Origin of the sequence: Avibacterium sp. 20-132 (assembly GCF_023611925.1) — a bacterium.
Taxonomy (GTDB): Bacteria; Pseudomonadota; Gammaproteobacteria; order Enterobacterales; family Pasteurellaceae; genus Avibacterium.
The window spans coordinates 633635-864320 of the sequence record NZ_CP091456.1 but is presented as its reverse complement, the minus strand read 5'-3'; the positions used below and the strand labels follow the sequence as shown (position 1 = coordinate 864320).

Genomic DNA, 230686 nt, shown 5'->3' with positions numbered 1-230686 from the left:
GGTGTTCTTATAAATGTTTCATAGTACAAAGCATAGGTTAAATTAGATACTAAAACTATTATTATATTTTTATTTTCTCATACATTCGTTGTATTTAATTTCTTGCAAAACAGGATCTGGGAATTTAATTTTTCCACTCTGATGATTTGTTTCTATAGCTTGTGAGTGAATTAAACATTTATCTGTATCGAAATCATATTTATCATTTTTCTTGAGTTGAATAGATGTACAAGAAATTAATAAAATGAAACTTAATAAAGTTAGTGTTATTCTAAGAATGCTCATTATAATAATCCTATAGATATATTAATGTGTACTACTTTTTTATTTTTAGTGTTTTATAAAAATAAAGTAAAGATAATATGCTGATATAAAAGTAAATAGTTGGTATTCTAAATATATCTGATAGTATGCTGGAGAAAAAATATACCCCGGAGCAAAAAAATAAAAGTTTTATATGTTTAGATATGTTCATAATGATTTTGTAAATAGTAATTATTAATTAATAATAATTATTGGCTTTGTAGTGTCAATAGATTTTATTACATACTTTTCATTTTTGTGATTAAATTCACAAAAGAGAGATGTGCCAAAGAAGAATAAAATAATAACAATAAAAGTGCGGTTATTTTTCGTTAGATAATTTAAGCGGTTGGCTGTTTTTGGCATTGAGCGATTTATGCTCTTGGATAATATGCAGGAATGCCTGTCCGAAGCGCTCTAATTTGGTTGCGCCCACGCCGTTGATTTGTAGCATTTCGCGTTTGCTGGTGGGTTGATATTGTGCCATTTCTTGCAAAGTGGCATCGTTGAACACAATATAAGGGGGGATATTTTCCTTGTCGGCAATTTGCTTGCGTAAGAAACGCAGGCGCGCAAACAGATCTTTGTCGTAATTTTGTACCGCACTTTTTTGTGCGCTTTGTGCGGTCATAATGGAAGAAACCCTTGGCATTGCCAGCTCTAAAGGCTGTTCGCCACGCAAAATTGGGCGCGCATTTTCCGTCAGTTGTAACACCGAATGAAATTGATTCATCACTTGTTGCACCAACCCAAGATGAATCAGCTGGCGGATCACCGATTGCCAATATTCTTTGCTTTTGTCTTTGCCAATGCCGTACACGCTGAGCTGATCGTGCTGATTATCTTTAATTTTTTGATTTTGCATTCCGCGCAGCACGCCGATCACATAATGCACACCGAACATTTGCCCCACACGATAAATGGTGGACATCACTTTTTGCGCGTCAATTAAGCCGTCATATTTTTTCGGCGGATCAAGGCAAATATCGCAGTTTTTGCACGGCGCTTGGCGATGTTCGCCAAAATAATTCAGCAAAACTAAACGGCGGCAAGTTTGGCTTTCGGCAAATTCACCGATGGCTTCTAATTTATGCTGTTCAATTTGGCGCTGCGGGCTTTCTGGTTTTTCCAGCAGCATTTTTTGTAGCCACGCATAATCGGCAGGTTCGTAAAACAGCACGGCTTCAGCAGGCAAGTCATCACGCCCTGCGCGCCCTGTTTCTTGGTAATACGCCTCGATACTGCGTGGCAAATCAAAATGTGCTACAAATCGCACGTTGGATTTATTGATGCCCATTCCAAAAGCAACGGTTGCCACCACTACTTGCACATTATCACGCTGAAAGGCACGCTGCACTTGTTCGCGCTGGCTGGCTTCCATTCCTGCGTGATAGGCTTGTGCTGCCACACCTTTTTTACGCAAACTTTCCGCCAAGCGTTCCACTTTGTTACGACTGTTGCAATAAACGATGCCACTTTTGCCCTTCTGCCCTAGCACAAATTGGCATAGCTGCTCCATTGGCTTAAATTTTTCCACCAAGGTATAGCGAATATTTGGGCGATCAAAACTGCCGATATAAATATGCGGATTATCCAGTTGCAAATGGTGCAAAATATCTTGCCTTGTGGCACTGTCTGCGGTGGCAGTGAGCGCCATTATCGGTGCGTTGGGAAAGCAACGCTTTAAGCCGCCAAGTTGGGTGTATTCAGGGCGGAAATCGTGTCCCCATTGGGAAATACAATGAGCTTCATCAATGGCAATAAAGCTCACTTGGCAATGAGAAATAAATTGGAAAAAACTGGTTGTCATCGCCTTTTCGGGCGAAATATAAAGCAATTTGAGCTGCCCTGAAATCGCCTTATTTTGCACAATTTGCTGTTGCTCAAAGGTTTGTGTGGAATTGAGATAATCCACTTCAATACCATTAGCAAGTAGTTGATCTACCTGATCTTTCATTAACGAAATCAGCGGCGAAATGACTAAGGTTAGCCCCGAAAAGCAAAGCGCAGGAATTTGATAGCAAAGGGATTTTCCGTTTCCCGTTGCCATAATCACAAGGCTATCTTGGTGTGAAAGGGCGGCGTTGATCACTTCTTCTTGTCCGTTGCGGAAAGATTGGTAACCAAAAACCTCGTTCAGAACCTTAAGTGCGGTGTTTTTTTCCATTATTTTTTGCGAAAAACTGGTTAAAAACGCACCGCACTTTGTTTATTGATGAAATGAGCCATTAGGCGAAATGCACTTGCTCGCCGTGTACGCGACAGGCTTCTTCTAAGCATTGCCAGAATAATTTGCCATCATTGGCGATCCATTGCCCGTCTTTGAACGCAAAATGGAAACCGCCTGCTTTGCTGGCAAGCCAGAGTTCAAGCAATGGCTCTTGCTTGTTTACCACCACTTGGCTGCGATCAGGGAAGGTGATAGTAAACACCGAACCTTGCGTGTCGCAATCCACATCGCAATCTTGCTCTTCTAATTGTTCTTCAATTTTGAGCCAAACTTGCTCAATATTTTGATGAAATTCTGTAACGTTCATAATTTTTCCATAAGCGAAATAGGTAAGGCGGAATTATAGAGAGTTTTTGCCATTTATACAAAGTGCAAAATGATGTAAAAAAGAATAGATCTTTCTATAAATATCGTTATTATGCGTAAGATTTCTAAGATAACCCAAGAGAATACAAGATGAAAAAACTAATTTTAATCCTCACTTTAGGGGCAGTTACGCTTTCTGCCACCGCTTGTGGTGTGAAAGGCCCACTTTATTTCCCTGAACAACAACATTCACAAACACAACAATAAGCATTCAAGGACAAGCTAATGGATTTTTTTCAATATCAAGATGATCAACTGATGGCGGAGCAAGTGCCGGTAAGTAAAATAGCACAACAATTTGGTACACCGGCTTATGTTTATTCACGGGCTACGCTTGAGCGGCATTGGCACGCCTTTGATAATGCCTTAGGCAATCACCCACATTTAATTTGCTTTGCGGTGAAATCTAACCCAAATTTAGCCATTTTAAATGTGATGGCAAAACTTGGCTCTGGCTTTGATATTGTATCGCAAGGGGAATTAGAACGTGTGCTTGCTGCTGGTGGTGAAGCAAACAAAATCGTTTTTTCTGGCGTAGCAAAATCTGAACAGGAAATTGAACGTGCGTTAAATGTAGGTATTCGTTGCTTTAATGTTGAAAGCCTTGCCGAGCTTTACCGTATTAATGACGTGGCGGGGCGGTTAAATAAAATCGCACCTATTTCTTTGCGTGTAAACCCAGATGTGGACGCCCACACGCACCCTTATATTTCTACTGGCTTAAAAGAAAATAAATTCGGTGTGAGCGTTGATGAAGCGCGTGAAGTGTATCGTATTGCGAGTCAGTTACCCCATATTAAAATCACCGGAATGGATTGCCATATTGGTTCGCAACTCACCGAAATTCAACCTTTCCTTGATGCGACTGATCGTTTGATTGTACTAATGAAACAATTAGAACAAGACGGGATTAAGCTTGAACATTTAGATTTAGGTGGCGGATTGGGCGTAACCTATAAAGACGAAAATGCGCCGCACCCAAGTGAATATGCAAAAGCCTTATTAGCCAAGTTAAAGGATTATCCAAACTTAGAAATTATCCTTGAGCCGGGCCGTGCGATTACCGCCAATGCGGGGATTTTGGTGACTAAAGTGGAATATTTAAAAAGCAATGAAAGCCGCAACTTTGCCATTGTAGATACGGGAATGAATGATATGATCCGCCCTGCGCTGTATCAGGCCTATATGAATATCATTGAAGTGGATCGCAGCCTGCCACGTGAAACGAAAGTTTATGATGTGGTTGGGCCAATTTGTGAAACCTCTGATTTCTTAGGCAAACAGCGTGAACTTGCCATTGCTCAAGGGGATCTTATTGCCCAACGTTCTGCCGGAGCTTATGGCGCAAGTATGGCATCAACCTATAACTCTCGCCCAAGAGCCATTGAAGTGATGGTAGACGGCGATCAAGCTCATTTGATCAAACGTCGTGAAACTTTCCCTGAATTATGGCAGTTGGAAAGTTTATTGCCTTAATAAATCTAAAATATAAATAACCCACGTTTTTGTGGGTTATTTTTTAGGTTTTATAAACTTTATATCGCTCAAAATAGAATGTAAAAATTTATATTGCTAAAATAAAGTGCGGTGCGATTTTGCGGTATTTTTCCTTCAAATAATTATTAAGGTAACCCAATGAAAAAACACTTAAAATGTTTAAATATGATGATAATTGGATTTGGTGGTATGATGGTTAGGCGTGTCGAAAAATCAGGCTGGGTGTCTGGCTATGAGCTTGAGTTTGTACTTTTATCGCTCATTATTTTACTTTCTATTGTTTACTTTTCTACCTTATATATTAATAAAAATACCATTAAACCGAATAATCCATTTAATGGCTTAAATGCAAAAGGCCGTAATGTACTTTTGTTTTATTTTTCTTGTTGTTTAATTATTTTTTATCTCTTCTATTTTTGGAGTAAAAAATATAGTTTGGATACGTCTTTAGCCCTAATCTATTTTATTATTTTAGGTGTAATATTGAGTTTCTTTTATACTAAAATTCTTCGCTTTGTGAAGAAAAATTATTCTTTAGATAAAAAAGAAGGGGCTGTATTAGATTAACAGTTATATTAGTTATATAAAAATAAAGAAATTTATACAGAGAAAACTGCTAGAGTTTTTTGTGCTTGAAATGACAGCCCGTTCAGCAGCAAATTTACTAGAAATTACTCCTAATTCTGCCGCCTTATTTTATCGTAAGATCAGAGAGGTGATTAGCGACCATTTAGTTCAAGATGCCAATTTAGTAGATGTAAAAATCATATTAATAATAGGATTGAAAATTTTTGGAGTCAGTCTAAACGAGCACTAAGAAAATATAACGGAATTAACAAGAAATCTTTTCCGTTATCCTTGAAAGAATGTGAATTTCGGTTTAACTTTGGCACACCAAAAGAATTGCTAAAAACACTGCGATTTTGGTGTGGGATTTAGGGTTAATATAGTACAATCCCAAAGATTTTTATAACGTTCCAATAAAAAGTAATGCCATCAATGTATAAGCAATAATATAAGGTAATTAAAGATAGTAAGAATTGGTAGTAGACTTAATAATGCTTATTTGATAGTAGCGCAGGTGAGAAGGAGTGAATACGACAAATTCTAATGTAATATTTAGATTTGTTTTATAAACTCCTTGAGAAGAAGAGCATAATTGATATAAAGAAAACAGATGCAGTGATGCTTTCCACATTATGGCAACTTAGGTTTTACAGGTGAAGTAGGCAATCTACGTTTATGGCGTGAGCGTTGATGCCAAAAATCAATTTGTTTTCTGCCTTGTGCGGAGATAGGTTCACCGCGTAAAAAGGCATCAATTTCTTGATAAGTTACGCCCATTTCTTGTTCGTCTGTTTGCCCTTCCCATAAGCCCGCACTGGGGGCTTTAGTGAGGATTTGTTGAGGCACATTCAATAGCCTTGCTAGCTCATAAACTTGTTCTTTGCGTAAGGCTAATAAAGGGGCAATATCCACACCGCCATCACCAAATTTGGTGAAATAGCCCGTAAACCATTCTGCAGCGTTATCTGTTCCCACTACAATGGCTTGGTGGCTTTGCGCGTAAGCATAAAGTGCAAGCATTCTCAAACGGGCTTGTACATTGCCTTTGATCACGGCTTGGTGTTGTGCATTTTGATTGAATAGTGGAGACATCGAATCCATAAAACATTCATACAGTGGTGTGATAGGAAGCGTTAATAAAGGGCATTTGGCACTTTCAGCAACTAATTTGGCATCTTCTACATCTTGCGTGCTGGTTGTGGCAGAAGGTAGTAATAGGCCTTGCACGGGCGCGCCTGTACGCATTAATAAATGGCTGACCACCGCAGAGTCAATTCCGCCGCTAATGCCGATCACATAGCCAAGGGCATTATAATCTTGTCGTTGCTGCTCAACCCATTGAATTAAATAGGCTAAATAATCTTTCATTGGACTTCTCCTTACTATAAATATTCATAACTGTTCCCAATGTTTGGGAGAGAAAAACGTGCTAAAAATGTACCGTACTTAAGCGTGGATTAACACGGTAGCGTCTTCCCGCTTTTGCTTGTGCTTTGCCGTTTAAACACACACAATCCCCAGTAAAATCAATGGAGATTTTGAGCAAAGAGGCACCGATGCCATAGTAATCCACAGGGGCATTTTGTTGTTCAAAATGTTGTACTTTCTGTTGATTAAAACCACCACTCACCACAATTTTCACCCATGGAAAGCCTGCTTGATCTAGTTGATGACGCAGTTGTTTGATTAATGGTACATTAACGCCACGCAAATCCTCTTGTCCAAAGGTTTCTTGGTGGGTAAGGAAGTAGCGATCTACCATATTGGCGGAGGTATCAACGCGCACCGCATAGAGTTTTTCACCGAAGTGTTTTGCTACTTTTAAACTATCGGTAATCACATCATTGTTGTAATCAACCAAAGCGGTAAGGGAAGAATTAGGATAGACTTGCATATAGGCCTCGCAAGCCTGAATAAGGTTGCCATTAAACAGTTGAATAAGGGAATGTGGCATTGTGCCTACGCCTGTTCCGCCTTGGTATTGGTGCATCGCATCAGTGGCTTGCATTGTTGCTCCGCCAATATAGGCGGCGTAGCCATCAGTGGGCTGCAAGGTAAAATAATCATTGCGGTCGCCCATAAAAATAATGGGTTTTCCGTTGGCAGCCTTGAGCGTTGCCCGCACATTGGTGGCGATAGAGGTGCAACGGCTTAGAATGCCATCAATGATCCCCTCGAGATAAGCAAAATCTTCATAAAATCCTTCAACAATTAATACACTTTCAAAGGGCGCAATGGCGTCGCCATCATTTAATGCCCAAATTTTTAATCCTTCTGGGTTTCGCGCAAAACGTTGTAGTAAAGCGATGGATTCATCAACGCCACATAAAATGGCCTGTTGCTTTTGGAAGAACTGCATTGTTACCCATTGCTTTGGTCTTTTTTGTTCCGCAATGTGCTTCGCTTTTAGAAAATAGCTCGCAGAAAAGTATCCCTCTCCGATCCGTTCATCAAAAGTAAAGGTTTGATATGATTTTCTTGTAATATTTGCTTTCTCTTTTTTGAGTGTTTTTTCTTTGCTCATAGTAAAAATGGATAGTAAATTATTTATTATGTATATTGTGTGCTACATTTTTGCGATTTACAACAAAAATATGTCATCGAAAAGAACATTTTGATAAGCAGAGATAACACTTGGGGGCTGATTGTGAGCTTGAGTAATAAAAATAGTTGGATAGTAACTTTTGTTATATTGTTTATTTCATTTTAGGGCGCAAGGGATGACTAGAGTGAGAAAAAAGATTGATAATCGTTTAAGAGAATATATGCATAGTAAGAGATAAGGACCACAAATCATGAGTATTATGCAAATCCATGATAAAAAGCTATCTTATTCCTAAGATAGCTTTAGATTAGTCTATTTTTCTAGCAGCGATTTACTGCTTCTCTTACATGGTTCACTGTAACTTTCATAGATTTTGTTTTTTGAGTGGTTGTATTTTTTTTCATCTTTTGCTCCTATTTTGATTAAATTGTGATAAAAATCTGCTTGCAAAACAAGCTTTTTTCTTATGTCTTAAATAAAAACGATTGTCAAGAGATTTTTTTATGAAAAAAATGCAGCTTAAAAAGGACGTAATTTTGAAGTACTCTAATAGTACATGTTTTTTGTTATATGGAAATAGATTATACAGTATAGACGATCTAGAAAAATATTATTTTAATATTTTAGCTAATAGAGTTTTTGATATATCTATACTTGATGATGAAATATATGATTTTTTGGTAGGACAGGATTTAGTTGTTCCTTTTTACTATAATCATTTAAAAAATGATAGATTTTGTAAGAATATATATTTTTTTGAAAGTTTATTATCTTTTACTGAAAGAAAAGAGTTTACTCCAATAGATTTTTATAAAGATATCTGTTGTAAGAGGGTTTTAATTTTAGGCTGTGGAGGGATTGGTCAAGTAATAATAAAAAATTTACTTAATTTTGGTGTGAAGAGCTTTGTTCTTATTGATGGTGACATTATTGATATATCTAATTTAAATAGACAAGGTTTTTTTAATAGAAAAGATATAGGAAAATCTAAAGTAGAGACTGTAAGAAGCTATATATGTAATCATTTTGATGGCATTGATGTTCAAGTTATAAAAAGTTATATAGAAGATGTAGAAATAATAAAAAATATATGCCATAAGTATTCTCCTGACTTTATTGTAAATGCAGCAGATCATCCATCTAATATAAGGCAGATGATTTTTAGTGTTGCTCAAGAGTTAGATATACCTAGTATATTTGGTGGAGTAGGAATCTATAGTGGTTTTTGGGGACCAATTTGTATTAAAAATATGATATATAAAGATGATATATTTTCTTTTAATAATAGTCGTTTTAGCGAGGATATAATAGAAGGATCTATTTCTACAACTAATAATATAATTGGATCTTTTATGTCTCATGATATCTTAAAATTTTGGGCTAATCCTAAGGATGAAAGGCTATATCTATCAAAGGTTATAAGTTTTGATGAATATAAAGTAAGCTTGTTTTAATTTGAATATATCAGAGGGGGTCTACGATGAATAATGAATTAAGAGTGATTTTGGATGCTCCTTTTGGAAGATTACTTCCGTTCGAGTATCAAGATTTTTCTGCTAAATGTATTTTATCTAGTTTATATGAGCCACTTTTTTTTAAATATAAAAATGAAAAGGAGTATAATAGTTATTATATTCAAAGACATTATGTTATAGATAATATGGTCGTACTTGAGTTTAAGAAAGATATATACTGGTCTAATGGAAATCGTATAACCTCTTCCGACATATATCAGTCTTTACTTTATCAAATAAAACATAAAACAAAATATTCTTATTATTTGGACTTTATTGAGGGAGTCTCTGATTATCTGTATAATGGTAGAGAGTTTAAAATAGGGATTACTAATTTCGACCATGATAATAAGATTATAATCTATTTAAGCTATCATGTAAATTATTATGATGTTTTTTCTTGTATTGAGTTTGCTCCAGTTTATTTTGAAAATGGAATCCCTGTAAATACAGTATCAAATGGATGTTTTATATTATCTAAGATTGGAACTTTTAATGTTATAGTTGAAAGAAATCCTTATTTTAGAATAAAAAATGATTTTTTTATAAATAAAATAAATTTTATCCTTTGTAAGGATTTGATTAGACCTATTAGTTTATTTTATGAAAATAAAATTGATATAACTAGTGCTACATATTTTCCTGATCATTATATTTCTTTATTAGGTAAAGATGTTAATATAGATACGTCTAGTATACTATTTTTTCTGACTGTTTCTGAAGATCTTTTATATATAAAAAATTTTCTATTAGAAAAAATGACTAATTTTTTGGAGTCTCAATTTAATAAAATAATTAGCATGCTTAAAGATTATTCTTTAATTGATAAAAATACTTATAAATCTGTTATTGATAATGAATTAATAGTTCCTTTGAGAAAAAGGGATGTTAGTATAGCATATCCAGATTATTATCCAAATGATATAATAATATCCCATTTGAAGGATGTTTTAGAGGGAGTGGGATTTTCCGTTTCTATATGTAAATTTGATATATTAAATTATATATCTTTGGATAAGGATAAATATGATATATATTTAAGTTTGTCATCTTTGGTTTACTACAGTGAACTTAATGAGATGATATTTTATGCAAAATATATTAGAGATGATCGTAGAGAAGAGTATATGAGTTTAGTAAATTCATATATTGATGGTGATGTTTATAAAGAGATAGTAGATCGTTTTTTAACTTTGAATTCTAAAATTTTTCCAATATGTAGTCTCAATTTTACTTATTTAAAATCTCTTAAAGCGGATGCATTTTACATAGATGAAAATGGATTGTATAGATTTAATCTAATTAAGGAGTGATGAAGAATGACTAAGGTTTCTTTGAGTTTTAATAATAGTAAAAAAACATCTTTGACTTGTAAATTGTTTGGGATAGTTAATTTAGAGAGATGTTTATTTGATTTTTCTTCAATTGAGTCTATAGAGAAATTATATGGTATTACTCTAATTAGTGGAATTTCTGGAGTAGGTAAAACTATTATTGGTAAATATTTAAAAAATAAGTTTGAATATGTTGATATAGATAATGAAAAATTTGATAAAAATATACCAATTATAGATGTAATAGATAGAGATTTTGAAAAATCTATTTACTATTTAAATTTATGTGGATTATCTGAGCCATACTTATATTTGACTACATTCAATAATCTATCTACAGGTCAGAAGTTTAGGTTTAAATTTGCTTTAATTATTTCTAGAGGGGTGAAAAATATATATTGTGATGAGTTTTGTAGTACATTAGATAGAGATACCTCGTATTTTCTTAGTTTTAATATAAGTAGAGTTTCAGCTAAGGAGGGGGTTAATTTTATATTAATATCTAATGATATTTGTATAAAAGATTATTTGTTTCCTAATCAGCATATTTTGTTAGATTTACACTCTAATGTTATAGTTTCAAACTATAATTATAATTCTAGTAGAGTTCAGAATCCTTTTCTTAAAAATTTAAAAATATTGAAAGCCTCTTATGAGGACTATTTATTATTAGAAAAATATCATTATTTTCCCTCTTGCTCAAAGGAGGTTGCTGATTTATATCAACAGGTTTATTATAAATTAATATATAATGATTTAATTGTTGGTGTTATTGCTTATAGGAATCCATATAGTAAAGAGGAAGAAGAAGATAGTCTTGTCTATATTAATAAAAACTTAAGTGTCATTTATAGGATTATTCTTCATCCTTTGGTTAGAGGATGTGGAATAAGTAAGATTTTTATAAATCGAACATTAAGATTGATTAATAAAAAATACTTTTATGTAGAGTCTGCATTAGCTAATTATATTCCTTTTTTTGAAAGGTTAAATTGGAATACTATTCAAGATTTCAAGTATGATACAACTAGGGGTTACTTAAAGATGATTGATGATGATTTTAGGAATATTGATGATGTATTAGATTTATTGTCTAAAGTGATTTATTTTAAATATAAGGTTTATTGTTATATATTATCTATTAAAAAGACATTGAAGAGGAGAGATATACTTTTTTCTTTGAAAAATTTATATACTATTAAAGATTTAAATATATTGCGTGAATTTGTGATTTATTTCAAGATGAAGAGATACTTTTATGAAAAAAAATAATATTAAAATCTTATTGCTGTTTGGTTTTTTCTCAAATTTGTTTTTTGAGCGAAGTATTTGGATTTTATATTTACAGCAGAAAGGCTTTTCCATTTATGAAATCTCTTTAATCCAAATTGCATTAAATGCCACAATGTTTTTATTTGAAATTCCTTCAGGGAAAATTGCTGATCGCTTAGGACGCAAGAATATTATTCTACTAGGTGGGCTTTTTGCGGTCATTTATTTGTTTTTAATGTTGCATATATCAAATCTAATAATGGCATTTAGTGCTTTTATTATTTTTGGTTTTGCGCTTGCATTAATTTCTGGCGCCGATCGTGCTTTGTTATATGATGATTTACACTATCAAAATAAGCAACAACATTATCATAAAATCTTCGGATTATATAATGCACTTTCTATTGGTGCTTTGGCTTTCAGTTCTTTCATTGGGGGCTGGATTGCGGATCAACAATATTGGGACTGGGTTTTTTATTTAGGTATTGCCGCACAATTTATTGCATTTGGGCTAATGATGACGGTGGGGGATGTTTATCTGGCGCAAAAAACGCAAGGTGAGACCGTGGCTGCTGATGGGGCTGTTGATCTTCAAGAAATAGAAGTGCGGTCGAAAAAAGCGTTATTTTTTATGCTCATTGCACACCCCGTTGCTTTACTGATTCTAGTTATCGGGATTTTACAAGGCGTGTTCAGCTCCATTGCGTTGTACTATCAAGAAATATTAGCAGAGTTTTCCATAAATATGGCATTAATTGGATTAGTGTACTCTGGGTCATTTATTTTTAGTGCTTTTTCATCGGTCATTTCAGGGCATATTGCAGAAAAGATTACGGAGCAGAAATCCATTATCATTTTCTTAGTGATGTTATGTTTAATGTTAATGGTGAGTTATGTTTTCCCTTCAGCCTCAATGATGATAATTCAATTTGTATTCTTATTAATTTGTTATGAAATTATTGATACCTCTTTAAATGTCATTTTAAATCATCGTATTGCCTCTGATCAGCGCAGCTTTTTACAGTCTGTAGCAAATTCTTTAGGTTCTTTAATTATGGTGGGTACTTTTGGACTTATCGGCTATTTTTCTGAGCAATATGTGTTAAGCAAATTAATTACGCTGTATGCTATTTTGGCGGCAGTGATTGCTTTGGGATTGTTTATATATTATTTGCGTAGGGAAAGAAAATCCATAACCATTCATGAAGAATGAAGAATGAAGAATGAAGAATGAAGAATGAAGAATGAAGAATGAAGAATGAAGAATGAAGAATGAAGAATGAAGAATGAAGAATGAAGAATGAAGAATGAAGAATGAAGAATGAAGAATGAAGAATGAAGAATGAAGAATGAAGAATGAAGAATGAAGAATGAAGAATGAAGAATGAAGAATGAAGAATGAAGAATGAAGAATGAAGAATGAAGAATGAAGAATGAAGAATGAAGAATGAAGAATGAAGAATGAAGAATGAAGAATGAAGAATGAAGAATGAAGAATGAAGAATGAAGAATGAAGAATGAAGAATGAAGAATGAAGTGTGAAGTGTGAAGTGTGAAGTGTGAAGTAAAAAAGCCACCCTAAGGTGGCTTTTTTATGTGCTTTTACATAATAGCTGAAATATATTTCAACATTACCCCAGCTGCGATGGCAGATCCAATAACGCCAGCGACATTTGGTCCCATTGCGTGCATTAACAGGAAGTTTTGGTGATCGGCTTCTAAACCAATTTTGTTCGCAACACGAGCCGCCATTGGTACGGCAGATACACCTGCGGCACCAATAAGCGGGTTAATTGGATTTTTGCTAAAGCGGTTCATTAATTTTGCCATTAACACACCAGATGCCGTGCCGATAGCAAAAGCGATCATTCCTAATAATAAAATGCCAAGGGTTTGTGGTTGTAGGAATTTATCTGCGACCAATTTTGCCCCGACAGAAAGCCCTAAGAAGATTGTTACGATATTAATGAGGGCATTTTGTGCCGTATCATTTAAACGTTCAACCACACCGCTCACACGCATTAAATTACCAAAGCAGAACATACCTAATAATGGTGCTGCATCAGGTAACAGTAATGCGACAAGCACTAATAACACGATTGGAAACAAGATTTTTTCGCGATTACTCACCGTACGCATTTGCACCATTCTAATTTTACGCTCTTGTTGTGAGGTAAGGGCTTTCATTATTGGCGGTTGAATAAGTGGAACTAATGCCATATAAGAATAAGCGGCAACTGCAATTGCGCCTAATAATTCAGGAGCGAGTTTGCTGGCGAGGTAAATGGCGGTTGGGCCGTCTGCTCCGCCAATAATGCCGATTGCGGCGGCTTGTGGTAGGGTAAAGTCAATAATACCAAGCCAGTTTAACCCTAATGCCCCTAATACTGTGGCAAAAATCCCAAATTGAGCTGCTGCCCCTAAGAGTAATGTTCGTGGATTAGCAAGGAGGGGGCCGAAATCCGTCATTGCTCCTACGCCCATAAAAATGATGAGGGGGGCAACGCCATAACCAATCGCTACTTTATAGAATAATGCTAACACCCCAGCACTATAACCCATATCGCCTGCTATGACTTCTAATTCATTTTGTACAGAAGGTAAGGCATTGTTAAGTGCGGCTTTAATGGCAATAGGATCTGCTATAGTACCTAATTTACTGGCAATAATCGCGAGCTGTTGGCTTGTTCCATTATGTAGCAAGTTATCCAGCGCGGTCATGGCTAATCCAGCTTCTGGAATATTAGAGAGCAGTCCACCAAAACCAATAGGCAATAATAACAAGGGCTCAAATTTACGGGCAATGGCAAGCCATAAGAGCAGAAGGCTGACGCCAATCATCACCGCCTGCCCCCATTCTAGGTGCATAATGCCCATTCCTCGTAGTAAAGATAAAATACTTTCCATTTTTCCCCCGCACTTATGCTAAGGTTAATAAGGTATCGCCTACAGCAACAGAATCACCGGCTTTCACGCTGATGTTTTGCACTGTTCCTGCTTGCGAAGCACGAATTTCCGTTTCCATTTTCATCGCTTCAAGAATAAGCAATACATCACCCTCTGCCACTTTTTGCCCCTCGGTTGCCACCACTTTCCAAATTGTGCCAGCCATTGGTGCGGTCACGGCAGTGCCTGAGGCTGTTTGCGGAGCGGGTTGAGACGCTGGAGATGGCTGTGGCGCAGTTTGAACAGGTTGTGGGGCAACAGGCGTGATTTGATTAATATCACCACCCTCGCTTACTTTCACCACAAAGGCTTTGCCTTCTAACTCTACAGTATAAACTGCGGAACCTGAAGTGCGTTGTTTTTCAAGTGCGGTTGTTTTTTGTGATGTTTTTTCACCGGCTTGAACTTCACTTGGTGCCGGTTCAAAGGCATCAGGATTGCCTCGATTTTCGAGGAATTTCAAGCCAACTTGTGGGAATAATGCCACGATCAGCACATCATCAATTTCATTATCAGAGAGCTTAATACCTTTTTCTTTCGCCTGTTGTTTTATTTCTGAGATCAATTTTTCCATTTCTGGCTCAAGATGATCCGCGGGGCGATCGGTAATTGGTGCGCCACCCTCTAATACACGGGCTTGTAATTCTGCATTTACCGGCGCTGGTGTACGACCATATTCGCCTTTTAAAATCCCTGCGGTTTCTTTCGCAATGGTTTTATAGCGTTCACCCATTAATACATTAATCACCGACTGTGTGCCGACAATTTGAGAGGTTGGAGTAACCAATGGAATATAGCCTAAATCTTCCCGCACTTTTGGAATTTCTTGCAATACTAAATCCAATTTATCGGAGGCATTTTGTTGTTTTAATTGGCTTTCAAGGTTCGTGAGCATTCCACCCGGTACTTGTGCCACTAAAATACGGCTATCAACGCCTTTTAATTGCCCCTCAAATTTATGATATTTTTTACGAACATCGCGGAAATAAGCAGCAATTTTCTCTAATTTTTGAATATCTAATCCCGTATCATAAGGTGTGCCTTTTAAGGTGGCGACCAAGGCTTCTGTGGCTGGATGTCCATAAGTTCCACTCATTGAAGAAATGGCCGTATCCACGCCATCTACGCCTGCTTCAATGGCTTTTAACAATGCCATTTCTGCCATTCCCGTTGTGGCGTGGCAGTGAAGGTGAAGTTGAACATCAAAGCGGGATTTTATCTCACTGACTAAGTGATATGCTTCCATTGGAGAAAGAATGCCGGACATATCTTTAATTACCAGAGAATCAATGCCGATTGCTAATAATTGTTCTGTGGTGTCAAGCCAAGTTTGTAAAGTATGCACAGGGCTAGTGGTATAACTGAGCGTACCTTGCGCGTGTCCGCCATTTTTACGCACAGCTTGTAAGGCTTGTTTCATATTACGTGGATCATTCATTGCATCAAAGACACGGAAGACGCTCATTCCATTTGCGACAGCACGTTCCACAAAACGATCGACCACATCATCAGCATAATGGCGATAGCCAAGTAAATTTTGCCCACGTAACAACATTTGTAGTGGTGTTTTCGGCATTGCTTTTTTTAATTCACGCAAACGTACCCAAGGATCTTCACCTAGAAAACGAATACACGCATCAAAGGTCGCGCCTCCCCACGCTTCAAGCGACCAGTAACCAATTTCATCAAGCTCGGCGGCGATAGGTAACATATCCTCAAGACGTAAACGCGTCGCAAAAAGAGATTGGTGAGCGTCACGTAAAACAACATCAGTTACAGCAATTTTTTTCTTTTCAACAGTCATTGTCTTTTCTCCAACGTAATCAATTTAATGCCCTTGGTTACGGCGATGGTGTGCAATCGCCGCCACAATAATTGGGCGTAATCTTTCTAAATCATCTGTTTGAGTGGGTTGTGCTTTTATCGGTGCAGGTGGGCTGAGAACTGGCTCAGGAAAAAAGCGATTTACCAGTTTCGACATTAATCCAATCGCAAAAATTAGGATTAATAAGAAAACCAGTACAAACCCCATCCCCGAAAGCATCAAGTTTATGCCTTCTTGCATAAGTTCAGCGTTTGTCATTTTTATACCTCAAAGATGTAAAACAGCATTTTGTATCATAGCCTGTTTTTTATTGAAAAAAATTGAACTAGATCACATTGTTGAAAAGGGTTTTTAAAAAATTTCCAATAAAAAATTGGAATAATTGGCAATTTTTATAAAAACGTGGAAAATAACCGTTTTGTTGATCAGAGATAAACCGAAATTTAATGATTTTATTTACCAACCTTTCGTTAAAACGTGGGCAAACTACGTTGCTAGAAAATGCCAATGCAACCATTAATCCCAAGCAAAAAGTCGGCTTGGTAGGCAAAAATGGCTGTGGCAAATCCTCGCTACTCGCGTTACTCAAAAAAGAAATTAGTGCAGAGGGCGGAGAGGTGAGCTATCCCTCAAATTGGGCAATCTCTTGGGTGAATCAAGAAACCCCAGCGCTTGCTATTTCTGCTCTGGATTATGTGATTTTAGGTGATCGCCAATATGTCACGTTACAGCAACAGCTAGAACAAGCTAATCTAAACAATGACGGCAATGCGATTGCGCGCATTCACGAACAGTTAGATACCATTGATGCGTGGACAATCCAAGCGCGAGCGGCGGCATTGTTAAATGGATTGGGCTTTAGTCAAGATGCCCTTAGCCAGCCTGTGAGTGCTTTTTCGGGTGGTTGGCGTATGCGTCTGAATTTAGCACAAGCCTTGCTATGTCCTTCCGATCTGTTGTTACTTGATGAACCCACCAACCACTTAGATTTAGATGCAGTGATCTGGCTTGAGCGCTGGTTACAACAGTATCAAGGTACGCTAGTTTTGATCTCTCACGATCGCGATTTTCTTGATCCTGTGGTAGATAAAATTCTGCATATTGAAAATCAAAGAATTAATGAATATACCGGGGATTATTCCTCTTTTGAAAAACAACGTGCGGAAAAATTAGCACAACAAAGCGCACTTTATCGCCAACAGCAACAAAAAATTTCACATTTACAAAAATATATCGATCGTTTTAAGGCGAAAGCCACCAAAGCCAAACAAGCACAAAGCCGAATGAAAGCCTTGGCGCGTATGGAGCTTATCGCACCCGCTTATGTGGATAATCCCTTTGCCTTTGAATTTCGTGAACCGTTCGCATTACCTAACCCATTGCTTTCAATGGAGAAAGTGAGTGCAGGTTATGAAAATAACGGACAAACCACAGAAATTCTTAAACAAATAAAATTAAATCTGGTACCGGGTTCACGTATTGGTTTGCTAGGTAAAAATGGCGCGGGGAAATCCACTTTAATCAAATTATTAGCGGCAGAAATCACCGCACTTTCAGGCAATATTCAGCTTGCAAAAGGCGTGCAGCTAGGTTATTTCGCCCAGCATCAATTAGATACACTTCGAGCAGAAGAAACCGCCTTATGGCATTTACAAAAACTTGTCCCACAGCAAACAGAGCAACAATTGCGCGATTATCTCGGCAGTTTTGCTTTCCATGGTGATAAAGTTAATGAGCCAGTGGTTAATTTTTCAGGTGGGGAAAAAGCGCGCTTAGTATTAGCATTGATTGTTTGGCAACGCCCAAATTTACTTTTATTAGATGAGCCGACGAACCATTTAGATTTAGATATGCGTCAAGCCTTAACGGAAGCATTGGTAGATTATCAAGGTTCGCTCGTCATCGTTTCTCACGATCGCCATTTATTACGCAATACGGTAGATGAATTTTATCTCGTTCACGATGGGCAAGTAGAAGAATTTAAAGGTGATTTGGCGGATTACCAAAAATGGCTTAACGAACAAAACAGCCAAAGCCAGCCTTCTGCCAAAATAGAAAGCAATAAAGAAAGCAGTCAAAATCGCAAAGAACAAAAACGCAAAGAAGCAGAACGCCGTCAGCAACTTGCCCCATTGAAGAAATCGCTTACGCAATGGGAAAACAAAATGGATAGCATTGCTCAACAACTTGCAGAGATAGAACAACAACTTGCCAATAGCGATCTGTATCAACCAGAAATGAAAGAAAATCTTACCGCACTTTTAAAAGATCAGGCGGAATATAAAAAACAGTTAGAAACGGCTGAAATTGAATGGTTCACCGTGCAGGAAGAAATTGAAACGCTATTAGGCGGTTAAAACGAAAGTGCGGTGCTTTTTTTAGTATTTTTTGGGTGAATGAATTATTCGCTCTTGTATTTTTTATATTTTGTATAAACAACTAAAATAAGTCTGTGTAGAAGAAGCTAAAAATTCTGTAAAATTTGCACCGCACTTCACATTTCTTTATGCAAAAAATGGCGTGTATTTAGTAACTGACAGGCGTTGTTTTTCGCTGTATTACTCGTAATCCATCAATGATGATCAAGCCCATTCCAATCATTAACGATAAAAAGAGCGGATAATTTTCCGCGTCAATATTTTCCCCAATAAACAACGAAACGGCGAGCATCATTATCGGTTCGGCGTAACCTAATAGTCCTAGCACATTAATTGGCAATAGACTGCTTGCCATAATGTAAGCATTAAAGGCAATGCCACTGAGTAAGCCGAGTAGAAATAATAAAGACAAAATATGGGGATTCACCAACTGCACTTCTGCAATGTTTACTTGAGCGGCAAAATAGATACACACGGGTAAGGTCAGAACCATTTCAATGGCGAAGCTGGTAATATCATTGAGCTTAAACCATTTTCGCATCATAAAATAAATAGCATAGCCACACACCGCAAGGCTTTCCCAAGAAAGCCCTCCTTTGCTATAAATGTTAAAACCAATACCAATTGCGGCGATGATAATGGCAAGAAATTTAAGTGGGGAGATGCGTTCTTTAAAGAAAATCCGCCCTGCTGCCACTAAAACAAGAGGTAATAGCAAATAACCAAGGGAAACGCTCAATGCACCTCCATTGTTTGGCGCCCACAAAAAAAGCCACATTTGAAACCCCATCATACTGCCATTAAATAAGAAAACAAGCAGTAACCAAGGCTCGCGTTTAATTCGTTTTAAGTGAGCGATCAGCATATATTTTTGGCGGAAAATAAACACCGCTGCAATCACAAAAGGCGCAGTAAAAACAACACGATAGCCAAAAATATCTTCGCCACTTAATGGAAGTAATAACGTGGAAAAGTAATAAATGTAGCCAAATAGCATTGAAGCCAAAAGTGAAAAGCCAATCCCTTTTAACATAACCCACCTAAATTTAAATGAAATGATAACCGCACTTTACTCTAACATTTGCCAAAATGCACGAACTAAGGGCAAATTTAAACGGTTCTTTTGCATACAAAGCCCTAAATCAAAAGGCTGTACTGGCGTATCAATGGTTAATGTTGAAACCTGTGAATTAAGTGGGCTATTTTCGATCACGACATCAGGCAATAAGGCGACACCACAACCGAGCGCTACCATTGAGACAATTCCTTCGTGTCCTGATACTGTCGCATAGATTGTGGGATGTTTAATTTTTTTCTGCTGAAACCATTGATCAATTCGCTGTCTAGCAGGCCCTTCTACGGGCAAAATAAAGGGAACTTTTTGCCAATCAATAGGCATTTGCTGCAATAATTGCGTGGTTGCGCAAGCAACGCGTGGCGCAATGAGGGAAAGGGTGATAGCATCAATATAATGAAACATTACATTTTGTGGTAAATGCGCAGGTCGTCCTGCTAAAGCTAAATCCACTTGCTGGCGCTGGATCATTTCTAACGCTTGGGCAGGATCACCCGTAGTGAGCTGAATTTCTACTTTGGGGTAACGCAAACGAAATTTTTCTAACATTTGGGGCAAATGGCTATACGCGGCGGTAACCGAACAAAATAGCCTTAATTCACCTTGTAATTCTTGCTGATTGGTATGAAATTGCTGTTTTAAAGATAACCATTGTTGCCATTGTTGATAAGCAAATTGTAAAAACAACTCCCCAGCGGGTGTGAGAGAAACCTTACGATTATCGCGTAATAACAAAGTTTCCCCTAACGCCTCTTCAATCCGTTTAATTTGCCGTGAAAGGGTAGAAGGCGACATATAATGCTGTTCTGCTGTTTTGGCAAAATGTTTATTTTCAGCTAAATCAATAAATAGTTTAAGATCTTGAAATTCCATTAAGTTTTTCTCGATAAAAAGAGGTTTTATTGCAGAGGACTCATCTGTGTGTTTCCTAATGATAGGAATGATAAGCTTAAGTGGGTAAACATATAGATCTGTACTTACCAAAATTTGTAAAAAAATCACCGCACTTAACTTTCTACGGTTATTACTATACATCCTTATTAAGATTAACGCAGAAAAATTTAGGTTGAATTAGAGTAATTTTGGAATTGTACTAGATAATGAGACTGGCTTGATTAAAAAAATCTCAACTCCGTTAATGTTGATTTTGTTTTTCTGTAAAATGTGTGCTGTATTGATGTGTAAATGATTAAATTTACTCACATTCAATACATCATAACCTTTGTAGAAATCTGTGAAAACGATACTGTCTGGATTATGTTAAGGGAAATTTTTTGATGCGTTTGGTTGCTGATATTTTAAGTAATGCTATCCTTAAAATGAACAGAGATTAAGGTAAAACGTATAAAAATTCCCACCTATCAAAATAGGTGGGAGCAAAAACTTTATATATATCCTCTATTTTGTAATATGGTTAATATATTTGTTTTTAATACAGTATTTAAGTCATTATAACCTACGTAAGTAGGTAAAATTACCTAAAGATCACTCTACTATACCTGCTAATATCCATTAACTTACTCCCAAAATCATTTGTTCAATTTCCACTTTAGTTTGAACTAGTTGCTCATTAGCTTGCTGGCGTAAATTGGAAGCTTGTTGGCGAATTTGGCGGATATGAGTGATGATTTTTTGTTGGATTTTCGGAGATGGAACAGGGATTTGCAATAAAGCTAAATCCTTAGCATAAACATGAGTTTGAACTCCACCTTTTGCTAAACTGTAAATTTCTTGCTGTTTTAGCTTTAATACTTCCGCTAAAAATTCTGTTGAAATTTCATCTTCATTTTTAGAAAAAATCATCGTGCAATCCGAGGCAAAAATAGGATAATCGTGATACCACACATAACCTGCTGAACCGCTAGCACTCACAGTAATCACATTGCCATTATGGTTGGCGATATGGTGGGTGTAAGGACTACTTTGTCCACCTGCAATCACAGGATAATCGCCAGCAATCACATCATCGGAAGTAATGCTTTGTCCTTTTTGCAAAAAAGCTAATTTATCTAACCTCTTGTTAGCGTATTTTCCGCCTTGAATGCGGTAATGCTTGTTAAATTGGCTTTCTGCATCAAAAGCCCTGCCTGATATTTCACTCATCTGTACGGTAAATATACGGTTTTCTAGGCGGTTATCAGTTTCAGGTAATGTGATTTGCAACTCGTTTAAAAGATAGGCGTTAATGCTGTTCAATAGGGTTTGGGCTTGTTTTTCTTTTTTCTGTTTTTCCTTAATAGTTTGTTGATATTTTGCAATGATTTTATCTTGTATCATCAAGGGGGGAATAACGATCGGCGTAGGGGCTAACTGCTGATAATTGATGTTTTTTTGAGCCGCTTGCGGAGCCAAATTTTCCAAATATGATTTAATGTATTTGAAATAAATATTGATATATTCCAACCGTAAATTATCTGATTTTGGCGTTAAAGCAATCAAGCTATCAGGATAACAAGCTGGATAATCTAAAATTGCCGTATCGCCGATATTTGCAGCAATTGTAACGATGACGGCTTTTTTCGTTTGTAGTTTGCTGGTTTTTAAACCCAATTCATTTAAAGTTTGGCTGTACGGAATATTGCCAGCATTCATACTGGCTTTAACAATATCACCTGTTTGAATAAATGGGTATTTACCACCGTATAATGCGGGGTCATTTCTTGGGCGGTGTCCAAATCGCCCCCTTTGCATATCAATGCAATCAGACATTTTGCTAACGGGATAATGCTTTTGTTTAGCAAAAATAAAATTTTCAAGTGTCTGATAATATAAAGGATCTAATCGCCCGTCCAACTCCCCCGACTGCACCAAAAACATTTGTCCGTGCGTTAATGCTGTCTGAAAATTAAAATTCGCCATTATTCACTCCTTCAATAAAGCGTGCCAATTCTGTGCTGATGGTGTCCAGCTCGTTGATAGAGGTGTCTTTGCCAGTGGCGTCATAACCAATATGTTCGGCGATTGCCATAAATATCGGATAATCAGGCAGTTGGGTGCGTTTTTGAGCAAGGTAATCGTCTAGCAGAGTTTCTTTGAGTTCGGCAATTTTGTTGCTGTATTCTCTGTTAATTCCCTCTTTCCATTCTTTGTAAGCAGAGGTTTCTTTAAAGGCTTTTAAATCGCCTTCAAAATCCACACTTGTGGCATTTTTTAAGACGGTTTTTTTCTCGCGCTCCCACATTTTTAAGGTGATTTCATATTGACGATGGTTTTTCACAGTGGTTTGAATATCTTGCTTGATACCGCTGATGCGTGTGGTTTCGGCAGCATCGTATTTACGCAAAAACAATACGCTGCTTTTTACGCCTGCACCAGTGGCTTTAAACGCAGTTTGTGGTAGGCTAACTACGGCGATAATACGGAATTTTTCTTCAATGCTATCACGCACATATTGCAGACTGCTGTTGGTTAAAATACCGTCTGGAATAACGATTGCCAAATAGCCGTTTGGTTTCAAAAAGTTATAGCATTGCTCAATAAATAATATTTCAGTGGCTTGACTATCTCGGTTCTGTACACCACTGTTTTTAGTATCTAGCCAAGAAACATCTTTTAAACCAAAGCCGTAATTAGACAAATAAGCCTTTTCGGTTTGCTTGACTATATTACCAAATGGCGGATTAGTGATGATAAAGTCGAAGTGATTATATTTAAAGCCAATATTATTGCTTTGATTTTGTAGCTCGATGTCGCTTAACAAGCCATCAGCAGAAATCACATTAGTATGCCCGTCATCGTGAATAATCATATTCATTTTGGCGGCGCGGCTGATTTGTTCGTTAATCTCAATGCCGTAGAGTTTTTTCTCGGCAAAATCGTGCCAATGGCGGAAATGCTCGGTACTGCCTTGCGGATAATATTCATCGGCTTCACAGCGGACTTTATCCAAGGCGTGCAGCAGGAAGCCACCGCTGCCGCAACTGGTATCCAGTACGAAGCTATCGTGGGTTATCGGCAAGACATCGACGATAAATTTCACAATGCGGCGTGGGGTGAAATATTGCCCAAAACTGCCACGGAAAAACGAATCCATAAAGGTTTCAAAGGCACGCCCTTTGCTGTCAAGGTCGGTTTTGCTTAAATTGACATCTTGCAAATAGCCGACAATGGTACGCACTCGTTCGGGCGACAAGCGGATGTTGTCTTTAAAAACTTCGGGATCTTTGGCTCGACCTTCTGCATACAGCGCGGTAATACGATCAAATAAGGCTTGATTGTTTTTCTTTACGCCATCCTCGTTTTTCTCGTCAAAATCCAGCATAATTTGAAAGTCGTAAGGCGTACCGTCTTTTCGTAGTTTACGCTCGTCCCAAATTTTGCAGAAAATCAGCTTGTCTAATTCGTCAAAAGCTTCGGATGGATTAAGCTGTCCTCCCGCCCATAATGCGTTATGAGCTTGTTTAAAACGGCGGGTTAAATCGGCTTCATCAACAATTTGTAAATCAAAGAACTGCTGTTTGCCTTTTTCAGTGGACAGTTTTCCCCCTTTGACAAATTTATAGCTGGCGAGATTATCCACACCAAATGGAGGAATATCGGGCAGAGTAGTACGGCTATTTTTACTTTTATCGACAGAAAAATATTCGTTTTTGATGGATGATGTTACCCATACGAATTTGACATTATTCGGCAGGGCGTAAGCGTAAGAATAGGCTTGGTTGACTGCTTGAATAAATTCTGCTTCGGAGACCTCGGCTTTTTTACATTCCACCAATATGTGCGGCTGTTGGCATTCGGCATCACGGTAAACCACAATATCAGCTTCTTTGGTGCTAGAACCCATCGTTACTGAAACAAAATTGCGGATTTGTTCTTTAGGGTAGCCGTATTGCAAAATCAGACGGCAATAAATTTCCGCCTGTACTTGTTCTTCGGGATTGGCAAAATTGCGGGAACGCTGTTCGAATAGATATTCAATGCGGTTTTCAGATGAAATAGAAATCAGCTTGTGCTTTATGCCAAGGGCGATAAAATCACTGACTGACTGACTGACTGACTGACTGACTGACTGACTGACTGACTGACTGACTGACTGACTGACTGACTGACTGACTGACTGACTGACTGACTGACTGACTGACTCATTTTTTTGATCCTTAAATTCGTTTGTCAAGTATAATTTATTGCCTATCTGAAATTTCTTTAAAAGAAATTGCAAAGGTTTCTTTAAAATTTTCAGGCATTGAACGGTAATCAGCTATTAACTTTTCTTCTTGATTAGACATATTACTTTTTTTGGTTGCTGATTAGAACATTGCCCCATTACCTGTTGATAGCCAAGTAATACTAATTCCTAATGTTTCGTGAATTTTTACTAATCCGTCCAAATTTGGATCACGCCCTTCATTCAAGTAATTCATTGCTGAACGATAAGATATTCCAGTTAGTTCTGAGAACTCTTTAAGGCGCATGCCTTTTACTTCTAAAATTTGTTTCAATCTATCTGGTATGCAGATGGTTTCATATTTTAATTTGATCAAGATATAACCGCAATATGGCATCTCATTTTCTTCTCACAAGCAAAGCCTGAACGCTTGCACCTATCAAGATAGCTCATCTATCTGATGCGGGAAGCGTTTTCGATGCTTTACACCTTGCGTTGGGGAAGTGAAAAGAATGTCGTGTGTCCGAAATGCGGTGTACAGTATCAAGCCTATTTCATCTCTACTCATAAGCAATGGTAGTGCAAACATTGTAAGCATACCTTTAGCATTACGTCAGGCACGATTTTTGTTTAATCACAAATTGCCGATTCAAACCGATGAATACGATACGAAGTTTTGCACCTACCAAAGTCATAAACGCTATTTCAAAGGCAAATGAAAGCGAAATTAATTTTTCACTAAGGACTAACAAATGAACATAAAATGATATTTATAAAGGATGTTATTTGTCATTGAAGTTAAAAATAAAGCCATAGCAGAAAAAATGTTTATTAGGGTTACGCTATTGGGAAATCAGACTCAATTTTGTCCATACCTCCAAAATTTTTGAAAATATACTCAAAATTAAGTAGAAAATACCATTTAAATAAAAGATGGAAAAGGAAACTATTCTATCGTGTTTTAGATGCTAAAAGGGGATGATGTTGTAGATTTACGATCAGTGTCGCAAAAATGATAATTAGTTGAAAATATTCATCAAAAAGAGACATTTTATGTGATATAACTTTAGCCACTTTAATAATTAACCGAAATGCGAGGAGATGTATGATGAGTATTACTAGCACTCTAACATTTGAAATTAGAAAAGAACTCAGTGAACTTATTGGGGAAGTGTCTGCGAAAGGCGTGTTTAATAGCTATGGAATTTTTCAGGCAAAATCAATGTTTGGTTTATTCCAAGATAATTGCTTTTATCTAAGAGCTGTTGGGAAATTAGCGCAATATTTGGAGAGCCAAGGCGCAATACCTTATATGGAACATTCTGAAAAGCCGGTTTCTTGCGGTATAAATTTTTATCTTCTTCCTGATAAAGTTAGAGAAAATAAAGATTTATATAAATCTCTGATTCTATGGTCAATTGAGCAAATAGAAGAAGGTAGAAATCAGAAAGAAATGGCAAAGGTCGATTTAATTCGAGGTCGAGTGAACTTATCTGTTAGACACGAGCGCCTTTTAAATAAAATTGGGATTCGTTCTTTTGATGATTTTTTAAAGGCGGGCGCTGAATACTGCTATATAACGCTTAAAAAAGCAGGGTTCAGTGTTAATTTGCACTTCTTCTGGAATCTAAAAGCGGCTTCTTTAAGAAAGCACGCAATGATGCTTACACAAGAGGAAAAAGAAAAAGCATTAGAGGCGTTAAATGCAGCCCTTGCTAAAGAAGGAATGAGAGCGATTGATCCTATTAAGGATTAATATTTGCTGTATTGCGGTGGAATATAAACAAAAATGTAAGTTTTTTCACCGCACTTTGTTTTCTAAATAATCACTTACAATATTTTTAAAATTTTTTGTAAAAATTTGTAAAAAAACACTTGCAAAGATTTTCGAGATGTCTATAATACGCCGCACACAACGACGCGACGTTGTAGAAATTAAGATGATACAAATCGCGTCGTTCTTTTTTGCTCTTTAACAATCAATCAGACAATCTGTGTGGGCATTCGTTGATTTTCAAAAAGATTTAAAATTTAGAAATCAATGATGCTTAACTTGAGATTCGAAAAGAATATAACGTTATGTATTCATTGAGCGAGATTAAACTGAAGAGTTTGATCATGGCTCAGATTGAACGCTGGCGGCAGGCTTAACACATGCAAGTCGAACGGTAACGGGTTGAAAGCTTGCTTTCGATGCTGACGAGTGGCGGACGGGTGAGTAATGTTTGGGAATCTGTTTTATGGAGGGGGATAACCATTGGAAACGATGGCTAAGACCGCGTAATATCTGAGGATTAAAGTAGTGGGACCGCAAGGCCACTAGCCATAAGGTGAGCCCAAGTGGGATTAGGTAGTTGGTGGGGTAAAGGCCTACCAAGCCTGCGATCTCTAGCTGGTCTGAGAGGATGACCAGCCACACTGGGACTGAGACACGGCCCAGACTCCTACGGGAGGCAGCAGTGGGGAATATTGCGCAATGGGGGGAACCCTGACGCAGCCATGCCGCGTGAATGAAGAAGGCCTTCGGGTTGTAAAGTTCTTTCGGTGATGAGGAAGGTGGACGTGTTAATAGCACGTTGATTTGACGTTAGTCACAGAAGAAGCACCGGCTAACTCCGTGCCAGCAGCCGCGGTAATACGGAGGGTGCGAGCGTTAATCGGAATAACTGGGCGTAAAGGGCACGCAGGCGGTAAATTAAGTGAGATGTGAAATCCCCGAGCTTAACTTGGGAATTGCATTTCAGACTGGTTTACTAGAGTACTCTAGGGAGGGGTAGAATTCCACGTGTAGCGGTGAAATGCGTAGAGATGTGGAGGAATACCGAAGGCGAAGGCAGCCCCTTGGGGAGATACTGACGCTCATGTGCGAAAGCGTGGGGAGCAAACAGGATTAGATACCCTGGTAGTCCACGCTGTAAACGCTGTCGATTTGGGGGTTGGGCTTTGAGCTTGGCGCCCGTAGCTAACGTGATAAATCGACCGCCTGGGGAGTACGGCCGCAAGGTTAAAACTCAAATGAATTGACGGGGGCCCGCACAAGCGGTGGAGCATGTGGTTTAATTCGATGCAACGCGAAGAACCTTACCTACTCTTGACATCCAAAGAAGAACTCAGAGATGAGTTTGTGCCTTCGGGAACTTTGAGACAGGTGCTGCATGGCTGTCGTCAGCTCGTGTTGTGAAATGTTGGGTTAAGTCCCGCAACGAGCGCAACCCTTATCCTTTGTTGCCAGCACTATGGGTGGGAACTCAAAGGAGACTGCCAGTGATAAACTGGAGGAAGGTGGGGATGACGTCAAGTCATCATGGCCCTTACGAGTAGGGCTACACACGTGCTACAATGGTGCATACAGAGGGAAGCGAGCCTGCGAGGGTGAGCGAATCTCAGAAAGTGCATCTAAGTCCGGATTGGAGTCTGCAACTCGACTCCATGAAGTCGGAATCGCTAGTAATCGCGAATCAGAATGTCGCGGTGAATACGTTCCCGGGCCTTGTACACACCGCCCGTCACACCATGGGAGTGGGTTGTACCAGAAGTAGATAGCTTAACCGAGAGGGGGGCGTTTACCACGGTATGATTCATGACTGGGGTGAAGTCGTAACAAGGTAACCGTAGGGGAACCTGCGGTTGGATCACCTCCTTACCGAAGAGAAGACGAATGTTCACACAGATTGGTTGATTGATGTTAGACAATGAGAAGCAAAGGAATACCCGAATCCTTGAGGGTCTGTAGCTCAGGTGGTTAGAGCGCACCCCTGATAAGGGTGAGGTCGGTGGTTCAAGTCCACTCAGACCCACCACTCAAGTGATGAAGAAGAAATGATTGGGGATATAGCTCAGCTGGGAGAGCGCCTGCCTTGCACGCAGGAGGTCAGCGGTTCGATCCCGCTTATCTCCACCAAATCATTTAATGAGATGTAAATCATTAGTAAGTTCTTTTAGATTGTCTTAAGTAAGTGTACTTAAGATAGATTTTAGTCAGAGAATTTAGTAATGATAGTACACAAAATCAGTATTATCCTATTTGCTCTTTAACAATGTAAAAACAAGCTGAAAACTGAAGAGACTTTCAAGCCGGTGATAAAGGATAAAGTTTATCACTGAATTGAAGAAGTCTGAGTAGAAGAAGACTTACTTGAACAAAAGCAAGTAAGCGATTCTCAACGAATGACGATGATAGCTTTAAGGAAAAAATCCTTGAGGTTGTATAGTTAAGTGAGAAAGCGTACAGGGCGGATGCCTTGGCAATCAGAGGCGAAGAAGGACGTGCTAATCTGCGAAAAGCGTGGGTGAGTTGATAAGAAGCGTTTAACCCACGATGTCCGAATGGGGAAACCCGATAGGTGAAGAACCTATCATTGTTTACTGAATAAACTAGGTAAACAAGGCGAACCGGGAGAACTGAAACATCTAAGTACCCCGAGGAAAAGAAATCAACCGAGATTCTGTGAGTAGCGGCGAGCGAAAGCGGAGTAGCCAGTAAGTGATAGCAAGTGATTTAGGAGAATTGACTGGGAAGTCAAGCGAAACAGGGTGATAGCCCCGTATCTAAAAAATCGCGTGTGGTACTAAGCTTACGAGAAGTAGGGCGGGACACGAGGAATCCTGTTTGAAGATGGGGGGACCATCCTCCAAGGCTAAATACTCCTGATTGACCGATAGTGAACCAGTACTGTGAAGGAAAGGCGAAAAGAACCCCGGTGAGGGGAGTGAAATAGAACCTGAAACCCTGTACGTACAAGCAGTGGGAGCCCTTTGGGGTGACTGCGTACCTTTTGTATAATGGGTCAGCGACTTATATTTTGTAGCGAGGTTAACTGAATAAGGGAGCCGAAGGGAAACCGAGTCTTAACTGGGCGATGAGTTGCAAGGTATAGACCCGAAACCCGGTGATCTAGCCATGGGCAGGTTGAAGGTTGGGTAACACTAACTGGAGGACCGAACCGACTAATGTTGAAAAATTAGCGGATGACCTGTGGCTGGGGGTGAAAGGCCAATCAAACCGGGAGATAGCTGGTTCTCCCCGAAATCTATTTAGGTAGAGCCTTGTGTGAATACCTTTGGGGGTAGAGCACTGTTTCGGCTAGGGGCCCATCCCGGGTTACCAAACCGATGCAAACTCCGAATACCAAAGAGTACTGCACAGGAGACACACGGCGGGTGCTAACGTCCGTCGTGGAGAGGGAAACAACCCAGACCGCCAGCTAAGGTCCCAAAATCTATATTAAGTGGGAAACGAAGTGGGAAGGCTTAGACAGCTAGGATGTTGGCTTAGAAGCAGCCACCATTTAAAGAAAGCGTAATAGCTCACTAGTCGAGTCGGCCTGCGCGGAAGATGTAACGGGGCTAAAATATAGTACCGAAGCTGCGGCATCAATCGAAAGATTGTTGGGTAGGGGAGCGTTGTGTAAGCGGAAGAAGGTGAATTGAGAGGTTTGCTGGACGTATCACAAGTGCGAATGCTGACATAAGTAACGATAAAACGGGTGAAAAACCCGTTCGCCGGAAGACCAAGGGTTCCTGTCCAACGTTAATCGGGGCAGGGTGAGTCGGCCCCTAAGGCGAGGCTGAAAAGCGTAGTCGATGGGAAACGGGTTAATATTCCCGTACTTGGTAAAGCTGCGATGTGGGGACGGAGAAGGTTAGGTTAGCGTACTGTTGGAAATGTACGTTTAAGTTGGTAGGTGGGTAGACTAGGCAAATCCGGTCTACTGTCAACACAGAGAGATGATGACGAGGCTCTACGGAGCTGAAGTAACTGATACCACACTTCCAGGAAAAGCCACTAAGCTTCAGGCTTTACTAAACCGTACTGAAAACCGACACAGGTGGTCAGGTAGAGAATACTCAGGCGCTTGAGAGAACTCGGGTGAAGGAACTAGGCAAAATAGCACCGTAACTTCGGGAGAAGGTGCGCTGGCGTAGTGTGAAGTTCTTTGCGAATGGAGCATGAACCAGTCGAAGATACCAGCTGGCTGCAACTGTTTATTAAAAACACAGCACTCTGCAAACACGAAAGTGGACGTATAGGGTGTGATGCCTGCCCGGTGCTGGAAGGTTAATTGATGGTGTAATCGAAAGAGAAGCTCCTGATCGAAGCCCCAGTAAACGGCGGCCGTAACTATAACGGTCCTAAGGTAGCGAAATTCCTTGTCGGGTAAGTTCCGACCTGCACGAATGGCATAATGATGGCCAGGCTGTCTCCACCCGAGACTCAGTGAAATTGAAATCGCCGTGAAGATGCGGTGTACCCGCGGCTAGACGGAAAGACCCCGTGAACCTTTACTATAGCTTGACACTGAACCTTGAATTTTGATGTGTAGGATAGGTGGGAGACTATGAAGCGGTAACGCCAGTTATCGTGGAGTCGTTGTTGAAATACCACCCTTTAACGTTTGATGTTCTAACGAAGCGCCTGAAACGGGTGTTCGGACAGTGTCTGGTGGGTAGTTTGACTGGGGCGGTCTCCTCCCAAAGGGTAACGGAGGAGCACGAAGGTTTGCTAATGACGGTCGGACATCGTCAGGTTAGTGCAATGGTATAAGCAAGCTTAACTGCGAGACAGACAAGTCGAGCAGGTGCGAAAGCAGGTCATAGTGATCCGGTGGTTCTGAATGGAAGGGCCATCGCTCAACGGATAAAAGGTACTCCGGGGATAACAGGCTGATACCGCCCAAGAGTTCATATCGACGGCGGTGTTTGGCACCTCGATGTCGGCTCATCACATCCTGGGGCTGAAGTAGGTCCCAAGGGTATGGCTGTTCGCCATTTAAAGTGGTACGCGAGCTGGGTTTAGAACGTCGTGAGACAGTTCGGTCCCTATCTGCCGTGGGCGTTGGAGAATTGAGAGGGGCTGCTCCTAGTACGAGAGGACCGGAGTGGACGCATCACTGGTGTACCAGTTGTCTCGCCAGAGGCACTGCTGGGTAGCTAAATGCGGAAGAGATAAGTGCTGAAAGCATCTAAGCACGAAACTTGCCTTAAGATGAGTTCTCCCCGACTTTAAGTTGGTAAGGGTTGTTTGAGACTAAGACGTAGATAGGCTGGGTGTGTAAGCGATGTGAGTCGTTGAGCTAACCAGTACTAATTGCCCGAGAGGCTTAACTATACAACACTCAAGGGTTTTGGCTTGTTTTTGATTGAGAGAGTAGGGATTTTAGAGCGGAATGCTTTGAAGTCTGTAGATAAGAGAGATAAGCTTTAGATAAGCGAAAGAATTATCTTGGCGGCGTTAGTGCAGTGGACCCACCTAAATCCATGCCGAACTTAGAAGTGAAACGCTGTAACGCCGATGGTAGTGTGGGAGTTTCCCATGTGAGAGTAGGGCACCGCCAGGTTTTGAATGAAAGAAGAACGCCATTGAGGGAACTCAGTGGCGTTTTTTGTTTTTTAGGGAATAAAAGCAGATAAGCATCACTGAGAATGAATAGGCTATAGTCATTTCAAATAAAAATAATATGGTTATTACTAGTCCCTTATGTTGTATGTATTAGCTGTATGCAGCGGTCGCTGTCGCCTTGCCTTATTTTCATTTTAAACGATTATAGAAAAAGGAAAATCACCTTATCTTCTATACCTCAAATAAATTATTGATTAAGGCATAGGATCACACTAATGCTAAATTAATCTTCATTTCTAGAATGGCTTTTTGTGCATTGTCTAATAAATCCTGATCGGAAATAATTCGATCAAATTCATTTAATGTACAAATATGAAAAGTTGCACTTTTTCCGTATTTAGACGAATCTGATACTAAAACTTTCCGTTGGCTAGATTGCAAAATCGCGCGCTTCACTGGCAGTTTGTTTTCATCTGGTGTAGTAAGCCCTTTTAAATTCCAAGAGGAGGTGGAAATAAAGGCAATATCAATAGCCAGTTGCCTTAAGAGTTGGGCTGCTAATTCACCCACTGAAGAATAATTAGATTTATTTACCGTTCCGCCGCAGTGTATCAACTCACATTGCCCATTTTTCATTAGAAAATCTGCGATAATAAAATCATTGGTAACCACCAAGAGATCTTCCCTATCAATAATTCGATGGGCGATTTCCAGTGTTGTCGTGCCTGCATCTAAATAGATTGTTGTATTTTGTGGAATGGATTGGGCGGCACAAATACCGATATTTTCTTTCTGTGATGTAGAGAGTAAAGATTTTGCGTTATGAGTAAGTTCATCTGATAAATGTTCTAATAATTTTACACCACCAGAAACGGAAACCACACGCCCTTCTTGCTCTAGTTTTTGAATATCTCGGCGGATTGTCATATGGGATACGCCAAGTGCTTCGACTAATTGTGCGATACTAATAATATTATGCTGTCGAATAAGATTAAGCAGTTGTTTTTGTCGCTCTGCAGGAATCATCACATACTCCGAAAGGATTAATTTCCCCTATTATAAAGTCTTTCTCAGAAAAATCCTATTTAATGAATTAACAATATTTAACATTTAATGTTAAATATTGTGATCTTTGTCGCAGTTTTTTATTTCAGAATAGGTAAAATGACTTGCATCTTAATCATTATTGCAGAGGAGAATGGGAATGAAAAATTATTCAGTTGCAGTTATTGGCTTAGGGGCGATGGGAATGGGCGCAGCGAAATCTTGCGTGAATGCAGGGTTAAATACCTATGGTGTAGATCTCAACCCTGCCGCCTTAGAAACCTTAAAACAATATGGTGCGAAAGCGGTGAGTCAAAGTGCGGTGGATTTTTCACAGCAATTAGATGCTGTCATTTTATTGGTGGTCAATGCTACACAAGTGAATGCGGTATTATTTGGGGAAAACGGCTTAGCTCAGCATTTAAAACCAGGAACAGCAGTGATGGTTTCTTCTACAATTTCTGCACAAGATGCGAAAGAAATTTCACAAAAATTAACAGAGCTAGGTTTGCTTATGCTAGATGCGCCTGTTTCTGGTGGTGCTGCAAAAGCAGCGGCAGGAGAAATGACAGTAATGGCATCAGGTTCAAAACAAGCTTTTGAGAAATTACAGCCTGTATTAACTGCCGTTGCAGGTAAGGTTTATAACATCGGTGAAGAAATTGGTTTAGGCGCAACAGTGAAAATCATTCACCAACTCTTGGCTGGTGTACATATTGCCGCAGGTGCTGAAGCAATGGCGTTAGCGGCTAAAGCAGGTATTCCGCTTGATTTGATGTATGACGTTGTGACCAATGCGGCAGGGAATTCTTGGATGTTTGAAAACCGAATGAAACACGTTGTCGAAGGGGACTACTCGCCACTTTCAATGGTTGATATTTTTGTTAAAGATTTAGGCTTAGTGAATGACACGGCAAAATCGCTCCATTTCCCACTGCACTTGGCAAGCACGGCTTATTCAATGTTTACAGAAGCAAGCAACGCTGGCTATGGAAAAGAAGATGACAGCGCAGTGATTAAAATTTTTAGTGGTATCGAGTTACCAAAAAAGGAGGGAAATTAAGATGCTAGGTGTAATTGCAGATGATTTTACTGGTGCAAGTGATATTGCCAGTTTCCTTGTAGAAAATGGACTTCGCACTGTTCAAATGAATGGTGTACCAACACAGCCTTTACAAGATAGCGTTGATGCCATTGTCATTAGTTTGAAATCCCGTTCAAATCCAGCGAATGAAGCGGTTCAACAATCTTTACAAGCGTTAGATTGGTTAAAGCAAAATGGCTGTTCACAGTTTTATTTTAAATATTGTTCCACCTTCGATAGCACAGAAAAAGGCAATATTGGGCCTGTTACGGATGCGTTATTAAAGGCGTTAAATGATGATTTCACGGTGATCACGCCGGCATTACCGATTAATGGTAGAACGATTTTTAATGGCTATTTGTTTGTGGGCGATGTGCTACTTAATGAATCTGGAATGCGCAACCACCCAATTACGCCAATGAAAGATGCCAATTTGCTCCGTTTAATGGATTCTCAAGCAGAAGGAAAAACTGGCTTAGTCGCTTATGCTGATGTCATTCAGGGCAGTGAACAAGTTAAGGCGCGTTTCGCCGAATTAAAGCAACAAGGCTACCGTTATGCTGTGGTGGATGCCGTTGATAACCAACAGCTTGCAGTTTTAGCTGATGCCGTGGCTGACTTCAAATTGGTAACAGGCGGTTCTGGACTTGCGGCGTATATGGCTGCGCGTTTAAGTGGCGGTAAAAAAGGAGACAATGCGTTTACCCCAACAAAAGGAAAAACTGTCGTGTTGTCAGGCTCTTGTTCGGTAATGACCAATCAACAAGTGGAAAATTATCAGAAAAAAGCACCGCACTTATTCCTTGATGTGGAACAAGCCATTAATCACCCTGATTATGCGGACAGGCTATATCAATGGACGATGGAAAATTTAGATTCACCATTAGCACCAATGATTTATGCCACCGTTCCCCCTGAAAAACTTAAAGCTATTCAAAATGAATTTGGTGCAGAACGCGCCAGTCAGGCTATTGAACAAACCTTTGCGCGTTTAGCGGAAAAATTGAAAAACGCAGGCGTAACCAATTTCATTACGGCTGGCGGTGAAACATCTAGCATTGTGGTACAGCAACTTGGTTTTAGCGGTTTCCATATTGGTAAACAAATTGCGCCGGGTGTGCCTTGGCTAAAAGCGCTGGAAGAACCCATTTATCTTGCGTTGAAATCGGGTAATTTCGGCAAAGTGGATTTCTTTGAGTTTGCACAAGGAATGGCAGTATGACAGAACGAGAACAAAAAATTGAAATGGTAAATCTTGCCCGTTCGTTTTATAAACGAGGTTATAGTGTGGGTGGGGCTGGAAACTTATCTGTTCGTTTAGATGAAAATCGGATTTTAGTGACGCCAACAGGCTCTTCTTTAGGTCGATTAGATATTGAAAAACTCTCTATTGTGGATATGCAAGGTAATTGGCTGGCTGGTGATAAACCTTCTAAAGAATATGTGTTTCATTTGGCGCTGTATCAGAACAATCCGCAATGTAATGCGGTTGTTCATCTTCATTCCACTTATTTAACCGCACTTTCTTGTTTGGAGGGATTAAATCCAACCAACGCAATGCGTGCCTTTACTCCCTATTATGTTATGCGAGTCGGTAAGCTACCTGTAATTCCTTATTATCGCCCCGGTGATGTAAATATTGCGCGTGAATTAGGGGAGCGAGCTTTATCAGGCAACGCTTTTTTGCTTGCTAATCACGGTGTTGTTGTGACGGGAACGAGCTTGGTTGATGCGGTGGATAACACGGAAGAATTGGAAGAGACCGCCAAACTGTTCTTTATCTTACAAGGACATGATATCCGTTATCTCACTGATATGGAAGTAAAAGATTTAGAAAACAGAGGAAAATAATTATGCCGAAATTTGCAGCAAATCTCACAATGATGTTTAACGAAGTGCCATTTTTAGATCGTTTTGAAGCAGCAGCTAAAGCCGGTTTCAAATATGTAGAATATTTGTGGCCTTATGAATATCCAGCCATAGAATTAAAACAACGTTTAGATCAATTTGGCTTAAAACAAGTGTTATTTAACACGCAAGCAGGTGATGTTAGCCAAGGGGAATGGGGCATTGCAGCAATTCCAGGGCGAGAAAATGATGCACGCCGTGATATTGATTTAGCGTTGGAATATGCCCTTACCTTACATTGTCCGAATGTTCACGTTATGGCGGCAGTTGTTCCTGAGAGGAAAGATCGTGAAGCGTATAAAGCGATATTTATTGAAAATGTACGCTATGCGGCGGATAAATTTAAGCCTTATGGCATTAAGGTGCTACTTGAGGCACTTAGCCCGGAAGTCAAACCCAATTACTTACTGAAAAGCCAATACGATACGTTAGAAGTGGTTGAATTGGTTAATCGCGATAATGTGTTTGTTCAGTTAGATTATTTTCACGCACAAAATGTAGATGGCAATTTATCCCGCTTAACGGACAAACTGGCGGGGAAATTTGCACATATCCAAATTGCTTCTGTTCCCGCTCGTGTTGAGCCTGATGAAGGAGAAATTAACTATCAATATATTTTCGATAAATTAGATGAGATGGGTTATGAGGGTTATGTTGGTTGTGAATACAAACCAAGAGCGAAAACCGAAGAAGGATTAGATTGGTTCGAGCCTTACAAAAAGGCATAGCACATTGCTTGCTAGGGTAAATTTCTAGCAAGCCCTTATCCACGTTGATGAACAAGGAGAATCATTATGTTTATGTTTCTATCTCACCCTTTAGATCCGAAAGACGTTGCTTGGCCTGGTGAACCTGTTGTTAAAGTAACCAGATGCACAGATGTTACTGAAGATTGCCCATTTAGTAGCTTTATTAGTGAAATACCCAATCATTGTGGCACCCATATGGATGCCCCACGTCATTTTGTAAAGGATGGGTTGAGTATTAATGAATTACCGATAGATTATTTTTGCCACAAAAAAGTTGCATTAATTGAAATACCCAAAGGAGAGGCAGAAGGGATCACTAAAGAAGATCTAGAACCTTATGCTGAGATGCTATCTCAAGTCTCTTTTGCTTTTTTACGTACAGGATTTGAAAAATATCGTACAGAAAATCCCACACTTTATCAAAATGAAGGCCCTTATATTGCCACCAGCGCAGGAAAATATTTATCTGATACTTTTCCAAATTTGAAAGGGGTTGGTATTGATTTCCTCGCCTTAGGCTCACCATCATCACGCATACCAGACAGTGAAAATCCGAAACATTGCCATCAAGCCATTTTAGGTTATCACACCGGACGTTTTACTACGGTGATTGAAGATATGCACCTAGCTGAGCTACCACATAATGCGAAGATTGTGCAGTTTATTAATGCACCCTTGCGTATTACTGGGCTTGATTCTAGCCAAGTAACTTGCATTGTTGAGTTGGAATAATCGGTGAATAGATGTGCTGTAAGGTGCATCTATTTTTCTTGCAGAAGGAGGTCATTATGGAAAATTTGAACCTTTACCTTGGTGAATTGGTAGGAACGGCCTTTTTTATGGTATTAGGGTTAGGTGTTTGCGCCAATATTTCCTTAAAAAAATCAGGAATGTACGGTAGTGGTGGTATTGTCGCCGCTTGTGGTTGGGGACTAGCGATGGTTTCTATTGCTGTTATCTTTGGGCCGCTAACTGGGGCGCACGTTAATCCTGCCGTTACCATTGGCTTTTGGGCAGTAGGGCGTTTCCCTGCATCTTTAGTCGCAGGATATATTCTCGCTCAGTGCATTGGTGCTTTTATCGGTGCGGTAATAATTTGGCTGTTATTTAAAGATCATTTAGATGAAGAAGATAATGAAAATAGCAAATTAGGTGTGTTTGCAACTATTGCATCTAACCAAAATAATTGGCGTAACTGTCTGTCTGAAGCCGTTGCCACCTTCTCATTATTATTCATCTTATTTGCCTTAGGACATCAAATTCCAGCTAATGGTATGGCAATGTTTTTTGTCTTTGCTGCGGTAGCAGGGGGCGTAATGTCTTTTGGCGGTCTGACAGGGTATGCAATTAATCCAGCAAGAGATTTTATGCCGCGATTAGTGCATTACTGCTTACCTATTAAAAATAAAGGGCGTTCGCATTTTGACTATGCTTGGGTGCCTATTGTTGGCCCCATAATCGGCGCTTGTTTAGCCGCTTTATTATATCGAGCATTATTTGCCTCTTAATTTATTCGTCGCAATTGAATATGTATCCACTTCTCATAAAAGGAGCACACAATGAAAATCGTCATTACTGGCGGGCAAGGATTCCTTGGACAACGCTTAGCAAAAGCCTTACTCACACAAACCAGACTTCCTATTGAAGAACTGGTATTAATTGATCTCGTCAAACCTATTGCGCCAAATAATGATTCAAGAGTACGTTGTATCGAAATGGATCTACGTCAACCGCAGGGGCTAGAGGAAATCATTACCACAAAAACCACCGCACTTTTTCATTTGGCTGCTATTGTGAGTAGCCACGCAGAACAAGATCCTGATTTAGGTTATGAAATTAACTTTCTTGCTACTCGTCATTTATTAGAAGTATGTCGGAGAACTAACCCTAATATTCGTTTTATTTTCTCCAGTTCTTTAGCGGTGTTTGGTGGTGAATTACCTACGGTGATTACTGATAGTACAGCCGTAACACCACAATCTACTTATGGTTCACAAAAGGCGATGTGTGAGCTATTGATTAATGATTATAGCCGTAAAGGCTTTGTCGATGGTTTAGTAGTACGTTTACCCACCATTTGTATTCGTCCGGGTAAACCGAATAAAGCGGCATCTTCATTTGTAAGTAGCATAATGCGTGAACCGTTACATAGCGAAGAGAGTATTTGTCCCGTTTCAGACGATCTCGGTTTATGGCTCTCTAGCCCTAATACTGTCGTGGATAACTTCATTCATTGTTTGCAATTAGCCAAATTACCAGAACGGAATTGGCATATTGTGAATTTACCCGGCTTTAGCATTTCCGTGAAAGAAATGTTAGCTAACCTTGCGGAAATAAAAGGTCAAGACATTTTACAGTATGTTAAATACCAATTTGATCCACAAATCAATGACATTGTAGCAAGTTGGCCTGCGCAAATTGATAACCATAAAGCGTTGGCATTAGGTTTTAAAGCAGATAAGGATTTTAAATCCGTCATTCATCAATTCATTCAATACGATATGTAAGGAGACAATATGTTTGGTTTACCTACGCCAATCATTGGCTTAATTATCGCTGTTTTTGTACTGGTTTATTTAGTTCTGAAAACCCGTGTTCACGCCTTTATTGCGATGTTAATTGCGTCCTCCATTGCTGGGTTAATTGGTGGAATGACGGCTCAAGAAACCTTAGGGGCGATTTCCAAAGGATTTGGTGGCACCTTAGGGGGAATCGGAATTGTGATCGGTTTAGGCGTAATGATGGGAAGCATCTTAGAAGTATCGGGTGCGGCCGAAAAAATGGCATATAGTTTTATCAAAATACTTGGTAAGAAAAAGGAAGAATGGGCATTAGCGATCACCGGTTATATTGTGAGTATCCCCATTTTTGTAGATTCTGCTTTTGTGATTTTATACCCCGTAGCAAAAGCTTTAGCTAAAAATGGTAAACGTTCTCTACTTACACTCGGCGTTGCACTTGCAGGGGGACTAGTGGTTACGCACCATACTGTGCCGCCAACACCGGGTCCTTTAGGCGTTGCTGGGCTATTTAATGTGGATATTGGGGCAATGCTATTGGTTGGTATGTCAATGGCCGCATTTCCGGTTATTGGTATCGTTCTCTATGCAAAATGGCTTGATAAAAAATATCCTGACTTTAATCAACAGGTTTTCACTCAAGAAGAACTTAAACAAAAATATGATGACTACATTGAAAGTCGTGAAAAGAAAAATTTACCAAGTTTAGGGCTTTCTTTACTGCCAATTTTATTACCTATCGTGTTAATTTTTATTAAAGCGATTTTAGATTTAATTGCTAAAAGCGCTCCAGAATTATCACATAATGTAATTTATCAAACCTTTGTCTTCCTTGGGCATCCTATCATCGCTCTGGCGATTAGTGTATTAATTTCTGTTTATGCACTCTTACCAAATGTAGATAAAAATACCACCGCACTTCATTTAGAAGAAGGGGTAAAAACGGCAGGGATTATCTTATTAGTAACAGGTGCTGGTGGTGCATTAGGTGCGGTATTACGTGAAAGTGGCGCAGGGGCTGAGTTAGCCAAACAAGTAGCAGCCTTACCGATTTCTCCTATCTTAATTCCTTTTATTGTTTCAACACTTGTTCGCTTTATTCAAGGTTCTGGCACCGTGGCGATGATTACCGCTGCCTCTATCTCAGCACCAATTTTAGCGCAAATTCCGGGGGTGAATATGTTACTTGCTGCACAAGCTGCCACAATGGGATCACTCTTTTTTGGTTATTTCAATGACAGTTTATTCTGGGTAGTAAATCGAATGATGGGCATTAGTGATGTGAAAAAACAAATGATTGTGTGGTCTGTTCCTACTACTATCGCTTGGGCTATAGGGGGTTCTATGGTGATTTTCGCAAATCTAATTTGGGGAAATGATGGCTCTATTTTCGATTTAATTCTTCCTCTTGGGGTATTGGGGGGCATTTTGTTGTATGTCAATAGACAAAATAAACAACTTTAACGTTACATAAATTCCGTGTGTTGTTTTCAATACACGGAATTTTTCTTATGGAGGAAATATGAAAAAGTGTGGTCTTTTATTTTGTAGTTTTTTATGTGGGCTAAATATGGCTAATGCCAATGATCAGCCCAAACCATTGGATAAACCTATAAAAATGAGCTTAATTGGTGAGATTACTGAACAAGGGCAAAAAATTAGTGGTATCGCCTTAGAGTATGAAGACAATATTTTATCGGGATCAAACTTACGCCAGCTTTATCGGGTTCAAACCACATTGGATCAACAAGCACCAATTTCTCGGACTGTGTTGAAAGCCTATGTTAATAATCAAGCGCAAAAAGCTTATCAAGCAAAGGCTGGGAAATTTGTTATTATTGAGCTAGATACCCAAGATAAAAATGCCATTCCTTATAGGTTACGCGAAGAAAATGCACAACCAATGAGATTTCAAGCAAAGGATAAAAATGACAAGATTATTTCCGTGGAAAAAGTCCAACGCTCAAAAGTTCCTGAATATTACAATGATCGATTAATTTATACCGTTGAACAAACCGGTCTGCTTAAATTAACGAATGGCAAAACCTTAGATAAAACAAGTATTAAGAAATCAGCCAGTCAAGCAATGATCCATACACCTTATCTTGATGAATTTATTGCCAAAACAGTGGAAGGAAATGCTGATAAAAATCAATTAGCTTATCGCTTTTATCGTCCACAATTTAATACTAATCAAACTTATCCGCTCACCCTATTTCTACACGGTTCAGGGCAAGTGGGAACAGATAATCTTGCTCATTTACTGTCTAGTAAAGGTGCTATTGCAACCTTAATTTATGAAGCAGGGTTTGTACTTGCTCCACAATATCAGACGGTATTTGATCCCTTTGAACCACAAGGTGGTATCCATTGGCAAACTGATAATCGCCTTGATTTATTGCTCAAAATGATCGATCGCACTTTAGAGAATGAACCGCAAATCGATCCTACACGGATTTATTTAATTGGATTGTCACGTGGGGCAGAAGGGGCATTAAAACTTTTGCAAAAACGACCGCACTTTTTTGCGGGAGCCTTATTAATGAGTGGGCGAGAAGCGAATACATTAGAGTGGATTGAGGGGAATGCGAATGTGGCTAATTTAGCAATGCTCAAAAATGAAAATATTTGGTTTTTTCATAGTAAAGAAGACAAGGTTTCCCCAGTGAATGGCTCTAGGATTAATTACCACATTTTGCACGACAAGCTCAATGCACCAAATGTGAAATATACCGAATTTACTATGCAACAGGCAGGTGATAACGGCATTGTAAATGCGAATCCACATAACACTTGGGATGCAGTGTTTAATAGCCCCGAAATAATTCATTGGTTGTTAGCGCAACGCAGAGCCATTAAACCATAGAGGAAACAAATAATGAACACCAAAACGAACTATATCATTGCCTTAATCTTTCTTATCATTGCAGGATTGTCTTCTTACTTAGGTTTTCAAATTGAGCGCGATTTTGGGCGTATTGATGTACGAACAATCACGATTCCCACAGAAGAAAAACAACCAATGGTGGCAAAACTTTATCGTCCACTTTCTGCCACAGCTCAAGCACCAAAACCCGCCTTGTTAGCGCTACACGGTTATCAAAGTGATAAAGAAGCAACAAATACTTTTGGTGCATTAGAGCTGGCGAAAAGAGGGTTTGTTGTCCTTGCAATCGATCATTTTGGACACGGTTATTCCACCAAATTACCTGCGTCCAATAAAACCATTAGTGGTGCCAATAATGGCTATCAATATTTAAAAACGTTACCTTTTGTTAATAAAGATCAGCTTGGGATTTTCGGTCATTCCACAGGGGCATTAAATGCTATTCGTGTGGCAAAATTAAATCCTGACCATAAAGCGGTAAATGGCTTAAGTAGTCATGGTGGTGATCCTGAATTGCATAATTATCTACTCACACAGGGATTATATGAAGAAATAGGAGGTTACCGTGAAAAAACTTTTCCTGTCAAAGAGTTAGTAAAAAATTCAGCTCGCTTAAATGCTTTTTCTTTGCCTCACAATGCCCAATTAAAATGGGATCATACCTACGGTTCTTTTGAGAATGGAAGTGCAAGGCGTGCCGCTTTAGTGAATGGCACACATCTTGGCGTGATGATTGCAGAACAAAGTAATAAAGAAGCGATTTTATGGTTTAACCAAGCACTACAAAATGGCGTGAAAGATAAGGATTGGATTGATCCTGACCAGCAAACTTATTGGTACAAAGAATTTTCTGGCTTAATTGCATTATTTAGTACAGTTCTCTCAGCATTATTTTTAATTAATGGATTATTAAAACGACCGTATTTTTCTGCAATTACTCGGCAAATTTCTGAGAAAACCGCACTCTCTTGTAAGAAATGGTGGTATTTTGCTGGAATTAATATTGTACTTACAATGTTGCTCTACCCTATTTTTACCCAATGGGGCGGTGCCAATGAACCGATTGCAGCAAAATTCAGCTTTATGCCACTTGAAATGGGAAATGGTATTATTAGCTGGCTTTTTGTAAGTGCGGTCATAAATTTACTCTTTTTTGTATTATGGAAAAAAGCCAATCAAACGATTTCATTACAGGAATTGGGACTTCTTAATCAAGCGAGTATTAGTTTGATTTCATTAGTGTTACGCACGTTATTATTAAGTATGATTGCAGTAGGTTATCTTTATGTTTTAACTTGTTTTTTACACACTTGGTTGGGTGTAGAATTGCGTTTCCTATGGCCACTGTTAAAGCCACTCACCATTGAACGAGCAGAATTGTTTTTGATTTATTGGTTACCTATTTTATTCTTTTTCTTCGTTTTCAATGGGTTGATCATCGGCGTGCAAATGAAACAACCATTACAGAAAACATTTTCTGCGACATTAATGATGTGGTCGATAAAAACGCTTATCTTTGCTGTCAGTGGCTTAGTTATTTTATGGCTATTCCACTTCATTCCTGATTTTATGCAAATCGGACCGGGATTTGATCTCATTGGGTTACCACAATTTGGTGGGCGCTGGATGATGATGCTTGCTGTGATTATCCCACAATTTATTGTATTCATTGTGATCAATCATTGGTGTTATCTCAAAACAGGATATATTTATCTAGGCGTGTTTTTTACTTCAATGCTAATGACCTGGATTTTAGTTGGCGGACAAGTTATTGGACGGTTTTTGGCTTAGTAAAATTTAATCAGTAGGCAAGGGGCTGTTGCCCCTTTTTAGATCTTATTCTCATTATAACTTTGTAAAACAATATGCCAGTTTTTCTCATTAAAGAAAATGTTTCGTTTATTTACCTCTTTATTAAAAGAGCGGTGTAATCTGGCGAGATTTTTCGCTTTCCAACTATTCCCCGATTTTTCTGTGCATTTGTCGAAATCTAATAGCCAATATTTTTGTTCTGGCGTAGCGAAATGTTGTACTAGAATATTATGGGCGTTGAGGTCGGTGTGGCAAATTTGTCGGTCGTGTAATTGGCGGATTAATTGCCCGATTTGTTGCCAACTTTCAGCTGGCAAACTATGGCGTTGTAACAGCACAGTGAGATCTTGTGCATTTTCGATTTTTTCACTGAGCAAATCCGCTTGATAGCAAATGCCTGTTTTGCCTTTGATAATTCTTGCGCCAATCGGTTTTGGCACGGGTAACCCCTCTTGATGTAATTTATTTAACAGATGAAATTCAGCGAAACTACGCGTGTGCTTAAGATTGCTGAACCAATAGCGATCTTTATTTAGTCTGCCTAATAAACCACCGCGATAATAATGACGCAAAGCCCCATTCACACCAAACAGATCGGCGCTTTTTACGAACCAAGTGATCCCCCGTCCTTTAGCTGATCCAAGAATACGCTGTTGTTGCTGCCAAAATTGCGGTTCAAAATAGAGGCTTGGCTCCGCAGGTTGCGTTTCCAGATTAAAAATAAAATATTGGTTTTGCTGTTGCAGTTCAAGCATATTGGGTCTATTTCTTATAGAATAGATGAATGAAAACATTCTACTGAAAATAAAAAAGAATGCTATATTAAATAGAAAAACGAAGGTAAATCTATGGCACTTTTTTCCACGCCTCCAAAATCCATTTGTATTTTACGCCTTTCCGCCATTGGTGATGTATGCAATGCCTTGTCAGCAGTGCAACAAATTCAACGTTATTGGGAAAATACCCAAATTACTTGGATTGTTGGCAAAACAGAAAGTCAGTTATTGCAAAATGTGAAAGGTATCCGCTTTATTCCTTATGACAAAAAAACTGGCTGGAAAGGCATTTGGGCGTTATGGAAAACATTGCGTAATGAACATTTTGATGTGCTATTGAATATGCAAACCGCATTGCGTGCTTCAATGATCTCCTTAGGTATTAAAGCCACTTATAAAGTTGGATTTAGTCAAAATCGTGCGCGAGAAGGGCAATGGCTATTTACCAATCGTAAAATCAATGAGCCGAATAATCCGCACGTTCTAGCAGGATTTTGGGCCTTTGTGGATTATTTGGGCTTGCCTGTGGATAATCCGAAATGGGATTTAGGGATTGGGGAAAAAGAACGCTCTGCGGTTCGACAATTTATTGATCCAACAAGAAAAAATCTGCTCATTTCGCCTTGTTCAAGTAAATTGGAAAAAGATTGGTTGGCCGAACGCTATGCTGAAATTGCCAATATTGCGCACAGTCAAAATATCAATGTGATTTTATGTGGATCAACAGCATTTAGAGAGCAAGCAATGATTGAAAAAATCATCGCATTGTGTAATTTTCAACCAGTAAATGCGAGCGGAAAAACCTCATTAGTGGAATTGGCCGCACTGATTGGAATGGTTGATTTGCTGATCGCACCTGATAGTGGCCCCGCTCATATTGCGACTGCACAGGGTACGCCAGTTATTGGCTTGTATGCTTATCATAATCCCTTGCGAACAGGGCCTTATCATAATTTATCAGAAGTGGTTTCCGTGTATGAACAAAATGCTCAGCAAGAATTCGGCAAACCTTCCCATCAGTTACCTTGGGCAACCAAACTGAAAGGTAAGCAGTTAATGACACAAATTTCTGTGGCAGAGGTGTTAGAGAAAATGCGACAGATTGGTTTTGTGAAATAAAACTGTTAAAAAATAGCCAAGCATTCGCTATAATACGCCAATTTTTGCGTTCGCGAATGGCAAAAATAAAGTGCGGTGGAAAATCTCTGAATTTTTCACCGCACTTATCCTTTTGTTTTATCTTGCGAACCTGTCTTTTTATTTTTAGGAAAAACGATGTTTAATAAAATTTTTGAATGGTTTGAAAGCCGTCTAAATGCCTATCCAGAGCAATCGCCAAAAACGCCTGAAAAAGGCTTAATTCGCTTTATTTGGTCGAATATGGAAGGAATGCGTGGCTGGATTTTGTTGCTTGCGTTGCTTACTGTTGGAACGGGTGTGATGGAAGCAGTGTTGTTCCAGTTTATGGGGATTGTAGTGGATTGGCTTGGGAAATACACGCCAGCAGCCTTGTGGCAAGAAAAAGGCCATTGGCTTTTAGCAATGGCTGGCTTGTTGATCTTTAGTGTGTTCTGGTCGTTCAGCGCATCAGCGGTTCGCTTACAAACCTTGCAAGGGGTATTTCCAATGCGTTTACGTTGGAATTTCCACCGTTTAATGCTTGGACAAAGCCTGAGTTTCTATCAAGATGAATTTGCAGGGCGTGTTTCAGCTAAAGTGATGCAAACAGCCCTAGCGGTACGCGATACCGTACTGACCATTGCCGATATTATGGTTTATGTTGTTGTGTATTTCATCACCTCAGGTATTGTGCTGGCTGCATTAGATGCGTGGTTCTTATTGCCTTTTGCCTTATGGGTTGTTGCGTTTATTACTATTTTACGCATTATTATTCCCAAATTAGCTAAAACCGCTGAGCGCCAAGCGGATGCCCGCTCATTAATGACAGGACGGATTACCGATTCTTATGCCAATATCGCCACAGTAAAACTGTTCTCACATGGGGCTAGAGAAGCCAGTTATGCCAAACGTTCTATGGAAGAATTTATGGTAACGGTACACGCACAAATGCGTTTAGCTACCTCCTTAGATACCATCACTTACGCCACCAATATTACCTTAACCCTCAGCACGGCGATCCTTGGCATTGTGCTGTGGAAGCAAGGCAGTGTTGGAGTTGGTGCGATTGCCACCGCCATTGCAATGGCATTGCGTGTGAATTTTATTTCTCGTTGGATTATGTGGGAATCCGCACGTTTATTTGAAAATATTGGTACTGTCAATGATGGTATGAATACGCTCACTAAACCGCATACTATTGTCGATAAACCGCAAGCATTACCATTAAAAGTGAGCAAAGGCGAAATTCATTTCAATGATGTGAGTTTTTCCTACGATCCGCAAAAACCATTACTCAGCCATTTTAATCTCACCATTAAACCCGGGGAAAAAGTGGGATTGATTGGGCGTTCTGGGGCAGGAAAATCCACCATTGTGAACTTACTGTTACGTTTTTATGAAGCAAATCACGGTGAAATCACGATTGACGGGCAAAATGTATGCGAGGTAACCCAAGAAAGTTTACGCAGCCAAATTGGTTTAGTGACCCAAGACACTTCTTTATTACACCGTTCTGTGCGAGAAAATATTCTTTATGGTCGCCCAACAGCGAGTGATGAAGAAATGTTTTCAGCGGCACAACGTGCTGAAGCCTCTGAATTTATCCCATTTTTGAGTGATGCAGAAGGTCGAACAGGCTATGATGCACACGTCGGTGAGCGTGGCGTGAAGCTCTCTGGGGGACAACGCCAGCGGATTGCCATTGCTCGTGTGATGTTAAAAGATGCACCTATTCTGTTGTTAGATGAAGCCACCAGCGCGCTGGATTCGGAAGTGGAAGTGGCGATTCAAGAAAGCCTAGACAAAATGATGGAAGGCAAAACCGTGATTGCAATCGCCCACCGCCTTTCTACCATTGCCGCAATGGATCGTCTTATCGTATTAGATAAAGGACAAATTGTGGAACAAGGCACGCACAATGAATTACTCGCCCAAAATGGGCTTTATGCCAAATTGTGGCATCATCAAAGCGGTGGCTTTTTGAGTGAAGAATAATGCTAGCCTATGATGATAAAAAGCAAGATTGTTGAGTAATCTTGCTTTTTTTATGCTTAAAGCAATTTAACCCTGTTCAAAGAAAATTAATACCCATTTTCCTGTGTATTTATTCCTTTCACAATTGCCACCCCCGCGCTTACTCCTAAACGGGTTGCTCCCGCATTAAGCATTGCAATAGCCGTGGCGGTATCACGAATGCCACCAGAGGCTTTTACACCGATTTCATCACCGACAATGCGCTTCATCAAAGTAACGTCCTCAACAGTTGCCCCGCCTGTGCTAAAACCAGTAGAGGTTTTTACAAAAGCCACCTTGAGTGTTTTGCAGATTTCACAAACTTTGATGATTTCTTCTTTGGTTAAGAGACAGGTTTCTAAAATCACTTTTAAGGTTTTTCCTTGGCAAGCAGAAAGTACCGTTGCGATATCTTGTTCCACGTCTTGCCACTGTTGAGATTTTACCCACCCTACATTAATGACCATATCAATTTCATCTGCGCCCTGAGCAATTGCTTGTTCCGCTTCAAACGCTTTCACTTGGCTTAAACTTGCCCCTAAAGGAAAGCCAACAACGGTACAAATTCTCACCGCACTTTGTGCAAGCGCCTGTTTTGCGAGAGGAATATACGCCGAGTTAATACACACGGAGCAAAATTGATGTGCTATTGCTTGTTGGCATAAATTAAGAATGTCTTGTGGCGTTTTATCCGCAGCAAGGGCTGTGTGGTCAATGTATTTTGCAATATCTTGTGGTTGCATCATATATCCTTAATCTTGGCTGAATTTGTGCTATATCATAACCTAAAAGAGGGGGTGAGCGCGAAATTTCTTTAGCCCTTATTAGCAAAATCCTTTAGAATAAACGCCAATAGTAAAATCAAATGAGGATTGAAAAATGATTATTGTAACTGGCGGCGCAGGCTTTATTGGCAGTAATATCGTAAAAGCGTTAAATGAGATCGGGCGCACGGATATTTTGGTGGTGGACGATTTAAAAGATGGCACAAAATTTGTCAATTTAGTGGATTTAGATATTGCCGATTATTGTGATAAAGATGATTTCATCGCATCCATTATGGCGGGTGATGATTTAGGTGATATTGATGTCATTTTCCACCAAGGTGCTTGTTCAGCCACAACCGAATGGGACGGCAAATTCGTAATGGAAAATAATTATGAATATTCCAAAGAATTATTGCATTATTGTTTAGAACGTCAAATTCCGTTTTACTACGCGTCAAGTGCGGCAACTTATGGGGACAGCAAAACCTTTGTCGAAGCGCGTGAATTTGAAAAACCGCTAAATGTATATGGTTATTCTAAATTCTTATTTGATGAATATGTGCGTAAAATCTTGCCAGAGGCAACTTCACCTGTGTGCGGTTTTAAATATTTCAATGTCTATGGACCAAGAGAACAGCACAAAGGGAGTATGGCAAGCGTGGCATTCCACCTTAATAACCAAATTTTGAAAGGGGAAAATCCAAAATTATTTGCAGGCAGCGAACATTTCTTGCGTGATTTTGTTTATGTTGGCGATGTAGCTGCGGTGAATATTTGGTGCTGGCAACACGGCATTTCGGGGATTTACAACTGCGGAACAGGCAATGCGGAAAGTTTTGAGGCAGTGGCACAAGCTGTATTAAAATTCCACGGCAAAGGGCAAATTGAGACCATTCCATTCCCAGAACATTTGAAGAGCCGCTACCAAGAATACACCCAAGCCGATCTCAGTAAACTGCGTGCCACAGGATATGACAAACCGTTCAAACCTGTTGCGGAAGGTGTCAGCGAATATATGGCGTGGTTGAATAAATAACATCACTACGCAATTAAATGAGATGAGGGGCGAACCTGTGTGTTCGCCCGAAATAAATAGGATTTGTCGTAAAAAATTATCAAAATTGCCACCGCACTTTTATTTTTAGCACAAATAGAAGTGCGGTGGAAAAACGTGATTTTGAGTGGGCGGACACATAGGTCCGCCCCTACGATATGAAATTATTGTGCGATTACACCAATAATTTTGACTATTTTTGTAGATAAACATAGCAAATTGTAGGGGCGAACCTATGTTTTCGCCCGAAATAAATAGGATAGTCGTAAAAAATTATCAAAATTTCCACCGCACTTTTATTTTTAGCCAAATAGAAGTGTGGTGAGAAAGTGCGATTTTTTTGAGTGGGCAGGTTTATAGTTCCCCTTGGCAATTGATATAATTCACAAATTGATGAGAACCACGAAATGAACATCTTAATAATTGGCCCCTCCTGGGTTGGCGATATGATGATGTCGCACAGTTTATATCAATGTTTAAAACAGCAATATGCTCACTGTCAAATTGATGTACTTGCGCCCAATTGGTGTCGACCTCTGTTAGAAAGAATGCCAGAGGTGCGTCAGGCTCTTCCAATGCCCATTGGACACGGCACTTTTGGCTTGAAAGCACGCTATGAAATTGGAAAAGGTTTAAGAAATCAATATGATATGGCAATTGTGTTGCCAAATTCGCTCAAATCTGCGTTTATTCCAGTGTTTGCTAAAATTGCGTGTCGCCGTGGTTGGAAAGGGGAAAGCCGTTATTTCTTTTTGAATGATTTACGTGCAAATAAAAAAGATTACCCTATGATGGTGCAACGCTATGTGGCATTGGCCTATGAAAAAAATGCTGTGCCGACCGCTTCGCAAATGCGCTTTCCTTATCCTTATTTACAGGTCAGCAGCCAGCAAATTGAGCAAACCAAAGGTCATTTTCACGCGCAACTTGCACAGGCGCAACATCGCCCTGCTATTGGTTTTTGTCCGGGGGCAGAGTTTGGTCCAGCCAAGCGTTGGCCGCATTATCATTATGCTGAGCTTGCACAAATGCTCATTGAAAAAGGTTACAGCATTCGCCTCTTTGGGTCAGCGAAAGATGAGCAAGTGGGGGAGGAAATTCGTACCAGTTTGCCTGAAAATTTACAGCCTTATTGCTTAAATTTGGCAGGGCAAACAAGCCTTAATCAAGTGGTAGATTTGATTGCAGATTGTCAAGGCGTGGTAACCAATGATAGTGGTTTAATGCACGTTGCGGCGGCGGTGCAACGTCCACTTGTGGCACTTTATGGCCCAACAAGCCCACAATATACGCCACCATTATCTCACCAAGCGGTGATCATTCGTTTACAAAAAGGCGGATTAGAAAAAATTCGTAAAGCTAAAGATAGTGCCGAAGGCTATCACCAAAGCCTTATCGACATTACCCCAGCAATGGTAATGGAAAAATTAACCGAAATTTTACCGCACTTTGAACAGGCATAAATAAGGCATAACAATGCGAATTTGCTTAGTGAAAACCTCCTCAATGGGGGATGTAATCCACACATTGCCCGCATTGACGGATGCACAAAAAGCTTTGCCTAATTTGCAAGTGGATTGGGTGGTGGAAGAAAATTTCGCGGAAATTCCCACTTGGCATTCTGCGGTGAAGCGCGTGATCCCGATAGCGATTCGCCGTTGGCGTAAACAGCTTTTACAACGCAACACGTGGCAAGAATGGCAAGCCTATCGTCAATTACTCCAACAAAATCAATATGATGCAGTGATTGATGCACAAGGTTTAGTAAAAAGTGCGTGGTTTGCTGTGCGCCTAGCGCAAGGGATAAAGCACGGTTACGATAAACAGTCCGCACGCGAACCTTTGGCGGCATTGTTTTATGATAAACACTATGCCATTGATTATCAGCAACACGCGGTAGAACGCATTCGTCAGTTATTTGCACAGGTCTTGGGTTATACATTGCCAAGCCAGCAAGGGGATTATGGCATTGCACAGCATTTTGCCGTGCAACAAGGCGTACCACCTTATGTGTTATTGATTCACGCCACCACGCGCGCGGATAAACATTGGTGTAATCAAGAATGGAAAAAATTAGCACAAAATCTCACCGCACTTGGTTTTGCAGTGCATTTGCCTTGGGGCAATGAAAAAGAAAAACACACCGCCGAATGGATCGCGCAAGGCATTGAAAATGCCGTTGTTCTGCCTAAAATGTCCCTCACCACACTCGCCCAACAGATTGCCAATGCCAAAGCGGTGGTTTCTGTGGATACGGGATTAGCTCATCTCTGCGCCGCCTTAGATAAACCTAACCTCACCCTTTATGGCGCGACCAATCCAGAGTTAATCGGCACTTATGGCAAAAATCAATATCACTTACAAGCGCCAACAATGGCACAGATTTCTGCTGAAAAGGTAATGGAATACTTACGTCCCGTACTTTAGTGGGATGTTAATGCCGCTTGCAATCTTCCTTGATTTTTGCTTAATAATTGTACTGCAGAGGGATAATCCACATCTGCCAGTAACATCAATATTGCTACTTTGGCGTTATTATGGGCTACGTTGAGGGTTCGTTCTGCCTGTTCAGCTGTGCAATCCGTTGCTTGCATTACGATACGCACAGCTCGTGCCACTAATTTTTGATTGCTCGCTTGCACGTCCACCATTAAATTTTGATAGCATTTCCCCATTAGCACCATACTGGCGGTGGTGAGCATATTCAACACCAATTTTTGTGCTGTGCCAGATTTCAAGCGGCTTGAGCCAGTGAGTACTTCCGGGCCGACGACTGTAATGATGGCAATCTCTGCGATTTGTGCCATTGGCGAATTCGCATTGCTGGCAATGGCAACGGTTGTTGCCCCTAAGGCGTTGGCATAATCCAAGCCACCTAGCACATAAGGTGTGCGTCCACTGGCGGCAATTCCGACAAGAATATCCTTTTTGTTAAAATCAATTTCTCGCAAATTTTCCACCGCACTTTGTGGATTATCTTCCGCGCCTTCAATAGGATAGCGTAAAGCCCGTTCGCCCCCAGCAATAATGCCTTTTACCATTTCGTGAGAAACACCAAAGGTAGGTGGACATTCTGAGGCATCAAGCACGCCTAAGCGCCCACTTGTGCCTGCGCCAAGATACACTAACCGCCCCTCTTGCTGAAAGGCTTGCACAATTTTTTCCACCGCCCTAGCAATTTGTGGCAAGCATTTTTCGATAGCCAGCGGCACGTTTTTGTCTTCTGCATTCATTAACTGCACAATTTCTAACGCAGAGAGCTCGTCTAAATTCATTGAATTTGGATTGCGTTGTTCCGTTGTAAGCTGGGAAAGCTGATTGAGTAACCTGTTGTCTTTCATTTTTTTATCTCTTGGGTTTCGGGCGAACATATCGGTTCGCCACTTGGGTAAAGTGCGGTGAGAAAATCGCTATTTTCCGCCGCGATAATTGTCTCTGTTTATCGACAAAAAGCCTAAAATAACCTATTTAAATCATATCTCGTAGGGGCGGACCTGTGTGTCCGCCCGTTTAAACATCTTTTTTTCATCGCACTTTATTTTGTCAAAAACAAAAGTGCGGTAGAAATTTTGACGGTTTTCCTGCGATTAATTTTTGGGTTTCGGGCGAACACATCGGTTCACCACTACTGGGGAAAGTGCGGTGAGAAAATCGCTATTTTTCGCCGCGATAATTGTCTCTGTTTATCGACAAAAAGCCTAAAATAACTTATTTAGATCATATCTCGTAGGGGCGGACCTGTGTGTCCGCCCGTTTAAACATCTTTTTTTCATCGTGCTTTATTTTGTCAAAAACAAAAGTGCGGTAGAAATTTTGACGGTTTTTCCGCGATTAATTTCTTAGTTTCGGGCGAATACATCGGTTCGCCACTTGGGTAAAGTGCGGTGAGAAAATCACTATTTTTCGCCGCGATAATTGTCTCTGTTTATCGACAAAAAGCCTAAAATAACCTATTTAAATCATATCTCGTAGGGGCGGACCTGTGTGTCCGCCCGTTTAAACATCTTTTTTTCATCGCACTTTATTTTGTCAAAAATAAAAGTACGGTAGAAATTTTGACGGTTTTCCCGCGATCAATTCCTTGGCTTCGGGCGAACACATCGGTTCGCCCCTACGGGGTTCTTAGGTTTTCCTGATTTAATCATCTTTGGGATAAATCACGCCTAAACTCACTGCCTTTGTTGCCCCTGTTACACTCGGTTGGTTAGAGGGTAAATTATGTATTCGGCGATAGGCTAACCACGCAAAGGCTGCGGCTTCTAAATAATCTGCGTCTAAGCCGTAGTCTGTTGTGGTGGCAATTTGCCATTCAGGAAGTAAACGACTGAGATGCGCCATAATAACAGGATTTTTCGCGCCACCGCCACAAACGAGTAATAAGCAGGGAAGATCATTGTGTTGGCTTAAATGCCGTAGCTCTTGTGCAGTGCATTGTGCGGTAAATTCTGCCAGCGTCGCTTGCACATCTCGAGGAGAAAGAGCGGTGTGTTTTTGCAGAATTTTTTCTAGCCAAGTGAGATTAAATTGCTCTCTCCCCGTGCTTTTGGGGGCGGGTAAGGAGAAGTACGGATCAGCCAATAACGCTTGTAATAGAGCAGGGTAACTTTGTCCTGAAGCTGCCCATTCGCCATTTTTATCATAGCTTTTTCCTTGATGTTTCGCGATCCAACTATCTAGCAACGCATTGCCCACGCCCGTGTCGTAACCTAGCACGGGCTGGTTTGGAATAAGCACAGAAATATTGCTAATTCCACCAATATTCAACACCACGGTATTTCGCGTAGGATCAGCAAACACATTATGGTGAAAAGCAGGCACAAGCGGTGCGCCCTGTCCGCCATAAGCCATATCTTTACGGCGAAAATCCGCCACAGTGGTAATGCCTGTGCGAGCAACAATAATATTGGCATCACCCAATTGCCAAGTAAAGGGCGATTGCCCTTGCGGTGCGTGCCAAATGGTTTGCCCGTGGCAACCCACCGCCTGAATTTGTTCTGCACGGAGAGAATATTTTGCCAAAAACTGGTTGATGCTTTCTGCATAAAGTACGCCAAGTTGATGATCGAGTTCACCAATATGGTGTAGGGTGCTTTGTCCAGAATGTAAAAGTGCGGTGAGATTTTCTCGTAAATTTGGTGGCATTGGCACAAAATCGGTGGCAATCACCTGAGCTGATTGAGCAGAAAAATCCATCAGTGCGAGATCAACGCCGTCAAGACTGGTGCCAGACATTACGCCAAGGTAATAATGAGGGAGCATAAACTTTTCCATTGAAAATTTGAATTGGCGATATTCTATTATAAAATAGCGCAGATTTTTATCTTAAACCGACAGAACAAGGATTTTTATGAACAAGTTAAGTGTAGTGATTTTGGCAGCGGGCAAAGGCACAAGAATGTATTCCGACTTGCCAAAAGTGTTGCATAAAGTCGCGGGTAAGCCAATGGTGAAACACGTTATTGATACCGCGAAACAGCTCAATGCCGATAATATTCATTTAATTTATGGCCACGGCGCAGAATTATTACAACAACACCTTGCCGATGAAAATGTAAACTGGGTGCTACAACCTGTGCAACTTGGCACAGGACACGCAATGCAACAAGCCGCGCCTTTTTTCGCCGATGATGAAAATATCGTAATGCTTTATGGCGATGCGCCACTTATTACGGCGGAAACATTGCAAAAATTGATTGCAGCGAAACCAGCAAATGGCATTGCCTTATTAACCGCGCATTTAGAAGATCCAACTGGCTATGGGCGAATTATTCGTCAAGCTGGGAATGTGGTCGCCATTGTAGAACAAAAAGATGCCAGCCCAGAACAGTTGGCGATTCAAGAAGTGAATACGGGGGTAATGGTCTCCAGTGGTGCAAGTTTCAGAAAATGGCTAGCAAAATTGGATAATAACAATGCTCAAGGCGAATATTATATGACCGATGTGATTAAATTTGCTAACCAAGACGGCTGTAAAGTGGCGGCAGTGCAAGCGGAAGATTTAATGGAAGTAGAAGGTGCGAATAACCGCTTACAACTGGCTGAGCTTGAGCGGTATTATCAACGTAAACAAGCAGAAAAATTATTGCTTGCTGGGGTAAGTTTGCGTGATCTAAACCGTTTTGATTTGCGTGGTGAAATCACCCACGGTAAAGATGTGGAAATTGACGTGAATGTGATTATCGAAGGTGTCGTAACATTGGGTAATCGTGTAAAAATCGGCGCGGGTTGTGTAATTAAAAACTGCGTGATTGGCGATGATGTGGAAATCAAGCCTTACTCGGTATTTGAAGATGCAGTCATTGGGGAAAGCGCGCAAATTGGACCTTTCTCAAGAATTCGTCCCGGTACAAAACTTGCCGCACAAACCCATATCGGCAACTTTGTTGAAGTGAAAAAATCACACATTGGCAAAGGCTCTAAAGTGAACCACTTGAGCTATATTGGCGATAGCGAAATTGGCGCAAATTGTAATATCGGAGCAGGGACGATCACTTGTAATTATGATGGTGTGAATAAATTCAAAACCGTGATTGGTGATGAGGTGTTTGTCGGTTCAGACAGCCAACTTGTTGCTCCCGTTACTATCGCGAAAGGGGCAACCATTGGCGCTGGCACAACGGTAACCAAAGATATTGCGGAAAATGAACTGGTGATCTCACGCGTTCCACAGCGTAATATTCAAGGGTGGAAGCGCCCAGAAAAACTTGCCAAAAAATAACTGGTTTACTTCGTTGCTTATTACGATGATTTTTTAGTCAAAAGCGATTTTCTCACTGCACTTTATCCTGTAGGAGCGAACCGATGTGTTCGCCCGAAGCCAAGGAACTAATCGTGGGAAAACCGTCAAAATTTCTACCGCACTTTTGTTTTTGACAGAATAAAGTGCGATGAAAAAAGAGATGTTTAAACGGGCGGATACACAGGTCCGCCCCTACGAGATATGATTTAAATAAGTTATTTTAGGCTTTTTGTCGATAAACAGAGACAATTATCGCGGTGAAAAATAGCGATTTTCTCACCGCACTTTATCCTGTAGGGGCGAACCGATGTGTTCGCCCGAAGCCAAGGAACTAATCGTGGGAAAACCGTCAAAATTTCTACCGCACTTTTGTTTTTGACAAAATAAAGTGAGATGAAAAAAGAGATTTTTAAACGGGCGGACACATAGGTCCGCCCCTACGAGATATGATTTAAATACGTCATTTTAGGCTTTTTGTCGATAAACAGAAAAATTATCGCGGCGAAAAATAGCGATTTTCTCACCGCACTTTACCCAGTAGGAGCGAACCGATGTGTTCGCCCGAAGCCAAGGAATTAATCGCGGAAAAATCGTCAAAATTTCCACCGCACTTTTGTTTTTGACAAAATAAAGCGCGATGAAAAAAGAGATGTTTAAACGGGCGGACACACAGGTCCGCCCCTACGAGATATGATTTAAATAGGTTATTTTAGGGTTTTGTCGATAAACAGAGACAATTATCGCGGTGAAAAAAAAGCGAAAGTGAACGGAACATCTCGTCAATCTTTTTGACTAAATAGCGATGCCGTTATGCAACGTTCATCAACAATAAGTAATGATGCCCTGCGATAAAGTGCGGTGCATTTTATCGCTGTTTTTATTTTTAATGATCGAAAGGAAAGTTTATGACAACTGAAAATGCTCAAGCCGCAGAAAATACGGTGGATATTCAAGCGCAAACCTCAGCGTTAATTGATAAAGTTCATTCAATGGATATGAACACGCTCTTGAATGATTATGTGATCCCTTATGGTACAAAAATTTTGCTTGCCATTGCGATCTATGTGATTGGTAAAAGTATCGCTCGCTTGCTCAGCCGCTTGCTTGGTAAAGCCGTATTGCATTCTACTAAAGACGAAATGTTACACAGCTTTGTCTCATCAATCAGCTATTTTTTATTCCTCTTAATGGTGATTATCGCCGCACTTTCACAGCTTGGTATCAACACCACATCCCTTGTTGCATTAATTGGCGCAGCAGGTTTGGCGATTGGTTTAGCCTTACAAAATTCCCTCCAAAACTTTGCCGCTGGGGTAATGATTTTAATCTTCAAACCTTTCCGCAAAGGGGATTTAATTGAAACGGGTGGCGTTTTAGGTTCAGTGGAGCAGATTGGTTTATTAGTGCTTGAACTGCGTACCGCAGACAACAAAACGGTGTTAATTCCAAATGGTAAAGTGTTTGGGGATAGCATTACCAACTATTCTAGCAACAGCACACGCCGCATTGATTTTATTTTCGATATTGCCTACAAATCCAATATTGAGCAAGCAAAAGCCATTGTGGCAAACATCTTGGCGCAAGACCCACGCGTGTTGAAAGATCCTGAGCCAACCATTGCCGTGGGCGCGTTAGCCGCAAACAGTGTACAACTGGTCGTTCGCCCTTGGGTAAACACGGCGGATTACTGGGCAGTGCATTTTGATGTCACGGAAAAAGTCAAACTTGCGTTTGATGAGGCGGGTATCGAAATTCCATTCCCGCAAATGAATATTCACTTACCTGAAAAATGCTGAATTGAAGGTTGAACAGAAGTAATCTTCTTATAAAAGAAAAAACGTATTTGGCTTTTGCTCAAATACGTTTTTTTATATCCATTTTTAACATTCCACATTTTTTAATGATGTAAACCTCGGTACTTTTGGCATTCTTAATTGAATACGTTCGCGGTTGATTTTTAGCGCCTGTTCTGTGGGCTGATAATCTTGCCATAGGCTAGGATCTTGGGGTAAATCCGCCGACCAAAAATATTGTACGTTAAAACCACGCGCTTGGCATTCTTGGTGTAATAAGTCATAACGTTTTTTTAGAAAGGCGAGCTTATTGAAGAAAAATCGAACGTGTCCTTCACCTAATTTGTAGTCTGCTGGTTGCCCTGTGAGGTTGTATTTCCCTTTTGCAACCGCGTTGGGAATACGTGTGAGTTCACGATGCTCAGCAAGCAAGTGCTGATCACAAAGTTCTTGTGGTGGGACAACATTGATCCTTGTCATTGTTTCTCCTTACTTATGAAAAAGTTAAGCTCAAATCAATCTCTTTTAATAATTTGTTTTCAGCGATGAGATCATTTCGTACTAATGGATTTTGTGCTAAATAATTTGTGTCAAATTGGATTGTCCATTGGGCTAAAGTGCGGTTAATTTTGAGCGAATTTTTTTCACTTAATACCGTAGCTTGGCGGGATTTATTGAGCAAAATCGCTAAACGCAATAAGCGCACAAGGGCGAGGATATCTTGCTCGGCATAACGAGAAAATTTAGTGAAATCCGTTCGTTTGATGTTGTTGATTTGATAGCGTACTAAGGTGGTGAGCAAGCGTTGTTGCTCTTTATCAAAGCCGGGTAGTTCCATATTTTGTAGAATGTAGGCAGAGTGCTTTTGCAAGCCTTTATGATTAATGACAATGCCCACTTCGTGTAGTCGCGCCGCCCAAAGTAGAATATCCACCATTTCTTCTTGTAATGTACTGTTTTGCCAAGCGCGGTATTGCTCCGCAAGCTGTTTGGCACATTGATAGACCCGTTCAGATTGTGCCACATCAAGGTTAAATTGTTCTGCAAGGGCAAGGGCGGTGCGCTGGCGGATATTACTTACTTGGAAATTTTTTTCTAGGCTATACATCACGCCTTCACGTAATGCTCCGTCGGAATAACGCATTTGCTCAATACCGAATACTTCAAATACCGCCGTGATAATGGCAAGTCCCGGTACGAAAACGTCTGCACGATCTTCATTTAAACCGTCTAAATGTAGATCGTCAAAATGGGCGACTTGCAAGACTTTCTCGCTGAGCTGGGCTAAACGCTGGGCGGTGATAATCCCGTTGGGGTCAAGATTTGCACTAATGACTTGATAGACGGTTTTAATCGTTCCTGATGATCCTAGAACCGATTGCCAACCTAATTTGCGATATTCAAAAGCCAAATCTTCAATTTTATTCACCGCACTTTGTTTTGCGCGCTGAAAGTTTTCGGCAGAGATTTGTCCTTGAGGGAAGAATTTTTTGGCAAAGCTCACACAACCCATATGACGACTTTCTGCAATCAGTGGATGAAAATCATCGCCGATAATCATTTCTGTTGAGCCACCACCAATATCTACGACAAATTTTCGCCCTGTTTCTGGTTGTGTGTGAGAAACGCCAGCATAAATGGTTTTCGCTTCCATTTGTCCTGTGATAATGTTAATTGGGTAAGGAAAAACCTGCTCGGCTTGGCGTAAAAATTCTGCATTATTGACGGCGGTACGTAGGGTGAATGTTCCCACCACATTGACATTTTCAGCCTTAAAACCTTGTAGCCGTTCAGCAAAGAGAGCAAGACAATTGACCCCACGTTGAATCGCCTCTTGGCTTAAGTGATTATTTTCATCTAGCCCTTCAGCAAGTTGAACTTTTTGTTTGAGGCGTGAAAGCACTTGGATTGAGCCATTAATAATGCGGGCGATAATCATATGAAAGCTGTTTGAACCCAAATCAATGGCTGCGATTTCCCGTGCTTCGCCACGCTGATGTAAATAATCAGAGGCTTTGGTTAGAAGGTTTTCGTTATTCATAAAATTGCCCTAAAATTCAAAATGATAAAGTAGATCAAAGGCTTGATTTACCCCTGAAACAGATTGTAAATAAAGCTGTGGTAACAATTTGTAGCGTACCGTAAATTCGGCTAGGCCGTCAAATAAGCCCACACCGTATTTAAGCTGTAGGCGTGGGGTAATGTTGCCGCTGACAGTCACTTTTGAACTATCGCCCACCCCTTGCGTGCCTAGACTGAGGTTTTGAACGCCAAAGGCCTCACCAATTCCGCCAACCAATTTTCCACTTTTCGCTAAGCCCATACCAAGTAATGCCGCCCCGATCGAACCACCCGAACCGGCCTCTCCACTATTTTCTAGTGAACGCCCTGTTAGTAAGTAAGAAAGGGCTTCATCTTGTGAACTTGCAGGATCAGAAAACACGGTAACTTGTGGCGCTGTCGCTAAGCCGATCACTTTTACCCCAGCGGTAATGTTGCTATTTTCCATCGCCGTTGGATTGCGAATCGCCTCAATATTTAACATCGGCTGGGAGGGCAAGCCAGAAAAACTAATTTGTCCTTTACGGATTAATAAATCTTGCCCATAGGCGGCATAGCGTCCATTTTTAAGATAAATTTGCCCGAATAACCCCAATTTTCCTTTATCTTGTTTAACTGAAAGCAAGCCGTTTAAGCTCGTGTTTAAGCCGTAAGCGTTGAGGGTAACATCATTACCAATACTAATTTTCAGATCAGAACGAATCTCCATACCGCTTTTCGTACGTGCTTTAATTTCACCGTTTTTTAGCCCCACTTTGGTTTTATCAGGGCCGTCTAAAATCACTTCATCGCTACTCACCGTAACGGCGCTGTCTGGTAATTGTTCAATGGCAATTCTTGCCCAAGGAATATCGACTGTACCAGAAATATCCAGCAATTTTGGATTGGCGTTGAGTTCTACATTTGGGCTAATTTTTAATTTTGCCATTGATGGAATATTCACATTAAAGCGATCCGCTTTCGCCTGCACGTGGGTGTTCCAATGATCTATATCCTTCCAATCGGCGTTGCCCGTAATGTCTAAACGGCTTTCGGGACTTTCCACATAGCCTTGTAACGTCGAACGATTGCCGGCAAAACGCATAGATAAATTGCCATCTTTAATAGTAAATGGCAGAGATTTCATCGTTGCAGTGAGATGGTTTACATCAAAATTACCGTGAATCAGTGGGCTATTAAGATTGCCACCGAAGGTTAAGTTGGCTTCAATTTCACCCTTTACCTTTTCACCACTGGAAAGCAGTTGATTGGCTAAATTGAGGTTTAAACGATGAATACTCAAGCTTCCTCCTAAGGTACGAGATTTGGCTAAATCTTGTAATTTTAGGTTGCTGGTCACTCGCCCCTGCTCCGCTAAATCAATGGCGGAATCTAAATTCAGGTTGTTGTTTTCCATTTGTGCGTTAATATCCACTTTCGGAATGGCAAGGTTAAAGGTGCGATAATCAATTTTCTGCGCCACAGATAAATGATTGCCTGTTACTTGCACATTCAGCTTGAGTGGTTTATCACTAAACCACGCCACCGATCCCTGACTTTGTAATTGTCCTTTGATTTGCGTTTGGTTTTGTTCTTTATCTAATAATTTGTTGATTAGTGCTAAATCTAATTTACGCACTTGGAATGGCACCTCACCGTTTTTTCCAGCGGTGAAAGTTTGTGGAAAACACAGTTCAACATCACTGTTTAACCAACAATGTGAGGAAACAGTAGCTGTAATGTTATTTTGATTATAATTTACAGTAATCCCTTGATTTGTCTGCCATTTTCCAACAGGTGATTGAATATCTACACCGCTAATTTGTCCTTTCCAGTTTTGTGAAGTGCGGTCGAAATTTCCCACAATTTTTAGATTGGCTGCCACGGGTTTGCCTTGTGATTGCAGTTGTAGTTGGTGATTTTTTTCATCGCCCGATAACGCAAGGGTTGCTTGGTTAATGGCTACATCAGCATATTTCAAGCCTGCGACATTGGCATTTAACTCACCGCTAATGATTTGATGTGAGCGAATATCCCCTTTAATCGCGAATTTATTCAGCTGTAATTGTTGGAAGCGAATATTGTTACCTGTTAAATCCACGCTTAAATTTGGCTCGCGAATATCCCCTTTTAATTTGGCATAACCAAATAAGGTGGCAGAAAGTTCAGGCAATAAACCACGTAAATTTGGTGCGTGAATATCAAGGGATAAATCGGATTGTTGGCTAATTTCCCCTTGCATTGCAATGCGGTTTTCACCGTAATTAAGTAACAGATTTGGCACACTTAACCATTTGGTGCTATCCGCACTCAGTTTCCCTTTTAGGCTTAATGGCTGGCGTGAAAGCGTACCGTTAATCGTTAAATCTGGTACTTGAATAGCCCAATTTTGCCCGTCAATTTGTCCTTGTGAGCTGAAATTGCCTGACAACAACGCTGGCATTGATGGTAAATATGGGGTGAGATTTAATTGTGAAAAATCCACCGCACTTTGCCATTGCACGCCTTTTTGCCAGTTTACTTCACAGCTTAGATGAGCATTACCTTGTAAGGCATTAAGTTCAAATTGCTCAATGCTTACCTGCCAAAGTTTACCGTGAAGTTGGCTTGTCAGCTGTGTTTTTGGCACGCCCATTCCTGAAACTTCAGCGTTAAGTTGAGCGTGGTAAGCAAGCAAATCTCCGTTGAGATTAAGCATAACATTTTGTACTTTGAGTGGATCTTTTTCTTTTTTATCAAAAGGATACTGTAAGTTTTTACTCGTTAATTTGAGATCAAAAGGTGTTTTTTCTTGGTTAAGGGCCACATTCCCCACCAGCTCTGCATTAATATCCCCTTTGCTTTGCAAATGAAGTTGCGTTTGCCCACGCAATTTTCCAGAAAGTTGCACGTTGAGATCCGCTTGTGGGATTGTTAATGGTGCATAGCCTTTCAGTTGGCTGTTAAGTTGAAAATTAAGAGGAAAATCCTCGTCCAGTTGCATTGTACCTTGCCCCTCTAGCGTTCCTACTGAGCTTGTGATATTCAGGCTCTGCAGTTGAATTTGATCGCCTGTGGCATCGGCTTTTATTTGTAACGAAGGGACATCAATCTGTTGTGTATCAGTGGATGTGGCTTCATTTTTCGCCGTGTTATTTTGGCGGTTAAAATGGGGTTGATATTGCCAGTTTTTACCTTGAATATCCGTAATATGCAAATCGAAAGGCAGTTCAATTTTGCTTAAATTGGCAAGCAATGCGGGGGTGAGTGTCTGTTCTAGCTGTTGCCAATCAATGGCTTGCGTCGTTGGCTTGGTTGATTTTATCGCGGTTTTTTCTGCGTTTTTTTCTTTTTCTGATAAGGCGTAAGTTTGCACTAACAAATCATTAATGTGTGTTGGTGCAAGGGTAAAACCGCTTTCATTATTTAGGCTAAGTGCGGTGGAAAAATGAGCTAAATTGATTTGTGTTTGATCGATATTTAACGCTAAATCCTGCACTTGCACATTATCTACTTGTATTGCCACAGGGAGGTGGATTTTTTTCATTGGGCTAGGATTGTTATCCTTTTCTTCTGAAGGCGGAAGCCGTGAGGTATCAATCTGAATTTTCGGTTGTTGAATGGTGAGATCATTCAGGCAAATTTTGGCTTTTAACAAGCAAGCTAAATCCAGTTGCAGATGGGCTTGTTGAACTTGAGTATCGACGCCCTCTGACTGAAATTTCACATTATGCAGGGTGAGTCCATTTTGCAATCCGCCTTCTATTTGCGCAATAGAAAGGCTATCCATAAGTTTATCAACAAGCTGAATAAGACCGCGCTGACCTTGGCTAGTCGCAAGAGTGGCAAGCAAGACAAAAATGGGCAAAAAAATCACCGCACTTAGGCATAGCAACATTCGCCATAGGGAACGTTTTTTCTTTGGTGAAGGGGATTGTTCCGTCTGATTTTCTCCGCTTTGCTGTTCAGCAGTTTGATGTTGTGTTTCTTGGCTGGACGGTATGGTTTGTTGCGTTTCTTTTGTCATTTTTTCTGCCTATAATTCTGAACCTAACCCAATGTAAAATTGCACATTTTTACTTTTGTCTTTATCCCGAATGGGCGTGGCAATATCCAATTTTACTGCGCCAATCGGTGATGCCCAACGTACCCCGATGCCTGCGCCATAACGTAATTCATTAACGGAGTACGTATTTGCTGCAAGCCCTGTATCCGCAAAGGTGGCGAGCCACCAGTTTTCATAAACTTGGTATTGATATTCCAAACTTCCAGCCATAAGGTGAGTTCCCCCTATAAGCTGTCCATCAGAATTTTTAGGTGAGATTTTTTTATAGCCGTAACCACGCACACTGCGATCGCCCCCGGCAAAAAAACGAAGTGCGGGGGGAATTTTCTCAATATTTTTGGTGTGCAACCAACCAATTTCACCTCGTAAAACAAATCGATGATTATCGGCAAAGGTACGAATCCAAGCGCTAGACGCCTGAATTTTTAAGAAATTTGCATCAGAAAGCCATAATTTACGTCCTAAATCCACCGTCAAACGCTGTGCATCGCCCCAAGTGGGGAATAATCCTCCTTTTAAGCGTGTTCGGCTGATTGAGCCTGTTGGGTAAACCAGCCACGTTCTATCAGAATGATCGGCTTGGGTAAAAGAATCATAACGTACACGCAATCCTAGTGCGTGTTGCCAGCCAGAAACGCGATTCCAATAACGTAATGCGGCAAAGGTGCCTGACGATGTTTCGGTATCATTTGTTTTTTCACGTTCATAACCGGTGGAAAATTCATAATAATAACGTAGGGGATTTTTTAACAATGGCATTTTATATACCGCTTCCACCGTTTGTTTCGGCGCAGAAGCATACAGATTAAAACGGAAGCTATGCCCACGACTGTTGATCCAAGGTTTGGTCCAGCCCCATTGGAAACGAGGTCCTACATCAGTGGAATAACCGATACCGAGATCCATCGCATTTTTTTTGCGTGGCGTGAGTAACACATCCACATCAACGATTTTGTTTTTTTCATCAAGGTGAGGTTGCACTAACACGGAGCTAAACCAGTTAGTCGAGGTATAATCATTGGTAAAGTTTGAGAGATCATTAATTAAATAAGGTTGCCCCTCTTTAATTTCCATCATATTACGCAAATAATCTTCGCGAATTTGTGAGCGTTCAAAGGTAAACTTGCCGAAGCGGTAGCGTTCGCCACTATCAAAAATAATCTTCCACCAGCCTTGATAGGTGGAAGGGCGAACTAAAAGCTGGGAAACGTCAAAATCTGCATCAAAATAGCCTCGGGCTAAGGCTAATTGTTGTAATTCACTTTTGTAATCTTCGTATTTGGAGTGATAAAGCAATTCACCAAGTTTGGGTAATTTTTTATTCAATGCTTGAAAAGTGTCATCTTCCTTTGCTTGTCCCAAGATTTGAATATCCATTCCTGTCAGCAAAACAGGTTTACCTGCATTGACATCGGCGATGAGTACAGGGCGTTTTCCCCCTTTCGCAGGTTGCAAGGTGAAATCAATATTAATGTTGTAATAGCCGTAAACGCGCAAGGCTTTTTTGATCGCTTCGCTTACGATATATTGATAGCGTTCTGAACCATCGGCTTCTTCAGGATCGATCATCTTGGTGTAAATATCCACATTCTCAATGGCTTTTACCCCTTTTACACCAATGACTTTGAGATCGACAGTATGCTCAGCGTAAACATTTAGACTGGTTAAAACACAAGTCGCCAGCAAACTCAGCACACTGAGTGAATGGCGTTTTTTCTGCTGTAATAATTTCATAATGTTCCCCAATAATCTTGTGCTAGTTTACGTTTTCGCAATGTGCTTCGCAAATATTCAACGCTAAAGTGCGGTATTTTTTAGTGAAATTTTTTGTTATTTTGATAATACTGTCTATGAATGTACTAAATGGCGTTTGCGGATGCCTAAAAGTAGCAAAGCACCGCCATAAATCAGTGCGGCGAGTGCGATGAGCCACACTAGCCAGTGAATACGCTGAAGCAATGCCATTTGTTGCCACTGAATTAAACTTGGGCAATAGTGCCAAATGACAGCCCCCATTATTAGCCCAGCGGTAAAAACTTTGACAAAAAACACCGCACTTTGTTTACTAAAGTGATACACATTGGCTTGCGCCAGACCACGGTAGAGTAAATAGGCATTTAAGGTAGCAGACATTGCCGATGCAATGGCAAGGCCAACATAACTAAATGGAATCGCAAGCAGGTTGAATGCCATATTGCTCACCATCGCAATAATACCGATTTTCACCGGCGTTTTGGTATCTTGACGGGCATAATAGCCATTGGCCAGAATTTTGATTAGCATAAAACTGAGTAACCCCATATTAAATGCCCATAAAGAATAAGACGCGGCTTGCACATCAGAAAATAAAAATTCACCGCGCATAAAGAGAACGAGTAACATTGGTTGGGCAAGTACTCCGATACCAATCATTGCTGGCACGCCAAGCAATAAAATCATTCGCACTCCCCAATCCATCGTGTTACGGAAATCCAGCGCACTTTTTTCTGCATTATCTGTACGATTAACGTGGTGGCGCGCGAGTGTTGGCAAAATCACAGTAGAAATCGCAATACCAAATAATCCAAGAGGAAATTCGAGCAAGCGATCGGAATAATAAAGCCAGCTGATGGATCCTGTCATCAAGAAACTGGCGATAAAGGTATCAAGCAATAAATTGATTTGACTGACGGAAACCCCGAATAAGGCTGGGAGCATCAGTGTGCGGATTTTTTTTACCCCTTCATCATTCCACGCCCATTTCGGTTTTACTAATAATCCCGCTTGTTTTAAAAAAGGCAACTGAAATAAAAACTGCAACAAACCACCCATAAAGATCCCAATGGCAAGCGCAAGATCTGGGCTGGCAGTGTGCGGTGCGAGGAAAAGGGCGGCGCAAATCATTGCAATATTAAGTAACACGGGCGAAAATGCCATTACACCAAATTTACCTAGCGTGTTTAAAATTGCCCCCGACAAGGCAACAAAGGTAATAAACCATAAATAAGGAAAGGTAATTTTGAGTAACAGCGAGGCTTGCTCAAATTTCACCCCATTTACCCCATCATTCAACCAATCAATAAACCAGCCCGTGCCGAAAATGGCGGCAACTACAGGAGAGAAAACCATCGCAAAGGCGGTAACAAGGGTGACTAAGCCCCCTAATGTTCCCGATACTTTACTGATAAATTGTTGCGTTTTATTGAGATCACCTGTTTTTTGGTATTCTGCTAAGACAGGGACAAATGCTTGGGAAAATGCCCCTTCAGCAAATAAACGGCGTAAAAAATTAGGGATACGGTTGGCGAAAAGAAACACATCAGCACTTAAACCCGCCCCAATAATGTGGGCGATAATCACATCTCGTACCAGTCCAAGCACGCGAGATAATAAAGTCATTGTACTGACGATAATGCCAGATTTTAATAATCGTTTACTCAAAATTGCTTTCTCATCAAGAAAAATTTGGCTTAATTGTATAGAAATTTCGTTTTTAAGCTATATTCTAGGCAAAAAAACTGATAAAATTCGCCCACATCGTTTCGGTGGGCTAATTTCAAGCCAAATTTTTAGCGAACGATGCAAATTTTTCGGTTGTGTCTCACCGAGCCTCAGACAGTATTTAATAAATTGTTTTATTGACAATTGTATAGAGAAAAGGCATAGTTCACGCCTTTATTTGTAAATTCAACAGAAATTTTAGGAGTTTGACCTTGGCTAATATCAAGTCAGCTAAAAAACGCGCGATTCAATCAGAAAAACGTCGCCAACACAATGCAAGCCAACGCTCTATGATGCGTACTTACATTAAGAAAGTATATGCTGCAGTTGCTGCAGGTGAAAAAGCGGCTGCACAAGCGGCTTTCTTAGAAATGCAAAAAGTTGTGGACCGTATGGCATCTAAAGGCTTAATCCACAAAAATAAAGCAGCAAATCACAAATCTAAATTATCTGCTCAAATTAAAAAATTAGCATAATTTAAGATTAAAAAATTTAGCAAAATCAAACCGCACTTTTAAAAGTGCGGTTTTTTTATGCTTTATTTTTAAATCGTCTGCGTTTGCGATGATAGGTTAAACGGTTTGTTGGAGAGGATGGCTTTTTAACTGGTTGTGAAAGCTCAAGTTGTTTGCGTTTCACTCGGCGATAACGGCTTAAAAAATAATGAATGGAACTGGCAAATAGCACGCCAGTGAGAAACACAATAATGATCTCACCGTAAAGACGGTTAAAAATCAGGTTGATTTTGCTTTGTGTCGTTTGTCCATATTTATTATTGAAGGTAACACGCAAAAAACCTTCTACCCCCTCAGAAGAATAAATCGGTTCAACAATTTGCTGATTGATGATTTCTTTTGCTACGGGCTGATCAAGCCCTAATTGCAGACGTAACAATGAAGCATTGGAACTCTGCGCTAACAGCTCGCCCCGCTGAGAATAAACCGAGGCGTCAAGGATAAAATCTTCTTTCACAAAATTATCCAAGTTTTCGGTTAGTTGTTCTGATTTTGCATTATTGAGCAAGAGCATTGAAAATAAATTCGCTTGCTGACGCACTAATAAATGGGAAAGATTGGTGACTTGGTTAATACTGGCTAATTGTGATCCTAGCTTAAATTGCTGCACGCCGAATAAAATCACGCCCATTATGCCAAGGCAAAATAAGATGATGATAAAAATCATCGCAATTTTTAGTGCTTTTTCTTTAATAAGTTGCACGTTATTTTCCCCAAGATTTCACAAAATAAGCTAGAATAAGGCGTTATTTTAGTCTATTTATGATTGCACGACACAATAAATCGTAAAAATGCCGATAATTTACAGGATTTTCTATGCAAACACAAAATCTCAGTCAATTACAACAACACTATCCTCACTTACCTTGCCCGTGGCAAAGGGAACAACCTGCTTCCACAGGACAAGATTATTTTATGCTTTATGGTGAAACGTTAAGTCTTGCCAAGTTACAGCAATTCCAACAAAAGTGCGGTGAAAATTTTACCATTTTTGACTATTGGCTCGAAGGGCATTATCTTGCAGTGCTATTACAAGGTTATTGGCAATCACAATGGCAAGCCTACGCACAGCAATTAGAGGTGGATATTGCATTACTCAATTTTTCTGCCCGCTTGCAGAAAAAAGGCTTATTAGTGATGGATATGGATTCCACCGCCATTCAAATTGAGTGTATTGATGAAATTGCGAAATTGGCTGGCACAGGTGAGCTGGTGTCTGAAATCACCGAGCAAGCAATGCGTGGTGAATTAGATTTCGAGCAAAGCTTGCGTCGCCGTGTCGCTACATTAAAAGGGGCGAAGGAAACAATTTTGCAACAAGTGCGAGAGAAATTACCACTCACCTCAGGTTTACGCGAAACCATTCAAGGTTTGCAAAAATATGGTTGGCGAACGGCAATTGCCTCAGGCGGCTTCACTTATTTTGCCGATTATTTAAAAGCCGAATTAGGGCTTGATGCAGCAGTGTCCAATCAATTTGAGATTGTGGACGGAATTTTAACCGGTGAAGTACAAGGTCGCGTAGTGGATGCGCAATATAAAGCGGAAACCTTACGTCAATTAGCCGAACAATATGGCGTGCCAATGGAAAACACGGTTGCTATTGGTGATGGCGCAAATGATTTACCAATGATGAATGTCGCAAATTTAGGGGTGGCATTCCACGCTAAACCGAAAGTGCAACAACAAGCACAAATTGTGGTAAACTTTGCCGACTTAACCGCACTGTTATGTATTTTAGGTGCGAATGACCGAATAACGAAAAACGAGGAGTAATGATGCCTTCATTTGATATTGTCTCTGAATTAGACGCACACGAAGTGCGTAATGCGGTAGAAAATGCCAACCGTGATTTAGCAAACCGTTGGGATTTCCGCAATGTGCCTTCTTCTATCGAATTAAACGAAAAAAATGAAACCATTAAAGTCGCAAGTGAATCGGATTTCCAAGTGGAGCAATTGGTGGATATTTTGCGTAATGCCTGTATTAAGCGTGGCATTGATTCTGCATCATTGGCTATTCCTACTGAATATGAGCATAGCGGAAAAACCTTCAGTAAAGAAATTAAGCTGAAACAAGGGATCGAAACGGAGATGGCGAAAAAGCTCACTAAGTTGATCAAAGAATCTAAGCTCAAAGTACAAACTCAAATTCAAGGAGAGCAAGTGCGTGTCACAGGAAAATCTCGTGATGACTTGCAAGCAGTGATTCAATTAGTGAAAAATGCCGAACTAGGGCAACCTTTCCAATTTAATAACTTCCGTGATTAAAAGGAAGATCATATTCGCGCAATGCCGCATATTTATGCGGCGCTTTTATTGGGTGAAAAACGCAATGTGCGGTTGTTTTTATTGGCGTTTTAGCGGAAAGCCGTTAAACTATGCCGACAGTTTTAGCAAAGGAATAATGAATTTATGGCATTACTTGATGTATTGATTTACCCCGATGAGCGCCTTAAAACCGTCGCGCAACCGGTGGAAACATTTGACCAAGAATTACACCAATTGATTGAGAATATGTTTGAAACAATGTATCACGAACAAGGGATCGGCTTAGCGGCAACCCAAGTTGATGTACACCGTCGTTTGATTGTGATCGACATTGAAGGCACGAAAGAAAATCAAATTGTGTTAATTAACCCTGAAATTATCGAAAGTTCTGGCGAAACAGGCATTGAAGAAGGTTGTTTGTCTTTACCGGGAATGAATGGTTTTGTGCCACGTAAAGAAAAACTTACAGTACGCGCATTAGACAAAAATGGTAAAGATTTTTTACTTAATGCCGATGGCTTATTGGCGATCTGTATCCAGCACGAAATTGATCATTTAAATGGTATTGTTTTTGCTGATTATCTTTCTCCGCTTAAGCGTCAGCGTATGAAAGACAAACTGACCAAGCTGAAAAAACAGTTGCAAAAAGCCTAACTGTTAATAAAAGAAAACCTGCGATTAAGCAGGTTTTTTGTTGGAAAAATTGACTCAAAAAGCACCGCACTTTATTTGATGGGCTTTTCCTTTTGGGCTGCGTAGGCGGCACCTTTAGCCAGCATTCGCAGTTGTAAGATCACCCGTTCTTTGAGCAACTCACGCTCTTCCTTATTCATATCCAACGCATTTGCGCCCGCAGTAAATACCAGCGTAACAATGCCTTCTGCTTGGATATACGCAATGTGGCGTGAATAGCCATTACGTTCGGCGATATATTCTGCCAGTTCATCAATAAAATGTTTAATCTCGCGTGCTGCCGCTGTGCGGAAAGCGTGCGAAGTACCAGAGCTTTCACGCAATAAAAGACGGAAAACGTTAGAGCTGTGCGTGATAAATTCAAAGAAAGTATTGACCGAAATCACAATAACGCTACCACCATTTTCTAGCCGTTTGCGTGCTTGGCGCATTAATTGGCGGAGCATTAGACCGGCTTCATCAACCATTTCTAATCCAAGTTCGTCCATATCGCGAAAATGGCGATAAAAAGAGGTGGGGGCAATGCCCGCTTCTCTCGCCACTTCACGCAAGCTCAGATTGGAAAAACTTTTTTCTGCGCTGAGCTGATTAAATGCAGCACTGATTAATGCACGTCTGGTTTTTTCTTTTTGAATTGCACGAACACCTGCCATTTTGCCCTCTTATTTTTGCTGAAGGATTGGGGAAATAATCTGGCTAATGGTGTTTGCCACACGTTCATAACGCATTCTTAGCGGTGAGCCGGGACGATAAATTAATGCCACATTGCGTGAAGGCTCAGGCACACAAGGAAGGTATTTTACCCCAGTGCGGTTCCCTTCGTTTAATACCGCAAGCTCTGGCATTAACGTCATTCCTGCATTGGCAGAAACCATATTGCGTAAGGTTTCGAGGCTGGTGGCTTGGAAATGTGGATTTTCTTTTGCCCCTGCGGTGAAGCAATAGCCCAGCGCTTGATCACGTAAGCAATGACCGTCATCTAACATCAGCATTTCACAACCTTTCAATTTGTCCATTGGGATACTTTTTTCTTTTGCCCAAGCGTGTTCTTGAGAAATGGCAAGCAACATTTTTTCTTTAAATAATGGCACTTCAATAAAGGCTTCCGTTTCTGGCACTGTGGCAAGAATGGCACAGTCTAAACGTCCACTTTCCAGTTGTTCTAACAGCTGGTGAGTTTGTGCTTCATATAAAAATAGCTCTAAATCAGGAAAGGCTTGTTTCAGCGCTGGCATAATGTAAGGTAAAAGATAAGGTCCAAGAGTTGGAATCATTCCAATATGCAATGGCCCAGTCATTTCTTTGCCTTGATTGCTTGCCATTTCTTTTAGCACTTTGACTTCGCGTAATACGGTGCGTGCTTGTTCTACAAGAAGTAAACCCGATTGAGTAAATAATACTTTACGGCTAGTACGTTCTAATAAAATAATGCCCAGTTCATCTTCCAACTTGCGGATTTGTCCGCTTAAGGTTGGTTGGCTAACGTGGCAAGCATCGGCAGCACGACGAAAATGTTTATGTTCGGCGAGTGCGACTAAATATTCTAAATCACGGATATTCATATTTTCCTCAGCTTTCCTCACCATAGAAAGGAACAATTAAAAGGATAGGTATTAATCGTTTGTAACTATATCACGATTTTCACTATAATTCACCCCGTCAATAAGAAATCATTACTTTAATCGCAATAGGAGAAAGATGATGACAGCAACAATGGAAGGAAAAAAAGTTCCTCAAGTAACATTCCATACCCGTCAAGGTGATCAATGGGTTGATATCACCACCTCAGAATTATTTGATAACAAAACGGTCGTGTTATTTTCATTACCGGGCGCATTTACCCCAACTTGTTCATCAACACACTTACCACGTTATAACGAATTAGCTTGTGAATTCAAAGCCTTAGGTGTGGACGATATTATCTGTTTATCCGTAAACGATACCTTCGTAATGAACGCGTGGAAAGCGGATCAAGAAGCAGAAAACATCACCGTAATTCCAGATGGTAACGGTGAATTTACTGAAGGTATGGGGATGCTTGTTGATAAAGATGACCTTGGTTTTGGTAAACGTTCTTGGCGTTATTCAATGCTTGTGCGTAATGGCGTGGTGGAAAAAATGTTTATTGAGCCAAATGAACCGGGTGATCCGTTCAAAGTCTCTGATGCCGATACAATGATCAAATATTTAAAACCTGATTGGCAAGCAAAACCTTCGGTATCAATCTTCACTAAACCGGGTTGCCCATTCTGTGCGAAAGCAAAAGGGTTATTAAAAGTGAAAGGTTACACCTTTGAAGAAATCGTGTTAGGCCGTGATGCAAGTACCATTTCTGTGCGTGCTATTACAGGTAAAACAAGCGTACCACAAGTCTTCATCGGTGGAGAATATATTGGCGGTAGCGACGATCTAGAAAACTATTTCGCAAAATAAATATTAATCCCATAGCATAAATTAGAAACTTCCTATAAAAACCTTTGGCTAATCCTTGTGATTAGCCTTTTTTCTATGTTTAATAATGAGGTGGCGGCGTTTCTTCTGCTTGACTCGCAATATTGGAAGGTTGCAAATCTTTTAACTTCGCCGCCAAATGACGTAGCTGTAACTGCATTTTCTCAAGTATAAATTGTTGTTCCACTAAGGCTTGGTTTAATTCCTCAATAGCCTGTTCCTGAAATGCCACTTTTGTTTCTAATTCGGCAATTTGTTTTGCGTGTTCAAGTTGAATTTGCATAAATAATCCTTAAATAATGGTTGTTAAATTGTGCAATACAATTTAACCTATCAAAAATTCCGATTCATTATAAAGGATGATAAACAATGTTAAAAATTCAAAAATTCTCTCTTATCACCCTCGCATTAAGTGCGGTGGTTTCTAGCTCCGTTTTTGCTGATCAAGCAACGGATAAAAATTTCAATGATGAAGCTTCCTATGTGGTGGGTTATGCCACAGGAAAACAATTCCTTGAGACCTTAATTAATGATCAAAAAGATGTGATCAATTATGACAAAACCCGTGTATTACAAGGGGTAAAAGATGCTTTAGACGGAAAAGGCGATTTCACCGAACAACAGGTTCAAGAAAAATTAAAAGCGATTGGCGACAAAGTCTATGAAGCACGTCAAGCAAAAGTGAACGCTGAAAATGAGAAATTTACCGCTGAATTTATGAAAAAAGAGGGCGCGAAAAAAACTGCTTCTGGCTTAATGTATCGCATTGAAAAAGCAGGCGAAGGGGCGGCGATCAAACCTGAAGATAAAGTGAAAGTACATTACACAGGAAAATTAGCAGATGGCACGGTATTTGACAGTTCGGTTGAACGTGGTCAGCCAGCAGAATTCAAATTAAATCAAGTCATTAAGGGCTGGACGGAAGGGCTTCAACTCGTGAAAAAAGGCGGTAAAATTGATTTATTAATTCCTGCTGACTTAGCTTATGGTAAACAAGGCGCAGGTTCAATTCCACCAAATGCAACGTTATATTTTAAGGTTGAAGTATTAGACGTAATCCCTGAGAAAAAATAATCAAAAACGACCGCACTTTATTTCTTAAAAGCAAAGTGCGGTCGATTTTTCCATCATTTTGAGAAAAAACCAATGCTAACAGATAGACGCCCTTTTACGGATGAAGATCGTGCTATTTTAACCTCTTATGTCGCAGTAGTAGATGGTGTGAGTGCATTAATCGGCAGTCATTGTGAAATTGTGCTACATTCTCTTGAAGACTTTGAGCATTCTGCCATTTGCATTGCTAACGGGCATAATACCCATCGTCGAGTTGGCTCGCCCATTACGGATTTTGCGTTGAAATCGCTCAAAACAATGCAAACGGAGAATGTTTCCAAGCCCTATTTTACCCGCGCAAAGGGTAACGCATTGATGAAATCAGTGACCATTGCGATTCGTAATCGTGAAAAACGGATCATCGGTTTATTATGCATCAATATCAATTTAGATGTCCCCGTGAACCAATTTATTCAAGCATTAATGCCCCCTGCGGAACAACATTCTGCTTCAGAAGTGAATTTTGCCAGTTCTGTTGAGGAATTAGTTAGCCAAACCATCGAACAAACGGTAGAAGAAATTAGCACCGATCCCCAAGTTGCGAATAACAATAAAAATCGTCAAATTGTCCTTTCTTTATATGAAAAAGGCATTTTTGATATAAAAGATGCAATTAATTTAGTGGCGGAACGCTTAGATATTTCTCGTCATACCGTGTATTTGTATATTCGCCAAATTAAACAAGATGAGCTTAAATAATGCGTTATGTCATCGCCGTAAAACAGCCTATTTATGGTTCACAAGGTGCATTTCTTGCCTACCAACTTGCCCAAGCCTTGATTGAAAAAGGGCATCAAATCAGCCAAGTGTTTTTTATGCAAAATGGCGTAAGCAACGGCAACGGTTTTGTCTATCCCGCTAATGACGAATTTAATTTACAACAACATTGGCAAACCCTGAGCAAACAGCATAATATTCCTTTGCATCTTTGCATTGCCGCTTCACAACGCCGAGGTATTGTGGACGCATTAAGCAGCAAAGATAAACAACAAAATAATTTAGCAGAAAACTTTGTGTTAGCCGGACTCGGCGAATTTAGCCAAGCTTTATTGCAAGCAGATCGAGTGATAACCCTATGATTAAACTGGCTTTTGTATTTACCCAACCGCCTTACGGCACAGCAACAAGCCGAGAAGGTTTAGATGCCCTACTTGCCGCCACAGCTTTTTGTGATGAAAGTGAAATTGCCGTATTTTTCTTAGATGACGGGATTTTTAATTTAATTGCTTATCAAAAAAGCGAAGAAATTTTACAAAAAAACGTGAGCCAGCCTTTTAAATTGCTCGATTTATACGATATTGAACAGCGTTATCTGTGCCAACAATCGGTGCAAGCCTTACAGCTTGAAAAAACAAATTGGTTGATCGATTGCGAAATACTGCCCCGTGCCGTGTTGATGGAAAAATTACAACAGGCAGAAAAAGTGCTGACATTTTAACCTGTTTCGTTTCATTCTTTTTTCAGGAAATCATTATGCTTTATACCTTCGCCAAAGCGGATTACGACAGCCAAACCCTCGCCCGTTATTTTGCTCATTTCACCAAAAAAGATTGCCTTGTATTGTGGCAAGACGGCGTACTTCTTCCCCTCAAACACCCTGAACTTTTCGCGCAATTAAGCCAGCCTTATTATGTGCTAGAAAACGACATTCACGCCAGAAATTTACAAAAAATCGCACCGCACTTTGTAAATAACGATGAAAATAAAGTGCGGTTAATTTCTTTGCAGAATTTAGTGGAACTCACTGAGCAATATTTCCCACAGGTGGGATTGTAGGCAACTTAATGATCAGGTGGGAGGCTTCACCCTTTGCTTGTTCTATGACTTGACATTCTTACTCTCTAAGATTAAAATTCGGCGTCTATCTATTCTAAGGTAGAACAAAAAGTAAACATTCTTCTATGAATAACAATTAATAAACTGGAGCTTTTTTAATGGCAACTATCAACCAATTAGTACGCAAACCGCGTGTGAAAAAGGTTGTAAAAAGCAACGTTCCTGCATTAGAGGCTTGCCCGCAGAAACGTGGCGTGTGTACTCGTGTGTACACAACTACACCTAAAAAACCGAACTCAGCATTACGTAAAGTGTGCCGTATTCGTTTAACAAATGGTTACGAAGTAACTTCTTATATCGGCGGTGAAGGTCATAACCTTCAAGAGCACAGCGTTGTGCTTATCCGTGGCGGTCGTGTTAAAGATTTACCGGGTGTGCGTTATCACACTGTACGCGGTGCATTAGACTGTGCTGGCGTAAAAGATCGTAAACAAGGTCGTTCTAAATACGGCGTTAAACGTCCTAAAGCTTAATGGTTCTCCGTTAAGTAAGGCCAAACGCGAATTAAATTAAATAAATTATCATAAACTCCAGTAAACGTAAGATCTCTTACACAAAGAGTTTTGGATAATCCTGAAGATAAAAAAACGGAGAAATTGCAATGCCACGTCGTCGTCGTATTGAACCACGCAAAATTCTTCCAGATCCAAAGTTCGGATCAGAATTACTTGCGAAATTTATTAATGTATTAATGGTAGATGGTAAAAAATCTATCGCAGAATCTATCGTTTATGGTGCGTTAGAGACTTTAGCGCAACGTACAGGCAAAGAAGCGTTAGAAGCATTTGAAATCGCACTAGAAAACGTACGCCCAACGGTTGAGGTTAAATCTCGCCGTGTTGGTGGTTCTACTTATCAAGTGCCAGTTGAAGTGCGCCCAGCACGTCGTAACGCATTAGGTATGCGTTGGATCGTTGAGGCAGCACGTAAACGTGGTGATAAATCAATGGCTTTACGTTTAGCAAATGAATTATCTGATGCATCAGAAAACAAAGGCGCAGCAGTGAAAAAACGTGAAGACGTTCACCGTATGGCTGAAGCTAACAAAGCGTTTGCACATTACCGTTGGTAATCTGTTAATCAAACGATTTTTAGGCTTCATCACATTTTGCTATGCGGTGAAGCCTTATCCATATTTAAAATTTTAATTTATTGAATTCCAAACAAGGAAATAATAATGGCTCGTGTAACTCCTATTGAGCGCTATCGTAACATCGGTATTAGTGCTCACATTGATGCTGGTAAAACAACAACCACAGAGCGTATTCTATTCTATACAGGCGTTAGTCACAAAATTGGTGAGGTGCATGATGGTGCTGCAACCATGGACTGGATGGAACAAGAACAAGAGCGTGGTATTACCATTACTTCTGCGGCAACAACCGCTTTCTGGTCTGGTATGTCTCAGCAATACCCACAACACCGTATCAACGTGATTGATACTCCGGGACACGTTGACTTTACTATCGAAGTAGAACGTTCAATGCGTGTTCTGGATGGTGCAGTAATGGTTTACTGTGCAGTAGGTGGTGTTCAACCTCAGTCTGAAACTGTATGGCGTCAAGCAAACAAATATAAAGTACCTCGTATTGCGTTCGTAAACAAAATGGACCGTACTGGTGCAAACTTCCTGCGTGTTGTTGAACAAATCAAAACACGTTTAGGTGGTAATGCTGTTCCTTTACAACTTCCGATTGGTGCAGAAGAAAACTTCAAAGGTGTTGTTGATCTTCTTAAAATGAAGGCAATCAACTGGAATGAAGCAGATCAAGGTATGACCTTTACCTATGATGATATTCCAGCAGATATGGTTGAATTATGTGAAGAATGGCACCAAAATCTTGTTGAAGCAGCGGCAGAAGCTTCAGAAGAGTTAATGGAAAAATACCTTGGTGGTGAAGATTTAACTGAAGAAGAAATTAAAGGTGCATTACGTCAACGTGCCTTGGCTACGGAAATCATTCTTGTAACCTGTGGTTCTGCGTTCAAAAACAAAGGTGTACAAGCAATGCTTGATGCGGTAATTGATTACTTACCAGCACCAACAGACATCGCTGCAATCAAAGGGATCAATCCTGATGAAACTGAAGGTGAGCGTCACGCCGATGATAATGAACCATTCTCAGCATTAGCATTTAAAATCGCAACTGACCCATTTGTGGGTAACTTAACTTTCTTCCGTGTATATTCTGGTGTGGTTGAGTCTGGTGCGACAGTATTGAACTCAGTGAAAGAAAAACGTGAGCGTTTTGGTCGTATCGTTCAAATGCACGCAAATAAACGTGAAGAAATCAAAGAAGTTCGTGCGGGTGATATCGCTGCTGCTATCGGTCTGAAAGATGTAGGTACAGGTGATACATTATGTGCAGTTGATGCACCGATCATTCTTGAACGTATGGAATTCCCAGAGCCAGTAATCTCTGTTGCAGTAGAACCGAAAACGAAAGCAGACCAAGAGAAAATGGGCTTAGCATTAGGACGTCTTGCACAAGAAGACCCTTCATTCCGTGTTCACACTGATGAAGAATCAGGCGAAACCATCATTTCTGGTATGGGTGAGTTACACTTAGATATCATCGTTGACCGTATGAAACGTGAGTTCAAAGTGGAAGCTAATATTGGTAAACCACAAGTATCTTACCGCGAAACTATTCGTACACGCGTAAATGATGTTGAAGGGAAACACGCAAAACAATCTGGTGGTCGCGGTCAATATGGTCACGTTGTTATCGACTTATACCCATTAGATCCTGAAGGTCCGGGTTATGAATTTGTCAACGAAATCAAAGGTGGTGTAATTCCGGGTGAATATATCCCTGCGGTTGATAAAGGTATCCAAGAACAACTTAAATCTGGTCCATTAGCGGGTTATCCAGTAGTTGATTTAGGTGTGCGTTTACATTTCGGTTCATACCACGATGTAGACTCATCTGAATTAGCATTTAAACTGGCGGCATCTATTGCATTTAAAGCAGCATTTAACAAAGCGAACCCAGTATTACTTGAGCCAATTATGAAAGTGGAAGTGGAAACGCCACCTGAATATGTGGGTGATGTAATTGGTGACTTAAGCCGTCGTCGTGCAATGGTAAACGGTCAAGAAGCAAGCGAATTTGTTGTTAAAATCAATGCAGAAGTTCCACTTTCTGAAATGTTTGGTTATGCAACGGATCTTCGTTCACAAACTCAAGGTCGTGCATCATACTCAATGGAACCATTGAAATATGCTGAAGCCCCAGCAAGTGTTGCAGCAGCAGTTATTGAAGCACGTAAAAAATAATTGAATATTAAACACCGTAGTGCAGTAATGTGCTACGGAACTTTACTTAAAGGAAACATTAGCAATGTCTAAAGAAAAATTTGAACGTACAAAACCGCATGTAAACGTGGGTACAATCGGCCACGTTGACCATGGTAAAACAACTTTAACAGCAGCGATCACAACCGTATTAGCAAAACACTACGGTGGTGCGGCACGCGCATTTGACCAAATTGATAACGCGCCAGAAGAAAAAGCGCGTGGTATCACCATCAACACCTCACACGTTGAATACGATACCCCAACTCGTCACTACGCACACGTTGACTGCCCGGGACACGCGGACTATGTAAAAAATATGATTACAGGTGCAGCGCAAATGGACGGTGCAATCTTAGTAGTAGCAGCAACAGATGGTCCAATGCCACAAACTCGTGAACACATCTTATTAGGTCGCCAAGTAGGTGTACCATACATCATCGTATTCTTAAATAAATGCGATATGGTAGATGACGAAGAGTTATTAGAATTAGTTGAAATGGAAGTACGTGAACTTCTTTCTCAATATGACTTCCCGGGTGATGATACCCCAATCGTACGTGGTTCAGCATTAAAAGCGTTAGAAGGTGATGCACAATGGGAAGAAAAAATCCTTGAGTTAGCAAATCACTTAGATACTTACATCCCAGAGCCAGAGCGCGCGATTGACCAACCGTTCTTATTACCAATCGAAGATGTATTCTCAATCTCAGGTCGTGGTACCGTAGTAACAGGCCGTGTAGAGCGTGGTATCATCCGCACAGGTGATGAAGTAGAAATCGTTGGTATCAAAGAAACAGCGAAAACAACTGTAACTGGTGTAGAAATGTTCCGTAAATTACTTGACGAAGGTCGTGCAGGTGAAAACATCGGTGCATTATTACGTGGTACAAAACGTGAAGAAATCGAACGTGGTCAAGTATTGGCGAAACCAGGTTCAATCACGCCACACACCGACTTTGAATCAGAAGTTTACGTATTATCAAAAGAAGAAGGTGGACGTCATACGCCATTCTTCAAAGGTTACCGTCCACAATTCTATTTCCGTACCACTGACGTAACAGGAACAATTGAGTTACCAGAAGGCGTAGAAATGGTAATGCCAGGCGATAACATCAAAATGACAGTAAGCTTAATTCACCCAATCGCAATGGATCAAGGTTTACGCTTTGCGATCCGTGAAGGTGGCCGTACAGTAGGTGCGGGTGTTGTAGCGAAAATCATCAAATAATGATTATTGCTAGGTAACACTAGAAAGCTATCAGAAAATCGAAAGAGGGCATCGAAAGATGCCCTTTTGTTTTTTACTGCTAATTTAAAAATGTTGCGCAAACTGAGTTGATTGGGCAAATGAAAAACTTCACGAAAAAGCACCGCACTTTGATTTTAAGAATTGTTGATTAATTTGCTAAATTGGGTCAGGCTATCTCTTTGTTACTTCTAGAAATAGAGTGGTTACTATTCCTTTATTATTCGTATGCTTTACATCTAATAATTATTTGCTTATTAACTTAAAAGCAAAAATTTACTGGAAAGGCACCGCACTTTAGATGATGAAAGATGTGATCTCTTCGTTGAAATGATAGGGAATGATTAATTTCTTTTTTGTAAGAAATCGTTAAATTTTCTATGATTTTTGATAGGCAACAAAATAAGAAAATGCTACAATTGCGCGTTCAGAACAGCATCCCGATTTTATTGAATAATGGATACAATTATGGCGTCAAATATTGATAAAAAGAAACACGCTGAACAAGCGGAAGATCTTCAGAAGTCAAAAGGACTAAATACCTTTTTATGGCTACTCAGTATGGTAATTATTGCTGTGGCAGCAGTTGGAAATATTTATTTTGCAGACCAATTTTCTACTCCGATCCGTGTGGTTGCAGTAGTGATTCTATTACTTATTGCCTTGGGTATTTTAGCTATTACTAACCAAGGGACAAAAGCACGCGCCTTTTTGAAAGACTCTAGAATAGAATTAAGAAAAATTGTATGGCCAACACGTTCTGAGGCAATGCAGACAACCTTGATTGTTATGGCTGTTACGATGATTGTTTCTCTCATTTTATGGGGACTTGATTCTATTATTGTTTCTGTAATTAATTTCTTAACAAATTTGAGGTTCTAAGATGACAGAGAATACACCAAAAAAACGCTGGTATGTGTTACAAGCATTTTCTGGCTTTGAAGGCCGTGTAGCAGCAACATTGCGCGAATATATTAAATTGCACCAAATGGAAGATCAATTTGGTGAAGTACTTGTTCCTACAGAAGAAGTGGTTGAGAACGTGGGGGGGAAGCGTCGTAAAAGTGAACGTAAATACTTCCCCGGTTATGTCTTGGTACAAATGGAAATGAATGATTACACTTGGCAGCTTGTGCGTAGTGTGCCACGCGTAATGGGATTTATTGGTGGTACACCAGATAAGCCTGCGCCGATTAGTAACCATGAGGCTGACATTATTTTAAATCGTCTAGAGCAAAATTCTGACAAACCAAAACCAAGAACTGTCTTCCAACCTGGTGAGGAAGTGAGAGTTAAAGAAGGTCCGTTTGCAGACTTTAATGGAACGGTTGAAGAAGTCGATTACGATAAAGGTCGTCTGAAAGTATCGGTTTCTATCTTTGGTCGAGCTACACCAGTTGAACTTGAGTTTGGTCAAGTAGAAAAAAATAATTAATAAACATCTAATTATAAATGGCAAGTTGATACTTGCCATTTTTTTAGTATCATCAAATTGTAATTTTTGCTTGGCAATATTCGCAAGAATTTGTATAATTCGCGACCTTACGCGTAAATCTTTCGCGTATTGTTATGTAATCGCACGATAAGTGCTTTCAATCACGGGGAGCTGAAAAGCGTTATCACCCATAACGAGGAAATTAAAATGGCAAAGAAAGTTCAAGCCTATATTAAGTTGCAAGTTGCAGCAGGTATGGCTAACCCTTCACCACCAGTTGGTCCTGCATTAGGTCAACAAGGTGTGAACATTATGGAATTCTGTAAAGCATTCAACGCACGTACTGAAAGCTTAGAAAAAGGTTTACCGATTCCAGTAGTGATCACTGTATATGCAGACCGTTCATTCACTTTTGTTACTAAAACTCCACCAGCAGCGGTATTATTGAAAAAAGCAGCTGGCATTAAATCTGGTTCTGGTAAACCAAACAAAGATAAAGTAGGTAAAGTAACTCAAGCACAAATCCGTGAAATCGCAGAAACTAAAGCAGCGGATATGACTGGTGCAACAATCGAAACTAAGATGAAATCTATTGAAGGTACTGCACGTTCAATGGGTTTGGTAGTGGAGGACTAATCAATGGCTAAACTAACCAAACGTATGAAAGCAATCAAAGCGGGTGTTGATTCAACCAAAGCTTATGAAATCAATGATGCGATCGCAGTATTAAAACAATTTACTAGCCCTAAATTCGTAGAAAGCGTTGATGTGGCAGTAAATTTAGGTATTGATGCACGTAAATCTGACCAAAACGTTCGTGGTGCGACTGTATTACCAAACGGTACTGGTCGTAATGTTCGCGTTGCTGTGTTCACTCAAGGTGCTAATGCAGAAGCAGCGAAAGAAGCGGGTGCAGATTTAGTGGGTATGGAAGATTTAGCAGAGCAAATCAAGAAAGGCGAAATGGACTTCGATGTTGTTATCGCTTCTCCTGATGCAATGCGTGTTGTAGGTCAGTTAGGTCAAATCTTAGGGCCACGTGGCTTAATGCCAAACCCGAAAGTGGGTACTGTAACTCCAAACGTTGCTGAAGCAGTGAAAAATGCAAAATCTGGTCAGGTTCGTTACCGTAATGATAAAAACGGTATCATTCACACCACAATCGGTAAAGCAGACTTCACCCCTGAGCAATTAAAAGAAAACTTACAAGCATTACTAGCTGCCTTAACAAAAGCAAAACCTGCTTCTGCTAAAGGCGTATTTATTAAGAAAGTAAGTCTTTCTACCACTCAAGGTGCGGGTGTCGCAGTAGATCAAAACAGTCTATAATTTGAGTTTAAAAAACGGCTTATTGTATTGATAAGCCGTTTTTATATTGGGTTTTATACTGAGAAAATGGCTGAGCAATGGAACTTTTTATTTACATTGATGATAAATCTCTCTATAATGCCCGACCTAAATCTGTTTCGGCAGATTTTTGATGGTGCTTACTATCAAGCCCCGTCCAAGACCGTAGGTGAAATGGTTTCATTTCTTAATAGCAATGCCTGCGTAGATGGTGGACAGACAGAATTTTCTGCTTCTGGACACCTTAGCCTCAAAGAGAGAGCTCACGAATTTAAAGTGCGGTTATTTTTTTGAGATTTTTTAGAAGTTCCGCTTAGGCGGAGTGTATCAGGAGCTAACAGCCAATGGCATTAAATCTTCAAGACAAACAAGCAATTGTTGCTGAAGTAAATGAAGCAGCCAAAGGTGCCCTGTCAGCAGTTATCGCGGATTCCCGTGGTGTGACTGTTGATAAAATGACTGAATTACGTAAAGCAGCTCGTGAAGCTGGTGTTTCAATGCGTGTTGTGCGTAACACCTTGTTACGTCGTGCAGTTGAAGGCACAGATTATGAATGCTTAAAAGATGAGTTTGTAGGTCCAACACTTATCGCATTTTCTACTGAACACCCAGGTGCAGCAGCACGTTTGTTCAAAGATTTTGCAAAAGCAAATGATAAGTTTGAAATTAAAGGTGCAGCCTTTGAAGGTAAGATCCAAGATGTTGAATTCTTAGCAACATTACCAACTTACGAAGAAGCAATTGCACGTTTAATGGGTACAATGAAAGAAGCTGCGGCAGGCAAACTTGTTCGCACTCTTGCAGCATTACGCGACAAATTACAAGAAGCAGCTTAATTACAGCGTTTCTTATTCGGTTTAATTTATTTACTTTAGGAATTGATTGTTATGTCATTAACTAACGAACAAATCATTGAAGCGATTGCTTCTAAATCAGTAACTGAAATCGTAGAATTAATCTCTGCGATGGAAGAAAAATTCGGTGTTTCAGCAGCAGCGGCTGCAGTAGCAGTAGCAGCAGGCGGTGACGCAGGTGCAGCAGAAGAGAAAACTGAATTTGATGTAGTACTTGCAGCAGCTGGTGCAAACAAAGTAGCAGTAATCAAAGCAGTACGTGGTGCAACTGGCTTAGGCTTAAAAGAAGCGAAAGACTTAGTTGAATCTGCACCAGCAGTATTAAAAGAAGGTATTGCTAAAGCAGAAGCTGAAGCACTTAAGAAAGAATTAGAAGAAGCTGGCGCACAAGTAGAAATCAAATAATTTTGATTTTTCTGCGACCAATTCTGGTTCTAAAAGCCCCGATAGAAATATCGGGGTTTTTATTTATATAGCTCTAGTTACTTGACTTTTATTTATCCCTTCTTATATAATCATCAGCCATTTTTAATTCCGCTAAATAGTTTGGATTAAAAATATACTGAATAATCACCGTTTTGTTGCGTGAATCAGGCTAGTTTTCTGGTAGTTTGATGGCAACCCGCTCATCAGAAGTAAGGTTCAGAGTGCGGTATCTGGAAACGGATTCATCATTGATTGAAAATAAGCGAAAAAATGACCGCACTTTTATTTTCTTTCAACTCGGTCTCACTAAAATTTATTGAGGAAAACCAATGGGTTACTCCTATACTGAGAAAAAACGTATTCGTAAAGACTTCGGCAAGCGTCCGCAAGTTTTAAATGTACCATATTTATTAACAATTCAACTTGATTCTTTTGATAAATTTATCCAAAGAGATCCTGAGGGTCAGCAAGGTCTAGAAGCGGCATTCCGTTCTGTATTCCCGATTGTCAGCAATAATGGCAATACAGAATTACAATATGTCAGCTACCGTTTAGGTGAGCCCGTATTTGATGTGCGTGAATGTCAAATTCGCGGTACCACTTATGCTGCGCCATTACGGGTAAAATTGCGTTTGGTTAGCTATGACAAAGATGCCGCACCGGGTACGATCAAAGATATTAAAGAACAAGAAGTGTATATGGGTGAAATTCCATTAATGACAGATAATGGAACATTTGTGATTAATGGTACTGAGCGTGTAATTGTTTCGCAATTGCACCGTAGCCCTGGTGTGTTCTTTGATAGCGACAAAGGTAAAACACACTCATCAGGAAAAGTGCTTTATAATGCACGTATTATTCCTTATCGTGGTTCTTGGTTAGATTTTGAATTTGATCCAAAAGATAACTTATATGCGCGTATTGATCGTCGCCGTAAATTACCTGCGACCATTATTTTGCGTGCCTTAAACTACACGACAGAAGAAATTTTAGATTTATTCTTTGATAAAGTCGTTTTCCAAATTGAAAATAACAAATTATTAATGACCTTAGTGCCAGAAAGATTGCGTGGTGAAACGGCAACTTTCGATATTGTGGCAAATGGAAAAACCTATGTTGAAGTGGGTCGTCGTATTACCGCTCGTCATATTCGTGCGCTTGAAAAAGACAATGTGACTCAGGTTGAAGTGCCAACAGAATACATTGTAGGCAAAGTGGCTGCGAAAGACTATGTTGATCTTGAAACGGGTGAAGTGATTTGTCCAGCCAATGGTGAAATGACACTAGAGGTTTTAGCAAAATTATCACAAGCGGGTTATAAAACCATTGAAACCCTATTTACGAACGATTTAGATTACGGTCCATATATTTCAGATACCTTACGTGTTGATCCAACCACTGATCGTTTGAGTGCATTGGTTGAAATTTATCGTATGATGCGTCCGGGTGAGCCACCAACAAAAGAAGCGGCAGAAGGCTTGTTTGATAACCTTTTCTTCTCGGCAGATCGCTACGATTTATCGGCGGTAGGTCGAATGAAATTCAACCGCTCTTTAGGCATTGAAGAAACAACGGGCAGCGGTATCTTAAGTAAAGAAGATATTGTCAATGTGATGCGTAAATTGATTGATATCCGTAATGGTCGTGGTGAAGTTGATGACATTGACCACTTAGGTAACCGCCGTATTCGTTCTGTGGGTGAAATGGCAGAAAACCAATTCCGTATTGGTTTAGTACGTGTTGAGCGTGCAGTGAAAGAGCGTCTTTCTTTAGGCGATCTTGAAGCGGTAACTCCACAAGATTTAATTAATGCGAAACCAATTTCAGCAGCGGTGAAAGAATTCTTTGGTTCATCACAACTTTCTCAATTTATGGATCAGAATAACCCGCTTTCAGAAGTGACGCATAAACGCCGTATTTCTGCATTAGGGCCGGGCGGTTTAACTCGTGAACGTGCAGGCTTCGAGGTGCGAGATGTTCACGCAACCCATTATGGACGTGTGTGTCCAATTGAAACGCCTGAAGGTCCAAACATCGGTTTGATCAACTCGCTAGCGGTGTATGCGCGTACTAATGATTACGGTTTTTTAGAAACCCCATACCGCAAAGTGGTAAATGGTCAAGTTACGGAAGAAATTGAATATTTATCAGCCATTGAAGAAGGCAAATATATCATCGCACAGGCAAACTCAAATTTAGATGAGGAATTACGCTTTACCGATACTTTCGTAACCTGTCGTGGTGAGCATGGTGAATCTGGTTTATATCGTCCAGAAGAAATTCACTATATGGACGTATCAACACAGCAAATCGTTTCTGTGGCAGCAGCGTTGATTCCATTCCTTGAGCACGATGATGCAAACCGTGCCTTGATGGGGGCGAACATGCAACGCCAAGCCGTGCCAACCTTGCGTGCAGATAAACCATTAGTCGGTACAGGTATGGAAAAACCTGTGGCATTAGACTCTGGGGTAGCGGTAGTCGCAAAACGCGGTGGAACAATCCAATATGTTGATGCTTCACGTATCGTGGTTAAAGTAAACGAAGATGAAACTATCGCAGGCGAAGCGGGGATTGATATTTACAATCTTGTGAAATATACCCGTTCTAACCAAAACACCTGTATCAACCAAATTCCTTGTGTGCAATTAGGTGAGCCTATTGAACGTGGTGAAATTCTTGCTGATGGGCCATCAACAGATTTAGGTGAACTTGCGCTTGGGCAAAATATGCGCGTCGCATTTATGCCTTGGAATGGTTATAACTTTGAAGACTCAATGTTAGTGTCTGAGCGTGTAGTACAAGAAGATCGTTTCACGACTATTCATATTCAAGAACTTTCTTGTGTGGCACGTGATACCAAACTGGGTTCAGAAGAAATCACCGCAGATATTCCAAACGTCGGTGAGGCCGCATTAAGCAAACTCGATGAATCAGGGATTGTATATATTGGTGCAGAAGTAAAAGGCGGCGATATTCTTGTGGGTAAAGTCACACCAAAAGGTGAAACCCAATTAACCCCAGAAGAAAAATTATTACGCGCCATCTTTGGTGAAAAAGCCTCAGATGTAAAAGATTCTTCACTACGCGTACCAAATAGCGTATCAGGTACTGTGATTGACGTTCAAGTTTTCACCCGTGATGGTGTAGAAAAAGATAAACGTGCATTAGAAATTGAAGAAATGCAATTAAAACAAGCGAAAAAAGATCTTGTCGAAGAATTAGAGATCTTAGAAGCAGGTTTATTTGCTCGTGTACGTAACGTATTAATTTCTGGCGGAATCTCTGAAGCGCAGTTAGATAAACTAGAACGCACAAAATGGTTAGAACAAACCCTTTCAGATGAAGACAAACAAAGCCAATTAGAACAATTAGCCGAACAATACGAAGAACTTCGCAAAGACTTTGAACACAAACTTGAAGTCAAACGTGGCAAAATTATCCAAGGTGATGATCTTGCACCGGGCGTATTGAAAGTGGTGAAAGTGTATCTTGCAGTGAAACGTCAAATCCAACCGGGTGATAAAATGGCGGGTCGTCACGGTAACAAAGGGGTTATCTCAAAAATTAACCCAGTTGAAGATATGCCGTATGACGAAAATGGTCAGCCAGTGGATATCGTATTGAACCCGCTGGGCGTACCTTCACGTATGAACATTGGTCAGATTCTTGAAACACACTTAGGTTTAGCGGCGAAAGGAATTGGTGATCAAATCAATGCAATGATCAAACAAAAACAAGATGTTGAGAAATTGCGTGGTTATATCCAAAAAGCCTATGACTTAGGTGGTGGCTCACAAAAAGTGGATCTTTCAACCTTTACAGATGAAGAAGTGATGCGTTTAGCGCAAAACTTACGCAAAGGTTTACCATTAGCAACACCAGTATTTGACGGGGCGCACGAAGAAGAAATTAAAGGCTTGTTAGAGCTAGGTGGCTTACCAACGTCTGGTCAAATCACCTTATATGATGGTCGTACCGGTGAGAAATTTGAACGTCCTGTAACCGTGGGTTATATGTATATGCTCAAATTGAACCACTTAGTGGATGACAAAATGCACGCACGTTCAACAGGTTCTTATAGTCTTGTGACGCAACAACCATTGGGTGGTAAAGCACAATTTGGTGGTCAGCGTTTCGGTGAGATGGAGGTATGGGCGCTCGAAGCTTATGGTGCGGCTTACACCTTACAAGAAATGCTTACAGTGAAATCTGATGATGTGAATGGTCGTACGAAGATGTATAAAAATATCGTGAGCGGTAACCAACAAATGGATCCGGGTACGCCAGAATCTTTCAACGTAATTATGAAAGAAATTCGTTCACTGGGTATTAACATCGACTTAGATGAAGAATAATCTGATAAGCGAAAGCTAAAGTACGCTCAAGTGCGGTGAAAAAATGTTGAAATTTTACACCGCACTTGGATAAGTTTAACTCCGACAGGAGCAAAATCTGTGAAAGACTTAGTTAAGTTTTTAAAAGCACAATCAAAAACTTCAGAAGATTTTGATGTGATTAAAATTGGTTTAGCCTCACCGGATATGATCCGTTCTTGGTCATTTGGTGAAGTTAAAAAACCTGAAACTATCAACTACCGTACGTTTAAACCAGAGCGTGACGGGCTTTTCTGTGCGCGTATTTTCGGGCCAGTAAAAGACTACGAATGTTTATGTGGAAAATATAAACGTTTAAAACACCGTGGTGTGATCTGTGAAAAATGTGGTGTCGAAGTTACTCAAGCAAAAGTTCGTCGTGAACGTATGGGACATATTGAGTTAGCTTCTCCAGTTGCACACATTTGGTTCTTAAAATCTTTACCATCCCGTATCGGTTTATTATTAGATATGCCGTTGCGTGATATTGAACGTGTACTTTATTTTGAATCTTACATTGTTACTGAACCGGGAATGACGGATCTGGAAAAAGGTCAATTATTAACGGAAGAACAATATATGGACGCTGAAGATCGTTGGGCTGACGAATTTGAAGCGAAAATGGGAGCGGAAGCGATCCAAGCGTTATTACGCGATATGGATCTAGAAGTGGAATGCGAGAACTTGCGTGAAGAATTGCAAGAAACCAATTCAGAGACGAAACGTAAAAAAATCACTAAACGCTTAAAATTATTAGAATCTTTCATTCAATCAGGCAATAAACCTGAATGGATGGTGATGACAGTATTACCTGTTTTACCACCAGATTTACGTCCATTAGTACCGCTTGATGGCGGACGCTTTGCAACGTCTGATTTAAATGATTTATATCGTCGTGTGATTAACCGTAATAACCGTTTAAAACGTTTATTAGACTTGATTGCACCGGATATTATCGTGCGTAACGAAAAACGGATGTTACAAGAATCTGTCGATGCGTTATTGGATAATGGTCGTCGTGGTCGTGCAATTACGGGTTCTAACCGCCGTCCATTGAAATCACTTGCGGATATGATCAAAGGTAAACAAGGTCGTTTCCGTCAAAACTTATTAGGTAAACGTGTTGATTATTCTGGTCGTTCTGTAATTACAGTGGGTCCATACTTACATCTACATCAATGTGGTTTACCGAAAAAAATGGCATTGGAATTATTCCGTCCATTTATTTACGCGAAATTAGAAAGCCGTGGCTTTGCAACAACCATCAAAGCGGCGAAGAAAATGGTTGAGCGTGAAGATGCTATCGTATGGGATATTTTGGCCGAAGTGATTCGTGAACATCCAATCTTATTAAACCGTGCGCCAACCTTGCACCGTTTGGGTATTCAGGCTTTTGAACCAATCTTAATTGAAGGTAAAGCGATTCAATTACACCCATTAGTGTGTGCCGCATTTAACGCGGACTTCGATGGTGACCAAATGGCGGTTCACGTACCATTAACCCTTGAAGCTCAGCTTGAAGCACGTGCGTTGATGATGTCAACCAACAACATTCTTTCACCAGCTAATGGTGAGCCGATTATCGTACCATCACAAGACGTGGTATTAGGTCTTTACTATATGACACGCGATAAAGTGAACGGTAAAGGCGAAGGAATGTTATTACAAGATCCGCGTGAAGCAGAAAAAGCTTATCGTACAGGACAAGCTGAATTACATTCTCGTGTGAAAGTACGTATCACAGAATATGTGAAAGATGCTGCTGATGAGTTTGTTCCACAAACGAACCTTGTGGATACCACAATTGGTCGTGCCATTTTATGGATGATTGCACCAAAAGGAATGCCATTTAGCTTATTCAATCAAACCCTAGGCAAAAAAGCGATTTCTAAATTAATCAATGAAAGTTATCGTCGTCTTGGATTGAAAGCGAGCGTGCTATTTGCTGACCAAATTATGTACACTGGTTTTGCTTATGCTGCACGTTCTGGTTCATCAGTCGGTATTGATGATATGGTGATCCCGGCGAAAAAATATGAAATTATTTCAGCCGCAGAACAAGAAGTTGCAGAAATTCAAGAGCAATTCCAATCAGGTTTAGTTACCGCAGGTGAGCGTTATAACAAAGTCATCGATATTTGGGCAGCCGCAAATGAACGTGTTGCTAAAGCGATGATGGAAAACCTTTCACAAGAAGAAGTCGTAAACCGTGAAGGGGAGCTGGAAAAACAAGCGTCATTTAACAGTATCTTTATGATGGCTGATTCTGGGGCGCGTGGTTCTGCCGCACAGATTCGTCAGCTTGCTGGTATGCGTGGTTTGATGGCTCGTCCAGATGGCTCAATTATCGAAACACCAATTACCGCGAACTTCCGCGAAGGGCTAAACGTACTTCAGTACTTTATTTCAACCCACGGTGCGCGTAAAGGTTTGGCGGATACCGCATTGAAAACGGCAAACTCAGGTTACTTAACTCGCCGTTTAGTGGATGTGGCACAAGATTTAGTGATCATTGAAGATGACTGTGGTACTTACGAAGGTATCGTAATGACCCCATTAATTGAGGGGGGCGATGTAAAAGAGCCTTTACGTGATCGTGTATTAGGTCGTGTTGCCGCAGAAGACATCTTAAAACCGGGTACAGACGAAGTTTTAATCCCACGTAATACCTTATTAGATGAAAAACTTTGTGACCTCATTGATGAAAATTCCGTTGATAGCATTAAAGTACGTTCAGTCGTAACCTGTGATACTAACTTTGGTGTATGTGCGAAATGTTACGGACGCGATCTGGCGCGCGGACACCTTATTAACCAAGGTGAAGCGGTAGGTGTTATTGCTGCACAATCAATCGGTGAGCCGGGTACACAGCTAACGATGCGTACATTCCATATCGGTGGTGCGGCATCTGCGGCAGCAAAAGAATCAAGTATTCAAGTTAAGAATAACGGTACGTTACGTTTAGCAAACGTGAAATTTGTTACCAACAAAGAAGGCAAATTGGTATTAACTTCTCGTAACACTGAATTAACTGTCATTGATGCCTTTGGTCGTACCAAAGAGCATTATAAAGTGCCTTACGGTGCAGTATTAAACAAAGCAGATGGTGATGAAGTGAACGCAGGGGAAACCGTTGCAAACTGGGATCCACATACTATGCCAGTGGTTTCCGAAGTATCAGGTTTCGTGAAATTTGTTGATATTGTTGATGGTTTAACCGTAACTCGTCAAACCGATGAATTAACAGGTTTATCTTCAATCGTCGTACAAGATGTGGGTGAGCGTGCAACAGCCGGTAAGGATTTACGTCCAACTATCAAACTAGTCGATGCACAAGGTAATGATGTTCTCATTGCAGGTTCGGATATGCCAGCGCAGTACACCTTACCGGGTAAAGCGATTGTTACCCTTGAAGATGGTGCAGAGGTTCACGTCGGGGATTCCCTTGCACGTATTCCACAAGAATCAGCAGGAACCAAAGATATTACCGGTGGTCTTCCACGCGTAGCCGATCTCTTTGAAGCGCGTAAACCGAAAGAACCTGCAATCTTAGCAGAAATTTCCGGTATTGTTTCCTTCGGTAAAGAAACCAAAGGTAAACGTCGCTTACTTATCACCCCAACAGAAGGTGAAGTGTACGAAGAAATGATTCCAAAATGGCGTCAGCTCAACGTATTTGAAGGCGAAATGGTAGAGCGTGGGGATCTGATTTCTGATGGTGCAGAAACGCCACACGATATTCTACGTTTGCGCGGTGTACACGCAGTAACTGATTACATTGTTAACGAAGTGCAAGAAGTTTACCGCTTACAAGGGGTAAAAATTAACGATAAACATATCGAAGTTATCGTTCGCCAAATGTTGCGTAAAGCCATCATCACGAAGGCTTATGACTCTGAATTCTTAGAAGGTGAGCAAGTAGAAGTTGCACGTGTGAAAATGGTTAACCAAAAACGTGAAGCGGAAGGTAAACCATTGGTTGAGTTTGAGCGTGAGTTATTGGGTATCACCAAAGCCTCATTGGCGACCGAATCCTTTATCTCAGCCGCCTCATTCCAAGAAACCACTCGCGTGCTTACGGAAGCAGCTGTGGCAGGTAAACGCGATGAATTGCGTGGTTTGAAAGAGAACGTTATCGTTGGTCGTTTGATCCCAGCAGGTACAGGTTTTGCGTATCACCAACAACGCCAGAAAAACCGTGCTGCGGGTATTGTAGAACCTGAGCAACCAACGAAAGCCTCAATGGTTTCAGATGAAGACATTGCCTCTGAATTTACATTCAGTGCTGATGATGCCACCGCAAGTTTAGCAGAAATGTTAAATATGGCAGAAGATGCAGAATAAAATTTAGTCTTTAAGTCATCGAAAGCCCGAATATCATTTCGGGCTTTTTTATTACTTGGGATTAGGGGCATTAATATTTAGGTAAGCATATAAAGTGCGGTGAAAAATTCATAAATTTTATACCGCTCTTAAAACGTTATCTGAGTTAAATTTTTCCTCTCAATTTCGATAAAATTGCTTTATTTTCAAAATAATATCAAGCATAATCCGCCCTTTCATTTTATTAACAAACTAGGAAAACAAATGACAGTTCAAACAACAGAAAAATTGGCAAATCCGGGGCCTTTAGGCTTATGCGGTTTTGCTTTAACAACGTGGCTATTGAGTTTAATTAATGCAGGGATTTTTGCTAAACAAGATGGGATCGCAGTTGTGTTAGCAATGGCATTCGCCTTTGGTGGAACAGCACAATTAATCGCAGGTATAATGGAATACCGCAAAGGTAATACCTTTGGCTTTACTGCTTTCATCAGCTATGGGGCATTCTGGTGGTCTTGGGCATTGTTCGTACAATTTATGCCAACTGCAAGCCCTGCCTTTTTAGGTTGTTATTTAGCTGCTTGGGGAACTTTTACTTTAATGATGTTTATTGCCTCATTTAGCAAACCAAAAGCGTTACGTGTGGTCTTCTTCTTTCTTGTGCTAACGTTCTACGCATTAGCAATCGGCGATGGTTTTGGTTATCACCATATCGTGAATATTGGTGGGTATTTAGGGTTAATCACAGCATTAGCCGCATTTTATCTCGCTGCTGCGGAAATGATTAACGAAAATTTTGGTCGAGAGATTTTACCGATTTAATATTTAAAAAATAGTGCGATAACGCACTATTTTTTTGCGTAAATTTTAATAGTTTTTGATTGATAAACCTGTAAAATGCCTCATCATATTTCATTAGAAATACTTATTAATACAACCCTAACAAAAGTGCGGTGAGTTTTTATGAATTTTTCTATGCAACCTATTGCAGCCACAACGCAAGGCGCTTGGCTTTTAACCCAAGGATCAAACATTTTTCTGGTAAATGAAAAATTACCTGAGGGCAAGGCGGAAGCGTTTCAATTAACGGGGCTTTTAGCAATGGAAATTGGGCGTTGGAATGATCAACCACTTTGGCTTGTTGCAGAACAGGAAGATTTACGAACTTACACGTCTTTGCGTAGTTTGTTGCATTTGCCTGAAACACAATTTAATTTGCTCAATCGTGGTGTAGAAATTAACCATTTCCTAAAAACTCACCGCTTTTGTGGGAAATGTGGGGCGAGAATGGCAATGGTGAAAGACGAATTGGCGGTGCAATGTGAAAACTCCGCCTGTTCTTACCGCACTTATCCTGTGATTTGCCCTTCAATTATCGTGGCAGTTCGCCGTGGTAAGCAGATTTTGCTCGCTAATCATCAGCGTCATCAACAAGAAAAAATGTACACAACCTTGGCGGGCTTTGTGGAAGCGGGGGAGAGTTTTGAGCAAACGGTAAAACGTGAAGTGTTTGAAGAAACGGGAATCAAGGTGAAAAATATTCGCTATTTTGGTAGCCAGCCTTGGGCATTTCCTAATTCGCAAATGGTGGGGTTTTTAGCTGATTATGTTTCGGGGGAGATTCGTGTGCAAGAGACAGAGATTCAAGATGCACAGTGGTTTGATTATGATAAACCCTTGCCAAATTTGCCACCACAAGGCACTATTGCGTTGAAGTTAATTAATGCCACACTGGCACTTTGTGCCGCTGATGATAAAAGTGCGGTAGAAAAATAAAGGAAGTTAAGATGTCTGAATTAAAAAATGATCGTTATTTACGTGCGCTTCTGCGTGAACCTGTGGATATGACCCCAGTATGGATGATGCGTCAAGCAGGGCGTTATTTACCAGAATATAAAGCCACACGTGCGCAAGCAGGGGATTTTATGTCCCTTTGTCGTAATGCCGAGCTGGCTTGTGAGGTTACGCTACAACCTTTACGCCGTTATAATTTGGACGCTGCAATTTTGTTTTCTGATATTCTCACTATTCCAGATGCAATGGGGCTAGGTTTGAGCTTTGGGGCTGGGGAAGGACCAAAATTTGCCCATCCAATAGAAAATAGAAGTGCGGTGGAAAATTTGCCGATTCCTGATCCTGAACAAGAATTGCAATATGTGATGAATGCAGTGCGAACTATTCGCCGTGAACTCAAAGGTGAAGTGCCGTTAATTGGATTTTCTGGCAGTCCTTGGACGCTTGCGACTTATATGGTGGAAGGTGGTAGCAGCAAGGCTTTCACGAAAATTAAGAAAATGCTTTATAGCGATCCAAAAACCTTGCATTTATTACTCGACAAATTAGCGGATTCCGTTGCCCTTTACCTCAATGCGCAAATTAAAGCAGGGGCGCAATCAGTGATGATTTTTGACACTTGGGGCGGTGTGCTAGCGCATCGTGAATATCTTGAATTTTCGCTACAATATATGCGAAAAATTGTGGAAAACCTCATTCGTCATTATGATGAACGCAAAGTACCAGTTACCTTATTCACCAAAGGTGGCGGATTGTGGTTAGAACATATCGCGAACACAGGTTGTGATGCAGTTGGTTTGGATTGGACCGTGGATCTCGCAGAGGCGAAAAAGCGTATCGGGCATAAAGTGGCACTACAAGGTAATATGGATCCTTCCGTGCTTTATGCTTCTCCTGAACGCATTGAACAAGAAGTGCGGTCAATTTTGGCGGATTTTGGTGAAGGAAGCGGGCATATCTTTAATCTTGGTCATGGTATTCATCAAGATGTACCTGAAATCAGTCCGAAGATTTTCGTTGATGCGATTCATCATTATTCTCAGTCTTATCATAAATAAGGGCAAACAATGCGTAATCCTATTCATAAACGCTTAGAACATTTAGCAAGTTGGCAGCATATCACTTTTATGGCGTGCCTATGTGAACGAATGTTGCCGAATTTTCAGCTTTTTTGCCAAGTAACAGAGCAGCCTGAGCAAAGTCGAGTTTATCAAAATATTCTGAATTTAACCTGGGAATATTTAACCGTGAAAGGGGCAAACATCAATTTTGATAATCAGTTAGAAAAGTTTGAGTCGATTATCCCAGATGTAAATAATTACGACTTTTATGGTGTAGTGCCCGCGATTGATGCGTGCGAGGCGCTTTCTGAATTATTACACAGCCTGATTGCGGGAGAAACTTTAGAACACGCGGTGCAAGTGAGTTTGATTTCTTTGCAAACTGTTACTGGATTATTGGAAATGCATTTAGATCGGGAATTATCCGAGCAAGAACTCAAAGCAAGTGAAGAAATTGAGCAAGAACTAGATGTACAATGGCAGATCTACCGTACGCTCCGAGAGAGCGAAGAGCGTGATATTTCCTTGATTTTAACCCTTAAAAATGAAATTCGAGCTGAAGGGATTTCAAATATCGGTATAGAATTTAACCAATAATGTGATTTAGGCGACATTTTTGTGATTTATTGCTTTGTTTTATATCGAAGTTGATTTATGCTTTAGCACACTGTGAATACAGTATTTCTTAATAGACTTAGGTGTTAGGTATGTCCTAATACGCTTAATTTAATCGAAAATAGAGAAGGTACTAATTTATGAACAAAACGGATTTAATTGATGCAATTGCAAGTGCAGCAGAGTTAAATAAAAAACAAGCTAAAGCTGCATTAGAAGCAACTTTAGATGCTATCGCAGGGAGCTTAAAAGCAGGTCAACCAGTTCAATTAATCGGCTTTGGTACATTTAAAGTGAATGAGCGTAAAGCACGTACTGGTCGCAATCCGCAAACGGGTGCAGAAATCCAAATTGCTGCTTCTAAAGTGCCTGCATTCGTTGCTGGTAAAGCATTAAAAGACGCAATTAAATAATTATTGTCTTTATTTTTCTGACCCTGCGTAATGCAGGGTTTTTTATTTATGCTACTTGATAAATAGCCTTCTTCTCTATTTTAACCAATTTTCTATTTACATTTTCCTTTTCTTTCTATAATATTCCGAACCGAAATTTAAATCTGATTAAGTGTTATGAAACGAAATATTCAGCCAAGAAATACCCAGCAACGCCGTCATCGTATTGTGCAATTATTACAAAGCCAAGGTGAAGTTAGTGTAGAGCAACTTGTGCAATTATTTGACACCTCAGAAGTGACTATTCGCAAAGATTTAACCGCGCTTGAGGCAAATGGAGTATTAGTACGCCGTTATGGTGGGGCGATTTTAATGCCGCAAGAATTGCTGGATGAAAACCAAGACGAGCATCTTTCAAAACGAAAGTTAGCGATTGCAAAAAAAGCGGCAGAACGGATTGCCGATCATAATCGCATCATTATTGATAGCGGTAACACAACCGCTGCATTGATCAATCAGCTCAATAAGAAGCAAGGTTTGGTCGTGATGACGAACTCACTTTCCGTCGCCACGCAGTTGCGTGCTTTAGAAAATGAGCCAACGCTATTGATGACAGGGGGGACTTGGGATACCCGTTCTGAATCTTTTCAAGGGCAAGTTGCCGCACAGGTGTTACGTTCATACAATTTTGATCAGCTCTTTATTGGTGCAGATGGCATTGATCTTGAACGCGGTACCACGACATTTAATGAATTAGTGGATTTAAGTCGTGTTATGGCGGATGTTTCCCGTGAAGTTATCGTTATGGTGGAATCACAAAAAATTGGCAGAAAAATGCCAAATATCGAATTAACCTGGCAACAAATTGATGTATTAGTCACAGATGATTTGTTGGCAGAAGACATTAGACAGCAAATCGAAGCACAAGGCGTAGAGGTTATTTGTGCAAGTGCGGTCTAAATTTTAAGTATTTTTTATTATTTTTTTAACATTGAAACAAAGGATATTTTATGTGTGGAATTGTTGGTGCAGTAGCACAACGTGATGTAGCAGAAATTCTGGTTGATGGATTACATCGTTTGGAATACCGTGGTTATGATTCCGCGGGTGTGGCGGTATTAGATGCAGATCATAATATGCAAATTGTTCGCCGAGTAGGGAAAGTCAATGCGCTGGATGAAGCGATTGAAGCGAACCCCATTTTAGGCGGAACAGGGATTGCACATACACGTTGGGCTACCCACGGTGAGCCTTCAGAAGCTAATGCTCACCCACATCGCTCTGGTAAAATTGCTATTGTACATAATGGTATTATTGAAAATTACGAAGAATTACGTGAGGAATTGCAAAAACGCGGTTATATATTTCTTTCTCAAACCGATACAGAAGTTATTGCGCACCTAGTAGAATGGGAATATCGCACTGCTAGCTCATTATTAGACGCCGTGCAAAAAACCGTGGCACAATTGCGCGGCGCTTATGGTATGGTTGCGATGTATCAAGATGAACCTGAACATCTTGTTGTCGCTCGTTCTGGTAGCCCATTGGTTATCGGCTTAGGTGTGGGAGAAAATTTCCTTGCCTCTGATCCGCTTGCCCTCTTAAGTGTTACACGTCGTTTTATTTACTTAGAAGAAGGGGATGTTGCTGAAATTTCTCGCCGAGATGTGCAAATTTTTGATGCGCAAGGTAATGCCGTTGAGCGTGAAGTACACGAAGGACATTTTGAAGCGGATGCGGCAGATAAAGGACAATATCGCCACTATATGCAAAAAGAAATTTTTGAACAGCCTGTTGCAATTATGAATACCTTAGATGGCCGCATCGTCAATGGTAAAGTGAATATTGATGCCATTGGCCCTAATGCCGCAGAAATCTTGAAAAAAGTGGAACATATTCAAATTGTTGCCTGTGGTACGTCGTATAATGCAGGTATGGTTGCGCGCTACTGGTTTGAATCTATTGCTGGGGTGAGCTGTGATGTGGAAATTGCTTCGGAATTCCGCTATCGCAAATTTGTAACACGTCCAAACAGTTTATTAATTACCCTTTCACAATCAGGAGAAACAGCAGATACTTTAGCTGCATTACGTTTAGCGAAAGAATCGGGTTATATGACAGCAATGACCATCTGTAACGTGGCAAGCTCTTCATTAGTACGTGAATCTGATTTTGCCTTTATGACCCGTGCTGGGGTGGAAATTGGTGTGGCATCCACCAAAGCATTTACCACGCAATTAACTTGCTTATTACTATTAAATGCAGCAATTGGGCGTTTAAAAGGCACTGTGAGTGAAGAACAAGAACATCATATCGTACAGGCTTTACAACGCTTACCAGCACAAATTGAAAGTGCGCTAGTTTTTGATAAACAGATTGAAAAACTCTCTGAAGATTTTGCTGAAAAACATCATACATTATTCTTAGGACGTGGTGAGTTTTACCCCATTGCAATGGAATCTGCATTGAAATTGAAAGAAATTTCTTATATTCACGCAGAGGCCTATGCGGCAGGAGAATTAAAACACGGCCCATTAGCCCTAATTGATAGCGATATGCCTGTGATTGTGGTTGCGCCAGAAAATGATTTACTGGAAAAAGTAAAATCAAATATTGAGGAAGTTCGCGCTCGTGGTGGTCAGCTTTATATTTTCGCAGATCACGATGCGGGTTTCAGCGATGGCGAAGGCTTTAAAACGATCGTATTGCCGAAAGTTGATGAAGTTACTGCACCCATTTTTTACACTGTGCCGTTACAACTCCTTTCTTACCACATTGCCTTAATTAAAGGCACTGATGTGGATCAACCTCGTAATCTTGCTAAAGCGGTTACGGTGGAATAAGTTTTCTAACAGCCTTGTAATGATTTGCAAGGCTGTTTTTTATTCTTCATTTTCTAGTCTGTTCTCATTGCTTAACGCAAACGAATTGACTACACTATGCACGCTTTTGTGATGTGCTTTTATGTATATATTAGCAAATCTCCTTTCTTAACACTTTAAAGGCTACCCGTGAGTAGCAAAAGGACATCTATGAAAAACAACGTAAATGATTATGGCTGGAAAGCCTTGATTGGCTCTGCCGTGGGCTATGCAATGGACGGTTTTGATTTACTCATTCTTGGCTTTATGCTTAGTGCCATTTCTGCTGATTTAGCATTATCAAGCGCCCAGGCAGGATCTTTAGTTACTTGGACATTAATCGGAGCGGTAGCCGGTGGCATAATTTTTGGTGCGTTAAGTGATCGTTATGGACGTGTGCGAGTATTAACTTGGACAATTGTTCTCTTTGCCGTGTTTACAGGGTTATGTGCGTTTGCTCAAGGCTATTGGGATTTACTAATCTATCGTACTATTGCTGGTATTGGCTTAGGTGGTGAATTTGGGATTGGAATGGCATTAGCGGCAGAAGCGTGGCCTGCTCGCCATCGTGCCAAAGCAGCTTCTTATGTGGCGCTTGGGTGGCAAATCGGTGTATTGGGCGCGGTGCTGCTTACCCCATTATTATTGCCAATAATCGGCTGGCGAGTAATGTTTATTGTGGGCATTTTCCCTGCTCTTGTTGCGTGGTATTTACGAAGAAAATTACACGAGCCAGAGGTTTTTACGGAAAAACAGACCGCACTTTCCACTACACATCCTACACAATCTAAATGGCAGGCATTCCGAGAGTCTTTCCAATTATTGGTGAAAGATAAGCAAACAGCAAAAGTGAGCTTGGGCGTGGTGATACTTACATCTGTACAAAATTTTGGTTATTACGGCATAATGATTTGGTTACCTAACTTCCTTTCTAAACAGCTTGGGTTCAGTTTAACTAAATCTGGTGTTTGGACTGCGGTAACTGTGTGTGGAATGATGAGTGGTATCTGGATTTTTGGCCGTCTTGCCGACAAAATCGGGCGTAAGCCAAGTTTTCTGCTTTTCCAGCTTGGTGCTATTATCAGCGTCATCACTTATTCGCAACTGACTGAACCAAGCGCTATGCTCATTGCGGGGGCATTCTTAGGAATGTTCGTAAACGGAATGATGGGGGGCTATGGTGCATTAATGGCAGAGGCCTATCCGACCCAAGCTCGTGCCACTGCACAAAATGTGTTGTTTAATCTTGGACGTGCTGTAGGTGGCTTTGGCCCAGTAGTTGTCGGGGCAGTGGTGGCGACTTATTCTTTTTCTACTGCGATTGCTTTCCTTGCCTTGATTTATGTGATCGATATGATCGCGACCCTTTTCTTAATTCCAGAATTGAAAGGTAAACTATTGGATTAATGGATAAAAATGATGAGCAATTTAGTTATGCTCGTCATTTTCTAGTTTGATTGACAATTCCTTACATTTATCCCACAAATTTCTGCTCAAAAAATGAGAATATCCGTTATAATCATCCGCTTAACATAAAAGAAAAGAGATAACAACGATGATACGCTTTGAAAATGTCAGCAAGGCTTATTTAGGCGGCAAGCCTGCCTTGCAGGGATTAAACTTTCATCTTCCCGTAGGGAGTATGACCTATGTTCTCGGGCATTCTGGCGCGGGAAAAAGTACCTTATTGAAACTCATTATGGGAATGGAGCGCGCGAATGGCGGGCAAATTTGGTTTAACGGACACGATATTACACGTTTGTCTAAACACGAATTGCCATTTTTACGTCGCCAAATTGGTATGGTGCATCAAGACTATCGTCTGCTTGCCGATCGTTGTATTGTTGATAATGTGGCATTACCATTAATTATTTCAGGTATTCATCCAAAAGAAGCACAAAGTCGAGCCTTAGCCGCGTTAGATCGTGTTGGTTTACGTGATCGTGCCAATCACTTGCCTATCCATTTATCTGGTGGAGAACAACAGCGCGTGGATATTGCTCGTGCCATTGTACATAAGCCTCAATTATTACTTGCCGATGAGCCAACAGGCAATTTAGATAACGCGCTTTCTCTCGATATTTTTAATTTATTTGAAGAGTTTAACCGCCTTGGTATGACGGTGTTAATTGCCACTCACGATATTAATATTGTTCAACAAAAACCAAAACCTTGTTTAATCTTAGAACAAGGTCATTTACGTTAAGGAAAGTGAAATGAGTTCTCGTCCAATTAATGCGTCTTGGTGGGTTCAAACCCATTATGTGCTACGAGCGGTGCTGGCAGATCTAATTAAGAAAAAATATGCCACCCTATTAACCATTCTCGTGATCGCCGCTTCGCTAACTGTGCCAACGGTGAGCTATTTGTTATGGAAAAATATTCATCAAGCCACCACACAATTTTATCCTGAAAGCGAATTTACCGTTTATTTGCATAAAAATCTCACGGAAGCCGATGCTAATTTAGTGGTGGAAAAAATTCGCCAACAATCTGGGGTAGAAAGTCTGAATTATATTTCTCGTCAAGAGAGTCTTAATGAGTTTAAAAACTGGTCTGGTTTTAGTGAAGGCTTGGATATTCTAGATGATAATCCGCTGCCTGCGGTAGTGATTATTAAGCCAAGCAAAGACTATAATGAAAGCCAAAAACGCAATGAATTAAGGGAAAACTTAGCTAAAATAAAAGGCGTGCAAGAAGTGCGTTTAGATAATAATTTAATGGAAAAACTCACCGCACTTTCGTGGCTCATTGCACATATTGCGGTAGTTTGCACACTTTTGATGGCTATTTCCGTTTTTCTCGTGATTGGCAACAGTATTCGCTCTGATGTGTATAGCAACAAAGCGAATATTGAAGTGATGAAATTGCTTGGTGCCACAGATCAATTTATCCTACGTCCTTTCCTTTACACAGGTATGATCTATGCCGTCCTAGGAGGATTATTGGCTTGCGTGTTCAGTGCCATTGTAATTGGCTATTTTACAAGTGCGGTGAAATATGTGACGGAAATTTTTGCGGTAAATTTTGAGCTACACGGCATAATGATTGGCGAGTTACTATTTTTGCTCGCAATGTGTGCTCTCTTGGGCTACATCGCCGCGTGGTTATCGGCAAAAAAATACAGCTAATTTTTCTCGTTCTTTTAATCCCCTTTTGCCTTGTAAAAAGGGGATTTTTCTTTCCTTTTTCGATTTTTTCAACGCTCGCCGAGCTAAATTGAGTATTCTTTATAGAAAGATCAATTATTCGCAACTTTTTTTAGAAAAATGCTTGCTTTTGTTTACGCTATCTTGTACGTTTTTTTGCACGGTTTAACGTAATTAATTTCCTGTGAATTAAAGCCGAAGGGTTATACTTTTAACCTTTTTACTGGGCATAATTCATCCAGATTTTATTTTCAACACAACATTACTTATAAGGAAAATTTTATGCAAAACGTTGGTTTTATCGGTTGGCGTGGAATGGTGGGTTCCGTACTAATGGATCGTATGCAGCAAGAAAATGATTTCGCGAATATCAACCCTATCTTTTTTACCACTTCACAAGCCGGTCAAAAAGCCCCTGTTTTCGCGGGCAAAGAAGCTGGTGTGTTAAAAGATGCGTTTGACATCGCGGAATTACAAAAATTAGACATTATCGTTACCTGCCAAGGCGGTGATTATACCAATGAAGTCTATCCAAAACTAAAAGCAACAGGGTGGAACGGCTATTGGATTGATGCAGCTTCTGCATTACGTATGGACAAAGATGCAATTATCGTACTTGATCCTGTAAACCAGAATGTGATCAGTGAAGGGCTAAAAAATGGTGTGAAAACCTTCGTGGGCGGAAACTGTACAGTGAGCTTAATGTTAATGGCATTAGGCGGATTATTTGAACGTGATTTGGTGGAATGGGTATCCGTTGCCACTTACCAAGCTGCCTCTGGCGCGGGTGCAAAAAATATGCGTGAATTATTAGTGCAAATGGGGGAATTAGAAGCGTCTGTTAAAGCTGAATTAGCAAATCCAGCTTCATCAATCTTAGATATTGAACGCAAAGTAACGGCAAAAATGCGTGATGCGTCCTTCCCAATTGATAATTTTGGTGCGCCACTTGCCGGTAGTTTAATCCCTTGGATCGATAAATTATTACCGGAAACAGGGCAAACGAAAGAAGAATGGAAAGGCTATGCAGAAACCAATAAAATTTTAGGTTTAAGTGACAATCCAATCCCAGTGGACGGCTTATGTGTGCGTATTGGCGCATTACGTTGCCACAGCCAAGCCTTCACCATCAAATTGAAAAAAGATTTGCCATTAGACGAAATTGAGCAAATTCTTGCATCTCACAATGAATGGGTGAAAGTGATTCCAAACGATAAAGAAACCACTTTACGCGAATTAACCCCTGCAAAAGTAACAGGCTCATTAAGCGTACCAGTAGGACGCTTACGCAAATTAGCAATGGGACCTGAATACCTCGCCGCCTTTACTGTTGGTGACCAATTACTATGGGGGGCGGCAGAGCCTGTTCGCCGTATTTTAAAACAACTCGTGGCGTAATTCTTAAGTTAAAAACTCATTGAAAAACGAATAGATAGAAAGCACCGCACGGCTGAAAATAAAGTGCGGTGCTTTTTTATGGATTTTTTAGTGAATTTGAATAGCAAAATGTTTTATTTTCCCTTGAATGTTTAGCAATAGGGCTGTTGTATAAAAATAACGAAAAAAACACCGCACTTTAAAAATATGAAGTTTTATCAAAAAGTCAGAACCTCTGATGTGGCATTATGTTCTATCTTTCTTATCAGCTTTCCTTTATGATCGTGATATCTTTGTTTTATTGAGGGTAATCCAATGCCAAATTGCCTACACCGAGAACCTCATTTTTGTCGATTTGCGTTACAGCAATTAATGCCCTTTGTCGATCAATTTCCTATCCAATATTTAACGGGGAAGCAGGGTTGCCAAATTGCCTATCGCCATTTTTTGCACGCAGAAACCTTGCCAAGTGCGGAGCGAAAATTGATGATTTTAGTCAATGGACGGGCGGAGAATATGTTGAAATGGTCGGAGTTGGCTTATGATTTTTATCAATGGGGATATGATGTATTGCTTTTTGATCACCGTGGACAGGGGTATTCTCAACGTTTATTAACGGATAAAGACAAAGGTTACGTTGATGAATTTCGCTTTTACTGTGAGGATATGGATACGGTAATTAAGCAAATTACTTGCCACAACGATTATTCGCAACAATACCTGCTTGCCCATTCGTTGGGATCACTGATTTCGGCTTATTATTTGGCGAATTATGATCATCAGATTCAATGTGCGGTGCTTTCTTCGCCATTTTTTGGCTTGCCGACCAAACATTTATTGCGTGATGAGTTGATCATTAATTTGATGATGTTAGTTGGACAAGGACAGCGTTATGTATTCGGCAAAACTGCTTATAAACCCACCAATCTTGAGTTAAATGAACTCAGTTTCTGCAAAACCAGAATGAAATGGATGAATCGTATTAATCGCTATTTTCCTGAATTAAGTCTTGGCGGGCCAACGTTCCGCTGGGTGCATTTGTGTTTAACGGCAATTAAAGGGTTGGAAAAAATTTTGTCGCGCATTGAAATTCCTGTCTTGGTTTTGCAAGCTGGCAAAGAAAAAATTGTAGAAAATGCACAGTTGGAAAAATTAGTTGCCTGCTTGCCACAAGGAAAGTTAATTACACTGGAAAATGCCAAGCACGAGATTTTATTTGAACGGGATAAAATTCGTGCCGAAGCCTTAAATACAGTACAAGCCTTTATCGCCAATAACGAGATAACAACACGCCCAACAGGGTAAATAATAGGCTACCAGCAAGATGTAAGGCAATAATGGTCAGTGCGGACAGCCATTTTTCATTTAAGAAATTATTAATGACCTCCGCTGAAAAGGAAGAAAAGGTGGTGAGACTGCCTAAAAATCCTGTGATTAAAAATAATCGCCATTCGCCAGAAAACTGAGGGGATTGCCAAGCGAGAGCGAGTAAGATGCCAATTAAAAAACAGCCGAGATAATTGGCGATCAGTGTACCAAACGTGAGAAATGAAAACAGTGGGTTTAATAACTCACTCAAGCCCCAACGTGTGCAAGCGCCTAGTGCTGCGCCAGTACTGATGATGAGTAATGTTTGCCAAATTGCCATCTCGCCTGATACCCGCTTATTTTGCTCTAATACACACCAAAGGTGGCGCGTAAATAACTTGCGACAGCTTCGTGACGGTTAAAACCGATTTGTTCTAACCGCGGGCAAGTTTGCACTAAACGTGGATCAGCATTGCCCATAATGCACCCTTTTCCTACTTCGCTGAGCATTTCCACATCGTTCATTCCATCTCCAAAGGCAATACAAGCATTTAAGCCATAGTCGCGATTTGTTACAACTTTAGCAAGTGCGGTGGCTTTTGACACATTTTTATTCATAATTTCTAAACACTGTGGGGTGGAATAGGTCATATAAACGTGCTCGCCAAAATGTTGTGCGATATGTGCTTCAATTGGGGCGAGATCGGTGGGCGTTCTGCCAATGAAGAAGACTTTTTCTGTTTCACTCCCGTGATGTTGGTTGAAATCCACAACCTGATACATAAAACCAGAATCTTGATGATATTTTGCTAATTCGGGCATATCTAGGCTAATGAACCAACCCTCTTCTTGATAGCTATTTACAAACACATTTTTTTTATCATAAGGGGTTTGCATTATTTCCATTGCGATTGCATCGGGCAAACTGTTGCTCAACAGCAATTTACCTTGCAAATTATGCGCTCTTGCGCCATTTGAAGTAATGAGCACGGCGTTATCCAGTTTCACTTTGCCTACAATATGTGCCACATCTTCATATTTCCGCCCTGTGGCGAGAATAATATCAATCTTTTTTTGGGATAATTTTTCGAGGGTTTCAATTGTGAAATCACCAATCACGTGATTTCCATTGAGCAATGTGCCATCTAAATCGGATACGACGGCACGAAAGGGTTGATTTTGCATAATTAAGCTCCTTCAACAAAAACAGCGAATATCATAGCAAATTATACGAAAAAATGACCGCACTTTTTCTTTCACGTTTTCTCTTTTATAAGAAAACGATTGCTAAATAGAAAAATTCCTTGATTTCTATTTTCAATGTGGTATCAATAGTAGCCAGTAACGGTAATTATTCAGATTTTATTCATACAATGACAAAACATTATTCTCTTATTAGCATTATTATTAACCTCGTGGTGATTATCACTGCGAGGTGTTGGCTTGCTAATAATTAGAATAATTAAACCTGATTTATACTTATTAGAAAGCCCCTCGCAGAGATTGCTGAGAGGCTTTTTTTATAACTAATTTATGATATAGGATAGGTGAAAAATGAACGGTGCAAGATTAGTAACCGAATGTTTAAAGGCGCATCAGGTTGATGTGGTGTTTGGGTATCCCGGTGGGGCGATAATGCCAGTTTATGATGCCATTTATGATTCAGGGTTGGAACATTTACTCTGTCGTAATGAGCAAGGCGCTGCGATGGCGGCAATTGGCTATGCCAGAGCCAGCGGTAAAACAGGCGTATGTATTGCCACTTCAGGTCCAGGTGCAACCAATTTAATCACTGGGCTAGGTGATGCGTTAATGGATTCCATTCCAGTTGTGGCGATTACGGGGCAGGTGGCATCCTCATTAATCGGTACAGATGCCTTTCAAGAAGCCGATGTATTAGGGTTATCTCTTGCTTGCACGAAACATAGTTTTATTGTGCAACATATTGATGAATTACCAGAAATTATCGCCAAAGCCTTTCAAATCGCGCAAAGTGGTCGCCCCGGTCCTGTGTTGATTGATATTCCAAAAGATGTGCAATTTGCTGAAACCGATTTACAGCCTTTTACCCTTCCTGTGGAAAAACCAACCGCACTTGATCCTGTCGAATTAGAAAAAGCATTGGCATTAGTGAGAAATGCGAAACGTCCTGTGGTGTATGTTGGCGGGGGCGTAGGAATGGCGAATGCGGTTCCTGCCTTGCGTGAATTTTTAGCTATCACCGAAATCCCAAGTATTTCCACGTTAAAGGGATTAGGCACAATTTTGCCTGATACGCCTTATTATATGGGAATGATCGGTATGCACGGCACCAAAGCCGCCAATTTAGCCACTCAAGAGTCAGATTTATTGCTCGTGTTCGGAGCGCGCTTTGATGATCGTGTAACGGGAAAATTAGATACCTTCGCCCCTAAGGCGAAAGTGATTCATTGCGATATTGATATTGCTGAACTCGGTAAATTACGTCGTCCTGATGTGGCTTTACGTGGTGATTTAAATGCGATTTTTCACGCCTTAGCAATGAAATTAGCATTGGCTGATTGGCATAAAGAAATCAATAAACTCAAACAAGCGTTTGATTTTCGCTATGCAGAAAATCAGGGGAAACAACCGATTAATCCTTGGTGGTTGCTTAACACGGTTTCTCAGCAAAAAGCAAAAAACGCCATTGTGGTTACTGATGTCGGACAGCATCAAATGTGGTCAGCACAGCATATGCAACATTATGCCCCAGAAAATTTTATTACCTCAGCAGGATTTGGCACAATGGGATTTGGCTTGCCTGCAGCGATTGGGGCGAAAAAAGCCCGTCCCAATGATGAGGTGATTTTAATTACGGGTGATGGCTCATTAATGATGAACGTACAAGAACTTGGCACGATTAAACGTGGCAAAACACCAGTAAAAATCATTTTATTAGACAACCAACGCTTAGGTATGGTACGCCAATGGCAAACCTTATTTTTCCAAGCTCGTCATAGTAATACCATTCTTGATGATAACCCTGATTTCGTTACCCTTGCCTCTGCCTTTGATATTCAGGGTGAACGCATTGAATCAGGGGAAGAAGTGCAAGGGGCATTAGATCGTTTATTCCGATCAGAAGGGGCTTATTTATTACATATTTGTATCCCAGCAGAAGAAAACGTGTGGCCACTTGTTCCGCCAAATGCTTGCAATGTGGATATGCTGGAAGAATAAAAAAAGGAATTGTGGGGAGAATTATGCAACAGTATGAATTATCAATTCGTGCCAATAGACGGCCAGAAACCTTAGAGCGTTTATTGCGCGTAATGCGTCATCGTGGTTTTGAAGTGGTAAAATTACAAACCGAAAGCCAGCAACAAGAAATCACCTTGCAAGTCATTGTGCAAAGTGAAAGAGCGGTGGAATTATTAGTCAATCAATTAGTGAAATTACCTGATGTCATTGCGTTAAATTCATCAGCTAACTGAAGAAATAAATGCCTCATTGCGTTTTATCGCATTGTATTTAATTTAAAAATTTGTCAAAGTTTGGAGAGATTATGCCTAAATTACGTTCAGCAACCAGTACACAAGGTCGCAATATGGCGGGCGCACGCGCCTTATGGCGTGCAACAGGAATGAAAGAAAATGATTTTGGAAAACCCATTATTGCGGTGGTGAACTCATTTACACAATTCGTACCGGGACACGTTCACTTGAAAGATATTGGGCAATTAGTTGCAGAGCAGATCGAACAAGCTGGTGGTGTGGCGAAGGAATTTAACACGATTGCCGTTGATGATGGCATTGCAATGGGACACGGTGGAATGCTGTATTCCCTACCTTCTCGTGATTTAATTGCCGACAGTGTAGAATATATGGTGAATGCACATTGTGCCGATGCAATGGTGTGTATTTCCAACTGCGATAAAATTACCCCGGGAATGTTAATGGCAGCATTACGCTTAAATATTCCAACCATTTTCGTTTCTGGTGGTCCAATGGAAGCCGGAAAAACCATGCTCTCTGATCAATTGATTAAATTAGATTTAGTCGATGCAATGGTACAAAGTGCGGATAAAAATGTGTCCGATTCTGATGTTGAAGCCATTGAACGCTCAGCTTGTCCAACCTGTGGTTCTTGCTCTGGAATGTTCACTGCAAACTCAATGAACTGTTTAACGGAAGCATTAGGCTTAAGCTTGCCGGGTAATGGCTCTTGTTTGGCAACGCATAAAGATCGTAAACAATTATTTTTAGATGCAGGGAAACAAATTGTTGAACTTTGCCACAACTACTATCAACAAGATGATGAATCTGTATTACCACGTTCGATTGCCACGAAAGCCGCTTTTGAAAATGCGATGAGCTTAGATATTGCAATGGGGGGATCAACCAATACCGTTTTGCATTTATTGGCGGCAGCGCAAGAAGCCGAAGTGGATTTCACGATGGCAGACATTGATCGCCTTTCTCGTCGCGTGCCTTGTTTAAGCAAAGTTGCCCCAAATACTGCGAAATATCATATCGAAGATGTTCATAGAGCAGGCGGTATAATGGCCATTTTAGGTGAATTAGATCGTGCGAATCTGCTGGATAACCAAACTCGCACCGTATTAGGGTTAAGCTTGGCAGAGCAAATAGCCAAATATGACATTATGCTAACTCAAGACGAAGCAATTCGTACATTCTATCGTGCAGGGCCGGCTGGCATTCGCACCACGCAAGCCTTTTCGCAAGATTGCCGTTGGGAAAGCCTTGATGATGACAGAGAAAACGGCTGTATCCGTAGTAAAGCATTTGCTTATAGCCAAGATGGTGGACTTGCAATGCTTTCAGGTAATATCGCCTTAGATGGTTGTATTGTAAAAACCGCTGGGGTAGATGAATCGATTTTAAAATTTACCGGAAACGCCATTGTCTTTGAAAGCCAAGAAGACGCGGTTAATGGCATTTTAGGTGGAAAAGTGCAAGCGGGCCACGTGGTGGTGATTCGTTACGAAGGGCCAAAAGGCGGGCCGGGTATGCAAGAAATGCTTTATCCAACCAGTTACTTAAAATCAATGGGGCTAGGCAAGGCTTGTGCATTATTAACCGATGGGCGTTTTTCTGGTGGAACATCAGGCTTATCTATCGGACATTGTTCGCCAGAAGCGGCAGCAGGTGGCGTAATTGGCTTAGTGAAAGATGGCGATACCATTGAGATCGACATTCCAAACCGTTCTATTCAATTAATGGTATCTGAACAAGAATTGGCGGTCCGTCGTGCAGAGCAAGATGCAAAAGGCTGGAAACCAGCGAATCGTCAGCGTGAAGTGTCGTTAGCACTGAAAATTTATGGCCACTTCGCCACTTCTGCAGATAAAGGTGCGGTGAGAGATCGCACTAAATTAGCCGATTAAAGAAAAATGACTGCACGGAATCAAGTGCGGTCATTTTTTCACCTATTTTTTATCATTGTACCTATAATCTTAGGTCGTGAAGGGAAACATTATGCTAAAAATGTTAAAGCAACACATTAAATTTTATACCAGCTTGATCCTTGTTGTGTTTGCTTTTTTAGGTTTTCGCCTGCTTTCTCAGGGCGAGATCAGCATTGATCTGATTTATTCTTGGGATATAGGAATGAGCCTGTATTTATTTTGGACATTTTGGACAATTCGCCAGCAACATCGTCATCGCGAAAAAATGACCGCACTTTTACAAGAACGCCAAACAGGAACAAAAGCGATGTTTGCCATTGTGAGCATTATTATTGTCGCTTGTCTTGTTGCCTTAGTCCGTTTAGTGAGTATTGCACAAAATTTGCCCGTTATGGAAAAAATGTGGTATATCAGTGTGGCTATTATTTCTATTTTTCTTTCTTGGCTAGTCATTCATATTTTATTCGCCATTCGGTATGCTCATCTTTTCTACCATAGCAAAATAAGCGGTGAGCCAATGCCATTACAAATTCCCCAAAGTGATGGGAAGAATGGTTATCAAACCGAGCCAAATTATTATGATTTTATTTATACAGCCTTGATTATAGGCACTTCAGCGCAAACCGCCGATGTTATGTTTTCATCAAGAGCAGGGCGTATTTTAGGCGGGATTCATAGCATTGTTGCCTTTATTTTTAACGTTACCGTGCTTTCTTTACTGATTAATATTATTTCAGGTTTTATTTAAGGATAATAAAATGACAACCCTTTCATTCAACAGCCCAACACCCAGCGGGGACGATTATTTAAAAACCATTTTAAAATTAGGTTCAGTGGTTTATCAAGTAGCACAAACCACCCCATTACAGCCGATGGAAAAACTCTCTTCTCGCTTAGCTAATCAGATTTTAATTAAACGTGAAGATCGCCAGCCAGTGCATAGTTTTAAATTACGCGGTGCTTACGCAATGATCGCCGCATTAAACGAACAACAACATCAAGCTGGGGTCATTGCCGCGTCCGCAGGTAACCACGCACAAGGCGTTGCGCTATCCGCCAAGCATCTTGGCTTAAAGGCATTAATTGTGATGCCACAGAATACGCCAAGTATTAAAGTTGAAGCGGTGCGCAGCTTTGGTGGCGATGTGTTGCTTTATGGCGCAAACTTCGATGAAGCAAAAAGTAAAGCGATTGAGCTGGCTAAAACGAAAAATATGACGTTCATTCCTCCTTTCGATCATCCTTTAGTGATCGCAGGGCAAGGCACCTTAGCACTGGAATTATTACAACAATCTTCTAATATCGATCGGGTTTTTGTCCCCGTTGGCGGTGGCGGTTTGGCAGCGGGAGTTGCCGTGTTAATTAAACAATTAATGCCAGAAATTAAAGTGATTGGCGTGGAAAGCAAAGATTCGGCGTGCCTGTATCAAGCGTTAAAAGCAGGGCAACCCATGGATCTAGAACGAGTGGGATTATTTGCCGATGGGGTGGCAGTAAAACGCATTGGTGATGAAACGTTCCGCTTATGTCAGCAATATCTTGATGATGTGGTGCTGGTGGACGGTGATGAAATTTGTGCGGCAATGAAAGACATTTTTGAAAATGTTCGTGCAATTGCGGAGCCTTCAGGCGCTGTTTCTCTGGCTGGGCTTAAAAAATATGTCAAACAACATCAAATTCAAGGGGAAACCTTAGTCAATATTTTATCTGGGGCAAACCTGAATTTTCATACTTTACGTTATGTCTCTGAGCGTTGTGAAATTGGTGAAAAACACGAAGCGATGCTCGCGGTAACGATTCCCGAAGAAAAAGGCAGTTTCTTGCGTTTTTGTCATTTGCTTGGCGATCGTGCGGTAACAGAATTTAATTACCGCTATGCCGATCAAGCGCAAGCCTGTATCTTTGTTGGGGTGCGTATCAGTGGTGAAAAGGAAAAAAATGAAATCATCGCCCAGCTACAACAAAACGGCTATGCGGTGATGGATCTGTCTGATGATGATGTCGCGAAAACCCATATTCGTTATATGATTGGTGGACGCTCATCAAGCCAAGCTAAAGAACGTTTATACAGTTTTGAGTTCCCAGAACAGAAAGGTGCATTGCTTAAATTCCTTGAAATGCTTGGCACACACTGGAACATTTCCTTGTTCCATTATCGTGCGCACGGTGCAGATTATGGCAATGTGCTTGCTGGCTTCCAATTAGATGAAAATGATGAAATTCGTTTTAACGGACATTTGGAAGAACTGGCTTACACCTATCAAGATGTAACGGATAGCCCGGCGTATAAGTATTTTTTAGGATAAGTGAAAACTCGGGAAAAGAAAAACCATCGTAAAAAAGTGCGGTGGTTTTTTTATGAATTTTTACCTGTTTATAAATGATTAGCAGAGAAAATAAAGGGGGGCGTTTAACCCCCTTTATCTTAATAAATACATTAATGTCCTTTCGCTCTGCTTGCTTAGTCCATAATGTGTTTTGCTCTTTAAGGATTATTAGTAAACCCCTTGCGCTAACATTGCATCAGCAACTTTTACGAAACCAGCGACGTTTGCACCAGTGACATAATTGATGTTAGCTTGACCTTCCACTGTGCCGTATTTTTTACAGTTAGCGTGGATGTCGAGCATAATTTGTTTTAATTTCGCGTCCACTTCTTCAGCAGTCCAGTATAGACGTTGTGAGCTTTGTGCCATTTCTAAGCCTGAAGTCGCCACACCACCTGCATTTGCCGCTTTACCCGGACCAAATAATACGCCAGCTTCAAGTAATGCGTCAGTTGCTTCAATCGTTGTTGGCATATTTGCACCTTCTGCCACAAGTTGTACGCCATTAGCGATTAATTTTTGTGCATCAGCAAGGTCTAATTCGTTTTGTGTTGCACAAGGTAAGGCGATGTCTGCTTTCACGCTCCACGGACGCTCGTTCGCAACATATTGTAAGCCGAATTTTTCTGCATAATCTTTCACTCGACCACGCTGTACATTTTTGATTTCCATCAACGCAGCTAATTTTTCTGGGGTGAAACCCGCTTCATCATAAACGTAGCCAGAGCTGTCAGAACAAGTAACGACTTTCGCGCCAAGTTGTAAGGCTTTCTCAATCGCATATTGTGCGACGTTACCTGAACCTGACACAACCACGGTTTTACCTTGGAAAGATTGATTTTTTTCTTCAAGCATTGCTTGTGCAAAATATACTAAGCCATAGCCTGTCGCTTCTGGACGAATTAAGCTACCACCGAATGATAAACCACGCCCTGTGAACACACAGCCTGCTTGGTTAGATAATTTTTTCATCATCCCAGCAAGATAGCCCACTTCACGACCACCAACACCAATGTCGCCTGCAGGAACGTCTGTATCGGGGCCAATATGGCGATAAAGCTCGCTCACTAATGCTTGGCAGAAACGCATTACTTCGCCGTCAGATTTACCTTTAGGATCGAAGTCTGAACCCCCTTTACCACCGCCCATTGGCAATGTGGTGAGGGCATTTTTGAAGATTTGTTCAAAGCCTAAGAATTTTAGAATTGATTGGTTTACAGAAGGGTGGAAACGCATTCCGCCTTTAAATGGCCCAATTGCACTGCTGAATTGAACACGGAAAGCACGGTTTACCTGTACTTGACCTTTGTCATCTGTCCACGCTACGCGGAATTGGATTAAACGCTCAGGCTCAACAAGGCGCTCTAAAAGAGCTTGTGAGCGATATTGTGGGTTTTTCTCTAAGAATGGCCAAATCGAAGTGAACACTTCACGCACAGCTTGTAAAAACTCTGGTTGGTGTCCATCACGTTGTTCAACTTTGGCTAAGAATTCTTCTAATGAGGTAACTTGTGACATAATTTACTTCCTTTATGTGTGTATGATGTTGATAAATTTATTATTAGAATGGCTAAAGTCCTGTTGTACAGTCTTTAGGTAAGCCTTAGAAAGTTGGCTTGGGAATTACTATGCAACAAAAAGGGGATCTATTGCAAATATTTTTTTGTAAAAAAATGGTTTTTTATAAAAAATTAGCTGATTATCAAAAAAAAGCGGTGGTTTATGAAAAAATTCTAAATAAACCACCGCACTTTAAAAAATAAATCAGAAGAGATGAAGGTTTTTGATCCCTTCAACAATAATTTCAACCCCGAGAGACATCAAAATTAACCCCATAATACGGGTAATCACATTGGAACCTGTTTTGCCTAGTTTTTTAATCAATGGCTCAGAATATTTTAATAAGATAAAACAGCATAGCCCGAAAATGGCAATAGTGAGTGAGGTGTAAATATAATCCATAATGGTATGCTGATTTGAGCCAAATACGATGGTGGCACTGATTGAGCCGGGGCCTGCCATAATTGGCATTGCCAATGGCACAACGGCAATGTTGTTGTAATCGTCAAAATTTTCTGCTTTTTCTTCTTTATTGATTTTATGATCACCGATTTTACCGTTGATCATTGTCAGTGCGATCATCGCTACCAAAATGCCTCCCGCAATGCGGAAAGAGTTAATGGAAATATGAAAGGCATCTAAAATCATATTGCCAAAGAAGAAGCTGACCAACAAAATCACGGTAACAGAAAAGCAGGTAATAAGCCCAGTGCGATTTTGCTGTGCAGGTGTTTGATCTGATGTCATTGAGTAGAAAATAGGAATGACACCCAGTGGATTGACGAGTGCGATCAGTCCTACGAAAAATTGGATATAAATTGCAATGTCCATACGTTTTTTGGGAATAAGTAAAGGGGTTGCTATTATAGAGCGTTCATTTTTGTTGAACAAGAAAAGTGCGGTGTTTTTTCGATGAGAAAATAATGCCCCTGAATGGTCAGGGGCAAGGTGAAAAAAGGGGTTAAAATTACCAGCCTTTAACTACGCCGTCTTTGAAGTATTTTACTGCTTCTTGGTACACTTCATCGGTTTGATACGCTTTTACGAAGTTTTTCACCGCGTCGCTGTCTTTGTTGTCTTCACGCGCTACGATAATGTTTACATAAGGCGAATCTTTATCTTCGACAAACACACCGTGTTCTTGTGTATTTAAACCAACTTGACCCGCGTAAGTGTTATTAACAACCGCCAAATCAACATCATCTAATGCACGGGCTGCCACAGAGGTATCCACTTCTTTAATTTGTAGATGTTTTGGATTTTCTACAATGTCTAAAGAGGTTGCGAATAGGTTTGTGTTGTCTTTAAGTTTAATTAAACCTTGTTTTTCTAATAAGATTAATGCACGCGCAAGGTTACTTGGATCATTTGGCACAGCAATGATTGCACCGTCTTGTAATTCGCTCACATTTTTAATTTTTTTCGAATAACCAGCTAATGGATAAACGAAGGTGTTACCCACGATAACAAGGTTTTTATAGCCGTGTTCTTGCGAATCTTTATCAAGGTAAGGTTTGTGTTGCATTGCATTGATATCTAAATCCCCATTGCTTACCGCTGGGTTTGGTAATGAATATTCGTTAAATTCGACAAATTCGACATCTAAACCATATTTTTCTTTCGCTACTTTTGCCGCAATTTCCGCCACTTGGTGTTCTGGCCCTGACATTACGCCCACTTTAATTTTTTGTGTAGCAGGTTGTGCTGAGGCGGTGGTTTCTGCTTTTTTGTCATCTTTACAAGCGGTTAGTGCTAAAACCGATGAAAGTGTGGCTACCGTGAATAATTTTTTAAAGTTCATTTTTACTTTCCTTTTTAGTGAGTTAAGTGGATGTTGAGATTAACGATGATCGAAATGATCCGCTAATTTGTTACCGTATTTTTCGCATAACATAACGATAAGTACGATGATAATGGTTGAAACCCAAAGCACATAAGGCATATTGCGGTGTAATCCGAAAGAAATTGCGGTGTTACCTAAACCGCCACCGCCCACTGCGCCAGCCATTGCGGAATAACCAATCAGTGTGACTAAAGTGAGTGTCATTGCTTTAATCAGAATCGGTAAGGCTTCGGGTAAATAAAAGCGTGTAACTAACTGCCAAACGTTTGTTCCCATTGCTTTGGCGGTTTCTGTTAGCCCCGTAGGAATATCGCCTAAGGCGTTTACGGTTAAGCGTGCATAAAAAGGCAAGGCAGCAACACTTAATGGAATAATTGCTGCTGTGGTGCCTAAGGTGGTGCCAACCAGAAAACGCGTTACGGGCATTAAATCAAATAATAAAATGATAAAAGGAATTGAACGCCCAACATTAATAATGATTTCTAAAGTGCGGTTCAATTTTTTGTTATTTAGGGTTTGCCCTTCTTTGGTTAGAAAGGTGATGATGCCCAATGGCAAGCCAAATAATACAGCAAAAAAGGTTGCCACAAGGCTCATATAAACTGTTTCAAAAGAGCTGTTGGCAATCAGTTGCCAAACTTGTGGGGTAAGCTGACGGGAAAATTCAGCGCTAAACTCAGTCCACATAACCTAATACCTCCACACGAACATTATTTTCCATTAGATAAATTTTGGCTTGCGTAATCGCGTCTTCATCGCCTTCCACTTCTGCGATGGTAAAACCAAATTTTACCCCACCTGCATAGTCAATTTGTGAGGTGAGAATACTTAAATCCACGCCAAAACGTTTGGAAGCTTGTGAAAGTAACGGCGCATCTACGGAACGCCCCGTAAATTCAAATTTAATAATTGGCCAAGCATTCGGGTGTTTTGGGGTTGGTGATAATTTTTCCAAATATTCTTCCGGCAAATTAATGTGGAATGTTGAGCTAATAAATTGTTGTGCCAATTCAGTTTTTGGATTTGAGAAAATTTCGCTCACCGAACCTTGTTCAACAAGTCGCCCTTTGTCAATCACCGCCACTTGATCGCAGATCCGTTTTACTACGTCCATTTCGTGTGTAATCAATAGAATAGTAATACCTAAAGTGCGGTTAATTTCTTTTAATAATTTTAAAATTGCTTGCGTGGTGGCGGGATCTAGCGCACTGGTTGCTTCATCGCAGAGGAGTACTTTAGGATCACTGGCTAAGGCGCGCGCAATAGCAACACGTTGTTTTTGTCCACCTGAAAGATTGGCTGGGTAAACATCACGTTTTTCACTTAATCCAACTAAAGCAAGCAACTGTTCCACTTTTTGTTTAATGTCAGCTTTGCTTTCACCTGCTAATTCTAGTGGCAGGGCAATGTTGCCATAGACGGTGCGTGAACTGAGCAAATTGAAATGTTGGAAAATCATTCCAATATTGCGTCGTTCTTGAATCAGTTGGCTATCGGATAAATGGGTTAATGCTTTGCCATTTACTATCACAGAACCAGAAGTTGGTCGTTCTAATAAATTGACACAGCGGATTAGCGTGCTTTTCCCCGCACCTGAGGCACCAATCACACCGCAAATTTGCCTTTTCGGAACGTGCAAATTGACGTTATCAAGTGCCGTGATTTTTTTATCCGCAATGTCGAAAATTTTACTAAGGTTTTCTAGCTTAATCATATAAGCCCTTTTTATATGCTTAAATTTAAGTTTTTGGTATTTTAGACGTCTAGAATGCTGTGTCAATATTTATTCACAAGATTTTTAGAATGTTCCGCTATTAGTTAGAATAAAATTACGTCATAATGCAACAAAATAGCAAGCATTAATATAATAAGGATAAGAAGGTGAATAAAGCGATTTTTCTCGATCGAGATGGGACGATCAATATTGATCACGGTTATGTCCATCAAATTGATGACTTTCAATTTATTGAGGGGAGCATTGAGGCATTGCAACAACTTAAGGCAATGGGCTATTTATTGGTGTTGGTAACGAATCAATCGGGCATTGCAAGAGGCTATTTTACAGAACAACAATTTTTACAACTCACCGAATGGATGGATTGGTCACTGGCAGATCGCGGTGTCGATCTCGATGGTATCTATTATTGCCCTCATCACCCTGAAGGCAAAGGAGAATATAAAGAAGCGTGCGATTGCCGTAAGCCGAAATCGGGTATGTTATTACAGGCAATAGAAGAATTGAATATCGATCCTGCGCAGTCTTTTATGCTGGGTGATAAAAAAGAAGATATGCAAGCTGGCAAAGGAGCTGGTGTGAAAAATTGTGTTTTAGTGCGTACAGGCAAAGCGATCACCGCCGAAAGTGAACAAACCGCTGATTTTGTGATAAATAGCATTGCGCAATTACCTGCTTTAATTAAGCAAATGAAAAAGTAAAATGTGAAATTAAAAGGACGTAAAAGCAAAGTGCGGTATAAAAATTCGATAAATTTTCACCGCACTTAGGTGAATAATTTTGCAACTTGGCGTAAAAGTCATCAGGCGATAAAAAATCTTAAAAATTTGCAAAAAAAACACTTGCAAAGATTTTCGAGATGTCTATAATACGCCGCACACAACGACGCGACGTTGTAGAAATTAAGATGATACAAATCGCGTCGTTCTTTTTTGCTCTTTAACAATCAATCAGACAATCTGTGTGGGCATTCGTTGATTTTCAAAAAGATTTAAAATTTAGAAATCAATGATGCTTAACTTGAGATTCGAAAAGAATATAACGTTATGTATTCATTGAGCGAGATTAAACTGAAGAGTTTGATCATGGCTCAGATTGAACGCTGGCGGCAGGCTTAACACATGCAAGTCGAACGGTAACGGGTTGAAAGCTTGCTTTCGATGCTGACGAGTGGCGGACGGGTGAGTAATGCTTGGGAATCTGTTTTATGGAGGGGGATAACCATTGGAAACGATGGCTAACACCGCGTAATATCTGAGGATTAAAGTAGTGGGACCGCAAGGCCACTAGCCATAAGGTGAGCCCAAGTGGGATTAGGTAGTTGGTGGGGTAAAGGCCTACCAAGCCTGCGATCTCTAGCTGGTCTGAGAGGATGACCAGCCACACTGGGACTGAGACACGGCCCAGACTCCTACGGGAGGCAGCAGTGGGGAATATTGCGCAATGGGGGGAACCCTGACGCAGCCATGCCGCGTGAATGAAGAAGGCCTTCGGGTTGTAAAGTTCTTTCGGTGATGAGGAAGGTGGACGTGTTAATAGCACGTTGATTTGACGTTAGTCACAGAAGAAGCACCGGCTAACTCCGTGCCAGCAGCCGCGGTAATACGGAGGGTGCGAGCGTTAATCGGAATAACTGGGCGTAAAGGGCACGCAGGCGGTAAATTAAGTGAGATGTGAAATCCCCGAGCTTAACTTGGGAATTGCATTTCAGACTGGTTTACTAGAGTACTCTAGGGAGGGGTAGAATTCCACGTGTAGCGGTGAAATGCGTAGAGATGTGGAGGAATACCGAAGGCGAAGGCAGCCCCTTGGGGAGATACTGACGCTCATGTGCGAAAGCGTGGGGAGCAAACAGGATTAGATACCCTGGTAGTCCACGCTGTAAACGCTGTCGATTTGGGGGTTGGGCTTTGAGCTTGGCGCCCGTAGCTAACGTGATAAATCGACCGCCTGGGGAGTACGGCCGCAAGGTTAAAACTCAAATGAATTGACGGGGGCCCGCACAAGCGGTGGAGCATGTGGTTTAATTCGATGCAACGCGAAGAACCTTACCTACTCTTGACATCCAAAGAAGAACTCAGAGATGAGTTTGTGCCTTCGGGAGCTTTGAGACAGGTGCTGCATGGCTGTCGTCAGCTCGTGTTGTGAAATGTTGGGTTAAGTCCCGCAACGAGCGCAACCCTTATCCTTTGTTGCCAGCACTATGGGTGGGAACTCAAAGGAGACTGCCAGTGATAAACTGGAGGAAGGTGGGGATGACGTCAAGTCATCATGGCCCTTACGAGTAGGGCTACACACGTGCTACAATGGTGCATACAGAGGGAAGCGAGCCTGCGAGGGTGAGCGAATCTCAGAAAGTGCATCTAAGTCCGGATTGGAGTCTGCAACTCGACTCCATGAAGTCGGAATCGCTAGTAATCGCGAATCAGAATGTCGCGGTGAATACGTTCCCGGGCCTTGTACACACCGCCCGTCACACCATGGGAGTGGGTTGTACCAGAAGTAGATAGCTTAACCGAGAGGGGGGCGTTTACCACGGTATGATTCATGACTGGGGTGAAGTCGTAACAAGGTAACCGTAGGGGAACCTGCGGTTGGATCACCTCCTTACCGAAGAGAAGACGAATGTTCACACAGATTGGTTGATTGATGTTAGACAATGAGAAGCAAAGGATGTAGTAGAGATTATCTTTATATGTAGTCCCCTTCGTCTAGAGGCCTAGGACATCGCCCTTTCACGGCGGTAACAGGGGTTCGAATCCCCTAGGGGACGCCATATAAAGCTAATCTTATAGCGAATTGCTCTTTAACAATGTAAAAACAAGCTGAAAACTGAAGAGACTTTCAAGCCGGTGATAAAGGATAAAGTTTATCACTGAATTGAAGAAGTCTGAGTAGAAGAAGACTTACTTGAACAAAAGCAAGTAAGCGATTCTCAACGAATGACGATGATAGCTTTAAGGAAAAAATCCTTGAGGTTGTATAGTTAAGTGAGAAAGCGTACAGGGCGGATGCCTTGGCAATCAGAGGCGAAGAAGGACGTGCTAATCTGCGAAAAGCGTGGGTGAGTTGATAAGAAGCGTTTAACCCACGATGTCCGAATGGGGAAACCCGATAGGTGAAGAACCTATCATTGTTTACTGAATAAACTAGGTAAACAAGGCGAACCGGGAGAACTGAAACATCTAAGTACCCCGAGGAAAAGAAATCAACCGAGATTCTGTGAGTAGCGGCGAGCGAAAGCGGAGTAGCCAGTAAGTGATAGCAAGTGATTTAGGAGAATTGACTGGGAAGTCAAGCGAAACAGGGTGATAGCCCCGTATCTAAAAAATCGCGTGTGGTACTAAGCTTACGAGAAGTAGGGCGGGACACGAGGAATCCTGTTTGAAGATGGGGGGACCATCCTCCAAGGCTAAATACTCCTGATTGACCGATAGTGAACCAGTACTGTGAAGGAAAGGCGAAAAGAACCCCGGTGAGGGGAGTGAAATAGAACCTGAAACCCTGTACGTACAAGCAGTGGGAGCCCTTTGGGGTGACTGCGTACCTTTTGTATAATGGGTCAGCGACTTATATTTTGTAGCGAGGTTAACTGAATAAGGGAGCCGAAGGGAAACCGAGTCTTAACTGGGCGATGAGTTGCAAGGTATAGACCCGAAACCCGGTGATCTAGCCATGGGCAGGTTGAAGGTTGGGTAACACTAACTGGAGGACCGAACCGACTAATGTTGAAAAATTAGCGGATGACCTGTGGCTGGGGGTGAAAGGCCAATCAAACCGGGAGATAGCTGGTTCTCCCCGAAATCTATTTAGGTAGAGCCTTGTGTGAATACCTTTGGGGGTAGAGCACTGTTTCGGCTAGGGGCCCATCCCGGGTTACCAAACCGATGCAAACTCCGAATACCAAAGAGTACTGCACAGGAGACACACGGCGGGTGCTAACGTCCGTCGTGGAGAGGGAAACAACCCAGACCGCCAGCTAAGGTCCCAAAATCTATATTAAGTGGGAAACGAAGTGGGAAGGCTTAGACAGCTAGGATGTTGGCTTAGAAGCAGCCACCATTTAAAGAAAGCGTAATAGCTCACTAGTCGAGTCGGCCTGCGCGGAAGATGTAACGGGGCTAAAATATAGTACCGAAGCTGCGGCATCAATCGAAAGATTGTTGGGTAGGGGAGCGTTGTGTAAGCGGAAGAAGGTGAATTGAGAGGTTTGCTGGACGTATCACAAGTGCGAATGCTGACATAAGTAACGATAAAACGGGTGAAAAACCCGTTCGCCGGAAGACCAAGGGTTCCTGTCCAACGTTAATCGGGGCAGGGTGAGTCGGCCCCTAAGGCGAGGCTGAAAAGCGTAGTCGATGGGAAACGGGTTAATATTCCCGTACTTGGTAAAGCTGCGATGTGGGGACGGAGAAGGTTAGGTTAGCGTACTGTTGGAAATGTACGTTTAAGTTGGTAGGTGGGTAGACTAGGCAAATCCGGTCTACTGTCAACACAGAGAGATGATGACGAGGCTCTACGGAGCTGAAGTAACTGATACCACACTTCCAGGAAAAGCCACTAAGCTTCAGGCTTTACTAAACCGTACTGAAAACCGACACAGGTGGTCAGGTAGAGAATACTCAGGCGCTTGAGAGAACTCGGGTGAAGGAACTAGGCAAAATAGCACCGTAACTTCGGGAGAAGGTGCGCTGGCGTAGTGTGAAGTTCTTTGCGAATGGAGCATGAACCAGTCGAAGATACCAGCTGGCTGCAACTGTTTATTAAAAACACAGCACTCTGCAAACACGAAAGTGGACGTATAGGGTGTGATGCCTGCCCGGTGCTGGAAGGTTAATTGATGGTGTAATCGAAAGAGAAGCTCCTGATCGAAGCCCCAGTAAACGGCGGCCGTAACTATAACGGTCCTAAGGTAGCGAAATTCCTTGTCGGGTAAGTTCCGACCTGCACGAATGGCATAATGATGGCCAGGCTGTCTCCACCCGAGACTCAGTGAAATTGAAATCGCCGTGAAGATGCGGTGTACCCGCGGCTAGACGGAAAGACCCCGTGAACCTTTACTATAGCTTGACACTGAACCTTGAATTTTGATGTGTAGGATAGGTGGGAGACTATGAAGCGGTAACGCCAGTTATCGTGGAGTCGTTGTTGAAATACCACCCTTTAACGTTTGATGTTCTAACGAAGCGCCTGAAACGGGTGTTCGGACAGTGTCTGGTGGGTAGTTTGACTGGGGCGGTCTCCTCCCAAAGGGTAACGGAGGAGCACGAAGGTTTGCTAATGACGGTCGGACATCGTCAGGTTAGTGCAATGGTATAAGCAAGCTTAACTGCGAGACAGACAAGTCGAGCAGGTGCGAAAGCAGGTCATAGTGATCCGGTGGTTCTGAATGGAAGGGCCATCGCTCAACGGATAAAAGGTACTCCGGGGATAACAGGCTGATACCGCCCAAGAGTTCATATCGACGGCGGTGTTTGGCACCTCGATGTCGGCTCATCACATCCTGGGGCTGAAGTAGGTCCCAAGGGTATGGCTGTTCGCCATTTAAAGTGGTACGCGAGCTGGGTTTAGAACGTCGTGAGACAGTTCGGTCCCTATCTGCCGTGGGCGTTGGAGAATTGAGAGGGGCTGCTCCTAGTACGAGAGGACCGGAGTGGACGCATCACTGGTGTACCAGTTGTCTCGCCAGAGGCACTGCTGGGTAGCTAAATGCGGAAGAGATAAGTGCTGAAAGCATCTAAGCACGAAACTTGCCTTAAGATGAGTTCTCCCCGACTTTAAGTTGGTAAGGGTTGTTTGAGACTAAGACGTAGATAGGCTGGGTGTGTAAGCGATGTGAGTCGTTGAGCTAACCAGTACTAATTGCCCGAGAGGCTTAACTATACAACACTCAAGGATTTTGGCTTGTTTTTGATTGAGAGAGTAGAGATTTTAGAGCGGAATGCTTTGAAGTCTGTAGATAAGAGAGATAAGCTTTAGATAAGCGAAAGAATTATCTTGGCGGCGTTAGTGCAGTGGACCCACCTAAATCCATGCCGAACTTAGAAGTGAAACGCTGTAACGCCGATGGTAGTGTGGGAGTTTCCCATGTGAGAGTAGGGCACCGCCAGGTTTTGAATGAAAGAAGAACGCCATTGAGGGAACTCTGTGGCGTTTTTTGTTTTTTAGGGAATAAAAGCAGATAAGCATCACTGAGAATGAATAGGCTAGATTAAGTCATAATCCAAAGATAAAAGATATTATATATAAGTATATTTAATAGCTATTAATTATGTCTGATATGTTTGGGGTATAAAGACATAAGTAAGAGAAAAAAGATGCAAGAAAAATCTGTCAAAATTACACCGCACTTTGATTTGGGGAGTTATATGATTTTTTCTAAGGAAAATAGTGTTTAGAGATCAGTTTTATATTGCATTCATAGCATTTTTTATAGTACAATTCATCCTCTATCCTGTAAGGATAGGTTCGTCCCGAGAGGGTGTTATTAATTTTAGCGGAGTACTAAGATGATCCAAGAACAGACTATGCTGGACGTTGCTGATAACTCAGGCGCTCGCAGTGTAATGTGTATCAAGGTTCTAGGTGGATCGCACCGTCGTTACGCTGCTATTGGTGATATCATCAAAATTACTGTGAAAGAAGCAATTCCACGCGGTAAAGTTAAAAAAGGTGATGTATTAAAAGCAGTTGTTGTGCGCACCAAGAAGGGTGTTCGTCGCCCAGATGGATCAGTCATTCGCTTCGATGGTAATGCTTGTGTAATTTTAAACAATAACACAGAGCAACCAATCGGTACTCGTATTTTTGGACCTGTGACTCGTGAACTTCGTTCTGAGAAGTTTATGAAGATCATTTCTTTGGCGCCAGAAGTACTATAAGGAGTAAGAAATGGCTGCAAAAATTCGTCAAAATGATGAAGTAATTGTTCTTGCTGGTAAAAGCAAAGGCAAACGTGGTAAGGTAACTAAAGTGTTACCAAACGGTAAAGTTATTGTTGAGGGTATCAACATTATCACTAAACACGAGAAACCAGTTCCTGCATTAGGAAAAGAAGGTGGCTTAGTGAAAAAAGAAGCAGCAATTGATGTATCGAATGTTGCGATTTTTAACCCAAAAACAAACAAAGCTGACCGTGTAGGTTTTAGATTTGAAGATGGTAAAAAAGTCCGCTTCTTTAAATCTAACAATGAAATTATTTAATTAAAAACTGGAGTAATGCGATGGCGAAACTGCATGATTACTACAGAGATCAAGTAGTTAATGAATTGAAAGAGAAATTCAACTACTCGTCTGTCATGCAAGTCCCACGAATCGAAAAGATTACCCTGAATATGGGGGTGGGTGAAGCATTGACCGATAAGAAATTGCTAGATAACGCAGTTGCGGATTTAGCAGCGATTAGTGGTCAAAAACCTTTAATTACTAAAGCACGCAAATCTGTTGCTGGCTTTAAAATCCGTCAGGGATATCCAATCGGTTGTAAAGTAACACTACGTGGCGAACGTATGTGGGAGTTCTTTGAACGTTTAATTACAATCGCTGTTCCACGTATTCGTGACTTCCGCGGTTTAAGTGCGAAATCATTTGATGGTCGTGGTAACTACAGTATGGGTGTACGTGAGCAAATTATCTTCCCTGAAATCGACTATGATAAAGTAGATCGTGTTCGTGGTTTAGATATCACTATTACTACTACTGCTAATAGCGATGAAGAAGGTCAAGCACTATTGGCTGCCTTTAATTTCCCATTCCGTAAATAAGGCAGGTTACAAATGGCTAAACAATCAATGAAAGCACGCGATGTCAAACGCGTAAAACTCGCTGAGAAATTCTATACAAAACGTATGGAATTGAAAAAAATCATCTCTGATGTCAATGCATCAGATGAAGATCGTTGGGCAGCAGTGTTAAAGTTACAGTCTTTACCACGTGATTCAAGCCCTAGCCGTCAACGTAACCGTTGCAACCAAACTGGTCGTCCACACGGTTTCTTACGTAAGTTTGGTTTGAGCCGTATTAAGGTTCGTGAAGCAGCAATGCGTGGTGAAATTCCTGGCCTTAAAAAAGCTAGTTGGTAATTTACTACTTTATTTTGGAATCGGAGTAAAAGCACAATGAGTATGCAAGATCCAATCGCAGATATGTTGACCCGTATTCGTAATGGTCAAGCTGCGAATAAAATTGTGATCAATATGCCTTCATCCAAGCTAAAAGTGGCAATTGCCAATGTATTAGCTGCGGAAGGTTATATTGAAAACGTTAAAGTTTTAGAAGGCACTAAGCCTGAATTGGAAATTACTTTAAAATATTTCCAAGGGAAGCCTGTTGTAGAAAGCATTCAGCGCGTAAGCCGTCCTGGTCTTCGTATTTATAAACGTAAAGACGAATTACCGAAAGTTATGGGCGGATTGGGTGTAGCAGTAATTTCTACATCTAAAGGTGTAATGACTGATCGCGCAGCTCGTCAAGCGGGTTTAGGCGGTGAAGTTATTTGTTATGTAGCTTAATAGAGAGGTAGGAAGAAAATGTCTCGTGTTGCAAAAGCACCTGTTAGTATTCCTGCCGGCGTTGAGGTTAAACTTGACGGACAGCTACTAACAGTTAAAGGTAAAAATGGCGAGTTATCTCGCACTATTCATAACTCAGTTGAAGTTAAACAAGATAATAATGAATTAACTTTTGCTCCTCGTGCAGGGGTAGTTGGTGCAGACGCACAAGCGGGTACAGCGCGTGCATTAGTTAATGCAATGGTTATCGGTGTTACTGAAGGCTTCACTAAGAAGTTACAATTGGTGGGTGTTGGTTATAGAGCACAAATGAAAGGTAACGTAGTTGCATTAAGTTTGGGTTTCTCACACCCTGTTGAGCATACATTACCTGCAGGTGTGACTGCTGAATGTCCATCACAAACAGAAATCGTTCTGAAAAGTGCTGACAAACAATTGATTGGTCAAGTTGCAGCAGATATTCGTGCTTATCGCCGTCCTGAGCCTTACAAAGGTAAAGGTGTACGTTATGCTGACGAAGTTGTACGTACAAAAGAGGCTAAGAAGAAATAATTAAGGTAACACTATGGATAAGAAATCAGCTCGTATCCGTCGTGCAGCTCGTGCCCGTCATATGATGCGTGAACAAGGTGCAACTCGTTTAGTTGTTCACCGTACTCCTCGTCATATTTATGCACAAGTGATTGCACCAAACGGTTCAGAAGTGCTTGCCGCTGCTTCTACAGTCGAAAAAGCAATTAGTGAGCAAGTTAAATATACCGGTAATAAAGATGCAGCCGCAGTAGTGGGCAAAATCATTGCTGAAAGAGCTTTGGCAAAAGGTGTCAAAGATGTTGCATTTGATCGTTCCGGTTTTAAATATCATGGTCGTGTCCAGTCTTTAGCGGACGCTGCCCGTGAAGCTGGTCTACAGTTCTAATAGAGGTAATTTGAGATGGCAAACATCGAGAAACAAGCTGGTGAACTGCAAGAGAAGCTAATCGCGGTAAACCGTGTATCAAAAACAGTTAAAGGTGGTCGTATCATGAGCTTTACTGCATTAACAGTAGTTGGCGATGGTAATGGTCGTATTGGTTTTGGTTATGGTAAAGCGCGCGAAGTTCCGGCAGCGATCCAAAAAGCGATGGAGAAAGCTCGTCGCAATATGATTACTGTGGCTTTAAATGAAGGCACTTTACAACACCCAATTAAAGGTACTCACACAGGTTCTCGCGTATTTATGCAACCTGCTAGTGAGGGTACTGGTATTATTGCAGGCGGTGCAATGCGTGCAGTACTAGAAGTTGCTGGTGTTCGTAACGTTCTTTCTAAAGCATACGGTTCAACTAACCCAATTAACGTTGTTCGTGCAACAATTGATGCACTAGCAAATATGAAATCACCAGAAATGGTTGCTGCTAAGCGTGGCAAAACCGTTGATGAAATTTTGGGGTAATGGACAATGGCTAAAACTATTAAAGTAACTCAAGTTCGTAGTTCTATCGCTCGTTTACCGAAGCATAAAGCTACCTTGCGTGGACTAGGTCTTCGCCGTATGCACCATACTGTTGAACTAATTGATACTCCTGCTGTACGTGGGATGATTAACCAAGTTTCATATATGGTTAAAGTGGAGGAATAAGAGAATGCGTTTAAATACTCTATCTCCGGCTGAAGGTGCTAAACATAGTGCAAAACGCTTAGGTCGTGGTATCGGTTCAGGCTTAGGTAAAACAGGTGGACGTGGTCATAAAGGTCAAAAATCTCGTACTGGCGGTGGTGTTCGTCGCGGTTTCGAAGGTGGACAAATGCCTTTATATCGTCGTTTACCAAAATTTGGTTTTACCTCAATGAAATCAGCGGTAACTGCGGAAGTTCGTTTGAATGATTTAGCAAAAGTTGAAGGAAATGTTGTAACATTAGAAACGTTAAAAGCGGCTAATGTATTAACTAAAGATATTCAATTTGCAAAAGTTATTCTTTCTGGCGAAGTGAAATGCGCAGTAACTGTTCGTGGTTTACGCGTAACTAAAGGCGCTAAAGCAGCAATTGAAGCGGCTGGCGGTTCAGTTGAGGAATAATTAATAAATGGCTAAGCAACCAGGTTATCAAAATAGAAGTACTCAAAGCGGTACAAGTGAACTGAAAAGTCGATTATTATTTGTGCTCGGTGCACTTATTGTTTTCCGTATTGGTTCTTTCATTCCGGTTCCTGGTATTGATGCTGCTGTTTTAGCTCAATTACTTGAGCAGCAAAAAGGCACCATTATTGATATGTTTAATATGTTCTCTGGTGGTGCTTTGAGCCGAGCGTCAGTATTTGCATTGGGTATTATGCCGTATATTTCTGCATCTATTATTATCCAACTACTGACAACGGTTCATCCTGCTTTAGCAGAATTAAAGAAAGAAGGTGAGACTGGTCGTCGAAAAATTAGTAAATATACACGTTATTCGACATTAGTTCTTGCAATGATCCAGGCAATCGGTATTTCTACTGGATTGCCTAATATGTTGCCAGGATTAGTACCTAATTTGGGATTTAGTTTTTACTTTACTGCTGTAATTAGTTTAGTTACAGGAACAATGTTTTTAATGTGGTTAGGTGAGCAAATTACCGAACGCGGCATTGGTAATGGTATTTCTTTAATTATTTTTGCAGGTATTGTTGCTGGTTTACCATCAGCAATTGGCGCAACAATTGAGCAAGCGCGTCAAGGGCAAATGCACTTGTTAGTTCTGTTGCTCATCGCAGTTATTGTTTTTGCAGTAACCTATTTTGTTGTTTTCGTTGAAAGAGGACAACGTAGAATTAAAGTTGAATATGCAAAACGTCAACAAGGTCGTCAAATCCTTGGCGGTCACACCACTCATTTACCACTTAAAGTAAATATGGCGGGCGTAATTCCTGCTATCTTTGCTTCGAGTATCATCTTGTTTCCTGCTACCATTACATCTTGGTTTGGGCAAGGAGCAAGTTTAGATTGGTTAACTGACTTATCGATGTTATTGCATCCAGGTCAGCCTTTATATTTGATCGTTTATGCAGTAGCTATTATCTTCTTTAGTTTCTTCTATACAGCGATGCAATATAACCCGCGTGATACAGCAGAAAATTTGAAGAAATCTGGTGCATTTATTCCGGGAATTAGACCAGGTGAACAGACATCACGCTACATTGATAAAATAATGACCCGTTTAACTTTGATTGGCGGTCTATATATTACATTCGTGTGTTTAGTTCCTTATATTATGACGTCAGCGTGGAATGTTCAATTCAATTTCGGTGGTACATCTTTGCTGATTGTTGTAGTGGTAATTATGGATTTCATCGTTCAGGTTCAAAGTCATTTAATGTCAACAAAATATGAATCTGCGTTGAAAAAAGCAAACCTTAAAGGTTTTGGGCAGTAATGCTCATATAGTAAAAGGGATAAGCAATGAAAGTTCGTGCTTCCGTAAAGAAATTATGTCGTAACTGTAAAATTGTTAAACGTGAAGGTGTTGTTCGTGTATTATGTAGCGACCCTAAACATAAACAACGTCAAGGTTAATTGATATTTTTCTTGCAAAGAACCAGCTGGGCATATATAATGCTCAGCTCATTTATGTCCTTGACATACTGTTTGAGTATCCTGAAAACGGGCTTTTCAAGATCAGTATGTCAAATTAGTTAAAATAATAGGAGTGCATAGTGGCCCGTATTGCAGGCATTAACATTCCTGATCAAAAACATACTGTAATTGCATTAACATCAATTTACGGTATCGGCAAAACTAGAGCAAAAGCTATTTGTGCTGCAACAGGAATTGCTGAAGACGTTAAGATCAGAGAATTGTCTGAAGAGCAGATTGATAAACTGCGTGACGAAGTTGGTAAATTTACCGTTGAAGGTGACTTACGTCGTGAAGTAACACTTAACATTAAACGCCTATTAGATTTAGGTTGTTATCGTGGTTTACGTCATCGTCGTAGCTTACCGGTGCGTGGTCAACGTACTAAAACTAATGCGCGTACCCGTAAGGGTCCACGTAAGCCGATCAAGAAATAAGTCGGGGTAAATTAAATGGCAAAAACACCAGTTCGTGCACGTAAACGTGTAAAAAAACAAGTAGTAGATGGCGTTGCTCATATTCACGCATCTTTCAATAATACAATCGTTACGATTACTGACCGTCAAGGTAATGCTCTAGCATGGGCTACTGCTGGTGGTTCAGGTTTCCGTGGTTCTCGTAAATCCACTCCGTTCGCTGCTCAGGTAGCTGCTGAACGTTGTGCAGAAATGGTCAAAGAATTTGGCTTAAAGAACTTGGAAGTTATGGTAAAAGGACCGGGTCCAGGTCGTGAGTCGACAATCCGTGCATTAAATGCAGCGGGTTTCCGTATTACGAATATTACTGATGTTACCCCGATCCCACATAACGGTTGTCGTCCACCGAAAAAACGTCGTGTATAAGACGTATTAGGATAGTTGGAGAAAGAAAATGGCAAGATATTTGGGTCCAAAACTCAAGCTAAGCCGTCGTGAAGGTACTGACTTATTCCTTAAGTCAGGAGTACGCGCGATTGATTCAAAATGTAAAATTGATACAGCACCCGGTCAACACGGTGCTCGTAAACCTCGTTTGTCAGACTATGGTAGTCAGTTACGTGAGAAACAAAAAGTTCGTCGTATCTATGGTATTTTAGAACGTCAATTCCGTAACTACTATAAAGAGGCAAACCGTCTAAAAGGTAATACTGGTGAAAATTTACTAGTATTATTAGAAGGTCGATTGGATAACGTTGTTTATCGCATGGGCTTTGCTGCAACTCGCGCAGAAGCTCGCCAATTAGTGAGCCATAAAGCAGTTGTTGTTAATGGTCGTGTGGTTAACATTCCATCTTTCCAAGTTTCAGTAAATGATGTTGTAGCTATTCGTGAAAAATCTAAGAAACAAGCTCGTATTAAAGCATCATTAGAATTAGCAGAGCAAAAAGAAAAACCAACTTGGTTAGAAATTGATGCTGCTAAAATGGAAGGTGTGTTCAAACGTGTTCCTGAACGTTCTGATTTATCAGCAGACATTAACGAACATCTGATCGTAGAGCTTTACTCTAAATAATAGTTAAAGCTTCGTAGCAAAGAGAGGATAAAATGCAGGGTTCTGTTACAGAATTTTTAAAACCACATTTAGTTGATATTGAGCAAATTAGCTCTACTCATGCTAAAGTGATCTTAGAACCGTTAGAGCGTGGTTTCGGCCATACTCTAGGTAATGCATTGCGCCGAATTCTTCTATCTTCAATGCCAGGTTGTGCTGTGACTGAAGTAGAGATTGATGGGGTATTGCATGAGTATAGTAGCAAAGAAGGGGTTCAAGAAGATATTCTTGAAGTACTTCTAAACTTAAAAGGCCTAGCGGTTAAAGTACAGAATAAAGATAATGTATTTCTGACACTAAGCAAATCTGGAATTGGCCCTGTTGTTGCAGCAGATATTACCCATGATGGTGATGTCGAAATTGTGAATCCTGAACATGTCATTTGCCATCTTACTGATGAAAATGCATCAATTAATATGCGTATTCGTGTACAACGTGGTAGAGGATATGTTCCTGCTTCTGCTCGAGTTCATTCTCAAGATGAAGAGCGTCCTATCGGTCGTTTATTAGTAGATGCTTGTTATAGCCCAGTTCAACGTATTGCTTACAATGTTGAAGCAACGCGTGTAGAACAACGTACTGACTTAGATAAGTTAGTGATTGAGCTAGAAACAAATGGCACTATTGATCCAGAAGAAGCAATTCGCCGTGCAGCAACAATTTTAGCAGAGCAACTTGATGCATTCGTTGATTTGCGAGATGTTCGTCAGCCTGAAGTCAAGGAAGAAAAACCGGAATTTGATCCGATTCTTTTACGTCCTGTTGATGACTTAGAGCTGACAGTTCGTTCTGCTAACTGTTTGAAAGCAGAAACAATTCACTATATCGGTGATTTAGTACAACGTACAGAAGTTGAGTTATTAAAAACGCCTAATCTTGGTAAGAAATCACTTACTGAAATTAAGGATGTGCTGGCTTCTCGTGGCTTATCACTTGGTATGCGCCTTGAAAATTGGCCACCAGCAAGTATCGCTGAAGATTAGTGGTCATTAGGTTAAGATTTTTCTGAGAAGGATAAGATCATGCGCCATCGTAAGAGTGGTCGTCAACTAAACCGTAATAGCAGCCATCGCAAAGCGCTGTTCCGTAATTTAGCAAGTGCATTAGTTAGTCATGAAATCATTAAGACAACATTGCCAAAAGCAAAAGAATTACGTCGTGTAGTTGAGCCGTTAATTACATTAGCAAAAGAAGACAGTGTTGCAAACCGTCGTTTAGCTTTTGCTCGTACTCGCAACATTGAAACTGTTGCTAAATTATTCAATGAATTAGGTCCACGTTTTGCACAACGTGCGGGTGGTTATACTCGTATCTTAAAATGTGGTTTCCGTGCTGGTGATAATGCTCCAATGGCATACATTGAGCTAGTAGATCGTCCAGCTGTTGCTGAAGAAGCTTCATCAGCTGAATAATATAATTTTGATATTGAAAAGCCTGCTATATGCAGGCTTTTTTATTATCAGTAATCTTGCGGATAAGTTAATTTATATCACCTTGTAGATCAAGACTTTTACATTTTCAATAAAGTTATCTGGTTAATTTAATGCAGAAAACCCTAGGTATAAAACAGTTTAAAGCCTATAGATAAAAAAATAGCAGGAAAAATCCTGCTATTTCAATATTTGTTTACTCACCTTTTAAACGATACTGCACTAAATCTTCAATCGTCATCACGGGATAACCAAATTCTTTCGCGAATTTAATGATTTCAGGGGTGCGTGCCATTGTGCCATCATCGTTGGTGATTTCACAGATTACCGCAGCAGGTTTATAGCCTGCAAGCACTGCAAGATCGACGGAGGCTTCGGTGTGTCCACGGCGTTTTAATACGCCACCTTCTGCGGCTCTTAATGGGAAGATATGCCCTGGGCGGTGTAAATCTTGCGGTTTTGCATTATCTGCAACGGCTGCTTTGATGGTGGTTACACGATCGGCTGCAGAAACACCTGTGGATACACCTTCCGCGGCTTCAATGGTTACGGTAAATGCCGTTTTATTGACGCTGGTGTTATTTTGTACCATTGGCGGCAAATCAAGCTGTTGGCAAATTTCATCGCTTAAACATAAGCAAACAATGCCGCTGCCGTAACGAATAAGTTTTGCCATTTGCGCAGGTTCGATGGTTTGCGCTGGGAAAATTAAATCCCCTTCATTTTCGCGATCTTCATCGTCTAAAACGAGTACGCCATTGCCTTGTTTGAAAGCTTCAATGGCTTTTTCAACACGCTCTTGTGGCGTGCCAAATGCGGATAAAATTGACTGATTCATAGTAAAAAACCTGTTAAAAAATTAATGGATACTTGAATCAGGGCTGATGAGGAAAGGCTTTTCATTAGATAAGAAAATCCAATAACAAAGGCAGATTTTACCTAAGGTAAATCTGTTTATTCTCTTTCATCCAGACTTTAACTGTCGGCTTTGGATTTTCACCAAATCTGCTGACTTTACTTTTGCAGGTAAACGCTCGTGGGCTTATGCGTGCTGCACTTACCACCGGTAGGGAATTTCGCCCTGCCCTGAGAATGCCTGCATAGTATAACGCAATCTAAATAGAGAAAAAATGTTTTTCTTTGCGCCGATATTGCATACAATATGCCACATTGACGCAATAATGTGAGGTCTTTATGCTAAATCCACAAAAAATAGAGCAAATTATACAACAAGTGCAAAATTCTTTACCGCAAGGAATGAAAGAACTTGGTAAAGATGCAGAAGCAAAATTCAAACAAGTTTTGCAAGCTCAATTGGCCAAATTAGATGTTGTAACCCGTGAAGAGTTTGATGTGCAAACCCAAGTTTTAATGCGTACTCGTGAGAAACTGAACGAGTTAGAAAAGCGTATCGATGCCCTGTTGCAAGCGCAAGATCAAGGGCAAGAAACGTGCTAAAATCTCACCGCACTTTGATTATTAAACGAAAAGTGCGGTCTTTTTTCTGAATAAATTTGGCAATATAAGGAATTTCAAGATGTCCGCTTTCGCCTATCTACAACAAAAACGCAAGCAGTTAAATCTAAAAGTGAACGAGGTTTGTGAGCAAGCCAACATTACCCGCGCTTATTTTAATCAGCTGGTGAGTGGCAAAATCAAAAACCCAAGCGCGACCAAGTTGTCTGCCTTGCATAAAGTGCTACAAATCACGGATCTGCAAGATAAAAAAGTGGGGGTGATTTTTGGCAAGTTTTACCCTGTGCATACTGGGCATATTAATATGATTTATGAAGCGTTCAGTAAAGTAGATGAAGTCCACGTTGTGGTGTGTAGCGATACAGAGCGCGATCTGAAATTATTTTATGACAGCAAAATGAAGCGTATGCCAACGGTGCAAGATCGTCTGCGTTGGATGCAACAAATTTTTAAATATCAGAAAAACCAAATTTTCATTCATCATTTAGTGGAAGACGGCTTGCCGAGCTATCCGAACGGCTGGTCTGCGTGGGCAGAGCGGGTTAAACAGCTTTTTGAAGAAAAACAGGTGAATCCTAGCGTGGTATTTAGTAGCGAACCGCAAGACAAAGCACCTTACGAAAAATATTTGAATTTACAGGTGGAATTGGTTGATCCACAGCGTCAATTCTTTAATGTTTCTGCCACCAAAATTCGTAATACGCCTTTCCATTATTGGAAATTTATCCCGAAAGAAGTGCGTCCATTTTTCGCTAAAACTATTGCCATTTTAGGCGGCGAAAGCAGCGGAAAAACCGTGTTAGTTAATAAACTTGCCACCGTATTCAACACCACGTCAGCGTGGGAATATGGGCGTGAGTTTGTGTTTGAAAAATTAGGGGGTGATGAACAAGCGATGCAATATTCTGATTACCCACAAATGGCGTTAGGTCATCAACGTTATATTGACTACGCCGTGCGCCACGCCCATAAAGTCGCGATTGTGGATACAGACTTCATCACCACACAAGCATTTTGTATTCAATATGAAGGCAAAGCGCACCCGTTTTTGGATTCAATGATCAAAGAATATCCTTTCGATATTACGATTTTATTGAACAACAACACCAAATGGGTAGATGACGGCTTGCGTAGCCTTGGTAGCCACAAACAGCGCCAACGTTTCCAACAATTATTGAAAAAATTATTGGATAAATATAACGTGCCTTATATTGAAATTGAATCACCAAGCTATTTAGAGCGTTATAATAAGGTGAAATCCATTGTAGAAAAAATTCTCAATGAAGAAGAGCTTCCCGAACTAAACAACGATAAATCCATTTTTGAGGAATAACAGCCCCTATGATCTTATTTGCAGGCGACCCACACGGAAGATACGACCATCTTTACCCTTTTGTGCAAGAACAAGAGGGTATCGCCCTTGTCATACTCGGGGATTTACAACTCACCACCACAGAAGAATTGGATAAATTGGCGCAATATTGCGATCTCTGGTTTATTCACGGCAATCACGACAGCAAAACCGTTGCCGCCTTTGAAGCCATTTGGGGAACAGAATGGAAAAGCCGAAACCTACACGGACGCGTACAAACCATTCAAGGCAAACGCATTGCTGGATTAGGTGGCGTATTCCGCGGACAAATTTGGATGCCACCCAATAAACCTGTTTTTTTCGACCCAATCCATTATTGTCAATATTGCCCACAAGAGAAAATCTGGCGCGGAGGTTTGCCATTGCGCCACCGCACCTCAATTTTTCCTTCTGATTTTGAGCAACTAGAAAATCTGCAAGCGGATATCCTCATCTCCCACGAAGCACCAAGACCCCACCCTCTTGGCTTTTCCGTATTCAACAAATTGGCGAAAAAAATCGGCGCAACGCACATTTTCCACGGCCATCACCACGAAAATTTTGATTATTCCCAGATTAACCGAGATCCCAAACTAAAAATCACCAACGTCGGTTTCCGCAGCCTATGCGATGAACAAGGGAATTATTTACTAAAAAATATTGATGATAGAAAATAATTTTTCTCGTGTTCTTTTTCAGACCAAATATAAAGTGCGGTTAGAAATTTTATAAAATTTCAGCTTATCCTAAATTCTTTGAAAGTTTCTGCAACAGTCGATCCATCGCCCGATAGGAAAGCGCTTCGGCCAAATGAGGGCGTTGGATTTGCTTTTCGTTATTTAGATCTGCAATGGTGCGAGCCACTTTTAAAATGCGGTGATAAGCACGCACAGAAAGCCCTAATTGAGTGAGCGTATTTTCAAGAAAAATACCGTCTTGCGAGCTAATTTTGCAATCTCGTTCAATTTCTTTACTACTTAAATGTGCGTTGATTTTTCCAGCGCGGGCAAATTGAATTTCACGAACTTTAATAATTTTCGACCGCACTTGTTCACTGGTTTCCCCTTTATTTTCAATGTGTTGTAATGCACCTTTAGGCAAAAGGGGAACTTCAATGGATAAATCAAAGCGATCTAAAAACGGCCCTGAAAGACGATTCAAATAGCGCATCACTTGTTGTGGTGAAGTGCGATTATGCACACCAGTGTAATGTCCAGTAGGGCTTGGGTTCATTGCCGCAATCAGTTGAAATTTTGCTGGAAAACAGATTTTCGCATTGGCGCGCGAAATAATGATTTCGCCACTTTCTAACGGCTGACGCAAAGCATCTAGCACTTTGCGATCAAACTCTGGTAGCTCATCTAAAAACAACACGCCATTATGCGAAAGGGAGATTTCCCCCGGCCTTGGGATCGTTCCCCCACCCACCAAAGCAGGCAAAGACGCACTGTGGTGGGGCGCACGAAATGGGCGTTGTTTCCAGTTTTGAAAATTTAGCTCATTTTGTACAAGGCTAGTAACGGAAGCAGTTTCTATGGCTTCTTGCTCGGTCATTTCTGGCAATAACCCCGTTAAACGGCTTGCCAGCATTGTTTTTCCCGTACCAGGCGGCCCTAAAAGCAATAAATTATGTTGCCCTGCAGCGGCGATGGTTAAGGCTCGTTTAGCGTGTTGCTGACCAATAATATCCGTTAAATCTGCTTGATTTTTGAAAGAAAAATCCACCGCACTTTGCGTGGTTAAATCCGTGGCAAGGGGCAGTTTTTCTTGTTCATTAATAAATTGCACCACCTCTAATAAATTCTGCGCAAAATAACTTTTTTGATCGGCGACTAAAGCCGCTTCATTGGCATTTTGTCTGGCAATAATCGGGCAACGGCGCACTTTTTTAGCCGCTAAAATCGCTGGAATAATGCCGTGAACTCCACGTAATTGACCTGTTAGAGCCAGTTCACCCAGTAGCTCAAATTGCTTTAAACGTTCAGGATTAACTTGTTCAGAAGCAGCTAAAATCCCAATGGCAATAGGCAGATCAAAACGCCCACCGTCTTTAGGTAAATCTGCGGGTGCAAGGTTCACTGTAATCCGCTTGGCAGGGTATTTAAAATTGGCATTCAATAACGCACTTCGCACGCGATCTTGTGCTTCTTTCACCGTTTTTTCTGGCAATCCCACAAGGGTAAAACCCGGTTTCCCGTTGCTTAAATGCACTTCAATAGTAACCAGCGGCGCTTGCACCCCCATTGACGCACGGCTATAAACAATGGCTAATGACATTTATTATCCTTTATCTCATTTCATTTGAAGAACTAATATAGAAAAAGCCAAAAATAAAGAAAATTCCCACCGCACTTTTTTGCGATCGGGATCGAGAAAATGAGAGAGCTAGCTTGCGTTTAGTATTACTTTATATATAATAGCCGCAATCGTGGGGCAGCCTAAAAGATAAAACTGACCTTAACCCGAAATGTTAAGAGTTAAAGCTGCCTCCTTACCTTTCTTCTTCATATTTTTAGTATGTCTGCAACGAAGCCTCACAAAGAATATAGTTCCTTAGTTGATATCTTACTCTCTCGAAATATGATTATCGAAGATCCTATTTATGCTGCAAGAAAACTTTCTCAAGTTGGATATTATCGTTTATCTGGCTTTTGGTTTACTAGCAGGAAAATAGAAACGATAATTCACGACGGAAATCAAAAAACACAATTTATTGATGAGTTTCTTCCAAACACAAAATTTGAAGATATTTATAAATTGTATTTATTTGATAAAAAATTACGATTATTGTTATTAGATATTATTGAACGTCTTGAAATTAATATACGCTCTATAATCGCACATGAGCTAGGCCGCATTGATCCATTAGCTTATGAAAAAGAGATATTTCTTAACTTGGCTTCTGAAAAGGTAAGAAAAAGCTATTATGATATATGGTTACCAAAATTAGAGAAAGAAATTAAGGGTAATCGTTCAGAGTTTATTCTTTATCATCGTAATCAAAATAAGAAGATTCCATTCTGGGTTATTATAGAAATATGGGATTTTGGAATGCTATCAAAATACTATTCTTTTTTGAAAGGTTCATATAAGAAAAAGATTGCTAAAAAATTTAATGTTGATAGTAATAAATTTGGAAAATGGTTACATGAAATTAATATTTTAAGAAATCTATGCGCTCACCACTCTCGAATTTGGAATAAAGACTTTAATGCTATTATTTTGCCTCCAAATCAAGATATTGAAATAAATGAAAAAACAGCACAAAGAGTTTTTGGTAGAATTTTAGTGCTTTGGTATTTAGTTAAGCAGACGGAAAGTAAGAATTATAAATGGTTAGAAAAATTTAGTGCGTTAGTTAAACAAGATTTTCCTACAGTTCCAAATGCGAGATTAGAATTCATGGGGTTAAAAGATCATAAACAATTATCACTTATTTTTTAGAATACTTGTAAAAAAAGTGCAGAATTTGCCCTGCACTTTTTCGTTGATTACACTTCTTCATCTTCCACAATCACAGCGCTAAACCAGCTATCCAATTTTCTTGCTAGTTTATCAATACCTTGTTTTTTCAAGGCGGAAAAGGCTTCTACTTGCACATCGCCTTGGAATGGCAAAATGGCTTCGCGCACCATTTTCACTTGCTTACTCACGGCGCTTTGGCTTAGTTTATCCGCTTTGGTGAGCAATAACAGCACTGGCAAATCAGCAGACACCGCCCATTCGATCATTTGTTGGTCTAAATCTTTCAAAGGGTGGCGAATGTCCATTAAAATCACCACACCGCCTAAACATTCACGTTTTTGCAAATATTCGCCCAAAGCTTTCTGCCATTGGATTTTCATTTGCTCAGGCACGGCAGCATAGCCATAGCCCGGTAAATCTACCAATTTGTAGAACGGTTCCACTTCAAACACATTAATTAATTGCGTCCGTCCCGGGGTTTTGGACGTGCGGGCAAGGTTTTTTTGATTGGTCAAGGCGTTAAGTGCAGTGGATTTTCCTGCGTTAGAACGTCCTGCAAAGGCAATTTCCATACCGCTATCTTCAGGCAACACGCGAATATTCGGCGCACTCGTCAGAAAATGGGTTTTGTGATAATTCAGTTTAATTTCGTTGCTCATTTTATCTATCTTTTAACTATTTCAGCCATAAGGAAAGTGCCTAGCATACCCTAAAATCACAAAGTGCGGTAAAAAATCTCGAAATTTTCCACCGCACTTTTGTGATTATTTTCATTTCAGACTATCACTTTTTCTTCATCAAAGTCCCCGTTTTTAGCAAAGAGGGGTTAGGGGAGATTTGTCTGTTGCCCAAATAATGTTTTCCAAGCAACAAATGGAAAAATCAAAATGGCGGGCACATAGGTCCGCCACTACAGGCAAAAACCAATTATTCGCAGTGTTGTTTATATAGCGCCATAATCACTTCTCGTACAACATTGCGTTGAGGTTCGGGGAGATCAAGGAAGTGGCTGAAAAGGGCTTTGTCTTGTTGGGTGGCGATGTTTTCCCAGCGATGTTGTTCCAAAATATCTGAACGGCGAAGTTCGCCAGCTTCTAGGCGTTCTAGTTTTTCAGGGGATACCAAGTCCGTCAAATTAATTTGTAGCCAACTAGCAAGTGTTTTCAGTTTATCAAGACGTGGAATACTCTCACCCCGCAACCATTTTCCTGCAGTGTGTGGAGTAATAGACGCACCGTAATAACGCAAATTAAATTCACGTTCAAGAACATTGCCACGGGCGGCATAACCCTTGGCAATTAATCCTTTCTTTAAATTTTCAGCAAAACGTAGTCTTTCTCGCTGATCTTGTTGCGTTTTTTCATCTTTTTTCATAGTTGCGAAAGCTATCACTCCCACATAAAAAATTGTAACTATGATTTAATAAAAGTTACAAAATGATCAAAAATAGTTACATAAAAATCGAGCAGCCATTTCTGATAGATAAATTATTATTAATGAAAAACGAAAAACAAATAGTTTCAAAAAAACGTGTGGTCGTGTAAATAATGTGGAACAACGTTTAGAAAAACAAAATAAACGTTTAAAAGCAGATATCGCAGGTGCAAATGCTACCGCTGTATTACCTCAAGTTCGTGGCAATGGTAAATCAATGGTATTTACCGCCGTAGGGACTTATGAAGGTCAAAATGCAGTCGCTGTTGGTTACTCTAGTGCGAGCGACAACGGTAACGTTGTTTTAGACTTCACACTAACGCAAACTCTTGCGGTAAAGTAGGGGCTGGCTACGAATGGTAATTAACATTCATTGATGCAACGGAACGCCAGCAATGGCGTTCCCTTTCCCGAATTTCACATTATTTAGAAAAGGTTTAACAGTATAAAAACATCATTAAAATTGACCGCACTTGCAATCTCTTATGCATTATTGACCGCTTGCAGCAATCTTTCCAATCTAACCAAAGACGGTACAGCAGATAATCCCGTCTTTCCTAAGATTGAGCAATCTAAATTCAATCACGACGGTTCACAATTCGGCTCGTGGGTAAACTGGGATAACGTTCGCCAAATCGAACGCGGAATGAATAAAGACCAACTTTACAATCTCATTGACCGCCCACATTTTGCCGAAGGTTTGTACGGTGTACGCGAATGGGATTATGTCTTTAACTATCGTGAAAACGGCGTACATAAAGTTTGCCAATACAAAGTGCTTTTTGGCAGTAATATGAACGCCTAAAGTTTCTTTTAGTTCCCGAATGGTTGTAATACCGACCAGGAGTTTAATTTAAGTTCAGGCTTCTTGTTTGATTTCGATAAAGTAGATTTAAAAGCGGAAGGGAAACAAGTGATGGCGGAATTGGTGAACAAATTAAATAGTCTAAATGTGAAAACCGCAATCATTGAAGGTTACACCGACTGTATGGGGGCAGAGCCGTACAACTTAGACCTTTCGCAACGCCGTGCGGACCGTAAAAGCGGAGTTAAGTGCGGTAGGTTATGATAAAGTGAATCAAGTCAAAGCCTGTGAAGGTAACGATAAAGCCACTAAAGAGTGCTTACTCCCGAACCGCCGTATCGTGGTGAAAGCACAAGGTACGGAACTTAACTCAGGTACAAGTAAAAAAATTGCGGGTCCAATCGGTCCAGCATCGCTTTACGGTGCGAACTATCCTTATAGTCCGCATATTACAGGCAATCCAAATCCAGCATTGCCAGCACAGAATTTGCAGTAATCTGCAAACCGACTCTTAGCCGCAAGGTTTTGAAGGTCTTGTTCATTATCTTTAATCCAAAGCAATCTCGAAAGGGGTTGCTTTTTTTGATGAAAAACCTTTAGATGTCCCTTCTTAAAGACCGATGTAAAAAAATACCATAGGGAAAAATAAAAATTACTTGTCAATATAAGATGATTATCTTACCATTACTAAAATCTCTATCAGATGTGATTTAAAACAAACAAGGTTAACATGAGCATACATCCGTTCCCAAATAATGCACAAGATAAAATTAAGCGTATATCGTATTGGATTCAAGAGTTTCATTGGGATAAATTTTTTCTATGTATATCTATGCATATGGTGTTACCTTTAGCTCCATTAATAATTGAATTTTTACTTAAAAAAGGTCCTGTAAGTTTATCCAGTTTATTAATATCAACTTCAATGTATTGTTTATCATTAGGTTCTTCCTCAAAGAAAACGTCTATATTTGCACTAAGTCTTGTAGTCGCTTTAATTCTAACCGCTTTATATGGCAGTGCTATAAATATAAGTGGGGAAGATAATTCAACAAAGATTGACACTTTTTATATTTATTGCGTGTTAGGTTTGTTTTTTATAATACATCTTATTGAAAGATTTAAGCGTCATGCGATAGATTGTGAAGCGTTTTGGAGTTTTAATTAGAGCTAGAGGAGTTTACTATGGAACGTATCTTTATTATATTGCAATTGTTTTCTTTAGTTTTAGCTATGATAACTCTCGTCCTATCTTTGCGTAATTTTAAGAAAAGAATAAAATTGGAAGAAAAGTTGCAGTCATATTTAATTGATGAGATCAATAAGAAAAATATTGATTTTAATGATTTAAAAACTCATTGCTCAAATAATAGAATAAAGGTAGAGATCTCGTCTCTTCTTAATAAAGAAAATGAAGAAAAATACATAAAAGAATTGGATGAGTGTGTTTCTTCGGCTATTGAACGCCTAATGGATGATGAGCAGATTATCATCAGAAGGGTTCTTGATAATTCTATTCAAAATGGTAGAGTACAATATAAAGAAAAAGTTATTAATGATTCAATATCTAAATTATTAAATTTTAGAACTGCTTAATCTTATAAGCTAGAGCTATATGCTCTAGCTTTTTTATAAAAACTGTTGTCAATTTTATAAAGCCAACGGATCAATTTTGCCTTAATTTTCCCTTAAATTGGAAAGGCTGATAAACGGTAAAAATTTGCGTAACTTGCTAGATTATGAGGTGAATGTCGCAATATGTTTATCTAGGTGTTTGATCACAGGTTTTCTTGTGTTAGTACCGGTATTTGAGGCGAAAACGCTTTGAGCCGACTTGAGGTTTTCAAGTGGACGATTTTTTATGTCTAGTGTTTAGCAAATCTCGAATGCCTTGTACCACACAAGGAAATTCACATGGCTCAACACTATTTACTTTCAGGCAAATCTAAAACGATTGATATTAAAACGATTTTTCGCTTAACCGAAGATGATGCTTTCCATAAATTAGCGTTAGTCGATATTCTTGCCGTAATAACGATGATGGTAAGTTGCTCAAAAGGCATTAGTGCCATTAATGTCAGCCGACTTCTCAATCTCAACTACAAGACGGCTTTTGTACTTTGCGGAAAAGTTCGTGAAGCTATCTTCAAAACACGCGATTTAGTTCCGTTATCAGGTGAAGTCCATCAAGATGGCATGTGGATTAATTTTCGACTACGCCCCACTAATTTCTGCAAGAACAATTACAAATAACGGCAAAAATCTGATGAAAAAGGACGTAAGTTTCCTAAGTTTAGAGCGACCAAACGTTGTATTATCAGTCTGAACCAACATGCTTCAAACGATAGTGAAATATGAGGTGCAAACCGCACCATCGTCGCAATGGATTACACCGAAAACGCCGATACCGTCCTTGCTCTCAATCAGCGCTTTGTAAAAGCAGGTAGCGATATTATGTGCGATGAAAATCCTGCCTATAACAACCTAGATTTTCACTATCATCGTTGGTCGGTTAATCATCAAGAAGCCTATAGTGCTAAAGGCATAAATAACAATCTCGCGGAATCCTTCAATGCGAGTATGCGCGATTTAATGCGTGGCACACACCACAAAACCGATAATAAGTATGCTTTACGCTATGCGAATTACGCGGCTTGTTCATCAGATAATTGCCGCAAATCTACTGGGAAACTCTTCGAAGATGTTCTTGAACGTTGCCTGTGGGTGCTACCACTCAAAGAATGGGTAGGTTACTGGCAAGGCAATCATCGTGAAGGTGAATTACTCGGAATGAAAGCTTTTACACCTAGTGAAATTTCACAGAATTACTTCAAACGTCTTGAAGACAAATCAAATATGATGAAATGCTGATGGCGACATAGACTTATATAGACACTGATAGACTTTGATAGAAAGAGAGTGAAATGGCTTACCTGAATAAAGGTCAAGCTGAATAGTTACACCTTAAGTTTAGAAAACTGGAAAATTAGCGTGAAAAATTGCGAGATTGAAGTTAGAATTTGAGGGAAAATAAATGCCTTTCACGATTTTTATTCGAAAAGGCATTCAAATTTATATTGTTAATTAGTCAAATTTCGGACTTTGTGCAACTGCTACATAATACCGAATCTTTAGGGGCATATAGATTTGTAAGGGTGTATTGTATACGCCCGTTTTTATATTCAATTTTATTGGAGATATATAATACGCCCCTACGCAACTCATCAAACAATATTTACGAAAAAGTGCGGTAAAAAATTTCTGATTTTTTCACCGCACTTTAAACCATTTTACTAAAGAAAAATCCCCCCATTTAGCAAATAGAGTTAGGGGAGATTTGCGAAACTACATATTCGCCACAATTTCTTCAGCAAATTCGGACGTGGAGCACAATTTCGCACCTTCTAACATTTCAGCAAAATCGAAGGTAACGGTTTTGTTTTCAATGGCTTTGGCGACTGCGTTTACCACTAAATCCGCTGCTTCTGTCCAGCCTAAATGGCGTAACATCATTTCACCGCTTAGGATTAATGAACCGGGGTTGCCTTTGTTTTGCCCTGCGATTTTTGGTGCTGTACCGTGGGTGGCTTCAAAAATTGCCGCTTCCGCACCGATATTTGCCCCTGGTGAGATGCCAATTCCGCCCACTTGTGCAGCAAGGGCATCGGAAATGTAGTCGCCGTTTAGGTTGAGTGTGGCGATGACATCGTAATCGGCTGGGTGGAGCAACACTTCTTGCAAGAATGCATCGGCAATGGCGTCTTTGATGATAATGTCACGCCCTGTTTTGGGGTTAGTCAGCTTCATCCACGGGCCTTCATCAATGAGCGTTGCACCATATTCTTTCGCCACTTCGTAGCCCCATTCTTTAAACGCGCCTTCGGTGAATTTCATAATGTTGCCTTTATGCACTAATGTGAGGGATTTTCTATCATTATCAATGACATATTGTAAGGCAGCACGCACTAGGCGCTGTGTTCCTTGTTTTGAGACGGGTTTGATGCCAATGCCACAGTCTTGTGGAAAACGGATTTTGTTCACCCCCATTTCTTGCTGTAAGAACTGAATCACTTTATCTGCTTCAGGCGAGCCGGCTTTCCATTCCACCCCGGCGTAAATATCTTCAGAGTTTTCACGGAAAATAACCATATTGACTTTTTCAGGGTGTTTTACTGGGCTTGGCGTGCCGCTGTAATAGCGAATTGGACGTAAACAGTTATAAAGATCTAATCCTTGACGCATTGCCACATTTAAAGAGCGAATGCCACCGCCAACAGGCGTCATCAACGGGCCTTTAATGGCAACGTGATAGGCTTTAATCAAATCAAGGGTTTCTTCAGGTAACCAAGTGTTTTCGCCATAAACTTCATTGGCTTTGCCTCCCGCATAGATTTCTAACCAAGCAATTTTGCGTTTGCCTTGATAGGCTTTTTCCACCGCGGCATCAATCACGCGTTGCATTGCTGGTGTGACATCCACGCCAATGCCATCACCTTCAATGAAAGGAATGATGGGGTTATCAGGGACAATCAATCCCCCTTGTGCGTCTAAACGAATTTTTTCCCCCTGAGGAATAACAACGGCGGATTGGGTTTGACTCATTGGATTCTCCTTTAATGGTTGATGTTGTGTTATAGTGAGCAGAGAAAGCACATTGATAGTTTGGTAAAAATGTGCGTTTAGATTGATCTTTATTCATTCTCATAACATATATGAAGGCAAAATTTCTTTCAAGCCGTAATCAACAAGAACGGCAAAATTTACGCAAAAAAAACGGTTCAGCATTTTGCGCGTAAAAAAGCAAATGTCCCTGATTTTGCACACACCAAAGTGGTGCTGTTTAATAAGCCCTTTGATGTGCTGAGTCAATTTAGCGATGAAAACGGGCGACAAACACTTAAAGATTTTATTCCTATTTTATCGGTTTATCCCGCAGGACGTTTAGATCGCGATAGCGAAGGGCTGTTAATTCTCACGAATAACGGTGAAATTCAGCATCGCTTAGCCGATCCTAAATACAAAACGGAAAAAACGTATTTCGTGCAGGTGGAAGGCGAGCCGACAGAGCCTGAGCTTGAACCACTACGCCAAGGGGTAAGATTAAAAGAGGGCAAAACGTTACCGGCAAAAGTGCGGGTAATTTCTGAGCCAGCTTTTTTATGGCAACGGGATCCGCCTATTCGCGTACGCAAGAGCATTCCGACAAGTTGGTTGGAAATTAAAATTAGCGAGGGCAAAAATCGCCAAGTTCGCCGAATGACCGCACATATTGGCTTTCCCACATTGCGTTTAATTCGTGGCAAAATGGCGGGATTTAGCGTGGAAAATTTGCCATTAGGGCAGTATTATCAATTGACGGCTCAAGAACTTGAAGCCCTTTATCAAAGGTTAAAATTAAGGAAATCCAATGCATAGACCTTATATTATGATGGCGTGCGTCGTTCATTGCCAAGGCAAATTTCTGTTTGTGAAAGAATTTGAGTACGGCAAAATGACGTTAAACCAGCCCGCAGGGCATTTAGAGCAGAATGAAAGCATTCTTGCAGGGGCAATGCGTGAATTAAAAGAGGAAACGGGTATTCAAGCCACGCCAAGCAAGCTGATTAAAATCTACCAGTGGCACGCACCACGTAGCCAAAAAGATTATTTACGTTTTGTCTTTGCGGTGGAATTAGCGGAATGTTTGCCCATTGTGCCGAGTGATCCGGATATTGAAGGCGGTGTCTGGCTCACACCCGAAGCGTTTCAACATTATATCCAACAAGCTGGGCAGGCAGAACGCAATCCGTTAGTCAGCCAAGCATTGCAAGATTATTTAAATGGCGAAGGGGTAAGTTTAGAAGTGTTGAGGCTGTTTGAATAAAATTGGTGAAATTTGCACCGCACTTTGTTTTTCACATAAAAATAAAGCCCGAATGGTTCGGGCTTTACTTGATTAACGATAAGGTTGATCCAATGGAACTTCAGGATCTGGTTGATGCGTGATGCGGTTACGTAGATCACGACGAATAATCTCAATTGTCCAGAACCAGAAGATATGTCCTACTAATTCAGAAATATGTTCGTATAATGGCCATTCTGCAACAGGTGGGGTTAAACCTAATGCTGGGAACGTGATGTAATGCACACAAATATCCGCGATTAAACCTGCACCAATACCTTGCCAGAATTTAATTTTAGGAAAACGTTCTGCCACAATACAGTAACCAATTGCAAAAACTAAAGAGAAGGTGATGTGAGTTACACCAATCCAGTCAAACCCGTGATCTGCAAAAGTGAATACCGCAGCCGTGGGATCGATGCCAATATAATCACGTAAGAAAACGTGTGGTGGGTTTAAAAACGCACGAGAACACACTTCTAATGCTTGTGAAGGATCTTGACAAGCCGCAACGAATAAATCGAATGGACTACGTGGTGGGAATGGATGTTCTGCCCCCCATTTTACAAAGGCAGAAATTAAACCACCGATAAAACCAACAAAAATTGCCACACCATAGCGACGGCGTGCAGGATCGGTTTGAGTGAAAATACCTGACATATAATTCTCCAAATAAAATGATAATTGTGAGTGATTTCTTTATTTATTAAATTTGATTAAATAAATAAAATCGCTAGCAATTCTATGCCTAATTGAGAATTAGTCAAGCAATTTTCTACCCCTAAAGAGATAATTCAAAAGAAGTATGATTGAGTGAGGTGAAAAATAAGCAAAAAAGAACGTGCAGAGTTAGTAATATTTTATAAACTCTGCATAATACCTTGTTTTTAAAGTATTATTCTTCAAAATTGTTAAACCAACTTTCTAAAATAATGCAGGCAGAAATGCTATCGACCTTGCCTTTTTCTAAGGCTTTAAAGCCACCACGTTGGAAAATTTCTGCGCGCGCTTCCGTGGTGGTAAGGCGTTCATCTTGTAAGATCACCGCTACGCCAAATCGTCCGTGTAAACGGTTCGCGAATTTTTTTGCCCGTTGGGTGAGGGGCTGTTCTGTGCCGTCCATATTTAAAGGTAAGCCCACAATTACCTTATCAGGTTTCCATTCAGCTAAGCATTTTTCAATGGCTTCCCAATTGGGAATTCCATCTTGTGCTTTAAAGGCTGGCAAAGGTTGCGCAGACTTTGTAATACTTTGCCCGACGGCACAACCGATGCTTTTTGTACCAAAATCAAAGGCGAGTGCGGTAATAGCCATTAGCAATGCCCCGCTTGATAAGCAAAATTGTGCTGTTGAATACCTAATAATTGGTTGGCAGCTAACCAGCGTTCTAAATAAGGGACATCAAACAAAATATGTTCATTCGCTGGTACAACAAGCCAATCATTATTAGCAATTTCTCTTTCTAATTGATCTGGCGACCAACTTGCACAACCTAATGCCACTAGACATTTTTCTGGAGCTTGTGGTGTGCCAAGTGTATCAATCACATCCGCGGAGGTCGTCAGCCATAAATTATCAGCTACTTTATGGCTATTCATAAAGGGTTTGGCACTTTCTGTGTGTAAAATAAAGCCCCGTTCAAGGTTGGTTGGACCGCCTGCAAGAACGAGATCATCGGGATATTTACGGTTATCCGCCATCATAAAATTCATCTTAATACATAATTCTGCAATGCTCAGATCCGTTGGCTGGGTAAGGACTAATCCCATTGCGCCTTGTTCATTATGCTCGCAAAGATATACCACAGAACGATAAAAATGATCGTCTTCCAAATGGGGCATTGCGATTAAAAAATGGTTTTGTAATTGCATATTCTCTTTCCTAAATTTAAGGGATTAGGCTAAATCCCCAAAGCAAACTTGTAATGCGGTAATTGCCGTTAATGCCGCGGTTTCTGTTCGTAACACCCGCTTGCCAAGCAACACCTCCGTGAAACCTTGCTGCTCGGTTTGAGCAATTTCTTGTGGCGACAAGCCCCCTTCTGAGCCAATTAGTAAGCGCACACCTTCAGCGGGTAGGGCGGGTAAGGTGCGAATAGAATATTTCGCTCTTGGGTGCAAATTCAACTTTAACATTCCATCTTGCTCGGCACACCATTCTTCTAATTTCATCATCGGACGGATTTCAGGGATCACATTTCGCCCGCATTGCTCACAAGCAGAAATCGCAATTTTTTGCCATTGTTGAATTTTTTTCGCCATACGATCCGCATCTAACTTCACACCGCAACGTTCCGACCACAATGGCGTGATGACCTTCACACCAAGTTCAACGGATTTCTGAATAGTAAATTCCATTTTCTCACCGCGGGACATCACCTGCCCAAGATGAATGTGCAACGGACTTTCCCGATCATCAAATTGGCGATCTAAAATTTCCACCGCCACGGCTTTTTTGCTCACTTGCGTAATCACAGCAGGATAAATATGGTTACTGCCATCAAATAATTCAAGGCGATCCCCCTCCTGCATTCGCAACACCCGCCCAACGTGATTTGCCGCTTCTTCCGTTAATTCACACTGAGTTTGTTGCTGCAGAGAAGTAGGGTGATAAATTCTTGGTATTCGCATTTTTTCTTACTGTTAATTAAGGGGGGTTTATCATATCAGAAATTGATTGGATAGGCGGTGATTGTTTTTACAAAAGTGCGGTCATTTTTTGTGAGATTTTTGGCGTAGCGTCATCAAAAATAATTTTGAGAGAGATTTACGCTTGGGAAAAGTGCAAGCTGGGGGACGTGGCGGAAATTATTGGAGGCGGAACCCCAGATACAAATAATGCAGATTATTGGAATGGGGATATTGATTGGTATTCACCTACAGAAATAGGCGAAGAAATTTATGTTTCAGGCAGCCGAAAAAAAATTTCTCAACTAGGTTTGGAAAAAAGTTCAGCTAAATTGTTACCTAAAAACAAGACTATTTTATTTACATCAAGAGCAAGTATTGGTGAGATGGCAATTCTTTTAAAATCAGCAACTACCAATCAAGGTTTTCAGTCTTTTGTTATAGATGAAAAAAAATTGGATATTTATTTTCTTTATTCTTTAGGCTTCAAGATTAAAGCATTTGCATTAAAAAATGCGACAGGTTCAACTTTTTTAGAGATTTCAAAAAAGCAATTAGAAAAAATAGAAATTTACCTCCCCACCCTCCCCGAGCAAGAAAAAATCGGCACGTTTTTCAGGCAGCTCGATACGCTCATTACTCTTCATAAGCGCGAGGTATTAGAAAAAAGATAATAAAAACAAAGTCAAAATCTTGCAAAATAGACAAAATCGCTGAATAGTTCTTAAGTTGTATTGTGTAATTTTCAATTCAATAAAATGGAGGACATCATTATGCGATTAACTAATCAAGAGCTTTTTCATCGCTATTTCAAACGCTGGATTCGCATTTATAAAGAGGGTGCGATCCGCCCAGTAACACTCGCTAAATACAAAATGACGCATACTTGGCTTATTCGCCTTGCACCAAGGCTTAGGTTATGTGATTTAAATCGCATTAGCTATCAGCAACTCTTAAATGATTATGCAAATAGCCACGAGCGGCAAACTGTAATGGATTTTCATCATCAAATTAAAGGCGCAATTTTAGATGCTGTTGATGAGGGGTTAGTAATCCGCGATCCTACACGTAAAGCCATTATTAAAGGCAAAATTCCACGAGAGAAAAAACCAAAATATTTAAGCCAATATGAATTACAAACCCTTATTCACCAGCTTAATTTAAGTGAAAAATTAAGCTTTGATTGGCTAATTTTATTGATCGCAAAAACGGGATTGCGTTTTTCAGAAGCCCTTGCCGTTACCCCAAAAGATTTTGATTTTGCACGGCAGACTTTAACAATCAATAAAACGTGGGACTATAAAAATGAAGGTGGATTTTTACCGACTAAAAATCGCTCTTCTATTCGCAAAGTTCAACTAGATTGGCAAACGATAATTCAATTTGCCCAATTAATCCGTCATTGCCCTGAAAATATTCCAATTTTTCTGCCAAATCAGGAAAAAGTCTATAATTCTACGATTAATGATCTTATTGCACGTTATTGTAAAAAAGCGGCTATTCCAATTATTACGGTACACGGACTTCGCCATACCCACGCCTCACTGCTACTATTTGCAGGCGTATCCATTGCAAGTGTAGCTCGTCGTTTAGGACACGCCAGCATTACTACCACGCAAAAAACCTATTTGCATATTATTCACGAATTGGAAAATAAAGATGTGGACATTGTAATGCGATCATTATCAAACCTAAATATTACTTAACTTATCGAAAATAAAGAATTTTTTCACCGCTCTTTGGGGCGGTGATTTTATGCCCTCTCGCTTATGAAGAGTAATGAGCCTGTCGAGCTGCCTGAAAAACGTACCGATTTTTTGTTGCTCGGGGAGGGTGGGGAATTTAACTAGCAATTTTGAGATAGTTGTTTTGGATAGGCTAGGAACTCCTGTAGATTCATCTTTTTTTTTCCAATTAGTCATTTGAAAGATACAAAAGATAAAATTTAGATCATAACTAACGTATGGAATTGCATAAAATAAGGTATCTACTGTCCAAAATGGTGCTTTTAAAATATAAGGTTTATCTATTGTACCTTTTCTTCCAATTCCAATAGCATCTTGATCATATGACAATGCTTCATTTACACTGAGCATATATCCACCTGTTCCATATACTGGAATATTTCCTTCTGATAAATGCTTATAATCTTTTCCGTTATTGATATTAACTACCTCCCCCAGCTTGCACTTTTCCCAAGCGTGAGTGATTTCGGGGATAAAAAAGCCATTTAGCACGATGATCTAAATGGCTTTTTAATAATAGTGAAAAAGGTAATTCTATTTATAAATCAATCAATTATAGAATTGAACTAACCCCAAGGATATTTAGTTGTTGGTTGATTTCTGCCTCAAGTTGAGCGATTTCGGCTTTATCTTTGGCAATGTTGGCAAGCACTTCATCAAGATCGATTTCTTCTTCCGCTTCAAATGTATCCACATAACGAGGAATGTTGAGATTGTATTCATTAGCTTGTACCTCTTCTAGCGTGGCAAGTTGGGCGAATTTCTCAATGTTTTCTCGTTTTTGGTAAGCCTCAACAATGGCGTTAATATGCTGTTCGCTGAGATGATTTTGATTTTTCCCTTTCTCAAAATGCTGGCTGGCATCAATAAATAAAATATCACGAGAAGTGCGGTCTTTTTTGAACACTAAAATGCAAGTTGGGATAGACGTACCAAAGAATAAATTTGCCGGTAAGCCAATTACTGCGTCAATATAATTTTTTTCAATCAAGATTTTGCGAATATGTCCTTCTGCTGCGCCACGGAATAACACGCCGTGTGGTAAGACAATTGCCATCGTGCCATTGCTTTTTAAGTGATAAAGGCTGTGCAAAATAAAGGCAAAATCGGCTTTGGATTTTGGTGCAAGTTTGCCGTATTCGGAAAAACGAGGGTCTTTTAATTTACGCTCAGCGTTATCCCAGTTGGCAGAATAAGGCGGATTGGCAACCACGGCATCAAAGCTACGTGGACGGTCGATGCCGTCTTTATCTAAGCCATCTGGCCAATCGGATTCTAACGTATTGGCGTTAGATAATGTCATATTGGCAAAGCTTACGCCGTGCATCATTAAGTTCATTCTTGCCAAGTTGTATGTGGTGGTAGAAAGCTCTTGTCCGTAATACTTGATTGCGCCCTCTTTTTTGCCATTTGGCAACGCATTCCCTACGGTAAGTAGCAAAGAGCCAGAGCCACAAGTTGGGTCATAAACAGTGAATACATCGTCTGTTTTGGCATCTTGAGTTACAATGCGAGCCAGAATTTGGCTAACGGCGTGAGGGGTGTAAAATTCACCGCCTTTTTTGCCCGCATTGGCAGCGAATTTGCCGATCAGTTCTTCATAAATTTCACCTAAAATATCTTTGCCGTTATCATCTTTGTATTGTACTTCATTGACTAACTGTACCACTTTATTTAACGCTTTTGTGCGGTCATTGGTATTGCTACCGAGTTTGGAATCCCCTAAATTCAAATCACTAAATACGCCACGGAAATCTTTTGCCGCTTCAGGATTAATCTCACTATTTTTATTAAAATTATCAATAAGTGCTTGATAATCACTTGGAATAATTTGATTTTGTTCAATTTTTTTGATCAGAGTTGCCCAAGTATTCGCTGGGGCAATGGCATACCCTAAGGTATTGGCAATATCGTTTAAATAATCTTCTAAACCGTCTTGTTTTACTGCGTCAAAATACGCATCATTTAGGCTTTGATGTGGTTTTGGGGTGATGATTCCGTTTTCGAGTAAATAAGCCTCTTGATGTTCCGAAAGATAGCGATAGAAAATAAAACCTAAAATATAATTTTTATATTCAGAGGCATCCATATTGCCACGTAATTCATTTGCCATATTCCAAATTTGGTTGGTGATATTTGAAATGGTTGTCATAAAAAACTCCTAAAAATGATGTAATTAACTTAAATTTAAACGAACATTTGTTGTAATAATGCTTTTTTTAAACGCTGATAATGCTCATGCTGTCGCTTATGAAGAGTAATGAGCGTATCGAGCTGCCTGAAAAACGTGCCGATTTTTTGTTGCTCGGGGAGGGTGGGAACAGATAATTCAATTTTTAACATTACCTTTGCATTAAGTTTTGCTCTACCGCCTCCAACTAAATAAGGTGAAATATCCATTGATTTAATACGATATGTTAAAAATGGATTATCTAAGATGTTTTTCTTTCCACTTAAGACATGTGCATGATTATTAACCCAAATTTTTCCTTCCACATATTCACAAGGATAGTTTTTTATATCATTTGCACCATCTTCTGCGATAAGTACAAATTCACCTTGATGTGTAAAACCATCTACATAATCCTGTATTCCATTTGCTCCATAATATGGGGTTGTTCCTATAATTCTTTCACTTGCCGTGACTGGTATTCTTAGATTATCAAAAATATTAGCCACCTCCCCCAGCTTGCACTTTTCCCAAGCGTGAGTGAATTCAGGAAAACGAATTTCTGGAAAATCTGATCCATTTTTTGGGAACATTTTTTGTAAAAGAGCTTTTTTGAGCAAAATCACCTCGTCCCACTTACGCTTATGAAGAGTAATGAGCCTGTCGAGCTGCCTGAAAAACGTGCCGATTTTTTGTTGTTCGGCAAGGCTGGGGAATGGAATTTCATATTGAGAAATTTGTGGAACAGTTAATTGAGGCACGCCTGTTGATTCAATGTATATTTGTTTTAAATTAATTGAATTCTCTAGGAAAAATATATCAAAATATCTTTTTGGCTTTAAAACCAATAATCTAACAACGGCAGTAAAGTTAGTTTCTCTAGCAATAGCATAACCAATGTCTCCCCTACCCGTGATCGTTACAGCGGGAGATGTATGCTTATAATCATCATAAAAACCAATAATGCCATTATTTGTTAAAGCATTTGCCAATACGGGATATTTACCCTTGGGTTTCAATTTATTTTTATCTACATCACCTCCAGCTACTATTTTCCCACAGTCCCCCAGCTTGCACTTTTCCCAAGCGTCAGTAAATTCGGGGAAGCGAATTTTTGGTATATTGTTGTTTTTCATCGTTTTATTTCCTTTATTTGTTGGGTTAGGGCTAAAAATTCTTCATCTTCTCGATCGGCTTGGCGTGCGGCTTGTTGTTTGCGGTTTTGTTCAAACTCGTCATAAATTGACCGCACTTTTTCTTCCATCTGTTTATGGCTGATTTTGCCTGATGTTTTCAATAGTGGTTTATCATTAAAGGTAAGCAGGGCATCTACGTTATTTCGCCAGTAGTCTAACGTGAGGTCTTGGCGGTTTTTAGCCCGTAATTCAGCACTTTCTAAAAAGATAACCACTAGGCGGTTTAGGCTGTCAATTTCATCAGCCGTTAAGTAATTTTTGGCAATAAGAATGTCTTGTTTACGAACTTGATTGCCTTTCCAGCTTGTGAGTCCCATATTTGGGGTGTTGGCATCGGCACGACTGATGATGAGCTCGGTTGCCGTTTGTTCAGTAACAGCATAAATGAGTTTGTTTTGGGTTTCAGCAAAAAACATTTGTGTGGCTTTGTCGTTGCCATCATAATCACTAGAAAGGGCAAAAAGGTCTCGTACTTTTTGGTAAAAACGCTTTTCACTGGCACGAATATCTCGAATGCGTTCAAGTAATTCGTCAAAGTAATCAGGGCGTCCATCGGGATTTTTTAGCCGCTCATCATCCATCACAAAGCCTTTTTTCATAAGTTCTGCAAGTTGTGTATTTGCCCATTGGCGAAATTGTGTACCTCGTTGGCTACGAACACGAAAGCCAATGGCTAAAATCATTTCAAGGCTGTAAAACGCGACATTGTAATTTTTGCCATCGTTGGCAGTTATTGAGAAATACTCAATAACTGAATTTTCTAATAATTCTTTTTCTTTCAATATGTTGGCAATATGTTTATTGATGTTGCTTACCGAGGTGGCAAAAAGTTCTGCTAGTTGGCTTTGGTTTAGCCAAACGGTACCATTTTGAGCATAAAGCGAAACTTTGGCTTTGCCATCATCTGTGTGGTAGATAATAATTTGATTAGTCATCATTTTTCCCTTGGGGATTGGCGTAAATTTCTTTGAGCGTTTTGCCTTGGGCGGTTTTAAACTCTATCCAGCCATTAACACTACTCAAAGTAAGCAAACAAGCTGCACCACTTGGACTGTTAAAGCGAAAATCTTTGGTAAAAAAACACCGCTCTTTTTCTTTGTGCAAAACACCTTTTTCAATCAGTTCATCGCATTGGGTGATGAACTTTTGCCGATATAGTGGCGTTTTATCGTCTTTATGCTGATAGGCAAAATGTGAACCTTTTAGCACAATCATACCGTCTTGGGTGTAGATGGCTTGGGCTTGTACGCCGCCACGCGGACAATGAAAAATTTGCTCGGGTTGGCTGTTGGGCTGTGTTGGTTTGCGTAATGGTTCAAAAATCGGGTAACCCAGCGTAGAAAGCAAGAGTTCACCAATTTCAAACATCGCTTCGCAAGCCGCTTTAAGGGGTAATGGTGTATGCGTTTTTTGCCCTTTATTGCCATTAGATAGGCTAAATCGCCCGCTTTGCGTGGCTTTTTCAATCGCCAGCCATTCTAAATAAAGAGCGTGCGTTTGGGTGAGGTTTTGGGTGAGCGAAACCAGCACCAAAGCACGCGTGAAGTCGATTTCATTTTTGTCGTGGTGTTGTTTAAGGCGTTTGCCCACTTCACCTGATTGCCCGATATAGACTTCATCATTATCCATACCGCCAATAAGGAAATACACACCCACTTGGCTGGCTTCTTCCATCGCAAAAAAGGTCGCTAAATCACGGCGTGGCACTTCAATGACACGCATAATCGAGGTGCTTTCTTCGGCAATGCGAATGCCTTGCGGTTCGCCTGTGGGCAGGAAGATTTGAATGGTTTTGGGGTGTTTTGGGTGCATTGGGGTTTCCTCTAAGGTCTAAAATTGTTTTTTGCTCATAACCATCTAGACAATTTTAAATCCATATATCTAATTGATTTTCAATAATTTTATTAAGAATGATGAAAGTTTTGTCTAAATGGTTCGTCTAAATTTGTCTAAACTATTTTTTATATTGCTCATCTAGACAATTGCCAAATACGGTTTTCATTGCATATAATCCCTTGATTTTTCAGTGATTGTAGAAGATTTTTAATTTTATGGTACTTCTGATTTTCGTCTAAAGCCGTAGGAAGTTTGTCTAGCAGAAGTCGTTCAAAATCTTTTCGCTTAGCTGTTTTGAATTGTTGCAAATATTCAATAATAAGTTTTTGATAATATTTATCATTGAGTCCTTTATGATGAATATATGTGGCTTCATCATCACTAAGTTGTGCAATTGTTGCAGAAATATAGTAATTGGGTTTTCTACCTTCAATGAGCTTTTTGCTTTTTAAGTGCTTTGCCGCTTTATCTGAGATAGGTAGCTTTTTCTGTACTTTATCAAGCAACATAATTTCTTCTAGTGATAAATTAGGAGAAGAAGCGAGCTTTTGGGCATAGGCAATATCCAATACTTTACCTACGATACATACCTGTACTTTTTGATCAGAAAGCTGGTATTCGGGTAAGGGAAAAAACCGTTCTTTTTGAATGGTAAACATTTTTCTAATGCCGCTGCCGATCGTGTCAATCATATTAATATTAACCATTGCATTCGCTAAAAAACGATTACGATAGCGGTTTTCTGGTGCGTTTTCAGATAAAACCATTTCAATACTTTGAGGAATAAATCTCCCCGAGTTAGTAAAATAGAGCTGACTATTTTGGCATTCTACTAATGTAATTTTGCCACCTAACTCATAATCTTGGTGAGCAATAGCATTGTGTAGTGCTTCTCGTATTATGTAGGGGTCATATTGCTCAACTTCTTCTGGAAAGAGATTACCGTTTTTGATGTAGCGATATTTTAAGTTTCGGATTTTATTAAATACTTTTTCTACATTAAGTAATAGTGGGCAGGAAAAATGCTCATAATCCATTTCACTGCCTTGTTCATTTTTTAAAATCCAAGTAATCATTGGGCTTGCTGGATTAATCAGAACTTCCGATTCTTCTTTGCCTAGTAAAATAATGGCTGCATTTGTAATTTTCCCTTTAATGGTTAATTTTGCTTTGTTTAAAAATGTTTTGTCATCCCAGCTTGCCACTTCTTCACGAAGTTTTGGGTTTTTTACGATAAAATTTTGACGAGCTATTAAAATTGCTTGTGGGTCTAAATCGTCAATTTCAGCATTTTCAACAATTTCGCTACTCCAATCACGTTGTTGGTTTTGTGAACGAATACGTTCCATTTTCTCTATGTTTAATGCACTTAGCGATTCTCCTTCTCTTGCGTAGTAATGACCTTTCCATGCAATAGGAATGCCTTTCGGCGCGGCAGGAATTTTAAAGAGCAATATTCTTTTCTCTTCAATAAATTCTACCTTAATATCCTGAATGTTAAAGCGTTCTGATAAGCCATCAGCAAGTTTTTTCTTAATTTCATTACTACCATTCTTTCCGCTGCAGTATGTTGTACCAACTATTTTTTTATCATCACTAACCCCCAATACTAAGAATGCAAAAGGTTTATGATGAAGGTTGGCTTCATTAGCAAGCGCAGAGCAATAGCGTCCTAATTTGTTATCATCAAATTGGTTTTTTGCTTCTTTAAATTCAATGAGTTCATTTTCAGATTGCTGTAATAATTGAGCTATCTGCATATTGCCTCCTTTACTTATTTTTCACTTAATCCTGCACCAACCTATCAGCCAACTGATAAAACGCTTTGCGTAATTCTGTGCGGTATTTGATGTTGGTTAATTTTTGTATATGTTCATCCGTAGCAAGTGCGGTGTAATTTTTGCTGCCTTCTGTGATGATGGTGGTGAGTTTTTTATCATCGTCTAAATCTTTTTCGCCATAGCGGTGATTAGCGATGAAATTGCGAATTTGCACATTGTTAATGATGTCGGTAATGCCCCATTTATTGCGAAAATCTAGCAATTTACGATCAATGCTGATATTGCTTGCCGTGCTGATAGTCTTTGACAGTTCGGCAACGCTGATATTTTTCCATTTTTGGCTTGAGTCTGTTGGATATTCGCCTGTCATAATGGCTTGAATTGCACGGCGGATTTGTTCTGCATAAGCTGTATCATCCATACCATTGGCAAATTGTTGGATTTTTTCTTCTGTTTTTTCTGCCGCTTCAGTTTCACCGGCTTGTACTTGGGTAATAAGTTGATTCACGAGTTCGGTGAGATAATCATAATCAACTTTAATGTCCTTAATATGAGTCATTCTCAGCTCAACTTGAGATATTGGAATATCTTTTTCCTGAGCTAAATGGCGTTTTAGTTCACCGGCAAGCACGGTAGTGAGCATTTCAAATTGGCTTGGCGTCATTCCAAGCGCTTCAATGAGGGCATCTGGATTATCGTAATCAAAGCCGGCAATATGCCCATCAATTTCCTCGGCTGGATATTGCTTTAATTTGGTAATGCCCGCATTAAAATCACGTAAATGAACTAACATTTCTTCTTTTGCTTTTTCACTCGGTGGAAGTTGCATAAATGGTTCGCCACTTGGGTTTTGAGTACATTCAGCGAGGGCATTGACGACATTTTTGACTTCATCTAATTGTTGATGAAAAGGCTTCACAAGCCAAGGTGGGGTTATATCATCAATATAGACAGGTGAGGGTTCTTCCACTTTATTGGCGGAATCTTTGTTTGCGTATGTGGCGAGTGCCTCGTTCATTAAGCGTTCATTTTGTACAGGCCAACGGTAATTCACCACTTGTCCCCAAGGTTTTTCTTGCAAATCGGCGATACGGTTGGTGCGTGAATAGGCTTGCACCAGTCCAGCGCCTTTTAAGATACGATCGACATAGAGGGTGTTAAGTCCCGGCGCATCAAAGCCGGTGAGTAGTTGATCGATAACGATAACAAGATCAAGATAATTTCTATCGTAAACGGTTTTATTTAGGCGAGAGCTGAGATCTGAAAAATATTCTTGGACAGTGTTTAATCCCCAATTTGTACCAAAGATTGCGTTATAGTCATTAATTGCGTCGTGTAACACTTGATTTGTTTGTGCCATTTCATCACTGTTGTCTGTGTTTAAGCTATAAGTTAGCGCAACTTTTAAGGTAAATTCACCTTTTTTTGACCGCTCTTTGTTCACTCGTTGAAATTCTTGATAGTATTTTGAGGCAAGTGGCGTGCTAGCACCATTACCACTGACGTGGACGGTGAACATTGCGTTGTATTTAAAATCATTGGAACGATTTCGCCAGTTTTTGAAAATATCAGCGACAACAAGGCGGATATGTTCATCACTTTCATCGTAAAAATTGCGCGTGAGTGTTCGTTCCACTTTTTCGCCTTTACTGATCGTATTTTTGCTCTCATTATCTAAGAATTTAGCCTCATCAAATTCTTCTTTACGCATTGCTTCAAGCTCAGCATCAATTTTTTCTTCCGACCAATCAGGGTATTTTTGTTTGAGCAATTCACGAATGTCTACAGTGCTTTTGAAATCCACTTTAAAGCCTAGTACGTTGCGATCAGCAATGGCTTCTTTAATGGTGTAGGCGTGCAATAAGTTGCCAAAAATATTTTGCGTGGTTTTTCCGTCAAACATTGGAGTACCAGTATATCCGACCCAAACGCCGTGCTTGAATTTATCTTTGATCAGTTGGAATTGATCTCCTGCAGTAGAGCGGTGCGCTTCATCAACAATGAAAACGATATTTTTATTTGGTGCGCTAAAATCGCGACTTTTCACTAGTTTTCCAAGTTTTTGCACACTCGTAATAATAATGCTATTTTCATTGCTTTTGAGTTTTCGGCGTAAATCTCGAGTATTATTTGTATCCAGAATAGCGCCTACATCGTCATTGTTATCTGGGTCATAAGCACGATAATTTTCAAGCGTTTGCTTGGTTAAAGCTATACGATCGACAACAAAGACGACTTTGTTTACCTTAGGTAAACGGCTTGCCAACCACGCAGTTTTGAAACTGGTGATGGTTTTTCCTGAGCCTGTGGTATGCCAAATATAGCCAATTTTTTTATCACCCATTTCAAAATCGGCGTGTTTAATCCCCTCAATCACTGCTTGCGTTGCATAAACTTGGTAAGGACGCATTACTTTGAGCATTGTTTTGTTTGGCGTACCATCTAAAATCATATAGTTCGTTGCCATTTGGTGCGCCATTGGGATAGAAAGCATTGAATCGGCAAACTCTTTCCAGTGTCGAACAATACTGTTATCACTACGTTTTTGCCAAGCAAAGGAAAAATCCTTATTAAAATAATCAGCTGTCGTGTTTGCCATATATCTTGCATTGTGCGGTGTCATTCCTACCAAGATTTGTACAGTGGAGAAAATACCTTGGTATTGCTGTTCTTTAATATATTGCTCCATTTGATTAAGTGATTCATTGACAGAATGTGCATCTGCTTTGAGTTCTAGCTGAATAATAGGTAAGCCATTGATCAATAAAGTTACATCAAAACGGCGGTTTGGTTTACCGGGGATAACCGCAGGGCGTTCGATTTGATTGACAATTTGATAAACCGTGTTGCCTGCGCCAACTTGTTTTTGATCAAAGACGGTCAAAAAAACGTGCCGACCATCATCTAAATCAATTTCAATTTGTGAAACACCATTAGTTCCATATAGAAATTTCCCAGCCTCAAAGGGGGTACGAGTTTGCTCAGCCAGTTTGGTTTTTACTTGATTAAATTCATTTTCACTTAAGGGGGATCTTAATGACTGGGCATTTAACCGTTCTAAAATGCGTTTAAAATTATCCCAAAGCTGTTCTGTTGTTTTGATTTCAGGAAGATATTGCCAAATTCTCGTTTTTCTAGGGAAATCTAAATAGTGGCTTAATCCTTGCAAATGATCAGCCGTGGTGATGTTGCCAGTGGAAAGATATTCAATAAGGGATTTTTCAAATTCCGATTCGTATTTATAGTTAGGCATAATCATTCCTTAATCCTTGATGTTGGATTTGCATTGTTTTTGAAAATTATTGAGTAAGTACGAGGTCAGCATTGCCTCATTTTCTGCTACACGTTTTTTTAACATCGTGATACGACGTTGCAAACGATCAACTTGCCCGATGGCCTGTTGTACTTCCAATGGTGGAAGTGGCGAAAGTTGTAAGTTGCGTAATTGATTAAGGCTATATTTCATCACACTCGAACCCTGTAAACTGGTGATTAATTGCCGTTTTATTCCAACATCATTATTCAGCAAATAAACCAAAAAAGCGTTATCCAGTTCTTTGGACGGATATAGTCGAGCATAATTGTGAGAAAACACATAGCCTGCACGAGTCTGACAGACTTGCACTGCCGTGCCTGAGATCAGGCTAAAAATGATATCCCCTTCTTGTAGCAAGGTAGGGCAATCTGGCGTACAAATTTGCTTGCCCTCTGTGGATTCTGTTCGGCGCTCAAAATCCGCTTGTAGATCCGCTTGATCATATAATGAATAACAAGGACTATTCGGTTGCTCCGTGAGCCGAGAAAGTAATGCCCCCATTTCAAATTGCACAAGATGTTGCAGTTTCATTTTGTTCCTTGTTTAAATTACAAGATTAATTTTCATTATAGAGTGATGTAATTATTTGTCAAAATATTTTGTTATTTTTATAAATAACATTTGTTTTTTACAAAAAACACAAAAAAATCCCACCGCACTTTTTTGTTGAGGGATTTATCTATGAAAGAAACAGGGAATTTGACGGTGATGGTGAGTAATCTCAGGAGCAACAGCATTATTTCTCCTGATTAAAGTAGATTAAAGCACGGTATTTTTAATTCATTATGCTGTTATTTATTTTGCCAATATGCCCGAAATGCTTTGGGCGTATTGCCCTGTTCTTTTTTAAATACGGAATAAAAATATTGCAAGGAGGGGTAACCGCATACTTCGGCAATCTCAGTAATTGCAATATCAGAAAATCGTAGTAAATGAATGGCTCTTTTCATTTTTTCTTGATGAATAATTTGATGAATGGTTTTATTCATTTCCGCTTTAAAACGGAGTTCTAAATTACTACGCGAAACTCTTAAATGATCTAGTACTTGCTCAACCTTTATCCCTTGACACGCACGTTGTCGAATATAATGCATTGCTTGTATAACGAGAGGATCACATAAAGAAAGGTAGTCAGTAGAATTGCGTTCTTCAACGCCTAATGGGGGAATAAGTAGGGGTTTATTGCTAACAGGCAGGTGATTCAGTTGATGGTGTAATAATTTTGCTGCTTGATAACCAATTTGTTTTGTGCCTTGAGAGACGGATGACAGTGAAATGCGAGAGAGATATTGTATAATTTCTTCATTATCTATACCAATTACACAATATTGATCAGGCACTGCCATTCTTGCTGTTTCACAGGCTTGTAATAGATGCCTTGCCCTTGCATCGGTAACCGCAATAATCCCCGTATGTTTCGGAAGTGATTGAATCCATTGAATTAACTTTTCTTGTGCTGTGCGCCAATTTTGTGAATTGGTTTGTTCGCCTTGATAAAGGCGGATAGGATAAGCGTATTTTTGCATTAAGTGAATAAACGCATTTTCCCGTTCAATCGCCCAATGTTTTTGCTGATTTTCTGTGGGTAAGCCATAGAAAGCAAAGTGATTTAATCCTTTTTGTTTGAGATGTAAAAAAGCGGTTTCAATTAATGCGTAATTATCGGTAGCAACATAAGGAAAATGTGGATAAAAATCAGGATTTTGGTAAGAACCGCCCACGGCGACAAGGGGAACATCTATATTTTTCAGTAATTCGGCGGTTTCTGGATCATCAAAGTCAGCAATAATTCCGTCAATGGAAAGGCGTTGGATAGTTTCTTTATGGTAAACAAAATCATCTTCCATAAAAATATCCCACGTGCATTGAGAGGCCTGTAAATATTGACCGACACCTGCGACAACTTGGCGATCATAAACTTTATTAGCATTAAAAAGTAGTGCGATACGATAAAACTTTCCTGTATGTTGCATATTTCCGTTCCTACCTATCTCCATTTGATGAATAGCATAACGAAATTTAGAAAAAATTAAACCGTTTGTTTTCATTTGAAGTGCGGTATAAATTTAGCCCATTTTTACACCGCACTTGATTTTACTGACTTAAAGCCCTTTTAATCGTTGATAAAGTTGATGATATTTTTCTCGTTTTTGTTGATATTGCTGATAAATTTGGCTATTTGGTTGATAGATATTTTCAAGCGGGAGTGGCTTACAATAGTCAGCAAGCGGTTGCATTGGATTTAGTGCAATTTGGGCTAATTTGGCTGCCCCAAGAGCTGGTCCAACATCTCCTCCTGTGCGATATTCAAATACTTTCCCCGTAATATCCGCTAATAATTGTCGCCAATAGGCACTTTTGGCTCCTCCGCCAATAAGGCTTATACTCGTTGCTTCTGCGCCTGTTTCGTGTAAAACATCAATACCATCAGCAAGGGCAAAACTAACGCCTTCAAGCACTGCTCTCGCCATAGTAATCGCATCATCATTGTGGTTGAGTCCCCAGAATACTCCTGTGGCATAAGGATCGTTATGCGGCGTACGTTCGCCAGAAAGATAAGGTAAAAAAAGTGCATCGGAAGAGGTTTTACAGTGCTCTATTTGGTTGAAGAGTTGTGCGATATCGCGAATTCCCGTAATATTTTTTACCCAATCAATCGCAGAAGCGGCGCTTAAAATCACCGACATCAGATGCCAACGTTCAGGGAGGGCGTGGCAGAAACTATGCACGGCTTTTTGTGGATTGGCGCTGAATTGATCCGTTACTACAAAATAAACCCCTGATGTTCCTAATGACAACATTGCTTGCCCAGCTTGATACAGCCCTATTCCTATTGCACCTGCTGCATTATCGCCACCACCTGCCACAACAGGAACGGATTTCATTCCCCATTGTTGAGCAATATCTTGACGTAAATAGCCTGTAATTTGGTTGCCCTCAAATAATCTCGGCATTTGTTCAATACTGAGTTCGCAAGCATTGAGAAGAGGCTCACTCCATTGGCGTTGTGCAACATCAAGCCACATTGTTCCTGAGGCATCTGACATATCAGAGGCATATTCCCCCGTCATTCTTAAACGGAGATAATCTTTTGGCAATAATACTTTGTTAATTTTTGCAAATAATGCAGGCTCATTCTTTTTTACCCATTTTAATTTAGGCGCGGTAAACCCCGGCATCATCAAATTGCCAGTAATTTGACGAGATTCGGGGACGCTTTGTTCTAATTCCAGACACTCATTTGCACTCCGCCCATCATTCCATAAAATAGCAGGGCGAAGAATTTGATCTTGCTTATCAAGTAATGTTGCACCGTGCATTTGCCCAGTTAAACCAATGGCTTTAACATCATTCAGCGGATGTTGTTGTGCTAAGTTAAGCATTGCGTGCTCTGTTGCTTGCCACCAAGTTTCAGGATCTTGTTCAGACCACAGTGAATATGGGCGAGAAACAGATAAAGGATGATGTGTGGTGGCGAGAATACGCTGTTGTTCATCAAGTAATACAACTTTTACCCCAGAGGTGCCGAGATCAATACCAATATACATAATCACTCCTTTTGATAGGACAAAGGCTTGCAGATTGCTATATATCCTACAAGCCTTATTATTCGCGTTTCTTAATCCTTAATATTAGTCATAAATATAACGATTAACCAAATTCTCTAAATATTCTTGCTGACCTGAAATTGGTTGAGGATTTAGATTTTGGCGTTCAACAAGTTCAGCAAGGCTTGCTAAAGAGGCTTGACCAGAGAGAATTTCCTGTCCTAATTGACCTTCCCAACCTGCATAACGTTGCGCAACAATTTTTTCTAATTGCTGTTCTTCAAGCATTTTAGCTGCGCGTTTGAGTGATAAAGCAAGTACGTCAATAGCCCCGATATGCCCATAAAATAAATCATAAGGATCGCAACTTTGGCGGCGAATTTTCGCATCAAAATTAAATCCCCCTGTAGTAAAGCCACCATTTTTCAAGATTTCATACATAATTAATGTATTTTCTTCAACACTATTTGGGAATTGGTCGGTATCCCAGCCAAGTTGAGGATCACCGCGGTTTGCATCAATAGATCCAAAAATACCTAAAGCATAAGCGCTTGCAATTTCATGTTGGAATGTATGGCCGGCAAGTGTGGCGTGGTTCGCTTCAATATTCACTTTGATTTCATTTTCTAAACCAAATTGTTTTAAGAATCCATAAACCGTTGCAACATCATAATCATATTGATGTTTGGTTGGTTCTTGCGGTTTTGGTTCAATCAATAATGTGCCTTTAAAACCAATTTTATGCTTGTGATCAACAACCATTTGCATAAAACGTCCTATTTGCTCACGTTCCCGTTTTAGATCGGTATTAAGTAAGGTTTCATAGCCCTCTCGACCGCCCCATAATACATAATTTTCACCACCTAATTTTTGGGTTGCATTCATTGCATTGACAACTTGTGCGGCGGCCCAAGCAAAGACTTCTGGATTTGGATTGGTCGAAGCCCCCGCCATATAACGTGGGTTAGTAAAACAATTCGCTGTTCCCCATAATAATTTTATGCCTGTATCTGCTTGTTTTTGAGCCAGAACATCTACAAGGGTATGGAAATTATATAAATATTCTTTAAAGGAGTTTCCTTCTGGCGCAATATCAACATCATGGAAACAATAGTAAGGAATACCTAATTTAGTAAAAAATTCAAACGCAATATCCGCTTTCTGTTTTGCCCCAGCAAGCGGATCACTATTTTTTTGCCAATGACGATCAAGCGAGCCGGCACCAAACATATCATTACCATTCCAACAGAAGGTATGCCAATAACAAACTGCTAAACGCAAATGCTCAGCCATTGTTTTGCCTAAAATGACTTGATTGGCATCATAATAACGAAATGCCAAGGGATTGGTTGAGTTTACCCCTTCATAACGGATTTTATCAATTTTATCAAAATAGTTTGTCATCGTTCTTTCTCCTTATTGCATTAAGTTCATTCGCATCATTCACTAAAAATGCAAAGGGAGCAATTACGTTATTTTATTTATTCATTAAGATTATTCTTTATTGTGCAGAAGATCACAAAAAAGAAAAAACATAATAGCAATATTAATTTTCTGAATAGTAAAACAAAGCAGCAAACTTTAAATTAACCTTAGGAGAAAATAAAAATGCGTTTAGTGCGTTTAAATTTGCTATGTAATCAGCTTGGTATTTCTAATTCTAAAACAAGGAGAAGAATATGACACATAAAGCCTATAAAAAACAAATAGCTGAACGCATCGAACAATATAGTGCGAAGTGGCATAATTATCGAGGCGAAAACTATATTTCAATGTCCGTGGCTGATATGGATTTACCTGCCCCCCAAGCATTGATTGAAGCACTTGATAAAGCAAATAAAACGGGCATTTATGGTTATACATTATTACCTGAAAATTATTTTGATATCGTCGCAAACTATATTAAACGCCATTATCATTATCCCGTTGATAAAAATGAGATTGTATTTTGTCCAAGAATTATTCAGGGCATTGCCATTTATTTACGGGAATTCACACAACCGGCTGATAAAATTTGCTTATTCACGCCATCTTATTCCCCTATTACCAATATCATAACCGATAACCAACGTGAGCTACTAACCTGTCCTTTAGTCTATAAAAATAATGGTTATCATATTGATTTTCCAAAATTGGAAGACTGCTTTAAGCAAGCTAAAACATTTATTTTACTTTCCCCTCATAATCCAACAGGGAGAGTATGGACATTTGAAGAATTACAAAAAATTGCACAATTAGCCGAACAATATCAGGTTTTTATTATTTCTGATGATGTTCACGCTGATTTTACTTTTACCCAACAAGCACACCAAATTATTGCGGGCATTACGCCTTATGTGAAAAATCATTCTATGATTTGCACCTCTCCAGCAAAAACATTCAATATTCCGGGATTAGAAATTGCAAATCTGTTAATTCATAATCGTAAAATTAGAGAAAAATTACACCGCACTTTATTGCAGCTTGGCATCCATAATCCTAATTATTTCTCTATTCCAGCTATTATGGTGGCATATCAACAATGTGATAGCTGGATAACACAAATTAAAAATGAAATAGCCGAAAATAAACAATTTGTAACACATTTTTTTGCCCAAGAAATACCACAATTCGATGTGGTTTGTACTGAAGGAACTTATTTGCTATGGGTGAATTATCAAAAATTAGCGATAGATGAAGCAACATTAAAAAATCGCATAACCAGCCTTGCACAAGTGGAGCTGGCTTGGGGAACAGATTTTGGGATCGAAGGAATGGGATTTTTCCGAATGAATATTGCAATGCCACGGGTTTTATTGCAACAGGCTTTAATTCAACTTCGAGATGGGTTAAAACAACAAGCATAAGGGGAATAACGATGAGTACAACTAAATTACATCGAACACCAAGTTTAATGGAAGCATTATCACCAATTTTGGTCATGCTTATCTTACTCGGATTAGGTTATGCCTTTTTCGATTTACCACCTGAGCCATTAATGATCATTTCTTGTGTTTTTGCCGGTGGATTAGTGAAGTATCTTGGCTATAGTTATGATGAAATGCTCGGGGCTATTGCAGGAAAAATTGCCAAAACAATGCCCGCACTTTTAATTTTAATTACAGTGGGGCTGTTAATTGGGACATGGATTGCTGGTGGAACCATTCCAATGATGATTTATTATGGCTTAAAAGTCATCGATCCTAAATTCTTATATATTACTGCCTTATTACTCACCTCTATTGTGTCTGTTTGTACGGGGACGTCTTGGGGATCCGCAGGAACAGTCGGGGTCGCCTTTATGGGAGTGGCAATAGGTCTAGATGCGAATCTTGCGGCAACCGCCGGTGCTGTTGTCGCTGGGGCTTATTTTGGTGATAAACTTTCTCCGCTTTCTGATACCACAAATATTGCCTCAGCAGCTGCGGGGGTGGATTTATATGAGCATATTGCCCACTTACTTTATACTACATTACCTTCTTTTATCGTTGCGGCTATTGTATATATTTTTTACGGTATGTCTGGTAATTTACACGATGTCGCCACACCCGCAAAAGTGGTTGAAATGATATCTGGTTTAGAACAAGTTTATCACTTTAATGTCATTTTATTACTTATCCCTGTTGCCATTATTTTATGGGGGTCTATCAGCAAAAAACCAACCATTCCAGTTATGTTACTGTCTGCCTTTGTTGCCATACTCAATGCGATTTTTATTCAGAAGTTTGCCTTAGCAGATGTGGTGAATAGTGCAGTGAATGGTTTTAATGTATCGATGATTCCTAATGATATTCAGGTTAGTAGTGATTTAGCTCGCCTACTAAATCGTGGTGGTATGAATTCAATGATGGGCACATTATTGATCTGTTTCTGTGCGCTTTCATTTGCAGGTATTTTATCTCTTAGCGGTGCCTTAGAAGTGATTATTAAACACTTATTAAAATTAGTGCGTTCAACCGCCTCTTTAATTTTTACCACCATTCTTTGTGGTTTAACGATGATTGGGGTAACTTGTAATGGACAAATTTCTATCTTAATTCCGGGCGAAATGTTACGCGAAGCTTATATAGAACGTGGCTTACATCCAAAAAATCTAAGCCGTACGGCTGAAGATTCCGCAACCATTATTGAGCCGATTTTACCTTGGACCGCAGCAGGTGCTTATATGGCAGGAACGCTTGGCGTGGCGACCCTATCTTATCTTCCTTGGGCAATTTTATGCTGGAGTGGTATCGTATTTGCGATGTTATGGGGGATCACCGGATTTGGTATTGCTAAATTAAATAAAGCATAAGTTAAATAGGTAAAACAAGTAAAAATCGTTATCTCTTTGATAAGAAATAACGATTTTTTTATTATTGTGTACTTCATCACAAAAAAGAAAAAACATAATAGGATTAATAAATCTGATAATTGAATTATTAATTTAACCTCAGCAAACTAGGGATTGAGTGAATAAGTTGTTGCGCTCAACTATCATTAATTTAACCTAATATGAGGTGCTATTATGAAAATCAAACATCTTTTCCTTTCTCTTGCCGCGTCTTTAACGTTATTAACCAATCCTGTTCTCGCTAAAGATCTCACCATAGGTATGTCCATTGATGATTTACGCTTGGAGCGTTGGCAAAAAGATCGTGATATTTTTGTGAAAAAAGCAGAAAGTTTAGGGGCAAAAGTTTTTGTTCAATCTGCCAATGGCGATGCAACAGCACAAATATCACAAATTGAAAATATGATTAACCGTAATGTCGATGTCTTAGTAATTATTCCATTCAATGGGGAAGTATTAGGTAATATTATTGGTGAAGCAAAACGTGAGGGCATTAAAGTATTAGCTTATGACCGTCTTATTAATAATGCTGATTTAGACTTTTATGTTTCTTTTAATAATGAAAAAGTGGGTGAATTACAAGCAAAAAGTATTATTGAAGTAAAACCTGAAGGAAATTATTTCCTTATGGGAGGTTCACCTGTTGATAATAATGCAAAATTATTCCGTAAAGGACAAATGAAAGTCTTACAACCATTGATTGATAGTGGAAAAATTAAGGTTGTAGGCGATCAATGGGTGGACTCTTGGTTAGCCGAAAAAGCGCTGCAAATTATGGAAAATGCCTTGACTGCAAATAAAAATAATATTGATGCCGTAGTCGCGTCTAATGATGCAACGGCAGGCGGAGCAATTCAAGCCTTGAGTGCGCAAGGGTTAGCAGGAAAAGTGGCTATTTCAGGACAAGATGCGGATCTTGCTGCAATTAAACGTATTGTTCAAGGGACGCAAACGATGACAGTCTATAAGCCGATTACTAAATTAGCGGATAAAGCAGCTGAAATCGCCGTGCAATTAGCCAAAAATGAAACACCAGAATCAAATGCCGTATTAAATAATGGCTTAAAAGACGTTCCAGCTTATTTATTAGATCCAATTGCCGTAACAAAAGAAAATATTGAAGAAACCATTATTAAAGATGGATTCCACAGTAAAGCACAAATTGAAAAATAATCTCACTTCTGCGAAATAAAGCGGTATAAAAAGTGCGGTAAAAAAAGACCGCACTTTATCAGGAGGTTCTAGTATGCCAACATTATTATCAATGAAAAATATTACTAAAAAGTTTGGTGATGTTACTGCATTAAATCATATTTCTATTGAGCTGAACGAAGGAGAGATTCTTTCTCTTTGTGGCGAGAATGGCTCTGGTAAATCTACCTTAATGAAGGTGTTATGTGGTATTTATCCTTATGGTGAGTATTCTGGTGAAATTTATTTTTCTAATGAACCTTTAATCGCTAAAACTATTAAAGATACGGAAGAAAAAGGCATTGCAATTATTCATCAAGAACTGACATTAGTTAAAAATATGACCATTTTGGAAAATATGTTTTTAGGTAATGAAAGAACAAAATTAGGTATTACGGACGATAATGAAATGTATCTACGCTGTAAAACCATTTTACAACAAGTTCAGTTAGACATCGATCCGAATATTAAGGTTGCTGAATTAGGCTTAGGGCAACAACAATTAGTGGAAATTGCAAAAGCATTAAATAAACAAGTTCGTTTATTAGTCCTTGATGAACCCAGTGCCTGTTTAACTGAAAAAGAAACCGAAATACTGCTTAACTTAGTTCAAGATCTTAAAGCCCATAATATTGCTTGTATTTATATTTCTCATAAATTAAATGAAGTAAAAGCGATTTCTGACAAAATTTGTATTATCCGTGATGGTGAGCATATTGGTACGCAACCTGCTGCCTTGATGACAGAAGATGACATCATTACTATGATGGTCGGTCGTGAAATTACCTCACTTTACCCTTATGAAGCGCGTCCTATCGGAGAAGAAATGTTACGCGTTGAACAGCTTTCGGCTTGGCATCCGATTAATCGCCATATTAAACGTGTTGATAATGTCAGTTTCCGTCTGCATAAAGGAGAAATATTAGGCGTTGCAGGATTAGTTGGCTCAGGTCGTACTGAAATGGCACAATGCCTATTTGGTTCATATCAAGGGAAATATCAAGGAAAGATTTTTGTACAAGGCCATTCTATTCATATTCGCCATTGTGCTGATGCCATTGCACAGCAAATTGTTATGGTGCCAGAAGATCGTAAAAAACATGGCATTATACCCATTATGGGAGTAGGAAAAAACATTACGCTTTCTTCATTAAAAAAATATTGTATGCTCGGCAATATCATTAATGAACCACTAGAAGAAACCATCATTCAGCAATCTATTGAGAAACTAACCGTAAAAACCGCTAGCCCTGATTTAGCAATTGGTCGCTTAAGTGGAGGAAACCAACAAAAAGCGATTTTAGCAAAATGCTTATTGCTCAATCCTAAAATTCTGATTTTAGATGAGCCTACTCGTGGCATTGATATTGGGGCGAAATATGAAATTTATAAACTCATCAGTCAATTAGCACAACAAGGTGTGGCGGTTATCGTCATTTCCTCTGAATTACCTGAAGTATTGGGCATTAGCGATCGTGTTTTAGTGATGCACCAAGGACAAATCAAAGCCGATCTCATCAACGATCATTTAACGCAAGAACAAGTGATGGAAGCCGCACTTAAGGAGTAATTATGTCTAAGCTAAAATCCATTAATCTACAAGTTTATATTATGCTCATTGCCATTATTGTGATTATGGCATTTTTCTCATTCGCCACCGATGGGGCATATTTAAGTGCAAGAAATATTTCTAACTTATTGCGTCAAACTTCCATCACAGGAATCCTCGCTATTGGAATGGTTTTTGTGATTATTTGCGCAGAAATTGATCTCTCTGTGGGGTCATTAATGGGCTTATTGGGAGGCTTTGCTGCCATTACAAATGTTTGGTGGGATTGGCCTCTATCTTTAACGAGCATTACCACTATTTTGCTCGGCACTTTGTTTGGGGCTTGGAATGGGTGGTGGGTTGCATATCGCAAAGTCCCCTCATTTATTGTTACCTTAGCGGGAATGTTAGCGTTCCGAGGAATCTTAATTGGCTTAACAAATGGTACAACCGTCTCCCCAATTAGCACAGAGATGACGATGATCGGACAAGGTTATTTGCCTGATTTCGCTGGCTTCTTGATTGGTACAATCGCGATTTTAGGTTTTATAAGCTGGGGAATCTACCAAAGAAAAGCAAGAAAGCACTTACACTTAGCTGTCCCTTCTAACGCACAAGAAACCTTAAAATATGCGTTATTTGCCTTAGCGATTTTGGGCGCCATTTACCTATTAAATGACTACCGCGGTATTCCATTCCCTGTTTTATTACTGGCATTGTTAGCCGTAATAGGAATGTTTATGGCAAGAAAAACCGCATTTGGCCGTCATATTTATGCAATTGGTGGGAATATTGACGCCGCCCGATTGTCAGGCATTAGTGTTGAGAAAGTCAAATTAATTATTTTTTCTTTAAATGGCTTTATGGTTGCAATTGCAGGGCTTATTTTAAGCGCTCGTCTAGGTGCAGGCGCGCCCTCCGCAGGACAAAATGCAGAACTTGATGCCATTGCGGCCTGTGTCATTGGTGGGGCAAGTTTAGCCGGCGGTATCGGCAGTGTTTATGGGGTCGTCATTGGCGCATTCATTATCGCCCTGTTAGATAATGGAATGAGTATGCTAGATGTCCCTACATTCTGGCAATATATTGTCAAAGGCGGTATCTTACTACTTGCTGTTTGGATGGATACAATGAGTAAAAAGAAAATGTAATTGAAAAACGCTCTTATAATGCCACCGTACTTGTGATAATCATAAAGTGCGGTGCTTTTTTATGAAATTTTTATTAAAAAACACAAAAAAATCCCACCGCACTTTTCCCCCTCACTTTGCAAAAAATCTGTTAAAATATCCGCACTTCAACGAATGATTAGCTAAGGATAATGTTATCGAAAACTGGCAGCGGGGCTTTGTTTTACATCGTAGGGCATACAGTGAAACAAGCTTATTGGTGGATTTGTTTACGGAAGAAACAGGACGTTTAACCGTGATGGCGAAAGGCGCGAGAACGAAACGTTCAGCGTGGAAAAGCATTTTGCAGCCATTTACCCCCTTGCTGTTGCGCTGGACTGGGCGAGGCGAGGTGAAAACTTTAACCAAAGCTGAAGCTGCTTCGCTTACCTTACCTATGCAGCCTACTGCACTTTATAGTGGTTTTTATGTCAATGAACTCCTGATGCGTTTATTAGCAGTGGAAACGCCTTATCCTGATATTTTCCAAGACTATTTAAAATGTATTACCGGGTTGGCTAGTGTGTCTCATTCTGTTGAGCCAAGCCTGCGTACCTTTGAATTTCAATTACTGACTGCGATGGGCTATGGGATTGACTTTTGCCACTGTGCAGGGTCAGGTGAGCCGGTTGATGAAAATATGACTTATCGTTATCGTGAGGAAAAAGGCTTTATTGCTTCCCTAATTAAAGATAATCTGACTTTTTATGGCAGAGAATTGCTGGCATTTGAACGGCGAGAATTTCACGATCAAGCGGTATTGCAAGCAGCAAAACGTTTTACGCGCATTGCCTTGAAGCCTTATTTGGGCAGTAAACCTTTGAAAAGTCGGGAATTATTTACTCAACATATTTTATATCAGAAATAACCTATGGCATTACTTTATACCCCAAAAAAAGTTGAAAAAAACCACCGCACTTTTACCGCTAAGGTGCAAGGCTTGGATTATCAAGGGCTAGGCGTGGCGAAAATTGAAGGGAAAACCTGGTTTATTGAAAATGCGTTACCCGATGAAAAGGTGCTGGTTGCGGTGTTGGAAGAAAAGCGTCAATATGGCAAAGGGGGGGTGAAGAAATGGTTGGAAGCCAGTGCGCAACGTGTATCGCCTGCCTGTGTTTATTATGAAAAATGCGGCGGTTGTCAAACCCAGCATATTCCGTTGGAAATGCAACGTCAGATAAAGGAGCAAGCATTATTCCAACGTTTAAGCAAACTGCAAGGCGAACCTATCGCATTAATGCCAAGAATTGTCGGTGAACAATGGCATTATCGTCGCCGTTTACGATTAAGTCTTTATTGGGATAAAAAACACGGTTTGCGCATTGGTTTTCGGCAGAAAAATTCGCAAAATATTGAACCTGTGCAATCTTGCCTTGTGATCGAAAAGCCTCTGGATAATTTGTTGCCAAAAATCACCGCACTTTTACAGCACTGGTCTAACCCGAAAAATTTAGGGCATCTTGAGCTGGTACGCGCGGATAACGGTGTGGCATTATTGTTACGTCATCAAAAAAATTTGGCAGAAAAAGACCGCACTTTGTTAATTGAATTTGCCCAAAAAGAACATTTAATGCTGTTTGTGCAAGATGATGAGCAAATTCAGCAGCTTTATGGTGAAAGCCCTTATTATGAATTGAACAATCGGCAACGGCTACATTTTGATGTACGTGATTTTATTCAGATTAATCCGCAACTCAATCAGGTGATGATTGATACTGCATTGAATTGGCTCGACTTAACTGATCAAGATCAGGTACTGGATTTGTTCTGCGGAATGGGCAATTTCACCTTACCAATAAGCGCTCAAGCCAAGCAAGTGGTGGGCGTAGAAGGTGTGGCAGAAATGGTGCATAAAGCAGAACAAAATGCGGAACGAAATGGATGTAAAAATGTCCAATTCTATCAGGCTGATCTAGCACAATCTTTTTCAGCCCAACAATGGGCAAGCCTGCAATTTAATAAAATCTTACTTGATCCGCCACGTGCAGGTGCGGCATTTGCGATCCCCTTTTTAGCGGAATTAAAGGCAGAAAAAATAGTATATGTCTCTTGTAATCCAGCAACACTGGTGCGAGATGCAGAAATGCTTTTGCAGGCTGGATATCAAGTAAAACAAGTGGCAATGATCGATATGTTCCCGAATACAGGGCATTTAGAAAGTATTAGTCTATTTGAACGGAAATAAATAGGAAGGCGTTATGGTTGCTGTTCGAGGTTCTCATCTACTTAACCCGAAAGATTTTGTCATTGAACAATGGAGTGAAAGTTTAGGGCTTTCTTCTGAGCTGACGGAAAAATTAGTGCGGGCGTGGCATTATTCGCAAGAGAAAATCCAACAGCAGCAAAGTACGGCCGAAAAGCCACAACTGCATTGCTCGCTCTTTTCTGGTGTAGAAATGGTGGAAATTTTACACAGCCTGAATATGGATAGCGAAAGTCTAATCACCGCAATGATTTATCCTGTGGTAAGCCATAATATTGTTGAGTTGGCACAAATTGAGGAAGATTTCGGTACTGCGATTGGTAAGCTCGTGAAAGGTGTGCTGGAAATGGATAACATTCGTCAGTTAAATGCAAGCCATTCAGCCAATTCGCTGCAAGTGGACAATGTACGCCGTATGTTGTTGGCGATGGTAGATGATTTCCGTTGCGTGATTATCAAACTGGCTGAACGTATTGCCTTTTTGCGAGATGCGGAAAATTGCTGTTCCGAAGAAGAGAAAGTGCTTGCCGCGAAAGAATGTGCCAATATTTATGCCCCTCTCGCCAACCGTTTAGGCATCGGGCAGTTGAAATGGGAGTTAGAAGATTATTGTTTCCGCTATTTGCATCCTGAACAGTATCGAATGATTGCTAAATTATTGAAAGAACGTCGTTTGGATCGTGAGCAATATATCGCAGATTTTGTGGCGGATCTTACGCACTATTTACAAGAAAATATCGATCAAGTGGAGGTTTATGGTCGCCCGAAACATATTTATAGTATCTGGCGAAAAATGCAGAAAAAGCACTTAGAATTTAGTGATTTATATGATGTTCGCGCGGTGCGGGTGATCGTTCAGAAATTGCAAGATTGTTATTCTGCCCTTGGAATTGTGCATACCCATTTTAAACATTTACCGAAAGAATTTGATGATTATGTCGCCAACCCCAAACCAAACGGCTATCAATCTATTCATACGGTGGTATTGGGCAAAGGTGGAAAACCCATTGAAGTGCAAATTCGTACTCAGCAAATGCACGATGATGCGGAGCTTGGGGTGGCTGCGCATTGGAAATATAAAGAAGGGGTAACGGGGCATTCTGCCTATGAAGATAAAATTGCTTGGTTGCGTAAATTATTAGCGTGGCAAGATGATATTACGGATTCAGGTGAAGTGATTGCTGAGTTACGTAGCCAAGTGTTTGATGATCGGGTGTATGTGTTTACGCCTAAAGGTGAGGTCATCGATCTGCCAACAGGATCGACACCACTGGATTTTGCCTATGCGATTCATAGTGAGATTGGGCATCGCTGTATTGGAGCAAAAGTGGGCGGACGTATTGTACCGTTTACCTATCAGTTGCAAATGGGCGATCAAATTGAAATCATTACACAAAAAACACCAAACCCAAGTCGGGATTGGCTTAATCCGAATTTAGGTTTCACCAATACGAGTAAATCTCGTGCCAAAATTGCAGCGTGGTTTAAGAAATTAGATCGCGATAAAAATATTCCAGCAGGTAAAGAAATGCTGGAGAATGAAATTACGCGTTTAGGCATTGCGCTCAAGCAAGTGGAACAGTATGCTTTACCACGTTACAACCTGAAAAATTTAGACGATTTATATGCTGGCATCGGTGGGGGCGATATTCGCCTTAATCAGCTCATTAACTTTTTGCAAAGTAAACTGATTAAAACCACGCCACAAGAAACCGATGAACAGATTTTACGTCACGTTACACAGAAAAGTGCGGTAAATTCTGCGCAAAAAAATGACTCAAAGGGCTATGTGATCGTAGAAGGTGTGGGCAATTTAATGCACCACATTGCACGCTGTTGCCAGCCAATTCCCGGAGATGACATCGTGGGCTACATCACAATGGGACGCGGTATTTCTATTCACCGTAGCGACTGCGAACAATTTTTAGAATTGCAAGAGAGCCACCCAGAGCGCGTGGTGGAATCCATTTGGGGAGATAATTATGCGAGTGGTTTCCGTATTAGTATTCGTATTATCGCCAGTGATCGCCACGGTTTGTTGCGTGATATTACCACCGTGCTTGCCAATGAAAAAATCAGTGTCTCAGGGGTAGCGAGCCGTACAGATAACAAAAAACAACTTGCAACCATTGATATGGAAATTGAGTTAAACAATGTACAAATATTAAGCAAAGTCTTAGCACGTTTAGCAAAATTAGATGATGTGATTGAAGCGAAACGGTTATAACTAAACAAAACGTAATTGTTTTGCGTTGTATTAACGCGGCACAAATATAACCATCACACTCAACGTATTTAATAAGGAAAGAAAATTGGAAAAAACAACAGGCTTGACCCATTTAATTAAATCCACAGGTTATTCATTAAAAGGGCTAAAAAGTGCATTTAAAAACGAAGCTGCATTTCGCCACGAGGTATTCTGTGCGTGCATCTTAATCCCTCTGGCTTTTTGGCTCGCAGATGACAAAATTGAGTTGATCTTGCTGGTTGGCTCCGTGTTATTAGTGCTAGCAGTAGAATTGCTCAACAGTGCAGTGGAAGCCGTGGTGGATCGCATTGGTAAAGAATATCACGAGCTTTCAGGGCGCGCGAAAGATCAAGGCTCCGCCGCGGTATTTGTGACACTGATCCTTGTTGTGATTACTTGGGGAGGGATTCTCTTTTTCTGACAAAAGAAGTGATCTGCCCCCACAGAGTTATTCCCTAAAGCTGTTAAAAAATTGTAGCGTGAGCTGGCTCTCGTCCGTGCAGAGATTGCTTATCTAAAAAAGTTGGAGGAATTAGACCGGCAAAAACGACGGCAGAAAAAAGAGCCGCCATTCACGATTTAAAGCAAAAGTATGCGTTAAATGATTTACTGAACGCAGCGAAAATGGTGCATTCTACCTTTTATTATCAAGAAGTTAAGCGCGATTACACGGCGGAAAAAGCGGCAATATTCTCGCTGTATCAAGCGAGTAAACAGCGAGATGGCTACCACCCTTTAGCGTTCAAATTACGTCAAACGGGGTTTACGTTGAATCATAAAACCGTACTGAAATTAATGAGGGCATTGCAAATTCAGTCGATTGTTCGCAAGAAAAGGCACGGAAAGCGAGGTAAGACCGCTTTGATTGCGCCAAATGTGCTGAATCGTGATTTTACTGCGACAAAACTGAATCAGAAATGGGTGACGGATGTGACCGAATTTCATATTGGGCGGGAGAAGCTGTATTTTTCCGCGCTAATGGATTTGGCGAATCAAGAAATTATCGCCTATCAGTTTGCAAGACGCCCCAACTTTCCCTTGGTAACAAAAATGCTGGAACAAGGGTTAAGCCAATTAAGTGCGACGGATTGCCCTATTATTCACAGCGACCAAGGCGTTCTTTATAGTACAAACGCTTGGCGAAAAATGCTGGAAGGGCGCGCGATACCGAGTATGAGCCGACGCGGGAATTGCTATGATAATGCGGTGATTGAGCGTTTCTTTGCGATTTTAAAATCCGAGTGTTTTTATGCGCGTAGCTATACGTCAATAGCGGAATTGCAAGCTGAACTTGAGGAATATGTGGTGTATTACAACCAAAACGTATTAAAATGGTTTTAAAAGGACTGAGTCCTGTTCAATACAGAACTCAGTATTTATAGTTTAACAACCTGTCCAACTTTTGGGGAGCAGATAAGAGTGCGGTGGAAAATTCAGCATTTTTTTATTTTTCATCAAACCAATAGCCTAATAACGAATAAAAATGCGAGTTTTTTTAGCGCCAATGCAGGGCGTGCTTGATCCGCTTGTGCGGCAACTTCTGACTGAAATTAATGACTATGATCTCTGCGTATCAGAATTTGTGCGTGTGGTGGATCAACGTTTACCTGAAAAAACATTCTATCGCCTTTGCCCAGAATTAAAGCAAGGTGGACGAACTTCAGCGGGGACACCTGTCCGAGTGCAATTACTCGGGCAACATCCTCAATGGCTCGCAGAAAATGCCATATTGGCAACAGAATTAGGATCGCACGGCATTGATTTTAACTGTGGTTGCCCTTCTAAAACCGTTAATGGCAGCCACGGCGGAGCGGCATTGCTGAAACAACCTGAATTGATTTACCAAGCCACTAAAGCCTTACGCGAAGCATTACCGAAAGAACAAATGGTGAGCGTTAAAGTACGCTTGGGGTGGGATAGCGATGCGCACGCCTTTGACATTGCTGATGCGGTACAACAAGGCGGTGGCACAGAAATCACCATTCACGGACGCACCAAAACCGATGGTTACCGTGCGGAAAAAATCAACTGGCAGAAGATTGCTGAAATTCGCCAGTGTTTAACCATTCCAGTGATCGCAAATGGTGAAATTTGGGACTGGCAAGATGCACAGGACTGCCTTGCTGTAACAGGTTGCCAAGATGTGATGATAGGACGTGGCGCATTAACCATTCCAAATTTAAGCCGAGTGGTGAAGTTTAATCACGCTAAATTAGATTGGGAAACAGGTGTTATGCCTTTGCTACACCGTTATGCTCATATTGAAAACCTACAAGATACCGGCTTTTATCATATTGCCCGCACCAAACAATGGCTGCAATATCTGAAAAAATCTTATCCACAAGCCAGTGTGCTGTTTGAGTATATTAAAACCTGTCAAACGGCAGAAGCATTACGTGAAAGGTTAGAGCAAATAAAGTAAGTCGTTTGTACTTTGTGTTACATCACCAACGTTATCCCATTTATCGTCATTTCAAATAAAAAAGAATACGGCGTTACCCGCTCTCTTATTTACTACCTGTACACCACGGTTGTTGTCGTATTGTCTTATTTTCATTTTAAACGATCATATTATTAGAAGTGCATTCTAAAATTGGCGCGGTGTCTTTGTCATTGAATAAGGTTTTTATTGTGTCAATCACTTACGATATTTGGGGATATCACTATTTGGTACGCTAACGACTTAATAGTCTAACAATCCCAAAATCGGGCAAAACTTGGTTAAATGGTTTAGGAATATTTTACTTATTGTCAAGTAATTTTCCTTATATTGTAGGCAACTTTGTCTATTTTTAACCCCATTATTTCGGGATCCACCCTAGAAAAATTTACGTTGCGGGGTAAAAATGCTTGAAAATCCCACCGCACTATTAAAAATAGACAAGGCTAATAAAGCCAAAATCCTCCGTGCTTGGGAGGATTTTTATTCGTAAACGTCTAAGTCACGTCTAAGCCGCATCTAAGCCCAACACTTTTCGTCCATTGATACTGGCAATGTTTACCATCGCCTCTAAATCAGGGAAACGGCAACCTGCGGCAAGTAGGCTAAGTTCCTGCCACATATCGCCCTCACATAGTGGCACCATATAATCGCAAATGTTATCCGTACCAATGGCAACGGTGATGTTTTCTGGGATCATCTCATCAACGGGGGTGAGGGCATTGTGGAAGGGCATTAAATCTTCTTTACGATTACTGTCAATCCACGCCATTGGGCAGGCGATCATCATCATTTGGGCTTGGCGCATTTTCTCGTAAAGTTTGTAGCGATATTCGCGTGAATGTGCGCCAATGGAAATACCGTGAATGGCAACCACGCGCCCTTCCATACCGTGTTCAATGGTTTTATCACAGAGTTGCTCTGTTTCTTTTTCTTTCGGGGTGTTAAATTGATCAACGTGGACGTGGCACATAATGCCGAGTGATTTGGCTTTATCAAGCAAAATATCCATCGCCTCAAGACCGCGTCCGTAATCTAGTTCATCGCGATAAGGCAAGCCACCAATCATATCGACCATTTCTGCACCAATATCAAACCATTTTTTGGCGGTGGGTTCGATCACGCCTTTTAGGGTTTGATTAGCGAATTTTAAAGTGATGTCGTGTTTATACACATCACGCGCTTTATGCGCGGCGATGATGGCACGATCTTCACAAATGGGATCAATATCCACAAAGGTACCAAACGCGGTTACCCCTTGTGAGATCATTAATTCAATGGCTTGGCAAAAGCGGGCGTAATAATCATCTACGGTGGAGGTGCGTTTTACTTCGTCCACTAAATCCCATTTTTGTTGCAAATTACTGCTATGGTAAATACCGATTTTTTCTGGCGTCATTGTGAACGCACGGTCAGCGTGAGCGTGTGAATTGACCCAGCCGCCTTTTTTGATAATTTCGTCTCGAATATAGGTTTTAAAGCTACGAACGTGATTACGCATAATTTTCTCCGTAATAATGAAAGCGAGGCGGACAATAGGCTAGAGATGAAAAAATCCCAATACAGTGGGATCGTGTTATTAAGAGAAAATTGCTTTGCGCTCAAGTGGTGAGCCTCTTGATTTGTGGTGTGTGGTGTAATGTTATGAAAAATTCGCAGATTTTTACTTAATAACATTCTATTTTGTCCAGATGAATTTGAATAATAAAAAAGGCGAAGTACCTTTGCTGGGGCGATAGTATAAGCGTTTCAATAGTAAAAATATAATTGGTTTTAACTATTGGTTGCTTAATTTGTCTTCCTTTTATTTTTCAAAAAAAGCATTATCTTGATTAAATACCTCTAAGAACAAACCAAGCGGTGGCGTGCGTGAGGTGGTTTTTTGGTAAGTGCGGTCGTATTCTTGGTAGTTTCCACGACGATCAAGATGATATTGTGTGCCATCAGCGGTAACAATCACATTCCAACGATAATTTCCTGCCTGTACCCAACTGCGGCGTAATGCGGGGTTAAACAAATCCATTCCCTGTGCATAATCAGAGGCAGGATTTTGCACGCCAAATAAATGTGTCATTAATGTAGGCAAAATATCTGTGTGGCTAGTGAGTTTTTTTACCTGCCCTTGTTCTAACCCTTGCCACGCAATAATCAGCGGGACGTGAATTTCTTCTGGTGCGAAATAATTACTTTCCTGCTTTTCACTTAATGGGGTGAAATGATAGCCTTCTTCGGCGGTAATTAAAATAAGGGTGTCGTGGCGATTGACTTCGCGTAATACGCCATCTAGCAAGCCATCTAATTCATTCAGTTGAAGCGCATAGGCTGTCTCATTTAACCCTTGCGGAATGGTTAGGCTCAAATAGCTGAAATAAGGTTTTTCTGTATTGTGTTTTGCATACCAATTATGCCATTGTTGCACGCTTGTTCGGTTGCTATGGACGTTGTGATCTAATTTTTGTTGATTAAACAAATTCTGGCTTAACAAGCTGGCGTGAAAGCCATCGCTGGAAAATAATCCCAGTTGATAAGCAAATTTTTCTTGCTTGAGCGTGCTAATTAGCACGGATGGCGTTTTGTTGCTTAATAAGCTATCGGTATAATTCGCCGTCAATCCGTAGAACAAGCCCGTTAAGGCGGTGTTATTGTTATTGCCCGTGCTGTAATGATTGAGATATTGCGTTGCTTGCTCAGCAAAGGCGTTGAGCTGTGGCATTTTTTCAGCACTAATTGCATCATAACGTAGTCCAGATACGGTAATGATCAGAATATTGCTTGGATTAACTGGGGCAAAGCGCAATGGCGATTTAGGATAATCGATCTTTAAGGCTTCAGGTCGTCCCTCTTGTTCTAAGGTTTGACTATATTGATTTTTATCTAAGAAACCGTGCTTTTCTAAGAAAGAGCGTGCAGTCATCGGGTAAGAAAGCGGAAAATTAGATTTTTGCATCGTGATCGGACGATAGATAAACGCATCTGCCCAAGCATAAATTAAGTGGGTGGCAATAAAGGTACAAACAAAGAATACCCCCACACCTTTAAGCCATTTTTGCCGTTCAAGGCTACGCAATTTTTCCCACGACCAGCGAGAAAACAGCATTTGAATCAATAAGATAATTGGCATTGGCACGAAAAACAGTTGCCAGTTGCGGGAAAGCTCACCATTGTCTGGGTTTACCAATAAATTCCATACGAGTGAAGAAAGGTGAAAATTAAAGCGCGCAAAAACTTCTGTATCCACTAATAATAGGGTTGCCCCAATGGTGGTGAGAATCACACTTAGCCCACGGAAAGTGCGGTTGTTTTTTACCATAAAACTGAGCGGAAAAATAATCAGCAAATACAAGGCAAACACAATAAAACTAAAATGCCCTAATAAACTGATGAAAAAATACAGTTTGCCAAAAAGCGTGTCTGGCCAATCGATCAAAAAGGCATAACGTGCGCCAATCACAATTGCCCAAAGGATATTAAAAAAAGCAAACCAATGCCCCCAAGCGATTTTTCGCGAGGTGTTTTCACGATATTGTTTGCTTGTTTTAATGCCAAACATCGTATTATTTTTGCTCTTTGATAGAACGCATTAACGCATCAGAAAAGGCCTGCGCTAGCGCGATACGTTGCTGTTGCCCCATATTATGGGTAAGTACATTGGTCACCATATTACCCAGTACAACCAAGGATAAATCTACCGGCGTTTGATATTTTTCAAACACGGCAATCAGTTCATTTAATAAGGTATCAACGTGTTTATCTTGGAATTTTGATTGTTTCGCCATAATGAATATTGTTGTTAAATTTGAAGGCTGAGAATAATTTTGCGTATGCTAGCATATTTTCGCCGAAAGTGCGGTTATAATATCGCACAAATTTATTTTTATAAATATGGATTAAAAAATGAGTATTACGGTTAAGCAAATTGTGTTGCACCAATTGGTAAAACACCAGCAAGAAGACGCCATTCAACTTGATGTGCAACTGCGTAATGAGCGGTTGCCAATTAGCCCTGAAGTAGAACAAATGATGCTGCATTTGCATCAAGGTTATCAAAATAAAGCAAAAGCCTATGGTGTATTTGAAGAAGCTTCAGAATTTGCGCAAAATCTTAATCGTTTTCTCGAAAATGACTTAGATTTTCTGCCTTTTAGTCACCAATCTGCACAAAAGCTTGCACAGGAATTAGGGAAATATAACTTTGCAGATAGTGGCACATTCGTGTTGTGCCAATACAATTTTTTAGCGACGGATTATTTGTTTATCGCCTTGCTAGACAGCCGCGCCAGTATGTTGGTGGACGAAAACCTAGAAATTCATCGTACGCAATATTTGGATCTCACTCAATTTGATATTGCCGCACGCATTAACCTGACGGATTTGCATATTGATGCCAGTTCTAACCGCTATCTCACCTTTATTAAAGGCAAAGTCGGGCGGAAAATTGCCGACTTTTTTATGGATTTCTTACAGGCAGAAGAAGGGCTAAATCCACAACTGCAAAATCAATGTTTATTACAAGCAGTGAACGATTATTGCGAGCAAGGTGAGTTAAATAATGAGCAATCCCAAGCAGTGAAAAAGCAAGTATTTGAGTATTGCAAAGGGCAAATGAGTGCGGGTGAAGAAATTGAATTGCGGGAACTTTCCGATAGTCTGCCTACTCTAAATGAACAGTCTTTTGTGGATTTTACGCAAATGCAAGATTATGGCTTGGAGGAACATATTCCCCCAGTCCGTTCTGCCTTGAAAGGCTTAACCAAGTTTTCTGGCTCAGGCAAAGGGGTAACCATTAGCTTTGACGCAGAGCTGATTAACCAACGTGTCATCTGGGATGAAATGGGTGATACGCTCACCATTAAAGGGCTGCCACCGAATTTGCGTGATCAACTACAACGTTGGCTAAAAGGCGCGAATTAATTTGGCAATAGGACGAAGTTTAGGTATTATCCCCCAATTATTAAAGAATAAAAGGTAACCAATATGCAGTTAAAAACTCTTATTACCGCGGCAATGTTAGCATTCAGCGTAACGGCCTGTTCCACCGTAAGCAAAGTGGTCTATCGTATTGATGTGCCACAAGGAAATTACCTTGAGGCGGCCACGGTGGATCAAGTCAAAGTGGGAATGAATAAGCAACAAGTACAATACTTATTAGGGACGCCGGTGTTAATCGATCCATTTAGCAATAATACTTGGTATTATGTTTTCCTTATCCAAAAGGCTTACCAAGCACCGGAACAACATACCTTTATCGTAAACTTCGATAAACAAGGTGTGGTCACTCACCTTGATTTAGATAAACCGTTGCCAACAGCGGGAGAAAAAGAAATCAATAACGTGGTGATTGACGCGCCAGAAAGCCAAAACAAACACTGGTGGCAGTTCTGGAAATAAAAACTCGGCAAAATAACACCGCACTTCATTATAAGGACCAAACGCAATGGCTAAATTATTATTAGTGGACGATGATATTGAACTTGTAGAACTTCTGGCGGAATTACTTCAGCTAGAAGGCTTTGAAGTAGATACCGCAAACAATGGTAAAGAAGCCTTAGACAAATTGGATAACAGCTATCACCTTGTTTTATTGGATATAATGATGCCCGTGTTAAACGGCATTGAAACCCTAAAACAAATTAGGCAGCATTTCACTACCCCCGTAATGATGCTCACAGCACGAGGCGATGAAATTGATCGCGTTATCGGCTTAGAGTTAGGTGCAGATGATTATTTACCAAAGCCGTTCAATGATCGTGAATTAGTGGCAAGAATTAAAGCCATTTTACGCCGTACTGAACTGGCAAATTCCGTGAATGAAAGCAAATCAGAAGAAAATCAACAAATTGAATTTTGTGGTCTCACGCTTTATCCCGGACGTCAGCAAGTGCTTTATGAGGATAAAAATCTCGAACTTACCGGCACAGAATTTGCCTTATTACAAACCCTTATCGCAAATCCGGGGCAAATTCTTTCTCGTGAGCATTTGAGTATGGAAATCCTAGGTAAACCGCTGACACCGTTTGATCGTGCTATTGATATGCATATGTCAAATCTAAGGAAAAAACTCCCACCACGAAATGACGATTCGCCTTGGTTCAAAACCTTGCGAGGCAAAGGCTATCTTCTTGTTGCCTCGAAATAACTTCAAGCAAAATGAAATTAACGTTTCTCAATACCTTATCAATGCGAATTTTTGCCTTATTCTGGCTTGCCTTTGCGCTTCTCCTCGCATTGATTTTTTTACTGCCTTATTTTGATGCGCGTATTTACACGGAACTGGGCAATGAAGAAGTTTCGGGTTATTACGGTGAAATCGCCACCGCCATTCGGAATAAACAACTAGCGCATATTATTTCTGGCGTGCCAGTTATCCCTATGGACAAATTTGACGACATTCACCCTGTTTTGGCAGATAAAAATGGCAATATTCTTGGCGCAAGAAAGGAAGAAATTGCCTCTATTCAGCAATTTATGTACCACACCGTAAGCACATTAAAACCGCTGAAAAAAAACTTTTATGACATTCAGATTGCCGGGCCTTTTACCGTACACCTCAATTTAGACAACGATGTGCCTTACACCCTCTATTTTGTCAGCCGTGTTAATCCGCAAAAAGAAGTTCTGTCTTATATTTTTGACCGCCCTTATATCCTCATTTTATTTATTATGTTAATTTCCACCCCGTTACTTTGGTGGCTTTCACGAAGTATTGGGCGACCGTTGAGACATTTACAGCAAGCGGCAAATGCCGTTGCTTTAGGCAATTTTAAAGTGGATAAATCCCTTGAAACGCAAGGCACTATTGAGTTACGTCAAGTGGGGCAAAGTTTCAATCGAATGACGATTGCCTTAGACGATCAACTTTCTAATCAACAAACCCTACTTTCCTCTATTTCACACGAACTAAGAACACCGCTTACCCGCTTGCAACTGGCGCTAGCCTTATTACGTCGCCGAATCAATAGCAGCGCAGAAATCGCCCGCATCGAAAAAGAAGCGGTACGTCTTGATGAAATGATTAATGATCTGCTGTTACTTTCACGTCAGCAGCTAAATAGCCATATTCTACGAGAAATTTTCCCCATCACTGAAATTTGGCACGATATTATTAAAGATAGCCGTTTTGAAGCGGAACAGAAAAAATTATCCTTCAAAGTCAAACAACTGATTCATAAACCGAGCCAATATTACCTCAATGGAAATAAAGGGTTAATTTGCAGTGCCATTGAAAATATCTTACGCAATGCGTTGAAATATACGCAGGCTAAAATTGAAGCAACAATCTTTATTGAAGAGAATGCAATGGTGATTGCCATTGATGATAACGGCGCGGGTATTCCAGCCAATGAATATGAAAATATTTTCAAGCCATTTTATCGCATTGATGAAGCCAGAACCCGCGAAACCGGGGGAACAGGGCTGGGGCTTGCGATTGTCGCTAATGTTATCCGTGAACATCAAGGAAAAGTATGGGCGGAACCAAGCCACCTTGGTGGCTTGCGTGTGGTGATCAAACTGCCGTTATGGATTTCTCAATAAATGTTCTTTAGCACTTTTGTATGCCATAAATTTCAGAAATAAAAATTCTAAAATTTTCAACCGCACTAATTAGTTTGCATAATTTTGATTTATCGTAAGAAAAGTAAGTGCGGTACTTTTTTGTAAAGTATTGAAGAAAGAGAGCGGATCTTTTACCGCTCTTTGTTGCGTGGTTTTATGCCCCTTTATGCTGAAAATACAGCACGGTGGCTGCCACACGAGAGTGAACATTGAGTTTACGTAATAAGTTGCGGATATGCACTTTTACGGTTTCTTCTGAAATAAAGAGTTGTGCGGCAATCTGTTTATTGGATAAGCCCGTTGCAATCAGGCGTAGCACATCCATTTCTCGGTCCGTAAGGGTGTAAATCGGATCTTGTTCGGGGCGTTGCTCTAGTAGTAAATCTTTAATTGAATCGCTTAAAATCACTTCTCCTTGAGCAATACGTTTAATTTGTCCAAGTAACAGATCGGGTTCGGTATCTTTTAATAAATAGCCGTCTGCGCCCGCGTCAATCAACGTGAAAACATCATTTTTGGCATCGGAAACGGTAAGAATAACAATGCGAGCATCGACATTTTCTTCACGTAATGCCTTGAGCGTGTCTAACCCTGATAGCCCTTTCATATTCAAATCAAGCACAATTAAATCTGGTGAGGTTTGTAAGGCAAGGTTAATTCCTTCTGCACCACTGCCGGCATCACCAACGATTTCAAATGTTTCATCTAATTCCAATAATTGTTTTATGCCACGACGCATCAGTGGGTGATCGTCAATCAGCAACACTTTCATTGTATCCAACATAAGTTTCCCCTAGTTATGATGACACCAAACGACTATAAAATGGGACAATCTTGACGCCACTTTCGCTTGGTAATAATTGATAAAATTGTGGATAGTTAAAATTTCGTTGCACAATTTTATACGGATTATTATTTCCCTCCAAGCCTGCCGATTGATAAATATGATTTATCTCATGAATTTTCTGTTCTTTTTCACCTTCACAGTTACGATAAATCTCAATTCGGTTAGCTTCGTCTAAAATATAGACATTAAATGTCTTATCCAAGTTATTTTCAAAGAAAAATTGTAAAAAACCTTCGCTGGCAAAGGCGTCAATTTCATAGGGGTATGTTTTGTGCTTGTGGTTTTCCTCTTTATTGTCGATGACTTCTTGTACCTCTACATTGAAATCCTCGTTACTAATCAAAGGTGGGGTGTGGATTTCTTGCAAGCTAATGCCGCGTTCTTCAAAGAAAAATTGCCAGTTTTTCCCCGCAACACGCAATAAATTATTTTGTGGCACATCACTGACGCCTACTTGAATATTGATACATTTGTTGATTAATGCGGTAACAATATTTCGTAAGGTTTTTTGATAATATTTGCTATAACAGAATACATTTACGCTTTGTGGTGAGGTGGAACCACGATAAATTTTGTTAGAAAGCACTTTTAATGCCAATAAAATGGCATTTGGCCCTTCAAAATGCAGGGTACGAATTTCATTCCATAAATTGCGATAAGTTAAATCAATACTTCCTACTAGGCTTTCTTCATCAGGCCCAAAACTAAATAAATCATTGGCGACGATGGTGGTTTTTGCCTCAGATAAATGTGCCGTTGGGTCTTTGGTGAGATTAATGGAAACGACTAAGCTTTTTATTTCGCAGTTATGATTTAATTCCTCATTACTTGCCGCGGCCACCACTGTGGGCAGAGATAAACGTAAATCGGTAACGAATTGCCTTAATTTTGCAAGCGTTACATTTGGGCTAAAGATGTGTAATTCTGTTTTTGGGGTCAGTAAACGGTTGAAATATGCCCAAGAAACCAATTTATTGAGATTTTCGCTATATTCTATGTAGCGTGGTTGTTCAAATCCTTGGACATCAGGCGTTTGGTTTACTAAGTACCAACCTGCTTTGAAATGACGGTTGTTTTTGACTTCAATAAAGGTAATGTTTTTTTCCGATAAATCAGAAGAAATCATTGCATTGAGTAAAGTGATTTTACCCGGTAATTCTTCAAATGCCGTATAAAGTTTACGGGTTAAAATGCTAATATCTTGCGGCATTATGCTGGAATTTACCTTATATTTGCGGGCAAATTGTACTAAATGCCGATAACTAAACATTAAGAATTTAATTAAGTTATTATGGCTTTCTTTTACGCGTTTTATTTTCCAACAGGCGCGCTGATTTAGCTCTTGTACCAATTCTTTTGACCAGCCCCACGTTTTGGCTAGGTTCTGTAATTGGGCTAAACGCCAACTGTGTTTGGGAACATTATGACTGTATTCATTGGCTTTAATATAAAAGCAACGGCGAACAAATTCTAAGCGACGTAAATCGTTGAGTCCGATTAAATAATTGGTTACTCGCTCAAGCATTGTAAGATAAGGATCAAAGTGATGTTTTTTATCGCCATTCAGTAAGCGTGCTTTAAATTCTTGGGCGATCAGGTAAGTGTCTGGGTAATCCGCAGAATAGGTTTCTAGCAACAAAATTTTTAACACGGATTTGTAAGGTGAATCAATCCCTTTGTAGAGTTGCCACAAACTCGCACCAAAATATTCATTGGCAGAAAATGCCCCTAAGCCACCAAAATCCACCCAATCATTAGGATCAATACGTTTTTCTTTGATTAAACGTGCCACTTCTTGTTCATAGTCTTTTTCATTTTCTACGGGCAGATGTAGCCATAATAAGGGTTTCCCGGCAAGGCGAATGGCGGAGCGGTAAAATTCATCTAGCAATAGCATATATTGTGCCGAACCACAATTTTCTGCCGTTAACGGATCCGCGTAACGAAAACAGCGGAAGCGGTTTTGATCCATTAAATATAAGTTAATTTCCACCCCTAAGGTTAATGCCCATTGCTGTAAGGCATCCATTTTTTGGCTTAATAAATGGCGATCTTCTGGGCTAATTTGCGGGTGGTGACAAACCCAAATATCCAAGTCTGAAGCCGATGTTTGGCTAATTGAAGCGATGCTGCCCATTACATACACGCCAAGCACGGGGAAGAAAGTGCGGTGAGAAAATGGCGAATTTTCGATTTCTTGCTCACTTAACTCAAAATGTGCGGAAAGATAGGCTTGTTGATAATCCGATAAAACAAAATCAACAATCCCTGCTGGGGCATTTTTGATATAGCCCGGCAGCGTGTGATGATTGAGGTGCAATAACAAGGTAATCGTTTGAAAAACTTGACTAAATTGAGCTGAACTGCCTGAAATTGCGCGTTCAAAACGTAATTTGTCGAGATATTCCACTTGTTGTTTCGCACTATTAATATCGTAATTCAATTTATATCCTAGGAAAGAGGGAGTGATAAATGAACAATTTCCTCGAATTTCATACAAAGAAATTGAAGTATTACTCTATCATTTGCCTTATCGGAAAGCAAAAAAATTAAATGAAAACTGACATTTTGAGGCAACAATGATAGGATAAGCCTTAATGTTTCTACGCTTATTTTTTGCATAATGATGACAAAAAAACTAATCAAAATCGCAACCCGCCGTAGTCCTTTAGCATTATGGCAAGCGAATTATATTAAAGATCGTTTAACGCAATTATATCCAGCACTTTGTGTTGAGCTTGTGCCAATGGTAACTAAAGGCGATGTAATTTTAGATACGCCACTGGCGAAAATTGGCGGAAAAGGCTTATTCGTCAAAGAATTAGAAAATGCCCTATTAAAGGGCGAAGCCGATATTGCCGTGCATTCAATGAAAGATGTGCCAATGCAATTCCCACAAGGCTTAGGGCTAAGTGTTATTTGCCAACGTGAAGATCCCCGTGATGCCTTTGTGTCAAATTCTTACCGCACTTTAGAGGAATTACCTGTGGGTGCTGTGGTGGGGACATCAAGTTTACGCCGTCAATGTCAGCTTAACGCGTTACGGCCTGATTTGACCATTCAATCTTTACGAGGAAATGTGGGGACGCGATTAAGTAAATTAGACAATGGTGATTATGATGCGATTATTCTTGCTTCAGCGGGATTAATTCGTTTAGGAATGGCAGAGCGCATTGCCTCTTTCATTGATACGGAAATTTCCTTACCCGCAGCAGGGCAAGGAGCAGTTGGCATTGAATGCCGTGTTGATGATGTAGAAGTGCAAACCCTGTTAGCGCCACTTGCCGATCCAGAAACCACTGCCTGTGTGTTAGCTGAGCGTGCGATGAATAATCACCTACAAGGTGGTTGTCAAGTGCCAATCGGGGGGTATGCGGTGATTTCTGATAATCAGCTTTATCTTAAAGCGTTAGTGGGGAAAACAGATGGGAGTGAAATTATTCGTGCAGAAGGTAAAAGTGCGGTGGAAAATGCGCAAGAATTAGGTATTCAAGTTGCAGAAAGCTTATTAAAACAAGGGGCAGATAACATTTTACAAGCCCTTGGTGTGTAATTGTTCACCTTTACAACGATAAGGAAAACCCAATGGCAGTGTTGGTTACGCGCCCTGATGAAAAGGGCAAACAACTGGTGGAAATGCTGGCAAAGGCAGGCATCGCGGCCATTCATTTTCCGCTCTTTTCTATTCAAGCCGGACGTGAGCTTAATGATTTGCCCTCTCAGCTCAATCAACTCAATGCGGGGGATTATGTTTTCGTGGTATCGCAAAATGCGGTAACTTACAGCGCCGAAAGCCTTAAACAAGCTGGCTTTCAATGGCGGGCAGATTTACAGTATTTTACCGTTGGACAGCGAACCGCACAGGCATTTTGTAGTCAAACAGAACAGTGTATTCATTATCCTTTTCAGCAAGAAACAAGTGAAGGTCTGCTTTCTTTATCAGCAATGAAAAACGTGCAAGATAAAACCATTTTGATTTTACGGGGTAATGGTGGGCGAGCTTTTTTTGCAGAGCAAGCCAGCGTGCGAGGGGCTAAAATTAAAACTCTGGAATGTTATCAGCGACAGCCCTTAGTTTATGACCCTTTAGAACAAATCAGTATGTTTAAGCGAGCTGGCATTACGACAATCATTGCGACCAGCAAAGAAATTTTGCGTTTATTGCTAGATTTTGTCCCCAAAAATGAACATAATTGGCTAAAGTCTTGCCACTTAATAACGGTAAGTGAACGAATTCAACGCGTTGCCTTTGAAATGGGCTGGGAAAAGGTGAGTCTTTCACCACGAGCAGATAATGCAACCTTGTGCGATACTTTATTGCAATTTAACGAGTTTTAATAATCATAAGGAATAAATTATGGCTAAACATCACGCAAAAAAAACAGATAAAACCCTTGCTGTGGAAAACACAGCACAATCTGTCGAACCTGTGGAAAATTCCCTTCAAATTGAAAATTCTGAACAAGAAAATGAAGTGGTGAAAAACGAGCAAGCCCCCCCTGAACCGACAAAGGAAGAACCTATGCAACCATCACCAGAAAAAGTTACAACGGACAATGAACCTGCTAAGCCAGAAACCGTGATTGTTAAAAAAGGCGGTACAGGTGTGGCGATTTTAGCGTTATTAGTTGCATTGGGTTTAGGGGGCGCTGGTTATTATTTTGCAGAGCAACATCTAACCAGTGTACAAGCAAGATTAACGGCGTTGGAAGCGCAAAAACCACTCTCAACCCATAGCCAAACTTTCACTGACGCTGATTTAAGTGCATTAAAACAAGATCAAAGCAAAATCGCTCAGCTTGCACAAACAAGCCAATCTACCAATGAAAAATTAATCGCATTAGAAAAAATGGTAGAAATTAAGGAACAGCAAATCTCCGCCTTACAAAATCAAGTAAATACATTAAGTAATGCGAAAAAAGCGGCGCAGCCAAATGATTGGTTGCTGTCCGAAGCTGATTTCTTATTAAACAACGCATTACGCAAATTAGTATTAGATAATGATGTGGATACCGCAATTTCTTTATTAAAAGTAGCGGATGAAACCTTAAGTAAAGTCTCTGACCCACGCGTGATCAATGTTCGTAGCGCAATTAATAGCGATTTAAAACAGTTGCTTTCAGTCAATAACATTGATCAAAATGCCATTATGCAGCACCTGTCTCAGCTTGCGAATAATGTTGATGAACTGAGTGTACTCAATGTGAATTTTGATGAATCCAATGAAAATAATGATAAATTGAGTGGCTCTTGGGACGATTGGAAAGAAAATGCAGAAAAAAGTGCCACTTCTTTTTTAAATCATTTTATTCGCATTACGCCAAAAAATGCGGATAACAAAGCATTGTTAGCACCTAATCAAGATATTTACCTGCGTGAAAATATCCGTTTGCGTTTACAGTTAGCGATTATGGCGGTACCGCGTCAGCAAAATGATTTATATAAACAATCTTTAGAAACCGTCGCCTCTTGGGTGAGAAGTTATTTTGATACCAATACTGAAGTGGTACAAACTTTTCTTAAAGAAGTGGATGAGTTAGCGGAACAGTCTATTTATGTTGATGTGCCAACGCAGTTAACTAGTTTAAATTTATTAGATAAGTTGCTTAATAAGCCTTCGCAAGAGGTGCAAAAAATTGAGCTTTCCGTAGATAAAGAGGTGGCGCAAGAAAATGCGCAAAATGCCAAAGGGGAAAGCGCACAAGGTAGCAACACAACAGAAAATGCAGCGCCAGCACAACAGGCTTCAGCGGTGAATGCAGAAAGCAATGCGACGCAAAACGATGAAAATCGAAGTGAAAAGCCGAGTGAAAACCAAACTGCCGTGGAAAACCAAAGTGCGGTGGAAAATGCAGACAAATCTGAGCAAAACCAAGCACAACAACAGTAGAGGAAATAGCAATGTTTAGAACCCTATTTTTAATGCTGGTGTTACTTGCCGGCTTAATCGCAGGCCCTTATCTATCGGGCAAACAAGGCTATGTGTTAATTGAAACCAGCACATACAGCATTGAAATGTCAATCACCACCCTTGTGATTTTCTTCGTGATTGCAATGGCGGTGGTATATGGTATTGAGTGGATCATCACAAAATTCTGTCGTTTAAGTAACAGCACCTATGGCTGGTTCTCTCGTCGTAAACGCCTTAAAGCACAAAAACAAACGCTTGAAGGGTTAATGTTAATGGACGAAGGGCAATATTCTAAAGCTGAAAAATTAATTGGTAAAAATGCCAAACATTCTGATGAGCCAATCCTAAACTTTATTAAAGCAGCAGAAGCAGCACAGCAACGTGGCGATGAGTTTGGCGCTAATCGTTACTTAATTAAAGCTACCGAATTGGCTGGTACAGATAACCTACTTGTTGAGATTGCGCGTACGCGAATTTTGTTACAGCAAAATAAATTGCCTGCCGCACGCAGTGCCATTGATAGCTTGTTAGTAATGACCCACCGCAATAAAGAAGTGTTAAAACTGGCAGTTGAGATCTACTTAAAATCGCACGCCTTTGAAGCGTTGGATAAAATTTTGGATCAAGTGGAAAATTCAGGGATTTATTCAGATAAAGAATTTACGACCTTGCAACATCGCGTAGAAGATGGCTTACTTGACGAAAAAATGAATGAAGAAGGCGTCGATGGCTTGCTTAAATGGTGGGACGATCAACCACGTAAACGACAAAATGATCTGTATGTCAAAATTGGACTTATTCGTCGTTTGATTGATAGTGATGATCACGAAACCGCCTACAAATTGATCTTAGAAGCCTTGAAAAAAGTGGATGACAACAACCCACTGGCACAACAACTTTGCTCGCAAATTACCCGTGTTCAACCCGTAGATAACAGCAAATTGCTGAAAATTATGGAAAAACGGGCAAAACAAAGTAAGGAGCAATCTTGTTGTTGCACAAACCGTGCCTTAGGTTACTTATATGTGCGTAATGGCGATTTTGCTAAGGCAAGCGAAGCATTTAAGAAAGTGATCGCAGATAAAACCCAGCTTCAGCCGAATGATATTACAATGGCAACCTATGCCTTTGAGCAAAACGGTGAAAATGAACTGGCTAAACAACTTCAGCAAGAAAGTTTGAAATCCGCGATGTCGGTGCAAAACTTAGCCTCTGAAGAAGATGAAAAAACGCCAGAAAATCCTACCGCACTTGTTGAAACGGCAGAAACAAAAAACCTTTAAGCTAAGCATAATGCCCTGTTTTCAGGGCATTCTTTTATATGATGATAACTCTTCCTCATAAGATTGCACAATTTCTACAACAGCAAACGGTGATGAGCCTTGCTGTTCATAACACACAGGATTTTTGGGCAGCAAACTGCTTTTATGTGCTTGATAATGAGAATGTCAGCCTGATTTTCTTTTCTTCTCTTAATACGCAGCACGCACAAATAATGCAACAAAGTGAGCAGGTCGTTGGTACGATTGCCACACAAACCGATCAAGTGAGCGAGATTGAAGGCGTGCAGTTTAAAGGTCGTGCCATATTGCTTGATGGAAATGCCCGCCAATCTGCTCTTAAGCGCTATTACGCGCGTTATCCCTTTGCCCGTTTGATGAATACTGACTTATGGAAAATTGAACTTGATGAAATCAAACACACCTCGAATAAATGTGTTTTTGCTCAGAAAACTTACTGGAAAAGAACAAGTGCGGTGTAATTTTTGATTATTTTGCCTAAATCAATAAAAATCACTTTTCTTTCTAGCAAAAAAGGGTACTATATGCCGTCTTTTGTAAGGCTTCCGCTTTACAAACTTCCAACTTTCCAATTAGGAAAAATAAAAAAGCTGAAACGCTTTTTTTAATAAGTAGCGAGTCAAAATGCCCCATGGCATCTTATTTTTAAGAATAAGAAAGCTTAGGCTTATAACGCGTATTTATTTTGTTCTCAGGCAAGGCGAAATAACGCAGAATGAGGACAACAGAAATCGCGTTATCCCGCAAGGCACCCGACTTATTTTTTTAACCTCTTATTGAAGGTATAGATTAGCATGACAAACACGCCTGTAAATCCAATCAACAACGCAACCAATGAATATTATCTCAACCGCCAAAATGCAATGGAATCGAATGTGCGTAGCTATCCACGCAAATTGCCATTAGCCATTGCCAAAGCACAAGGTTGTTGGGTAACGGATGTTGAAGGTAATGAATATCTTGATTGCTTAGCTGGTGCAGGAACATTAGCGCTTGGGCATAATCACCCTGCGGTGATCCAAGCGATTCAAGATGTATTAAGTAGCGGTTTACCGCTTCACACATTAGATTTAACCACGCCATTAAAAGACGCTTTTACTGAAGAACTGCTTTCTTTCTTCCCGAAAGATCAGTATCGTCTGCAATTCTGTGGCCCTTCTGGCGCAGATGGCACAGAGGCAGCAGTAAAACTTGCCAAAACCTACACTGGACGTGGTAATGTTATCGCATTTTCTGGTGGTTACCACGGAATGACCCACGGTTCACTTTCTATGACAGGGAACTTAAATGCGAAAAACGCTGTACAAAACTTAATGGCTGGCGTGCAATTTATGCCTTATCCGCACGAATACCGTTGTCCATTGGGTCTAGGTGGTGAAGCGGGTGTAGAAGCACTAACCTATTATTTTGAAAACTTTATTGAAGATGTAGAAAGCGGTGTGGTAAAACCTGCGGCAGTGATCCTTGAAGCGATTCAAGGGGAAGGCGGTGTGGTAACGGCGCCTGTGAAATGGTTACAAAAAATCCGTGAAGTAACGAAAAAACACGGTATTGTGTTAATCCTTGATGAAGTGCAAGCGGGTTTCTGCCGTTCAGGAAAAATGTTTGCCTTTGAATATGCCGGTATTGAACCTGATATCGTGGTAATGTCAAAAGCCGTAGGGGGCAGTTTGCCATTGGCAGTGCTTGCCATTCGTAAAGAATTTGATGCGTGGCAACCAGCAGGACATACAGGCACATTCCGCGGTAACCAAATGGCAATGGCGACGGGGTATGCGTCATTAAAAATTATGCGTGAGCAAAACTTAGCGCAAAATGCCTTAGAACGTGGTGATTTCTTACAAACTGAATTGAAAAAATTAGCACAACAATTCCCTTGTATCGGTAACGTGCGCGGACGTGGTTTAATGATCGGGATTGAGATCGTTGATGAACGTCAAGCGCAAGATCGCATTGGGGCATATCCAGCAGATGGTGAACTGGCTGCCGCAATTCAAAAAGCCTGCTTTAACAATAAGTTATTGCTAGAGCGTGGTGGTCGTGGTGGTAATGTCGTGCGTATTCTTTGCCCACTTATCATCACGCAAGCGGAAAGTGAAGAATTAATCAAACGCTTTGCTCAATCCGTAGCAGATGCCTTAAAAGCCGTGCGTGGCTAATTATTAATCTAGCTAAATGGGATAGCACAACGTCCCATTTAGCTATTTTTATTTCAACCATCTTTCAGGAAATTCTCAATGGTCGATTTCGCAAAACACAAACAATCCCTTCTTTGCAATGATCCACAATCTATCGCCGATTATGAAAAAAATATGGCAACGGCAATAAGTGCGGTAGGAAATTGGCTCAAAAATAATAAAATGTACACGGGGGGAAGTATTAAACAGCTCCGTGAAGAAATTGCTTTTCAGCCGTCGCAACAAGGTTTCGGATTAGAAAAATCCTTAGCACGCCTCACTGAATTATTCTTAAACAAAAGCCTAAAAGTGCATCATCCACATTCTTTGGCGCATTTACATTGCCCGACGATGGTGGCTAGCCAAGTCGCTGAAGTGTTTATTAATGCCACTAACCAATCTATGGACTCTTGGGATCAAAGCCCAGCAGGGTCATTAATGGAAGTGCAATTAATCGAATGGTTACGCGAAAAAGTGGGGTATGCCGCAGGTGATGCCGGTGTGTTCACTTCTGGTGGCACGCAATCGAATTTAATGGGCGTGTTATTAGCACGCGATGCTTGTATTGCTAAACATTGGAAAAATGCTGAAGGGAAGGAATGGTCTGTACAGCAAGATGGCTTACCCGCAGAAGCATTACAACGTGTAAAAGTGTTATGTTCAGAAAATGCCCACTTCTCTGTGCAAAAAAATATGGCAATGATGGGAATGGGCTTTCAATCTGTAATCAGTGTACCTTGTAATGAAAATGCACAAATGGATACAACGGCATTAGCCAATATCCTCAGTAAGCTCAACGCAGAAGGGCAATTAGTTGCCTGTATCGTGGCAACCGCTGGAACAACGGATGCAGGGGCGATTGACCCATTGCAAGACATTCGTCAGCTTGCAGATCAGTATGGAGCGTGGCTACACGTTGATGCGGCGTGGGGCGGTGCATTATTGCTTTCTAATGACTATCGTCATTGGCTAAACGGCTTAGAATTGGCGGATTCCGTTACCCTTGATTTCCACAAACACTTTTTCCAAAGTATTTCTTGTGGGGCATTCTTACTTAAAGAGCCACAAAACTACCGCTTCATTGATTACAAAGCAGACTACCTGAATTCAGAATACGATGAAGAACACGGTGTCCCTAACTTGGTAGCAAAATCCTTGCAAACAACACGCCGTTTTGATGCATTAAAATTATGGTTTACCGTAGAAGCCTTAGGGGAAGAACTTTATGGCTCAATGATTGACCACGGCGTGAAACTTACTCGTGAAGTGGCGGACTACATTAAGGCAACAAAAGGGCTAGAATTATTAGTTGAACCGCAATTCGCATCCGTGTTATTCCGCGTAAATCCAGCGAACTACCCTACGGAATTTATTGATAATCTCAATCAAAATATTGCCGACGAATTATTCGCTCGTGGCGAAGCCAATATTGGGGTAACCAAAGTTAATGGCGTACAAGCCTTAAAAATGACTACGCTTAGTCCCATCGCCACCTTGGAAAACGTACAAGCCTTACTTGATCAGGTGCTTGAAACCGCTGATAACATCAAAGAGGCCATCGTTGCAGGTAATTACGTGCCAGCGATTGATTAATCTTTCTGAGCGATAATAAAAAGTGCGGTAAAAAATACCGCACTTTTTGTTTTTGTGTTTTTATCCCTTTCGATTACACATCAGTAACCCTAGCACAATCAATGCTCCACTGATGAAATGATACCAATAGAGCTTTTCACCCAAAACGCTAATGCCAAGCAGAGCAGCGAATAAAGGGGTAACATTGGTAAACACTGCGCCTTTCGCACCTCCGACGAGATTAATGCCGTAGTTCCAAAAGGCGTAAGACAAAATAGAAGGGCCGACAACTAAATAGCCGATCATTGCCCAATGGTTTGGAGAAATTTGGCTGATAATCGGTTCGCTGGCAGTCAAGGCTTTCCATAGAAATACAGGGGTAAAGCACAACATTGCAATGGCAACAAGTAAGGTAAGCATCACCGCGTTGGGTAACTCTGCTGGGCGTAGGCGGATAATGCAACAATAAACAGCCCAGCTCAATGCCGACCCAATCGCCCATAGATCCCCTTTATTCACATTGAATTGTACTAAGGTTTGTGGATCGCCTTGGCTTAATAAACAGAATACACCGAAGAAACTTACCATTGCCCCCGCAAGCATTAAAGGACGAATTCTATCCCCAAAAATAAGGCGATTGAGCAATAGCACCGCAATAGGGACTACGGCAAGATAAATACTCGCGTTAAGTGCCGTGGTGGTTTGTAAGCCTTGATAAAGAAATAAAGGGAAGATCACAATGCCGAGTAACGAAAGTGCGGTCAAAATTTTCCACGTTTTTTGAATTGAGGGAACGAAAGCAATGACAGGTTTAACAAACAGCAATAATAACAGCACAGCGGCGGGAAACCAACGGAGATAAGTCAGTACGATGGGATCAACGTCACGGCTTAGTATTTTGCCGAAGATATAATTTCCGCCCCAAAATAACGTGGCTAAAATTAAGCAAAGATAGCCATAATACGGTTTATTCATCTTGTTCCACGTTCCACTATAACGCCAACATTGCGTGCTTGTGCCACTGCTTTGGGCTTACTTAATTTAATTTTTAACCAGCTTAATCCGTATTTTTGTTCAAGCTGCTGCGCTACTTCATAAGCGACGCGTTCAATTAAGAAAAAAGGTTTAGATTGTACATAATTGATAATAAATTCGCTGACTTCGGCATAATTTAGGCAATAGGCAACATCATCGGTCTCCGCTGCCTGACGACAATCCCACGCCATTTCCACATCAAAAATCAACGTTTGTTTGATTTGTTGTTCCCAGTCATAAACGCCAATTTGAGCGAAAACAACCAATTCTTCAATAAAAATGCGATCTATCATAAAATCCTTCAATCTCCTGAAATACTATTAGGCGTATGCTATCAAGTTTATGTACAATAGACGAACAAATTTTTCACTTGACAGTTCAGGGAGGTAAAATGAGCCTTTTCGCCCTTTTTTATATATTTTGTGCGTATTTGCTCGGTTCAATTTCGAGCGCCATTTTATTTTGTCGCCTTGCCGGCTTACCTGATCCTCGCACCACAGGCTCACACAATCCCGGTGCAACCAACGTGCTACGCATCGGCGGACGTTGGGCCGCCTTAGCGGTACTTATTTTTGACATTCTAAAAGGAATGCTTCCTGTATGGGCAGGTTATTATCTCAGTTTAACCCAATTCCAATTAGGTATGGTTGCATTGGCTGCCTGTTTAGGGCATATCTTCCCCTTATTCTTTAAATTTAAAGGTGGGAAAGGCGTCGCCACCGCATTTGGCGCCATTGCCCCTATTGGTTGGGGCGTGGATCTTTGGATGCTTGGCACGTGGCTTGCCGTCTTTTTACTCACGGGATATTCATCCTTAAGCGCGGTTATCGCTGCCATCACCATTCCTTTTTATGTATGGTGGTATAAACCCGAATTCACTTTTCCTGTCGCACTGGTCTGCTGCCTGCTCGTTTACCGCCACCACGACAATATCCAACGCCTATGGCGCGGTCAAGAAGACAAAGTCTGGAATAAATTTAAGAAAAAATTGTGAAAAAACCACCGCACTTAGTTTTGCGTAGTCTGTTGTGCTTTCAATAATGCAATAATTTCTTTTAACGAGGCGATCTCTTTATCTTTTTGTGCTAATAACTGATCTTTATAGCTTAATGCTAATTTGAGTTTTTCATTTTCAATGGTAACCGCTTCATTTGTTGCATAATAATTCGAGCTAAGATGACTATTTTCATTAATTAAAAAGCAAATATGGCGATCATCTCTTACTAATTCAGAAATATCCATATCAAAAATCTGTGCAATTTTCTTTAATTTTTCGTAATGTAATTGTGTTTCACCGCGTTCAATTTTTGCATAACCACTTGGCGATAAATTCATTTTCTCCGCCATTTCTTCTTGGGACCAGTGATTCATTTCCCGTATCAATCGAATTTTTTCGTGTATCGCCATTACCTGCTCCATTTGTTCAATTCCTGCTCAAAATGAGTAGAAAACTGTCTTCCTCATCTATGGTTTATTATCAGGGGAGTGTTATAGAATTTCGTCTGTTTCAAAAACAGACATTTTACATCTTTAATAAGGTTTATCTATGAAAAATTTATTAAAAGTTGCGTTATTTGTCGCAACTGTAGGGTTAACTGGTTGTGCTACGATTGTTAGTAAAAGCACTTATCCTGTTTCTATCCAATCAGTCCCTGAGGGCGCAAATTTTACGATTACAAATAGAGAAGGGAAAATCGTCAGCCAAGGAATTACCCCACAGGTAGTTAAATTAAAATCTGGTTCTAGCTACTTCAAACCTGAAAAATATCTCATTACTTTTGATAAAAAAGGTTTCACAAAAGAAACAATCGAAATTCAAGCAAAATTAGATGGTTGGTATTGGGGCAATTTTGTCATAGGTGGACCATTAGGACACCTTGTTATTGATCCTTTAACAGGGGCTATGTATCGTTTACCAGAGGAAGTAATGGCTACTTTAAGTAATGGCAAAGAGCGCGCATTAACTGTGATTGATATTAATACATTGCCGAAAGAACAGCATAGAAAACTTCAAAAAATTAACTTATAAATCTAAATAGGAGAAATATTATGAAAAAATATTTGATGGCGACACTACTTTCTAGTACAGCATTATTTGCACAAGCGGAAAATTTTTCTGGCTTCTATATTGGTGGCGCACTTGATTTGAATAAACAGTCTTTTTCCGTGCCAGTACAAGAACTTGGTTATCACTATGATGATGGTAATTATACGGGGTCTAGCTCTCGTTCTGTTGGCGTGGGTATTGTTGGTGGCTATATGTTTGATTATGGCAACAATTTTGTTGGTATTATTGAGGGAAAAATTAGCCTTCCGAATAATAAAACAGAAGATGATTTGGGCAATGAAATCGCTAAAGAGAATTTCCGCGTAGGCGTACATTATTTGCAAGGCTATCAACTTGATCGTTTCTTGCCTTATGTCAAAATCGGTGTAGAAGCAGGCAGTTTCACGATGAATGAAGATAATCCAGCGTTTAGAAATGTTGATTTTGAAAATAGTGGCGCGTTTGGATTTAGTTACGGTTTTGGTGTGAAAACAAAAATTACGGATAATTTAGTTGCAGGGCTTGATTATAGCAGAGTCACGTTAGAAGCGAAAAATAGTATTGAATTTAAAAGCAATACGATCGGTTTAAATATTAGCTATTTATTCTAATTAAAGTTAAATGGTGAATATGATGAAAAAGATCCTCTCCGTTTTAATGCTTGTTGGCACGTTAATTTTAACGGGCTGTGCAAAAGTACCCGTTGCCTCTGAAGCTGAAAATATACAAGCTAAACAGTTTGATGCACCACCAAATAATAAATCAGGGATATATATTTATCGTGATGGTTCAATTTTTGGATCAGCACTTAAGAAGAGTCTTTATATTGATGGTAAATTTATTGGTGAATCCGCACGAAATGTTTATTTTTATCAGCAAGTAATTCCGGGGGCGCATAAAATTTCTACCGAATCAGAATTTAGTAATAATGACTTACATATTACGACAGAAGGTGGAAAGAATTATTTTATTGAACAATACATTCGTCCCGGTTTATTTGTTGGCGGAGCAAATCTCAAACAAATTGATGAAGAAAAAGCAAAAGCAGCGATCAAAAAGTTAAAACTTGCTCGTTCGCCACAATAAAGCACTTATCTCAGAGCCATCAGTGAATGATGGCTTTTTTGATTTTATTAAATCGCCTTACTAAACCACCGTATAAATATCAAAGCGATGATTTTTGGTTTCGCGGCTAAAGTGCGGTGTTTTTTGGGCGAGGAATTCGGCGTAGTCAGGGCGTTTTACTACAACGCGCTTTTGTGCAATTTGTAAGGCAGGGGTGAGTAGGGCATCGGCGTCTTCATCCGCACCGACTAAATGCTGAAAAACGCGCATTTCTTTTTTCACCAATGCACTTTTCGTTTTGTGGGGATACATCGGGTCGAGATAAACCACATCAGCTTGAATGCCTTGTTGAGCCAGATCGCCAATCTGTTTTACGGGTAATAATTGCATATTTTGTTGCATCATTGCGCCGATTTCTGCATCTTGATAAGCACGTTGTAAGCCGTCTTGTAATAATAAATAGACCACAGGGTGGCGTTCGACTAAACGCACTTGGCAACCAATGGCAGCGAGTACAAAGGCATCTCTTCCCAAGCCTGCTGTTGCATCAATGAGGGTTGGCAGATAATCTTTTTTAATTCCCACCGCTTTGGCAATGGCTTCACCTCGACCGCCGCCAAATTTGCGGCGATGTGCCATTGTGCCATTGACAAAATCCACATATACCGCACCTAATTTGGGTTCGTCTAATTTGCGTAATTCCAAGCGCGCAACGCCATTTTGTTCAGTTTGCACCAAGGCAAGTGAGCTGTTGGAGTGGTGGATTAATCCTTGTTGTTCACAAAGTGCGGTGAAATTTTGCGAATTTTTTGTTTCGCAAATGAGTTGCACGGCTATTTTCGGATCAACCATACGCCTGATTCCATATGTTCAGTATAAGGGAACTGATCAAATAAGGCGGCACGCTCAATGCGGTGCGTTTGACACAGTGTTTGCAGGTTATCGCACAGCGTGTGCGGGTTGCAGGAAATATATAAAATGCGATCATAGTGTTGCACCAATTTCACTGTCTCAGGATCTAGCCCAGCCCTTGGCGGATCAACAAAAATTGTGTTGCAATCATAAGCTTGCAAATCAATGCCTTTCAAGCGGTTAAAAGCACGCACGCCGTTCATCGCTTGGGTAAATTCTTCTGCCGACATTCTGATGATTTGCACATTCTCAATTCGGTTTGCGGCGATGTTAAATTGTGCCGCTGCCACAGAGGGTTTGGCGATTTCTGTGGCGAGAACCTTACGGAAATTTTGTGCCAGTGCGATAGAAAAATTGCCGTTTCCACAATATAGTTCAAGTAAATCGCCTTGGCTGTTTTTGGTGCAATCAATTGCCCATTGCAACATTTTGCTATTTACTACCGCATTGGGTTGCGTGAAACTGTTTTCCACTTGGCGATAAATATAATCTTTGCCGTTTACGGGCAGAATTTCATCCACATAATCCTGATCTAAACAAATTTTTTGTTTAGACGCGCGTCCGATGATCTGCACGTCAAAACCTTGCTGTTGCAAGGTTTGGCGTAATGTGAGTGCTGCCTGTTGCCATTGTTCATCTAAGACTTTGTGATAAAGCAGGCTCACAATGATCTTATTGCTCAGGGTGCTGAGATAATCAATTTGAAATAAACGATGGTTGAGAATGGCGTGCTGTTTGAGCAGGGGCAGCAAGGCTTGCATCATTTCATTGATAAGCTGGCTGGCAATTGGAAAGCAGTCAATGCGATAAGGTTTACGCGTTTGCTTGTCGAACATAATATGATAAAAATCGTCCTGTTGATGCCACAGGCGAAATTCGGCTCGCATACGATAATGTTGCTTTGGCGAGTCAAACACAGCTAATTCTGGTGCATTAAACGGGGCGAAAAGTGCGGTTAATTTTTGGCGTTTTTCTGCCAATAATTCATCATATTTTTCGATAGGTAAAACTTGCATTGATCCTTCTCATTATTTATTGCGAGCAAAAAGAAAAGGCTTGATTGCTCAAGCCTTATGATCTTACTAGGCAGATTAATCCGCGTTGCTCATATCTTCTAAGTTATCGGCGACTACGCCAGATAAGGTATAAACACGTTTTGTGGTGCTGGTTAATGTGCGGTATTTATTCCACGTTTTTTCAAAAAAAGTTTCTGCTTGACGCTCACCTTGACAAAATGCCACAAAGGCTTTTTCTTCTTCTGTGATTGGCGCACGTTCACCAGTATCTAAGGCTTTAAAGGCTTGACCATATTGCTCTAAAGCTTGAGATTCTTTGATTGTATAATCACCGTGGCGAGCAAAACCGCGGGGATAGTTTTTATCGTCAAAAAAACGACGTGTTACGCTAAAACTTTCTGCCATAATATCCTCAATATTGCGAATTCAAAATCGGCACGCATTAAACCAATTTTTGGTTATTTTTGCAATGGATTTGTTACTTTTGTAGTAAGGCTTTAACCGTTTCGACATAGTCTTGAATGAAACCTTCTTGACTATGTGATAACCCTTCAGGGTTCACGCGATATTTGCCGTTTACATAAAAATCTGGCACACCGTGTACATCAAAACGCTCAGCAGCTTGCACTTGCTGATTGTATAATCCGGTGACGGCAAAGCTGTTAATGCCACCATCAAATTGTTCCGCCGTGACGCCATTATTAATAAAAATTTGGCGGATCGCATTTAAACTTGGCGCGCCTTGATCTCGACTTTTTACCGCAGCTTGTGCGGCTTCAAATAATGGGGCTTTTACTTTATCTTCTACGCCGAGTGCCATTGCTAAAGCCCACGCGCGAGTGAGATTTTCTGATTGAAGCCCTAAAAAATTCACGTGATATTGTTTAAATTTAGTGCCTTCAGGGAGTGCAGCTTTGACTTTTTCAGGAATGTGGTAATCCATTTCAAAGGCATAACAATGAGGGCAATAAAAAGAGAAAAATTCAATCACTTCAGGCTGAACCGCGCGTTCTGTATTTAACGCAATATATTGTTTTCCCTCTGTTAAATTAACGGCGTGAACATTTGCCACAAAAAACAGTGATGCTAACGCAATAAGAAATTTTTTCATTCTAACTTTCCTTATTTAATAATTCCGCGTGCTTTTAATAATGCGGTTTTAAAATCTTCTTCGTAATCTTTTTTGATCCCCGGGATTGGCTCGTGTTTATCTGTGCCATACATTTTTAAATGATAGATAATCACTTCGTCCGTTAATTCTGCCACAGGTTTATCAAACCCCGCTTCATCAGCGATTTTCTGCAAAATCTGGGTTAAGCTCAAATCAGGATCTTGCGACCAATAAGGTTGCAATAATTCCAACACTTCATTTAGACGATGACATTTCATAACAGTTCCTCACCTTGAGTTAGAAAGGGCTAAATAATACTGTAATTATCGGGAGAAAGGAATAAGTTGGCGTAAAAAAGCCGATCCTACAAGTGCGGTAGAAAAATTCACACTTTTTTCCACCGCACTTTTTTATTTGCGGGGTTATCAAGTAGAATGAGGGTGTTTGATAAGGTGGAAAACAAAAGTGAGGGGAAATGAAAATCAGTGCAGTAATTCTTGCTGGTGGGCTGGCAAGACGTATGGGAGGGGCAGATAAAGGCTTGCAGTTGCTACAAGGTCAGCCCCTATTTTGGCATTGCTATCAACGTTTAAAGCCCCAACTGAATGAGATTGCGATTAACGCAAACCGTAATCAAGCCCTGTATCGTCAAAGTGGTTTGCCTGTGTTTGCTGATGAATTGGCAGATTTTCAAGGACCTTTGAGTGGCATTTTAACCAGCTTAAGGTTATCCCATTCAGATTTTGTGCTGTTTGTGCCTTGCGATTGTCCGTTTTTACCTTTGAATTTACTAGAAAAATTACAGCAACCTATTTTGCGCTCATTACCCCATTCTCGAAGTGCGGGAGAAAATTCCCCCGTTTTGCTCACTTATGCCACTGACGGTGAACGAGAACACCCTACCTTTTGCTTGGTTTCGACAACACTTGCTGAGAAACTTGCGGACTATTTGCAAAAAGGTGAACGACAAATGTTGCAGTTTATGCGACAAAATGGGGCGATTGCTGTTGATTTCAGTGAACAAAAAGCGGCATTCCAAAACTTTAATACCTTGGCAGATTTAGAAAGCAAAGTGCGGTAAAAAATCACCGAAATTTGGCTTTTTATTCACATTATAATCAGTATAATAACAATATTATGTTTACTTAAGGTGGATTTATTATGTTTAAAATTATTTCAATTTCTCTACTAAGTGCTTTTTTAGTTGCTTGTTCATCAATGACTTCTTACATCCCTTTTATGGATAACGAGAAAAAGGTGATTGATTTAGATAAAGAGAAAATCGATCAAAAATCCTATGCAGCGGCTTATGCGGCAACGGTACAAACCTATTCAGGGCGCGTAAATAAAGATTATGATGTGAATTCTTTCGCGAGTGGTGCGAACGATTGGTATTTAAACCGTATTTTAATTCCGATTGATCAAATTAAAGCAAAATTATATCAAGGCAATGGCGTGGATAGCCAAATTTATGCTTATTATAGTGGCGTGGTGTTTGCCTCTGAATTACAGAATAATTTTAATCGTTTAAGTAAAGACTGTTGGGCACACATTAATAAACCAAGTGCAACACAAGGTATTTATGATGCGATGCTGGATTTACAAAAAGGACAAACACGTTCCTTAGATGAAGGCTATATCGCGGAAGGCAGCGATCAAGTGTTGAAAGTTTGTACAGTAAAATAATCTGTAAGGTTACTGATAATTCATCAGTAACCTTTTCTTTTTTGATGTAAGCTGAAAGGTTTTTGCTGAATATTCAGCAACATATTTAGCAAGTGTTCAGCAAGTTATTAATAAAAAATGATTGCCAAATTGGGGTGTGAAGAAGTCAGCCATATTACAACCCCCATTTGGTCTTTAAATCTCATATTCTGGAGGGAAAATGCTTAACTTATCAGAAAACAATATTCATTTATCGGCACAAGCCGAAAATAAACAGCAAGCCATTGAATTAGTCGCGCAAGCGTTAGAGCAAGCGGGCAATGTGGAAGCGGGATATTTAGCGGGAATGCTAGCGCGTGAAACACAAACGTCCACTTTTTTGGGCAATGGTATTGCCATTCCGCACGGCACGCTAGAAACGCGCCCAATGGTGAAACAAACAGGCGTGCAAGTGTTCCAATTTCCACAAGGCATTGAATGGGAAGAAGGCAACAAGGCTTATGTTGTGATCGGGATTGCCGCATGTTCCGATGAACATTTAACGCTACTCCATCAGCTTACCCAAGTGTTAGGTGATGAAGAAAAAGCAGCAAAATTAGCTACATTGCAAGAAGTGGAAAAATTCCGTGCCATTTTAATGGGTGAAGAAACTTTGCAAGTGAAAAGTGAAGATGTCAGTCTTGAGGTGGAGACAGAAAGCTTGCTTACCTTAATTGCGATGAACGCAGGTAAATTGCAACAACAAGGGGCGGTGAATAATCAGTTTGTGGCAGAAGTCATCGCTTCCCCTGCATTGCCATTAGGGGGCGGTTTATGGCTCACCGACTCAGTGCAAGGTAACGAGAAAAACGCCCTGACGTTCAGTCGTGCAAAGCAAGCCTTTCAGCATAATCATAAAGAGGTGAAAGGGGTGCTAACCGTGGCTTGTGTGAATGAACAAATTGATGAGCTACTTGCACGCTTGCTAGAAAATTCCGTACAACAAATGTTATTAAACGGAAATGCTAACCAAATTTTGACCGCACTTAATGGCGGTGAAGTCAGCGTTGCAAGCCCAGCCCCTACTAATACAAATAGCGAAAATGCGGGTACAGTGATTGGTACATTTACCGTGCGTAATGAACACGGCTTGCACGCACGCCCTTCGGCGGTATTAGTGAATGAAGTGAAAAAATTCGCCTCAAAAATTACAGTAGAAAATCTTACCCGAGGCGGTGAGGCAATTAGTGCAAAAAGTTTGATGAAAATTGTTGCACTGGGCGCAACCTTTGGGCATCGTTTGCGTTTCCGTGCGGTAGGCGAAGATGCTAAACACGCCATTGAATCCATTGGAAAAGCGATCGCAGAGGGATTAGGCGAAGAAGTGTCTTCTTTATCACCAAAAGAGCCTGATCAGATTGAAGTGGTAGGTGAAAGCACCACGACTAACGAAAAAATGCCAGAAAAAAGCACCGCACTTGAAAATCACGATCCGAATGAAAGTGTTGAAGCGATTTTTGTGGTACGCAACGAACACGGTTTGCACGCACGTCCTGCTGCGGTGTTAGTCAATGAAGTGAAAAAATATAACGCGTCGGTGGCGGTGCAAAATGTCGATCGTGATAGCCAATTAGTGAGTGCCAAAAGCTTAATGAAAGTGGTGGCACTTGGCGTGGTGAAAGGGCATCGTTTACGTTTTGTGGCAACGGGTGAAGAAGCACAACAAGCCCTTGCTGGCATTGGCGCGGCAATTGAAGCGGGTTTAGGTGAGTAGAGGTATTCGTAATGGCAAAAGTGGCAACAATTACATTAAATACTGCTTATGATTTAGTGGGAAGGCTAAAACGTATTGAGCTTGGCGAAGTCAATACAGTGGAAACCTTAGGCTTATTTCCTGCTGGTAAAGGCATCAATGTCGCCAAAGTGCTGAAAGATTTAGGTATTGACGTGGCGGTGAGTGGTTTCCTTGGTCGTGATAATCAAGGCGATTTCAACACAATGTTTGCAGAACTTGGCTTAGAAGATCGCTTTCAGCGTGTGGCGGGCAAAACCCGTATTAACGTGAAAATCACCGAAACCGAAGCCGATGTTACCGATCTGAATTTCCTCGGTTATGAAATTTCACCACAAGATTGGCAAGATTTTGTCCAACAATCCTTATTGTTATGCAAAGATTTTGACATTGTTGCCGTGTGTGGCAGTTTGCCGCGCGGTGTCAGTCCAACGGATTTTGCCCAGTGGCTCAAACAGCTACAACAAGCGGGCATAAAAGTGGTCTTAGACAGCAGTAATGCGGCACTCACTGCGGGCTTATCTGCCAATCCTTGGCTGGTCAAACCAAATCATCGTGAGCTTGAAGCGTGGGTGGGGCATTCTTTGTCAAATCTTGAAGAAATTATCAGTGCAGCAGAAAAATTGCGCGCACAAGGCATTGCCAATGTAATTATTTCAATGGGCGCAGAAGGCGCGCTGTGGCTGAGTGAACAAGGTGTAATCCAAGCGAAACCACCGAAATGCGAACAGGTGGTTAGCACCGTAGGGGCAGGCGATTCAATGGTAGCGGGATTGATTTATGGCTTGACTAAATCCCTTTCACAGCAAGACACCCTCGCCTTTGCTAGTGCCGTGTCAGCTTTTGCGGTATCGCAAAGCAATGTTGGCGTGAGCGATCCTACATTATTAACACCAATCTTAGAGAAAGTACAAATTTCAGTGATTAAAGGATAAAACGATGAAGATATTTTTAACTAACTCAACACAATTAGGCAATGCCAAAGCCTTTTTGATTAAACAGGTGCTTACCGTAGCAGCAAAACAACAAAGCAATGAAGTGGTGGCAGATGCCAATCAAGCAGATTTAGTGATTGCGTTAGGTGGAATGCCGAATGACAATCGCTTACAAGGTAAAAAGGTTTTTGTGGCAGACGCGGAAAATGCCTTTAATGCCCCTGAAACCATCTTAACTCAAGCGATGGCTGAAGCAGTAGACTATACCCCACACGAAACACAAAGTGCGGTGCAAATTTCGCCAGATTTTTCCAATAAAACCAAAAATATTGTGGCGGTAACCGCTTGCCCAACAGGTGTGGCGCATACCTTTATGTCTGCGGAAGCCATTGCTGAATATGCTAAAAAGCAAGGCTGGAATGTGAAGGTGGAAACCCGTGGACAGGTGGGTTCAAGTAATATTATCTCTCCTGAAGATGTGGAAAATGCCGATTTAGTTTTTATCGCGGCTGATATTGATGTGGATTTAAGCAAATTTGAAGGCAAGCCGATGTACCGGACTTCCACTGGACTTGCATTAAAGAAAACCGCACAAGAATTTGAAAAAGCGTTTAAAGAGGCAAAAATTTATACTGGTGCAAGTACAGCGAAAGTACAAAGCAGCGAAGAAAGCCGTGGCGAACGCAAAGGGTTGTATAAACACTTGATGACTGGGGTTTCCCATATGTTGCCATTAGTGGTGGCCGGTGGTTTGCTGATCGCTATTTCCTTTATGTTTGGGATTGAGGCATTTAAAGATCCAAATATTGCAGGAGGCTTACCAAAAGCCTTAATGGATATTGGCGGTGGCGCTGCATTCCATCTGATGATTGCCGTATTTGCTGGTTATGTGGCGTTTTCTATTGCCGATCGTCCGGGGTTAGCTGTCGGCTTAATTGGCGGTATGCTCGCCACCACAGCAGGCGCAGGGATTTTAGGCGGAATCATTGCTGGCTTACTCGCAGGTTATGTGGTGAAAGGCTTAAATTCCGCGATTCAATTACCAGCCAGTTTAAGTTCATTAAAGCCGATTTTAATTTTACCATTGCTTGGCTCTGCCATTGTGGGCTTAGTGATGATTTATCTTATCAACCCACCGGTTAAAGGCTTAATGGATGCCTTGGTAGAATGGCTCAACACAATGGGACAAAGCAATGCGTTGCTTTTAGGTGCGGTACTTGGTGCGATGATGTGCGTGGATATGGGTGGCCCAGTGAACAAAGCAGCTTATACTTTTGGTACAGGTTTAATCGCCTCTGGCGTTTACACCCCAATGGCAGCAGTGATGGCTGCGGGTATGGTACCCCCAATTGGAATGGCGATTGCCACGTTACTCGCACGCAAAAAATTCACCGCTAATCAACGTGATGCTGGTAAAGCCTCTTTTGTATTAGGGCTTTGTTTTATCTCTGAAGGGGCATTGCCATTCGTTGCCGCCGATCCTGTACGTGTGATTGTATCAAGTATTATTGGGGGGGCTGTGGCAGGCGCGATGTCTTTAGGTTTATCAATTGGCTTACAAGCACCGCACGGTGGATTATTTGTGATCCCATTTGTTACGCAACCATTAATGTATCTTGCTGCTATCGCAATTGGCGCTATTGTAACAGGGGGCATTTATTCGGTGATTAAACCAAAACTTGCGGAAAAATAACCGCACTTTGTTAATCAGCAAAACCCGACGTAAATGTCGGGTTTTTTTATCGCGATTTAAGCATTAAATAAAACAAAGTCATTTGAGGCAAGAATACGAAGAATACAACAAATCAAGCCGATGTCAGCTTATTGCAAAACAGAGCAACACACTTAAGAAAAAACAAAATTATTCCCACATCGCTAATCAAATTCCGCTATAATCCCCCCATTATTCGGTTCAAGAAGGAAACAAATATGGAAAAATATAATAAATTTCGCCTTGAATGGGATTGTCGGCGTGGAATGCTTGAATTAGATAAGGTCATAATGCCGTTTTTCCAACAGCATTTTGATGACCTTGATGAGCAACAAAAAGCCACCTTTGTTCGTTTACTTTCAGCAACAGATTTGCAACTTTTTTCGTGGTTTTTTAATCGAAAACCTGCGCCAGATCTTGAATTACAGCAAATGGTTTCCTATATACAAGAAAAATTATCACATTAATTTATAAATATTTTGAACTTTTACAATTTTTACGCCTCTAAGAGAACACGAGCTTGCTGTCTTGTATATCAAGGCTTGTTAGAGGTATATAAGAGGTTATATGGCTGAACAGCTAACAGATCAGGCTTTGGTAGAAAGGGTACAGCAGGGAGATAAGAAAGCATTCAATTTGTTGGTATCGCGTTATCAGAATAAGGTAGCAGGGTTATTAACCCGTTATGTATCGCCGAATGATATTCCTGATGTTGTACAAGAATCATTCATTAAAGCATACCGCTCAATTGAATTATTCCGTGGTGATAGTGCTTTCTACACTTGGCTATATCGTATCGCCGTAAATACGGCAAAAAATTATTTAACCGCACAAGGGCGTCGCCCGCCAAATGAAGATATTTTGGCAGATGAAGCAGAATCCTATGATGTGGGAACGAATTTACGGGACGTAGATACCCCCGAAAATCAGATGTTATCTGGTGAATTGAAGAAGATTATTTTTGATACCATTCATAGTATGCAGGAAGACTTAAAAACCGCCATCACCTTGCGTGAGTTAGAAGGATTAAGTTATGAAGAAATTGCCGATATTATGAATTGCCCAGTAGGAACGGTACGCTCACGAATTTTTCGAGCAAGGGAAATTATCGAAAATAAAATTCAACCTTTACTTCAGCACTAACTAAAGTAAATTAATTAATCTTGGAGTTTATGATGCAAAAAGAACAACTTTCAGCCTATATTGACGGAGAACAATTAAGCGCGGAATTTACCGAGGCACTTTGTCAAGATCAAGATTTACAAAAATCTTGGGGCAACTTTCATCTGATTCGTTCCGTCATACGCCAAGAAAGCGACGTATTGCTCGGGCAAGATTTTACCAACAAAATGGCCGAACTAATCGAGCAAGAAGAAATGATTGTGGCAGAACCTAAAATTTCACAACCAATGCCAGAAGAAATTAAGCAATCTCCATTTAGCCAAAAACTGAAAGCGTGGTTTATGCCGATGACACAATTCGCTGTGGCAGCGGGGGTATGTTTGGTGGCAGTAATGGGGGTGCAGAGTTTTATGGCAAACAATGCGAAAGAAGGTCAGGATACCCCTGTGTTACAAACCTTACCATTTAATAATTCGGTGCAAGAAGTGAGTTATACTGCCCCAGCCCAATCGGTGATTACACCAGAACAGATTGAACAAAAAAATAAACGCATTGATTCAATGCTACAAAGTTATGAATTGCAAAAACGTATTTATGCAGATAGATTAAATTTGCAAAATCAGAAATAATAATGAATGAAGTTTAGGTTGTTCACCACCATTTTTGGTGGTGAATTTGTTTGTATCCTATGTGTGAATAACGATGTTAAAAACGATCAAAAAACTTACCGCACTTTCCTTAGTGCTATTTTCTGCAAATCTCGTATCAGCTTCTGAAACCGATACGGTACAGCCCAGCCAATTGTTAGACGAAATGCAACAGGCAGGCAGTCGCCTGAGTTATGAAATGGCCTTTGTGCAAACCACACCGAATATGGCCTCCTTGCGTTATAGCCATATTCATTATAATGGCAAAACCTATGCTCAATTACTGACCTTAGATGGAATGCCTCAGCAAATTGTGCAACGTGATAATGTGGTGAGCTATTTCCAACCAAATTATTCGCCGTTCTCAATTAACGCGAATCATATTGTGGACAGTTTACCTGCGATTCTGTGGAGTAATCTTGATGCGTTGAAGCAACATTATGATTTCATCTATATTGGACGTAACCGCGTGGCAGATCGCGTGGTAAAAACGATTCGTATCGTGCCAAAAGATGATTTTCGTTATCAATATGTGGTGTTTATTGACGAACAAAGCCATCTGTTGTTACGCAGTGATGTGCTTGATCGAGAAAATAACCTGTTAGAGCAATTCCGCGTAGTGAATTTGTATCAAAGCGAACAATTTGATGATTTGCTCAATGTGATCAATCATATGGGCTTTCCTGCACTGCTTAATGACAAAACCACTTTCCAACCAAGCAACGACGCATTTAACTGGCAGCCAAGTTGGTTGCCAAATGGGTTTAAGCTGATTAATCGCAGCGTGGAAATGAATGGTGAAGAACGCATTGAAGCACAGCTTTATAGCGATGGATTGTTTTCCTTTACCCTTTACCGTTCAGCCTCTATTTTGCCAAATGAAGAAAAAAACGGCTGGTGGAATGGCACAAGAACGTTTTATAGCGAAACCTTTGGCGATAACGAATTTACCTTAGTTGGACAGCTACCAATTTCTACCGCAAAACGTATCGTACAAGATATTAAGGTGAAATAAATGCTAACAGAACGTGCGGTGGTGATCTCTTACCAATCAGGTATTGCACAAGTGAAATGCCAATCTCAAAGCGCTTGTGGAAGTTGTGCGGCTAAATCAGCCTGTGGCTCGGCAGCGCTCGCAGAGTTAAATGGCGTAGGTACAGCGCATATTTTTGAAGTAGAAACCATCACCCCCCTCAATATCGGACAAATTATAGAAATTGGGTTAAGTGAACGTTCCTTAATACACTCAAGCTTGCTTGTCTATTTTTTTCCACTCATCATCTTAGTGCTTTCCGCCTTGATTGCAGATACCCTTTGGCGAACCGAACTGCCACAAGGCATTTTTATTATTTTTTGCACCGCACTTGCCTTTATTATTGTTCATCTTGTGTCAAAATCTTGGCAAAAAAAAACTAGCTACCGCCCGATCTTTTTGCGTGTAATTAAGTAGTATTTTTGTAAGGAAATAGAATTAGCAAGTCGCGTTATGCGATAAAAAGATCAATATTTTTAACCGCACTTTATTTCATTAAGACAAACAAAACGCCTTATATTTTGCGATATAAGGCGTTTTTACAGAAGACCGCTTAACTTTCTACTTTTCTAAATAAAGTGAACGAGATAAAAATAAAGGCAAGAATACTTGAGGCGATAAGTATATAGAACCCGCCGTCCCAGCCAAAGTTATCCACTACGGCACCTAATACTGTTCCTGCACTGGCAGAACCAAGTAGATAACCAAATAATCCAGTAAGCCCTGTCGCTGTACCTGTTGCCACACGAGGAACTAAATCAGCCGCTTGTAAGCCAATCATCATAACAGGACCATAAATGAGGAAGCCAATCGCGATTAAACAGATATTATCTATCATTGGGTTGCCTGCTGGATTTTTCCAATAGACGAAAATCGCAATTAATACCCCTGCTAAAAACATTAACATCGGCGGAGCGCGATGTCCTTTAAAGACTTTATCACTTAAATAACCACTTACTAACATTCCAGGAATACCCGCATATTCATAAAGGAAGTATGCCCAGCTTTGTTTATCAAACGTGAAGTGTTTGACTTCTTTCAAGTACGTTGGCGCCCAGTCAATAATCCCGTAACGAATAAAATAAACAAATACATTAGCAATCGTAATTGCCCATAAGAATTTGTTATTAATGATATATTTAAAGAAAATTTCCTTACCAGTTAAAGTATGGGCTGATTCAACTTGTTGCGCTTTTCCCCCTTTGTATTCTTCAATGGGTGGTAATCCTTGTGATTCAGGCGTATCACGCATTAAGAAAAACATTACAACACTAAGCAAGATCGCAATGGTTGCAGGAAGATAAAAGAGCGCTTGCCACGCACCAAAAAGGTATAAACCTAAAATCGCCAGTGGACCAATTAAACCACCACCAATGTTATGAGAAACATTCCACCAACTCCACCAACTTCCGCGTTCAGAAGTAGAAAACCAGTTGGTCATTGTTTTTGCACCGGGTGGATAACCCATACCTTGAAACCAACCATTTAAAGCACTAAGTACAATCATTGCAGAAAGTGAAGAAAGTACCCCCGGCACTAAACCGAAGATCATACTCATCATCGCAGAAGCAACTAAACCAATAGTAATAAAATATTTTGGGTTACTGCGATCTGACACATTACCCATAATAAATTTACTAAAACCATAAGCCACAGCAAGTGCAAAAGAAACTGTACCCAGCTGAGCTTTGGTATAACCATATTCTTCAATTAAGTGCGGAATGGCAAGAGAGAAATTCTTACGAATTAAATAATAGGCAGCATAGCCAATAAACACTCCAAAAAAGACTTGCCAACGTAATCGACGATAATCCCGATCAATGATAGCTTTATCCGTGATACGCGTAGTAGGGGGTGAGGCTTTTAAAAATCCAAACATAAGATCCTCCAATTTTGTGAAATTGAGCGTATTATTAAGTATTTGAATAAATTAATCTGTGATATTCTTCACAAAAAGTTCATTATTAAATTTAATTGTTGAATTAACTCTCGAATAGAGGACAAAATGCGTTCAATGCTTGGCATAACCGGATACAGCGGTAGTGGAAAAACCACTTTATTAGAAAAACTTTTGCCTCGGCTTGCCGAGCTTGGGCTGCGCGTGGCAGTGATTAAGCACAGTCATCATAATGCACAAGTGGACAAGGAAGGCAAGGATAGCTGGCGAATGAAAGAGGCGGGCGCAAGCCAAGTGATAATGGCTTGTGATAGGCGGTGGGCGTTGATGACGGAAACACCACAGCCAGTGAATTTAGCTTATTTGGCAGGGCAATTTGATCCGCAATTGACGGATCTCATTTTGGTGGAAGGCTTTAAGCACGAACCGATTGCAAAGATTTTATTGCATCGTCAAGCCATGGAGCAAGCCTTGCCAGAGATTGATGAGAAAGTCATTGCGCTTGCAACGGATTACCCTTTAAGCTGTGCTGTGCCACGTTTGGATATTAATCAGATTGATCACATTGCTGCATTTATTTTTCATTGGTATCAACAACAAATAAAATAAAGTGCGGTGCAAAATCGCAGAATTTTTATGACAGAAACGAAAAATTATACGGGCTTGGCGTGGATTGCCGCTGTCGCCTTTTTTATGCAAACCCTTGATGCGACGATTTTGAATACAGCGTTACCGACGATTTCTCGCAGTCTAAATGAATCGCCACTGAATATGCAGTTGGCAATCATTAGTTATGCCTTAACTGTCGCCTTGTTTATTCCATTAAGTGGTTGGGCGGCGGATAAATTTGGTACGCGGAAGGTTTTTCGTTCTGCCATTGGTATTTTTGTATTGGGATCGGTGGTGTGTGCCTTATCGCACTCTCTGCCACAATTGATTTTTGCCCGTATTTTACAAGGGGCGGGTGGCGCGTTAATGATGCCTGTTGCTCGCTTGGCGATCATCCGTTCTGTACCGAAAAATCAGCTATTAAATGCGTGGAATATTATGGCGATGGCAGGGCTAATTGGACCAATTCTTGGTCCCGTGTTAGGTGGTTTAATCGTTACCTATATGACGTGGCATTGGATTTTCTTAATTAATATTCCTATCGGGCTAGCTGGGATTTTCCTTGCAGGCAGTTATATGCCAAATATGAAAGGGCAAGTGGGGCGTTTAGATAAAGCGGGATTTATGCTGTTTGCCGGTGGACTTGTAGGCTTGACCTTAGGGCTAGATTTAGTGGCAGAGCATTTCACCGCAACTTGGATTGCTTTTTTGGTATTGATTGTGGGGATATTATTTCTCGCCAGTTATTATCTTTATGCCAAACGGGTTCACAACCCATTAATGCCGCTTTCCTTATTCCACATTCGCACCTTCCGTTTAGGTTTTATTGCGAATTTATTTATCCGCCTTTGTGGTTCGGGCGTGCCGTTTTTATTACCTCTTATGCTACAAGTGGTATTCCATTATAGTGCGGAAGCCGCAGGCTGGTTAATGGTGCCTATTGCGGTTAGCTCAATGGCGTTTAAACCGCTTATTCGTGGTATTCTTTCTCGTTTTGGTTATAAGAAAACCCTAATCAGCACCGCCATTGTGATGACTTTGGTGATTGCCGTAATGAGCTTATTACAACGGCATACCCCAATTTGGCAAATGGTGTTGATTTTATTGGCATACGGCGGATGTATGTCGGTCAGTTTTACTGCGATTAATACCTTAACCATTGGCGACTTATCGGACAGTAATGCCAGTGCAGGTTCAACAATGCTTAGTGTGATTCAGCAAGTCGGGATTGGCATTGGCATTGCCGTTTCTTCGGTAATGTTAAATGTGTATCGCAATGTACTGGGTGAAAGTGCCGAACAGTTGCAACAAGCCTTTAGCTTCACTTTCTTAACGTCCAGTTTATTTGGTTTCATTCTCGTACTCATTCTTTCTGGCTTAAGAAAACAAGATGGCGAGAATTTGCAGATAAGAAAAAAATAATGTTAATACGAGATCACCACTTGCTGATGTTGAGACTTGAGAGAGCAAAATAAAAGTGCGGTAGGATTTTTGTGAATTTTCCTCCGCACTTTTTGATATTGTGCTTTTATGTATCTAGATCGAAATTCTGCCCATTCAATGCAAAATGCAAATAATGATTTTCTGGTAGAGAATGGTGTGAAGTAGAAAAATTTGGCGAATTTTGCACCGCACTTGATGATAAGGCATTTTCCCCTGCGATATTACTGAGTAACCACCAACAGCTTCCTTCCCATTCCATTGTTGGTGATTCAATCGCCCAACCGACTAACACCTGATCGACGGAATCGCTTCTTAATGCTAATTGTGCAAGCTGTAATGGATGATCCACATCCTCTTGCGAGGTAATTAAGAAAAGGCTATTGCCCGTTGTTTGAAAATGTTGTGAAAGCTGAAAAACCGTCGCGTTATTGAGATTTGCCATAAAATCCAGTGGGCTAGGCAAGTCTTGTTCCATAAGCTGGTGGAATAATTTGTTAAATTTGCTTGGTGAATTAAAAGGCGAAGCCAAATAAATTGCGGTATTTGGCGTGATATAAGGCTTCAGTGGTAATGCCCCGAGTAAACAAAGTTGGGTAAATTTGCTTAAACGACGTGCATCTACACCAAAGGCTTTGAGCTGCTGGCGGAGTTCTGCCTCACTTTGCCCTTGTGTAATAAACTGGCTTTGTTGTTTTAAATAACGATTTGATTTCATTTTACTTACTCTTTTCCTTGCCAGTGAAGAATCCAAGCAATATTACTGCCACCAAAGCCTAAAAAGTAGTTCAAATAATAGCCGGTAGAAAGCGGTTGCGTTTGCTTTTCTATTGCCCCTTGTGGGGTGATGGTTAAGTAATTTGTTTTATCTTGCTGTAATTGTTGCCAAAGCCACGCAGTTTCCATTGCACCACTTGCGCCTAAACTATGTCCCAGGTACGGTTTGGCTAATAAGCAAGGAATGCTCGGAAACTGTTGTTGCAAAAACGCGATTTCCATTTCATCGCTGTTTCCGCCCACAGCGTGAACTTTAATGCCAGCTAGTTGATGAGATTGTAATCCTGCTTTATGCAAACAATTTTCAATCAGTTGAGTCAATGCCTCTGCGGAGCTATTGGTTAGATTATGGTGATCCGTAATCGTAGTGATGGCAGAAATTTCTAGTTTTTTCTCTGGATTTGGTTGATTTTCCAATGCCACGCAAGCGATTCCTTCCCCTAAAATAATACCGTTATGTTGTTCAAAAGGTTGATAGGGCAAATCGTCTGCCAATAAGTGCATTGCATTGAAATGTTCAAAGGTTAAGCGGTTAAACATTTCAAAACCAACCACCAAAGCACGCTCACATTGCCCTTGCTCAATCATTTGATAAGCATAGCCGATTGCTTGTGCAGAGGAAGTGCAAGAGGTCGCAACGCTGAAAACAGACGTTTGATAGCGTGTTTTTAAACGTTCTGCGATAAGCGCTAGGCTGTATTCTTGCGGCAAAGGCTGATTATTATGCCAACGAAATTCGCAATCACTCATTAAATACGCCGTTGAGCCTAAAAGAATGGGGGTATTTTGCAGTGTATCGGCTTGCCAACCGCGTTGCGTTAATACCTTGTCAATATGCTGTTCTAAATAAGTGCAGAGTTGATTGAAATTCAGCAAAGGTTGCTCAAAAGCACGAAAATAAGGCAAATGCTGGTTTTGCCCAAGCATTGAAGATTGCTGCCAAGGATTAAGCTTAGCAGTTTGTGCATTTTGTTGGCTCGCTGCGGTGAGATAAACTTTCGGCATTGTTAAGAATGCTGGTGACGGATAAATTGGGCTAAATCACGAATATTCATCATATGTTTACGCACCATTCGGTCGCCATTTAACCTCACTTTAAAGTGAGCTTGTAGTGCCACCGCAATTTGTAGCGCATCTAGAGAATCTAACTGGATACGGCTTTGTTCACCAAATAATGGCTCATCATCGCTGATCGCGCTGGGATCGATGTCCATTTTATCGCTTTCTTGCACGATCAAGTTTTTCAGTTGTTGTTCTAGTTCAGGTTGGCTGAGAGTAAAAATATAGCTCATTAAAATCTCGCTTGTGTTTTGAGTTGATGGGCGTAAATCAGCACGGCGATGAAGAGCATCACAGCACCAAAACCCGTTAAAAGCCAAAGTTCAGGCTGAATTTGCATTAACGTAGCCTGATTTAATAATAGTTGCTGAAATGCCGTTAATGCCCAACCCATTGGTGAAAATTGGGCGATTTCTTGCATCATATCAGGCATTACATAAGTTGGCACCATAATGCCACCAATGGCAGCCATAATGATAATGCCACCGCCTCCTAGCACCACAGCCTGTTCAGTTGTGCGCGCAATCACACTAATTAATAAACCATAGCCTAGCGCAGAAAGGCTTACCGCAGCCGACAGCACCGCATAATACCACCATTCACCATTTAAGCTAAACGCAGGCATAGCAAGCATTGGTAGCACCCAATAGCCTAAGGCGATCATTCCAATAAATTGGCATTGATTGATCAAAAAATACGGCACTAATTTTGCTAAAATCAGCCTCAGACTTGAGGCTCTTGCTAAACGTAAACGTGTGAGCGTGTTGGTCTGTCGCTCCATCGCCATTACGTTGGAAAGGGGGATCATAATAAAAAACATCCCAAAAATTAACCACGCAGGTACGCTATGTTGCACGGCATTGGGCTGATTGACCGTTTTCCCTTGGCGATTAAGATAAATTTCCTGCCAGCGCTCTTGTGCTAAATAAGTATTAATTTCATCGAATTTTTTATCTAATGCTTGATTGACTTCTTGCTGAATGCGTTTTACTGGATTGCGTTGATTGTGTTTCAATACAATGTGATTATCTTTGGAATAACGCTCAAGTCGTTGCTGGCTGTAATGCTTTTGCAGGATGCCTTTAACGCCAAGCAACCACGCCCGATCCACACAGGGATTAAGCCAAAGTTGTAAAGGCTGTTCTTCTTTTAGCACATTTTTATCTTGATTGGGATTTACTACAATCAACGCAAATTTTTCTTGTAGTAAATCTTGTTGATATATCTCTAATTGAGCGATATTTCCTTGTTTTACGAGCAGTTCCTCTTGTTGTAGTGCGGTAAAAAATCCATCATTTAGGGGATCATTTGGCGTACCAAGCAGCAAAATTTCGCCACGATTACCTAGTTCATTTTCACTGCTGAGTGCGGCTGACATAATCAACATAAATAAAATCGGCATAATAAATAACACTGCTACACCGTGCAGATCGCGGCTTAATAGGCGTAATTCTTTGAACATTGCAGCAATTAGCATTTGTTCCCCGCTTGTTGTAAAAAATCCAAATAAAAATGCTCAAGACTTTGCCCTTCAGCAAGCATTCCCTTTATTTCTCCTTGATAAATGAGTTTACCTTCATTGAGTAAAACTAATTGATCGCATAATTGTTCAATTTCTTGCAGATAATGCGAAGTATAAATTACCGTGATGCCTTGCTGAGTTAATTCTGCTACGGAATTTAAAATAAATTGGCGGGATTGAGGATCAATACCTACGGTGATTTCATCTAAAAAAATCACTTTTGGACGATTAATTAGACCAATAGCAAAATTTAAGCGGCGTTTTAATCCGCCTGATAAATGTTTTGCTAATTTAGATTTATAAGAAGTTAGCCCGACTTTTTCTAATAATTCAGTGAGCCAGTTTTTATCATTGATATGATAAAGTGCGGCGAAAAATTTTAAATTTTCCCATACCGTTAATAAAGGATAAAATGCAAAATCCTGTGGCACTAAAGAAAGTTGATGGCGCTGTTGTTTGCTCAATTTGTGAAATGGCACACCCTCAAAATAAATCTGCCCTTGCTGCACCGCTTGCAACCCACAAAGTAAAGACATCAGTGTTGTCTTCCCAGCGCCGTTAGGACCAAGCAAACCGATTGCTGAGCCGTGTGTAATGTGAAGATTTATGTTATTTAAAGCGAAATTTGAGCCATCAGCGTATTGATGGCTGAGTTTATCAATATCAATCATACTTTTCTTACTTTCTTTTTCGGTATTTTTGATTACGATGTTTAGGGTTATCAGGGTATTTCATTTCGATTAAACCAAGATATAGTGCAGGGTTTAAATAGCGTTTGCCAAAATTCACTCTGTGGGAGATACCAAGTATTTCCATCAATTGTTTTGCACTTTGATATTCGTTCCCTAGTACAGCGAGTAATTGTTTTACTTTATCACTTTCTTTATCACTTTCTTTATCACTTTCTTTATCACTTTCTTTATCACTTTCTTTATGATTTATGCTTGGCTGTACTACTTTTATATCTTCTGAAGCCTTGTTTAATAAGGATCCAAGATTTTCTTGCTTAGTTGAAATCATCGTGTAATCAGATTTTGATTGAGTTTTGACTTCATTAAAATTAACAAGTCGATAAATTAACTCATTACGTTTTACACCCTCAACAACCAAGAACCCTTTATTTTTAAGCTGAGATAAAGCAAGGGTAATTTCACGTCCTGTATATTGAGGAATGGCTTCAACAATTTGTTTATGATTTGCTTGCTGTCCATTGATAGCAATATATAACAAACAGTCTTTCACTTTTTGCTTTAATTGTGTAAAGCGAGCGCCAAAGTGATCTGCTAACGTTTCTTCCCATTTTATAATTTCACCATCTTGAAATGTTAAGGTTAATCTTGTGTAATCAATTTGGCTTTCTAATTTAGGGGTGGTGAAATAGTAATTTTGCCAATTTTGAAAGATATCTTTCACTCCCTGTCCTTGGCGCTCACATAAACCCACACGACGTAAGATATTATGAATTGTGCCATTCCTACATTCTGAACGATTGCCCACAATAGCGTGTTGAATATCAACTAGCATAGTTCCTGCATTTTCAAAACTAATTTGATTTTGTGTTTTTACAATCTTTAAATGTCGGCTGTCATTAAAATAATCTGCATGAGCAATAGCATTGACCAAGGCTTCGCGTAATGATTTAGTGATTTCATTTTCTTCAGTTCGAGTAAGGTTATCAAGTTTAAAATGGGTATCTTTGCCTAAAGAGGTCAAAAGAGGGGCAATCTTCCAATAGAATTCAAGTAGATTTCCTTCTTCTATATCGAAATCCGTAATGCGTAAATCATAGCGGCTATTTTGCTCACTGGTTTCGTAATATTCAAAGAAAAAGTGTTTAAGGTAATTTTTGATAATATGCCCTTTACCAAACAACAGTAAACCGGCAAAAGTAACGCCGCTTTGCCCTGTTTCAGGATCTATTGCTATTGCACCAATGCGTTCGAATAGCTCCTCATCAGATCGTAAGAGTAGTGGTTCAGAATCTTTTTGTGCTTTAAGTAAATTACGATATTTATTTAAGGTATTTATGTTTAGATAATCTAAGTTACTATGAGGAATAATTTTTCCGTCACGATTCTTACTAGTAGAATTTGCAATCATTGAACGTAATTGTTCATCATTTAATTTATGATCGCCTGCTTTTAGACGAATATAAGAACGACGAAGATCTTGATTCAAATGAATTGGGCGATCCGCTTCTTCTGCTTTTGGTACATAAATTACGATGACTTGTTTACCTTTAATCGTAAAGCAACGCACATTCTCATTAGATAATAAAGCAGTGCTTACTTTTTCTTTACTACGAGATTGCGTAAAAATAAGGTCTTGGATTTTTTCAGCATTTGTAACACCTGAGATATGCAGTCCCTCTTTTTCTGATACACCGAGTATGATAAAACCACCAGATTGGTTTGCAAAAGCTGAATAGGTTTCCCAGATTGTTTTGGGAATATCATTTTTAGCCTCTTTATATTCCAGCCATTCTCGCTCAGTATATAAATTACCAGAGGTAAGCATCTCTTCAATATCAATCCAATTTAGCATCTTGTTCCTGCTATTGATTTTTTAACATACGCCATAACGTGGCTTCTTTTTCGGCAACAGCGTTCAAAAACTTGGCAATTTCTTGATAACCTTCAACACTCGGCTGCCGGCATTGCTTCACGCAAAGGCTGGCAAATTGTCGCCATTGATCACCAATTTCTGTCATTTGTTGTGAAGCTTGTTTAAAGTTTGGCTCTTGGCAGATTTCTGCCGCTTGCTCTAGGAAATAGGCATAAATATAGCGAAAGCCCGCGCCACCTGTGCCAATTTCTTCTTGCATTCGCACGATGTGACCAAGGAAGAGTTTTTTGTATTTTTCACTTTGTTTACTGTGAGCAAATTTTTCGATTTGTTTTGCAAGAGAAAACATTCCGCGCACGCCAACAAACCAAAACGGTGCGAGCATTTGTTTGGCATTTTTGCGAATCGCTTTTCTCAATATGGTGGGTAAATCAAGTGCGGTCAAATTTGGCGAAGTTTTCCAATAATACATTAACCCTTTTGCCGCTAATGCGCCTTTTGCGAAACGTGCGCGTTGTAAATCTTGTACCGCACAGCGCTGTACTTGCTCAAAGACAGGATCGCTAATTAAATATTCGTTCTCCTGTTTGCCATAAACTAACAAATTATGTGCATTAAAATGAAAACGCATTTCGGGCGGAAAATAAGGCAGCCAAAACACTGAAGTTTGCAGTCCCACCAGTTTTCCTTGCGCTAAAGCCTTATCCAAGGCTTGTTGCCCTTGTTGTGGTGAACGAAATCGTTTTAACGCAAGTTTTCCTTTTAATACTTTTGACACTTTTTTAAGCATTGCCCCCGGTGGCATTCGATAAGAAATTAACGGCATTCCGCTAATTTTGATGAGTGGAATATAAACAAAGGTCAATGCCGATGCCAAGCCAAATACCATCGCTTCATTGAAATTAACCCCTTGCGATTTGAGTAAGGTGGACATCACGCCACTTTCGCAATGGGCAGTGTGTTGGTGGGAAAAGTTATTGTTCATTTTTTAATATTTAAAAGTTCTTTGATATAAATTTCACCTAATTTTTCTTTTTCTAAACAGCGTTTTTGTGCATATTTGTCATATTCAAGAAGTGCTTTTTCCTCTGCTTGTTTTTTACTGATTGAACCTTGATCTCTCAATACATTTCTATCGTTAAATTCAAGAAAACGATCTAATTGTTCTTCCCAATCTTTTAAGAAAAACTGTTTTTTTCGGTTTGCTTGATCTTCTGCAAAATCTAGCCACATTGAAACAATCCGATTTAATGCTGTAATTTCTTGTTCATTAAGATAATTTTTAGCTACTGTAATATCTTTTTTTACTACACCGATACCACTAAAATTTGTCAATCCCATATTAGGTAATTCTGCATTTGCTCGTTGAAAAATGATTTCTGCTGCTGTTTTATTAGTACAAGCAAAATGAAGTTTGTTTTGAATTTTTTGGAAAAATTGCGTTGTTTCTTTAAAAGAGGGTTGATAATCTGCCGCTAAAGTGAAAATTTCACGCACTCGTAAATACATTCGGCGTTCACTTGCTCGAATATCTCGGATTTTTTCTAAGAGCAGATCAAAATAGTCATTGGCTTGATTAGCACCAATAGGTGGATTTTTTAATCGTACTTCATCTAACACAAACCCTTTTTCTATATATTCGCCCAACGTGCGAGTTGCCCATTGGCGAAATTGAGTACCACGCGTTGACCGGACACGATAACCAATGGCAATAATTAAAGGTAAAGGATAGTAAGCGATTTGGCGTTTAATCTCTCTCCTGCCTTCATTTTGAACTGTCAACTGAAAGTTGACGGTTGAATTTTCATCAAATTCACTTTCATCAAAAATAGCTTTAATATGTTTACTGATATTCTGCTTTGTAGTTTGATAAAGCTCTGCAATTTCCAACTGATTTAACCAAAGTTGAGAACCTAATTCGCGTAAGGTGAATTGAGATAAACCGTCTTCGGTCGTATAGATTATAATACTGTTTTCTTTCATATTTAGCGGTACTCTTAATGAATATCAATCTACGCTTTGCTATATCGTTATTTCTTAATTCTAGTTAAAATCTATACCAATCAAATAGTTAAATAAGCCAAAGATTACGCTAAAGAAGAATGTGATACAAAATTTTTGAAATATTCCATCTCAACACCAAACACATCTGCATATTTCTCTAGCTTCTTCTGAGAAAGTGTTTCCCAAACCTCAGGCCTAAAATGTCGCTTTATTTGCCATTGCCAAAAGCCGGTGGCTTGGGCGAGGGATTGTTCATCAAAACGATATTTATACATTAAATAGTACAACACTGATTTTTGCCCATTTTTAACCGCCTGTAAGGCTTGTTCTGTTTGTTGCTTAAGGGCTTCCACGGCTTGCTGAGTGGCAAATTCTTCCGTTTGCCAGCCTGTACTTGTGCTAGCTTGATAATGCCCATTTTGGGTGGCGTAGATGATCTTTTTCTGTCCACGGAAAATGCGGCTATCATCTTGTGGAATGTCATTCAGCTCCATTCACCACCTCAAGCAACATAAAACAAGAGGAAAAACGACCGCTCTCGGGGATATAACATAACACTTTCTGACCATTTTTGAGTGGGAAAGTGCGCATAAATTCTTCTAAAATAATGTAAATAGACGCCGATCCTGTGTTTCCTTTTTCGGCAAGGTTGGTAAACCATTTTTCTTGTGGAATATCAAACTGAATATGTTGTAAACCTTCCGATAATTTGTTACGAAAAAAGCCCGAAGAATAGTGCGGTAAGAAATAATCAATATTTTCAGCACGGAGTTGATATTTGTCGATTAAGCGAATTAAGGCTTTTTCGACGGTATATTTCACAATATTTTCGTTGAGCAATTTTACATCTTGT

General features: G+C 40.3%; 210 protein-coding genes, 3 tRNA genes, 6 rRNA genes, 5 pseudogenes and 1 riboswitch (1 of these 225 only partly in view). Of the genes and pseudogenes, 145 read left to right on the top strand and 79 right to left on the bottom strand.

Annotated features, from left to right (window positions below):
• Positions 1 to 625: 625 nt before the first annotated feature.
• Together recQ and cyaY are read right to left on the bottom strand one after the other, a co-directional pair.
• The gene (gene recQ, locus L4F93_RS04020; RefSeq protein WP_250351226.1) at positions 626 to 2470 is read right to left on the bottom strand and encodes a DNA helicase RecQ; all 1845 of its coding nucleotides are present in this window, start codon (positions 2468 to 2470) and stop codon (positions 626 to 628) included.
• Between the two features lie 61 nt (positions 2471 to 2531).
• Complete coding sequence (cyaY, locus tag L4F93_RS04015; protein WP_103854294.1) at positions 2532 to 2840, bottom strand: iron donor protein CyaY; 309 nt, start codon at positions 2838 to 2840, stop codon at positions 2532 to 2534.
• Positions 2841 to 2989: 149 nt separating this feature from the next.
• Between cyaY and lptM the strand changes: the two genes are divergently transcribed.
• From lptM to L4F93_RS03995, 4 genes and pseudogenes are all read left to right on the top strand, one after another.
• Positions 2990 to 3106 carry an LPS translocon maturation chaperone LptM gene (lptM, locus tag L4F93_RS04010; RefSeq protein ID WP_250351225.1) on the top strand — a complete coding sequence of 39 codons (117 nt, stop codon included), beginning with the start codon at positions 2990 to 2992 and terminating at the stop codon, positions 3104 to 3106.
• Between the two features lie 18 nt (positions 3107 to 3124).
• A complete protein-coding gene (gene lysA / locus L4F93_RS04005) occupies positions 3125 to 4375 on the top strand; it encodes a diaminopimelate decarboxylase (RefSeq protein WP_250351224.1) in 1251 nt (416 codons plus the stop codon).
• A 159-nt stretch (positions 4376 to 4534) separates the two neighbouring features.
• Positions 4535 to 4963, top strand: coding sequence for a hypothetical protein (locus L4F93_RS04000; RefSeq protein ID WP_250351223.1), 429 nt, complete (start codon positions 4535 to 4537; stop codon positions 4961 to 4963).
• Positions 4959 to 5335, top strand: a pseudogene (locus tag L4F93_RS03995) (hypothetical protein). Before L4F93_RS04000 ends, L4F93_RS03995 begins: the two are co-directional and overlap by 5 nt.
• A 258-nt stretch (positions 5336 to 5593) precedes the next feature.
• Here L4F93_RS03995 and nadE read toward each other — a convergent pair.
• Together nadE and L4F93_RS03985 are read right to left on the bottom strand one after the other, a co-directional pair.
• Complete coding sequence (gene nadE, locus L4F93_RS03990; RefSeq protein ID WP_250351222.1) at positions 5594 to 6331, bottom strand: NAD(+) synthase; 738 nt, start codon at positions 6329 to 6331, stop codon at positions 5594 to 5596.
• A 61-nt stretch (positions 6332 to 6392) separates the two neighbouring features.
• Positions 6393 to 7487: a nicotinate phosphoribosyltransferase gene (locus tag L4F93_RS03985; RefSeq protein WP_250351221.1), complete on the bottom strand. Its 1095-nt coding sequence runs from the start codon at positions 7485 to 7487 to the stop codon at positions 6393 to 6395.
• 524 nt (positions 7488 to 8011) lie between these two features.
• Here L4F93_RS03985 and L4F93_RS03980 point away from each other — a divergent pair.
• From L4F93_RS03980 to L4F93_RS03965, 4 genes are read left to right on the top strand one after another with little or no spacing between them, the layout of a single operon-like run.
• Complete coding sequence (locus L4F93_RS03980) at positions 8012 to 8962, top strand: ThiF family adenylyltransferase (protein ID WP_250351220.1); 951 nt, start codon at positions 8012 to 8014, stop codon at positions 8960 to 8962.
• Positions 8963 to 8988: 26 nt separating this feature from the next.
• Positions 8989 to 10335: a hypothetical protein gene (locus L4F93_RS03975; RefSeq protein WP_250351219.1), complete on the top strand. Its 1347-nt coding sequence runs from the start codon at positions 8989 to 8991 to the stop codon at positions 10333 to 10335.
• Positions 10336 to 10341: 6 nt separating this feature from the next.
• Entirely contained in the window at positions 10342 to 11628 is a 1287-nt protein-coding gene (locus L4F93_RS03970) for an ABC transporter (RefSeq protein ID WP_250351218.1), read from the top strand.
• Positions 11615 to 12841: an MFS transporter gene (locus L4F93_RS03965; RefSeq protein ID WP_250351217.1), complete on the top strand. Its 1227-nt coding sequence runs from the start codon at positions 11615 to 11617 to the stop codon at positions 12839 to 12841. Before L4F93_RS03970 ends, L4F93_RS03965 begins: the two co-directional genes overlap by 14 nt.
• A 389-nt stretch (positions 12842 to 13230) precedes the next feature.
• Here the strand turns inward: L4F93_RS03965 and L4F93_RS03960 are convergent, their stop codons facing one another.
• From L4F93_RS03960 to L4F93_RS03950, 3 genes are read right to left on the bottom strand one after another with little or no spacing between them, the layout of a single operon-like run.
• Positions 13231 to 14535, bottom strand: coding sequence for a sodium ion-translocating decarboxylase subunit beta (locus tag L4F93_RS03960; protein ID WP_250351216.1), 1305 nt, complete (start codon positions 14533 to 14535; stop codon positions 13231 to 13233).
• A gap of 13 nt (positions 14536 to 14548) precedes the next feature.
• Entirely contained in the window at positions 14549 to 16378 is a 1830-nt protein-coding gene (oadA, locus tag L4F93_RS03955; RefSeq protein WP_250351215.1) for a sodium-extruding oxaloacetate decarboxylase subunit alpha, read from the bottom strand.
• Between the two features lie 24 nt (positions 16379 to 16402).
• The gene (locus tag L4F93_RS03950) at positions 16403 to 16657 is read right to left on the bottom strand and encodes an oxaloacetate decarboxylase subunit gamma (RefSeq protein ID WP_250351214.1); all 255 of its coding nucleotides are present in this window, start codon (positions 16655 to 16657) and stop codon (positions 16403 to 16405) included.
• A 188-nt stretch (positions 16658 to 16845) separates the two neighbouring features.
• On the opposite strand from L4F93_RS03950, the gene L4F93_RS03945 reads away from it, so the two are divergent.
• A complete protein-coding gene (locus L4F93_RS03945) occupies positions 16846 to 18756 on the top strand; it encodes an ABC transporter ATP-binding protein (protein ID WP_250351213.1) in 1911 nt (636 codons plus the stop codon).
• Between the two features lie 169 nt (positions 18757 to 18925).
• Here the strand turns inward: L4F93_RS03945 and rarD are convergent, their stop codons facing one another.
• The 6 genes and pseudogenes from rarD to L4F93_RS03915 form a co-directional block, all read right to left on the bottom strand.
• Positions 18926 to 19810, bottom strand: a complete 885-nt coding sequence (gene rarD / locus L4F93_RS03940; protein ID WP_250351212.1) for an EamA family transporter RarD — start codon at positions 19808 to 19810, stop codon at positions 18926 to 18928.
• Positions 19811 to 19846: 36 nt separating this feature from the next.
• On the bottom strand, positions 19847 to 20725 hold the full coding sequence (ilvY, locus tag L4F93_RS03935; protein ID WP_250351211.1) for an HTH-type transcriptional activator IlvY: 879 nt from the start codon (positions 20723 to 20725) through the stop codon (positions 19847 to 19849).
• A 246-nt stretch (positions 20726 to 20971) separates the two neighbouring features.
• Positions 20972 to 21106: pseudogene (locus L4F93_RS03930) on the bottom strand (IS1595 family transposase); the annotation flags it as partial.
• Between the two features lie 258 nt (positions 21107 to 21364).
• Positions 21365 to 22711, bottom strand: coding sequence for a restriction endonuclease subunit S (locus L4F93_RS03925; protein ID WP_250351210.1), 1347 nt, complete (start codon positions 22709 to 22711; stop codon positions 21365 to 21367).
• On the bottom strand, positions 22698 to 24965 hold the full coding sequence (locus tag L4F93_RS03920) for a restriction endonuclease subunit M (RefSeq protein WP_250351209.1): 2268 nt from the start codon (positions 24963 to 24965) through the stop codon (positions 22698 to 22700). The genes L4F93_RS03925 and L4F93_RS03920 overlap by 14 nt, the downstream gene beginning before the upstream one ends.
• A gap of 133 nt (positions 24966 to 25098) precedes the next feature.
• On the bottom strand, positions 25099 to 25263 hold the full coding sequence (locus L4F93_RS03915) for a helix-turn-helix domain-containing protein (protein ID WP_250351208.1): 165 nt from the start codon (positions 25261 to 25263) through the stop codon (positions 25099 to 25101).
• A 131-nt stretch (positions 25264 to 25394) separates the two neighbouring features.
• Between L4F93_RS03915 and L4F93_RS03910 the strand changes: the two are divergent.
• From L4F93_RS03910 to rrf (L4F93_RS03880), 7 genes and pseudogenes are all read left to right on the top strand, one after another.
• Positions 25395 to 25612 (top strand): annotated as a pseudogene (locus L4F93_RS03910) (transposase); the annotation flags it as partial.
• A gap of 449 nt (positions 25613 to 26061) precedes the next feature.
• A complete protein-coding gene (locus tag L4F93_RS03905; protein ID WP_250351207.1) occupies positions 26062 to 26712 on the top strand; it encodes a TfoX/Sxy family DNA transformation protein in 651 nt (216 codons plus the stop codon).
• A gap of 344 nt (positions 26713 to 27056) precedes the next feature.
• Positions 27057 to 28599: ribosomal RNA gene (locus L4F93_RS03900) — 16S ribosomal RNA — on the top strand.
• A gap of 80 nt (positions 28600 to 28679) precedes the next feature.
• Positions 28680 to 28756, top strand: a tRNA-Ile gene (locus tag L4F93_RS03895).
• Between the two features lie 25 nt (positions 28757 to 28781).
• Positions 28782 to 28857, top strand: a tRNA-Ala gene (locus L4F93_RS03890).
• Positions 28858 to 29165: 308 nt separating this feature from the next.
• Positions 29166 to 32064: ribosomal RNA gene (locus L4F93_RS03885) — 23S ribosomal RNA — on the top strand.
• A gap of 113 nt (positions 32065 to 32177) precedes the next feature.
• Positions 32178 to 32293, top strand: a 5S ribosomal RNA gene (rrf, locus tag L4F93_RS03880).
• The 16S, 23S and 5S rRNA genes sit together here with 2 tRNA genes alongside, the layout of an rRNA operon.
• Before the next feature lie 269 nt (positions 32294 to 32562).
• Here rrf (L4F93_RS03880) and L4F93_RS03875 read toward each other — a convergent pair.
• The gene (locus L4F93_RS03875) at positions 32563 to 33321 is read right to left on the bottom strand and encodes a DeoR/GlpR family DNA-binding transcription regulator (RefSeq protein WP_250351621.1); all 759 of its coding nucleotides are present in this window, start codon (positions 33319 to 33321) and stop codon (positions 32563 to 32565) included.
• Positions 33322 to 33493: 172 nt separating this feature from the next.
• On the opposite strand from L4F93_RS03875, the gene ltnD reads away from it, so the two are divergent.
• The 10 genes from ltnD to L4F93_RS03825 all read left to right on the top strand — a co-directional run bounded on the left by ltnD (position 33494) and on the right by L4F93_RS03825 (position 44277).
• Positions 33494 to 34402 (top strand): L-threonate dehydrogenase, encoded by a 909-nt coding sequence (gene ltnD, locus L4F93_RS03870; RefSeq protein WP_250351206.1) that lies wholly within the window; start codon positions 33494 to 33496, stop codon positions 34400 to 34402.
• 1 nt (position 34403) lies between these two features.
• Positions 34404 to 35645: a 3-oxo-tetronate kinase gene (otnK, locus tag L4F93_RS03865; RefSeq protein WP_250351205.1), complete on the top strand. Its 1242-nt coding sequence runs from the start codon at positions 34404 to 34406 to the stop codon at positions 35643 to 35645.
• Complete coding sequence (gene otnC, locus L4F93_RS03860) at positions 35642 to 36274, top strand: 3-oxo-tetronate 4-phosphate decarboxylase (protein ID WP_250351204.1); 633 nt, start codon at positions 35642 to 35644, stop codon at positions 36272 to 36274. The genes otnK and otnC overlap by 4 nt, the downstream gene beginning before the upstream one ends.
• Positions 36275 to 36276: 2 nt before the next feature.
• Complete coding sequence (otnI, locus tag L4F93_RS03855; protein ID WP_250351203.1) at positions 36277 to 37059, top strand: 2-oxo-tetronate isomerase; 783 nt, start codon at positions 36277 to 36279, stop codon at positions 37057 to 37059.
• A gap of 66 nt (positions 37060 to 37125) precedes the next feature.
• On the top strand, positions 37126 to 37812 hold the full coding sequence (locus tag L4F93_RS03850) for a cyclase family protein (protein WP_250351202.1): 687 nt from the start codon (positions 37126 to 37128) through the stop codon (positions 37810 to 37812).
• 56 nt (positions 37813 to 37868) lie between these two features.
• On the top strand, positions 37869 to 38588 hold the full coding sequence (locus tag L4F93_RS03845) for an MIP/aquaporin family protein (protein WP_250351201.1): 720 nt from the start codon (positions 37869 to 37871) through the stop codon (positions 38586 to 38588).
• A 51-nt stretch (positions 38589 to 38639) separates the two neighbouring features.
• Positions 38640 to 39587: a D-erythronate dehydrogenase gene (denD, locus tag L4F93_RS03840; RefSeq protein ID WP_250351200.1), complete on the top strand. Its 948-nt coding sequence runs from the start codon at positions 38640 to 38642 to the stop codon at positions 39585 to 39587.
• 9 nt (positions 39588 to 39596) lie between these two features.
• Positions 39597 to 41063, top strand: coding sequence for a GntT/GntP/DsdX family permease (locus tag L4F93_RS03835; RefSeq protein ID WP_250351199.1), 1467 nt, complete (start codon positions 39597 to 39599; stop codon positions 41061 to 41063).
• 58 nt (positions 41064 to 41121) lie between these two features.
• The gene (locus tag L4F93_RS03830) at positions 41122 to 42465 is read left to right on the top strand and encodes a phospholipase (RefSeq protein WP_442778826.1); all 1344 of its coding nucleotides are present in this window, start codon (positions 41122 to 41124) and stop codon (positions 42463 to 42465) included.
• 12 nt (positions 42466 to 42477) lie between these two features.
• Positions 42478 to 44277 (top strand): alpha/beta hydrolase, encoded by a 1800-nt coding sequence (locus L4F93_RS03825; protein ID WP_250351198.1) that lies wholly within the window; start codon positions 42478 to 42480, stop codon positions 44275 to 44277.
• 38 nt (positions 44278 to 44315) lie between these two features.
• On the opposite strand, the gene L4F93_RS03820 is transcribed toward L4F93_RS03825, so the two are convergent.
• Positions 44316 to 45053, bottom strand: coding sequence for a 3-deoxy-D-manno-octulosonic acid kinase (locus L4F93_RS03820; protein ID WP_250351197.1), 738 nt, complete (start codon positions 45051 to 45053; stop codon positions 44316 to 44318).
• A 93-nt stretch (positions 45054 to 45146) separates the two neighbouring features.
• Here L4F93_RS03820 and L4F93_RS03815 point away from each other — a divergent pair, with 93 nt between their 5' ends.
• Both L4F93_RS03815 and L4F93_RS03810 read left to right on the top strand, forming a co-directional pair.
• Positions 45147 to 46193 (top strand): glycosyltransferase family 9 protein, encoded by a 1047-nt coding sequence (locus tag L4F93_RS03815; protein WP_250351196.1) that lies wholly within the window; start codon positions 45147 to 45149, stop codon positions 46191 to 46193.
• 156 nt (positions 46194 to 46349) lie between these two features.
• Positions 46350 to 48188 (top strand): ABC transporter ATP-binding protein, encoded by a 1839-nt coding sequence (locus L4F93_RS03810; protein WP_250351195.1) that lies wholly within the window; start codon positions 46350 to 46352, stop codon positions 48186 to 48188.
• Positions 48189 to 48274: 86 nt separating this feature from the next.
• Here the strand turns inward: L4F93_RS03810 and deoC are convergent, their stop codons facing one another.
• Positions 48275 to 48949: a deoxyribose-phosphate aldolase gene (gene deoC / locus L4F93_RS03805; RefSeq protein WP_250351619.1), complete on the bottom strand. Its 675-nt coding sequence runs from the start codon at positions 48947 to 48949 to the stop codon at positions 48275 to 48277.
• A gap of 136 nt (positions 48950 to 49085) precedes the next feature.
• Here deoC and rfaD point away from each other — a divergent pair, with 136 nt between their 5' ends.
• The 3 genes from rfaD (at position 49086) to rfaC (ending at position 52454) form a co-directional block, all read left to right on the top strand.
• Entirely contained in the window at positions 49086 to 50009 is a 924-nt protein-coding gene (gene rfaD, locus L4F93_RS03800) for an ADP-glyceromanno-heptose 6-epimerase (RefSeq protein WP_250351194.1), read from the top strand.
• 425 nt (positions 50010 to 50434) lie between these two features.
• Entirely contained in the window at positions 50435 to 51490 is a 1056-nt protein-coding gene (waaF, locus tag L4F93_RS03795; protein ID WP_250351193.1) for a lipopolysaccharide heptosyltransferase II, read from the top strand.
• Between the two features lie 13 nt (positions 51491 to 51503).
• On the top strand, positions 51504 to 52454 hold the full coding sequence (gene rfaC / locus L4F93_RS03790; protein ID WP_250351192.1) for a lipopolysaccharide heptosyltransferase RfaC: 951 nt from the start codon (positions 51504 to 51506) through the stop codon (positions 52452 to 52454).
• Here rfaC and murQ read toward each other — a convergent pair.
• The gene (murQ, locus tag L4F93_RS03785; protein WP_250351618.1) at positions 52451 to 53368 is read right to left on the bottom strand and encodes an N-acetylmuramic acid 6-phosphate etherase; all 918 of its coding nucleotides are present in this window, start codon (positions 53366 to 53368) and stop codon (positions 52451 to 52453) included. The genes rfaC and murQ overlap by 4 nt on opposite strands.
• Positions 53369 to 54164: 796 nt before the next feature.
• On the bottom strand, positions 54165 to 55286 hold the full coding sequence (locus tag L4F93_RS03780) for an anhydro-N-acetylmuramic acid kinase (RefSeq protein ID WP_250351191.1): 1122 nt from the start codon (positions 55284 to 55286) through the stop codon (positions 54165 to 54167).
• 88 nt (positions 55287 to 55374) lie between these two features.
• Here L4F93_RS03780 and glmU point away from each other — a divergent pair, with 88 nt between their 5' ends.
• Together glmU and L4F93_RS03770 are read left to right on the top strand one after the other, a co-directional pair.
• Complete coding sequence (glmU, locus tag L4F93_RS03775; RefSeq protein ID WP_250351190.1) at positions 55375 to 56745, top strand: bifunctional UDP-N-acetylglucosamine diphosphorylase/glucosamine-1-phosphate N-acetyltransferase GlmU; 1371 nt, start codon at positions 55375 to 55377, stop codon at positions 56743 to 56745.
• A 926-nt stretch (positions 56746 to 57671) separates the two neighbouring features.
• The gene (locus L4F93_RS03770; protein ID WP_250351189.1) at positions 57672 to 58562 is read left to right on the top strand and encodes a mechanosensitive ion channel family protein; all 891 of its coding nucleotides are present in this window, start codon (positions 57672 to 57674) and stop codon (positions 58560 to 58562) included.
• Between the two features lie 84 nt (positions 58563 to 58646).
• Here L4F93_RS03770 and L4F93_RS03765 read toward each other — a convergent pair whose 3' ends face one another.
• From L4F93_RS03765 to murJ, 5 genes are all read right to left on the bottom strand, one after another.
• On the bottom strand, positions 58647 to 59039 hold the full coding sequence (locus L4F93_RS03765) for a pyrimidine dimer DNA glycosylase/endonuclease V (protein ID WP_250351188.1): 393 nt from the start codon (positions 59037 to 59039) through the stop codon (positions 58647 to 58649).
• A 13-nt stretch (positions 59040 to 59052) separates the two neighbouring features.
• Entirely contained in the window at positions 59053 to 60600 is a 1548-nt protein-coding gene (gene ppx, locus L4F93_RS03760) for an exopolyphosphatase (protein ID WP_250351187.1), read from the bottom strand.
• Positions 60601 to 60609: 9 nt separating this feature from the next.
• Positions 60610 to 64605: an autotransporter assembly complex protein TamB gene (gene tamB / locus L4F93_RS03755; protein ID WP_250351186.1), complete on the bottom strand. Its 3996-nt coding sequence runs from the start codon at positions 64603 to 64605 to the stop codon at positions 60610 to 60612.
• Positions 64606 to 64614: 9 nt separating this feature from the next.
• Positions 64615 to 66378, bottom strand: a complete 1764-nt coding sequence (gene tamA, locus L4F93_RS03750; RefSeq protein ID WP_250351185.1) for an autotransporter assembly complex protein TamA — start codon at positions 66376 to 66378, stop codon at positions 64615 to 64617.
• 114 nt (positions 66379 to 66492) lie between these two features.
• Entirely contained in the window at positions 66493 to 68064 is a 1572-nt protein-coding gene (gene murJ, locus L4F93_RS03745; RefSeq protein WP_250351184.1) for a murein biosynthesis integral membrane protein MurJ, read from the bottom strand.
• A 272-nt stretch (positions 68065 to 68336) separates the two neighbouring features.
• Between murJ and rpsT the strand changes: the two genes are divergently transcribed.
• Positions 68337 to 68600 carry a 30S ribosomal protein S20 gene (rpsT, locus tag L4F93_RS03740; RefSeq protein WP_250351183.1) on the top strand — a complete coding sequence of 88 codons (264 nt, stop codon included), beginning with the start codon at positions 68337 to 68339 and terminating at the stop codon, positions 68598 to 68600.
• Positions 68601 to 68655: 55 nt separating this feature from the next.
• On the opposite strand, the gene L4F93_RS03735 is transcribed toward rpsT, so the two are convergent.
• A complete protein-coding gene (locus L4F93_RS03735) occupies positions 68656 to 69342 on the bottom strand; it encodes a YtjB family periplasmic protein (RefSeq protein WP_250351182.1) in 687 nt (228 codons plus the stop codon).
• Between the two features lie 113 nt (positions 69343 to 69455).
• Between L4F93_RS03735 and serB the strand changes: the two genes are divergently transcribed.
• From serB to def, 3 genes are all read left to right on the top strand, one after another.
• Positions 69456 to 70415 carry a phosphoserine phosphatase gene (gene serB / locus L4F93_RS03730; protein ID WP_250351181.1) on the top strand — a complete coding sequence of 320 codons (960 nt, stop codon included), beginning with the start codon at positions 69456 to 69458 and terminating at the stop codon, positions 70413 to 70415.
• Between the two features lie 2 nt (positions 70416 to 70417).
• Entirely contained in the window at positions 70418 to 70909 is a 492-nt protein-coding gene (locus L4F93_RS03725) for a YajQ family cyclic di-GMP-binding protein (protein ID WP_250351617.1), read from the top strand.
• A 144-nt stretch (positions 70910 to 71053) separates the two neighbouring features.
• Entirely contained in the window at positions 71054 to 71563 is a 510-nt protein-coding gene (gene def / locus L4F93_RS03720; protein WP_250351180.1) for a peptide deformylase, read from the top strand.
• A gap of 71 nt (positions 71564 to 71634) precedes the next feature.
• Here def and fabR read toward each other — a convergent pair whose 3' ends face one another.
• Positions 71635 to 72255 (bottom strand): HTH-type transcriptional repressor FabR, encoded by a 621-nt coding sequence (gene fabR / locus L4F93_RS03715; protein WP_250351179.1) that lies wholly within the window; start codon positions 72253 to 72255, stop codon positions 71635 to 71637.
• Positions 72256 to 72264: 9 nt separating this feature from the next.
• Positions 72265 to 73164 (bottom strand): DNA-binding transcriptional regulator OxyR, encoded by a 900-nt coding sequence (gene oxyR / locus L4F93_RS03710; RefSeq protein ID WP_250351178.1) that lies wholly within the window; start codon positions 73162 to 73164, stop codon positions 72265 to 72267.
• A 136-nt stretch (positions 73165 to 73300) separates the two neighbouring features.
• Between oxyR and L4F93_RS03705 the strand changes: the two genes are divergently transcribed.
• Complete coding sequence (locus tag L4F93_RS03705; RefSeq protein ID WP_395896620.1) at positions 73301 to 74035, top strand: glutathione peroxidase; 735 nt, start codon at positions 73301 to 73303, stop codon at positions 74033 to 74035.
• Between the two features lie 79 nt (positions 74036 to 74114).
• Here L4F93_RS03705 and L4F93_RS03700 read toward each other — a convergent pair whose 3' ends face one another.
• Complete coding sequence (locus tag L4F93_RS03700; RefSeq protein WP_250351177.1) at positions 74115 to 74336, bottom strand: SlyX family protein; 222 nt, start codon at positions 74334 to 74336, stop codon at positions 74115 to 74117.
• Positions 74337 to 74422: 86 nt separating this feature from the next.
• Here L4F93_RS03700 and L4F93_RS03695 point away from each other — a divergent pair, with 86 nt between their 5' ends.
• The 29 genes from L4F93_RS03695 (at position 74423) to L4F93_RS03555 (ending at position 106864) form a co-directional block, all read left to right on the top strand.
• Positions 74423 to 75127: an FKBP-type peptidyl-prolyl cis-trans isomerase gene (locus tag L4F93_RS03695; RefSeq protein WP_250351176.1), complete on the top strand. Its 705-nt coding sequence runs from the start codon at positions 74423 to 74425 to the stop codon at positions 75125 to 75127.
• A gap of 72 nt (positions 75128 to 75199) precedes the next feature.
• Entirely contained in the window at positions 75200 to 75865 is a 666-nt protein-coding gene (locus L4F93_RS03690) for a helix-turn-helix transcriptional regulator (RefSeq protein ID WP_250351175.1), read from the top strand.
• Positions 75865 to 76245, top strand: a complete 381-nt coding sequence (gene tusD / locus L4F93_RS03685; protein WP_250351174.1) for a sulfurtransferase complex subunit TusD — start codon at positions 75865 to 75867, stop codon at positions 76243 to 76245. The genes L4F93_RS03690 and tusD overlap by 1 nt, the downstream gene beginning before the upstream one ends.
• Positions 76242 to 76604 carry a sulfurtransferase complex subunit TusC gene (gene tusC, locus L4F93_RS03680; RefSeq protein WP_250351173.1) on the top strand — a complete coding sequence of 121 codons (363 nt, stop codon included), beginning with the start codon at positions 76242 to 76244 and terminating at the stop codon, positions 76602 to 76604. The genes tusD and tusC overlap by 4 nt, the downstream gene beginning before the upstream one ends.
• 35 nt (positions 76605 to 76639) lie before the next feature.
• A complete protein-coding gene (locus tag L4F93_RS03675) occupies positions 76640 to 76942 on the top strand; it encodes a DsrH/TusB family sulfur relay protein (protein WP_250351172.1) in 303 nt (100 codons plus the stop codon).
• A 158-nt stretch (positions 76943 to 77100) separates the two neighbouring features.
• A complete protein-coding gene (rpsL, locus tag L4F93_RS03670; protein WP_013745731.1) occupies positions 77101 to 77475 on the top strand; it encodes a 30S ribosomal protein S12 in 375 nt (124 codons plus the stop codon).
• A gap of 128 nt (positions 77476 to 77603) precedes the next feature.
• Complete coding sequence (gene rpsG / locus L4F93_RS03665; RefSeq protein ID WP_103853509.1) at positions 77604 to 78074, top strand: 30S ribosomal protein S7; 471 nt, start codon at positions 77604 to 77606, stop codon at positions 78072 to 78074.
• 105 nt (positions 78075 to 78179) lie between these two features.
• Positions 78180 to 80282: an elongation factor G gene (gene fusA, locus L4F93_RS03660; RefSeq protein WP_250351171.1), complete on the top strand. Its 2103-nt coding sequence runs from the start codon at positions 78180 to 78182 to the stop codon at positions 80280 to 80282.
• A gap of 64 nt (positions 80283 to 80346) precedes the next feature.
• On the top strand, positions 80347 to 81531 hold the full coding sequence (gene tuf / locus L4F93_RS03655; RefSeq protein ID WP_046097610.1) for an elongation factor Tu: 1185 nt from the start codon (positions 80347 to 80349) through the stop codon (positions 81529 to 81531).
• A 486-nt stretch (positions 81532 to 82017) separates the two neighbouring features.
• The gene (secE, locus tag L4F93_RS03650; RefSeq protein WP_250351170.1) at positions 82018 to 82431 is read left to right on the top strand and encodes a preprotein translocase subunit SecE; all 414 of its coding nucleotides are present in this window, start codon (positions 82018 to 82020) and stop codon (positions 82429 to 82431) included.
• A 1-nt stretch (position 82432) separates the two neighbouring features.
• The gene (gene nusG, locus L4F93_RS03645) at positions 82433 to 82984 is read left to right on the top strand and encodes a transcription termination/antitermination protein NusG (RefSeq protein WP_250351169.1); all 552 of its coding nucleotides are present in this window, start codon (positions 82433 to 82435) and stop codon (positions 82982 to 82984) included.
• Positions 82985 to 83191: 207 nt separating this feature from the next.
• Complete coding sequence (gene rplK / locus L4F93_RS03640) at positions 83192 to 83620, top strand: 50S ribosomal protein L11 (RefSeq protein WP_103854413.1); 429 nt, start codon at positions 83192 to 83194, stop codon at positions 83618 to 83620.
• Positions 83621 to 83623: 3 nt separating this feature from the next.
• Positions 83624 to 84313, top strand: coding sequence for a 50S ribosomal protein L1 (gene rplA / locus L4F93_RS03635; RefSeq protein WP_250351168.1), 690 nt, complete (start codon positions 83624 to 83626; stop codon positions 84311 to 84313).
• 362 nt (positions 84314 to 84675) lie between these two features.
• Entirely contained in the window at positions 84676 to 85167 is a 492-nt protein-coding gene (gene rplJ, locus L4F93_RS03630) for a 50S ribosomal protein L10 (RefSeq protein WP_250351167.1), read from the top strand.
• Positions 85168 to 85218: 51 nt separating this feature from the next.
• On the top strand, positions 85219 to 85590 hold the full coding sequence (gene rplL, locus L4F93_RS03625) for a 50S ribosomal protein L7/L12 (RefSeq protein WP_250351166.1): 372 nt from the start codon (positions 85219 to 85221) through the stop codon (positions 85588 to 85590).
• A gap of 350 nt (positions 85591 to 85940) precedes the next feature.
• Positions 85941 to 89969: a DNA-directed RNA polymerase subunit beta gene (gene rpoB / locus L4F93_RS03620; RefSeq protein WP_250351165.1), complete on the top strand. Its 4029-nt coding sequence runs from the start codon at positions 85941 to 85943 to the stop codon at positions 89967 to 89969.
• 99 nt (positions 89970 to 90068) lie between these two features.
• Positions 90069 to 94331 carry a DNA-directed RNA polymerase subunit beta' gene (rpoC, locus tag L4F93_RS03615; RefSeq protein WP_250351164.1) on the top strand — a complete coding sequence of 1421 codons (4263 nt, stop codon included), beginning with the start codon at positions 90069 to 90071 and terminating at the stop codon, positions 94329 to 94331.
• Between the two features lie 243 nt (positions 94332 to 94574).
• The gene (locus tag L4F93_RS03610; RefSeq protein WP_250351163.1) at positions 94575 to 95132 is read left to right on the top strand and encodes an acetate uptake transporter; all 558 of its coding nucleotides are present in this window, start codon (positions 94575 to 94577) and stop codon (positions 95130 to 95132) included.
• Between the two features lie 141 nt (positions 95133 to 95273).
• A complete protein-coding gene (gene nudC, locus L4F93_RS03605; RefSeq protein ID WP_250351162.1) occupies positions 95274 to 96086 on the top strand; it encodes an NAD(+) diphosphatase in 813 nt (270 codons plus the stop codon).
• A gap of 11 nt (positions 96087 to 96097) precedes the next feature.
• The gene (hemE, locus tag L4F93_RS03600) at positions 96098 to 97162 is read left to right on the top strand and encodes a uroporphyrinogen decarboxylase (protein ID WP_250351161.1); all 1065 of its coding nucleotides are present in this window, start codon (positions 96098 to 96100) and stop codon (positions 97160 to 97162) included.
• 9 nt (positions 97163 to 97171) lie between these two features.
• Entirely contained in the window at positions 97172 to 97762 is a 591-nt protein-coding gene (locus L4F93_RS03595) for a YjaG family protein (protein WP_250351160.1), read from the top strand.
• Between the two features lie 158 nt (positions 97763 to 97920).
• A complete protein-coding gene (locus L4F93_RS03590) occupies positions 97921 to 98193 on the top strand; it encodes an HU family DNA-binding protein (protein ID WP_017805492.1) in 273 nt (90 codons plus the stop codon).
• Positions 98194 to 98349: 156 nt separating this feature from the next.
• Positions 98350 to 99132 carry a DeoR/GlpR family DNA-binding transcription regulator gene (locus L4F93_RS03585; protein WP_250351159.1) on the top strand — a complete coding sequence of 261 codons (783 nt, stop codon included), beginning with the start codon at positions 98350 to 98352 and terminating at the stop codon, positions 99130 to 99132.
• A gap of 50 nt (positions 99133 to 99182) precedes the next feature.
• The gene (glmS, locus tag L4F93_RS03580) at positions 99183 to 101015 is read left to right on the top strand and encodes a glutamine--fructose-6-phosphate transaminase (isomerizing) (protein WP_250351158.1); all 1833 of its coding nucleotides are present in this window, start codon (positions 99183 to 99185) and stop codon (positions 101013 to 101015) included.
• A gap of 189 nt (positions 101016 to 101204) precedes the next feature.
• Positions 101205 to 102440, top strand: a complete 1236-nt coding sequence (locus tag L4F93_RS03575) for an MFS transporter (RefSeq protein WP_250351157.1) — start codon at positions 101205 to 101207, stop codon at positions 102438 to 102440.
• A gap of 148 nt (positions 102441 to 102588) precedes the next feature.
• Positions 102589 to 103239, top strand: coding sequence for a cell division ATP-binding protein FtsE (gene ftsE, locus L4F93_RS03570; protein WP_250351156.1), 651 nt, complete (start codon positions 102589 to 102591; stop codon positions 103237 to 103239).
• Positions 103240 to 103249: 10 nt separating this feature from the next.
• Positions 103250 to 104164, top strand: a complete 915-nt coding sequence (gene ftsX, locus L4F93_RS03565; RefSeq protein WP_250351155.1) for a permease-like cell division protein FtsX — start codon at positions 103250 to 103252, stop codon at positions 104162 to 104164.
• Between the two features lie 300 nt (positions 104165 to 104464).
• Positions 104465 to 105580 (top strand): aspartate-semialdehyde dehydrogenase, encoded by a 1116-nt coding sequence (gene asd, locus L4F93_RS03560; RefSeq protein WP_250351154.1) that lies wholly within the window; start codon positions 104465 to 104467, stop codon positions 105578 to 105580.
• Positions 105581 to 105874: 294 nt separating this feature from the next.
• Positions 105875 to 106864 (top strand): alpha/beta fold hydrolase, encoded by a 990-nt coding sequence (locus L4F93_RS03555; RefSeq protein WP_250351153.1) that lies wholly within the window; start codon positions 105875 to 105877, stop codon positions 106862 to 106864.
• Here the strand turns inward: L4F93_RS03555 and crcB are convergent.
• Both crcB and L4F93_RS03545 read right to left on the bottom strand, forming a co-directional pair.
• On the bottom strand, positions 106824 to 107207 hold the full coding sequence (gene crcB, locus L4F93_RS03550; RefSeq protein ID WP_250351152.1) for a fluoride efflux transporter CrcB: 384 nt from the start codon (positions 107205 to 107207) through the stop codon (positions 106824 to 106826). The genes L4F93_RS03555 and crcB overlap by 41 nt on opposite strands.
• Before the next feature lie 26 nt (positions 107208 to 107233).
• Complete coding sequence (locus tag L4F93_RS03545; RefSeq protein ID WP_250351151.1) at positions 107234 to 108052, bottom strand: Cof-type HAD-IIB family hydrolase; 819 nt, start codon at positions 108050 to 108052, stop codon at positions 107234 to 107236.
• Positions 108053 to 108421: 369 nt separating this feature from the next.
• Between L4F93_RS03545 and ilvG the strand changes: the two genes are divergently transcribed.
• From ilvG to ilvA, 5 genes are all read left to right on the top strand, one after another.
• On the top strand, positions 108422 to 110068 hold the full coding sequence (ilvG, locus tag L4F93_RS03540) for an acetolactate synthase 2 catalytic subunit (RefSeq protein WP_250351150.1): 1647 nt from the start codon (positions 108422 to 108424) through the stop codon (positions 110066 to 110068).
• 23 nt (positions 110069 to 110091) lie between these two features.
• Positions 110092 to 110322: an acetolactate synthase 2 small subunit gene (ilvM, locus tag L4F93_RS03535; protein ID WP_250351149.1), complete on the top strand. Its 231-nt coding sequence runs from the start codon at positions 110092 to 110094 to the stop codon at positions 110320 to 110322.
• Between the two features lie 71 nt (positions 110323 to 110393).
• Positions 110394 to 112235, top strand: a complete 1842-nt coding sequence (gene ilvD / locus L4F93_RS03530) for a dihydroxy-acid dehydratase (RefSeq protein ID WP_250351148.1) — start codon at positions 110394 to 110396, stop codon at positions 112233 to 112235.
• Positions 112236 to 112326: 91 nt separating this feature from the next.
• Positions 112327 to 113004: a DUF1345 domain-containing protein gene (locus tag L4F93_RS03525; protein WP_250351147.1), complete on the top strand. Its 678-nt coding sequence runs from the start codon at positions 112327 to 112329 to the stop codon at positions 113002 to 113004.
• Between the two features lie 10 nt (positions 113005 to 113014).
• Positions 113015 to 114562 (top strand): threonine ammonia-lyase, biosynthetic, encoded by a 1548-nt coding sequence (gene ilvA / locus L4F93_RS03520; RefSeq protein WP_250351146.1) that lies wholly within the window; start codon positions 113015 to 113017, stop codon positions 114560 to 114562.
• Positions 114563 to 114751: 189 nt separating this feature from the next.
• On the opposite strand, the gene gdhA is transcribed toward ilvA, so the two are convergent.
• Positions 114752 to 116101: an NADP-specific glutamate dehydrogenase gene (gene gdhA / locus L4F93_RS03515; protein WP_250351145.1), complete on the bottom strand. Its 1350-nt coding sequence runs from the start codon at positions 116099 to 116101 to the stop codon at positions 114752 to 114754.
• Positions 116102 to 116211: 110 nt separating this feature from the next.
• On the opposite strand from gdhA, the gene L4F93_RS12410 reads away from it, so the two are divergent.
• Positions 116212 to 116346: a hypothetical protein gene (locus tag L4F93_RS12410; RefSeq protein WP_265748291.1), complete on the top strand. Its 135-nt coding sequence runs from the start codon at positions 116212 to 116214 to the stop codon at positions 116344 to 116346.
• A gap of 1 nt (position 116347) precedes the next feature.
• Here the strand turns inward: L4F93_RS12410 and L4F93_RS03510 are convergent, their stop codons facing one another.
• The 4 genes from L4F93_RS03510 to metN all read right to left on the bottom strand — a co-directional run bounded on the left by L4F93_RS03510 (position 116348) and on the right by metN (position 119700).
• Complete coding sequence (locus L4F93_RS03510) at positions 116348 to 116974, bottom strand: YchE family NAAT transporter (RefSeq protein ID WP_250351144.1); 627 nt, start codon at positions 116972 to 116974, stop codon at positions 116348 to 116350.
• 136 nt (positions 116975 to 117110) lie between these two features.
• Positions 117111 to 117944, bottom strand: coding sequence for a MetQ/NlpA family lipoprotein (locus L4F93_RS03505; protein ID WP_250351143.1), 834 nt, complete (start codon positions 117942 to 117944; stop codon positions 117111 to 117113).
• 39 nt (positions 117945 to 117983) lie between these two features.
• The gene (locus L4F93_RS03500) at positions 117984 to 118673 is read right to left on the bottom strand and encodes a methionine ABC transporter permease (RefSeq protein ID WP_250351142.1); all 690 of its coding nucleotides are present in this window, start codon (positions 118671 to 118673) and stop codon (positions 117984 to 117986) included.
• Positions 118663 to 119700, bottom strand: a complete 1038-nt coding sequence (gene metN / locus L4F93_RS03495) for a methionine ABC transporter ATP-binding protein MetN (RefSeq protein WP_250351141.1) — start codon at positions 119698 to 119700, stop codon at positions 118663 to 118665. The genes L4F93_RS03500 and metN overlap by 11 nt, the downstream gene beginning before the upstream one ends.
• A gap of 167 nt (positions 119701 to 119867) precedes the next feature.
• Here metN and gmhB point away from each other — a divergent pair, with 167 nt between their 5' ends.
• From gmhB to rplQ, 22 genes are all read left to right on the top strand, one after another.
• On the top strand, positions 119868 to 120422 hold the full coding sequence (gene gmhB, locus L4F93_RS03490; RefSeq protein WP_250351140.1) for a D-glycero-beta-D-manno-heptose 1,7-bisphosphate 7-phosphatase: 555 nt from the start codon (positions 119868 to 119870) through the stop codon (positions 120420 to 120422).
• A gap of 366 nt (positions 120423 to 120788) precedes the next feature.
• Positions 120789 to 122331: ribosomal RNA gene (locus tag L4F93_RS03485) — 16S ribosomal RNA — on the top strand.
• 90 nt (positions 122332 to 122421) lie between these two features.
• Positions 122422 to 122497: transfer RNA gene (locus L4F93_RS03480), tRNA-Glu, on the top strand.
• 208 nt (positions 122498 to 122705) lie between these two features.
• Positions 122706 to 125604: ribosomal RNA gene (locus L4F93_RS03475) — 23S ribosomal RNA — on the top strand.
• Between the two features lie 113 nt (positions 125605 to 125717).
• A 5S ribosomal RNA gene (rrf, locus tag L4F93_RS03470) occupies positions 125718 to 125833 on the top strand.
• Positions 125834 to 126230: 397 nt separating this feature from the next.
• Positions 126231 to 126602, top strand: coding sequence for a 50S ribosomal protein L14 (gene rplN, locus L4F93_RS03465; protein ID WP_005548786.1), 372 nt, complete (start codon positions 126231 to 126233; stop codon positions 126600 to 126602).
• A gap of 10 nt (positions 126603 to 126612) precedes the next feature.
• Positions 126613 to 126924 (top strand): 50S ribosomal protein L24, encoded by a 312-nt coding sequence (gene rplX, locus L4F93_RS03460; RefSeq protein ID WP_250351139.1) that lies wholly within the window; start codon positions 126613 to 126615, stop codon positions 126922 to 126924.
• 20 nt (positions 126925 to 126944) lie between these two features.
• Positions 126945 to 127484: a 50S ribosomal protein L5 gene (gene rplE / locus L4F93_RS03455; RefSeq protein ID WP_115248902.1), complete on the top strand. Its 540-nt coding sequence runs from the start codon at positions 126945 to 126947 to the stop codon at positions 127482 to 127484.
• A 12-nt stretch (positions 127485 to 127496) separates the two neighbouring features.
• Positions 127497 to 127802 (top strand): 30S ribosomal protein S14, encoded by a 306-nt coding sequence (gene rpsN, locus L4F93_RS03450; protein ID WP_250351138.1) that lies wholly within the window; start codon positions 127497 to 127499, stop codon positions 127800 to 127802.
• A gap of 36 nt (positions 127803 to 127838) precedes the next feature.
• Positions 127839 to 128231 carry a 30S ribosomal protein S8 gene (gene rpsH / locus L4F93_RS03445; protein WP_250351137.1) on the top strand — a complete coding sequence of 131 codons (393 nt, stop codon included), beginning with the start codon at positions 127839 to 127841 and terminating at the stop codon, positions 128229 to 128231.
• 18 nt (positions 128232 to 128249) lie between these two features.
• Positions 128250 to 128783, top strand: a complete 534-nt coding sequence (rplF, locus tag L4F93_RS03440; protein ID WP_046098796.1) for a 50S ribosomal protein L6 — start codon at positions 128250 to 128252, stop codon at positions 128781 to 128783.
• A gap of 13 nt (positions 128784 to 128796) precedes the next feature.
• Positions 128797 to 129150, top strand: a complete 354-nt coding sequence (gene rplR, locus L4F93_RS03435) for a 50S ribosomal protein L18 (protein WP_046098797.1) — start codon at positions 128797 to 128799, stop codon at positions 129148 to 129150.
• 15 nt (positions 129151 to 129165) lie between these two features.
• Entirely contained in the window at positions 129166 to 129666 is a 501-nt protein-coding gene (gene rpsE / locus L4F93_RS03430) for a 30S ribosomal protein S5 (RefSeq protein ID WP_103854523.1), read from the top strand.
• A 6-nt stretch (positions 129667 to 129672) separates the two neighbouring features.
• Positions 129673 to 129852 carry a 50S ribosomal protein L30 gene (rpmD, locus tag L4F93_RS03425; RefSeq protein WP_103854522.1) on the top strand — a complete coding sequence of 60 codons (180 nt, stop codon included), beginning with the start codon at positions 129673 to 129675 and terminating at the stop codon, positions 129850 to 129852.
• A gap of 4 nt (positions 129853 to 129856) precedes the next feature.
• The gene (rplO, locus tag L4F93_RS03420) at positions 129857 to 130291 is read left to right on the top strand and encodes a 50S ribosomal protein L15 (RefSeq protein WP_250351136.1); all 435 of its coding nucleotides are present in this window, start codon (positions 129857 to 129859) and stop codon (positions 130289 to 130291) included.
• 7 nt (positions 130292 to 130298) lie between these two features.
• The gene (gene secY, locus L4F93_RS03415; RefSeq protein ID WP_250351135.1) at positions 130299 to 131624 is read left to right on the top strand and encodes a preprotein translocase subunit SecY; all 1326 of its coding nucleotides are present in this window, start codon (positions 130299 to 130301) and stop codon (positions 131622 to 131624) included.
• 26 nt (positions 131625 to 131650) lie between these two features.
• A complete protein-coding gene (gene rpmJ / locus L4F93_RS03410; RefSeq protein WP_005548767.1) occupies positions 131651 to 131764 on the top strand; it encodes a 50S ribosomal protein L36 in 114 nt (37 codons plus the stop codon).
• Between the two features lie 140 nt (positions 131765 to 131904).
• Positions 131905 to 132261, top strand: coding sequence for a 30S ribosomal protein S13 (rpsM, locus tag L4F93_RS03405; RefSeq protein WP_017805524.1), 357 nt, complete (start codon positions 131905 to 131907; stop codon positions 132259 to 132261).
• Between the two features lie 15 nt (positions 132262 to 132276).
• Positions 132277 to 132666: a 30S ribosomal protein S11 gene (rpsK, locus tag L4F93_RS03400; protein ID WP_012072238.1), complete on the top strand. Its 390-nt coding sequence runs from the start codon at positions 132277 to 132279 to the stop codon at positions 132664 to 132666.
• A 28-nt stretch (positions 132667 to 132694) separates the two neighbouring features.
• Positions 132695 to 133315, top strand: coding sequence for a 30S ribosomal protein S4 (gene rpsD / locus L4F93_RS03395; RefSeq protein ID WP_250351134.1), 621 nt, complete (start codon positions 132695 to 132697; stop codon positions 133313 to 133315).
• A 32-nt stretch (positions 133316 to 133347) separates the two neighbouring features.
• Positions 133348 to 134337: a DNA-directed RNA polymerase subunit alpha gene (locus L4F93_RS03390; RefSeq protein ID WP_126371196.1), complete on the top strand. Its 990-nt coding sequence runs from the start codon at positions 133348 to 133350 to the stop codon at positions 134335 to 134337.
• Between the two features lie 39 nt (positions 134338 to 134376).
• Entirely contained in the window at positions 134377 to 134766 is a 390-nt protein-coding gene (rplQ, locus tag L4F93_RS03385; RefSeq protein ID WP_103854517.1) for a 50S ribosomal protein L17, read from the top strand.
• A gap of 214 nt (positions 134767 to 134980) precedes the next feature.
• Here the strand turns inward: rplQ and ribB are convergent, their stop codons facing one another.
• Entirely contained in the window at positions 134981 to 135622 is a 642-nt protein-coding gene (ribB, locus tag L4F93_RS03380; RefSeq protein WP_250351133.1) for a 3,4-dihydroxy-2-butanone-4-phosphate synthase, read from the bottom strand.
• A gap of 114 nt (positions 135623 to 135736) precedes the next feature.
• Positions 135737 to 135882: riboswitch (FMN riboswitch) on the bottom strand.
• A 96-nt stretch (positions 135883 to 135978) separates the two neighbouring features.
• On the opposite strand from ribB, the gene ubiK reads away from it, so the two are divergent.
• The 3 genes from ubiK to L4F93_RS03365 all read left to right on the top strand — a co-directional run bounded on the left by ubiK (position 135979) and on the right by L4F93_RS03365 (position 138288).
• Complete coding sequence (ubiK, locus tag L4F93_RS03375; RefSeq protein WP_250351132.1) at positions 135979 to 136242, top strand: ubiquinone biosynthesis accessory factor UbiK; 264 nt, start codon at positions 135979 to 135981, stop codon at positions 136240 to 136242.
• A gap of 79 nt (positions 136243 to 136321) precedes the next feature.
• A complete protein-coding gene (nadR, locus tag L4F93_RS03370; protein ID WP_250351131.1) occupies positions 136322 to 137593 on the top strand; it encodes a multifunctional transcriptional regulator/nicotinamide-nucleotide adenylyltransferase/ribosylnicotinamide kinase NadR in 1272 nt (423 codons plus the stop codon).
• Positions 137594 to 137601: 8 nt separating this feature from the next.
• Positions 137602 to 138288, top strand: coding sequence for a metallophosphoesterase family protein (locus tag L4F93_RS03365; RefSeq protein ID WP_250351130.1), 687 nt, complete (start codon positions 137602 to 137604; stop codon positions 138286 to 138288).
• Positions 138289 to 138352: 64 nt separating this feature from the next.
• Here L4F93_RS03365 and L4F93_RS03360 read toward each other — a convergent pair whose 3' ends face one another.
• Positions 138353 to 139888 (bottom strand): YifB family Mg chelatase-like AAA ATPase, encoded by a 1536-nt coding sequence (locus L4F93_RS03360; protein ID WP_250351129.1) that lies wholly within the window; start codon positions 139886 to 139888, stop codon positions 138353 to 138355.
• Between the two features lie 240 nt (positions 139889 to 140128).
• Between L4F93_RS03360 and L4F93_RS03355 the strand changes: the two genes are divergently transcribed.
• Positions 140129 to 141055 (top strand): Abi family protein, encoded by a 927-nt coding sequence (locus tag L4F93_RS03355; RefSeq protein WP_250351128.1) that lies wholly within the window; start codon positions 140129 to 140131, stop codon positions 141053 to 141055.
• Between the two features lie 47 nt (positions 141056 to 141102).
• Here L4F93_RS03355 and yihA read toward each other — a convergent pair whose 3' ends face one another.
• Both yihA and L4F93_RS03345 read right to left on the bottom strand, forming a co-directional pair.
• The gene (gene yihA / locus L4F93_RS03350; protein ID WP_250351127.1) at positions 141103 to 141735 is read right to left on the bottom strand and encodes a ribosome biogenesis GTP-binding protein YihA/YsxC; all 633 of its coding nucleotides are present in this window, start codon (positions 141733 to 141735) and stop codon (positions 141103 to 141105) included.
• A 268-nt stretch (positions 141736 to 142003) separates the two neighbouring features.
• Positions 142004 to 142450: a hypothetical protein gene (locus L4F93_RS03345; protein WP_250351126.1), complete on the bottom strand. Its 447-nt coding sequence runs from the start codon at positions 142448 to 142450 to the stop codon at positions 142004 to 142006.
• Positions 142451 to 142625: 175 nt separating this feature from the next.
• Between L4F93_RS03345 and L4F93_RS03340 the strand changes: the two genes are divergently transcribed.
• Both L4F93_RS03340 and L4F93_RS03335 read left to right on the top strand, forming a co-directional pair.
• Positions 142626 to 142853, top strand: coding sequence for a YadA C-terminal domain-containing protein (locus L4F93_RS03340; protein ID WP_250351125.1), 228 nt, complete (start codon positions 142626 to 142628; stop codon positions 142851 to 142853).
• Positions 142854 to 142955: 102 nt separating this feature from the next.
• Positions 142956 to 143811 (top strand): annotated as a pseudogene (locus L4F93_RS03335) (OmpA family protein).
• A gap of 305 nt (positions 143812 to 144116) precedes the next feature.
• Here the strand turns inward: L4F93_RS03335 and L4F93_RS03330 are convergent.
• Positions 144117 to 144380, bottom strand: coding sequence for a hypothetical protein (locus tag L4F93_RS03330; RefSeq protein ID WP_250351124.1), 264 nt, complete (start codon positions 144378 to 144380; stop codon positions 144117 to 144119).
• Positions 144381 to 144500: 120 nt separating this feature from the next.
• Here L4F93_RS03330 and L4F93_RS03325 point away from each other — a divergent pair, with 120 nt between their 5' ends.
• Positions 144501 to 144911, top strand: coding sequence for a hypothetical protein (locus L4F93_RS03325; protein WP_250351123.1), 411 nt, complete (start codon positions 144501 to 144503; stop codon positions 144909 to 144911).
• 318 nt (positions 144912 to 145229) lie between these two features.
• Positions 145230 to 146197, top strand: a pseudogene (locus L4F93_RS03320) (IS1595 family transposase).
• A 463-nt stretch (positions 146198 to 146660) separates the two neighbouring features.
• Here L4F93_RS03320 and icd read toward each other — a convergent pair.
• Positions 146661 to 147917: an NADP-dependent isocitrate dehydrogenase gene (gene icd, locus L4F93_RS03315; RefSeq protein WP_250351122.1), complete on the bottom strand. Its 1257-nt coding sequence runs from the start codon at positions 147915 to 147917 to the stop codon at positions 146661 to 146663.
• Between the two features lie 156 nt (positions 147918 to 148073).
• Between icd and L4F93_RS03310 the strand changes: the two genes are divergently transcribed.
• Both L4F93_RS03310 and L4F93_RS03305 read left to right on the top strand, forming a co-directional pair.
• Positions 148074 to 148730, top strand: a complete 657-nt coding sequence (locus L4F93_RS03310; protein WP_442778831.1) for a pseudouridine synthase — start codon at positions 148074 to 148076, stop codon at positions 148728 to 148730.
• A complete protein-coding gene (locus L4F93_RS03305; RefSeq protein WP_250351121.1) occupies positions 148723 to 149178 on the top strand; it encodes an NUDIX domain-containing protein in 456 nt (151 codons plus the stop codon). Before L4F93_RS03310 ends, L4F93_RS03305 begins: the two co-directional genes overlap by 8 nt.
• Positions 149179 to 149250: 72 nt before the next feature.
• Here L4F93_RS03305 and L4F93_RS03300 read toward each other — a convergent pair whose 3' ends face one another.
• The 4 genes from L4F93_RS03300 to rsmE all read right to left on the bottom strand — a co-directional run bounded on the left by L4F93_RS03300 (position 149251) and on the right by rsmE (position 151827).
• The gene (locus L4F93_RS03300; protein ID WP_250351120.1) at positions 149251 to 149856 is read right to left on the bottom strand and encodes a YagU family protein; all 606 of its coding nucleotides are present in this window, start codon (positions 149854 to 149856) and stop codon (positions 149251 to 149253) included.
• A gap of 235 nt (positions 149857 to 150091) precedes the next feature.
• Entirely contained in the window at positions 150092 to 150511 is a 420-nt protein-coding gene (gene ruvX / locus L4F93_RS03295) for a Holliday junction resolvase RuvX (RefSeq protein WP_250351119.1), read from the bottom strand.
• Positions 150511 to 151068 carry a YqgE/AlgH family protein gene (locus L4F93_RS03290; RefSeq protein WP_250351118.1) on the bottom strand — a complete coding sequence of 186 codons (558 nt, stop codon included), beginning with the start codon at positions 151066 to 151068 and terminating at the stop codon, positions 150511 to 150513. Before L4F93_RS03290 ends, ruvX begins: the two co-directional genes overlap by 1 nt.
• A gap of 24 nt (positions 151069 to 151092) precedes the next feature.
• Entirely contained in the window at positions 151093 to 151827 is a 735-nt protein-coding gene (gene rsmE, locus L4F93_RS03285; protein WP_250351117.1) for a 16S rRNA (uracil(1498)-N(3))-methyltransferase, read from the bottom strand.
• Between the two features lie 167 nt (positions 151828 to 151994).
• Between rsmE and L4F93_RS03280 the strand changes: the two genes are divergently transcribed.
• Together L4F93_RS03280 and L4F93_RS03275 are read left to right on the top strand one after the other, a co-directional pair.
• On the top strand, positions 151995 to 152498 hold the full coding sequence (locus L4F93_RS03280) for a restriction endonuclease subunit S (RefSeq protein WP_250351116.1): 504 nt from the start codon (positions 151995 to 151997) through the stop codon (positions 152496 to 152498).
• A 99-nt stretch (positions 152499 to 152597) separates the two neighbouring features.
• Positions 152598 to 153530, top strand: coding sequence for a site-specific integrase (locus tag L4F93_RS03275; protein WP_250351115.1), 933 nt, complete (start codon positions 152598 to 152600; stop codon positions 153528 to 153530).
• Here L4F93_RS03275 and L4F93_RS03270 read toward each other — a convergent pair.
• The 11 genes from L4F93_RS03270 to xylA all read right to left on the bottom strand — a co-directional run bounded on the left by L4F93_RS03270 (position 153516) and on the right by xylA (position 168820).
• Positions 153516 to 154061 carry a restriction endonuclease subunit S gene (locus tag L4F93_RS03270; protein WP_250351114.1) on the bottom strand — a complete coding sequence of 182 codons (546 nt, stop codon included), beginning with the start codon at positions 154059 to 154061 and terminating at the stop codon, positions 153516 to 153518. The two genes, L4F93_RS03275 and L4F93_RS03270, sit on opposite strands and share 15 nt — an antisense overlap.
• A 61-nt stretch (positions 154062 to 154122) precedes the next feature.
• The gene (locus L4F93_RS03265; protein WP_250351113.1) at positions 154123 to 155721 is read right to left on the bottom strand and encodes a type I restriction-modification system subunit M; all 1599 of its coding nucleotides are present in this window, start codon (positions 155719 to 155721) and stop codon (positions 154123 to 154125) included.
• Between the two features lie 35 nt (positions 155722 to 155756).
• On the bottom strand, positions 155757 to 156875 hold the full coding sequence (locus tag L4F93_RS03260; RefSeq protein ID WP_250351112.1) for a restriction endonuclease subunit S: 1119 nt from the start codon (positions 156873 to 156875) through the stop codon (positions 155757 to 155759).
• Positions 156872 to 157870, bottom strand: coding sequence for a virulence RhuM family protein (locus tag L4F93_RS03255; protein WP_250351615.1), 999 nt, complete (start codon positions 157868 to 157870; stop codon positions 156872 to 156874). The genes L4F93_RS03260 and L4F93_RS03255 overlap by 4 nt, the downstream gene beginning before the upstream one ends.
• The gene (locus L4F93_RS03250) at positions 157863 to 158747 is read right to left on the bottom strand and encodes a GIY-YIG nuclease family protein (protein ID WP_250351111.1); all 885 of its coding nucleotides are present in this window, start codon (positions 158745 to 158747) and stop codon (positions 157863 to 157865) included. Before L4F93_RS03250 ends, L4F93_RS03255 begins: the two co-directional genes overlap by 8 nt.
• 158 nt (positions 158748 to 158905) lie before the next feature.
• Positions 158906 to 160531 carry an RNA-binding domain-containing protein gene (locus tag L4F93_RS03245; RefSeq protein WP_250351110.1) on the bottom strand — a complete coding sequence of 542 codons (1626 nt, stop codon included), beginning with the start codon at positions 160529 to 160531 and terminating at the stop codon, positions 158906 to 158908.
• A gap of 25 nt (positions 160532 to 160556) precedes the next feature.
• A complete protein-coding gene (locus L4F93_RS03240; RefSeq protein WP_250351109.1) occupies positions 160557 to 163805 on the bottom strand; it encodes a type I restriction endonuclease subunit R in 3249 nt (1082 codons plus the stop codon).
• Between the two features lie 9 nt (positions 163806 to 163814).
• Positions 163815 to 164399 (bottom strand): restriction endonuclease subunit S, encoded by a 585-nt coding sequence (locus tag L4F93_RS03235; RefSeq protein WP_250351108.1) that lies wholly within the window; start codon positions 164397 to 164399, stop codon positions 163815 to 163817.
• Positions 164400 to 164659: 260 nt separating this feature from the next.
• Entirely contained in the window at positions 164660 to 165841 is a 1182-nt protein-coding gene (locus tag L4F93_RS03230) for a XylR family transcriptional regulator (RefSeq protein ID WP_250351107.1), read from the bottom strand.
• 129 nt (positions 165842 to 165970) lie between these two features.
• On the bottom strand, positions 165971 to 167416 hold the full coding sequence (gene xylB / locus L4F93_RS03225; RefSeq protein WP_250351106.1) for a xylulokinase: 1446 nt from the start codon (positions 167414 to 167416) through the stop codon (positions 165971 to 165973).
• An 84-nt stretch (positions 167417 to 167500) separates the two neighbouring features.
• The gene (xylA, locus tag L4F93_RS03220) at positions 167501 to 168820 is read right to left on the bottom strand and encodes a xylose isomerase (RefSeq protein ID WP_250351105.1); all 1320 of its coding nucleotides are present in this window, start codon (positions 168818 to 168820) and stop codon (positions 167501 to 167503) included.
• A 275-nt stretch (positions 168821 to 169095) separates the two neighbouring features.
• Here xylA and L4F93_RS03215 point away from each other — a divergent pair, with 275 nt between their 5' ends.
• The 11 genes from L4F93_RS03215 to dusC all read left to right on the top strand — a co-directional run bounded on the left by L4F93_RS03215 (position 169096) and on the right by dusC (position 182510).
• Positions 169096 to 170262 (top strand): MalY/PatB family protein, encoded by a 1167-nt coding sequence (locus L4F93_RS03215; protein ID WP_250351104.1) that lies wholly within the window; start codon positions 169096 to 169098, stop codon positions 170260 to 170262.
• A gap of 11 nt (positions 170263 to 170273) precedes the next feature.
• Entirely contained in the window at positions 170274 to 171689 is a 1416-nt protein-coding gene (gene nhaC, locus L4F93_RS03210; RefSeq protein WP_250351103.1) for a Na+/H+ antiporter NhaC, read from the top strand.
• A 213-nt stretch (positions 171690 to 171902) separates the two neighbouring features.
• On the top strand, positions 171903 to 172901 hold the full coding sequence (gene xylF, locus L4F93_RS03205; protein ID WP_250351102.1) for a D-xylose ABC transporter substrate-binding protein: 999 nt from the start codon (positions 171903 to 171905) through the stop codon (positions 172899 to 172901).
• Between the two features lie 73 nt (positions 172902 to 172974).
• The gene (gene xylG / locus L4F93_RS03200) at positions 172975 to 174489 is read left to right on the top strand and encodes a D-xylose ABC transporter ATP-binding protein (protein ID WP_250351101.1); all 1515 of its coding nucleotides are present in this window, start codon (positions 172975 to 172977) and stop codon (positions 174487 to 174489) included.
• 2 nt (positions 174490 to 174491) lie between these two features.
• Positions 174492 to 175619 (top strand): sugar ABC transporter permease, encoded by a 1128-nt coding sequence (locus tag L4F93_RS03195; protein ID WP_250351100.1) that lies wholly within the window; start codon positions 174492 to 174494, stop codon positions 175617 to 175619.
• 175 nt (positions 175620 to 175794) lie between these two features.
• Positions 175795 to 176505, top strand: a complete 711-nt coding sequence (gene recO, locus L4F93_RS03190; RefSeq protein ID WP_250351614.1) for a DNA repair protein RecO — start codon at positions 175795 to 175797, stop codon at positions 176503 to 176505.
• 3 nt (positions 176506 to 176508) lie between these two features.
• Complete coding sequence (rlmD, locus tag L4F93_RS03185; protein ID WP_250351099.1) at positions 176509 to 177822, top strand: 23S rRNA (uracil(1939)-C(5))-methyltransferase RlmD; 1314 nt, start codon at positions 176509 to 176511, stop codon at positions 177820 to 177822.
• A gap of 13 nt (positions 177823 to 177835) precedes the next feature.
• Positions 177836 to 180067, top strand: a complete 2232-nt coding sequence (gene relA / locus L4F93_RS03180) for a GTP diphosphokinase (protein WP_250351098.1) — start codon at positions 177836 to 177838, stop codon at positions 180065 to 180067.
• An 85-nt stretch (positions 180068 to 180152) separates the two neighbouring features.
• Entirely contained in the window at positions 180153 to 180509 is a 357-nt protein-coding gene (locus tag L4F93_RS03175) for a diacylglycerol kinase (protein WP_250351097.1), read from the top strand.
• 110 nt (positions 180510 to 180619) lie between these two features.
• Positions 180620 to 181429, top strand: a complete 810-nt coding sequence (locus L4F93_RS03170) for an IS3 family transposase (protein ID WP_326938204.1) — start codon at positions 180620 to 180622, stop codon at positions 181427 to 181429.
• A 142-nt stretch (positions 181430 to 181571) separates the two neighbouring features.
• Complete coding sequence (dusC, locus tag L4F93_RS03165) at positions 181572 to 182510, top strand: tRNA dihydrouridine(16) synthase DusC (RefSeq protein WP_250351096.1); 939 nt, start codon at positions 181572 to 181574, stop codon at positions 182508 to 182510.
• Between the two features lie 526 nt (positions 182511 to 183036).
• Here the strand turns inward: dusC and L4F93_RS03160 are convergent.
• The 3 genes from L4F93_RS03160 to L4F93_RS03150 all read right to left on the bottom strand — a co-directional run bounded on the left by L4F93_RS03160 (position 183037) and on the right by L4F93_RS03150 (position 186304).
• Positions 183037 to 184029, bottom strand: a complete 993-nt coding sequence (locus L4F93_RS03160) for an amidohydrolase family protein (protein WP_250351095.1) — start codon at positions 184027 to 184029, stop codon at positions 183037 to 183039.
• Between the two features lie 303 nt (positions 184030 to 184332).
• Positions 184333 to 186078, bottom strand: a complete 1746-nt coding sequence (locus tag L4F93_RS03155; RefSeq protein ID WP_250351094.1) for a DUF3413 domain-containing protein — start codon at positions 186076 to 186078, stop codon at positions 184333 to 184335.
• A 4-nt stretch (positions 186079 to 186082) separates the two neighbouring features.
• Positions 186083 to 186304 (bottom strand): YejL family protein, encoded by a 222-nt coding sequence (locus L4F93_RS03150; RefSeq protein ID WP_250351093.1) that lies wholly within the window; start codon positions 186302 to 186304, stop codon positions 186083 to 186085.
• Between the two features lie 118 nt (positions 186305 to 186422).
• Here L4F93_RS03150 and yejK point away from each other — a divergent pair, with 118 nt between their 5' ends.
• The 4 genes from yejK to cpxA all read left to right on the top strand — a co-directional run bounded on the left by yejK (position 186423) and on the right by cpxA (position 190061).
• Positions 186423 to 187439: a nucleoid-associated protein YejK gene (gene yejK / locus L4F93_RS03145; protein WP_250351092.1), complete on the top strand. Its 1017-nt coding sequence runs from the start codon at positions 186423 to 186425 to the stop codon at positions 187437 to 187439.
• 63 nt (positions 187440 to 187502) lie between these two features.
• Complete coding sequence (gene bamE, locus L4F93_RS03140) at positions 187503 to 187916, top strand: outer membrane protein assembly factor BamE (protein WP_250351091.1); 414 nt, start codon at positions 187503 to 187505, stop codon at positions 187914 to 187916.
• A gap of 46 nt (positions 187917 to 187962) precedes the next feature.
• Positions 187963 to 188664, top strand: coding sequence for an envelope stress response regulator transcription factor CpxR (cpxR, locus tag L4F93_RS03135; protein ID WP_250351090.1), 702 nt, complete (start codon positions 187963 to 187965; stop codon positions 188662 to 188664).
• Between the two features lie 11 nt (positions 188665 to 188675).
• The gene (gene cpxA, locus L4F93_RS03130) at positions 188676 to 190061 is read left to right on the top strand and encodes an envelope stress sensor histidine kinase CpxA (RefSeq protein WP_250351089.1); all 1386 of its coding nucleotides are present in this window, start codon (positions 188676 to 188678) and stop codon (positions 190059 to 190061) included.
• Positions 190062 to 190236: 175 nt separating this feature from the next.
• Here cpxA and narL read toward each other — a convergent pair whose 3' ends face one another.
• Positions 190237 to 190866 carry a two-component system response regulator NarL gene (gene narL, locus L4F93_RS03125; RefSeq protein WP_250351088.1) on the bottom strand — a complete coding sequence of 210 codons (630 nt, stop codon included), beginning with the start codon at positions 190864 to 190866 and terminating at the stop codon, positions 190237 to 190239.
• A 13-nt stretch (positions 190867 to 190879) separates the two neighbouring features.
• A complete protein-coding gene (locus L4F93_RS03120; RefSeq protein WP_250351087.1) occupies positions 190880 to 193372 on the bottom strand; it encodes a class I adenylate cyclase in 2493 nt (830 codons plus the stop codon).
• Positions 193373 to 193555: 183 nt separating this feature from the next.
• On the opposite strand from L4F93_RS03120, the gene hemC reads away from it, so the two are divergent.
• The 7 genes from hemC (at position 193556) to L4F93_RS03085 (ending at position 201911) form a co-directional block, all read left to right on the top strand.
• The gene (hemC, locus tag L4F93_RS03115) at positions 193556 to 194482 is read left to right on the top strand and encodes a hydroxymethylbilane synthase (protein ID WP_250351612.1); all 927 of its coding nucleotides are present in this window, start codon (positions 193556 to 193558) and stop codon (positions 194480 to 194482) included.
• A gap of 32 nt (positions 194483 to 194514) precedes the next feature.
• Positions 194515 to 195267, top strand: a complete 753-nt coding sequence (locus L4F93_RS03110) for a uroporphyrinogen-III synthase (protein ID WP_250351086.1) — start codon at positions 194515 to 194517, stop codon at positions 195265 to 195267.
• Positions 195268 to 195286: 19 nt separating this feature from the next.
• Positions 195287 to 196819 carry a uroporphyrinogen-III C-methyltransferase gene (locus tag L4F93_RS03105; RefSeq protein ID WP_250351085.1) on the top strand — a complete coding sequence of 511 codons (1533 nt, stop codon included), beginning with the start codon at positions 195287 to 195289 and terminating at the stop codon, positions 196817 to 196819.
• 11 nt (positions 196820 to 196830) lie between these two features.
• On the top strand, positions 196831 to 198123 hold the full coding sequence (locus L4F93_RS03100; protein WP_250351084.1) for a heme biosynthesis protein HemY: 1293 nt from the start codon (positions 196831 to 196833) through the stop codon (positions 198121 to 198123).
• A gap of 38 nt (positions 198124 to 198161) precedes the next feature.
• Positions 198162 to 198602: a hypothetical protein gene (locus L4F93_RS03095; RefSeq protein ID WP_250351083.1), complete on the top strand. Its 441-nt coding sequence runs from the start codon at positions 198162 to 198164 to the stop codon at positions 198600 to 198602.
• Positions 198603 to 198935: 333 nt separating this feature from the next.
• On the top strand, positions 198936 to 200300 hold the full coding sequence (locus L4F93_RS03090; protein WP_250351082.1) for a diaminobutyrate--2-oxoglutarate transaminase: 1365 nt from the start codon (positions 198936 to 198938) through the stop codon (positions 200298 to 200300).
• Between the two features lie 78 nt (positions 200301 to 200378).
• Positions 200379 to 201911, top strand: coding sequence for a pyridoxal phosphate-dependent decarboxylase family protein (locus tag L4F93_RS03085; RefSeq protein WP_250351081.1), 1533 nt, complete (start codon positions 200379 to 200381; stop codon positions 201909 to 201911).
• Positions 201912 to 201971: 60 nt separating this feature from the next.
• On the opposite strand, the gene L4F93_RS03080 is transcribed toward L4F93_RS03085, so the two are convergent.
• Both L4F93_RS03080 and folB read right to left on the bottom strand, forming a co-directional pair.
• Positions 201972 to 202865, bottom strand: a complete 894-nt coding sequence (locus L4F93_RS03080) for a DMT family transporter (RefSeq protein WP_250351080.1) — start codon at positions 202863 to 202865, stop codon at positions 201972 to 201974.
• On the bottom strand, positions 202862 to 203218 hold the full coding sequence (folB, locus tag L4F93_RS03075) for a dihydroneopterin aldolase (RefSeq protein ID WP_250351079.1): 357 nt from the start codon (positions 203216 to 203218) through the stop codon (positions 202862 to 202864). The genes L4F93_RS03080 and folB overlap by 4 nt, the downstream gene beginning before the upstream one ends.
• Positions 203219 to 203316: 98 nt before the next feature.
• Between folB and plsY the strand changes: the two genes are divergently transcribed.
• Positions 203317 to 203919, top strand: coding sequence for a glycerol-3-phosphate 1-O-acyltransferase PlsY (plsY, locus tag L4F93_RS03070; protein ID WP_250351078.1), 603 nt, complete (start codon positions 203317 to 203319; stop codon positions 203917 to 203919).
• A gap of 14 nt (positions 203920 to 203933) precedes the next feature.
• On the opposite strand, the gene L4F93_RS03065 is transcribed toward plsY, so the two are convergent.
• Complete coding sequence (locus tag L4F93_RS03065; protein WP_250351077.1) at positions 203934 to 204332, bottom strand: helix-turn-helix domain-containing protein; 399 nt, start codon at positions 204330 to 204332, stop codon at positions 203934 to 203936.
• A 139-nt stretch (positions 204333 to 204471) separates the two neighbouring features.
• Between L4F93_RS03065 and L4F93_RS03060 the strand changes: the two genes are divergently transcribed.
• Genes L4F93_RS03060 through L4F93_RS03050 form a run of 3 tightly spaced genes read left to right on the top strand, consistent with a single transcriptional unit; the run spans position 204472 to position 206058 of the window.
• Positions 204472 to 204954, top strand: a complete 483-nt coding sequence (locus L4F93_RS03060; protein WP_250351076.1) for an Hsp20/alpha crystallin family protein — start codon at positions 204472 to 204474, stop codon at positions 204952 to 204954.
• Between the two features lie 20 nt (positions 204955 to 204974).
• On the top strand, positions 204975 to 205583 hold the full coding sequence (locus L4F93_RS03055; protein WP_250351075.1) for an outer membrane protein: 609 nt from the start codon (positions 204975 to 204977) through the stop codon (positions 205581 to 205583).
• Positions 205584 to 205605: 22 nt separating this feature from the next.
• Positions 205606 to 206058, top strand: a complete 453-nt coding sequence (locus L4F93_RS03050) for a DUF2846 domain-containing protein (protein ID WP_250351611.1) — start codon at positions 205606 to 205608, stop codon at positions 206056 to 206058.
• 60 nt (positions 206059 to 206118) lie between these two features.
• Here the strand turns inward: L4F93_RS03050 and L4F93_RS03045 are convergent, their stop codons facing one another.
• From L4F93_RS03045 to L4F93_RS03025, 5 genes are all read right to left on the bottom strand, one after another.
• Entirely contained in the window at positions 206119 to 206889 is a 771-nt protein-coding gene (locus tag L4F93_RS03045; RefSeq protein ID WP_250351074.1) for a class I SAM-dependent methyltransferase, read from the bottom strand.
• On the bottom strand, positions 206871 to 207965 hold the full coding sequence (trmA, locus tag L4F93_RS03040; RefSeq protein WP_250351073.1) for a tRNA (uridine(54)-C5)-methyltransferase TrmA: 1095 nt from the start codon (positions 207963 to 207965) through the stop codon (positions 206871 to 206873). The genes L4F93_RS03045 and trmA overlap by 19 nt, the downstream gene beginning before the upstream one ends.
• A gap of 75 nt (positions 207966 to 208040) precedes the next feature.
• On the bottom strand, positions 208041 to 208370 hold the full coding sequence (locus tag L4F93_RS03035) for a DUF413 domain-containing protein (protein ID WP_250351072.1): 330 nt from the start codon (positions 208368 to 208370) through the stop codon (positions 208041 to 208043).
• A gap of 73 nt (positions 208371 to 208443) precedes the next feature.
• The gene (dsbA, locus tag L4F93_RS03030) at positions 208444 to 209076 is read right to left on the bottom strand and encodes a thiol:disulfide interchange protein DsbA (RefSeq protein WP_250351071.1); all 633 of its coding nucleotides are present in this window, start codon (positions 209074 to 209076) and stop codon (positions 208444 to 208446) included.
• Between the two features lie 11 nt (positions 209077 to 209087).
• Positions 209088 to 209354 (bottom strand): YihD family protein, encoded by a 267-nt coding sequence (locus L4F93_RS03025; RefSeq protein WP_250351070.1) that lies wholly within the window; start codon positions 209352 to 209354, stop codon positions 209088 to 209090.
• 197 nt (positions 209355 to 209551) lie between these two features.
• Between L4F93_RS03025 and mobA the strand changes: the two genes are divergently transcribed.
• The 10 genes from mobA (at position 209552) to L4F93_RS02975 (ending at position 218377) form a co-directional block, all read left to right on the top strand.
• Entirely contained in the window at positions 209552 to 210157 is a 606-nt protein-coding gene (mobA, locus tag L4F93_RS03020; RefSeq protein WP_250351069.1) for a molybdenum cofactor guanylyltransferase MobA, read from the top strand.
• Between the two features lie 80 nt (positions 210158 to 210237).
• Positions 210238 to 210762 (top strand): hypothetical protein, encoded by a 525-nt coding sequence (locus tag L4F93_RS03015; RefSeq protein ID WP_250351068.1) that lies wholly within the window; start codon positions 210238 to 210240, stop codon positions 210760 to 210762.
• A gap of 199 nt (positions 210763 to 210961) precedes the next feature.
• Positions 210962 to 212494 carry a fused PTS fructose transporter subunit IIA/HPr protein gene (gene fruB, locus L4F93_RS03010; RefSeq protein ID WP_250351067.1) on the top strand — a complete coding sequence of 511 codons (1533 nt, stop codon included), beginning with the start codon at positions 210962 to 210964 and terminating at the stop codon, positions 212492 to 212494.
• 11 nt (positions 212495 to 212505) lie between these two features.
• Entirely contained in the window at positions 212506 to 213447 is a 942-nt protein-coding gene (gene fruK, locus L4F93_RS03005) for a 1-phosphofructokinase (RefSeq protein WP_250351066.1), read from the top strand.
• 4 nt (positions 213448 to 213451) lie between these two features.
• On the top strand, positions 213452 to 215140 hold the full coding sequence (locus L4F93_RS03000; RefSeq protein WP_250351065.1) for a fructose-specific PTS transporter subunit EIIC: 1689 nt from the start codon (positions 213452 to 213454) through the stop codon (positions 215138 to 215140).
• A gap of 236 nt (positions 215141 to 215376) precedes the next feature.
• A complete protein-coding gene (locus L4F93_RS02995) occupies positions 215377 to 215625 on the top strand; it encodes an FAD assembly factor SdhE (protein ID WP_250351064.1) in 249 nt (82 codons plus the stop codon).
• A gap of 100 nt (positions 215626 to 215725) precedes the next feature.
• On the top strand, positions 215726 to 216301 hold the full coding sequence (gene rpoE, locus L4F93_RS02990; RefSeq protein ID WP_250351063.1) for an RNA polymerase sigma factor RpoE: 576 nt from the start codon (positions 215726 to 215728) through the stop codon (positions 216299 to 216301).
• A gap of 32 nt (positions 216302 to 216333) precedes the next feature.
• A complete protein-coding gene (locus tag L4F93_RS02985; RefSeq protein ID WP_250351610.1) occupies positions 216334 to 216909 on the top strand; it encodes a sigma-E factor negative regulatory protein in 576 nt (191 codons plus the stop codon).
• A 73-nt stretch (positions 216910 to 216982) separates the two neighbouring features.
• Complete coding sequence (gene rseB / locus L4F93_RS02980; protein WP_250351062.1) at positions 216983 to 217942, top strand: sigma-E factor regulatory protein RseB; 960 nt, start codon at positions 216983 to 216985, stop codon at positions 217940 to 217942.
• On the top strand, positions 217943 to 218377 hold the full coding sequence (locus L4F93_RS02975) for a SoxR reducing system RseC family protein (RefSeq protein ID WP_250351061.1): 435 nt from the start codon (positions 217943 to 217945) through the stop codon (positions 218375 to 218377). It abuts the gene before it with no gap.
• 136 nt (positions 218378 to 218513) lie between these two features.
• Here the strand turns inward: L4F93_RS02975 and pgtP are convergent, their stop codons facing one another.
• Entirely contained in the window at positions 218514 to 219839 is a 1326-nt protein-coding gene (gene pgtP / locus L4F93_RS02970) for a phosphoglycerate transporter protein PgtP (RefSeq protein WP_250351060.1), read from the bottom strand.
• 126 nt (positions 219840 to 219965) lie between these two features.
• On the opposite strand from pgtP, the gene mobB reads away from it, so the two are divergent.
• Both mobB and L4F93_RS02960 read left to right on the top strand, forming a co-directional pair.
• On the top strand, positions 219966 to 220466 hold the full coding sequence (mobB, locus tag L4F93_RS02965) for a molybdopterin-guanine dinucleotide biosynthesis protein MobB (protein WP_250351059.1): 501 nt from the start codon (positions 219966 to 219968) through the stop codon (positions 220464 to 220466).
• A 27-nt stretch (positions 220467 to 220493) separates the two neighbouring features.
• A complete protein-coding gene (locus tag L4F93_RS02960) occupies positions 220494 to 221888 on the top strand; it encodes a DHA2 family efflux MFS transporter permease subunit (protein WP_250351058.1) in 1395 nt (464 codons plus the stop codon).
• Positions 221889 to 221994: 106 nt separating this feature from the next.
• Here L4F93_RS02960 and L4F93_RS02955 read toward each other — a convergent pair whose 3' ends face one another.
• From L4F93_RS02955 to L4F93_RS02910, 10 genes are all read right to left on the bottom strand, one after another.
• Positions 221995 to 222624 carry a hypothetical protein gene (locus L4F93_RS02955; RefSeq protein ID WP_250351057.1) on the bottom strand — a complete coding sequence of 210 codons (630 nt, stop codon included), beginning with the start codon at positions 222622 to 222624 and terminating at the stop codon, positions 221995 to 221997.
• Between the two features lie 5 nt (positions 222625 to 222629).
• On the bottom strand, positions 222630 to 223688 hold the full coding sequence (locus L4F93_RS02950) for a beta-ketoacyl synthase N-terminal-like domain-containing protein (RefSeq protein WP_250351056.1): 1059 nt from the start codon (positions 223686 to 223688) through the stop codon (positions 222630 to 222632).
• A 2-nt stretch (positions 223689 to 223690) separates the two neighbouring features.
• Entirely contained in the window at positions 223691 to 223975 is a 285-nt protein-coding gene (locus tag L4F93_RS02945) for an acyl carrier protein (RefSeq protein ID WP_250351055.1), read from the bottom strand.
• Positions 223975 to 225219: an ABC transporter permease gene (locus L4F93_RS02940; RefSeq protein ID WP_250351054.1), complete on the bottom strand. Its 1245-nt coding sequence runs from the start codon at positions 225217 to 225219 to the stop codon at positions 223975 to 223977. The genes L4F93_RS02945 and L4F93_RS02940 overlap by 1 nt, the downstream gene beginning before the upstream one ends.
• On the bottom strand, positions 225213 to 225935 hold the full coding sequence (locus L4F93_RS02935) for an ABC transporter ATP-binding protein (protein WP_250351053.1): 723 nt from the start codon (positions 225933 to 225935) through the stop codon (positions 225213 to 225215). Before L4F93_RS02935 ends, L4F93_RS02940 begins: the two co-directional genes overlap by 7 nt.
• A gap of 7 nt (positions 225936 to 225942) precedes the next feature.
• Positions 225943 to 227808 carry a Fic family protein gene (locus L4F93_RS02930; RefSeq protein ID WP_250351052.1) on the bottom strand — a complete coding sequence of 622 codons (1866 nt, stop codon included), beginning with the start codon at positions 227806 to 227808 and terminating at the stop codon, positions 225943 to 225945.
• A 10-nt stretch (positions 227809 to 227818) separates the two neighbouring features.
• Complete coding sequence (locus L4F93_RS02925) at positions 227819 to 228814, bottom strand: BtrH N-terminal domain-containing protein (RefSeq protein WP_250351051.1); 996 nt, start codon at positions 228812 to 228814, stop codon at positions 227819 to 227821.
• Positions 228811 to 229812, bottom strand: coding sequence for a virulence RhuM family protein (locus L4F93_RS02920; RefSeq protein WP_250351050.1), 1002 nt, complete (start codon positions 229810 to 229812; stop codon positions 228811 to 228813). The genes L4F93_RS02925 and L4F93_RS02920 overlap by 4 nt, the downstream gene beginning before the upstream one ends.
• A gap of 104 nt (positions 229813 to 229916) precedes the next feature.
• Positions 229917 to 230327 carry a hypothetical protein gene (locus tag L4F93_RS02915; RefSeq protein ID WP_250351049.1) on the bottom strand — a complete coding sequence of 137 codons (411 nt, stop codon included), beginning with the start codon at positions 230325 to 230327 and terminating at the stop codon, positions 229917 to 229919.
• On the bottom strand, positions 230314 to 230686 hold the final stretch of the coding sequence (locus L4F93_RS02910) for a beta-ketoacyl-ACP synthase III (protein WP_250351609.1). Its footprint extends 791 nt past the window's final position; only the last 373 of its 1164 coding nucleotides appear in the window; its start codon lies beyond the right edge, outside the window; its stop codon occupies positions 230314 to 230316. Before L4F93_RS02910 ends, L4F93_RS02915 begins: the two co-directional genes overlap by 14 nt.

What these genes read in the sequence shown, in the direction of transcription:
- nadE (WP_250351222.1), bottom strand. Translation starts at nt 6,331, where the DNA reads ATGAAAGATTATTTAGCCTATTTAATTCAATGGGTTGAGCAGCAACGA.
- ilvA (WP_250351146.1), top strand. Translation starts at nt 113,015, where the DNA reads ATGACAACCCTTTCATTCAACAGCCCAACACCCAGCGGGGACGATTAT.
- hemE (WP_250351161.1), top strand. Translation starts at nt 96,098, where the DNA reads ATGTCTGAATTAAAAAATGATCGTTATTTACGTGCGCTTCTGCGTGAA.
- L4F93_RS03510 (WP_250351144.1), bottom strand. Translation starts at nt 116,974, where the DNA reads ATGGACATTGCAATTTATATCCAATTTTTCGTAGGACTGATCGCACTC.
- rpsH (WP_250351137.1), top strand. Translation starts at nt 127,839, where the DNA reads ATGAGTATGCAAGATCCAATCGCAGATATGTTGACCCGTATTCGTAAT.
- L4F93_RS03390 (WP_126371196.1), top strand. Translation starts at nt 133,348, where the DNA reads ATGCAGGGTTCTGTTACAGAATTTTTAAAACCACATTTAGTTGATATT.
- L4F93_RS03250 (WP_250351111.1), bottom strand. Translation starts at nt 158,747, where the DNA reads ATGCACCCAAAACACCCCAAAACCATTCAAATCTTCCTGCCCACAGGC.
- xylB (WP_250351106.1), bottom strand. Translation starts at nt 167,416, where the DNA reads ATGTATATTGGTATTGATCTCGGCACCTCTGGGGTAAAAGTTGTATTA.
- L4F93_RS03230 (WP_250351107.1), bottom strand. Translation starts at nt 165,841, where the DNA reads ATGCAACATACAGGAAAGTTTTATCGTATCGCACTACTTTTTAATGCT.
- L4F93_RS03780 (WP_250351191.1), bottom strand. Translation starts at nt 55,286, where the DNA reads ATGCTCCCTCATTATTACCTTGGCGTAATGTCTGGCACCAGTCTTGAC.
- L4F93_RS03810 (WP_250351195.1), top strand. Translation starts at nt 46,350, where the DNA reads ATGTTTAATAAAATTTTTGAATGGTTTGAAAGCCGTCTAAATGCCTAT.
- L4F93_RS03500 (WP_250351142.1), bottom strand. Translation starts at nt 118,673, where the DNA reads ATGTGGACTGAGTTTAGCGCTGAATTTTCCCGTCAGCTTACCCCACAA.
- rplX (WP_250351139.1), top strand. Translation starts at nt 126,613, where the DNA reads ATGGCTGCAAAAATTCGTCAAAATGATGAAGTAATTGTTCTTGCTGGT.
- L4F93_RS03525 (WP_250351147.1), top strand. Translation starts at nt 112,327, where the DNA reads ATGCTAAAAATGTTAAAGCAACACATTAAATTTTATACCAGCTTGATC.
- cpxA (WP_250351089.1), top strand. Translation starts at nt 188,676, where the DNA reads ATGAAATTAACGTTTCTCAATACCTTATCAATGCGAATTTTTGCCTTA.
- L4F93_RS03305 (WP_250351121.1), top strand. Translation starts at nt 148,723, where the DNA reads ATGCATAGACCTTATATTATGATGGCGTGCGTCGTTCATTGCCAAGGC.
- tusD (WP_250351174.1), top strand. Translation starts at nt 75,865, where the DNA reads ATGCGTTATGTCATCGCCGTAAAACAGCCTATTTATGGTTCACAAGGT.
- fusA (WP_250351171.1), top strand. Translation starts at nt 78,180, where the DNA reads ATGGCTCGTGTAACTCCTATTGAGCGCTATCGTAACATCGGTATTAGT.
- L4F93_RS03575 (WP_250351157.1), top strand. Translation starts at nt 101,205, where the DNA reads ATGAAAAACAACGTAAATGATTATGGCTGGAAAGCCTTGATTGGCTCT.
- denD (WP_250351200.1), top strand. Translation starts at nt 38,640, where the DNA reads ATGAAAATCGTCATTACTGGCGGGCAAGGATTCCTTGGACAACGCTTA.
- L4F93_RS03960 (WP_250351216.1), bottom strand. Translation starts at nt 14,535, where the DNA reads ATGGAAAGTATTTTATCTTTACTACGAGGAATGGGCATTATGCACCTA.
- ppx (WP_250351187.1), bottom strand. Translation starts at nt 60,600, where the DNA reads ATGAATAACGAAAACCTTCTAACCAAAGCCTCTGATTATTTACATCAG.
- rlmD (WP_250351099.1), top strand. Translation starts at nt 176,509, where the DNA reads ATGGCATTACTTTATACCCCAAAAAAAGTTGAAAAAAACCACCGCACT.
- L4F93_RS03345 (WP_250351126.1), bottom strand. Translation starts at nt 142,450, where the DNA reads ATGAAAAAAGATGAAAAAACGCAACAAGATCAGCGAGAAAGACTACGT.
- L4F93_RS03970 (WP_250351218.1), top strand. Translation starts at nt 10,342, where the DNA reads ATGACTAAGGTTTCTTTGAGTTTTAATAATAGTAAAAAAACATCTTTG.
- L4F93_RS02925 (WP_250351051.1), bottom strand. Translation starts at nt 228,814, where the DNA reads ATGAACAATAACTTTTCCCACCAACACACTGCCCATTGCGAAAGTGGC.
- L4F93_RS02995 (WP_250351064.1), top strand. Translation starts at nt 215,377, where the DNA reads ATGGAAAAATATAATAAATTTCGCCTTGAATGGGATTGTCGGCGTGGA.
- bamE (WP_250351091.1), top strand. Translation starts at nt 187,503, where the DNA reads ATGCAGTTAAAAACTCTTATTACCGCGGCAATGTTAGCATTCAGCGTA.
- L4F93_RS03160 (WP_250351095.1), bottom strand. Translation starts at nt 184,029, where the DNA reads ATGCGTAATCACGTTCGTAGCTTTAAAACCTATATTCGAGACGAAATT.
- L4F93_RS03815 (WP_250351196.1), top strand. Translation starts at nt 45,147, where the DNA reads ATGGCACTTTTTTCCACGCCTCCAAAATCCATTTGTATTTTACGCCTT.
- L4F93_RS03705 (WP_395896620.1), top strand. Translation starts at nt 73,301, where the DNA reads ATGATGACAGCAACAATGGAAGGAAAAAAAGTTCCTCAAGTAACATTC.
- L4F93_RS03700 (WP_250351177.1), bottom strand. Translation starts at nt 74,336, where the DNA reads ATGCAAATTCAACTTGAACACGCAAAACAAATTGCCGAATTAGAAACA.
- rplQ (WP_103854517.1), top strand. Translation starts at nt 134,377, where the DNA reads ATGCGCCATCGTAAGAGTGGTCGTCAACTAAACCGTAATAGCAGCCAT.
- L4F93_RS03545 (WP_250351151.1), bottom strand. Translation starts at nt 108,052, where the DNA reads ATGCAAAATCAACCCTTTCGTGCCGTCGTATCCGATTTAGATGGCACA.
- rpoB (WP_250351165.1), top strand. Translation starts at nt 85,941, where the DNA reads ATGGGTTACTCCTATACTGAGAAAAAACGTATTCGTAAAGACTTCGGC.
- L4F93_RS03725 (WP_250351617.1), top strand. Translation starts at nt 70,418, where the DNA reads ATGCCTTCATTTGATATTGTCTCTGAATTAGACGCACACGAAGTGCGT.
- L4F93_RS03690 (WP_250351175.1), top strand. Translation starts at nt 75,200, where the DNA reads ATGCTAACAGATAGACGCCCTTTTACGGATGAAGATCGTGCTATTTTA.
- ftsX (WP_250351155.1), top strand. Translation starts at nt 103,250, where the DNA reads ATGAGTTCTCGTCCAATTAATGCGTCTTGGTGGGTTCAAACCCATTAT.
- L4F93_RS03975 (WP_250351219.1), top strand. Translation starts at nt 8,989, where the DNA reads ATGAATAATGAATTAAGAGTGATTTTGGATGCTCCTTTTGGAAGATTA.
- deoC (WP_250351619.1), bottom strand. Translation starts at nt 48,949, where the DNA reads ATGCAACCACAAGATATTGCAAAATACATTGACCACACAGCCCTTGCT.
- otnK (WP_250351205.1), top strand. Translation starts at nt 34,404, where the DNA reads ATGCTAGGTGTAATTGCAGATGATTTTACTGGTGCAAGTGATATTGCC.
- L4F93_RS03945 (WP_250351213.1), top strand. Translation starts at nt 16,846, where the DNA reads ATGATTTTATTTACCAACCTTTCGTTAAAACGTGGGCAAACTACGTTG.
- L4F93_RS03275 (WP_250351115.1), top strand. Translation starts at nt 152,598, where the DNA reads ATGCGATTAACTAATCAAGAGCTTTTTCATCGCTATTTCAAACGCTGG.
- L4F93_RS03610 (WP_250351163.1), top strand. Translation starts at nt 94,575, where the DNA reads ATGACAGTTCAAACAACAGAAAAATTGGCAAATCCGGGGCCTTTAGGC.
- gdhA (WP_250351145.1), bottom strand. Translation starts at nt 116,101, where the DNA reads ATGTCACAAGTTACCTCATTAGAAGAATTCTTAGCCAAAGTTGAACAA.
- L4F93_RS03235 (WP_250351108.1), bottom strand. Translation starts at nt 164,399, where the DNA reads ATGAAACTGCAACATCTTGTGCAATTTGAAATGGGGGCATTACTTTCT.
- L4F93_RS12410 (WP_265748291.1), top strand. Translation starts at nt 116,212, where the DNA reads ATGCAACAAAAAGGGGATCTATTGCAAATATTTTTTTGTAAAAAAATG.
- L4F93_RS03000 (WP_250351065.1), top strand. Translation starts at nt 213,452, where the DNA reads ATGAAGATATTTTTAACTAACTCAACACAATTAGGCAATGCCAAAGCC.
- L4F93_RS03080 (WP_250351080.1), bottom strand. Translation starts at nt 202,865, where the DNA reads ATGAATAAACCGTATTATGGCTATCTTTGCTTAATTTTAGCCACGTTA.
- L4F93_RS03830 (WP_442778826.1), top strand. Translation starts at nt 41,122, where the DNA reads ATGAAAAAGTGTGGTCTTTTATTTTGTAGTTTTTTATGTGGGCTAAAT.
- tamA (WP_250351185.1), bottom strand. Translation starts at nt 66,378, where the DNA reads ATGAAATTATTACAGCAGAAAAAACGCCATTCACTCAGTGTGCTGAGT.
- L4F93_RS03360 (WP_250351129.1), bottom strand. Translation starts at nt 139,888, where the DNA reads ATGTCATTAGCCATTGTTTATAGCCGTGCGTCAATGGGGGTGCAAGCG.
- L4F93_RS03555 (WP_250351153.1), top strand. Translation starts at nt 105,875, where the DNA reads ATGCCAAATTGCCTACACCGAGAACCTCATTTTTGTCGATTTGCGTTA.
- L4F93_RS03015 (WP_250351068.1), top strand. Translation starts at nt 210,238, where the DNA reads ATGTTTAAAATTATTTCAATTTCTCTACTAAGTGCTTTTTTAGTTGCT.
- L4F93_RS03825 (WP_250351198.1), top strand. Translation starts at nt 42,478, where the DNA reads ATGAACACCAAAACGAACTATATCATTGCCTTAATCTTTCTTATCATT.
- rplN (WP_005548786.1), top strand. Translation starts at nt 126,231, where the DNA reads ATGATCCAAGAACAGACTATGCTGGACGTTGCTGATAACTCAGGCGCT.
- L4F93_RS03905 (WP_250351207.1), top strand. Translation starts at nt 26,062, where the DNA reads ATGATGAGTATTACTAGCACTCTAACATTTGAAATTAGAAAAGAACTC.
- rarD (WP_250351212.1), bottom strand. Translation starts at nt 19,810, where the DNA reads ATGTTAAAAGGGATTGGCTTTTCACTTTTGGCTTCAATGCTATTTGGC.
- ilvM (WP_250351149.1), top strand. Translation starts at nt 110,092, where the DNA reads ATGCAACAGTATGAATTATCAATTCGTGCCAATAGACGGCCAGAAACC.
- rpsK (WP_012072238.1), top strand. Translation starts at nt 132,277, where the DNA reads ATGGCAAAAACACCAGTTCGTGCACGTAAACGTGTAAAAAAACAAGTA.
- waaF (WP_250351193.1), top strand. Translation starts at nt 50,435, where the DNA reads ATGAACATCTTAATAATTGGCCCCTCCTGGGTTGGCGATATGATGATG.
- L4F93_RS03585 (WP_250351159.1), top strand. Translation starts at nt 98,350, where the DNA reads ATGAAACGAAATATTCAGCCAAGAAATACCCAGCAACGCCGTCATCGT.
- rplO (WP_250351136.1), top strand. Translation starts at nt 129,857, where the DNA reads ATGCGTTTAAATACTCTATCTCCGGCTGAAGGTGCTAAACATAGTGCA.
- xylG (WP_250351101.1), top strand. Translation starts at nt 172,975, where the DNA reads ATGCCAACATTATTATCAATGAAAAATATTACTAAAAAGTTTGGTGAT.
- ilvD (WP_250351148.1), top strand. Translation starts at nt 110,394, where the DNA reads ATGCCTAAATTACGTTCAGCAACCAGTACACAAGGTCGCAATATGGCG.
- xylA (WP_250351105.1), bottom strand. Translation starts at nt 168,820, where the DNA reads ATGACAAACTATTTTGATAAAATTGATAAAATCCGTTATGAAGGGGTA.
- L4F93_RS03045 (WP_250351074.1), bottom strand. Translation starts at nt 206,889, where the DNA reads ATGGTTGATCCGAAAATAGCCGTGCAACTCATTTGCGAAACAAAAAAT.
- rplF (WP_046098796.1), top strand. Translation starts at nt 128,250, where the DNA reads ATGTCTCGTGTTGCAAAAGCACCTGTTAGTATTCCTGCCGGCGTTGAG.
- L4F93_RS03150 (WP_250351093.1), bottom strand. Translation starts at nt 186,304, where the DNA reads ATGGCGAAACAATCAAAATTCCAAGATAAACACGTTGATACCTTATTA.
- def (WP_250351180.1), top strand. Translation starts at nt 71,054, where the DNA reads ATGGCATTACTTGATGTATTGATTTACCCCGATGAGCGCCTTAAAACC.
- L4F93_RS03300 (WP_250351120.1), bottom strand. Translation starts at nt 149,856, where the DNA reads ATGTCAGGTATTTTCACTCAAACCGATCCTGCACGCCGTCGCTATGGT.
- L4F93_RS03265 (WP_250351113.1), bottom strand. Translation starts at nt 155,721, where the DNA reads ATGACAACCATTTCAAATATCACCAACCAAATTTGGAATATGGCAAAT.
- rplL (WP_250351166.1), top strand. Translation starts at nt 85,219, where the DNA reads ATGTCATTAACTAACGAACAAATCATTGAAGCGATTGCTTCTAAATCA.
- rsmE (WP_250351117.1), bottom strand. Translation starts at nt 151,827, where the DNA reads ATGCGAATACCAAGAATTTATCACCCTACTTCTCTGCAGCAACAAACT.
- cpxR (WP_250351090.1), top strand. Translation starts at nt 187,963, where the DNA reads ATGGCTAAATTATTATTAGTGGACGATGATATTGAACTTGTAGAACTT.
- nhaC (WP_250351103.1), top strand. Translation starts at nt 170,274, where the DNA reads ATGAGTACAACTAAATTACATCGAACACCAAGTTTAATGGAAGCATTA.
- xylF (WP_250351102.1), top strand. Translation starts at nt 171,903, where the DNA reads ATGAAAATCAAACATCTTTTCCTTTCTCTTGCCGCGTCTTTAACGTTA.
- folB (WP_250351079.1), bottom strand. Translation starts at nt 203,218, where the DNA reads ATGATAGATCGCATTTTTATTGAAGAATTGGTTGTTTTCGCTCAAATT.
- L4F93_RS02960 (WP_250351058.1), top strand. Translation starts at nt 220,494, where the DNA reads ATGACAGAAACGAAAAATTATACGGGCTTGGCGTGGATTGCCGCTGTC.
- oadA (WP_250351215.1), bottom strand. Translation starts at nt 16,378, where the DNA reads ATGACTGTTGAAAAGAAAAAAATTGCTGTAACTGATGTTGTTTTACGT.
- serB (WP_250351181.1), top strand. Translation starts at nt 69,456, where the DNA reads ATGCAAACACAAAATCTCAGTCAATTACAACAACACTATCCTCACTTA.
- ilvG (WP_250351150.1), top strand. Translation starts at nt 108,422, where the DNA reads ATGAACGGTGCAAGATTAGTAACCGAATGTTTAAAGGCGCATCAGGTT.
- rplA (WP_250351168.1), top strand. Translation starts at nt 83,624, where the DNA reads ATGGCTAAACTAACCAAACGTATGAAAGCAATCAAAGCGGGTGTTGAT.
- L4F93_RS02945 (WP_250351055.1), bottom strand. Translation starts at nt 223,975, where the DNA reads ATGAGCTATATTTTTACTCTCAGCCAACCTGAACTAGAACAACAACTG.
- nudC (WP_250351162.1), top strand. Translation starts at nt 95,274, where the DNA reads ATGAATTTTTCTATGCAACCTATTGCAGCCACAACGCAAGGCGCTTGG.
- rplE (WP_115248902.1), top strand. Translation starts at nt 126,945, where the DNA reads ATGGCGAAACTGCATGATTACTACAGAGATCAAGTAGTTAATGAATTG.
- cyaY (WP_103854294.1), bottom strand. Translation starts at nt 2,840, where the DNA reads ATGAACGTTACAGAATTTCATCAAAATATTGAGCAAGTTTGGCTCAAA.
- L4F93_RS02950 (WP_250351056.1), bottom strand. Translation starts at nt 223,688, where the DNA reads ATGCCGAAAGTTTATCTCACCGCAGCGAGCCAACAAAATGCACAAACT.
- ubiK (WP_250351132.1), top strand. Translation starts at nt 135,979, where the DNA reads ATGCTAAATCCACAAAAAATAGAGCAAATTATACAACAAGTGCAAAAT.
- tusC (WP_250351173.1), top strand. Translation starts at nt 76,242, where the DNA reads ATGATTAAACTGGCTTTTGTATTTACCCAACCGCCTTACGGCACAGCA.
- hemC (WP_250351612.1), top strand. Translation starts at nt 193,556, where the DNA reads ATGACAAAAAAACTAATCAAAATCGCAACCCGCCGTAGTCCTTTAGCA.
- mobA (WP_250351069.1), top strand. Translation starts at nt 209,552, where the DNA reads ATGAAAATCAGTGCAGTAATTCTTGCTGGTGGGCTGGCAAGACGTATG.
- L4F93_RS03245 (WP_250351110.1), bottom strand. Translation starts at nt 160,531, where the DNA reads ATGCAGATAGCTCAATTATTACAGCAATCTGAAAATGAACTCATTGAA.
- rpmD (WP_103854522.1), top strand. Translation starts at nt 129,673, where the DNA reads ATGGCTAAAACTATTAAAGTAACTCAAGTTCGTAGTTCTATCGCTCGT.
- glmS (WP_250351158.1), top strand. Translation starts at nt 99,183, where the DNA reads ATGTGTGGAATTGTTGGTGCAGTAGCACAACGTGATGTAGCAGAAATT.
- L4F93_RS03835 (WP_250351199.1), top strand. Translation starts at nt 39,597, where the DNA reads ATGTTTGGTTTACCTACGCCAATCATTGGCTTAATTATCGCTGTTTTT.
- fruB (WP_250351067.1), top strand. Translation starts at nt 210,962, where the DNA reads ATGCTTAACTTATCAGAAAACAATATTCATTTATCGGCACAAGCCGAA.
- secY (WP_250351135.1), top strand. Translation starts at nt 130,299, where the DNA reads ATGGCTAAGCAACCAGGTTATCAAAATAGAAGTACTCAAAGCGGTACA.
- rpsL (WP_013745731.1), top strand. Translation starts at nt 77,101, where the DNA reads ATGGCAACTATCAACCAATTAGTACGCAAACCGCGTGTGAAAAAGGTT.
- crcB (WP_250351152.1), bottom strand. Translation starts at nt 107,207, where the DNA reads ATGGCAATTTGGCAAACATTACTCATCATCAGTACTGGCGCAGCACTA.
- rpsG (WP_103853509.1), top strand. Translation starts at nt 77,604, where the DNA reads ATGCCACGTCGTCGTCGTATTGAACCACGCAAAATTCTTCCAGATCCA.
- dusC (WP_250351096.1), top strand. Translation starts at nt 181,572, where the DNA reads ATGCGAGTTTTTTTAGCGCCAATGCAGGGCGTGCTTGATCCGCTTGTG.
- L4F93_RS03060 (WP_250351076.1), top strand. Translation starts at nt 204,472, where the DNA reads ATGAAAAATTTATTAAAAGTTGCGTTATTTGTCGCAACTGTAGGGTTA.
- rpoE (WP_250351063.1), top strand. Translation starts at nt 215,726, where the DNA reads ATGGCTGAACAGCTAACAGATCAGGCTTTGGTAGAAAGGGTACAGCAG.
- ruvX (WP_250351119.1), bottom strand. Translation starts at nt 150,511, where the DNA reads ATGGCTATTACCGCACTCGCCTTTGATTTTGGTACAAAAAGCATCGGT.
- L4F93_RS03255 (WP_250351615.1), bottom strand. Translation starts at nt 157,870, where the DNA reads ATGACTAATCAAATTATTATCTACCACACAGATGATGGCAAAGCCAAA.
- L4F93_RS02940 (WP_250351054.1), bottom strand. Translation starts at nt 225,219, where the DNA reads ATGCTAATTGCTGCAATGTTCAAAGAATTACGCCTATTAAGCCGCGAT.
- relA (WP_250351098.1), top strand. Translation starts at nt 177,836, where the DNA reads ATGGTTGCTGTTCGAGGTTCTCATCTACTTAACCCGAAAGATTTTGTC.
- L4F93_RS03260 (WP_250351112.1), bottom strand. Translation starts at nt 156,875, where the DNA reads ATGAAAAACAACAATATACCAAAAATTCGCTTCCCCGAATTTACTGAC.
- L4F93_RS03065 (WP_250351077.1), bottom strand. Translation starts at nt 204,332, where the DNA reads ATGGCGATACACGAAAAAATTCGATTGATACGGGAAATGAATCACTGG.
- L4F93_RS03505 (WP_250351143.1), bottom strand. Translation starts at nt 117,944, where the DNA reads ATGAACTTTAAAAAATTATTCACGGTAGCCACACTTTCATCGGTTTTA.
- L4F93_RS03095 (WP_250351083.1), top strand. Translation starts at nt 198,162, where the DNA reads ATGATGATAACTCTTCCTCATAAGATTGCACAATTTCTACAACAGCAA.
- L4F93_RS03985 (WP_250351221.1), bottom strand. Translation starts at nt 7,487, where the DNA reads ATGAGCAAAGAAAAAACACTCAAAAAAGAGAAAGCAAATATTACAAGA.
- lysA (WP_250351224.1), top strand. Translation starts at nt 3,125, where the DNA reads ATGGATTTTTTTCAATATCAAGATGATCAACTGATGGCGGAGCAAGTG.
- yejK (WP_250351092.1), top strand. Translation starts at nt 186,423, where the DNA reads ATGAGTATTACGGTTAAGCAAATTGTGTTGCACCAATTGGTAAAACAC.
- oxyR (WP_250351178.1), bottom strand. Translation starts at nt 73,164, where the DNA reads ATGAATATCCGTGATTTAGAATATTTAGTCGCACTCGCCGAACATAAA.
- L4F93_RS02955 (WP_250351057.1), bottom strand. Translation starts at nt 222,624, where the DNA reads ATGAAATCAAATCGTTATTTAAAACAACAAAGCCAGTTTATTACACAA.
- rseB (WP_250351062.1), top strand. Translation starts at nt 216,983, where the DNA reads ATGTTAAAAACGATCAAAAAACTTACCGCACTTTCCTTAGTGCTATTT.
- L4F93_RS02915 (WP_250351049.1), bottom strand. Translation starts at nt 230,327, where the DNA reads ATGGAGCTGAATGACATTCCACAAGATGATAGCCGCATTTTCCGTGGA.
- L4F93_RS02975 (WP_250351061.1), top strand. Translation starts at nt 217,943, where the DNA reads ATGCTAACAGAACGTGCGGTGGTGATCTCTTACCAATCAGGTATTGCA.
- L4F93_RS03925 (WP_250351210.1), bottom strand. Translation starts at nt 22,711, where the DNA reads ATGGCGAATTTTAATTTTCAGACAGCATTAACGCACGGACAAATGTTT.
- trmA (WP_250351073.1), bottom strand. Translation starts at nt 207,965, where the DNA reads ATGCAAGTTTTACCTATCGAAAAATATGATGAATTATTGGCAGAAAAA.
- L4F93_RS03365 (WP_250351130.1), top strand. Translation starts at nt 137,602, where the DNA reads ATGATCTTATTTGCAGGCGACCCACACGGAAGATACGACCATCTTTAC.
- asd (WP_250351154.1), top strand. Translation starts at nt 104,465, where the DNA reads ATGCAAAACGTTGGTTTTATCGGTTGGCGTGGAATGGTGGGTTCCGTA.
- L4F93_RS03215 (WP_250351104.1), top strand. Translation starts at nt 169,096, where the DNA reads ATGACACATAAAGCCTATAAAAAACAAATAGCTGAACGCATCGAACAA.
- L4F93_RS03195 (WP_250351100.1), top strand. Translation starts at nt 174,492, where the DNA reads ATGTCTAAGCTAAAATCCATTAATCTACAAGTTTATATTATGCTCATT.
- L4F93_RS02935 (WP_250351053.1), bottom strand. Translation starts at nt 225,935, where the DNA reads ATGATTGATATTGATAAACTCAGCCATCAATACGCTGATGGCTCAAAT.
- secE (WP_250351170.1), top strand. Translation starts at nt 82,018, where the DNA reads ATGGCGTCAAATATTGATAAAAAGAAACACGCTGAACAAGCGGAAGAT.
- otnI (WP_250351203.1), top strand. Translation starts at nt 36,277, where the DNA reads ATGCCGAAATTTGCAGCAAATCTCACAATGATGTTTAACGAAGTGCCA.
- L4F93_RS03950 (WP_250351214.1), bottom strand. Translation starts at nt 16,657, where the DNA reads ATGACAAACGCTGAACTTATGCAAGAAGGCATAAACTTGATGCTTTCG.
- L4F93_RS04000 (WP_250351223.1), top strand. Translation starts at nt 4,535, where the DNA reads ATGAAAAAACACTTAAAATGTTTAAATATGATGATAATTGGATTTGGT.
- L4F93_RS02985 (WP_250351610.1), top strand. Translation starts at nt 216,334, where the DNA reads ATGCAAAAAGAACAACTTTCAGCCTATATTGACGGAGAACAATTAAGC.
- L4F93_RS03055 (WP_250351075.1), top strand. Translation starts at nt 204,975, where the DNA reads ATGAAAAAATATTTGATGGCGACACTACTTTCTAGTACAGCATTATTT.
- L4F93_RS03915 (WP_250351208.1), bottom strand. Translation starts at nt 25,263, where the DNA reads ATGCGCCTTAAAGAGTTCTCAGAACTAACTGGAATATCTTATCGTTCA.
- otnC (WP_250351204.1), top strand. Translation starts at nt 35,642, where the DNA reads ATGACAGAACGAGAACAAAAAATTGAAATGGTAAATCTTGCCCGTTCG.
- L4F93_RS03770 (WP_250351189.1), top strand. Translation starts at nt 57,672, where the DNA reads ATGACAACTGAAAATGCTCAAGCCGCAGAAAATACGGTGGATATTCAA.
- L4F93_RS03875 (WP_250351621.1), bottom strand. Translation starts at nt 33,321, where the DNA reads ATGATTCCTGCAGAGCGACAAAAACAACTGCTTAATCTTATTCGACAG.
- L4F93_RS03845 (WP_250351201.1), top strand. Translation starts at nt 37,869, where the DNA reads ATGGAAAATTTGAACCTTTACCTTGGTGAATTGGTAGGAACGGCCTTT.
- rplJ (WP_250351167.1), top strand. Translation starts at nt 84,676, where the DNA reads ATGGCATTAAATCTTCAAGACAAACAAGCAATTGTTGCTGAAGTAAAT.
- narL (WP_250351088.1), bottom strand. Translation starts at nt 190,866, where the DNA reads ATGTTGGATACAATGAAAGTGTTGCTGATTGACGATCACCCACTGATG.
- L4F93_RS03820 (WP_250351197.1), bottom strand. Translation starts at nt 45,053, where the DNA reads ATGCTTGAACTGCAACAGCAAAACCAATATTTTATTTTTAATCTGGAA.
- pgtP (WP_250351060.1), bottom strand. Translation starts at nt 219,839, where the DNA reads ATGTTTGGATTTTTAAAAGCCTCACCCCCTACTACGCGTATCACGGAT.
- L4F93_RS03085 (WP_250351081.1), top strand. Translation starts at nt 200,379, where the DNA reads ATGGTCGATTTCGCAAAACACAAACAATCCCTTCTTTGCAATGATCCA.
- ltnD (WP_250351206.1), top strand. Translation starts at nt 33,494, where the DNA reads ATGGGAATGAAAAATTATTCAGTTGCAGTTATTGGCTTAGGGGCGATG.
- rpsN (WP_250351138.1), top strand. Translation starts at nt 127,497, where the DNA reads ATGGCTAAACAATCAATGAAAGCACGCGATGTCAAACGCGTAAAACTC.
- L4F93_RS03965 (WP_250351217.1), top strand. Translation starts at nt 11,615, where the DNA reads ATGAAAAAAAATAATATTAAAATCTTATTGCTGTTTGGTTTTTTCTCA.
- L4F93_RS03765 (WP_250351188.1), bottom strand. Translation starts at nt 59,039, where the DNA reads ATGACAAGGATCAATGTTGTCCCACCACAAGAACTTTGTGATCAGCAC.
- mobB (WP_250351059.1), top strand. Translation starts at nt 219,966, where the DNA reads ATGCGTTCAATGCTTGGCATAACCGGATACAGCGGTAGTGGAAAAACC.
- ilvY (WP_250351211.1), bottom strand. Translation starts at nt 20,725, where the DNA reads ATGGAATTTCAAGATCTTAAACTATTTATTGATTTAGCTGAAAATAAA.
- nusG (WP_250351169.1), top strand. Translation starts at nt 82,433, where the DNA reads ATGACAGAGAATACACCAAAAAAACGCTGGTATGTGTTACAAGCATTT.
- nadR (WP_250351131.1), top strand. Translation starts at nt 136,322, where the DNA reads ATGTCCGCTTTCGCCTATCTACAACAAAAACGCAAGCAGTTAAATCTA.
- L4F93_RS03290 (WP_250351118.1), bottom strand. Translation starts at nt 151,068, where the DNA reads ATGCAATTACAAAACCATTTTTTAATCGCAATGCCCCATTTGGAAGAC.
- rpmJ (WP_005548767.1), top strand. Translation starts at nt 131,651, where the DNA reads ATGAAAGTTCGTGCTTCCGTAAAGAAATTATGTCGTAACTGTAAAATT.
- ftsE (WP_250351156.1), top strand. Translation starts at nt 102,589, where the DNA reads ATGATACGCTTTGAAAATGTCAGCAAGGCTTATTTAGGCGGCAAGCCT.
- L4F93_RS03090 (WP_250351082.1), top strand. Translation starts at nt 198,936, where the DNA reads ATGACAAACACGCCTGTAAATCCAATCAACAACGCAACCAATGAATAT.
- icd (WP_250351122.1), bottom strand. Translation starts at nt 147,917, where the DNA reads ATGAGTCAAACCCAATCCGCCGTTGTTATTCCTCAGGGGGAAAAAATT.
- plsY (WP_250351078.1), top strand. Translation starts at nt 203,317, where the DNA reads ATGAGCCTTTTCGCCCTTTTTTATATATTTTGTGCGTATTTGCTCGGT.
- L4F93_RS03105 (WP_250351085.1), top strand. Translation starts at nt 195,287, where the DNA reads ATGGCTAAACATCACGCAAAAAAAACAGATAAAACCCTTGCTGTGGAA.
- rplK (WP_103854413.1), top strand. Translation starts at nt 83,192, where the DNA reads ATGGCAAAGAAAGTTCAAGCCTATATTAAGTTGCAAGTTGCAGCAGGT.
- L4F93_RS03595 (WP_250351160.1), top strand. Translation starts at nt 97,172, where the DNA reads ATGCGTAATCCTATTCATAAACGCTTAGAACATTTAGCAAGTTGGCAG.
- rpsD (WP_250351134.1), top strand. Translation starts at nt 132,695, where the DNA reads ATGGCAAGATATTTGGGTCCAAAACTCAAGCTAAGCCGTCGTGAAGGT.
- L4F93_RS03050 (WP_250351611.1), top strand. Translation starts at nt 205,606, where the DNA reads ATGAAAAAGATCCTCTCCGTTTTAATGCTTGTTGGCACGTTAATTTTA.
- yihA (WP_250351127.1), bottom strand. Translation starts at nt 141,735, where the DNA reads ATGAGCAACGAAATTAAACTGAATTATCACAAAACCCATTTTCTGACG.
- rfaC (WP_250351192.1), top strand. Translation starts at nt 51,504, where the DNA reads ATGCGAATTTGCTTAGTGAAAACCTCCTCAATGGGGGATGTAATCCAC.
- rplR (WP_046098797.1), top strand. Translation starts at nt 128,797, where the DNA reads ATGGATAAGAAATCAGCTCGTATCCGTCGTGCAGCTCGTGCCCGTCAT.
- L4F93_RS03325 (WP_250351123.1), top strand. Translation starts at nt 144,501, where the DNA reads ATGGAACGTATCTTTATTATATTGCAATTGTTTTCTTTAGTTTTAGCT.
- L4F93_RS03025 (WP_250351070.1), bottom strand. Translation starts at nt 209,354, where the DNA reads ATGAAATGTCATCGTCTAAATGAAGTGTTGGAATTATTGCAACCTTAT.
- tamB (WP_250351186.1), bottom strand. Translation starts at nt 64,605, where the DNA reads ATGACAAAAGAAACGCAACAAACCATACCGTCCAGCCAAGAAACACAA.
- L4F93_RS03695 (WP_250351176.1), top strand. Translation starts at nt 74,423, where the DNA reads ATGTTAAAAATTCAAAAATTCTCTCTTATCACCCTCGCATTAAGTGCG.
- L4F93_RS03980 (WP_250351220.1), top strand. Translation starts at nt 8,012, where the DNA reads ATGAAAAAAATGCAGCTTAAAAAGGACGTAATTTTGAAGTACTCTAAT.
- fabR (WP_250351179.1), bottom strand. Translation starts at nt 72,255, where the DNA reads ATGGCAGGTGTTCGTGCAATTCAAAAAGAAAAAACCAGACGTGCATTA.
- rfaD (WP_250351194.1), top strand. Translation starts at nt 49,086, where the DNA reads ATGATTATTGTAACTGGCGGCGCAGGCTTTATTGGCAGTAATATCGTA.
- metN (WP_250351141.1), bottom strand. Translation starts at nt 119,700, where the DNA reads ATGATTAAGCTAGAAAACCTTAGTAAAATTTTCGACATTGCGGATAAA.
- L4F93_RS03155 (WP_250351094.1), bottom strand. Translation starts at nt 186,078, where the DNA reads ATGTTTGGCATTAAAACAAGCAAACAATATCGTGAAAACACCTCGCGA.
- lptM (WP_250351225.1), top strand. Translation starts at nt 2,990, where the DNA reads ATGAAAAAACTAATTTTAATCCTCACTTTAGGGGCAGTTACGCTTTCT.
- L4F93_RS03675 (WP_250351172.1), top strand. Translation starts at nt 76,640, where the DNA reads ATGCTTTATACCTTCGCCAAAGCGGATTACGACAGCCAAACCCTCGCC.
- L4F93_RS03110 (WP_250351086.1), top strand. Translation starts at nt 194,515, where the DNA reads ATGGCAGTGTTGGTTACGCGCCCTGATGAAAAGGGCAAACAACTGGTG.
- murQ (WP_250351618.1), bottom strand. Translation starts at nt 53,368, where the DNA reads ATGAAAGACAACAGGTTACTCAATCAGCTTTCCCAGCTTACAACGGAA.
- L4F93_RS02920 (WP_250351050.1), bottom strand. Translation starts at nt 229,812, where the DNA reads ATGAAAGAAAACAGTATTATAATCTATACGACCGAAGACGGTTTATCT.
- L4F93_RS03240 (WP_250351109.1), bottom strand. Translation starts at nt 163,805, where the DNA reads ATGCCTAACTATAAATACGAATCGGAATTTGAAAAATCCCTTATTGAA.
- tuf (WP_046097610.1), top strand. Translation starts at nt 80,347, where the DNA reads ATGTCTAAAGAAAAATTTGAACGTACAAAACCGCATGTAAACGTGGGT.
- fruK (WP_250351066.1), top strand. Translation starts at nt 212,506, where the DNA reads ATGGCAAAAGTGGCAACAATTACATTAAATACTGCTTATGATTTAGTG.
- L4F93_RS03035 (WP_250351072.1), bottom strand. Translation starts at nt 208,370, where the DNA reads ATGGCAGAAAGTTTTAGCGTAACACGTCGTTTTTTTGACGATAAAAAC.
- L4F93_RS03100 (WP_250351084.1), top strand. Translation starts at nt 196,831, where the DNA reads ATGTTTAGAACCCTATTTTTAATGCTGGTGTTACTTGCCGGCTTAATC.
- L4F93_RS03590 (WP_017805492.1), top strand. Translation starts at nt 97,921, where the DNA reads ATGAACAAAACGGATTTAATTGATGCAATTGCAAGTGCAGCAGAGTTA.
- L4F93_RS03355 (WP_250351128.1), top strand. Translation starts at nt 140,129, where the DNA reads ATGTCTGCAACGAAGCCTCACAAAGAATATAGTTCCTTAGTTGATATC.
- L4F93_RS02930 (WP_250351052.1), bottom strand. Translation starts at nt 227,808, where the DNA reads ATGCTAAATTGGATTGATATTGAAGAGATGCTTACCTCTGGTAATTTA.
- recQ (WP_250351226.1), bottom strand. Translation starts at nt 2,470, where the DNA reads ATGGAAAAAAACACCGCACTTAAGGTTCTGAACGAGGTTTTTGGTTAC.
- dsbA (WP_250351071.1), bottom strand. Translation starts at nt 209,076, where the DNA reads ATGAAAAAATTTCTTATTGCGTTAGCATCACTGTTTTTTGTGGCAAAT.
- ribB (WP_250351133.1), bottom strand. Translation starts at nt 135,622, where the DNA reads ATGAATCAGTCAATTTTATCCGCATTTGGCACGCCACAAGAGCGTGTT.
- rpsE (WP_103854523.1), top strand. Translation starts at nt 129,166, where the DNA reads ATGGCAAACATCGAGAAACAAGCTGGTGAACTGCAAGAGAAGCTAATC.
- L4F93_RS03850 (WP_250351202.1), top strand. Translation starts at nt 37,126, where the DNA reads ATGTTTATGTTTCTATCTCACCCTTTAGATCCGAAAGACGTTGCTTGG.
- glmU (WP_250351190.1), top strand. Translation starts at nt 55,375, where the DNA reads ATGAACAAGTTAAGTGTAGTGATTTTGGCAGCGGGCAAAGGCACAAGA.